Below are 215,261 nucleotides of genomic sequence, written 5' to 3'. Positions count from 1 at the left end.
AATCTAGTATGCCGTCTCGCTTCGTCCAACTCCCCTCTTCCGCTTCTGCCATAATGAGTGGCTGTTGCCAGAAACGGCACGCTGCGCTCATACAGGCAGGCGCAAACGAGGGACCGACATGCCTGCCCAAAGCAATCTCAAGCCGGTGCTGACCGCTGCCGACGTCAACGCGCTGATGGCGACCGTTTTCCCGCAACTCAACGACCAGTTCACCTTCTATGAGGCGGTGGAGGTGTTTCCAGGCGGCTGCATCGTGCGGCTCAATGCCGACGAGCGCCATTTGCGCCCCGGCGGCACCGTGTCGGGCTCCTCGCTGTTCACGCTGGCCGACATAGGCGGCTATGTCTGCGTGCTCTCGCATGCCGGGCCGGATGCTCTTTCGGTCACCACCAGTCTCAACATCAATTTCGTCCGCAAGGCCGAGGCCGGGCCGATCGATGGCCATTGCCGCATCCTCAAGCTCGGCAGAAGCCTGATGGTATTCGATATCGACATCGTCGCCGGGCCGGAGGGACACACGGTAGCGCACGCGACGGGAACCTATTCGATCCCGCCGAAGCGGATTGGAGATGTGGTAAAATAATACCTTCTGCTCAAATCATTGTTTTTGCTTGATTTTACCCCAGAGCTAGCTTTTCATGCGCCTTGACGTAGTCGCCGCCCTCTCCTATAAGCCCTCACGGAACAGCGGCCCGCAAAGGCCGCCGTTTTGTTATTGGCGACGGGCAAGTGCCTTTCGCCAATCCAAGCAACAAGAAACGCCTTCTTTTGAAGGTCCGAACCGAAAGCAACAATCCATGGCAACCTTTTCGCAGAAGCCTGCGGATGTGGTGAAGAAGTGGGTGCTGATCGACGCCGAGGGTCTCGTCGTCGGCCGTCTCGCCACTGTCATCGCCAATCATCTTCGCGGCAAGCACAAGCCCACCTTCACTCCGCATGTCGACGACGGCGACAATGTCATCGTCATCAATGCCGACAAGGTGGTGTTCACCGGCAAGAAGTTCACCGACAAGGTCTATTACTGGCACACCGGCCACCCCGGCGGCGTCAAGGAACGCACCGCGCGCCAGCTGCTTGAGGGCCGTTTTCCCGAGCGTGTCGTCGAAAAGGCCGTCGAACGCATGATCCCGCGTGGCCCGCTCGGCCGTCGCCAGATGAAGAATCTCCGCGTCTATGCAGGCACGGAACATCCGCATGTCGCCCAGCAGCCCGTCACCCTCGACGTGGCCAAGCTGAACGCCAAGAACAAGAAGGTTTCGTAAGATGGCTGAGCTTTCCTCGCTCGCAGAACTCGGAACTGCCACCGGCAACACCAACACCCAGCCGGCAGCACCCGTCCATGTCCAGAAGCTCGACAAATCGGGCCGCGCCTACGCCACCGGCAAGCGCAAGAACGCCATCGCCCGCGTCTGGGTGAAGCCCGGCTCCGGCAAGATCGTCGTCAACGACAAGGTGTTCGCCGAATATTTCGCGCGTCCGGTGCTGCAGATGATCCTCAACCAGCCGATCATCGCCGCCAACCGCGCCGGCCAGTACGACATCGTTGCCACCGTCATTGGCGGCGGCCTTTCCGGCCAGGCCGGTGCCGTGCGCCACGGCATCTCCAAGGCGCTGACCTATTACGAGCCGGCGCTGCGCGCCGTGCTCAAGAAGGGCGGCTTCCTGACCCGCGACAGCCGCGTCGTCGAGCGCAAGAAGTACGGCAAGGCGAAAGCCCGCCGCTCCTTCCAGTTCTCCAAGCGTTAAGCGCAGCGCAGCTTTCAGAAGACGAAAAGGCCGCCTCCGGCGGCCTTTTCTATGAATGGCGGCACCAATCACCGGCGGCAGGCGCGGCTCGCTCGCATCGTGGCAGACTTCAGGCCTTGATGAAGTCAATGAACGCCCGCAACGGCGCCGGCACGAGGCGCCGGCCGGGATAGTAAAGGAACGGCCCGGAGAAGCTCTGCCACCAGGGCTCAAGCAGCGGTTCGAGCGCCCCGCTCTCGAAGTGAGGGCGTAGCCAATCCTCGAACAGACTGATGATGCCGGTGCCGGCGACGGCTGCATCGACTTTGAGGTCAGTCGCCCCGCCCAGGGTCACGAGAAGCGGCCCCGTCGGGTCGACCCGCACCACCTCGCCGTCGCGCTCGAATTCCCACGGCGGCATCGCACCGCTGGCAAAGCGGCCGCGCAGGCAGGCGTGGCCGAGCAGGTCGCTCGGGTGTTGCGGCCGGCCATGACGATCCAGGTAGGCAGGGCTGGCGGCGGTGGCGAAGCGCTGCACGCGCGGTCCGATCGGCACGGCGATCATGTCCTGCTCCAGCCGCTCGTCATAGCGGATGCCGGCGTCGCAGCCGGCCGCCAGCACATCGACAAAGCTCTCCTCGGCGACCACCTCCAGCCGGATGCCGGGATAGGCGGCAAGGAACCGCGGGACGATGCTGGGCAGGACCAGCCGCACCGCGCTGACCGGCACATTGAGGCGCAACGTACCTGCCGGCCTGTCGCGAAAGCCGTTCACCACGTCGAGGGCCGATTCCACCTCGGTCAAGGCAGGACCGAGCCGCGCCAGCAGGCCTTCGCCGGCTTCGGTCAGGACGACGCTGCGGGTCGTCCGGTTGAGCAGCCTGACACCGAGCTGCGTCTCGAGGCGGCGCACCGCCTCGCTCAAGCCGGACGCACTGCCGCCGCTGGCGCGTGCCGCATCGCGAAAGCCTTTGGCGCGCGCTACGGCCACGAAGGCGTTCAGATCCCCGAGATCAATCTGCATTGTTCGTCATTCCGCACAGCCCGTGCGAATTGTAGCCAATTATCATGAGATCGGACAGCGTCTATCTGTGCACCATCCCTGAAGGAGAAAGACCATGTCCAGCGTCGACCAGTCCGGCACATTCATCCTCGGCGACCGCAAAGTGAGACGGCTCGGCTACGGCGCCATGCAGCTCGCAGGGCCAGGCGTCTTCGGCCCACCAAAGGATCACGACGCGGCATTGGCCGTGCTGCGCGAAGCCGTTGCACAAGGCGTCAATCACATCGACACCAGCGATTTCTATGGCCCGCACGTCACCAACCTGTTGATCCGCGAAGCGCTCGCACCCTATCCCGGCGACCTCATGATCGTCACCAAGATCGGTGCCCGACGCGGCACGGATGGCTCATGGCTACCGGCCTTCTCGGCAGAAGAGCTGACACAGGCGGTGCACGACAATCTGCGCAATCTCGCGCTCGACGTGCTGGAAGTGGTCAACCTTCGGATCATGTTCGACGCACATGGCCCCGCCGAAGGATCGATCGAAGCGCCGCTGACGGCACTCGCCGAGCTTCAGCGACAAGGTTTGGTGCGTCACATCGGATTGAGCAACGTCACCGCTGCGCAAGTCGCGGAAGGTCGCAGGATTTGCAAGATCGTCTGCGTGCAGAACCAGTACAATCTGGCGCACCAAGGCGACGATGCCTTGATAGACAATCTGGCCCGCGATGGCATCGCCTATGTGCCGTTCTTCCCGCTCGGCGGGTTCAACCCGCTGCAGTCGTCGACCTTGTCCGAGGTCGCTGCGCGCCTCGACGCCACGCCCATGCAGGTCGCGCTCGCCTGGCTGCTTCGCCGCGCGCCCAACATTCTTCTGATTCCCGGCACGTCTTCCGTCGCACATCTGCGAGAAAACCTCGCCGCTGCCGACCTCGAACTGTCGGACGATGTCGTCAAGGAGCTGGATAGTGTGGCAATGGCGGCCTGCGGGTAGATTACCGAAGGCGGTGACGAGCCAATCTCCCCCAAGTGGGTTCCCTTGCGGAGGAGATGGCCGGCAGGACAGAAAGGGCGCCAAGGCGCGCGACCTTGCAGGCGGACAACCGAGGCGCTGAAGGATAGTCGCATTTTTCTGCCACAACGCCACATTTTGTTCTTGCTTTGTGCCGGCAGCTATGCTACTAATCTGGGTATGGTGCTGATTGGCGCCGACGACCCGCCCACCGTGGCGGGTTTCTGTTTCTGGGTTTCGAAAGTTGGCGCTGCCGGCCTGGGGTCGGCGGGACAGCGTCCTCCTCTGCCGCCGGGCATCTTCCCCACAAGAGGGAGACCGCAATTCTCGCCGCGCCGGTCTAATTGATGCTGGCCGTGTTGGCCGGCTCGGCCGGGCGCTTCTCACCGGCATAGGGCACGCGAAAACCGTTCGCCGCCAGCCAACCGATGGCGGCATTCGGTTCGTCGGTCTGGATGATAGTGGCGCCTCGCTCGACCCAGAAGCCATAAGTCTCGCGCGGCAGGCTGGCCGCGACCGCCAGCTCGTCGCCGCGGCCGCCAGCGAGGAAGCCGCCCGGCTTGTTGACGATGGCATAGGTGTCGGCCCAGATGTGCCAGTCGCCCCTCACGGCGATCGCGCGCATGCGCGGGCTGAACAGCGGGCCGCCGGTCTCGGTCAGTGTCTCGGCGCCGGCCCGCCAATTGATCAGTTCGATCGCCCGCACCGGGAACGCCCGGCTGACTTTTTCGGCAAACATCGCGTCGTGAACCGCATCGTCGGCAATGATCGGCATGAACTGGAAGCCGCCCTCGATCGCGTCCATGGCGGCCGCAACCGTGGCGATCCTCTCCGCATCCCACAGGTTCTCCTTGACGATCACCTGTTCGGCCATGCCGAGGTCGCGCGCGACCGCGACCATGCCGGTCAGGCTTTCGGTATCGAGCTTGTTGTCGAGATTGATGAGGATCTTGTCCCTGGTCGCCATCAACAGCTCGCGCAACGTCGAGACCGTCTCGCCCGTAACGGCGCCGGTGCCTTCGATCACCAACCGGCACGTCTTGAGTTCGGCCAATGTGTGCTTGTCGACCTCACCTTTGCAAGTCGTGGTGCGGTCGAGCCAACTGTCATGCATGACGACGAACTGTCCGTCCTTCGAGCGCCTGATATCGACCTCGACGATTTCGGCGCCCATTGCGATCGACGCCTCGATGGCGGCGATCGAATTTTCGGGATAGAGCGTCTTGCCGGCCTGCATGCCGCCGGCGCGGTGCGCGGCCACCATCACATGATCGCGCCATCGGTTGGCATGCTCGAAGCGGTCGAGTATCTGCCTGGCGCGCGTTTCGCCTGCCGACGCATAACCAAGTGGGACCGTCAGCGCGACGGAAAGCAGAAGGCTCAGCCAAGTCGTTCGCATGAGAATCGCTCCGTACCGGATCGACACCCGGTTAAGCGACGCTCGTGACACCCCGGTGAACGAAGCCGGCTTCGCAAACGCTGGAAAATTCAGATCAGCGCCGGCCGAAGCAGCCGTTGGCGGCTACTTTCGGTTGCTTGCCAGGCAATCTCCCGGCCAGCCATACGGAGCTCGCCTGGCAAGCAAGAATTTGTGACCGGGCTCGAATGGTCGTGGTTCTCCGAAGGAGTCGCAATTCTGAGAATTATGTCCAATAAGGTTGCGCGTCGACGCACAGGAGATCGCTTCATGCCGCCAAGAACCATCGATCACGCCTTCACCACCCGCTCCAGGACGGGTGCGTCGTTCGAGCCGACCTATGCCGGCGCGCTGTCGTTCATGCGGCGCAAATATTCGAAGGACGTGAAGGGCGCCGATGCGGTGGTGTGGGGCATTCCCTTCGACGCCGCGGTCACCAATCGGCCGGGCGCGCGTTTCGGACCGCAGGCGATCCGCCGCGCCTCGGCGATCCTCGACAACGACCCGCAATATCCGTTTTCGCGCGATCTGTTCGAACATCTCGCCGTGGTCGATTATGGCGATTGCCTGCTCGACAGCGGCAACCACCAGAAGACGCCCGGCACGATCGAGCGCGAGGCGGCAAAGATCCTGAAATCCGGCGCCTTCCTGCTATCGCTCGGCGGCGACCATTTCGTCACCTGGCCGCTGCTCAAGGCGCATGCCGCCATCCATGGGCCGCTGGCCCTGGTGCAGTTCGACGCACACCAGGACACCTGGCCCGACGACGGCAAGCGCATCGATCACGGCTCCTTCGTCGGCCGTGCGGTAAAGGAGGGCATCATCGACCCCGACCGCTCGATCCAGATCGGCATCCGCACCCATGCGCCCGACACTTTCGGCATCAAGATCCTGTATGGCCATGAAGTGGAGGAAATGCGGGCATCCGACATCGCCTACGCCATCGTCGACCGTACCGGCGGCAAGAAGACCTACGTCACCTTCGACATCGATTGCCTGGATCCGGCTTTTGCGCCCGGCACCGGAACGCCGGTCGCGGGAGGCCCGTCTTCGGCAAAGATCCTGTCGGTGCTGCGCCAGATCAACCAGGTCGATATCGTCGGCGCCGACGTCGTCGAGGTTGCGCCAGCCTATGATCACGCCGATATAACGGCAATTGCCGGCTCGATGGTGGCCATGCACTATCTCGGGCTGCTGGCCGAACGAAAGGCCCGGCTCGAGGAAATGAACCAGGGCAATTACAGCGTTGCCGGATTGAATCAGGCAAGCGGCATATAACTTTGAGATAACAGGAATTCAGGCAGGCAATGAAACCGAAAATCTTCATCGACGGCGAGCACGGCACCACCGGTCTGCAGATCAGGGCGCTGCTTGCCGAGCGCGGCGACCTGGAAATCATCTCCATCCCGACCGAGCGCCGCAAGGAAACGGCAGCGCGCGCCGAGTTCCTCAATGCCGCCGATGTCGCGATTCTCTGCCTACCGGACGCGGCCGCCAAGGAAAGCGTTTCGCTGATCGCCAATGACACCACCAAGGTGATCGACGCCTCGACGGCGCATCGCGTCGCCGAGGGCTGGGAATATGGTTTCGCCGAAATGGACAAGGATCAGGCGAAGAAGATCGCTTCGGCGAAGCGCGTCGCCAATCCGGGCTGCTGGCCGCAAGGACCCATCGCGACGCTGCGGCCGCTGGTTGCGGCGGGGCTGTTGCCGGCCGATTTTCCGGTCACCGTCAACGGCATTTCCGGCTATTCCGGCGGCGGCCGGCCGATGATCGAGGATTATGTCGCCAAGGGCGAGGATGCGCCGGAATTCCTGCCCTACGGGCTGACGCTGCAGCACAAGCACGTGCCGGAGCTCAGGACCTATGCCAAGCTTTCGCACGATCCGATCATGCAGCCGGCAGTCGGCAATTTCGCGCAAGGCATGATCACGGTGGTGCCGCTGCAACTCGGCGGCCTCGACCATGTGCCGACCGGCGCCGAGCTTCATGCAGCGATCGCCGATCATTTCGCTTCCATCGATGCCGGCGTGGTCGAGGTGGCGCCGTATCTGCATCAGGAACGCATGCCTGAGATCGATCCGGAGACCTATAACGGCACCAACCGGATGAAGCTCTACGTCTTTGCCAATGACGACAGGGCGCAGGCGCTGCTGCTTGCGGTCTACGACAATCTCGGCAAGGGCGCCTCGGGCGCTGCCGTGCAGAACATGGATTTGATGCTCGGCCTCTGAATGGATGCGCCGGCATTTCCAAAGCGCTGGAGGGTCGGCGCGCCCGAACTCATCGCCGAAACGTTCAGCGGCTGCATCTGGAAGGTTGTTCGCGAGGACAGCTCGCCGGCAATCGTCAAGGATCTAAAACCTTTCGACGATGTTGAGGACGAGTTGCGTGGCGAGCATTTCCTCGCCTGGCGACGCGGCAAAGGGGCAGTGCGGCTGCTCGGCCGCGATGGCCATCGCATGCTGCTGGAATATGCCGGCGAAACCTCGCTGTCACAGGTGATTGCGGATCAAGGCGACAATGCCGCCACCGCGATCGCGGCGGAGGTGATGGCAAGACTGTTCTCACCGTCGAAGCACCCTGCCCCGCCGGATCTCCAGCCGTTGCGTGCGCGGTTCTCCAGCCTGTTCAGAAAGGCGAAGGCCGACCGTGATGCCGGCAAAAGGAGCTTCTATCTCGAAGCCGCTGGGATCGCGGAACGGCTGCTGGCCAACCCGCGTGAGGTGCGGCCGCTGCATGGCGATCTGCATCACGACAACATCATGCGCGGTCCGCGCGGCTGGTTGGCGATCGACCCGAAGGGCGTTCTCGGCGACCCCGACTTCGACGCGGCCAACATGTTCTACAACCCACTCGACCGCGACGATCTCTGCCTTGATCCGCAGCGGATCGCTCACATGGCGCAAGTCTTTGCGGCGACGCTGCGCCAGTCACCGGCCACCATATTGGACCACGCCATCGCCTATGGCTGCCTGTCGGCTGCATGGCACCATGAAGATCGCAATGTGGTCGACGAAAACCGCGAACTGGCGATCGCCGCGGCGATTCGGACGGTGCGGTTCAGCCTCTGAGAGCAATCTCATGGGGCAGCGGATAAGCGCCCTTGGTGCCGCGCCAGTGCGCCGCGGCAAAGCCGAGCAGGACCAGCGCAATACCTTGGTGCGTCAGCGCCATGTGCAGCGGTACGTGCATCAATAGCGTGCCGATGCCGATCGACGCTTGGACCACCACAATCAGGAACAGCAGCGTCGCGCGGCGGGCATGTGTCGTTCCCGGCAAGCGCCGGCGTGTCGCGATCATGTGCCAGAGCGCGACCACAAAGATCGTGTAGGCGCCAAGCCGGTGAACGAACTGCACCGTCTTCGGGTTTTCGAAGAAATTGCGCCATGCCGGCTCTAGCAGAAGCAGGTCGCCGGGGACCAGTTTGCCGTCCATCAGCGGCCAGGTGTTGTAGCTCGAGCCGGCGTCGAGCCCTGCGACCAGCCCGCCGAGATAGATCTGAACCAGCGCCAGCAGCACCAGAAAGCCGGCCAGGCGTTGCGTCGAGCGGTCGGCGGCTGGTTCGGAGTGTGGGGCCAATCCACGCGCGACCACCATTGTCGCCGTGAAGATCAGCGCCGCCAGCGTCAGATGTGTCGCCAGCCGGTACTGGCTGACCGAAACCCGGTCGGCCAGCCCGGACGCCACCATCCACCAGCCTATCGCGCCCTGCAGGCCGCCGAGAAGGAGAATGCCCAGCAATTTCGTGCCGAGGCCGCGCTCGATGCGCCGCGTCACCCAGAAGAACAGCAGCGGCAAGGCGAAAACCACCCCGACACTGCGCGCCAGGATGCGGTGCACCCATTCCCACCAGAAGATCGACTTGAACGCCTCGATGCTCATGCCCTTGTTGAGTTCGGCATACTGCGGGATCTGCTGGTAGCGCTGAAACTCCTCCTGCCACTCGGCATCATTGAGCGGCGGGATGACGCCATGGATCGGCTGCCATTCGGTGATCGACAGGCCGGAATCGGTGAGCCTTGTGGCGCCGCCGACCAGCACCAGCGCAAACAGCACCAGGAGCACGACATAGAGCCAACCGCGCACCAGCGCACGGTTGCGAAGGTCGCGATCGCGGGCCGCGAAAGGCGCGGCGTCGGATATGGCAGCAGCCATGGGTTTGCCCCGGCAGTTGAAGTCGCGGATTGGTGAACCATCGCAACCCGGCTTGCAAGGCCGGGCGGCGCGGCACGCCGTCGCGCCGTTTCTGGCGGGTTGCGCGTATCGGCTGTTCGGCCTAAGCGATAGCGATCAACGAGATCGCGCCATGCCCATTCGCCTGAAAAAGCTGATCGGAAGCTTCCTGCTGGTTGTGCTGGTCGTCGTCTATGCGCTGGTCGCCTCAATCGTGGCGGTTGCGCAGCTGTCGCAGTCCGGGCCCCTGACGCACTTTATCTTCTTCCTGCTCAGCGGGCTTTTGTGGGTGCTGCCGGCAATGGGTATCATCAAATGGCTGATCCTGGAGCCGCGGCCGAAGGGCCGAGGCCACAGCTAGATTGTCACCACCATCTTGCCGGCATTGGCCAGCGGCGTCGTCACGCCCGACAACATGGTTCGGATGTGGGCGACGCTCTGATAGCGGCCATTGACCGAAATGCGCGGTAGGGCATGCAGGAAGCCGGCATGCTCGGCGCGGAGTATGCCGTGGCGGGTCGTCACCGCCGAGGCATAGCCGGCACCGCGGACAAGGCCTACTTCGCGGCGGCCGACGGCGCTGGCATAACCGTAGGGATAGGCGAAATGGTGCGGCGCCTCGCCGAGTTTGGCCTGCAATATGCGCTTGACGTCGCCGATCTCATGCCGCGCGTCGCTCTCGGAAAGCCGCTTCAGATTGCAATGATTGACGCTATGCGCGCCGATCGTCACCAGCGGGTGCGCGGCCATGGTGCGGATCTCGTCCCAATTCATCAGCGTGCTCGGGCGCAGCCCATCCAACTCGATGCCGTTCGAACGCGCCAGATCGCGCAACACCGCACGCTGATCCTGCTCGCGCACCTTCAGCGTCAGATAGGCGTGCAGGCGCGCATTGGCCTGGACCTTTTTTCCCGGACTCGAGCAGTCGACCGTCACCGGGCCGTCCGGCGTCGTCAGCGTCAGGCGATCGCGCGCATTGACGATGTCCTCGACCACGTCCCACCACAAATCGGCAGCACCGTCGATCAGTCCCGGCGCGACGTAGATGGTGATCGCCGCGCCGTGCTTCTCCAGCACCGGCAGCGCCTCGGTCATGTTGTCTCGATAGGCGTCGTCGGCGGTGATCGTCGCGAACTGGCCGTCCTTGTCGCCGGCCTTGATGCGCTCGATCGCCTCGTCTAGCGTGACGAACTTGTAGCCGTTCGCCTTCATGTCGGCGATCACGGCATCGAGAAACCCGGGCGCGATGTTCAAGTGGCGGTTGACGCCGTTCGGCTTTTCCGGCGTCGCGGTGACCCGATGCAGCATCAGGATGGCGCCGATGCCGCCGATAAACGGCTTGGCCAGAGGCGCGAGACCGGAATAGCGGGCGAGATTGAGCGCCAGTTTGCGGATTGCCTCGCCCCCGTCGATCATTCATTCACCTTTTGCGCCTAGGCTCATCAAGCATGGAATGCCCCTGCGCGGACCTCCAATCGCGACGAATACGCCCTAAGGATTGAGGTATGGTTGACGCCACCGCGTCATTTGACGGCAATCGGCTGGCAGTCAGCGAGGCGTCGCCGTGTGCCTTGCCGGCCGACAAAGCCGGCCTGTCGACCTCGGTTGCCGATAGTGCGGCGCTGGCGGCGTATGCCGAATTCTGCTGTTCGGCGCTATTTGCCCCGGCGCAGAGCGCAGGCTGGATCCTGAACTGGGCCGCACATACCGGCGCCGACGTTGTCGTTGCGACGCTGCGCGCCGACGACAGGCCGGTTTTCTCGCTGGCGCTGGAGGTCACCCGCAGCGGAGCATTCCGCGTTGCCCGCTTCATGGGCAGCCGCCATGCCAACGGCAATTTTGCCGCCGCCGACCCGCAATGGCTGGCGAATGCCGATATCGCGGCGATCCGTTCGATGCTGGCTGCGATTGCCAAGGCGCGGCGCGACATCGATCTTGTCGCGCTGGAGCGGCTGCTGCCCGATCTCGACGGCGTTGCCAACCCGCTCTCCGCTTTGCCGCATTTTTCGAGCCCCAATCTGTCGCTGGCTGCCGGTCTTGTGGGAGGGTTTGATGCACTGCTCACCCGCGTGAGCGGCAAGCGCAGGCGCAAGAAGCATCGCTCGCAGGCGCGCAAGTTCGAGGCCGTCGGCAGCCATCGCCGCATCGAGGCGAGGACTGCGGACGAGGTGAACAGGCTGCTCGACGCCTTTTTCGAGATGAAGGAATTCCGCTTCCGCAAGATGGGCATCGCCAATGTTTTCGGTGAAGCGGAGGTGCGCGCTTTTTTCCGCTCCCTGTTTACCGAGGCGCTTCAAGAGGAAAACCCGTCCTTCGTGCTGCATGGACTGGAAGTCGCCGGCAAGCTTCGTGCGGTCACCGGCTCGAGCCGTTCGGGCAAGCGGCTGATCTGCGAATTCGGGGCGATCGCCGAGGACGACCTCGCCCACACCAGCCCGGGCGACTTCCTGTTCTTCGACAACATCCAGGAAGCCTGCGAGGCGGGTTTCGAAATCTATGATTTCTCGGTCGGTGACGAACCCTACAAGCGATTGTGGTGCGATGTCGAAACGCAGCATTTCGAGGTCCTGGTTCCGCTGACGCTGAAAGGTCGCGCGCTGGCGCTTGCGCTCAGGCACGGCGCGCGCCTGAAGGCGTTCATCAAGCACAGCCCGACAGTCTGGAAGCTGACCAAGCTGCTGCGCCGCAAGGCAGTTGGGCAGACAGCGCCGGTCGCAGGCGAAAACGACAGCTGATTTCGATTGAGAAAACCGTCTCAGGCCGCCGAGCGCCGTCCCGGCATCGGTCCCGGCGCCACATGGCCGATCGGCGTCACCAGCGTCAGGTCGGGATAGCCGCTCTCGATGAGCGCGACCGCAGCCTGCGCCACCTCGTCGTCCGGCTCCAGCATGGAGAGCAAGACCTCGGTGCCCTCGCCCACCAGGCGGCTGATGCCTTGCGCGTCGGCCGGTCCGCATTCGACCACGACCAGATCATAGGCGGTGGTCAGCGACTGCATGATGATCGGCAGCCGGTCGGCGGCGCGCATGGCACGGACCGGATCGGCTGTGCCGACGGGAATAACGTGGCAGTCCGAATAGAGATCGGGGTGGATCACATCGCTGAACTGCGCTTGCGAGGCTAGCAGATCGGTGATGCCCGGAAACAGCCCGCTGTCCAGCATCGGCCGCGAGGCAGCACCCGAAGCGGTGAGATCAAGCAGCAGCACGCGCAACCCAGCGTCGGAGACTGCGCGCGCCACCAGCACCGCCGAGGCGGCCGCCTCGTCACCTTCCGGCGACACGAATATGGCGCGTGCGGCACCAGTGGCGATCAGTTTTTCCGTGGCCTTGTCGACGTCGACCTCGCCGAGGGTAGAACGTTCCGCTTCAACGTCTCCAGCAGCCATTTCAGAGTACTCCGGTTCGATTTTCTCGGCAGCCGCTTCCGCCACCGCGACGGGTTCCGGCTCCACTTTGGTTTCAATGATACCGTCGTCGTCGGTCTCATCGATCTCGGCGACTGCCGGTTCGGGCCGGGCAACCGGCGGGTCGGGCTGGGCAATTACGCGTTCGGCCTGGGCAGCCGGCATCGCAACCTGCTCGATGTGCTCGAAATGGGCGCCGGCGGCCGGACGCATGGCGCGGCCGGAAAACAGTTCCTGCAGCAGCGTGACAATCGCCATGAGCAGCAACGAACCGACAAAGGCCGCACCGACAATCGGACCAATCTTGGGGAAATAGCGTTCGGTCGGCACCTGGGCCTTCGAAAATACGCGAGCGTCGACAGGCAGGTAGTTGCGATCCTTGCGTGCGGCGGCCTGGAGATAGCTGGACGAATAGAGATCGAGCTGCTGGCGCTTGGTCGCGGCGTCACGCTGCAGCGCATCGAGTTCCACCTGCTCTTCGCCGGCGCGGGCGGACTCCGCCTTCAGCGTGTTGACGTCGGCCACAAGTTGAGCCTCTCGCGCCTTCGCCGTATCGGCCTGCGCCATCAGACCCTTCATGATCTTTTCCGCTTCGTTGCGAATCTGGCGGTCGAGATCGGCGAGCTGCGACTTCAGCGCGCGGATGCGCGGATGATTGTCGAGCAAGGTGGTGGAGAGGTCGGCGATGTTGTTCTTGAGTTCGACTTGCCGCTCGCGCAGGCGCTGGATCAGGTCGGAAGACAATACCTCCGGCACGGCGTCCAGCGAGCCGCCATTGCGCAGCGCCCTGCGCACGCTGTCAGCGGTCGCTTCCGCCGAAGCGCGGTTGGCGCGCACCCGTGACAGTTCGCTCGACAATTCAGACAGCTGCTGAGTGGCAAGCACCGAATTGTTGCCGCCCATCAAAAGATCGGACTGCCCACGGAATGCGGCAACCTTGGCTTCCGCCTCCTTCACCCGATTCTGCAAGTCGGCGATTTCCGGCGCCAGAAAGTCGGTGGCGGCGGAATTCGATTCGAGCTTGGCATTGCCCTTGGAGGCGATATAGGCGTTTGCAATGGCGTTCGGGATCGCGGCGGCAAGCTTTGGATCCTCTGACGAGAACTCGATTGCGATCGCGCGGGTTTTTTCAACGCCATAGACGTTGAGCTTCTCATGCATTGCGTCCAGCACGCGCTCTTCCAGCGGAATCTCGAAGGGATCGCTTTTCAAACCAACGAGGACAAGGGCGCGGCTCAGGGCCGACATCTTCAGCGTCTCGTCGAATTCGGGCAATTTCGCGAGGTTGAGCTTCGCCGCCACCTGTTTGAGGATGTCAGGGGACGAAATGATCTGGACCTCGGTGGCCACAGCCTCTTCGTCGGGAATCGACCTCTCGTTGTCGTTGGCACCGGCTGGCCGCGTGAACTCCGATTCGCGAGGTCCGATCTCCAGCTTGGCTGCCGCCTTGTATTCGGGCGTTGCAAGCCAGGCGAGCGCAAAGGCCAGGCCGGTTACAACCAGCGCGACGACAAGGATGCGCAGCCAGTTTCGCGCCAGGCTGGCGAAAAGCTGCCTGAGATCGACGTCGACATCTGCGGCCGCGGATTGAACGGACATGCATCCCTGCTCCGGTACTGAGTCAGGGTGCAGCGTAAACAACTATGGTAACTCAGTTGTTAATATGGCGGTAAGCACCTGTTAGGTTTTACTGACAAGCCGCAAACAAGAGGCTGAAAACCATCTGCATTTATCGATCCGCCCCGCATCGGCCCTGCGCCTTTACCGGCCATTAACCCTAACAGGATGATAACCGAGCTCGATCGTTAAGGTTTGCCGCAGAGTCGCCGGCTATTCAAAGGTACGTGTCCGCTCATGAAAAGCACTGCTCCCCTTTTCCGCGCGCTGCTTGCCGTATCGATGCTTTCGGGCTGCTCCAGCTACCGGCCGACGCCGGCTGCCTTCCATGAAGTGCTCGACCAGCCCTATCGCCTCGGTGCCGGCGACCGCGTCCGCGTCACCGTATTCGAGCAGGACGGATTGACCAACACCTACAGCGTCGACCAGTCCGGCTATCTCTCGCTGCCGCTCGTAGGCAACGTGCCGGCGCGCGGCCACACCGCCCAGCAACTCGAGGGCGAGATCGCCGAGAAACTGCGCCAGGGCTATTTGCGCGATCCTGACGTTTCGGTCGAAATCGATCGCTACCGGCCGATCTTCGTCATGGGTGAAGTGGGTGCGGCGGGCCAGTATTCCTATGTTCCGGGCCTGACCGTGCAGAAAGCCATCGCCATCGCCGGCGGATTCACGCCGCGCGCCAACCAAGAAAGCGTCGACATTACCCGCGACATCAACGGCAAGGTGATAACCGGACGCGTGGTGACCTCCGACCCGCTACTGCCCGGCGATACAGTCTACGTTCGCGAACGCCTGTTTTGATGTGCTGACCAAGTGGCGGACACACTCAGGATCGTCCACTGCTTTCGCTCACCGGTCGGAGGCATCTTCCGGCATGTGCGCGACCTGACCGAGGCTCAGGTCGCCGCCGGCCATGCCGTCGGCATTGTCTGCGATTCGACGACGGGCGGTGATTTCGAGGAACGGCTGTTCGAACAGATGAAAGGCAGCCTGGCACTCGGCATTCACCGCACGCCGATGCAGCGGCATGTCGGGCCAGGCGATCTCGCGTCGGCCCGGCGCACCTATAGGATCATAAAAGAATTGCGGCCGGACGTGCTGCACGGGCATGGCGCCAAAGGTGGCGCCTATGCCCGTCTGTTCGGCTCATTGTTGCGGGTATCCAGGTCTCGCGTAGCCCGCCTCTATTCGCCGCATGGCGGTTCGCTCCACTATGACGAGACCACCGCCATGGGGAAGCTGTTCTTCGCCCTCGAGCGCTTCATGGCTCGCTTCACCGATTGCCTGCTGTTTGTTTCCGATTATGAGCGGCGAACTTATCGCAGGAAGGTCGGCGAGCCGCCCATTCCGAACGCGCTCGTCCACAACGGCCTGCGCGCCGCCGAGTTCGAGCCGGTGCGGACCGAACACAATGCGGTTGACCTCCTCTATATCGGCATGATGCGCGACCTCAAAGGCCCGGACATCTTCATCGATGCGCTGGGGCTAGCCGCAACACGACTCGGCCGCCCATTGAAAGCGCTGATGGTCGGCGACGGCGACGACCTGCCGCGCTATCGCGCCCAGGTAAATCAGCTCGGCCTCGACGTCAGCTTCCTGCCGCCGATGCCAGCCAGGCTCGCCTTCGCGCTGGCCGAACTGGTCGTCGTTCCCTCGCGCGCGGAAGCCATGCCCTATATCGTTCTGGAAACGCTCGCCGCCGGCAAGCCGCTGATCGCGACATCGGTCGGCGGCATACCGGAAATCTTCGGCACCGGCTCCCCTGCCCTGATCCGGCCCGACCCGCGCGAACTTGGCAACAAGATAAGCGCTGCGCTGGCCGATCTTGACGCCTACAAAGGCCTGATGCCCGGCGCCGCCGACCTCAAGGCACGCTTCGGCGCCAATGTAATGGCCACCGAAATCGAAAAGGCCTATTTCGCCGCGCTCAGACAGTAGAGCAACTGATTTCCACTCGGCCGCAAAATGCTCCCGGTGAAAGCGTCTCCAAAGCCATCTGTTGTTTCAAGGGTTTCTTAGCTCTCTTTTGCTATTCACCTGAGGGAAACCTACGGACGCCCCATGAACGAAATCGACCCCGCGCGCCGTTTTTCGCTAGACGCGGTGCGCAAATTCGACGCCCCTGCCGAGAACAACACGGCCGGCGGCATGAACGACGTCGCCCGTCAGGTCGCCTCGCAATACCGGCGCGATACGATGTCGCCGATCATGGTGAGCGGCGTCCTGCGCATGGTGGAATTCGCGCTGCTGTTGGTGTCAGGTCTTGCCGTCTATTTCTATTATGTCGGCTTTTTCAACTATCTTGCCTGGCAATACTCGCTGACGATCGCCGCCACCTCGTTCCTCGCGGTCGTTCTGCTCGACGTCACCGACTGCTACCAGATCGTCGCGCTGATGCGGCCGATCGCCAATTTCGGCCGTCTTCTGCTGGTTTGGGCCGGAACCTTCGCCTTGATGGCGCTCACCGCCTTCACCATGAAAATGTCGGAAGACTATTCGCGCCTGCTCTTCGGCACGTGGTTCGTTATTGGCTTCGTGCTGATCCTGGGTCTCAGGCTGGTGATGTCGAAGCTGATCCGGCGCTGGGCGCGCGACGGGCGCATGGAGCGCCGCGCCGTCATCGTCGGCGGCGGAAAGGCGGCGGAGGTGCTGATCCGCTCAGTCGAAAAGCAGCCCTACAACGACATCCGCATCTGCGGCATCTTCGACGACCGTGGTGACAAGCGTTCGCCGCCGGTTGTCGCCGGCTATCCCAAACTCGGCACGATTTCCGAGCTCATCGAATTTGCCCGCATCGCGCGCATCGATATGCTGATCGTTTCGCTGCCGCTGACCGCCGAATCGCGCGTGCTGCAATTATTGAAGAAGCTGTGGGTGCTGCCGGTCGACATCCGGCTGTCGGCGCATTCGAATGCGCTGCAGTTCAGGCCGCGCGCCTATTCCTACATCGGCTCGGTGCCGATGCTCGATATTTTCGACAAGCCGATCAACGACTGGGATTCGGTCGCGAAACGCGCCTTCGACATCGTCTTTTCGATCATCGGCATCATCGTGTTCTCGCCGGTGATGCTGGCGACCGCGATCGCGATCAAACTCGACAGCAAGGGGCCGGTGCTGTTCCACCAGAAGCGGCACGGCTTCAACAACGAGATCATCGAGGTCTACAAGTTCCGGTCGATGTACACCGACAAGGCGGACCCGACGGCGAAGCAGACCGTGACCAAGAACGATCCGCGCGTCACCCGCGTCGGCCGCTTCATCCGCAAGACCTCTATCGACGAATTGCCGCAGTTCTTCAATTCGCTGTTCGGTTCTCTGTCGCTGGTCGGGCCGCGCCCGCACGCCATTGCCGCGCAGTCGCACAACCTTCTCTACAATGAGGTGGTCGACGGCTATTTCGCCCGCCACAAGGTCAAGCCCGGCGTGACCGGCTGGGCTCAGATCAATGGCTGGCGCGGCGAGATGGACACCAACGAGAAGATCCGCATGCGCACGGAATACGACCTCTATTATATCGAGAACTGGTCGCTGCTGTTCGATCTGAGAATCCTGTTCCTGACGCCGATCCGCCTGCTCAACACGGAAAACGCGTATTGAGCGCGATGGCCTACGAATTGCCGGCGGCAGCGGTCAACGCCAAGCTGATCGCCCTGATTGCGTCGGGGGCGGTTTTCCTCGGCGTCTTCCTATCTGGTTTCGTCATTGCCGAGCCGGCGCCATACGACCTCTATATGATCGGGCTGATCGTGGTGTGGCCCTTGTTCGGCCTGCGCATCCAGCGCGCGGCGGTGCCGCTGCTCGTGCTGCTGGTGATCATGAACGTCGGCGGTATGATCTCGATGACGCAGATGTCGGACCTCGCCGGCACGCCGCTCTATCTCGCCGTCTCGCTGTTCCTGGCCCTCACCGCGGTTTTCTTCGCTTCGGTCACTGCCGTCCAGCCCAGTCTCTACCGGGTGATCTTCGTCGCCTATGTGGTGTCGGCAGTGCTGACTTCGCTGGTCGGCATTGCCGGCTATTTCCATGCCTTTCCAGGAGCGGAGATCTTCACCAAATACGACCGTGCCGCCGGCGCCTTCCAGGACCCGAACGTGTTCGGGCCGTTCCTGGTGCTGCCGGGCATCTACCTGCTCTATCTGCTACTTACGGGTTCGATCGCGCGCATGCCGCTATTGGCGTTGCCGCTGCTGATCATCACCGCCGGCATTTTCTTTTCCTTTTCGCGCGGCGCCTGGGGCATGTTCGCCGTTTCGGCGATTCTGCTGACCGGGGCCTTGTTCCTGCAGAGCGCCAGCGGCAAGTTCCGGCTGCGCGTCGTCGTCATGACCATCGCCGCCGTCGCGCTGCTGGTCGTTGCAATGATCGTCATCCTGCAGCTGCCGGGCGTGGCGGAGATGTTCTCGAACCGCGCCCAACTCGAACAAAGCTACGACACCGCCCGCCTCGGCCGCTTCGCCCGCTACACGATCGGCTTTCAGATGGCACTGGAGCATCCGTTCGGCATCGGCCCGCTCGTCTTCGGCAAGATCTTCGGCGAGGACACGCACGACATCTGGCTGAAGATGCTGATGGATTACGGCTGGCTCGGCTTCGTGTCGTTCCTGACGCTGACGTGCTGGACGATCGCCGCCGGCTTCCGCATTCTGCTGCGCGACCGGCCCTGGCAACCTTATCTCCTATGCGCCTATGTCGCCTTCATCGGCAATATCGGGCTCGGCACCTTCATCGACATCGATCACTGGCGGCATGTCTACCTGCTGCTCGGGCTGATCTGGGGCGCCATCGCGCTCGAATACCGCCATCAGTGGCAGTTGCGGGCGGCGCGGCGACCGGCAGCTGCAACTACTGTTGCTTCGGGCAGGACAGCAGCCGAATTCGGTTGACCGGACCCGGTCTATCACGATACATCGCGACCGGTCCGGAGTGTAGCGCAGCCCGGTAGCGCACTTGACTGGGGGTCAAGGGGTCGTCGGTTCGAATCCGGCCACTCCGACCATTTCAACAAGGACTTGCCCCCAAAGTCCCTTCCTCTCAATCCCGGTTTCCATCCAGCTGCAGTCGTCAGGGTTGGGACCTCGATGATTGACTATTGGCAAACATCCACCCACTCGGCTTCGACGAGTTCGGCCATGCGTTGCGGGCTGAGACGCACCGCCGCATTCGCTGCGCCTGCCGCGGGCACGACTTCGTCAAAAGCGCGCAGCGACATGTCGCAATAGACCGGCAGCGGCGCGGGCAGGCCGAACGGACATACCCCGCCGACGGGATGTCCGGTCGCGGCGAACACCTGCTCGGCGTCCAGCATTCGCGCCTTGCCGCCGAACCGGTCCTTGAATTTGCGATTGTCCAGCCTGGAGATGCCGCTGGCGACGATGAGCATCGTCTGGTCGCCGGCGCGCAAGCAGATCGTCTTGGCAATCTGCGCCGGCGCTACGCCATGCGCTTCGGCGGCCAGAGGCACCGTCGCCGAGCTGGCTTCCGTGACGATGACATCGATGTCGGGCGCACGGGCAGCGAAGAAGGCGCGAACGGATTCGAGGCTCATCTCCGACAATTCCCGTCTCGCGTTGCCATGGCGGCCGGCAAGTCCGCTAAGCGGCCGGCAAAACGAAGCCCGCCAGGGCAACCCATGGCGAGCTCGTCGAATAAACGCATGGCACTAGGCTACGAGACCGATCGCCTTTCCGCAGGCAAGACGGCTTCGTCGAACAGAGCGCTTTCCGGAAGTTGAAGCGCGGAGGCTATACGCCGACGTTTCGAAGGATCGGCATCCTTGCCGCTTTCGATGTCGGCAATCTCATAGGCTGCCAGCCCGCACGCCAGGGACAGCTCTTCGATGCTGTATCCACGGGCTTCCCGGGCGGTTCGGACGGCACTGCGTTCAGGCGTAACCGCGCTCGCCGCCAGTTCGGAGTAAGGTTCGCGTTTTGCTATTTGGGGCATTGGCAACTCCGTGGGATGAAAGAGTTAGATCAAATCATGTTGTTGCCTGAGACGGTCGGGAGAATGCCTGCTCGCTGGTGATTTGCCAAGCATCAAAGATAGCGTCACGGCATCGTGAACCGACGCAGGAATGGTCATACGGCACGTCTTTCCTATCAAGTTCTTTTGAATGGCCGGACGCCGAATCGTTCGACGATTTCGAGCCGCCAACTCGTTAAGCGGCTGTTGCTGGCGCGCCAGCCGTTTTGAAAAGGATCAATCCCATGAATTTGAAGACCTTCGCGATCGTGCTTGGCACGATTTCCGGCCTTATCGGGATCACATTAGACGTGACGCAGGCGGCGGACACCATGCGCGTGCGCGGCACGGTCGTCAGCCTCGCCGGGTCGACGCTGACCGTGAAGACGCGCCAAGGCGACGCCGACACGATAGCTCTTGCGCCCGGCTGGAAAATCTCCGGCGTTGCCAAAGCGTCGGCAGACGATATCAAGCAGGGCGACTTCGTCGGTATCGCCTCCGTCGCCAAGGCGGACGGCGGCAGCGGGGGGCTGGAAGTGGTGATCTTTCCTGCGGCCCTCAAGGGGACCGGCGAAGGCGACCGCCCCTGGGACCTGCAGCCCAACAGCCGGATGACCAACGGCACCATCGCCGATGTGACGAATGTCGACGGCCGCACCGTGACGTTGATCTATGACAATGGCCAGCAGAAGAATATCTCGATCCCGCAAGCCACGCCGATCGTGACCTTCGCTGCCGCGACACCGGCCGACCTCAAGCCCGGCGCGACGGTCTTCGTCAACGCCGAGCGCGGCAAGGGCGGCACACTGACATCCGGCCGGGTCGTCGTCGGAAACAATGGCGTGGTGCCACCGATGTGAGGTGAATGGCGTGCCGAGGCGTGATCGACCGGTAGCCCGGTGGGGCAAAGGTCTTCAGACACGGCTCAGAAACAAAATTCTACAGTCCGGAGACACTGGCGAAAAATTCCAGGGCGATAGTCCTAACCGCAGCGCTCGAGTCACCGACCTAAATCAGTGACGCTCAAATTCCGCCTGCGCAAAAAAGGAAACGACGTCATAAAGAAGTCTCTTCTCTCCGCCCTTGGACTTGCAATCGCACTTGCCTTCTCGATGCCGATCATCGGCGCGAGCAACGCGAATGCGGCGACGATGCACACCACCGTCAAGAAGCATCATCGCCATCACTACCACCACCGCGTCCACCACTACCGCCATCATCACAAGAAGGTTGTGGCGAAGAAGTACTGAAAACACCTTAGGACAGACAGCCGGCAAGCAGGCATTCTTGGTCTTTGATCAAGGGCGGCCAGCTTGCCGGGTTTGCCGCGTCAGCGAAAAATGCGGCCGTCCGCTGACGACCGCAATTTCCCATGTCTCAATGTGCCGACCTTGATCGCGCTCGCGGCGTTTTTTGCTGCCCGCCGCCAAGGAACAGACTGGCGACGAGCCCGACCAGAACCAGCCCAACAGCGGCCGCCGTCGCCGGGTGATCACGGGCGGTCTTCTCGATCGCCCGGCCTTGCCTTCTGATCGCCGGCAAGGCGTCGCCGAGGCGCTCGGTGATGTCCGAATAATAGTCCGACGCGGTATCGCGCCCGTCTTCGTAATAGGCGCCGCCTCGCTTCAACACGGCTTTCTTCAAGGTGGCCAGTTCTCTGGTCAGGGCCGCGACCTGCTTGTCCAGATCGGTGTCGGAGATGCTCGAAAGCGATGCCATGACGTGGTTCCTTCATCTGCAGAAGGAAGCCTAACGCATGACCCCGAAGACCGTTCCGGTTTGCCCCGGCGGGCTCTAGCGAACCTGATCGAGCAGGCGCTTGCATTCCAAGAGGTCGAACAGCGCCTCCTGCAGCAATGCGCGATTGTCACGGGAAAGTTTTGACGCGTCCGGCGGAACCGGGCCTTCCTCGTCGGTCTTGCCGATGCCGAAAAAACGACGGCTGGGTTTCACCCTCGGTTGACCGACCAGCATTTCGTCGTCCGGGCCGCGCGGCTGCGCCGCTTGCGTCAGCGGCACCGCGTCAGCCTGTCGGCGCTGCGAGATCGCCTCGACCGCCGCCATATCGCCACTGCCGACGGCGATCAGGAACTGGTTGCCGTTCTCGCGCAATAGCTTCTGCACGCCCTTGATCGTATAGCCCTGATCGTAGAGCATATGACGAATGCCCTTGATCAGCTCGACGTCCTGCGGCCGGTAGTAGCGGCGGCCGCCGCCGCGCTTCATCGGCTTGATCTGGTTGAAACGCGTCTCCCAGAAGCGCAGCACGTGCTGCGGCAAATCCAGATCCTCCGCGACCTCGCTGATGGTGCGGAAAGCATCGGGGCTCTTGTCCATGGGCAAATCCTCACGCTAGAGCATGATCGCGAAAGGCGGGAACCGGTTTTCGGGCAACATCATGCTTAAACAAAGAGATCAGCTTTCCGCCCCACCGGAACGGATCACACCCAAATACCGATCCGGCCTGCCGAATCGCATCTTATTTCAGCGGTTTATGAAACAATATTCAAGCCCGGCGTAAAAGCAGGGTTCGTTTTTCAACCGAAGCCTGGAGCATGATTCTCGGCAAGGGAGATTGGGCGTCTACTTGCTGCCCTTGGCCTTGCTGGTTTGATGGGAGCGCAGGATGCGGTTCTTCAGCACGTTCGACGACTTGAAGGTCATCACCCGGCGCGGCAGGATCGGCACTTCCTCACCGGTCTTGGGGTTGCGCCCGATGCGCTCGTTCTTGGAGCGGACATGGAAGGTCGCGAAGGACGACAGCTTCACCGTCTCGCCGCGAACGATCGCCTCGCAGATCTCATTCAGCACCGCCTCGACAAGCTCGGCCGATTCAGTACGCGACAGCCCAACCTTGCGGTAAACGGCTTCGGCGAGGTCGGCGCGCGTAAGTGTCTTTCCCCCCATACGAACCGTCCCATCAGCTCAAAAAAATAAATCGATACAAGCAACGGCAGAGCCTAAGTAATTGATCCGTCAAGGTCAAGGACCCGAACCCGTTAGTTCGGCACTTACCAACGGAGCAGCACCGCCCCCCAGGTGAAGCCCCCGCCCATCGCCTCAAGCAGCACCAGGTCACCCTTTTTGATGCGGCCGTCGGCGACGGCCGCGGACAGTGCCAGCGGCACGGAAGCAGCCGAGGTGTTACCGTGCAAATCGACGGTCACCACCACCTTCCGCTCCTCTATCCCGAGCTTTTTGGCCGAAGCATCAATAATTCGTTTATTGGCTTGATGCGGCACGAACCAGTCGAGATCGGCGGCGCTGATGCCGGCCTGTGCGAACGTCGCCTCGATGACGTCGGTGATCATGCCGACCGCATGCTTGAACACTTCGCGGCCCTCCATCCGGAGATGCCCTACCGTTCCGGTGGTCGACGGCCCACCGTCGACGAAAAGCTTGTCCTTGTGGATGCCGTCGGAGCGCAGGCTGGCCGCCAGAACGCCTCGGTCGGCGATGCCGCCTGCCCCAGCGCCTGCTTCCAGCACCATTGCGCCGGCGCCGTCGCCGAACAAAACGCAGGTCGAGCGGTCGTTCCAGTCGAGAATCCGCGAAAACGTTTCCGAGCCGATCACCAGCACCCGTCTGGCCAAGCCGCCGCGGATATAGAGGTCGGCGGTCGTCACCGCATAGACGAAGCCCGAGCAGACCGCCTGCAGGTCGAAGGCAAAACCGTGGTGCATGCCGAGCCGGTTCTGGATCTCGACCGCGGTCGCGGGAAAGGTGTTGTTGGGCGTGGAGGTCGCCAGCACGATCAAATCGATGTCGGCTGCAGTCAGGCCGGCGCTGTCGAGGGCTGCGCGCGCGGCCGCCTCGCCCAGCGAGGCCGTCGTCTCGTCGTCGGCCGCGATGTGGCGCTGGCGAATGCCGGTGCGCTGGACGATCCACTCGTCTGAGGTCTCGACCATGCCTTCGAAGTCGGCATTCTTCATGATGCGGCGGGGCAGCGCGGCGCCCGTGCCGCGCACGACTGATCTGATCAATGCTCTTTCCTATTCCTTTGCGTCGATGACGACGTCGGATTTCCGGATTGTCTGGGCATTCGGATTGCGTGCGTGGAACAGGTCGAGATCAGCCTCGATGCGGTCAAGCAGATTGTTGCGCACCATGTCGTAGCCAAGCTCGATCGCCGCCGCGAAGCCATCCGAATCAGCCCCGCCATGGCTTTTCACCACGATGCCGTTCAATCCCAGGAAGACGCCGCCATTGGAGCGGCCGACATCCATCTTCTCGCGCAGGCGATCGAAGGCGGTCTTGGCGAAGACATAGCCGATCCTGGCCATCAGCGTCCGGTTCATCGCCGCGCGCAGATAGCCGGCGATCTGCCTGACCGTGCCTTCCGCCGTCTTGAGCGCGATATTGCCGGCAAATCCTTCGGTAACGACGACGTCGACAGTGCCCTTGCCGATGTCGTCACCCTCGACAAAGCCATGGTAGTTCATCGAGGCCATGTTGGCCTCGCGCAGCATACGACCCGCCTCCTTGACCTCCTCCTGACCCTTGATCTCCTCGACGCCGACATTGAGCAGGCCGACGCTCGGCCGTTCGATGCCGAAAACCGAGCGCGCCATGCCGGTGCCCAGAATGGCAAAATCAACCAGTTGATGCGCATCCGCACCGATGGTGGCGCCGACGTCAAGCACGACGCTTTCACCGCGCAATGTCGGCCAGAGCGCCGCGATCGCCGGGCGGTCGATGGTCGCCATGGTGCGAAGGCAGAATCTGGACATCGCCATCAGCGCGCCGGTATTGCCGGCCGAGATGCAGGCGTCGGCAGTGCCTGCCTTGACCGCCTCGACGGCTTTCCACATCGATGATTTCCAGCGGCCATGGCGCAGCGCCTGGCTCGGCTTGTCGTCCATCCTGACCGCGATCTCGCAGTGGATGAACTCGCTCACTTCCGCCAGCTTGGGGAATTTGGCGAGTTCGGGCCTTACCACTTCTTCACGCCCATAGATGACGAAGCGTATATCCGGACGGCGGGTGGCGACGGTCATGAGCGCCGGGATGACCACGCTTGGCCCGTGATCGCCGCCCATGGCATCGATGGAAATCCTGATCACGCGGTGTTCATCTCACGGTTGCTTGGCCAGCGGGCTTGCCAGGGTACGGGGCTCGCGAAGGTTCGGCGAAAATAACGGTTTTGGGCTGCCGCACAACCAACTTTTCTCAAATTGGGTCAGCTATCAGGATTTTCCCAGCAGTGATCTGAGCTTTTGCTGGAATTCATTCTCCACAGGCTCGGCATCGCCGGCAGCCTCCAGCGACACACCCGACTTGCGCGGATAGGGATCGATCGCCAAGCCAAAGAACTGCTCGGCAAGCGCCCCGACGTCGATCGCGTCGCCGGAAAACGTTTCCGGGCTGTCCGGCCCTTCGGCGTCGAGCAGGATCTCACCGCCACTGTCGAAACCTTGCCGCCCGAGCTTGGAGTGTTCCGGCAGGAACAGCGCCTCGACCGGCTCGTCGATATGCGCCTGGACCGGGTCGAGGGTGATGATGCAGGCCTGCGTTATATCGGCCTCGACATGGCCGCTGACTTTCACCCCATTGCGCTTCCACGGCTCGACCAGGAGTTCGGCGCGATAGTTCTCGACCGAAAGCAGCTCGTGCTCGACGGCCAGCACGGCGCGCTGCCCGGCGTCGGCGTCGATCACCACCGGCAGCCCCTTTTGCGGCAGCCGGGCGACATTTGCCAGGAAGGACACTGGGCTGTGGGTATCAGGATGTTTCATCTTCGCCTCCACTGCGCCGCCTTCACTCAGTCCGCCTTCGCTCAGAGTTGGCCACGGGAAATGCCACCGTGCCGGAAACGATCGATTCAGTCGGCTGTTCCGTGAGTTGCCTTGATGCATCGGCGGCATAGAGTGCCAGCTGCGATGCCTGCGGCCAGACGCCGGCATCGGGCCTGACATTGCGGGCAAGGGCGGTGGCAAGTGCATCATGGTCATTTCGTTTCAGCGCATCGTCATAGGCGGCGGTGCGGCCGTAGAACATCTTCGCCAGTTTCCGCATGCGCTTCGGCACGCCGACGTCGCCGATGCCCAGTTCCCGCAGAGAATGTTCGACATCCATGAAGAACTCGTCGATCAGCACCTGCGCAACCTCTGCCGCAGCACCGCCCTCGCCGCGCAGCCGGTGCTGGAACAGGAACATATGCAACGACAGCATCTCGAAGCGGCCAAGCGGCGTGTCCGGCACGTTCCAGTCGGAATAAAACACCGTCTGCCGCGCCGCCGCCACGATTTGTGCGTAAAGCGCCTCGGTGATGGCGCGGTTGGCATGACGTTCGCGGCCAAAGAGGCGCTGGAACATTGAGGGTGGTCTCCCGGGACCGTTTGTTGAAGTGGCCTTGTTGCATCGGCAAGCAAGCTGGTTTACCGGTTTTGCGGCCCAGCGCAAGTTGCGGCCAGCTTATGGAGTTGTAGTTGCACGCGCTGAAATTCAAGTCGACTTTCCTGCCCAGGCCCGCCGGTGCGGTTTCGCTGCTGGTGATCGCTGCGGCGCTTTCCGCCTGCAATTCGTCCAAGATGATCGGCGATCTCAATCCCAGCGAGACGCTGACGCAGGGCTACGTCATCGACCAGCAGGCGATCGACCTGGTGCCTGTCGGCTCGAGCCGCGAACAGGTGCTGCTGGCGCTCGGCACTCCCTCGACGAAGGCGACCTTCGACAACGAGGCCTTTTATTACATTTCGCAGACGCGCAAGCGCTATGTCGCCTTCGACAAGCCGCGGCTGGTCGACCAGCATGTGCTGGCGGTCTATTTCGGCGATGATGGGCGCGTCACCCAGATCGCCAATTACGGCTTGAAGGACGGCAAAGTGTTCGACTTCATCTCGCGCACCACGCCGACCGGCGGCAAGGACCAGAACTTCCTCAGCCAGATCATCAGTGGCGCCAGCAAGCTGGCGCCCGGTGTTCCCGGCGGCAGCGGTGGCAGCACGCTCGGCGGCACCTGATCCACCCCGACGGTATCGGCTTCTTTCTTTTCTCTTCCCTCCCCGGAAGCAGCACATCTCAGGCAATGAAAAACCCGCGGGAGCGATCCCGCGGGTTTTTGTTTCGAGCCGTAGCGACCGAGCTTAGCCGTGCGCGAGCACGGCCAGCAACAGCAGCGCGACGATGTTGGTGATCTTGATCGCCGGGTTGACCGCCGGGCCAGCAGTATCCTTGTAGGGATCGCCAACCGTGTCGCCGGTCACCGAGGCCTTGTGCGCTTCGGAGCCCTTGAGGTGCTTGACGCCGTCCTTGTCGACGAAGCCATCTTCGAACGACTTCTTGGCGTTGTCCCAGGCACCGCCGCCGGAGGTCATCGAGATGGCAACGAAAAGGCCGTTGACGATGACGCCGAGCAGCGAGGCGCCGAGGGCGGCAAAGGCGGATGCCTTCGAACCGGAGATCAGGAGGACGCCGAAATAGACCACCAGCGGCGCCAGCACCGGCAACAATGATGGAACGATCATCTCCCGGATCGCTGCCTTGGTCAGAAGGTCGACGGCGCGCGCATAGTTCGGCTTCGAGGTGCCGGCCATGATGCCCGGATCCTCGCGGAACTGCTTGCGCACCTCCTGGACGATAGCACCCGCGGCGCGGCCGACGGCGGTCATGGCGATGCCGCCGAACAGATACGGGATCAGGCCGCCGAAGATCAGGCCGGCGACGACATAAGGATTGGAGAGGTCGAAGGAGACCTCGCCCATGCCCTGGAAGTAGGGGTATTTGTCGCCATTGGCGGCAAAGAACTTGAGGTCGTTAGAGTAGGCCGCGAACAGCACCAGCGCGCCAAGTCCGGCCGAACCGATGGCGTAGCCCTTGGTTACCGCTTTGGTGGTGTTGCCGACCGCGTCGAGCGCGTCGGTGGACTGGCGCACTTCCTTGGGCAGGCCGGCCATTTCGGCAATGCCGCCGGCATTGTCGGTAACCGGGCCGAAGGCGTCGAGCGCGACGATCATGCCGGCGAGGCCAAGCATCGTCGTCACCGCGATCGCCGTGCCGTAGAGGCCGGCAAGCTGGTATGTCGAGATAATGCCGCCGACGATGACAATCGCCGGCAACGCCGTCGATTCCAGCGAGACCGCGAGGCCCTGGATGACGTTGGTGCCGTGACCGGTGACCGAGGCCTGGGCGATCGAGTTCACCGGGCGCTTGTTGGTGCCGGTATAATATTCGGTGATCACCACGATCAGGCCGGTTACCAAAAGGCCGACCAGGCCGCAGATGAACAGGTTCGTGCCGGTGATGGCCATGCCGGCGACAGTGCCGATCTCGCCCCAGCCGATGCATGCCGAAGTGGCGACGGCAAGGCCGACGATCGACAGCAGGCCGGTGACGATCAGGCCCTTGTAGAGCGCGCCCATGATCGAGCCGCTGGAACCGAGCTTGACGAAGAAGGTGCCGACGATCGAGGTCAGGATGCAGGCGCCGCAGATGGCCAGCGGATAGAGCATAGCTGCACCGAGAACGGCGGTGCCGCCGAAGAAGATGGCGGCGAGCACCATGGTGGCGACGACGGTTACCGCATAGGTCTCGAACAGGTCGGCGGCCATGCCGGCGCAATCGCCGACATTATCGCCGACATTGTCGGCGATGGTGGCCGGGTTGCGCGGATCGTCTTCGGGAATGCCGGCTTCGACCTTGCCGACGAGATCGCCGCCGACGTCGGCGCCCTTGGTGAAGATGCCGCCGCCGAGACGGGCAAAGATCGAGATCAGCGAGGCGCCGAAGCCGAGCGAAACCAGCGAGTCGATGACGACACGGTCATCGGGCTGAAGGCCCATGAATTGGGTGAGGATCAAATAGTAGATCGAAACGCCAAGCAGGGCCAGGCCAGCAACCAGCATGCCGGTGATGGCGCCCGACTTGAAGGCGATCTCAAGGCCGGCAGCAAGGCTGTTGGAGGCGGCCTGCGCGGTGCGCACATTGGCGCGCACCGAGACGTGCATGCCGATGAAGCCAGCGGCGCCCGATAGAACGGCGCCGATCAGGAAGCCGATGGCGGCGGTGATCGAAAGCAGCCACCAGGCGAGCAGCAGGACCACGACGCCGACGATGGCGATGGTGGTGTACTGGCGCGCCAGATAGGCCTGCGCGCCTTCGCGGATGGCCGCGGAAATTTCCTGCATGCGTGCATTGCCCTGATCGGCCGCGAGGACCGAACGTGTCGCCCAGATGGCGTAAAGGACTGAAAGCAGACCGCAGGCGATGACAGCTGAAATTATGGTCATTGCCGAATTTTCCTCGATTGGTGGCCCAAAAGAACCCCTCCCCGGGCCGTTGAGACAGGGGACGAATTTTCCGCAACCGGAATCCGTCCCTTCGCAGCGGCTTATGCGAAACAGGGCTCGGAACGTCAAGATATTGTTCGGTTTTTGCCCGGCTTTCCCCCAAAAGACCCCGGGTTTCGCCCAAAAGGCTGGACGGCAGCGCGCCTCTCGACACTGCCGTCCGATTAGATCGATTGAAATCGGCGAACGACCGGTCAGGCTTTGCGCAGGTCGCGGTCCGGCTGGATGACGAAGATCAGCACCGCCAGCATTGTCATGTAGAATTTGAACGCAGCTTCCTGACCGTTCCATGTCGAAGACTGCCACATGGCGAACCACTCGCCGCCAACGACCATGAAGCCGAAATACCAAACGAGGAAACCCATGGTGGCGGCTATGATGGCGAACGTCTTGGCATCATTGAAAGCCTGTCCGCTGGCGTTGCGCGCCTGCCAGAGTTGCCAGGCGGCGATCAGATAGAGCAGGCAGGTCAGCGCCTCGCCAAGGATGATCAGCCAGTAGCCTGCCGTCCACAAGGCTGGGCTGGTGATAGAGCGGTACATCAGCGCATTGCCGGGAAAGGTCGTATCCATGCTCAGCACATGCTGGACAAAGGCGAAGTTTGAGCCGTAATCGGTGATGTTGCCAAAGGCGACGAGGAAGGCGAAAGCCCCCAGACACAAACACATGACGATCTTGGAGAAACGCGCGGTCATGGCAAGAACTCCTGCTGAAAGATCGGAGCATCGCACTCATCAATCGCCGAGTCCCGAAGATCGCGCAACGGGGAGTCCAGTGATCATAGTGCTCACGGCTGTCGCGAGACATTATGCCGGCAAGCAAGACATTGCCGAGACTGTCGAAGCCCTTGATCTCGACAGACATTGTGCCGTGGGCGACCTTGTCTCCGTGGTGGGAGCCGGTACACAGCACGATTTCGCCATCATCCGCCGTCGCTGGATCACCAGCGAGACGGGCACAAGGCTCGAACTGACGCTCGATCATCCGGCGCGTTCGAGCGGCCACTGAAAAGAACGAACTTTGCCCGAGAGGCTACTCCACCTCGCGTCCCATGCGCCGCGCGGTGTAGCGCTCGATCGCCGACAGCCCGTCATAGATCAGCACGGCAAGGGCGGCGACGATCAGGCCGCCCTGCAGGATGAAGGCGAGGTTGTTCGACAGCAGGCCGGCGATGATCACCTCGCCCAGTGTCCTCGCCGCCACCGTCGAGCCGATGGTCGCCGTGGCGAGGCTGATCACCACCGACAGCCGGATGCCGCCGAGGATGATCGGCGCACTGAGCGGCAGTTCGACCTTGACCAGCCTTTGCCAGCCGGTCATGCCGGCGCCGCGCGCCGCCTCGACTACATTCTCCGGCAGCGTGGTCAGACCGGTCAGCGCATTCTCGAAGATCGGCAGCAGGCCGTAGAGAAACAGTGCGATCAGCGTCGGCTTCTCGCCGAAGCCGACAGCCGGCACCGCCAATGCCAGCACCGCCACCGGCGGAAACGTCTGGCCGATATTGACCAGGCTGCGCGACAGCGGCAGGAATTCGACGCCGGCCGGCCTGGTGACCAGGATGGCGAGCGCGACCGCGACGAAGGTCGCGGCCAGTGTCGCGATCAGCACGGTCCGCAGATGCAGCAGCGTCAGCGTCAACAGGCTGCCCTGATTGTAGATTACCGGCGCGTTGTTCTCGGTCAGCGGCTTCAGCAGCGGTTCGAACCATCCGGGATTGGTGACGAAGGCAATAAGTAGCACCACCAGGGCAAGCCTGAGCAGCGACGGAAGCCAGGCTTTCATGCCGGCCTCGCCGCGCGCTTAACCAGCCCGTCCACCGTGACGCGGCCAAGCGGCTTGCCGTCGGTATCTTTCACCGGCAGCGCCGGGCGGCCCGACCACAGGAGTTCGGCCAGTGCGTCGCGCTGGCTGGCGTCACCGGGGATTGCCTCACCTGCGGCCGTGCCTTTTTCCACCGCGTCGCGAACCCGGCCAAGCGACAACAGCCGGAACGGTTTTTCGCTGGCGCCTACCAGGGTCTCGACAAACGCGCTGGCCGGTTTCGCCAGTATCTCGGCCGGCCCGGCATATTGCACCACTTTGCCGCCATCCATTACCGCGATCTTGTCGCCCATATGCACGGCCTCTTCCATGTCATGGGTGACAAGGATGATAGTGGTGCCGAAGCGCTTCTGGATCGCCAGCAGATCCTCCTGCGCCTTGTTGCGGATGATCGGATCGAGCGCGCCGAACGGCTCATCCATCAACAGCACGTTGGGTTCCGCGGCAAGCGCGCGGGCGACGCCGACGCGCTGCTGCTGGCCGCCGGAAAGCTCATGCGGATAGCGTGGCCCGTAGGCTTCCGGGTCGAGCTGGTAAAGCGTCATCAGCTCGTCGACACGGAGCTTGATGCGTTTGGCATCCCAGCCGAGCAACACCGGTACCGTGGCGATATTCTGCGCCACCGTGCGATGCGGAAACAGGCCGTGGCCCTGGATGGCGTAGCCGATGCTGCGACGCAGCTCATAATCCGGCACCGAGCGGTTGTCGGCGCCGTCGAGCTTGATCACGCCCGATGTCGGCTCGACCAGCCGGTTGATCATGCGAAGCAGCGTCGTCTTGCCGGAGCCGGAGGTGCCGACGATGACGGCGATGCTGCGCGGCTCGACTACTATCGACACGTCGTCGACGACTGTCGTCTCGCCGTAGCGCTTGGTGATGCCTTCGATCTCGATCATGCCGTTTCAACCCTGCGCTTGCTGGCGGTCATTTCGATCACTGCATCGAGGATGATGGCGGCGGCGAAGGCCAGCGCCACCGTGGGCACGGCCCCCAGCAGCACCAGGTCCATCGCCGTCTGACCGACGCCCTGGAACACGAACACGCCAAAGCCGCCGCCGCCGATCAACGCGGCAATCGTGGCGAGGCCGATATTCTGCACCAGCACGATGCGGATGCCGGTGAGGATCACCGGGAAGGCCAGCGGAAACTCGACGTCGAACAGCCGCTGGCGGTCGGTCATGCCCATGCCGCGCGCTGCGTCGTTGGCGGCACGCGGCACACCGGCAAGGCCGACCACGGTGTTGGCCACCACCGGCAGCAGCGAATAGAGGAACAGGGCGACGAAAGCCGGCGCTGTGCCGATGCCGCGAATGCCGAGCGCGGCAGCACCCGGCACATGCGAAGCGACCCAGCCGAGCGGTGCGATCAAGAGGCCGAACAGCGCGATCGAAGGAATGGTCTGGATGATGTTCAGCACGTTGAGCACGCCGGCCCGCAATTTCTCGACGCGATGGCAGAGGATGCCGAGCGGCAGGCCGATAATCACCGCAGCCGCCAGCGAACCCAGCGCCAACGTCACGTGCTTGGAGCCTTCCGCCCAAAAACTATCGGAGCGATTGAAATATTCCTTGAGGATCGACAGGCTGTTCCAGCTTCCCGAGACGAGCAGCAGGCCGATCGCCGCTGCGGCGACAACAAGCACGCCGACCCGTGCCTGCGGCGACAGGTACAGCCTTGTAAGCACGTCGGCGAGCAGAAGGGTGAAGGCGAAGATAAGCAGCCAGAAGCCCGAAGCCGGCGAGATACGGGCGAAGGTGTTGCCGGCGGGCGTCAGGAAGCTGCCGGCAACGCCGATCAGCAGCGCCAGCGCCGCAAGTGCAACCACACTGGCGGCGAGGCGCAGAGCAAGCGGCGTTTTCAGCAGCGCAATGAGCGCCGCTGCGACAACAATCGCCATCAACAGCGGACCGACCGTCGCGGGCAAAGATTCGAGGATCGAGCGCGCCTCACCGGGTACGATGCGATTGGCGCGGAAGGTGGCGAATGGCGCCGCAAAAGCCGCATAGGCCGATATCGCCGCGATGACCACGCCGAGCTTGTCGAACCGGATGCGCACGCCCTCCCCCATCGGCCGATCCGGCGCACCTCGAAAGCGGAGCGCCGGAATCGCCTTACTTCAGGAAGCCGTTCTTTTTCAAAAAGTCCTCAGCGACGCCCTTGACCGGCTCGCCGCCAACCTGCACGCGGCCATTCAACTCCTGCAGCGTGACGAGATCGAGCTTGGCGAAGACCGGCTTCAGCAACGTCTCGATTTCGGGATGCTCCTTCAGCACCGCCTCGCGGATGATCGGCGCCGGCTGGTAGACCGGCTGCACACCCTTGTCGTCTTCAAGCACGACGAGGCCGGAGGGCGCGATGCCGCCGTCGGTGCCGTAGACCATGGCGGCGTTGGCGCCGTTGGTCTGGTTGGCCGCAGCGGCAATGGTCGCCGCCGTATCGCCGCCCGACAGCGTGATCAACTGGTCCGGCTTCAGCGTGAAGCCATAGGTCTTCTGGAAAGCGGGCAGCGCGGCCGCCGAATTGACGAACTCGGCAGAGGCCGCCAGCACCACCTTGCCGCCGCCCGAGACGTATTTGCCGAAGTCGGAGAGGGTGACGAGCTTGTTGGTATCGGCGACTTCCTTGCGCAGGGCGATCGCCCAGGTGTTGTTGGCCGGTGACGGTGACAGCCAGACGATCTTGTTAGCGTCGTAGTCGAGCTTCTTGGCAGTCTCGTAGGCCTTGGCGGCATCTTTCCACACCGGATCGTCGGCCTTCTCGAAGAAGAAGGCGGCGTTGCCGGTGTATTCCGGATAGATGTCTATCTCGCCGGCTGTAATCGCCTTGCGCACCACAGGTGTGCCGCCGAGCTGGATGCGGTCGGTGGTCTGGATATTGTTGGCGTTCAGCACCAGTTGGATGATATTGCCGAGTACGCCGCCCTCGGTGTCGATCTTCGACGACACCACCACCTGGGCACTCGCCGAGGCCAACGCAATTCCGAGCGCTAGTACAGCGCCGGCCAGAACCCTGATTGAAAACATCTCACAAATCCCTTGCTGTGAACCGGAATACGGCTGCCGCATATGAGCATGGCTTCGATGCCCCGTCGGGGTACACGGTTTCATAAGAAGGGGGATGGGCGCAATAATTTTGTTCGGATGCGAGTGACTCCGCTGTTGCCTCGTCCCGACAGCGTGACGTCAGTTGGCCGCGCGCAAACCCGTCATCTTCAACACGCCCAGTGCCACGAAGCACAGCACGACGACCGGGAAAATCATCCAGTTCAACATCTCCCAGCCCCAGGCATTGTAGACCGCCCCCGACATCAGCGAGGCGAAGGCAACGGAGCCGAACAGGACGAAATCGTGGAACCCCTGGACCTTGCCTTTTTCGGATGACTGGTAGCTGTCGGCCACCATGGCGGTGGCACCGATGAAGCTGAAGTTCCAGCCAAGGCCGAGCAGGATCAGCGCCGTCCAGAACTGCCACAGTGCCAACCCTGACAGCGCCACTATGGCGCAGCCAATCAGCAGCACCAGGCCGATGGCCACGATCCGCTCAGCGCCGAAGCGATAGATCAGCGACCCCGTGAAGAAGCTCGGCGCGAACATCGCCATCACATGCCAGGAAATGCCGAGCGTGGCGTCGTCCGTCGACAGGCCGCAGCCGACCATGGCCAGCGGCGCGCCGGTCATGACGAAGCTCATCAGCGCGTAGCTGCCGACGGCGCAAAACAGCGCCGCGACGAAGCGCGGCCTGGTGACGATTTCCGAGAGCGGCCGGGCGTCGCTGTCGGCGATTTCCACCTTGTCGGTTGCCTTGGCCGGGATGCGCAACAAAGAGAGAATGGCGGCGCCAACCGCCGCCAGCACCAGGATGGACGCAAACGAGCCGGCAAACTTCACCGGCGAGAACAGGTCGCCGGTGAAGATGACGATCTGCGGCCCAAGGATGGCGGTGACGATGCCGCCGGCCAGCACGAAGGAGATGGCGCGCGCCTTGAATTCAGGCGGCGCATTGTCGGCGGCGGCAAAGCGGAACTGCTGGACGAAGGCGCCCCCGATGCCGATCACGGCCAAGCCGAAAGCGAATAGCCAGAAGCTGGCATGAAACAGCGCCAGCGTGGCGACCAGCCCGCCAAGCGCCGTGACCGCTGTGCCGGTCATGAAGCCGTCGCGCTGGCCGAGCCGGCGGATGATCGCCGCGGCCGGCAGGGAACCGAGCGCCACGCCGACATTGAAACCGGTGATCGGCGCGGTTGCCAGCGACTTGTCAGCATCGAGCAGGTACTGCCCGGCCAATCCGCCCATGGAAATGGCGATGGGTGCGGCCGAGCCGATGATCGCCTGCGAGGCTGCGAGGATGAAGGCGGTGCGACGCGCTTCCTTGCCCGCCTCAACGGCGACGACAGCAGTCATGAGGCGTCCTTGCCGCGGCCCTCGCCACGCACCCGGCGCGACACGCGATCAAGCACCGCATTGACCAGTTTCGGCTCGTCTTCCTCGTAAAATGCCTTGGCGATGTCGACATATTCGGAGACGATGACCGCCACCGGCACGTCCTCGCGCTTCATCAGCTCGTAGACGCCGGCGCGCAATATGGCGCGCAACGTCGAATCGAGCCTCGACAGCGGCCAGTCCTCGGTCAGCGCCTGGCGGATGATCGGATCGATGGTCTTCTGGTGCTCGACGACGCCGGCAAGAATGGCGCGAAACCATTGCGCATCGGCTTCGCGATAGAGCGCGCCATCGACTTCCTTGCCGAGCCTGAACGCCTCGTATTCGGCGGTAGTCTCAAACACGCCGCTGCCGGCGACATCCATCTGGTAGAGCGCCTGTACGGCGGCCAGTCGGGCAGCACCGCGCTTGTTGGCGTGGCGAACCGCAGGCTGGCCGGGCGAAGCGGGTTCGCTCACGATCGCTCTCCCAACTGCTGCTTGAGCGCAATCATGGTCAGCGCCGCACGCGCTGCAAAGCCGCCCTTGTCGCCTTCCGAACGCCTGGCCCGCGTCCAGGCCTGTTCGTCGTTTTCGGTGGTCAGGATGCCGTTGCCGATGCAGATCGAGTCCTGCACGGACAGGTCCATCAGCGCACGGCTGGATTCATTGGCGACGATATCGAAATGATAGGTGTCGCCGCGGATCACCGTGCCGAGGGCGACGAAACCGTCATAGCTCGTCCCGCCTTCGGAGGCGCCGTCGAGCGCGAAGGAAATCACCGCCGGGATTTCGAGCGAGCCAGGAACGGTGACGACATCGTATGTCGCGCCCGCTTCGTCGAGCGCGCTGGTCGCACCTTCGAGCAGCGCGTCGGCAAGATCGTCGTGAAATCGCGCCTCGATGACAAGAAGGTGCGCTTTCTTCTTCGGACGGATGAACGCTTTGCCGTGTTGGGAGGTGCCAGCCATAGATGTCTCCGGGGATCGCCGGTGACTTAGGCCGAAGCCGGTTTGATCGCAAGCGGAAGATTGCCGAAGGTGGAAAGGTCTGCGGAACTGTCTTGTTCCCAGCGCGGCACCTGAAGCGGATGACTGGTACCGAGGCTCGAAGCCCAAGCCTGTACCAACCGGTGATCAATCACACGGCCGGCGTCCACATCGGCCATTGCCCCGCGCGTCAGTTGCTCCTCCAGGTTGGAAGTCCGTCCGCTCTTGTCCATCAAAGCCCCTCCTTCGCCGCCTCCACCAGTCGCGCCGCGTAGCGGGCCATGGTGTCGATCTCGAGGTTGACGCGGTCGCCGACCTGTCGCTCGCCCCAGGTGGTGACGGTCAGCGAATGGTGGATCAACAGCACGTCGAAGCGGGTGCCTTCGACCTTGTTGACAGTGAGCGAAGTGCCGTCGAGCGCGACGGAACCCTTGGGGGCGATGAATTTGGCGAGGTCGCGCGGTGCTTCCAGGGTGAAGCGAACGGCGTCGCCCTCTTCCTTGCGCGCCACGATCTCGGCCATGCCGTCGACATGGCCGGACACGATATGGCCGCCAAGCTCGTCGCCGATCTTCAGCGCACGTTCCAGGTTGATACGCGTGCCGGATTTCCAGCCCATCGCGGTGGTCAGCCTGAGGGCCTCTTCCCAGGCCTCGACCTCGAACCAGCGTGCGTTGGCGCCATCTTCCGGCAATGCGGTGACCGTCAGGCAGACGCCGCCGCAGGAAATCGAGGCGCCGATAGCAATGGTCTGCGGATCGTAGGCGGTGTCGATGCGCAAACCGACGCCTTCCCTGAGCGGCTTCACGGCAGCGACAGTGCCGACGTCGGTGACGATCCCAGTAAACATCGGCTTGGCCCTAGATGTCCCTTATCCATTCGGCATACGTGTCTTCGCCGAAACGCATGTCGCGCAATTTACGAAACCCTGGCGGGATATGGTTGGCATCGATCGGCGATGCAATGCCGCCCTCGCCGATCGCGTCCGGCCCCTGAAACAGCACGATGCGGTCGACTACTTGTTCGGCGAGGAAGGCCTTGGCGACCTTGGCGCCGCCCTCGATCAGGACGCTGGCCATGCCGAGTGCCGCCAGATCCTCGAGCAGTTCCGGCAGCGCAATATCGCCTTCATACGTCTCAGTGCCGATGAAGCGCACGCCGGCGCGTTCGAGCGCGGCCCGCCGGTGCGGATCGGCCTCGGCGCAGGCCGCGACATAGAGCGGAACACGGTCGACGCCGGCAACCAGTTTCGAGGTCTCCGGCAGCCTGATCTGGCGGTCAAGCACGATGCGCGCCGGCGAACGGTTCTCAAGTCCCGGCAGCCGCACCGTCAGTGCCGGATCGTCCTCCAGCGCCGTGCCGATGCCGATCAATATGCCATCGGCTTCGGCGCGCATCAGATAGACTTCGCGCCGGGCAATATCGCCGGTGATGGAGACCTGCCCCTCACCTTTCACGCCGATCTTATTGTCGCTCGAAAGCGCAAGCTTCAGGATCACTTCCGGACGTTTTTTAATAGATCGAATCAAATAGCCGGCCATCTGCTCTGCGGCCTCGGCGGCCAGCACCTTTTCGACCACCTCGACACCAGCGGCACGCAAGATGGCGTAGCCCTTGCTGGAAACACGCGGGTCCGGATCGCTGACGGCGCCAACCACCCGCGCGACGCCGGCACTGACCAGCGCATTGGCGCAAGGCGGCGTGCGGCCGTGATGCGCGCAAGGCTCCAGCGTCACATAGGCGGTGGCGCCGCGCGCCAATTCGCCGGCCTCGGCCAGCGCCTCGGTTTCGGCATGCGGCCGGCCACCGACGGCAGTGACACCGCTGCCTACGATCATCGGCCCGTCGCCATCGTCGCGTACGATCAGCGTGCCGACGGAAGGATTGGTCGAGGTCCGGCCGGCATTTTTGCGCGACAGCCTGAGGGCTGCCGCCATATAGCGGCGATCGAGAAGCTCTTGCTCGGCGGTGCTGCGCTGGGACCGTGCCATGCTCAGCCGGCGTCCTCTTCGCTCTTCACCTCTTCGCCCTTGAGCTCGTCGCCTTTGAGCTCGCCCAGCACGTCGTGGAAATCCTTGGCCTCGCGGAAATTGCGGTAGACGGAGGCAAAGCGCACATAGGCGACATCGTCGAGCGACTTAAGCGCCTCCATGACCAGCCGGCCGACTTCCCCCGAGGCCACTTCGGTCTCGCCCGAGCTTTCGAGCTGGCGCACGATGCCGGTCACCGCGCGGTCGATGCGCTCCGGGTCGACATTGCGCTTGCGGACGGCAATCTCGACCGAACGCAGCAGCTTGTCGCGGTCGAACGGCACCTTGCGTCCAGACTTCTTCACCACGACGAGGTCGCGCAATTGCACGCGCTCGAAAGTAGTGAAGCGGCCACCGCAATCTGGGCAGACGCGCCGCCTGCGGATCGCCGCGCCGTCTTCGGCGGGGCGCGAATCCTTCACCTGCGTATCTTCGGACTGGCAATAGGGGCAGCGCATGGAGAGCCTTCGGTTCGCGATTCTCGTGGAGCGAAAGGCTTAGAGGTTTTTGTGACGGTGGCAAAGCGTCGGAGACGGCCTCTCGCGCCTCAGAGATAGCGAAGCACGAGGAAAATTGCGAGAGCGGCAGTCAGTTGGCCGGCGATACGCCGATCAGGGCGCGACGTCGCCGGTCGGGAAGCCGCAGGATGTGCCGAGATAGCGATAGGCCTTGGTGAAGCCGTCCATCGATATGGTCGCGACCGGCTTGTCGGCGAAGCTGACATCGAGGGCGCTGGTACGGCGCATGGCACGCAGGACCGCGAGCGTGGTCTCGGTCTTGTTGTTCATCATCCACTGTCCATCGGCGCTGAGATGAAAACTGGTCTTGATCTTGTCGTTGACGTCGCGGAACACCACTGGGATGTTCTCGCCTTTGGGCAAATCACTGTTTTTCACGGCGATGATGAGGCTCGGATAGCCCTCGGGCGGCAGTACGTCGCCATTCGAGATGGCCAGCGTAAGGGTGCCGCTGGTGCCGTTTGCGTCGAAAAAGACCGTCGAGGCGGCGCAGGTCTTGCGCACATCCTCACCGGTGTTGACCTCGTCCACCGTGATGGACCACCTGCCGAAGGTCTCTGTCTTGGGTGCTGCCGGGGTCGGCTCGGTCTGCGCCAAGGCGGCCCCCTGCAAGGTGGCGAGTGTGAGCACGACGCCAAAGCCGGCGAAACGGAGAGTTTGCATCATAAAGCGTCTCCGCAGTTGCCGTGCTGCCGCACCGGGGTTGTCACGGACACAGATGACACCCGGCGTCGGTCAACCAAGATATGGATAGAGTGGAAAACGATCGGTCAATGCCGCTACCTTGGCCTTGACCGCCGCCTCGACTGCAGCATTGCCTTCGTCGGAATTAGCAACTTTCAGCCCATCCAGCACTTCGGCGATCAGCTTGCCGATCTCGCGGAACTCGGCCTGCCCGAAGCCGCGCGTGGTGCCGGCCGGCGTGCCGAGCCGAACGCCCGAGGTGACGAAGGGCTTTTCCGGATCGAAGGGGATGCCGTTCTTGTTGCAGGTGATGTTGGCGCGGCCAAGGGCAGCCTCGGCGCGCTTGCCGGTGGCGTTCTTGGGACGTAGATCGACCAGCATCAGATGGTTGTCGGTGCCGCCGGACACGATGTCGAGACCGGTTTCCTGCAGGCTGGAGGCCAGCGTCTTGGCATTGGCGACGACGCTCTCCGCATAGGCCTTGAAGCTCGGCTTCAGCGCCTCGCCAAGGGCCACCGCCTTGGCGGCGATGACGTGCATCAGCGGACCGCCCTGCAGGCCGGGGAAGACGGCCGAATTCATCTTCTTGGCGATGTCCTCGTCATTGCACAGGATCATGCCGCCGCGCGGGCCGCGCAGCGACTTGTGCGTCGTGGTGGTCACCACATGGGCATGCGGCAGCGGTGACGGATGCATGCCGCCGGCGACCAGACCGGCGATGTGGGCCATGTCGACCATCAGATAGGCACCGATCGAATCGGCGATCTCGCGAAAACGCTTCCAGTCCCAGACGCGAGAATAGGCCGTGCCGCCGGCCAGGATCAGCTTCGGCTTGGTCTCATGGGCGGTCTTCTCGATCGCGTCCATGTCAAGCAGATGATCGTCCCTGCGCACGCCATAGGATACGACCTTGAACCACTTGCCGCTCATATTGACCGGCGAGCCATGCGTCAGGTGCCCGCCGGAATTGAGGTCGAGGCCCATGAAGGTGTCGCCGGGCTGCAGCAGCGCCAGGAACACCGCCTGGTTCATTTGGCTGCCGGAATTCGGCTGGACGTTGGCGAAGTTGCAGCCGAACAGCTTTTTCGCGCGCTCGATGGCCAGGCCCTCAGCGACATCGACAAACTGGCAGCCGCCATAGTAGCGCTTGCCCGGATAGCCCTCGGCATATTTGTTGGTCATGATAGACCCTTGCGCCTCGAGCACGGCACGCGAGACGATGTTCTCGGAGGCAATCAGTTCGATCTCGTGGCGCTGGCGGCCGAGTTCGTTGCGGATCGCGCCGAAAATCTCGGGGTCGGCATCGGCAAGCGTGGTTTCGAAGAAGGATTCGAATTTGTTCGACACTGCCGCTGCTGTTGCCATGGGTTGAAATCCTCAAGTTCGGGGTCTGTCGCGCCATTAACACAGTTGCTTTCGGCCCGCCACGTTTGCAGCGCGAAATTTGCTGGCCGGATTGCGGCAGCGGGGTTGGCAGGTCTCTATTTCCTTGCCTGCCGGCCCTTCAGCAACGCCTCAGTGAGCGTGATTTCGGTGAACAGCGCCTGCATCGTATGGTCGTTGATCTGACCGCTGCGAAACATTGCGCGCACGGCCGCGCGTTCAGCCTCGATGCCGGCCAGCCTCAATTCGAGCTCCAGCCGTCCGGCTTCGCGGGCCTCGGCGCGCGCCTCGTCCGCCTCGTCGGAGGCAGCGATGCGGCGCCGGTAGCCGGCGACGATGCTGTCGGCGGCGGCAAGCCGGGCGCCGGGTATTTCCCGTTCGTCGCCGTCGGTCGCGCCGGCCATGCTCTCGATGCGGGCAATGGCGGCCCTGGCCGCACCGACACGCGCAAGACGCTCCTCGGCAGCGCCAGGATCCTCGCCCGGCTCGACCAGCCCACGTGCCACCTTGGGCAAGGCAAGGCTGGCAATGAGCAACGAGCAGATGATGACGCCGGCGGCGAGGAAGACCACCACGTCGCGCGCCGGAAAGGGCGAACCGTCCGGCATGGCGAGCGGCAGCGACAGGATGCCGGCCAGCGTGATGGCGCCGCGCACGCCGGCGACAGAGCCGGCGATCCGAACGCGCAGCCCGAACGGCTCGGCCTTGCGCTTGCGCAATCGCGCCGAGAGGCGCGTCGCGATATCGCCGATCCAGATCCACAGGAAACGCAGCCCGATCAGGCATAGCGTCAGCGCGACCACGGTGGCGATCGGCTGGATGACCGGATAGCGGCTGCCGAGTTCAGGCGGCACGTTGCCAATGATTTCGGGAAGCTGCAGCCCAAGCAGGATGAACAGGGCACCGTTGAAAACGAAGGAAAGCGTCGTCCACAGCGATATCGTTTGCATGCGCGCCGAGACGCCGAGAAAGCGGAAAATCCCGGAGCCGCCGGTGAGCAACCCGGCGGTGACCGCCGCCAGAATGCCCGAGGCGCCGACATGCTCGGCGCCGAGATAGGCGATGAACGGCAGCAGGACCATGACCAGCACCTGCGCCTCGGCCGGAACGCCGCCGATACGGTTCAGCAATTGCAGCACCTTGGCGGCGACGAACAACGCCGCCACGCCGGCCAGGATGCCGGCTCCGACGGCGTAGAGGAAGGTTACTGACGCGGCTGCGAAGGAGAAGCTGCCGGTCAATGCAGCTGCCACGGCGAAGCGAAACATAACGAGGCCCGACGCGTCGTTGAGCAGCGACTCGCCCTCCAGAATATGCATCAGCCGGGCCGGAATCACGCTCTTGTCGACGATCGAGGAGACGGCCACCGCATCGGTGGGCGACAGCACCGCAGCAAGCGCGAAAGCGACGACGAGCGGGATGCTCGGCACCAGCCAGTGCAAGGCGTAGCCGAAGCCGACAATGGTGAAGAAGACCAGCCCGATGGCTAGGTCGAGGATCGGCCCGCGCAGTGCGATCAGTTCGCGCTTGGGCGCTCCATAGGCATCACCGAACAGCAGCGGCGGGATGAACACCAGCAGGAACAGCTCAGGATCGATCTCGACATGCATGCCGCGCACCGGCCAGGCGAGTGCTGCACCGATAGCGATCTGCAGCACCGGCAGCGGCACCCGCACCATCCGGACCAGCGCGCCGGAAACCGCGACAAAGATGAGCACGACCAGAATGAACATAGCGACATGCATGATGCGATTCCGACTACGGCGCCGCGCGTCCTTTTGCCCGGCGATCGGTCCAGCAAAGATTGCCCCGAGAGACCCAGCAACGAAAAAGGCCGCCCTCGCCGGCGGCCTTTTCAGAAAGAAATCAGATCTTTAGAGCGCCGATGTGATCTGCAGCTCGTTGGCTCCGTCGAGGCCGTAAATGTCATCGCGGAACTGCACCACGCCCGGTCCCGTCGACCAGGCCGAGATGTAGAGAAAATAGACCGGCACCGGATTGGTGACCTGCACCGGGACGTTCTCGCCGCTCTTGATCGCCGCCTCGAAGTGCTGGCGATTCCAGCCCGGCGTGTCGCGCAGAATCCAGGTGACGAGATCGCGCACGTTCTGGACGCGCACGCAGCCCGAGGAATCGAAGCGCATCATCTTGCCGAACAGGCTCTGCTGCGGCGTGTCGTGCATGTAGACGCCGTCCGGGCTGGGGAAATTGATCTTGACCGAGGCCATTGCATTGCCAGCACCCGGATCTTGCCGGAAGCGGTACTTCTCGGCGTCGTCGGTCGACCAGTCAACGGTCAACGGATCAACCTCGCTGCCATCCGGCGCGAACAGACGGATGTGGCTGTCCTTGAGATAGTTGGGGTCCTTCCGCATCAGCGGAATGATGTCCTTGCGCACGATCGAGACCGGCGCGTTCCAGTAGGGATTGACGATGATCTCGTTGATCTTGGAATTAACGATCGGCGTCTGGCGGTCGATCTTGCCGACGATCGCGGTATGGCGCAGCACGACGCGATCGTTCTCGACCGCCTCGATCTGAGCGCCCGGGATGTCGACCAGGACGTAACGGTTGCCCAGCGTGCCGGCGCGCTCGCGCAGCCGCTGCAAATTGGTCTGCAACTGGCCGAGCCGAATTGGCGCCGAAACATTCATCGCGGCATAAGAATATTGGCCCAGCGTCCCGTCGGCAGGCAGGCCATGGCGCGCCTGGAAGCGCTTGACCGCGGAGTCGACATAGGAATCGAAAGCTGTCGAAATGCCGGCGCTCTGCGCCAGATCGCCCGCAATCATCAGACGCTTGCGCAGCGGGACCACGTCGGGATCATCGACGCCGAGCTGCAATTTTTTGGTGTCGGGAACCGGCTCCCAACCGCCCTGGGCGACGATGTTCTGGTATTGCGCGACGGCCTGCTCGGTAAACGAAACGGTCTGCAGGCTGAAGATTGGCAGCGTAGAGGCCACTTTGCCGCCCTGGCTGGGGCGGGCGTCGAACTGGTCGTCCCAATTGCCGCGTGCCGAGGATTTCAGGATGTCGCCGATCACATCCTGCGCACTGGCGCGGCCGGCGACGATAGCGGCTGCGAGCGCGGAGGCCCCTGAAAGGAAGAAACGGCGGCTGGTTCTCATGGACGTTCCAGACATTCTTGCTACAATTCAACTCACCGGGCGGTCTCGCCCGCACTCTAGAGTTGGCTTTCTTAACAATTAGCCAACCATGGCCCGCATCACTTCGGTGTAAAAACACATGGGAAGTGACTTGAGCACAGGACAAATGCGCGGCTTTGGCCCCAGCATCACCCGCATCTTCGGTTCCACTGGAATATGGCGGCAACGTGGCTGTTGCTCGAATTTGAATCGGCCGGCCTGACGAAACGGAAAGACCGGTGCTTTTCGGCACCGGCCTTTGATCTGCTCCGCGGCAGCGCTTCCGTGGCATGGCTTCAGATCTTGATGCAGCGGATGCGATTACATCCGATACGCGATCGTATCGTTCCAGAAGCGGTCGAGCCGCTGCAGGGCGCGGTTCATCTGCTTGAACTCTTCGGTATTGATGCCGCCGACCTGCTCGATCGAGCCGACATGGCGTTCGTAAAGGCCGGCGACGACTTCCGCCACCTCATTGCCCTTCGGCGTCAGCGAGACCCGCACCGAACGGCGGTCGATGCGCGAGCGCTGGTGATTGATGAAGCCGAGATCGACCAGCTTCTTCAGATTGTAGGAGACATTCGAGCCGAGATAATAGCCGCGCGAGCGCAGTTCGCCGGCGGTCAGCTCCGAGTTGCCGATGTTGAACAGGAGCAGCGCCTGGATGGCGTTGATGTCGGAGCGGCCGTTGCGGTCGAATTCGTCCTTGATCACATCAAGCAGACGGCGATGCAGCCGCTCGACCAGCTGCAGCGATTCCATGTACAGCGAACGGATCGCCTCGCGGCGGTCATCGGATACGTTGGCGGTCTTCGCCGCCGGACGCGAATTGATCATTGTCTTTGCCTCTCGTTTGTCGCCCGGTGATTTTTTGTTCTTCACCTTGATCGCGACACTATCGAATACTCATAAAATTCGACTTAAACGCCAAGGCTAACAAGAGCTTACCGGTAAGGGGTTTCGAAAGAGGCTTAACGGACAGTCACCCGAGCAAGGATAATTAACCTAAAGATTTAGCCAATGATTCTGGCCGGAATTGCTATCGCCGGGCTTGCCGCTTCTGGATCCAGATCACCACGCGGAACACTATGTAGAGCAGCGCCACCGCAAGGTGCGAGGCTACGATCAGCAGCCGGTGGCCGAACAGCTCGGGGAAGCCGGCATACATGACGCTCTCGGTCACCGCGCAGATGAACCAGATCACCGGCCCCCAGGACGCCAGCATCCACAGGCCGGCGGCGGCGAATGGAAAAAACACCGCCAGCACCACCGCCGCCACCTGCCAGTGCACCGGCATAAGGTCGAAGCGCCACAGCGAGCCGGGATAAAAGCCGATCAGCCGGATCCAGTACAAGACGCCGAACAGCAGGCAGTAGCCGGCGATGACGCGCTGGAACCAGGCGAAGATGACCTCGACCGTCGAGGGCTGCAGCACCACGCGTCTCGAGGCGACCTCGCTCACAGCTTCAGTTCCCGTTCGCCGAGCGATGCGAAATAGGCGTCGATATCGGCGGCGCTGACCTTATCGATGCCTGCCGGCCGCCATTGCGGCGTCGAGCCTTTGTCGATGATGGCGGCGCGGATGCCTTCATAGAAGTCGTGCCCGGCAAGCATGCGGTTGAGGATACGGAACTCCATCTTCATGCACTCGTCCATCGACAATGTCAGCCCGGCACTGATCTGGCGCCAGGCGACATGCAGGCTGGTCGGCGAGCGGGTGCGGATGGTGGCCAGCGTCTTTGCCGCGAATTCGTCGGCGATGGCTGCCCGCTCCAGGCTGGCGATGATATCGGCCAGCGACGGCTGCGCGAAGTGCCGGGCGATGGCTTCCAGCGTCGGCCTGTCGGTCTCGCGTTTGGCCGGGACGAAGCAGCCGCGCAGCACCGATTCCGGATCGCCTGAGGCAGCCAGCCGGTCGAGAAAGCCGGCCTGATCCTCCGCCTTGATCGTATGCGTGGCGAGGCCCGACCACAAGGCATCGCCACAGCGGATGCGGTTGCCGGTCAGCGCAAGATACATGCCGAAGCTGCCGCCGAGATCCGGCAACAGATGGCTGGCGCCGACATCCGGAAAAAAGCCGATGCCGACTTCGGGCATGGCGAACTGTGCGTTCTCGGTCAGCACCCGCTGCGAGCCATGGAAGGAGATGCCGACGCCGCCGCCCATGACGATGCCGTCGATCAGCGCGACATAGGGTTTTTTGAAACGGGCGATGCGGGCGTTCAACCGGTATTCGTCTGCGAAGAAATCGACCGGAGGCTTTCCTGCCCGGCCGGCCTCGTAGATGTGGAGGATATCGCCGCCTGCCGAAAACGCCCTGCCCTCGGCCTTGACGATGACGACGTCGACACGGTCGTCGCGTTCCCAGCTGCGCAGCGCCTTGTCCAGCGCCTGGACCATGCGATGGGTTACGGCATTGAGCGCCTGCGGCCGCGTCAGCGTGACGACGCCGGCCCTGCCCAATCTTTCGAAGCGAATCTCGTCGCCTCCGCCAAAATCCATCGCCAGAGACTCCCTCCCCGCGCCCCGCGGGAATGAAGTGCTAAAGCGTGCTGCATGGCCGCGTCAATGGCGGCGGCCAATCCCGCTGCTTGGCCGTTGGCAGCAGCCGGTGCTAAAGCTGGTTCTTTGAACCGGAGTTTGAGCCCTTGCCTTGGTTGCCGTGCCTTGCTGTTGTGGTGGTCGGCCTGATCGGTGCGACCGCTTCTCCCGTATCGGCCGCAACCGTCGACGAGCTCTACCAATCGCAGACCATCGTCACCGGCCAGGGCGAAGAGAACCGCCAGATCGGTTTCAAGGCCTGCCTCGATGCGGTGCTGGTCCGTGTCTCCGGCGACCAGCGGCTGCCGAAAAGACCAGATATGGCGGCGCTGCGCGACAAGGCCGGCAGTTTCGTTGCCGGATTCCGCTATCACGACCGCCTGGAAGGCATTCCGGTCCATGACGAACAAGGCACTCATGACCGGCCGCACGATCTCACCTGCCTGTACAAGCCTGACGTTATCGATCCGGTGCTTGCAGCGCTGGGCAGCAAGCCACGGCTTGCCGAGCGGCCACGCCTGGCAATTTTTCTGGTGGCGGAGCAAGGCGCGAGGCACTTCGCGCTGACCGCCGACGATCAGCGTGGGGCGCCGATGCGCGAATCCTTCGCCAACGCCACCGGTCCGCTGATCATGCGGATTGTATTTCCCGAAGCGTCGCTGCTCTCCGCCTCAAAGCTGGACGACCGGAGCCTCAGCCATGCCGATATGGCGACACTGGATCAGCTTGCCAGAAAAGCCGGTGGCGACCAGGCGCTTGCCGGCAGCATCATCTGGAGCGACAAGGAACTGGGCTGGATAGCCGATTGGCGGCTTGCCATGAATGCCAAAGCCTATAGATGGCAAGTGCGCGGCGTCAGCTTCGACGAGGCATTTCGCGTCGCCATCCGCGGCGCGGCGCAGGTGCTGTCCGGCAACGGCCAACCGGAGTAGGATTCGAACAAGCCCTGGCACAATCGTGTCGCATTGGTCAGCGGTGGAGGCTCGTGGTAAAAGCCGCCGATCCGGAGTTTTGGCGATGAACAAATTCACCCCCGCAAGGCCTGCCGGCGCGCGCAGCGTCGACGAGATCACCGGCAGCCGCCGTTTGCGGCGCATGCGCAAGGCCGACTGGTCGCGCCGCCTTGTCCAGGAGAACCGGCTCTCGGTCGACGATCTTATCTGGCCGATCTTCGTCGTCGACGGCAAGAATGTGCGCGAACCGATCGCCGCCATGCCGGGCGTCTTCCGCCTGTCGCTCGATCTCGCCGTCAAGGAGGCCGAGCGGGCGGCAAAGCTCGGCATTCCGGCGATCGCCACCTTTCCCAACGTCGAGCTCAGCCTGCGCGACCAGACCGGTTCGCACATCCTCGATCCGGAAAACATCATCAACCGCGCCACACGCGCCATCAAACATGCCGTCCCGGAGATCGGCATCATCACTGACGCCGCGCTCGACCCGTTCACCTCGCACGGCCATGACGGCATCTTGCGCGACGGCATCATCGTCAATGATGAAACGGTGGAGCAGGTGACGGCGGCGGCCGTCATCCAGGCAGCGGCGGGGGCCGACATCATCGCGCCCTCCGACATGATGGATGGCCGTATCGGTGCCATCCGCGATGCGCTCGACGCCAATGGGTTTCAGGACGTGGCGATCATGTCCTACGCGACGAAGTTCGCGTCCGCCTTTTACGGGCCCTATCGCGAGGCGGTCGGCACTGCCGGCCTGCTCAAGGGTGACAAGAAGACCTATTATATCGATCACGCCAATTCCGACGAGGCGGTGCGCGAGGCCGAGCAGGATCTCGCCGAGGGCGCCGACATGCTGATGGTCAAGCCCGGCCTGCCCTATCTCGACATCATCCGCAGACTGAAGGACGAGTTGCAGATGCCGACCTTCGCCTATCAGGTCTCGGGCGAATATTCGATGATCAAGGCGGCCGCCGCCAATGGCTGGATCGACGGCGACAGGGCGATGCTGGAATCGCTGCTGGCCTTCAAGCGCGCCGGCTGCGACGGCATCCTGACCTACTTCGCGCCGGAAGTGGCTGAGATGCTGAAGGGGTGATGCGCCTCCGTAGCGCCAACGTCGAGTAACGCTCCTTCGTTTTCGTCCTCGCCGCAGGGAGATCATGTCAGGTTTGCCCCTCATTGCCCTGCCGGGCATTTCTCGCCGTATAGTGACGGGAGAAAGACGCCTTCACAAAAGTTTCGCCAATTGCCAGCGTTGCAGAAAGTGCGGCGAGGTCGCGGCCCCTATTGTCTGAAGCGATTGCGCAGCTGCGCCGCCGCTGCTCGCCGCCCGAAAATACCGCTTGCGAAACGCAATCAGTCAAGCTAGAAAATTACCGATTGCAAATCACAACTGGTTAGGAGGAAATCATGCCCAAGCTGACTGTCAAAGCTTTCACCCTGTCGATCGACGGCTTCGGCGCCGGTCCCGATCAGGATCTGAAGAACCCGCTGGGTGTCGGCGGGGAAGCCCTGCACAAATGGATGATCGGCACCCGAACCTTCCGCGACATGTTTGGCAAAGATGGCGGGACCACGGACACGGACGACGCGTTCGCGGCGCGCAGTTTCGAAAATATCGGGGCGTGGATCCTGGGCCGCAACATGTTCGGGCCGATCCGCGGACCCTGGAAGGATGAAAGCTGGAAAGGCTGGTGGGGGGACAATCCGCCCTATCATGTGCCGGTCTTCGTGCTCACGCATCATCCGCGGGACCCTATCGTCATGGAGGGCGGCACGACCTTCTATTTCGTGACCGACGGTATCCACTCAGCGCTGGAAAAGGCGAAAGCAGCGGCTGACGGCAAGGATGTACGGCTGGGCGGTGGCGTCGCCACGATCCGGCAATATCTCCAGGAAAAGCTCATCGACGACATGCATCTGGCGATATCGCCAATGCTGCTCGGCTCAGGCGAGAACCTTTTTGCCGGCATTGACATGCTCAAGCTCGGCTACCGGTGCAGCGACCAGGTTGCGACGTCGAATGCAACGCACGTCATCATCAAGCGCGCCTAGCTTGTTGCAGGGCGCCGCCACTGAGGCAGCGCCTTCCTCGCTCGTTTACTCAGTATTTCTCCGGCACATACAGCTCGCGCGGCAGCACCTGGCGCTCGTATTCGGGATTGAAGACGCGCTCCGGTAGCGTGATCTCCTCGTGCGGCACCTCTTCATAGGGCATTTGCTTGAGGAGATGGTCGATACAGTTCAGCCGTGCCCGCTTCTTGTCGTTGCCCTCGACGATGAACCACGGGGCTTCGGGAATGTTGGTGCGGGCGAATGTCTCTTCCTTGGCCTTGGTGTACTGTTCCCAGCGCACGCGCGACTGCAGGTCCATCGGCGACAGTTTCCACTGCTTCATCGGGTCGTGGATGCGCATTAGGAAGCGCATCTGCTGCTCCTCGTCGGTGATGGAGAACCAGTATTTGACCAGCGTGACACCGGAACGGACCAGCATGCGTTCGAAATCCGGCACGTCGCGGAAGAACTGCTCGGCCTGATCCGGCTGGGCAAAGCCCATCACCCGCTCGACGCCGGAGCGGTTATACCAGGAGCGGTCGAACAGCACGATCTCGCCGCCGGCCGGCAGATGCGGAACGTAGCGCTGGAAATACCATTGCGACTTCTCCCGCTCGGTCGGCGCCGGAAGTGCTACGACGCGGCAGATACGCGGATTGAGCCGCTGGGTGATGCGCTTGATGACGCCACCCTTGCCCGCCGAGTCGCGGCCCTCGAAGACCACGACGAGCTTCTTCTTGTGATAGGCGACCCAGGACTGCAGCTTGATCAATTCGGATTGCAGCGTGATGAGATCGCGAAAATATTGCAGGCGGTCGATCGATGGCGGATGTGCATCCTTGTAGATCTTGGCGATCTCCATCGACAGCGCCGGCTCCGAGATTTCCAGCTCATAGTCTTCGTCGAGCGTGTCGGCGAGTTCCGCTTCGAGCCAGTCCCTGGCCGGGGAATTCTGTTTTGTCTCGGTCATTTGCGCCGCTCCGCTTACAGCCGCCAGACGCTCTGCCGCCCGGCCGGGCGGCCGGAAAACAAAGCGCCGAACCGAAATTACTATAGGCCGGCAATGACGGTTTTATTGCAGCCCACCCTGCGCCGGCTGCGCGTCCAATCCGCAAGATGTGATCGATCTTGCCCCTGCAGCATGGGAGACAAGCGGCACGAATTGTCCTACAAATGCCCGGTTCATTCAGGGCTGACGCTTGAAGCGCGGCCTTTTCCAATAAATCGTGAGGATACGACATGGAATACCGCACTCTCGGCCATTCCGGGCTGAAGGTCTCGACGCTGACCATGGGCACCATGACCTTCGGCGGCGGCGGCGCGTTTTCGGCGGTCGGCAAGACCGATCTCGACGAGGCGCGCCGGATGATCGACCTTTGCATCGACACCGGCATCAATGTCATCGACACCGCCAACGTCTATTCGAACGGGCTGTCGGAAGAGATCATCGGCGAGGCGCTCGGCGGCAAGCGCAAAGGCGACGTGCTGATCGCCTCCAAGGCGCGCATGCGGATCGGCAAAGGCCCTAATGATGAAGGCCTGTCGCGCTACCATCTGATCCGCGAATGCGAGAGGAGCCTGAAGCGGCTCAGAACCGATGTCATCGACATCTATTTCCTGCACGAGTGGGATGGCCTGACACCACTCGAGGAAACCATTGCCGCGCTAGACACTCTGGTCACGCAGGGCAAGGTTCGCTACGTCGGCTGTTCCAATTATTCGGGCTGGCAAGTAATGAAGGGACTCGGCATCGCCGACCGTCAGCACCAGCCGCGCTTCGTTACCCAGCAAATCCATTACACGCTGGAAGCGCGCGAAGCCGAGTATGAATTGTTGCCGATCTCGGTCGACCAGGGGCTCGGTGTGCTGGTCTGGAGCCCGCTCGCCGGCGGATTGCTGTCCGGCAAATACCGCCGCGACCAGCCGACCGCCCGCCAGCTCAGCGGCTGGTCGGAACCGCCGATCCGCGACGAGGACCGGCTGTGGCGGATCGTCGATGTGCTGATCGACGTCGGCAACAACCATGGCGTGTCGGCGGCGCAGGTGGCGCTTGCCTGGCTGCTCGGCCGGCCCGCTGTCAGCTCGCTGGTGATCGGCGGACGAACCGAAGCGCATTTCAAGGACAATATCGCTGCTGCAAGCCTGGTGCTTGCCGATGAGGAGCGCACACGCCTCGACGCGGTCAGCAGGCCACCCGTGCTCTATCCCTACTGGCACCAGCAGTTCACGGCGAAGGACCGGTTCGGTCCGGCCGATCTGGTTCTCGACCGGGACGGCGCCTGAAAAACGGGCTGAAGCCGGACTCCCGGAACTGCGCTGAGATATGGAGCCGATCGTGCCCTGCGGTGTTGTATTTGTGGCTCAATGCTCCTAGGCAAGGGCCAAGCACAATGAAAGGAAACGATATGGCGCGAGCACCGAACTACGGTCAGGAACGCAAGGAACGCGACCGGCAGAAGGCTGCCAAGAAGGCGGAAAAGCAGGCTGCCAAAGTCGCGGCCAAGGAACGGTCGACGCCCGAGGACGAAAGCGAGTCCCAAACCAAAACCGAAACGGCAGAGTGATGAGATCCGGCCCGCCAGGCGGGCCGGATCTCGGTCAAGTCCCGCTATGCCTTAGGCGGGCGCCTTGTCGCTGACGAAGACGTTCACTTCGCGGGCGGCGGCAATGAAGGCCCGTCTTGCGTTCATGGCCGGCTTGTCGCCGGCCAGCGCATCGTGACAGGCCTGCAGCGCTTCGCGATGCTTGGGGCTGCGCTTGCCGGGCCAATTGTTGAGGAGGTAGTCGGAAGCCTCGCGAGCCGTACGCAAGAGCTGGTTGCTTCCCGCCGCGCCCTTGACGGTCACGGGTGTGTCAAATCGATTGTTTTCCATCGCCGCTCTTACGCCATCAGCATTTGCGAAGCGAGACCGAAAGTAGCTTTCTTCGCTCATCTGCCTTTTTCGTGATCAATGGCCGCGGATCCGGACTCAGGCGACGACGGCAAATCCCCTGGCGCGCAGGCCGCGCCGGTCGTTGCGCAGCGACGTTACCAGCCGGTCGCGGCTGCCGACGATATGGGCTGAAAGCAGGCGGGCAGCCCCATCGGCATCGCCTGCCCGCACCGCCGATAGGATGGCATGGTGTTCTGCCCAGGCACGGCCAAGTGCCGCCTCGTCGCGAACCTCGAGCCATCGGGCGCGCGACAGCCGCGTCATCGCGTCGCGAACCGCCCTGAACAGGAACTCGTTGCCAGACAGGCGTGCCAGCTCGATATGAAAATCCATGCCGACGCGATGCCATTCCTCGCGCGGCGTCTTGTCGTCGCAAGAATCGAGCATCGCCTCGATGATTTCGACGGCACTCCTATCCTGCAAGGCACAAGTCAGCCTGAGTGCCGCGACCTCGACCGCCTCGCGGTAGACCGCGATCTGCTCCAGCTCAGCAAGATTGATGGGCGAGACCGTCCAGCCGCGGCCGTCGCGGCAGACCAGGCCTTCGGTCTCTAATCGCAGCAATGCCGCCCTGACCGGCGTGCGCGAGGCGCCGAAGCGGCTTTCGATCCAGCGCTCCGTCAGCCGCTCGCCGGGACCGATCTCGAGCCCGAGGATCATCTCGCGAAGCTGCTTTTCGACGTTCTGCATCTGCGACATTGGCGTTCCGTTTGCTGGAGCCGGTTCGTCGGCCCTCTTGTTCACCGGCCACTGTTGGCGATCACATTGCAGGGACCGCATTGACAGCGGCCAGCCTTGCGTTCATGACGGATACCAGTTTGGTATACCAAAGTCGTATCCGCAGCAAGCTAACGATAGCAGTATCTGATATGCCCCAAGACGCCACCCTCGCCGTGCAAGACACCCACAACATCCACTGGCGCCGCAATCTCGCCGTTTGCTTTGCCGGCTCGTTCAGCACGCTCGTGGCGATGACGCTGCTGTTGCCCTTCCTGCCGCTCTACGTCGAGCAGCTGGGCGCCGAGGGCCATGCGGCGATCGTGCAGTGGTCGGGCATCGCCTACGGCGCCACCTTCTTTGCTGCCGCGCTGGTCGCACCCCTGTGGGGGCGGCTAGGCGACCGCTACGGCCGCAAATTGATGCTGGTGCGTGCCAGTTTCGGCATGGCGCTGTGCATGTCGCTGACCGGCATGGTGCAGACCGTCTGGCAATTGGTGTTCTTGCGCCTACTGATCGGCTTTGCTGGCGGCTATTCTTCAGGCTCGACCATCCTGGTTGCCATGCAGACGCCGAAGGATCGCTCCGGCTGGGCGCTGGGCGTGCTGTCGGCCGGCATCACGGCCGGTGCCCTGGTCGGCCCGTTGCTCGGCGGCGCGCTGCCGCCGCTGATTGGGATCCGCGCCACATTCCTGCTCGCCGGCGGCGTCATTTTCCTGGCGTTTCTGGCAACCACCTTGCTGATCAAGGAGGCCCCTCGCCTGGTTGCCGCCAAGGCCGCGTCAGAAGAAAAAGCGAAAGGCGGCTGGTCGCAGATTCCCGACAAGCGCCCCGTCGTCGCCATGCTGGCGACCGGCATGCTGTTGAGTTTCGCCACCATGTCGATCGAGCCGATCATCACGGTTTACGTCCAGCAGCTCATCGAAGATCAGAGTCGCGTCACGCTGGTCTCCGGCATCGTCATGTCGGCGGCAGCGCTTGGCGCCATCCTGTCGGCTTCGCGGCTCGGCAAGCTCGCCGACCGTATCGGCCACTGGAACGTCATCGTTGCCGCACTCGCAGTCTCGGGGCTACTGTTGATCCCGCAGGCCTTCGTCACGCAGGGCTGGCAGCTCGTCGGCCTGCGTTTCCTGATGGGCCTGGCGCTTGGCGGTCTTTTGCCCTGCATCACCAGCGTCATCCGCCACAATGTGCCGGACGGCGTCGGCGGCAATGTGCTGGGCTTATCGATCTCGGCGCAATATGTCGGGCAGGTCGCCGGGCCGCTGCTCGGCGGCTTCGTCGGCGGCCATTTCGGCATGCGCGCGGTGTTTCTCGGCACGTCCGTGCTGATGGCGGGCGGAGCGGCCTATAATTGGCTGGTGCAGTCACGCCGCGAACGCGACATGCTGGCGGAAGCCGGCAAATCCTGACACGGTTCGCAAGCACTATCTCAGGCGGTCGCCAGGAATCACGGAGGCGTGGAAATGAGCATGGCCGAACACACGGCAGGCAGCAGCATTCTTGTTTTTGCCGGCGGACTGTGCGGCGCAACCGGCGTGGCGCTTTCGGCGGCGGCGGCGCATCTCGGCGGCGCTTTCGTCGGTACGGCCGCGTCCTTCCTGCTCATGCATGCACCAGTCTTCCTTGCCGTCGGGCTGCTCGGTGGAAATAGCATCCTGCGAACCGGAAGCCTCATCCTTCTCATCGGGCTTCTGCTGTTCTCGGGAGATCTCCTCGCCCGGGACTTCCTTGGCTCGCGGCTGTTCCCGATGTCGGCGCCGATCGGCGGCACCGTGCTCATCGGCGGCTGGCTGGTGATGGCAGCCTCGGCGCTCGTACGCCCGCGCCCTTGACGCGGCAGCCACTGGCGGCTGCTGCTCTTCGCCAGCGGCCCTCGATCCACTGGCTCAGTCTTGCGGGCTCTGTCTTGCCAACTCAGTCTTGCCGACGTTCGGGCCGGAGTTGACCATCGCGCTTGGTCGCCTTGACTACACGCCGCCGTTCCGGCCGCTCAGTGGCCGGCGAAATGCCCCAATAATTGCGATAGATGTCTTCGAACAGATGGTTGATCGGGTGCATGACTTCATCTCCTCTTGCTTATTTGAATCGATCCAATCAGCAGGCACAAAAATACTTTGCAGATCAGCTCCGCTTGCGTCCCACCAGGAAACGCAGGTCGCGAATCCACGGACCGGTCCTGTCTCGCCGCTTCCGGGCCTCCGCGCTCGAACGGATGCTCCAGTCGTTCCGGTAAATGTCCTCGAACAGATAATTGACGGGGTGCATGGCACTCTCCTCTTGTATCGATCCAATCTGGGGACGAAAAACGCTCTTGGATCGATTCAAAGAATACGCGTCGCACCATAAATGTCAAGCAAAAATTTGAATCGATCCAACGAAAGTGGTAGGTAATCGGCGATACTGTTGGACCGGAGTCCCGGAGACAAACAAATGGCATCACTCACCGAAGGCAGCAGGAGGCCCATCCGGCTGGCGGACATCGCCAAAGCCGCGGGCGTATCACACGGCACCGCCTCCAATGTCTTCAGCCGTCCCGAAATCGTGCGTGAGGAAGTCCGCGCGCGCGTCAAGGCGGCGGCCGAGGCGCTGGGCTATGCCGGCCCCGATCCCAAGGGCCGCCTGCTGCGTGCCGGCAAGGTCAACGCGATCGGCGTCGCCACCACCGAGCCGCTGTCCTATTTCTTCGACGACCCTTTTGCCCGCGTGATGATGGCCGGCATTTCGGAGGCATGCGACGCCACCGGCGCTGGAATAGCCCTCGTGTCGGCCGGCAACGAGGAAAAACTTGCCTGGAACATCCAGAGCGCCCTGGTTGACGGCTTCATCCTGTTTTGCATCGAGGGCGGTCCGCGCCTCGTCGAGCTGACGCGCGAACGCAAGCTCCCCTTCGTCGCGCTCGAGCTCGGCTCGCAGGACGACACGGTCTCCGCGATCGGCGTCGACAATGTTGCCGGCGGCCGGCTCGCGGCGCGCCATCTGGCGGAACTTGGACATCGCCGCTTCGCCGTGCTGTCGCTGGCCTTCGCCGACGACAGCACCGGTCTTGTCTCGCCCGAGCGGGTCCGGACGGCGGTCTATACGGGAACCCGTGACCGCCTCCTCGGCTATCTCGAAGAGCTTTCCCGGTTCGGTGTCGATACCGCCAAAGTGCCGGTCTACGAGACTGAAAACGACGAGGCCAGCACAAAGGCCGGCCTCGAAACCATCTTCGCCTCGGCAGAACCGCCGACCGCCATCCTGGCGATGTCGGACCGGGTCGCGATGGAAGCGTTGGAATGGCTCAACGCGCGGGGCATTGCGGTCCCTCGCGATGTTTCCGTCGTCGGCTTCGACGGCGTGCCTGAAGCCGCAATTTGCGATCCTCCACTTACCACCGTCGCCCAGCCGATCGCCGAGATCGGTCGCCGGGCGGCGCGAAGGATCCTCGACTTCGACGGCACGGTGCGGCGAGAAACGCTCGGCGTCGAACTTGTCGTCAGGGCGTCGTCCGGGCCGCCGCCAGGCACAGGTTGACTGGGCAGATCGGCTCCAAATCTTATCGATTGGCCGCCATGGGACCGATGCCAAAGGATGGACGGACAGGCGACGCCTCGTTGCGGACCGGCTTGCCCTTGCCGGACCAGCCGATAGCGGACAGCCATTCCAGATAGAAGGCGAGCGCGAACTGCATGGCGATGCCGGCGGCGAGCAGCAGACTGTCATAGGCAAAGCCGCCCGGGTTGATCAGCTTCATCACCTGTGCCGCCATGGCAATCACCGTGCCGGCAATGAAAACGGGCAGCGAGCGTTTGCCCAATATGGCGAGCGGATTGTCGCGGCCGGTGCGAAACAGGTTCGAGACGAAAGGCAAGGCGACGACCAGGTAGCTCATCGCCAGGATGTGCAGCAGCCGCGGCAAGGACAGGAACGTCTTGTCGAAACCGGTCAGCACCACCGGCAGGTCGAGCCACGACACATGCCCCCACAACGGGCTGTGCACCCAGACGAGCGCCGTCAGCACATAGGCGGCGGCCGCGCCGACCAGCCAGCGATTGACCGGGATGGTGCCGCCGCGCCGCACATGCAACACGCTGGCCATGCCGATATTGAACAGCAATTGCCATGACAGCGGATTGAGGAACCAGAAACCGGGCTCCGGGTAGTTCGGCGGCGCGATCTGGTAGATTCCGGCGATCAGCCAAAGGGCTGCGGATACGGCAAGCGCCGCCAGTGGCCTGTAGCTGATGAACAGCAGGAAGGCCGGCGCCATCAACAGCAGCGCCGCATAGACCGGCAGTATGTTGTTGTAACCGAGCTGATGGCCGAGCGTGACGATGCCGACCAGGACTTGTGGCGGGTTCCTGACGAGCGGCTCGATGTTGATCAGCGTCAGAAGGTCCGGCCGTTTCGCAAACACAGCCGCCGCGCAGAAAATGGCCATCACCACCATCGTCGTGACGATGTGGGTGACATAGAGCACGCCGGCGCGGCGCCACATTTTCAGCGTTGCAATCAGCCGGTTTCCCGGCTGGAATTTGGTGCCGTAGGCGAGAGCGACGGACATGCCGGAGATCAGCACGAAGGCCTCGGCCGCATCTGAAAACCCGAAATTCTTGTAGGTCAGGGTTTCGAACACGGTGCCCGGCACGTGGTCGACGAATATGGTCAGGAGGGCGAGAGCCCGGAACACATCAATACGCGTATCGCGTTCCGGCGAAACTGGCATGGTCATCGATAAAAGGCCTTAAAGCTGGTTGTTCATGCCCGGCAATGCGACCACCCCGGCGCACACTGCTTCGATCCCTCCCGCGGGGATTATATCGGCGAAGAAACGGACTGAAATGCGCCCGGTTCAATCAACTTTCGCGGAGCTTGAAAATATTCCGTTTTGAAGCCGGCAAATTAACGAAAGTAACGCGAAATCAAAAGGATGTGACTATGGCCGAGGAAAGCCTCGAAGACGGTATTTTGCAGGAGAATTCAGGCTTTTTCTACCGGCTCCGTCGACCCGCCAATTTACCCGGTGACTGGCTGTTCCTGTTGCATGGATCGGGTGTCGACGAGACGACCTTGCTGCCGTTTGGTCGGCAAATCGCGCCGCACGCGGCGCTGGTTACGGTCCGTGGCCGCATCCCTCAGGAGGACGGTTTCCGCTGGTTCACGCGAATCACCCCGACGCGATTCGAGCAGGCAAGTATCCGCGCGGAGGCAGATGCGTTTGCAGGCTTCGTCGCCGGCGTCGCGAAGCGCCACAGCCTCGATCTCCGCCGCGCGACCTTTCTCGGCTATTCGAACGGCGCCAATCTGGTTTCAAGCGTCATGCTGCTGCATCCTGGCCTCATCGAGCGCGCTGCATTGCTGCGTCCGATGCCGGTGCTCGACGAGGTGCCGCCGGCCGACCTGTCGAAGGCGCGGGCTCTGATCATCGCCGGCGCCGCCGACCTGATCTACGCGCCCTTCGCACCGGCGCTGGTCGCGCTGCTCAGTTCGCGTGGCGCCAAGGTGGAGGCCCACACCATTGCCTCAGGCCACGAAATCGGCGATCCGGATGCTGAAATCGTCAGGCAGTGGCTGGCGGGTCAGGCAACTGCTGAACGAGCGGATTGAGCGCACGCACAACGCGGGCCCGACCATCGAATGTCAGTGTGCGGCGGGCTGGAACAGCTCGATCACATTGCCGGACGGGTCTTCGAGCAGGGTCTGCGAGCCGCCGACGCCGTTGATGATATCGTTGCAGAAGGCGAGCCCGGCGCCCTTCAGGCGCGCAACCTCTTGCTTCAGATCCGGCACCACCAGCAGGATGCGGTTCCACCCTCCCGGCACCGGCCGGCGGCCATCCGGCATCGCCCGTGCGCCCGAGCTCTCCGGCCCGCTCAGCAGAAGCCGCAGATCGCCGTGCGTGACCGAGCAGAAAGCCGGCCGCGCATCCCGTTCAATGGCAAAGCCCAGATGCTTCACGTAGAAATCGATGGAAGCAGCGACATCGTCGACAATATAGCGAACACTGACGGGCGTCATGATCAGGGACCTTCCGTTTGAGTAGAACGTTTTATCAAAGGCTGCTCATCATCGGCAACGCCCCGGCGGCACTACGACGCCGCCGACACACTATGACCGTTGGTTCGCCAGGGAAGCAGGGCAAGCAGACCAGCACTGCCGACCACGGCGAAGACAGCGCCGTAGATGAACACCGCCTCATGGCTTACACGATCCCAGAGCTGTCCGGCGACAACGCTTGCCGCGAGTTCCAGCAGGCCGACCGTGGTGCTGTACCAGCCGATGCCGCTGGCACGCAGCTCTTGCGGCACGAAGTCCGAGGCGAATGCCTTGCCGACTGAGCGGAAGATGCCTTGATAGAACCCGTAGAAGGCAAAAAGCAGCCCGATCAGATAGATGTTCCGGGTCAAGGCGAAGCCGAGATAGGCGATCAGGAAGATGACGAAGGACGACAGTAACACGCCCTTGCGGCCGAAGCGGTCCGATAGAAAGCCGGCCGGGTAGGAAGTCAGCGCCGCAACGAGATTGAAGCCTGCGTAGATAAGAATGGTTGCCTCCAAAGAGGCACCGATATCCTGTGTTTGCAGAATCAGAAATGCATTGCTCGAATTGCCGATGCCGAAGAGAGCTGTCACCAAGAGATAGGTCCAGTAGGCTTTGGGAAACTGCCGCAGATTGACGTCGATCTTGGCCTTTGCGGCTACGGCCAGTGGCTGCTCGTGCACCAACACCACCATGAGGAAGGCGAGGAGACCGGGAATGAGCGCGAGATAGAAGATCCAGCGGATATCGACTTTGAGCGCGATGAGAAGCAGCACCGCGAGCAGTGGCCCCAGAAACGCTCCCAGATTATCGCCAATGCCTTCGAGGCCGAATGCTTTGCCTCGGTGCTCCTCGGCCACGGACGAAGCAAGGAGCGCGTCGCGCGGAGCGGATCGGAAGCCTGCACCGAGCCGATCCACAAACCGCGCGCCCAGGACCATCGGCCACACCGTGGCCATGCCGATCAGCGGTTTGGCGATAGAGGCCAGAAAATAGCCAATGAGGGCTATCGGTTTCCGCTTCTGAAACCTGTCCGAGAGCCAGCCCGAAAAACCTTGCACGATGTTCTGCGTCGCCTGGGCGATTCCGTCGACCAGACCGACGACGCTCCCGCTTGCGTGCAGAGTCTGTGTTAGGAAGATCGGCAGGATCGGATAAAGCATCTCTGTCGAAATGTCGGCAAACAGGCTCGCCAGCGCCAGAAGCACCGTGTTTCGGGAAATCCAGGCGAAGGTTTTCCTTGGCGCTGCCCCAGTCATTGCTTTGCCCTGTTCGGCAATCCGTTTGGCTGAAACGCAACGGCTACCATGTCGGTTGCAATGCGCCACTGCTGAGTGTCCTGCCCCCATCCGAAGGTCCGCGCAGCAAAACCGATGCCCACTTTTCGCTGACGCGGTCCTTCGATTCGGGATCATCGTCTACGCCCGCCCCATCCTGTTCCAGGCATCCAGCCCGGCGATCTTGTAGGCTTCGGCCAGCGTCGGATAGTTGAAGGTGTTGTTGACGAAAAAGTCGACAGTGCCGCCGAGATTGATGACCGCCTGGCCAATGTGGATGAGTTCGGTCGCGCCCTCGCCGACAATATGGGCGCCGAGCAGACGGCGTGTTTCTATCGAGAACAAAAGCTTCAGGAAGCCAGTGTTGACGCCCATGATGTGGCCGCGCGATGTCTCGCGAAACCGCGCCACGCCGACCTCATAGGCGGCACCACTCTCGCGCACCTGCTCCTCGGACTGGCCGACGGTGGAGATTTCCGGCACGGCGTAGATGCCGTAAGGAAAGGTCTCGGGCGGCGGCGGCAAGGGCACGCCGAACGCGTGGCAGGCAGCCACCCTGCCCTGCTCCATCGAGGTCGAGGCCAAGCTCGGAAAGCCGATGACGTCACCGGCGGCATAGATGTTCGGCGCGCTGGTCTGGAAGGTCTGCGGATCGACCTTGATGCGGCCTCGGGAATCGGCTTCGATGCCGACCGCTTCCAACCCCAGGCTGCCGACATTGCCGGTACGCCCTGCAGCATAAAGCACGATCTCGGAACGTATGGTGCGGCCGTCGGCCAGCGTCACCTCGGCGTAATCGGGTTTCGAGGCGATCTCCTTGACGGCACTGCCCAATCGAATCGTCATGCCGCGGTCGCGCATCTGATGGATGAAGTCATCGACGATCTCGCGGTCGACGAAATCCAACATGGTGTTGCGGGGCTCTACCAGCGTGACCGGCACGTCGAGCGCCGAAAAAATCGTCGCATATTCGACGCCGATAACGCCGGCGCCGATCACCGTCAGCGTGCGCGGCAGGCGGTCGAGTTCCAGCATCTCATCGCTGTCAAAGACACGTGTCTTGTCGAAGGGCACGTCGCGCGGCCGGTGCGGCCGGGTGCCGACCGCGATCAGCGCATGGGCAAAGCCAACCTCGCTGTAGTCGCCGGTGTCGGTGGTCAGGCTGACCTTGTTGGGGCCGAGGAATTTTACCGCGGCGCGCGCGCTCTTGACCGTGTTGCGCATGAACTGGTGCTGCAGCACCTCGACCTCATGGTCGAGCGTCTTGTGCAGGCGCTCGACCAAATCGCCGACCGAAATGTCCTGCTTCACACGGTAGCCGCGTCCATAAAAGCCGCGCTCACGCCAGCCTGAGAGGTTGAGCACCGTCTCGCGCAACGTCTTCGACGGGATGGTGCCGGTATGCACCGACACGCCGCCGAGGCGCCGGCCCCTATCGACCACCAGCACCGACTTGCCGAGCTTGGCCGACTGCACCGCAGCGCGGCGCCCGGAAGGGCCGCTGCCGATGACCAGCATGTCGTAGTCCATGTCGCCCCGTCCCCTCGGCTCGGCACCTTTTGTTGCGCCGCAACAAGCTAACGCTATCCGCGCCATGAATTCAACAAGTCAGACGGCACCAGGCACTCCGTCACTATCTACGCGGCGGCAAAAGGCTCGATCTTGATTCCGCCGCGAACCTTCACCATTTCACCGAGAGGCGGCCCCGTGCATTAACCCGGGTTCGATTACGAGGAAATGACATGAACGCTCGCGTTCTCGACGGCGAAATCATCACCAGCAGGCTCGAAGATGTCCGCGCCTATGACGGCGTGCGCACGCGGCGCATTCTCGCCTTCGTCATCGATTATTTCATCGTGGCGCTGCTCACCATTCCTTTCGCGATCCTGGTGTTCCTGTTCGGGCTGTTGACGCTTGGCCTCGGCTGGATGCTGTTTTCCATTCTCGTGCCGACCGTCGCCATCCTCTACATCTGGAACACGCTCGGCAGTAGAGACCAGGCCACAACCGGCATGAAGATGATGGGCATCCGGCTCGACCGGCTCGACGGCAGCCGCATCGACGGGCTGACCGCCGTCGTGCATTCGGTGCTGTTCTGGGCGGGCAATGTCATCCTTTCGCCGCTGGTCCTGCTGGTGAGCCTGTTTTCCGACCGCAAGCGCACGCTGCACGACCTGTTGCTCGGCACGGTCGTCAGCCGCAGCGGCCGCTGAGCGGCTTTGAAGCGCGGCCGCAGCCTTTGCGCACAAAAGTGAAGACGTCCAATCACCCAGGCCTTCACAATCCTGTTGAATTTTTCGGCATCCGCGCCAAAGGTAGAGCGATTCGCAGGAGTGTTTCCAAGGCTCGATGACGCAGCACCCGACCCAGTCGCCACAGTTCTTTCTGACCGCGCCCTCGCCATGTCCCTATCTCGAGGGCCAGTTCGAGCGCAAGGTGTTCACACACCTGGTCGGCGACAAGGCCCCCGAGATGAACGATCTGTTGACGCAAGGCGGTTTCAGGCGGTCGCAGAACATCGCCTACAGGCCGGCTTGTGAGACCTGCCGCGCCTGCGTGTCGGTGCGTATCCTGGCGCAGGAATTCACCGCCAGCCGCAACATGAAACGGGTCATACAGCATAATTCGGATCTGGTCGGCGCCATGCACGACGCCGAACCCTCCACCGAGCAGTATTCGCTGTTCCGCAGCTATCTCGACGCCCGCCACCGCCGTGGCGGCATGTCCGACATGACCGTGCTCGACTACGCCATGATGATCGAGGATACCCATGTCGACACCAAGGTCATCGAATACCGCCGCCGCGGGCCCGACAGTTTCATCACCGGCAAGGGCCAGGGTGAACTGATCGCCGTGGCGCTCACCGATAAGATGGCCGATGGCCTGTCGATGGTCTATTCCTACTTCAACCCGGACTTCGTGGACCGTTCGCTCGGCACCTTCATGATCCTCGACCACATCGCCCGCGCCAGGGCGATGGGCCTGCCCCATGTCTACCTGGGCTACTGGGTCAACGGCTCGCGCAAGATGAATTATAAGATGCGCTTCCAGCCGCAGGAGCATCTCGGCCCGAAAGGCTGGGAACGCTACAATCACGAAGCGGTTTCGCGCTGATTTCCGCTTTCGGTATTCACTCTTAGATTGTTTCGAGGAGGATGCCGCTGGGCTTCCGGCCGATCGGCTGGAAGACCGGGCGGGTCAAATTTTGCGCCTCCAAGCTCATCGCGAGAATTGCGGCATGTCTTCCCACAACGACCACCAGAAAGGCCTTCTGATCACCGCCATCGGGGGGTTGACGCTGACTGTCGACATTCCGCTGATCCGGCTCGCCGACGGCGAGGCATGGACGATCCTGCTGTTGCGCACCGGCACAACCTTCGTCGCAACCCTCATTATCTGGGCGGTCTGGCGGTCGCTGAGCACAAACGCACCGCAGCTTATCCCGGGCTGGTCGGGGCTTGTCGTTGCCGCCCTCTACGGGCTCGGCTCGATCGCCTTTATTACCGGCGTCTACAACACCTCGACCGCAAACCTCGTTTTCATCCTGGCCTTCACCACCATGTTCGCGGCCCTTTTGTCGTGGCTGTTCCTGAAGGAGAGGCCACGGCCACTGACGCTTGCAGCGCTGGCATTGATGATCGCCGGCGTCGTGATCATCGTCGGCGATTCCGTCGGAACCGGGCATCTCTTCGGCGACCTGATGGCGCTATGCTCGGCCTTTATGATCGCCGCGGCCATCACCATCTCTCGCGCGAGCGGCAAGGATATGGGTTTCACCGCGCTGATCGGAGTCGTCCTGCCGCTTGCCGTCGCCGCCCTCATGGTCTCCAAGGTTGGTTTCCAGGTCAGCGCACCGTGGTGGATCGTCTTCAACGGCGCCGTCATCATGCCGATCTCGTTCTTCTGCCTCGCCAACGGGCCTAAATACATTTCCGGGCCGGAAGTGGCGATGTTTTATCTGCTCGAAACCGTGCTGGCGCCGGTCTGGGTGTGGATGATCTTCGCCGAAACGCCGTCGCGCAACAGCCTTATCGGTGGCGCGATCCTCATCGTCACTTTGATCGGCCATTCGCTCTGGCAGCTGCACGAGGGGCGCAAGCGCCGCGCCACGCTCGCCGTCAGTCACCCGGCCTGATTCTTTTTCGCGGCGGCGCGGTCGGCGACAATTTCGATCTGCGGCGGTGCGTCATCCTGCTCCGTCGGTTCGGCGGCAGCGAGTTCATCGGTCAGTTCCACCTCGCGCAGCCATTCGCGCCAGATCGCGACCAGCAGGGCCATCAGCACCGGGCCGATGAACAGGCCGAGAAAACCCATCGTTTTGACGCCGCCGATCAGGCCGAAAAAAGTCGGCAGGAAGGGCAGCTTTATCGGGCCACCGACCAGCTTCGGGCGCAATGTCTTGTCGACGATGAAGAGTTCGACCGCGCCCCAGATGAACAGCGCCAGGCCGGCCATCGGCGAGCCGCTGGCGGCGAGATAGATCGAGACCAGCGTAAAGGACAGCGGCGCGCCGCCGGGAATCAGCGCCATGATGCCGGTCAGCGCGCCGAGCGTCACCGGCGACGGCACGCCGGCCAGCCAGTAAGCGATGCCCAGCACCAGTCCTTCGCCGATGGCGATAACGGTCATGCCGGTCACCGTCGACGAGATCGTCGCCGGCACCACGCGTGAGATCCGTTCCCATCTGGCCGGCAGGATGCGTTCGCCGAGGCGGTCGACCTGCCCGGCGAAATGCTCGCCGTCGCGATAGGCAAAGAACAGCGCGATCATCATGAACAGCAGCGTCAGCAAAAGGCCGAAAGCGCTGCCGCCGGCGGCAAGCACGCCGCGATAGATGCTGCCGATATTGGCACCGCTGATCAGCTGGATCAGTTCGCCGATACCGCCGGGATGGCCGAGATTGACCGTCCACTGCTCGTTCAGCCATTCGCCCACTACAGGCAGCGTGGCGATCCAGTGCGGCGTCGGCGCGCCGTAGCGGTTGGTCTCGATCGCCCAGCCGACCCATTCGCGCACCTCGTTGATGGCGTAGGTGCCGGCAAGCGCGATCGGCACTACCAGGAAGGTCAGGATGAAAAGGATCGCAAGCGTCGCGGCGATCGTGCGGTTGCCGCCGACGCCGGCGAGCAGCCGCCGATAGAGCGGCCAGCTGGCGAAAGCGATCACCAGGGCGGCAAGGACCGGGAACAGGAAGCCGTGGAAGAAATAGACGCCGGCGGCGACGATCAGCACCAGGAGCCAGCGCGCCGCCGACAGCGGCGGAATGACGGCGGCCCTGAGCGGCGTCGACAGGCCGAACAGGCGCTGCTGCCGCTCCGGTTTCTGGATTCTGGCTTCTTTCAAGCGCCCAACTCTCCCTGGCCCATCCCATCGCTTATGCACTGATATAGTGCAGCAATCGTGACGACATTCCAAATGGTGACAGGGAAGCTGCTGATCTCCCCCCTCGTGGGGGGATGGCCGGCAGGCCAGAGGGGGTTGCCGCGCGTGAAGCGCCAGCTGCCTCCGTTGGCGATGGGGGTCGCGTCAGGACGTGCCGACCCCCTCTGTCGCCTTCGGCAACATCTCCCCCTCAAGGGGGGAGATTGCAGCCTCACCCGAACTTGCCAGTCCTCGGGAACCCCTTCGGCACCATGCGGCCGGCCGAGGCGCGGGCGCCGATCCATTCGGCAAGCTCGTCACGCGATTTGGTGAAGATGCGGTCTGCCGAATCCTGCCAGGATAGGCCGCTTGCGAACGTGAAGGTCTTGAGGTCGAGGACGCCGCCATCTTTGTATTTCTGCAGGCGCACGCCCTTGCCGCGCCCCATCTCCGGTATCTCGGCCAGCGGGAACACCAGCATCTTCCGGTTCTCGCCGATGATGGCGAGATGGTCGCCGGTGACGATCACGCAGCGCTGGGCCTCGTCGGGCGCCTTGACGTTCATCACCTGCTTGCCCTTGCGGGTGTTGGCCACGACCTCCTCTTCCGGCACGATGAAACCGTTGCCGTCATGCGAAACCAGCAGCAGCTTGCGCTTGGGGTCATGGACGAAGGCGGTGACGATGTCCTGGTCATTGTCCATGTCGACGATGATGCGGATCGGCTCGCCATGGCCGCGCCCACCCGGCAGCCGGTCGGCGCCGATCGTGTAGAACTTGCCGCCGGTGGTGAAGACCAGCACCTTGTCGGTCGTCTGGGCGTGGAAGGCGAGCTTGAGGCTGTCGCCTTCCTTGAAGGTCAGAGTCGAATGGTCGGTCAGATGACCTTTCATGGCCCTCAGCCAGCCCTTTTCCGAAACGACGACGGTGACCGGCTCGCGCTCGATCATGGCATGGGCGATATCGGTCAGGTCATGTTCGGGTGCATCTGCGAACTCGGTCCGGCGCTTGCCGATCTCGGTCTCGGGCCCGTATTTCTGGCGAACGTTGGCGACTTCCCACTTGATCGTCGCCCACTGTTTGGCATCGGATGCGAGCAGCGCCTCGATTTGCTTCTTCTCGCCGCTCAGGCCGTTGAATTCCTCGCGGATCTCGAATTCCTCGAGCTTGCGCAGCGCCCTCAGCCGCATATTGAGGATGGCCTCGGCCTGGGTGTCGGTGAGCGACCAGCGGGCCATCATCACTTGCTTGGGCTCGTCCTCCTCGCGGATGATCCTGATCACCTCGTCGATGTTGAGGTAGGCGATCAGGTAGCCGGCGAGGATCTCCAGCCGCCTCTCGATTTCGCCGAGGCGGTGCTTGGAGCGGCGGATCAAGACGTCGCGGCGGTGCTCCAGCCACTCCTTGAGCACGCCCTTCAGCGACAGCACGTTCGGCACCTTGCCGCGCGACAGCACGTTCATGTTGAGCGGAAAGCGGCTTTCGAGCTCGGTCAGCTTGAACAGCGATTCCATCATGATGCCGGGATCGACCGAGCGGCTCTTCGGCACCAGTACGACGCGGATGTCCTCGGCGCTCTCGTCGCGGACATCCTCGAGCAGCGGCAGCTTGCGCGCCATCAAAAGCTCGGCGATCTTCTCGATCAGCCTGGCCTTCTGGACGCCGTAGGGGATTTCGGTGACGACAATGTTCCAGGTGCCTCTGCCCTGGTCCTCCTGGCTCCATTTCGCTCTGACGCGAAAGCCGCCGCGGCCGGTCTCATAGGCATCGAGGATCGAGGCACGGCTGTCGACGATGATGCCGCCGGTCGGAAAATCCGGCCCCTGCACGAAGTCCATCAGCTTGGTGACGGGCGCATCCGGATGATCGATCAGGTGAAGCGCGGCGTCGCAAAGCTCGGCGGCATTGTGCGGCGGGATCGAGGTCGCCATGCCGACGGCGATACCGGACGAGCCGTTGGCAAGCAGGTTCGGGAAGGCGCCGGGCAGCACGGCCGGCTCCTCGTCTTCCTCGTTGTAGGTCGGGCGGAAATCGACGGCGTCCTCGGTGATGCCTTCCAGCAGCAGCGTCGACACTTCCGTCATGCGCGCTTCGGTGTAGCGCATGGCGGCGGCATTATCGCCGTCGATATTGCCGAAATTGCCTTGCCCGTCGACCAGCGGATAGCGCATCGAAAAATCCTGCGCCAACCGCACCAGTGCGTCATAAATCGATTGGTCGCCGTGCGGATGGAATTTGCCCATCACCTCGCCGACGATGCGGGCGCATTTGGCAAAGCCCTGGTCGGGGTTGAGCCGCAACAGGCGCATGGAATGCATGATGCGGCGATGCACCGGCTTCAGTCCGTCGCGCACGTCGGGCAGCGCCCGGTGCATGATGGTCGACAGCGCGTAGGCGAGATAGCGCTCTTCCAGCGCCTTCTTCAGATCGACCGGCTCGATATTGTCGCCGCCGCCAGTTTCAGGCGGCAAAAGCCTTTTTCCCATCGGCTGGCACTAGCCGAGCGGGTGATTCGCGGCAAGAGGCGCCAGCATACGTCCTCCTATGCAACAGGAATTGGAAGCGTCGCGACGCCGGCCAACATCAATCCGTCTGCTTCTATCGCAAGCCTGATGGATCGGGTTTGCCTTTGGCCGCTATTTTCGACCATTGTGCCGAGGCCCGCCTTTTTCCGGTCCAGTTCGTCGCTGAATGGTGACGACGCGAAGAAAAGAATTTCAGGACACTCTCAGGGGAGCTCTCGATGACGATCAGAAACTCGACACTTAAAAGACTGGCTTTTTCGACCTTTTTGCTGACGCTGCCGCTGAATGCGGCCTTCGCGCAGGATACCGCGGTCGCCGACCGACTGAAGGCTGCCCTCGCCGCCCAGGGCGTCGACCTCTCCTGGACCGGAGTAACCGGCGACACCTCGAGCATGGTTCTGCAAGGCGTAGCGGTCAAACCGGCGGCCGAAAAGGAGGCGCTCAAGATCGGTGACGTCAAGCTCGAAGGCGTGACCGAAGCCAATGGCGGCTATCAAATCGCGACCGTATCGACTTCGCCGTTCGAACACAGCGAGGATGGCGTCACGCTCAATCTCAGCCCCTTCGTCATCCACGACATGACGGTGCCGGCCGAAGGTGCAAGCGGTCCGCTGGGCTCGCTGATGATGTACAAATCGGCCGAGCTCGACAACATGACGGTCAAGGTTGCCGACAAGACCGCGTTCTCGATGGACGGGCTTGCCATCGCAATCACGCCGCCGGCCGACGGCAAGGCCATGGAGTTTTCCGGCACCACGGAAAAATTCACTGCCGACCTGACGCTGGTCGAAGATCCGAAGTCCAAGGAAGTCATCAACGCGCTCGGCTACCAGAACATCTCAGGCAATCTTGAGATGGAAGGTACCTGGCAGCCTACCGACGGCAGGATGGACTTGTCGAAATATGAAATTTCGGTCGACAATGCCGGCACGTTCGGCATGACTTTCAATCTCGGCGGCTACACGCTGGACGTCATCAAGTCACTGCAGGAGATGCAAAAGAAGATGGCAGCGCAACCCGAAGGCGCCGACAATTCGGCGCAAGGCATGGCCATGCTCGGGCTGCTGCAGCAGCTTTCGTTCAACAGCGCCTCGATCCGCTTCGATGACGATTCGCTGACCAAAAAGGTGCTGGATTATGCCGGCAAGCAGCAGGGCATGTCCGGCAAGGACATCGCCAACCAGGCCAAGGCGATCGTGCCATTCGGCATGGCGCAGCTCAACAATCCGGAACTGACGGCGCAGGTTTCGGCCGCGGTCAACAAATTCCTCGACGACCCGCAAAGCATCGAGGTCTCGGCCGAGCCGCCGGCAGCGGTGCCGTTCGCGCTGATCATGGCGGGCGCCATGTCCAACCCACTCGACCTGCCGAAAACGCTGGGCGTGACGGTTACGGCGAACGAAGACTGATCGATACAGCCTTCAAGCAAAAAGCCCGGCAGTGATGCCGGGCTTTTTTATGAATCCACAGAACCGGTTCAGAGCGTTTCCTAAACCTCTTTCTTCGCCGCCACGACGCGCAGTGACAATTCGCGAAGTTGCTGCGGGCTGGCTTCCGACGGCGCGTTCATCAACAGGTCGTAGGCCTGCTGGTTCATCGGGAACATCGTCACTTCGCGGAGGTTCCTGGCGCCGACCAGAAGCATGACGACGCGGTCGATGCCGGCCGCCATGCCGCCATGCGGCGGCGCGCCATACTGGAAGGCACGGTAGAGGCCACCGAAGCGCTCCTCGACGGTTGCGCGGTCCAAGCCAACAGTCTCGAATGCCTTGACCATCGTTTCGGGCAGATGGTTGCGAATGCCGCCCGAAGCGATCTCGAAACCGTTGCAGACCATATCGTACTGGAACGCCTTGATGCCGAGCAGATCCTCGCCGTTAAGCGCATCGATGCCACCCTGCGGCATCGAGAACGGATTGTGCGCGAAGTCGATCTTCTTCTCCTCCTCGTTCCATTCGAAGAACGGGAAATCGACGATCCAGCACAGTTCGAAGCGGTCGCGGTCGACAAGGTTGAGCTCCTCGCCGGCGCGGGTGCGCGCCGCTCCCGCGAAGGAGACGAACTTCTTCGGGTCGCCGGCGACGAAGAAGGCGGCATCGCCATCGGCAAGGCCGAGTTGCAGGCGGATAGCCTCGGTGCGCTCCTCGCCGATGTTCTTGGCCAGCGGCCCGGCGCCTTCGAGCTTGTCGCCCTCTTTGCGCCAGAAGATATAGCCGAGGCCGGGCTGGCCCTCGCCTTGCGCCCATGAGTTCATGCGGTCGCAAAAGGCGCGCGAACCGCCGGTTTTCGCCGGAATGGCCCAGACCTCGGCCTTCGCATCGTTGGCAAGGATGTCGGCGAACACTTTGAAGCCGGAATCGCGGAAATGGTCGGACACGGCCTGCATTTCGATGGGGTTGCGCAGGTCCGGCTTGTCGGTGCCGTATTTGCGCATGGCGACGTCGTAGGCGATGCGCGGAAACTTCTGCGTCACCGGCTTGCCGGCGGCAAAGGTCTCGAAAACGCCTCGCATGACCGGCTCCATGGTGTTGAACACGTCCTCCTGCTCGACGAAGCTCATCTCCACGTCGAGCTGGTAGAATTCACCCGGCAGGCGGTCGGCGCGCGGATCCTCGTCGCGGAAGCACGGCGCGATCTGGAAGTAGCGGTCGAAGCCAGACACCATGATCAGCTGCTTGTACTGCTGCGGCGCCTGCGGCAGCGCGTAGAAATTGCCGGGATGGATACGCGACGGCACCAGGAAGTCGCGCGCCCCTTCGGGCGACGAGGCGGTCAGGATCGGCGTCGAGAATTCGGTGAAGCCGACCTCGCCCATCAGCTTGCGCATCTCGGCGATGATTTTCGTCCGCGCCACGATATTCTTGTGCAGCGTGTCGCGGCGCAGGTCGAGGAAGCGGTATTTGAGGCGGATATCCTCCGGATAATCTGGCTCGCCGAACACCGGCAGCGGCAATTCCTTGGCCGCCGACAGCACGTCGATCTCGCGCGCGAAAATCTCGATCTCGCCGGTCGGCAAATTGGGGTTCACCGTGTCGGCGAGGCGCGCCTTGACCTCGCCGTCGACGCGGACGACCCATTCGCCACGCAGCGTCTCGGCGATCTTGAAGGCAGGCGAATCCGGATCGGCGACGATCTGGGTCAGGCCGTAATGGTCGCGCAAATCGATGAACAGCAGGCCGCCATGGTCGCGCACGCGATGCACCCAACCCGACAGGCGAACGGTCGAGCCGACATCGACCTTCCTCAATTGGGCACAGGTATGGCTGCGGTAACGATGCATTGTCATTCTTAAAGTCCGGGTGCTGGGTTGTGGCCGAGGCATGATGGCCCGGCCCGAAAATTTGCGCGAAAAGCACATGAGAGGGTGCATTTGTCAAGGCAAGCGGCGCCGGCACGAGTTCGCGTTTCTTCCCGCCCCTGTCCCGCCGGCATCAATTCATGCGAGAGGCGTTAATCTGAGTCTGCTGCTCTGTGCCGGCAGTTCAACTAATGCACCTCATCCCTTGACCCCGCCTGCGGTGAGGCCGGAGATGATCTTGCGCTGGAAGATCAGGACAAGGATGACGAGCGGCACGGTGACGATCACCGATGCGGCCATGATGTTGCCCCACGGGATCTCGAACTGCGAGCTGCCGGAGAGCAGCGCGATCGCGACCGGCACAGTTCGCTGCTCGTTGTTGGAGGTAAACGTCAGAGCGAACAGGAACTCGTTCCACGCACCGATGAAGGCGAGAAGCCCGGTGGTCGCCAGCGCCGGCCACATCAGCGGCAGGAAGACGCGGCTCATGATGATCCAGGGCGTAGCACCGTCGAGGATCGCCGCTTCCTCCATCTCGATCGGCAGGTCGCGAACGAAGGCGGTGAGCACCCAGACGGTGAACGGCAAGGTGAAGATCATGTAGGAGAAGATCAGCGCGAACGGCGAATTGTAGAGGCCGAAGGCCCGGATCAGCTCGAAAAGCCCGGCAAGCACCGCCAATTGCGGGAACATCGAGACGGACAGGATAATGAGGAGCAGAGCCGAGCGACCGCGGAAGCGGATGCGTGCTAGCGCATAGGCGGCGGTGACGCCGAGGAACAGCGAAATGGCGACAACGACGCTCGAGATGAACAGCGAGTTCACGAGGTTGCGCAGGAAGGTCCCCTCGGTGAAAACGGTCCTGTAATTGCTGAAGCTAATCGTCTTCGGCCAGTAGTCGATCTGGAAGAGTGCCGTCCCCGATTTCAGGCTGGTGATGATAGCGTAGTAGAACGGGAACACCGCGACGATGACTATGACGGCGACGAGGAGGTAGAAAGCGGTGCGCTTGACGATCCACATGATCAGTAGTCCAACATGATCAGTAGTCCCCATATCATCAGTAATCCTTGTCCAGCCTTATCCGGCCGAGCCAGAGAACGAGCATGGTCAGCAGAGCGAGGATGAGGAAGAGCAGCGTCGATGCAGCGGAACCGTAGGCGAACTTGTCGAACTCAAACAGGCTCTCGCGGGCAAACACCGACATCGACTTGGTGTGTATGTTGTTTGGCGTGAGCACGTAGATCAGGTCGAAGATGCGCAGCGCATCGAGACCGCGGAAGATCATGGCTACCATCAACGCCGGTCGGATGAGCGGCAAAGTGATCTTCCAGAACACTTTCCACGGGCTGACGCCGTCGAGTTTGGCGACCTCGTAGATTTCTTGCGGAAGCATCTGAAGGCCGGCGAGAATGAGAAGCGCCATGAACGGGGTCGCCTTCCAGACGTCGACAACGAGGATGGCGACCATCGCCGTGTCGGCGCTGGCCGTCCAGGCGATCTTGGTGCTGATCAGGCCGAGCTTGAGAAGGACGTCGTTGATGATGCCGAACTGATCGTTGAGCATCCACTGCCACATTTTCGCTGAGACGATCGTCGGGATCGCCCAAGGGATTAGAATCGCGGCGCGCACGACGCCGCGGCCGCGAAATTGGGTGTTGAGCACCAGCGCGACGATCATGCCGAGCACTGTCTCGCAGGTGACCGAAATCACCGCGAAGCGCACCGTGTTCCAGACAGCGCGCCACCAGACCGGGTCGACGAACAGCCCGTCATAAATGACCCGGCCGCTCGGCATTTGCAGGACCGAGAAATAGTTGGCGAAGCCAATCCAGCGACGGGCTTCGAGGTCGGCGAGCGAGGCATCGGTGAAGCCGAAATAGATCGTGCGCATCAAGGGCCAGCCGGCAACGGCGGCGAGTACGATGAGCATCGGGGCAAGCAACAGCCATGCCGATCGCGTGCGCTGACGCGCCAGCAGTGAGCCTCGGCGCGGTGAGATCACCAGGCGGCGCCCTTGAGCCTGGTCAAGGAGAACTCGAGATCGGCAAGGTTGTCGGCGGCCGCGCCCTCGCCGGACATGGTGTTGTGGACGGCGGTCCAGAACTCGCTCGATACCTCGTTGTACCTGCTCTTGGCCTGGGCCGAGGGACGCGGCACCGCGTTGAGGACGACTTCCTTCCAGCGCGGAATGACCGGCTGCGCGCTGGCGATGTCGGCATCGTCGTAGAGCGCCTGGATGGTCGGCAGATATGCCCCCTTCAAGGCGCGGTACTTCTGCATCTGAGGCGAGGCGATCCATTTGACCAGCTCGATTGCTGCGTCCGGGTTCTTCGAATATTTGGAAACCGCGAGATTCCAGCCGCCGAGCGTTGCTGCCGGGCGGGCGCCCTCACCCGACCCCGGCGGCAGCGTCGTCACCTCGAACTTGCCTTTGATGGGGGAGCTTTCGCTGTTGCCAAGCGCGTAGGCGTAGGGCCAGTTGCGCATGAAGACGGCGTTACCGGTCTGCCAGACACCGCGCGACTCTTCTTCCTGATAGGCCAGAACGCCGGGAGGCGAGATCGTTCCCACCCAGCCCCTCGCCATTTCGAGGGCAGCGGCTGCTTGCGGGTTGTTGATGGAGATCGTGCCGTCCGGCTCGATGATCTGGCCGCCGCCGTTCGACTTCACCCATTCGAGTGCATCGCAGGTCAGCCCCTCATAAGCGTTGCCCTGGAAGACGAAGCCCCACATGTCCTTGTTGCCGGCCTCGCGCTCCTTGTCCATGACCAGCTTGGCGGTGTCGGCAAGTTCGGTCCAGTTGGTTGGGACCTTGGCGCCGTATTTGTCGAGGAGGTCCTTGCGGTAATAGAGCGCCGGCGCATCGGTGAATATAGGCAAGGCGACGAGTTTGCCATCGACGGTCTGCGATCGGATGATCGATGGGAAATGGGCGCCAACGACATCCTTGGTCGCCTCGGTCAGGTCAACGAGCTGTTTTGCGAGCTGCGGGGCCCAGATGACGTCCGTCTGATAGACGTCGACGTCGCTGCTCCCGGCGGCGAGCCAGAGCCTGTATTGGCCGAACTGGTCCGTCCCTGAGGGCGGCACCGGAACGACGGTAACCTTGTTGCCGGTCTTCTTCTCGTATTGATCGAGTATCTCGCGAAGGATTCTCTGGCCGTTACCGGTATCGCCCGAAACAATAGCGAGGTCGACGGCCCGCGCCGGGCCGGCCGCCAGAACTGCAGCCACGGCAAATGCAGCAAATGCGGGATGATACTTCATGATGGCGGACCTCCCTCTGGAGCTTCAGGCCGGGCAGCAGAAACGACATCGATGCCCGACACCGTCCTCCACACACCGGCAGCTCACAAGACGCGCATTCGCCCACCAGCACTGAACTACAAAGGTACGCCTTGGGTTCCCAACGCGGAGCATCCAGCGCCACGCGGTAGCGCAAGTTCCCAGCTCGGTAAAAATAGAAGCTGAGGCACCCGTGGCCCTGGCTGGCCCCAACGCCACCGGGAATTGCCGCTGGTATTGGCAAAGGCGATGGTTCAAGAAGGATCAACGACAGGCTTTCCCTTCATGTCCTCCATCCGCCCGCTGATCCCGCTCCTGATCGCCGCCGGCATCCTGCTCGGCGGCAACGGCCTGCAGAGCACCTTGATCGCGCTGCGCGGTGCGCAGGAAGGTTTTCCCGCCTCCTCGATCGGTCTGATGGGCACGTTCTATTTCGCCGGCTTTTTGCTCGGCTGCCTTGCCGTCACCCGCATCATGAAGTCCGTCGGCCATGTGCGCGCCTTTTCCGCATTGGCGGCGATCGCCTCGGCGGGAACGCTGCTGCTGGTGCTGGTCATCGATCCCGTGATGTGGTGCGCCGTGCGCTTTGCCGGCGGGTTCTGCTTTGCCGGCCTGTTCACCATCATGGAAGCCTGGCTGAATTCCGGCGTCACCAACACCGACCGGGCGCGGGTGCTTGCCATCTACCGCATGGTCGATATCGGCTCGGTGACGGGCGCCCAATTCCTGATCCCGATCTTCGGCGCCGGCGGCTTTGCCATCTTCGCCATCATGTCGATGATGATCACCGTTTCGCTGGTGCCGGTTTCGCTCGGCGACCGCTCCAACCCGACGCCGCCGGAAGACGTCAAGCTCGATTTGGCGCGCGTCTGGCGGATCTCGCCGCTTGGCTGCTTCGGCTGCATCGCCGTCGGCGTCACCAACAGCGCCTTCCGCACCCTGTCGCCGGTCTATGCAGAGCAGATCGGCATGTCGGTCGCCGACGTCGTCACCTTCGTCAGCGTCGGGATTTTCGGCGGCGCCATCATCCAATACCCGCTTGGCTATCTCTCCGACCGCTGGGACCGGCGCTCGGTTCTGCTGATGACGACGTGTTGTGCGATGGTGGCGGCGCTGGCGCTGGCGTTCGTGGCAGGCGGCAGCCCGTTCCTCAACTTCGTGCTCGTCTTCATCTTCGGCTGCTTCGCCATGCCGCTCTATTCGCTGTCGGCGGCGCATTCCAACGACCGCGCCGACAAGGGCGAGTTCGTGCTGATCAACGCAGCCTTGATGCTGTTTTATTCCTTCGGCGCCATTGGCGGCCCGTTCGCCGCCTCGACGGCGATGCAATATTTCGGGCCGAGCGCGCTGTTCGTGTTCAGCGCCATCGTCTATGCGGTCTTCGTGGCCGTCATCCTTTACCGGATGCGGGCGCGGTCTGCCGTGCCGGCGAGCCATCGCAGCCGTTTTACCGCCCTGTTGCGCACGTCGACGGTTTTTGCTCGGTTGGCGAAGAGGAACGCTGATCCCGATGAGCCCGCAAAGCCCCGATAAAGGTGCTTACGCTTGACGAAAGCGCGCGCGGCTGAAATTGAAAGAGACCCTGCCCTTTGCCAAAAGCGATTTGATGCACGTCATCACCACCCAGAAAGAACTCGAGACCGTTATTGCCGCTTTCGAAAAGGCGGAATTCGTCACCGTCGATACCGAATTCATTCGCGAAACGACCTTCTGGCCGATCCTGTGCCTGATCCAGATGGCAGCGCCCGGGGTGACGGCACTGATCGATCCGCTGTCGCCCGAAATCGATCTGAAGCCGTTCTTCAGGCTGATGGCCAACGAGGCGATCGTCAAAGTCTTCCATGCGGCGCGCCAGGACATCGAAATCATCGTGCATCTCGGGGATCTGGTGCCGCATCCGGTGTTCGACACCCAGGTGGCGGCGATGGTCTGCGGCTTCGGCGACAGCGTTTCCTACGACCAGCTGGTGCAGCGCATCACCGGAGCGCGGCTCGACAAGTCCTCGCGTTTCACCGACTGGCGCCACCGGCCGCTGTCCGAAAAGCAGCTCGATTACGCACTTGCCGACGTCACCCACCTGATCGAGGTCTACAACCACCTCAGCGCCGAACTGGTGCGGGAAAACCGCGCCCACTGGCTGAACGAGGAGATGGACGTGCTGACCTCGCGCGAGACCTACGATCCGCATCCCGAGGATGCCTGGAAGCGGCTCAAGATGCGGCTGCGCAAGCCGCAGGAACTGGCGATCGTGCAGGCGGTGGCCGCCTGGCGCGAACGCGAAGCGCGCGAGCGCGACGTGCCGCGCGGCCGGGTGCTCAAGGACGATGCGATCTACGAAGTGGCGCAGCAGGCGCCGCGCGACGCGGCGGCGCTGAGCAAGCTGCGCACCACGCCGAAGGGCTGGGAACGCTCTTCGACCGCGACGGCATTGCTTGGCGCAGTCAACGCTGCCCTTGCCCTGCCCAGGGAAGAGATGCCGAAGCTGCCGAAAAGCTTCCAGCCGCCGGAGGGGTCGAGCGCCGCTGCGGAGTTGTTGAAGGTGCTGCTGCGGATCGTTGCCGAAAAGGAAGGCGTCGCATCGAAGGTACTCGCCTCCAGTGACGACATCGACCGCATCGCTGCCGAGGGCGAGGAAGCCGACGTGCCGGCATTGCAAGGCTGGCGGCGCGCCGTTTTCGGCGAGGCCGCGCTCAAGCTGGTGCGCGGCGAACTCGCCATCAAGTTCGACAAGCGCAAGATCGCGCTGTTCGACGTGCAGCCTTGATCTGCTCAGACCAAGCCGAGCAGATGCAGCGCCAGCCATATCCAGCCAAGTGCGAGAACTACCGCGCCTAGGTAGAATGCCCTGCTGCGCAGGATTAGCCGATTGCTGGTCAAGTGGACCGATGCGTGAAGATAGCGGGAGACGACAAAGATCCACATCAGTGCCAAGGTCAAATAATTGACGCCATTGGTCACGTGCAGCGTCAAGCATAACACGTAGAAAAGCACCGGCAGTTCGAACTGGTTGCTCAGATTGTTGGCGACGGTGACGCTGGAACCAGGCTCCGTCGAGCGCGTCTTGAACTGGCCGGTCTTGGCTTCGCCCGATCTGACCGCACCATAGCGGCGCCGGCCCATTACGACATAGACGACATAGACCAGCAGCACCTGCGCCAGCATCGGCCAGAAGATCGCGGTCTGGTTCAAGACGCCCCCTGTCTTTGTCACCCAGCCTTCAAGGCCGTTTCTGAGCCATCAGGGTAAAAGCCGCAATGATGGTCACCGGCACCGCCAGAAGCGCGAATTTGGTGACGATCAGCGCTGAGGCAAAGGACAGCGAATCCGGATTGGCCGACAGGAAATCGGACAAAAGACGAGCCACGGCGATGTTCTGGGCATAGTCGGCAAGTGTGTAGGGCAGCACCAGCACAGCTGCGAATATCGACTGGGTTTGCGCAGGCAGCGCACGGAAATTCTTCAGCCGCCGGCCCGAGGCCAGGATCAGGCTGACCATCGTCAGCGACAGCAGCGCCGGAAACAGCAGGTCGAAGGTCAGGTAATGCCAGACGAGAATGATCTCGCTGCCACGCCGGCCGAGCGCCGTCAGCCAGGCCATGCCCTCATCCGGGGTGAAACCGGCATAGCGCATGTCGAGCGACGGCAGACCGCCGCTCAATTGGCGAAAATAGAGGAATTCCATCGCCGTCATGATGATGAAAACCGCCACGGTGGCGAAACAGAGTGCGGCGGCGTGGCGCGACAGCCGCAGGATCATTGCCGCCAGATTGCGCCAAGGCGCATGGCGATCAGGCCCCGCCAGGATAATTCGGGCTTTCGCGGGTAATCGTGACGTCATGGGCGTGGCTTTCACGAAGTCCGGCATTGGATATCCGCACAAAAGTGGCGCGCTCGCGGAAATCGGCAAGGTCGCGGCCACCGACATAACCCATAGCGGCTTTCAGGCCGCCTGCAAGCTGGTGCAGCACACCAGACACAGGTCCTTTGTACGGCACCTGCCCTTCAATGCCTTCCGGGACCAGTTTCAGCGTGTCGCGCACCTCGGCCTGGAAGTAACGATCGGCGGAGCCGCGTGCCATGGCACCGACCGAGCCCATGCCGCGATAGGCTTTGAAGGAGCGGCCCTGGTGCAGATAGACCTCGCCCGGGCTCTCGTCGGTGCCGGCCAGCAGCGAACCGATCATCGCAGCACTTGCGCCGGCGGCAAGCGCCTTGGCGAGATCGCCCGAATATTTGATGCCGCCGTCGGCAATGACCGAGACGCCCGATTTCTGCGCCGTCTCGACCGCCGACATGATCGCCGAGAGCTGCGGCACGCCGACGCCGGCGACGATGCGGGTGGTGCAGATGGAGCCCGGCCCGATGCCGACCTTGACCGCGTCGGCGCCGGCATCGATCAGCGCCAGCGTGCCTTCTGATGTGGCGACGTTGCCGGCCAGGATGCGAACCGAGTTGGAAAGCTTCTTGGCCCGCGTCACCGCATCCAGGACGCGCTGCGAATGACCGTGCGCGGTGTCGATCACCAGAAGGTCGACGCCGGCGTCGATGAGGCGCTCGGCCCGCTCGAAACCGTCATCGCCGACGCTGGTGGCGGCGGCGGCGCGCAAGCGCCCCTGCGCGTCCTTGGTGGCGTGCGGGTTGAGCTGCGACTTCTCGATGTCCTTGACGGTGATCAGCCCGACGCAATTGCCGTCCCGGTCGACCACGACCAGCTTCTCGATGCGGTGCTGGTGGAGCAGCCGCTTGGCTTCGTCCTGATCGACGTTCTCCTTGACCGTGATCAGGTTCTCGCGGGTCATCAACTCGTAGACCTTTTGCGCAGGATCGGAAGCGAAGCGGACGTCGCGGTTGGTCAGGATGCCGACCAGCCGGCCGACCGTGTGGCCGCCGGCGCCGCCGTTCTCGACCACCGGGATGCCCGAGATGCTGTAGGTGCGCATCAGACCCAGCGCATCGGCAAGCGTCGCCTCGGGACCGATGGTGACAGGGTTGACCACCATGCCGGATTCGAATTTCTTCACCTGCCGCACCTGCTCGGCCTGTTCGGCCGGCGAGAAATTGCGGTGGATGACGCCTATGCCGCCGGCCTGGGCCATGGCGATGGCGAGTCGCGCCTCGGTGACCGTGTCCATGGCGGCCGACAGGATCGGCACGTTGAGGTCGATGTCGCCGGCGATGCGGGTGCGGATGTCGGTCTCGCCGGGCATGACCTCGGAATGACCCGGCTGCAGCAGCACGTCGTCAAAGGTCAGCGCCAATGCGCCGGTGGACGTCTCGATGATTTTTGCCATGGCCAGCCCTCGGAATGCAGGAAAGGCGCTCGCCCTAATGGACAGCGCCGACTCGTCTTCTTCCCTTTCAGGATTGGCGCTGGCTCGTAACACGTCCCGTCGCCGTTGAAAAGCCGATGGTTGTGTAGTGGCAAAGCTGCATTTGCCGCAGGTGCTGCACGACTTGCGGTCGCACAAACGTGACAGCAAATTAATGCGACATCCGGGCCAAGCCATGATACCGCCCTACCTGTCGGTTTGGCCCCCAAGGCCGGCAAGCAATCGCGACGCACATCTCAAGGTCGGATTCATCGTGAACCGCACCATTCCGCTTATCCTGGCGGTCGCTCTATTCATGGAAAACATGGATTCGACCGTCATTGCGACATCGTTGCCGGCGATCGCCATCGACATCCACACCAGCCCGATCGCGCTCAAGCTGGCGCTGACCGCCTATCTGGTATCGCTGGCGATCTTCATTCCGATCAGCGGCTGGATGGCCGACCGCTTCGGCGCCAAGAATGTCTTCCGTGCCGCGATCGCCGTGTTCATCGTCGGTTCGGTCGCGTGCGCCATTTCCAATTCGCTGCCGGCTTTCGTGGTCTCACGCTTCCTGCAAGGCATTGGCGGCGCCATGATGACGCCGGTTGGGCGTCTGGTGCTGGTACGCGCGACGCCGAAAAGCGAACTCGTTTCTGCCATGTCGTGGCTGACCGTCCCGGCTCTGGTCGGCCCGCTGGTCGGCCCGCCGGTAGGCGGCTTCATCACGACCTATTTTTCCTGGCACTGGATTTTTCTGATCAACGTGCCGATCGGGCTGATCGGCATCTGGCTAGCCACGCGTTTCCTGCCGAAAACCGATCCTGCCGAGACGCCGCCGCTCGATTTCACCGGTTTCGTGCTGAGCGGGTTGGCGGCATCGGGCATCGTGTTCGGCCTGTCGGTGGTTAGCTTGCCGGCTCTGCCGCCCGCTGCCGGCTTTGTCACCGTAGCCGTCGGTCTGGCGTCGGCGGTGCTCTATCTGCTGCACGCGCGCCGCGCCAAGAATCCGCTGCTGGCGCTCGAGCTGTTTCGCAATCGGGTGTTCCGCTCGTCGGTGCTCGGCGGCGGACTGTTCCGCATCGGCATTGGTGCCGTACCTTTCCTGTTGCCGCTGATGTTCCAGATCGGTTTCGGGCTGACGCCGTTCCAGTCCGGCATGATCACCTTCGTCTCGGCAATCGGCGCCATAGGCATGAAATTCGTCACCGCGCTGATCTTCAGGGTCGCCGGCTTCCGCCGTGTGCTGATTTTAGGCTCGCTCGTCGCTGCCGCGTCCATCGCCATCAACGGCCTGTTCACACCCGACACGCCCTATGGGCTGATCCTCGCCATGCTGCTCGCCGGGGGCTTCATCCGCTCGATGTTCTTCACCGGCATCAACGCGCTTGCCTATGCCGAGATTTCGGCCGCCGACACCAGCAAGGCAACGCCGATCACCGCGGTGTTCCAGCAGCTGGCGATCGCGCTAGGCGTGGCGCTGGCCGGCGGCATCCTGGAAGTGTCGACCAATATCCATGGCGGCCCACTGACGCTGAGTGACTTCCACACCGCCTTCTTCATCGTGGCGGCGGTGTCGGCGGCGGCCTCGCTGTCGTTCATGCGGCTGGCCCCGGACGCCGGCAATGCCGTGTCGGGACATGGCCGGCTGACACCGCCGAAGACATTGGAGCCGGTGAGCCCGTCCGGGAGTTGATGCTCCTTCCCTTCTCCCCTTGTGGGAGAAGGTGGCTCGGCGCGCAGCGCCGAGCCGGATGAGGGGTGTTGGAAGAAATGAGGCGATAACAACTGCAAGCGTGTTGCCAAGCTGGAACACCCCTCATCCGACCTCGCTTCGCGAGGCCACCTTCTCCCACAAGGGGAGAAGGAAACGACGCTAACCCTTGAAATCCTTCGCCAACAAATAAAGCTCCACCGATTCATCGCGCGAGGCTGGCGGCTTGACGTGATGGACCGAGCGGAAATTCCGCTTCAGCCTGGCCAGCAATTCGTTTTCGGCGCCGCCCTGAAAAGTTTTGGCGAGGAAATGTCCGCCCGGCTTCAGTACCGACAGCGCGAAATCGGCCGCCACCTCGCACAAATGCATGGTGCGGATGTGATCGGTCCGCTTGTGGCCGGTGGTGGGTGCGGCCATGTCGGAAAGCACGATGTCCGGCGGACCGCCCAGCGCCTCGGCCAGCTTCTCGGGTGCCTGCGGATCGAGGAAATCCATCAGCAGCACCGGCGCGCCCGGCACCGCGTCCATCTCCAAATAATCGATGCCGACGACGTTCGGTTGCTGGGCTGTCGATTTGGTACGTGCGGCGGCGACCTGGCACCAGCCGCCGGGCGCCGCACCAAGGTCGATCACCTTCATGCCGGGCTTGAGCAGATGGTGCTTGTCGTCGATCTCGATCAGCTTGTAGGCTGCGCGCGAGCGATAGCCGTCGGCCTTCGAGCGCTGGACATAGGGATCGTTGATGTGGCGCTGCAGCCAGCGGCGCGACGATTCCTTCAAGCCGCTTTTCTTCTTGATCTTTGTCTTCAGCACGCGAATGCCGGCCGAACTCGGTCTTTCCGGTTTCTTGGTCATTGCTTGATTGCTTGTTTGAGCATGCCACTTTTCGGGATCATGCCCTGCCTCGCCCGTTGTTGCGCCAGACGCCGTCATCGGCCATCAACTCGCTCAATATGCCCTCGCGCAGGCCACGGTCGGCGACACGCAGTCGTTCGGACGGCCAGACGGCGCGGATCGCCTCCAATATGGCGCAGCCGGCCAGAACCAGGTCGGCGCGGTCTGCGCCGATGCAGGGATTGGCGACGCGCTGCTGGAAATCCCAGCCGACCAGCTTTTCGACCATGCGGTCGACACTGTCGCGGTCCATCCACAGCCCATCGACGCGGCGGCGGTCGTAGCGTTCAAGATCGAGATGGACGCCGGCAAGCGTCGTCACCGTGCCCGAGGTGCCGAGCAAATGGAATTTCGGGCTGGACAGGAGATGGCTCAGCCGGTCGCGCCCGTCGAAGGCGCGCAACCGTATTGCGACATCCTCGACCATGGCGCCAAAGATCTCGCGTGTCACGGTGCGGCCGCCAAAACGCTCAGCCAGCGAGACGACGCCGACCGGCAGCGAGGTCCACGAGACGATGTGGTTGGCAAGTCTCGGCGAGCGGTGACCGGTTAGGTCGATCAGCGCGATCTCCGAAGAGCCGCCGCCGATGTCGAACAGCACGACGCCTTGCGTGTCGCGCTCGACCAGCGAGCCGCAGCCCGACACCGCCAGCCGCGCCTCGGTCTGGCGGTCGATGATCTCGAGCTTCAGGCCGGCCTCGCGCTCGACGCGCTCGAGGAACTCGACGCCGTTGGCGGCGGTGCGGCAGGCCTCGGTGGCGATCAGCCTGGCCTTCCTGACCTTGCGGTTGCGCAATTTGTCACCGCAGATCTTCAGCGCCTCGACCGCGCGGTCCATTGCAGCCTCGCCGAGCCGACCATTGGCGGTAAGGCCCTCGCCCAGCCTGACGATGCGCGAGAACGCATCGATGACGCGGAACTGGCCATGACGCGTCGGCACCGCGACCAGCAGACGGCAATTGTTGGTGCCGAGATCGAGCGCGGCAAACACCGGCAATTCCTGCAGCGGTGGCGGCGTGCGGGCACCTTGCTCCGGCCTTGGCGAGGCTGGAGGCAATTGCGCGATTGAAGAGGGGGCGGCGAGCGAGGCCGCTGGCTGGGGCCGGCGCGCGGCCGGGGCATCATTGGCGGCGGGCACCGAAGTGCCGGCCGCCAGCGGACGAGCCTCGTCGCGTGCGAAAACCTTGCGCCCGCGCCGGCGCTTGCGCCGCTTCTTGGGTTTGCCGTTCTGATGCGGGCCTTTTTGGTCCTGGCCCTTTTGGTGCTGGCCCTTCTGGTCCTGGGTTGTGTCGCCAGCCTGTCCATTGCCGGACCGGGGCTGCACCTGACGGCCGTAGCGTCCGGTGGATGGGCTTGCCTGGCCGGACGGCGTCGGCGAACCCCTGGACACGCCCACTTCCGGCGCGCCAGCGCCGGCTTCGTGGTCTTCCACTGTCGTTCCTTCCGGCGCCGCGCGAACCGAGACCGGACGCAGCAGGCGCTTTTACATGTTCAAGTTGCGGCCAGACTATCAGCGCCGGGCCGGATCACCAAGAGTGCTCGCGGCGAATTTTGCCGGCGGCATTGTCTCGCCCCCGCGCTCGGCCCGATGATGGCGAGCCTTCCGGCGCCTTCCCGGTTGAATAGCCGGCTTCAATGAGGCATTTCTGAAATGGAGGGGTGAACCCTTCGGGATCGCGGGCGGTTTTCCTGCTGCGAACCGGAAAACGGGTACGGGCTGCAACGCATGATCGTCAGGCAATGAACTGGAGCCGCTATTTCTGGCCCGTCATCGGCATCGCCGCGGTGGTGTTCTCGCTGTGGCTGTTGCTGCACGAATTGCGCGGCATCTCGCTCGACGACGTCTGGGACGGCATCGTCGCCATCCCGGCGCGCGGCTGGGTGCTCGCGGGGCTGAGCTCGGTCATCGCCTATGCCTCGCTCGCCGGCTACGACCACATCGCGCTTCTGCACATCGGCAAGAAAGTCTCGTGGCTATTCGTCACCTTCTGCTCGTTCACCACCTATGCACTGTCGCACAATATCGGCGGCTCGGTGTTTTCCGGCGCGGTGATCCGCTACCGCGCCTACGGCACCAGGGGCCTGACCGGCCAGGATGTCGGCATTCTGGTGGCGATCTGCTGGATCACCTTCGTGCTGTCGACGCTGTTCGTCTCGGGCATCGTGCTGCTGCTCGAGCCCGAGGTGATCGACCGGTTTTCCGGCATACCGCATCATCGGCTATCGCAAGCAGCAGGGTTCGCCATGCTGCTCGTGGTGGCGGCCTATGTCTTCGGCAGCTGGCTGCATCTGAGACCGCTCAGGATCGGCAGCTTCCAGCTGCACTATCCGGCGCTGCCGATCGTCGCGCGGCAATTGCTGGTCGGCCCGATCGAGCTCCTGGCGGCGGCGGCGATCATCTTCTTCGCCCTGCCCGCCGCCGGCAATCCCGGATATTTCGTCGTGCTCGGCGTCTTCCTGGTGTCATTCTCGATCGCGCAGATCTCGCATGCGCCGGGCGGGCTGGGCGTGTTCGAAGTGGTTTTTCTCGCCGGCTTGTCGCATATGGATCAGGTCGGCGTACTGGCAGCGCTCCTGGTGTTCCGGCTGTTCTACCTGATCATCCCGCTGCTGATCGCGCTCGGCGTCGTGCTGTTCTTCGAGCACTCACAATACAGCCGCAGCGAGAATTGATACGCGAAAGGCGTGGCGACTGAACGCCGCGATTAAAACGCGGCGATTGAAAGGCCGGGCAGGCTTGACTATTTTCCGGCGGCGGCTACAAGGCACGCGCGGCGACATTGTCGCCATGCCCGCGCGGTTTGTCATCAAACGCGCCTGCTGGGGAATAGGTTAACGGTAGACCCACGGACTCTGACTCCGTTAGTCCTGGTTCGAATCCAGGTTCCCCAGCCACTTTCCTTTTAGTAAATAAAATCAGTCAATCAACGAATTACGTGCATTTTCGATTTCGGCGGTCCGCACTCCGGTTAAGGGGGCGGAGGTCTATGCGCATCCCCTAGCACCGGACCTACAGGGCTTGCCTCGAGAATGCATCAGCAAGAGTAAATTGCTTTTTTGTTTTAGGGGTCGCTGAAAAATCACGGAACTGATCTCGATAAGTTTGCACGTAATTTTTTGGAGGCATAAGGGCCTTTAAATGTTCCGACGGAGCAAATGTAATAGTTTTCTGTCCTGGGTGTTTATATTTCACGTAATTTATAATTTGCTCACTCAGCAAATCTGAGAAGAATAGAGCGTCGTCGACGTATTGAATAATGTTGTCAGATTCTGACAATATCATCTGGTGAAAATAAAGAACTGCGTGTGCGTTAAGTCCATCTATATTCTTCACAGAGTGTCTGTCTATCAAGGAGTTGCGCGAAGAAATTCTATTATTCAAATCGTCGAGAGTAAATTCCGTCTTATGAATAATTGAAAGAAGCATGGGTATATCGTTCACGACGTCACTAAATTGCTCATAAACCCGGAAATTTCATCACTCCTATTCGTGGGAACCCCACGAAAAACGTTCTGAGCGTCTCTGAAATATCGACAATTTCCTGTGGATGTCGAAATTCATTGATTGCGGGTCTAACTTTGTCGCAATCGGACTGCAGGTTACCTATCATCTGGAATTTCATATTAAGCAAGTTTTCTAGGTTCGAAGCGCACGAATAAACGACCTGCTTCAGATTCGAGATGCTAAGTTGTATATGCGACTCTTGATCCTTTTTTGAGTCATACTGAATCTGTTTTCTACTGAGATAGATAGATACCGCGAAACCTGCCATGACCCCGATGAGGGTGGAGACAGTATCCGATAGGAATTGCACCCAGGCGCTGCCAAATGCAGCTAGGATTGCGCTACATACTGCTGTCAATTCCGCCCCCCTTCACTTTGTAGCGCTCGCCTAGATGACCTGCCGATGGATTGTTATCGCTGACCAACGATACGAGCGCCTAAACCTCGCATTTTTTGTTTGTTGTAGATAGCCGGCCTGCGATGTGATCCCACACTTCGTTAACCGCACTCGGGAATTACGGTGGCAGTGCACTTTTTACATGTTGCTCCCCCCGCATGGTGCACCTTGCCCGGTCTGCCGCATCCCCAGCACCACGGGCGAGCCAAAGTGTTTTCACGTCCGAAAACTATGTGTTCCACAAGAACTGCTCATCGAGTATTGACGCGTCGCCAATGTCGATGCACCCGTGGGCCGAGAGCATCGCCGGACAAATCGGCAAAGCCGCGAAACCCGGAAACGAGCCAGGCGGCGAAAAGAAAATAGTGCACCGGAATTACGGTGACGGTGCACTTTTTACCATGTTCGCCCCGCCGCATCGTGTAACCTTGCCCGCGTTCCCGGTCTGCCGCAGCACCGTACAGGCGAGCCAAAGTGTTTTCACGTCCGAAGACTATGCGTTCCACAAGGACCGCTCATCGAATATTGCCGCGTCGCCGATGTTGCGGTTATCGATGCTGGGGGATGCGGCAGACCGGGAACGCGGGCAAGGTGCACCATGCGGCGGGAGCGACATGGGTAAAAAGTGCACTGTCACCGTAATTCCGCATGACAACCACCGCAAAATGCGGGTCTGGATGATGACCTCTGGCAGCCAAACCCCGTCCGCGTTAGAATGGGACAGGGGGACATTCACCAACCCAGCAAGGGAGGTCCGCCATGAAAGTCAAAGACGCAATGCATAAGGGTGTCGACTGGGTCAGCCCCGAAACCGCTGTCACCGAACTGGCGAAAATGATGCGAGCCCAGGATATCGGGTCGATTCCCATTGGAGAGAACGACCGACTGATCGGAATGGTGACCGACCGCGATATTGTCTGCAACGGACTGGCAGAAGATGGTTTCGACGGCCGCATCGCAACGGCGCGCGATGTTATGACGGCCGGCATTCACTGCTGCCGCGAAGACGACGATCTGGCCAAGGCCGTACGGCACATGGAAGAACTGAAAATCCGCAGGTTGCCGGTGATCAACAAGAATATGCGGATGGTCGGCATCCTTAGCGTCGGCGACGTCAGTCAGTCGGCACCGAGGGAACTGGTGTCCGAATACGTCAAGAGCGTTTCCGCCCACCACCACTGAAGGGCGGCTCGCCCGTGCGCTAAGGCCTCAGTCTGCCGCCGCGCTGGCCACAGCGCGCCGGCAGAAATGTCCGGTCATCGAGGCCGTGGCGCACCGGAAAAGCCCGCCGGCCGAAGCCGGCTGGAGCGTCTGCAGTCGCCAGAGTGTGGGTAACTTTATGCAGCCTTCAGGTTAATCACCCGCATCACTGCGACCGCTGTTCCGTTGTTCGTAGCAGCCTCCTTCGTGCTACCCTTGCCGCAGCTCCATACGTCACCCTCCTTGGCCGTGAACTGCATGTCTCCGGCCGTGACCTGCAGCTCGCCTTCAGTGACCGTGCAGACCATATCGTCGGCCATGACATCCCCGAGCGGGCTAGTTGCCTTTGGCTGGTAGACGACGTCTTCCATGGCAATTTTCTTGTACCCCTTGATATGGGAGTCTCGTGTTCCCAGTTCGACGAGCCGAACGCCGGGAAAAATCTCTTTGCCATCAGTCGGACCGTAGGTCTTGGCCGCTACCGGAATGGGCTTTGCGACCAATAGCGGGGCCGCCAACGAGGTGGCACCAAGGGCGAGAGCATTACGTCGATTCATCTTCATAACATCCTCCCTGAGTTAGTTCGCCCGACCGGGCGAACCTGATATTTTACGCGCCCGTTCAGCCAAATAGTCAAAACACAATTGGGCAAGCCAACGCCTGGCCTGCGCGCGTTCTGGCGTGCCGCTGTCCTACACCGCCGAAGTGCTTCGCGCGTCTTGGCGGCTCGCTGCGGCTGGCTGCGCATGGCCTGCCTACCACACCTCTTGACTGTCCGAGCGGGTTTATACTTTTTGCTGCGTGCCTTGAGAAAAGCGGTGCCGGGCACCTTGGTCAGCCGCGTGATAACCGACGAATGGGTGAGCCCTCACGTCGAAGAGAAAGAAGAAACAGCACCAGCTCTTGCTGGCCGCGCTGCCTAAAGCGAAACCGAAAATGACCTAGATTGTTGATGCGACGCGGGAAATTGGCCGCTAAGGATGAATTACGGTGACAGTGCACTTTTACCATGTCGCCTCCGCCGCATTGTGCACCTTGCCCGCGTTCCCGGTCTGCCGCATCCCCCGGCACCGTACGAGCGAGCCGAAGTGTTTTCACGTCCGGAGACTGTAAGTTCCAGAAGAAATGCTCATCGAGCATGGCCGCTGGCCGATGTCGGGGTTTTCGATGTACCTGTGGGCCGAGAGTATCGCCGAACAAATCGGCAAAGCCGTGAGAACCCGGAAAACGAGGCACGCGGCGAAAAGAATTAATGCACTGTCACCGTAATTCCCAGTAATTCCCAACCCTTCTACTCACCGACAATGGACGTCGGCGGGCGTGCCGAGGTTATCGGATCGGCATGACGAAGGACGATCCTCCACGCGCCTTCCTCGCGCCGGAATATGGTGGTGACTCGAAGCGCAATCGGCACCAGTTTGTTGCCACCACCGACCTTGGATTGGAACCGCTCGACCTCGATGATGTATCCCAAGTCGGCTGTCGCATACTCCGAGATGCGCTCAAAGCCGATGGCCTTGCCGTGCCGGTAATTGGTGGCGGCCCGTTCCATGGTCTCAGCGGCCTTTCTCCATCCCTTCGCCGGCGGGCCAAAGGGATTGGCAATAATGACGTCGTCCTGTCGCGAGTAGAGGTTTTTCAAGGGCTCAGGATCGCCCTTTACGAAGGCATCGAGAGCCAGATGATCCTGCTCGATAAATTTCGTCAGGTCGGAGGCTAACATCTTAACATCGCCACATGACTAAAAAGAGAGCTCTATCAAGCGCTTCATCCGCCCTTCGCCTTGCCGTAGGCGTTCGGGCTGGTGTCCGGACTATAGATCAGAATTACGGTGAGTGCACTTTTTACCATGTTCGCCCCCGCCGCATGGTGCACCTTGCCGGCGTTCCCGGTCTGCCGCATCCCCAGCACCGTACGGGTGAGCCAAAGTGTTTTCACGTCCGAAGACTATGTGTTCCACAAGAACTGCTCATCGAGTATTGCCGCGTCGCCGATGTCGCGGTTATCGATACACCCGTGGGCGGAGCATCGCCAGGCAAATTGGCAAAGCCGTGAAAACCCGGAAAACGAGGCAGGCGGCGAAAAGAAAATAGTGCACTGTCACCGCAATTCGAAGGAAGAGACTGCGCGCGACGCCGCCGGCCGCTGGTCTTCCCGGTAAGGATCGCGCTGAATGAGACGTCGATTCGCGTCGAAGGCAACGACGTACTTCTAACGGCTGGAATGTCGGTAACGGCCGAGGTCAAGACGGGGAATCGCCGCGTAATCGAGTTCCTTCTCGATCCGTTGATGGAGATGACGGATGAGGCGTTTCATGAGCGATGAGATCGAATGCAAAGCACAACATATAAAATTTAAAACGGATGGAAGTATGGCTAAACCTGCATCGAAGAACTTTTGGAAAATACTTTTTATAATAAGTTGCGGCTCTTTGATGGTGATTGTGAAAGGGTACTGCGCTAGTAGCGGCGACAATAATGTTAAAAATTTCGCACTTCATTACCTATCAGGTTTAGATCAAGGAATGGAGATCTTTGTATGGCCATCGTATCTGAGACCGTACGAGATTGTCGATGGCAATTCTGAAATAGCTGAATCTATAAGCAGGTACAATGTCGACCATAGAAGTATCCTCCAGATGTTTGAGGCGCCCGTAGTGGCGCAAATTTCGGTCATTTCAATAAATTATGATACATTTTCGAGGGATGCTGAAAAATTATTGAAAAATTCGAAGTTGCTGCAGGCGTACAAATCGTATGCCTCTAAGGCCAGCCTCAACAGCGACGGCTGCACCGCATATAAGTTTATTGACCGAAATACGTGGGTGTCTGTCGGTTTGATTTTTGTCGACAGAACCAAGTTCGGAATTGGCAACAAGACCTACACAGATTCTTGCTTACACGGCGCTCTTGACTATGTAAACGGATTCCCAGTCAAGGGAAATTATTTCGAATATATTTCGCTTCCACTTGAGCCAGTCAGAAGAATTATATTGGAGAAACTTTATTACTGTTCGTCTATCGATGACAACAAATCGCGCCTGGAAGAGACAACAAAAGACGGCATCACTCCGTTGCCGTCGATCGAATGCATCACGGCAAAGCTCAAACAGTAGCTATAGACTGTGTGAAATCGCAACGGTGGGGAGGGTGTTTTGACGGACTACAGCGTTGCTGCAGGAGCAGACTACACCCCCGCGTGCGAGCTGTTGTTCTTTGCCGGAGGTGCAGGCGGAGGAACAACCGCCTTAGTGCTTTCGCCAGGCGCGTCGACTGGAACCAGGGTTATAAGTGCGGGATTCGGAGAATGGTCGAGCGTCGCACCCGTCACCGCATCCACGCCTACTCCTATCACTCCGCCGAGCAGTATATTGCCGGCGAGACCTGCAGCACCCTTCCCGCTCATGGTCGTGCCGATATAAATACTGCCCGGCTTATAACCTTCCTTCTCGGCAAAAGCGGTGAACTCCTCCTTCCGACTTACTTCGACCGTGCAAGGTGAAGCCGGGCATGAATGACCGAGTGAAGTTCTTATCGCAGCGTCCGGCGGGACGGAATTGATAGCGATTTTATCGGTTGTGCCACGCACCACCGACGCGCAGCCCGACATAGCGACTGTTGCCGCCAAGGCAGCACAAAGATAGATTTTCATTTGAAAGTCCCCCCAGTTGCACTAGTGGCGCAACGGCGAGGCGCGCGCAAGCGAGTTCACGGAAGGGCGACAGTAGACCTGGAAGGCGCGGCGTCATTTACAAAAAAGGCATTTCTCTCTTGTCCACAGCAAAGAAACGATTACTGCGCTCCAGATTCTGCGCAATATCGATGCCGTGATCTCGCGGTGCGGAGGACAACGACGCAGGCAAAATGTCCGGAACCCCAATCGGCCTCACCCAAATCACCAACACAGGACCCCCAAGCATGACGCCAGCGTTGCCAAAACGAAACGAGCCGTTCCGGGCCGGCGAAACCGCGCTGCTGCTGGTCGACATGCAACGGGTCTGGCTGGAGCCCGGCGCCGATCCGGCGCATCCGGAGCGCGGCCCCGACCACTATTTCTACCGGCAGACGGCATCGCAAACGATCCCCAGCCAACAGCGCCTGCTGGCGGCGGCGCGGGCCAACGGCGTCGAGGTGATCCACACGATCATCCAGAGCCTGACCGAGGACGGCCGCGACCGCTCGCTCGACCACAAGCTGACGCCGATCCATATCGCGCCGAGCCGGCCGGAAGGCCTGCCGGTGCCATCGCTGGCGCCGGTCGGCGACGAGATCATGCTGCCGAAGACGTCGTCGGGCGTCTTCAACTCGACCAACATCGACTATGTCTTGAAGAACCTCGGCGTGCGCTACCTGATCGTCGCTGGCATCATGACCGACCAGTGCGTCGACATGGCGGTGCGCGATGCCGCTGATCGCGGCTATCTCGTCACCTGCGTATCGGATGCCTGCGCCGCCGCCTCGCAGGAGCGCCATGATGGCGCGCTCGAGGCCTTCGGCGGCTATTGCTGGGTCGCAGATACCGCCATCGTTACTGCCCGTTTCGAAGCCTTGGGAAAAGCTGCATGACATCGACCGTCGAACCGCTCGTTGCCGTCGTCACCACCGATCTTTCGGCGATCACGCGCGGCCGCTCGGTCGTCGAAAGCAGGCTGCAGAAGATCGCGGCGACCGGCGTCGGCTGGCTGCAGGCCAACCTGTCGCTGACGCCGTTCAACTCGATCGTCGACCCCAATCCGTGGGGTTCGTCCGGCGACGTGCGGCTCATTCCCGATCTCAACGCGCGGTTTCGCACGGCGCTGACCGGATCGGCGACGCCGTTCGACATGGTCGCCGGCAACATTGTCGAACTCGACGGCAGCCCGTGGGTCGGCTGCACGCGGACCATGCTCAGGGGTGCGCTGGCGGAACTGAAGGCAGCAGCCGGGCTTTCCGTTATCGCCGCCTTCGAGCATGAATTCCATATCGAGGCCGACTTCGCACCGGCTCATTCGATGTCGTTCGCCGCACTGCGTCGCGCCGACCCGTTTGCCGCCAATCTGATGGCGGCGCTGGAGGAAGCCGGCGTCGCGCCCGAAGTGGTGATCGCCGAATTCGGCACCGACCAATTCGAGGTGACGTGCGAGCCAGCCGATGCACTTGCCGCGGCCGATCGGGCCGTCGCCATCCGCGAGATCACGCGCGAAGTGGCGCGCACTGCCGGCTGGCGGGCGAGTTTCGCGCCCAAAACCGCTCCCGATGCCGTCGGCAACGGCGTCCACATCCATTTCAGTTTCGTCGACGAGGCCGGCAAACCGGCGACCTACGATCCGGCACAGCCGGGCGGTCTTTCCAGCCAGGCCGCTTCGTTCTGTGCCGGCGTGCTACGCCACTTGCCCGCGATTACTGCCATGACGGCGGCGAGTGTGTCGTCCTACTATCGGCTGAAGCCGCATAGCTGGAGCTCGTCCTATACCTGGCTTGCCGATCGCGACCGCGAGGCCAGCCTGCGCATCTGCCCGACTGTGACGATCGGCGGGCGCGATCCGGCGCGACAATACAACATCGAATACCGGGCCGCCGACGCCACCGGCAATCCCTACCTGTCGCTGGCGGCCATCGTGCGCGCCGGGATGGAGGGCCTGAAGGCCAAGCTGCCGGCGCCGCCGCTGGTCACCGGCGACCCGACGCAGATGAGCGCCGCCGAACGCAACAAGCTTGGCCTCGTGCGGCTGCCGGAAACGCTGCCGGCGGCACTCGACGCACTCCTCGCCGACAAGACCGTCACCGGATGGTTCGCACCGGTCTTCGTCGAGACCTTTGTCGGCCTCAAGCGGCACGAGATCGAGCGCCTCGCCGGCCTGGATCCAGTGGCTGTCTGCGACCTCTACCGGACGCTCTATTGATGGCTGCACAGGTTGCCAGCGCCATTCAGCCTAAAGGTTGGCCTCCGGTGGTCGAAGCGATCAACGAAACGGGTCGTTCCGATATCGTTCTGATATGCGAGCACGCGTCCAATCACATACCGGCCAAGTATGGGCGACTCGGCCTCGACAGCAGCCATTCGCATCGCCATATCGCCTGGGACATCGGCGCCGCCGAAGTGACCCGCACTCTGTCGAAGCTGCTCGATGCTCCGGCTTTCCTCAGCTCCTATTCGCGGCTTTTGATCGATCTCAACCGGCCGCTTGGTTCCAGCGGCAGCATTCCGGTGCTGTCGGAGGACACTGACATCCCCGGCAATATCGACCTTGATGCGGCGGAGCGGAGCCGGCGCGCCGAGATCATGTTCGCACCGTTTCATGACCGCGTGGCCGCTCATCTCGACGACCGGGCGAAGAAGGGCAGACCGACGCGGATCGCGACGATCCATTCCTTCACGCCGGTCTTCCTCGGTGTTAGCAGGTCCTGGCACGCCGGCGTGCTTTACGATCGGGCAATCGATTTCGGCCAGGCCGTGCTTGCCGGCCTGAGCACCGACCGTGCGCTCAATGTCGCGGCGAACGAGCCTTATGTGATCAGCCGCGATGGCGACTACGCCATACCGATCCATGGCGACGATCGCGGCATTCCCGCCATCCTCATCGAGATCAGGCAGGACCTGTTGGCGAGCCGCACCGGCATCGAGGAATGGGCGAAGCGTCTGGCCGCAGCGTTGCCGGCGCAGCAGACAAAGGCTTCGTGAACAAGCTCGGCTACGTGAGCGCAACGCGAGAGCCCAGCCGTCGGTGAAAAGCCTCCACCCGACCTCAGGAAAAGATTTGCGACAGTTCTTCGACGCTGGTGCCTTCCTTGACCTGCCGCAGCTCGACATAGCTAACAGCCGTGGCCACCGACAGCACCATCGACAGTACGGTCGACACCAAGGCTGCCGCCACATCTGCAATGATCCCGCCAAACATGATGATGACCGCCAGCATTACCCACTGGATGACCATCGCGATGACTATCAGGATCAAGAACAGGCCAAATAGCGGCCAGCGGTTGCCCTTGGTCAGGACACGGCTGCGCGACATCGAACCGAACACGCCAAGCCGCTCCTGGATCAGAACCGGCACCGCCACGCACCATCCGAGCCATAAGATGATGCCGGGAACCAGCAAAGCTATCGACGCCAAGCCCGCACCCAGGGCGACGAGGAGGCCAATACCAAGGGTCGTCAGCAAATTGCGGATGGCTATCTGAATGCAGTCGCCAAAGGTCGGCCGCTTGCCGTTCAAGTCCTCGATCGTCGCCCGGACCAGCGCCGACTGGAGCAGCAGCGCGAAAACGAACGATAGCAATCCCGCAATAATCGTAATCCATGAATTCCGAAACATCATCGAGGGATCGGCCGCGGCGCCGGGGTCGCCCTGCAGAACCGCATCTATTTGCGGTTGGCTCCACAGCCGAAGAACAATCGCCGGCAAGCCTGAAAACAGCAGCGCGAGCCCAAGGCACAAGCCGATGTTGCGGCCGATCACGGCGAAGCTGTTGTTGAACACCCTGCCGATCTCGAATTTCTCAGGCCGTTCCAGTGTCGTTGAAGCCATGATTTCCCCCCCGTGTTTCGCCGTAGCAGTATCACGGCGCCCTAATAGTAGTTCTGCCAAGATTAACGGTGGGCGTCCAGCCCACTTGCAATTCTTGTGCTGCATTGTCAGTGTCGGCTGGGAACCACAGGTTGCAGGGGAGCGGGTGGCGGTGGCACAGCCAGGCACAGCGGAAGCCGAATGGCTGACCAATCTGCACAAGCAGCTGATCGCGGATAGTTCGATCCAGTTCGATCTGCCGGCCTATGTGCCGCCCCGGCCGCCGGACTGGCTGAAGCCGCTGCTCGACCTTTTGTCGTGGCTCGGTCCTTACATGATCTATCTGTTCTGGGGCGCCGTGATATCAGGCGTCGCCATCATCCTGCTCCTGGTCTTCCTCGAGGTGAAAGGCATCGCCTGGCGCCTGCCGTGGCAGCGCGCGCGGCCCGAGGTCGAGGCCGAAGAGACCTGGCGTCCCGACGCCGGCGCCGCGCAGATCCTGCTGTCGGAAGCCGATGCGCTGGCGGCGCGCGGCGACTATGACGAAGCAGTTCACCTGCTGCTTCGGCGCAGCGTCGCCGATATTGCCGGCCGGCTGCCCGATTTCCTGCGCCCGTCGCTTACCGCGCGCGACATCGCCAGTGCCCCTTCCCTGCCGGCACGGGCGCGCAGCGCTTTTACCGAGATCGCCCGCATCGTCGAAGCCGCGCTGTTCGCGCGCCGGCCGGTCGGCGCGGAAGGCTGGCGGCAAGCACGCGGCGCCTATGAACGTTTTGCCTTCCGGGATGCCTGGACGTGAGCGCACCGGCGGTCGAGGCGCAGGAGCCGTTCAATCGAAAAACGCTGTTTTGGGGGATTTTCGCCAGCCTGCTTGCGGCAGCCGGTTTCTTCCTGCTGTCCACCTATGCCCCCGATTTCCGGCAACCCGGTAATGGCGGCGCCACGCCGCTGTCGAAAAGCGGCGTTGGCTACGCCGGTCTGGCGGAGTGGCTGCGGCTCACCGGCGAAGCGCCGGCCATGGCGCGGACCGAGGACGATCTCGGCACCGACATGCTGCTGATCGTCACCATCTCGCCCGACAGCGATCCGGAGGCGCTCGACCACATCGTAAAACTTCGCCAGGACCAGCACACCCTCTTCGTGCTGCCCAAATGGCAGATCCTGCCGCTGCAGGAGCACGAAGGATGGAACATGAAATTCGGGCGATTGCCCGGTTCGGTGGTGAACGAATGGCTTGGTCGGATCGCCGATGCAAAGATCGGTGCCGGCCAGAGTACGGCAAAGCAGCTCGACATCGAGGGCCGGCTCGTCAACGCCCCGGACGAATTGCAGTGGGTACCGGACGAACACCCGGTCATTGCAGCCGGGAAAGGCCAGGCCGTCCTGACCCAAGTGGGGAACAAGCAGTTCTATATCCTGACGGACCCCGATCTGATCAACAATGCCGCGCTCGGGGATCCCGACAAGGCGGCGGCCGCGCTCGATCTGATCTCGTGGCTGCAGCCCGACGACGGGCCGGTGATGTTCGATCTGACGCTGCACGGCGCGGGGCGGAAGTACGATCTGGCCAAGCTTCTGGTCGAGCCGCCGTTCCTGGCGCTGACATTGACGATCCTGATCGCTGCGGCGCTGGCGTTCCTGCATGGCCTTGGCCGGTTCGGCCCGCCGCGTGCCGATCAGCGCGCGATTGCTTTCGGCAAACGTGCGCTGGTCGATACGACGGCGATGCTCATGCGGCGCGCCGGCCGGCTGGACGAGCTGGGCGACCGCTATGCGGCCTTGATGCGGGTGCGCGCCGGCGCACTGCTCGGGGCACCGCAAGGATTGCAAGGCAAAGCGCTCGACCACTGGCTCGACTCTCGCGATAAGGAGCAAGTCGATGGATTTACGACGCGCTCGCAAGCCGCAGGCGAGGCGAAGAATTTGAACCAGATGCAACAGGCGGCAGAGCGGCTGCACGACTGGACGGCAAGGAGGCTCGGTGAACGTCGATGATGTGAAGGCCCTGGCGACACGGATCAGGGGAGAAGTGGCCAAGGCGATTACCGGGCAGCACGATACGGTCGACCTGATGCTGATCGCCTTGTTTGCGGGCGGGCATATCCTGCTGGAAGGTCCTCCGGGCACGGCCAAGACAATGACCGCGCGCTGCTTCGCCCAGGCCCTCGGGGTGGCCTACGGGCGGATCCAGTTCACCCCGGACCTGATGCCCGGCGATATCGTCGGCTCGAACATCTACAACTTCCAGACCGGACAGTTCACGCTGACGCGCGGCCCGATCTTCTGCGATCTCCTGCTTGCCGACGAAATCAACCGCACGCCGCCCAAGACGCAAGCCGCATTGCTCGAGGCGATGCAGGAACATGCGGTTACGTTCGACGGTACCACGCATTCGCTCGGCCGCAATTTCATGGTCGTCGCGACCCAGAATCCGATCGAGCACCAGGGTGTCTATCCGCTGCCCGAGGCGCAGCTCGACCGCTTCCTGTTCAAGCACCGCGTCAGCTATCCCGGCCCCGAGGAAGAACGCGCCATCATCGTCCATCACGGCGGCGGCTCCGCCTCACATGACATCGCGCAATACGGCATCAAGGCACAGACGGACCGGGAGATGCTGCAGGAGGCACTTGCAACCGTCGGCTCCGTCACCCTTGTCGACGACGTCGTCGGCTACATTGCGGCCCTGGTACGCGCCACGCGTGAAAATGCCGATCTGGAAGTCGGGGCCAGTCCACGCGCCGGTGCCATGCTGGCACGGGCGGCGCGTGCCCGGGCGGCGCTGGACGGGCGCGCCTATGTGATCCCCGACGACGTCAAGGCACTGGCGGTGCCGGCGCTGCGCCATCGCGTCATCCTTTCGCCTGCCGCACAGATCGATGGCCGTCTGGTCGAGCAGATCGTCTCCGATCTGGTCGACCAGACGGAAGCACCACGTTGATCTATCCCAGCGGCCGAGCCGTATGGGCAGCCGCTGCCGGCGCAGTGCCGGCCTTCCTGGTCGCGCTGGCACTGCCGTCGTTCTGGTATCTTGGATTGCTGTGGGGTTGCCTGCTGCTTGCCTTCCTGGCGGTGGATGCCGCGGCGGGACGCGGGCGGGCATCGCTGAATGCCAGCATCGACGCGCCACAGCAGGTCGGGGTCGGCGGGCAGTTCAGCGCGCACGTCGCCGCCCGTTACTCAGGCCGGCCGCGCGCAATGGAGGCTCGCGTCGGGCACGATGCGCGCCTGGCGTCGGTGGGCGACAGCGGCGGGGCATTGCTGGCAACCGCCGGAGGCGGGTCGCTCGACCTCCGCTTCCAGGCGCTGCGGCGCGGCGTCGCCAGCTTCGACCGTCTTTGGCTGCGCTGGCGCGGGCCGTTCGGGCTGGTCTGGAACCAGGTCGTGCTGCCGGTGGAAAGCAAGGTAGCGGTGCTGCCCGACGTCAGCAGCGCCCGCGGCGAGGCGATCGCGCTGCTGCAGTATGCGGCCCTCGCCGAAGGCCATGCGCAGCGCCGCGCCGGTCAAGGCCGGGAGTTCGACGCGCTCAAGGATTACCAGCCCGGCATGGGCCGGCGAATGATCGACTGGAAGCGCAGCGCCCGCCACGGCAAGCTCCTGGCGCGCGAGTTCCGCATCGAGGAGAACAACAACATCGTGCTGGCCATCGATAGCGGACGCCTGATGTGCGAGCCGGTCGACGGGGTGCCGAAGGTGGACCGGGCGGTGACGGCCGCCTTGCTGTCGGCATTCATCGCGCTGAAGGGCGGCGACATGGTCAGCCTGTTCGGCTTCGATGCCCGGCCGCGCGTTTCGAGCGGCGCGGTGCGCGGCTCCGCCAGCTTTGCGATGATCCAGAAACGGGCCGCCGAGATCGACTATTCCAGCGAGGAGACCAATTTCACCCTGGCGCTGACGACGCTCGCGGCACGGCTCGACCGCCGTTCGCTGGTCATCATCTTCACCGATTTCGTCGATCCGATCAGCGCGGAATTGATGCTGCGGACCGTGGGCCGGCTCACCGAACGGCATCTGGTGCTGTTCATGATGATGAAGGACACCGAAGTGGAGGGCCTGGCCGACATGCCGCCACGCTCCGGCGAGGATGTTGCCCGCGCGGTCGTCGCCGGAGGGCTTTTGCGCGAAAGGCAGGTCGTCATCGGCCGGCTGCGGCTGCTTGGGGCGCATGTGATCGAAGCCGACCACAACCGGCTGGGCCCTGCGCTGGTCGAGCGTTACCTGCAATTCAAGCAGGAGGATTTGCTGTGACGGCGCCAGGACCCGGCAATGCTGTACGCGGCGACGCGGTACGCCAGTCGCTGGCCAGCTTCCGCCGGGAGCGCGAGGCCGACTGGAAAGCATTCGAGGCGCTGCTCGCGCGTGTCGAGAAGCGCGCGCCGCGGACGCTTTCCGAAGAGGAGCTGCTGTCGCTGCCGCTGCTCTATCGATCGGCATTATCTTCCCTTTCGGTGGCACGGGCGACGTCGCTCGACAACGCGCTGATCGGCTATCTCGAAGCGCTGTCGCTGCGAGGTTATTTCTATCTCTACGGCGCGCGTCGCGGGTTGCGGCAGCGGATTGCCGATTTCTTCCTGCACGACTGGCCCGGGGCCATTCGCGATCTGTGGCGCGAGACATTGGCGTCGGTCGTGCTGATGGTGATCGGCGTTGGTGCAGGCGCCTGGCTGGTGGCATCCGACAAGAGCTGGTTCGACGCGATCATCCCGTCCAGCCTGGCGGGGGGCCGCGGCCCCGATGCCTCGGCCGAACTGCTGCGCAGCATGCTTTATGATGGCGACAACGGCTTTCTCTCAGGCTTTGCCGCCTATCTGTTCACGCACAACGTCCAGGTCGCAATCCTGGCCTTCGCCCTTGGCTTTGCCTTCGCCGTGCCGACGGTACTGCTGATGCTGTTCAACGGCTGCATGATCGGCGCGTTGTTCGAAGTGTACTGGTCCAAGGGACTTGGCATGGAGCTCGGCGGGTGGCTGGCCATCCACGGCACCACCGAATTGTTCGCGATCGCTTTGGCCGGCGCGGCCGGGATGCGCATCGGCACCAGCATCGCCTTTCCCGGCGAATTGACACGCATGGCGGCAGCGGCTCGTGCCGGACGCATCGCCGCGAACGCCATGGTCGGCGTCTCGGTCATGCTGCTGTTTGCCGGGCTGCTCGAGGGCATCGGCAGGCAGACCATCACCAGCGACGTTACGCGCTATGCCATTGGCGGTGGCATGCTGGCGCTGTGGATCGGTTATTTCTATTTGTTCCGGGCGGTGCGGCATGGCGATCGTTAGACGCGCCGCCTTTGCGGCTATACGGCCGCTGATCACGCCCGAAGGCGTCGACCTTCGGATTAGGCTCGCCGACGCCGGCACGCGGGCTGCCGCCTTCCTCCTCGACGTCGTGTTCATCGCCGTGGCTGCAATCGTGATCACGATCGTCGCGCTGTTTGGGGTTGGAGGCCTTGGCAGCGAGGGATTTCAGCCACTCTTCGTCGTCTGGATTATCCTGATCTTCTTTCTGCGCAATGCCTACTTCATCATCTTCGAAGCGGGCCGGCGCGCGTCTACGCCCGGCAAGCGGATCGTCGGCATCCGGGTCGCGTCACGTAGCGGAGACGGCCTGTCGATCGACCAGGTCATCGCCCGCAACCTGATGCGCGAGATCGAGGTGTTCCTGCCGCTGTCGATCATCGTTGGACGCAGCGGGACCGACCTTGCCGACACGCTGACGACGGTGTTCGGCCTAGTGTGGACGCTGCTGTTTGCCTTGTTTCCGCTCTTCAATCGCGACCGCATGCGGATCGGCGACCTGTTGGCGGGGACCTGGGTGGTCGAGGCGCCGAAGCGCGCCTTGCTGGAAGATCTGTCGGCCCGGCAGGATGCGGGCTCTGGCGCGTTCCGGTTCAGCCACGCCCAGCTCGATGCCTATGGAATTGCCGAACTCCACAAGCTGGAGGAGGTGCTGCGCCGCGACGACTATTTCGCTCTGCGGACCGTTGCCGAAACGATCGGACGCAAGATCGGCGCAGCGCCACAAGCCCATGACGCGCGCACATTCCTGACGGCGTATTATGGGGAGCTACGAGCCCATCTCGAGCGCAAGCTGCTGCTGGGCAACCGCAGGGCCGACAAGCATGCGCGGTAGACCGGAGGAGGGACGAGATGCAGGTCAAAATTAGCGCGACTGAGGAATCCAGGATAGATCGCGCAATTCAGGCGGCGGTCTCTGGGTCTTGGGAAGAATTCAGCAGCCTCACCGACACTCCCTTTCCAAACGACGAATCGATGCGAGAGCAATTCGACGATTCCTTCCCCCGACTTCAGCAAGCGGGAGGAAATTGGAAACGAGAAATGGGCGTTGAGATCCTGGATGACGGAGCGCGCTTAATAATAGCGAGAATAGAAGCGCCGCCCACGGTGGATATCGTTTTTTCACTGCACAGCACGAGCGAATTCAGTGACAGCACAATCGACATTCGGACATTTTTTCAGCAGCTGAATTGGGACTCCTAGCTATCAGCTCCGGCATTTCCAACCAGCGCTACCTCCTGCCCTACCCCACCCACTTCTCGTAGTCGGATACCAGCAGGTGCAGCGGCGCTGTGTCCTCGTCGATGTCCGCGAAGCGGCCGATCGGTTCGCGGAAGACATTGTCGGTGAGATCGTCGTTGACGGTCGAGACCTCGCCGATCAGCACGTCCTTGCCCTCGGCCCAGAAGGCATGCCAGACGCCAGGCAGCAAAGTGACGCTCTGGCCCGGGTCGAGCTTCAGGAGCCCACCCGCAGGCAGCCTGTGGATCGTTCCGTCGACAGGCACCGATACTTCGGCCTTCGGATCGATGCCGCCATCGCGATCGTGCATGAACAGCTCCAGCACCAGCTTGCCGCCGCCACGGTTGATGATGTCTTCGGCCTTGATGTTGTGGCGGTGCATCGGCGACAGCTGATCCTTGCGCGAGATCATGATCTTCTCGGCATAGAGCATGCCCATGCCCTTCTTCATGTCCTCGTAGCGGCCGTTGCGGACGGTGAACAGGAAGAGGCCGAGATCGTTGAACTTGCCCTGGCCGTAATCGGTGATGTCCCAGCCAAGCCGCGAGGAAAAGATCGCCGACGAATCCTGCCGGCGCGCCTTCATATCTTCCGGGGTCCAGTAGGCGAAGGGCGGCATGATGTAGCCGAACGAACGAATGAAGGCGTCGGCGTCGCGGATGATATCGTTGATGGCGGAGCGTTTCATGGTCGTGGTTCCTTCCCGTCGCGTTCCAAACGCTAACCGCATAGCCGAACGCCCATCCGGTGTCGATGCAAACTGCGGTCGCTGGCCCCATGACATGCGGTCCGATCAGGGCCATAAGGTCAACCAATTTTCCGATGGTGGGACCATGCGCAGCATAGACGACCTCGATACGCCGGCGATCCTGATCGATACCGGCCGCGCCGAAGCCAATATCGCGCGGGCGCAGGCCCATGCCGACCGGCACGGGCTGAAGCTCAGGCCGCACATCAAGACCCACAAGCTGCCCTACTGGGCAAAAAAGCAGGTCGCGGCCGGCGCCGTCGGCATCACCTGCCAGAAGATCGGCGAAGCCGAGGTCATGGCCGACGCCGGGCTGACCGACATTTTTCTGCCCTACAACATTCTGGGCAGAGCCAAGCTCGAGCGCTTGCTGGCGCTGCACCGGCGGGTGGCCCTGTCGGTGACGGCTGACAGCATGGAAACGCTTAACGGGCTCGCCGCAACCTTCAGCGATCCCGGCCACCGCCTGCCGGTGCTGGTGGAATGCGACACCGGCAGGGGCCGCTGCGGTGTGCAATCGGCCGGCGAAGCTGTCGCGCTGGCCAGGGAGATCGACAAGGCCACGGGGCTCGTCTTCGGCGGCCTGATGACCTACCCGGCGGCGGGCCGCGCCGCCGAGACCGAAGCCTGGCTTTCCTTGGCGCGCGATGTCCTTGCGGAGACAGGCCTAGCCTGCGAGTGCATCTCCAGCGGTGGCACGCCGGATATTTGGCGCTCGGGTCAGGACAGCGTCGTTACCGAGTACCGGCCCGGCACCTACATCTATCTCGACCGCTATCAGGTCGCCAAAGGCGTCGGCAGCCTCGACGACTGCGCGCTGACGGTGCTGTCGACGGTGGTCAGCCACCCGACGCCGACACGCGCCATTCTCGACGCCGGCAGCAAGGCCCTGTCCAGCGACACGCTGGGGCTCGCCGACTTCGGCGAGCTGCTGGGCATTCCCGGCGCGAAGGTGACCGGCCTCAGCGAAGAGCATGGCAATGTCACGCTGTCAGGCGACGCCAAGCTTCGCATCGGCGAGCGCGTGCGCGTCGTGCCCGACCATTGCTGCGTCGTCACCAATCTGTTCGACGAGGTGCATCTGATCGAAGGCGACAGGGTGCTGGAAACGTTGGCGGTGGCAGCACGCGGGCGTATGGCCTGATCCCGTCGGTTGGCTACCGTTCGGCTTGCCTCGCCGCGACGCGGCGCATCGAAATGACCCGGCGGCGCCGGATCTCGGTGCGCATCGCCATCAGATGCAGCGCGAAGAACAATACGGTGAAGCCGACCGCCATCACCAGCAACGGCCACAACAGGCTTGGATCGATGGTCGGCCCGCCGAGCCGGAACACTGAAGCCGGCTGATGCAGCGTGTTCCACCAGTCGACCGAGAATTTGATGATCGGGATGTTGATGAAGCCGACCAGGGTGATGATTGCCGCAGCCCAGGCGGCGCGCCCGGCATCGTCGAGCGCGCGGGTCAGCGCGATAATGCCGAGATACATCAGGAACAGGATGAAGACCGAGGTCAGCCGCGCATCCCACACCCACCAGGTGCCCCACATCGGCTTACCCCAGATCGAACCGGTGATCAGCGCAAGGGCGGTGAAGACGGCGCCGATGGGTGCCGCCGATTTCAACGCCACGTCGGCCAGCGGATGGCGCCAGACCAGCGTGCCCAGCGCCGAGACCGCCATCAGCGTGTAGCACATCATGGCAAGCCAGGCGAAAGGCACGTGGATATACATGATGCGCACGGTGATGCCCTGCTGGAAATCCTCAGGCGCCGTGAAGCTCATATAGAGACCGACAGCGAGGATGATGGCGGCCACGCTCGCCAGCCACGGCACGACCTTGTCGGCCAGCCCGACGAACCGCGTCGGGTTGGCAAGGTCCATCCAGCCGGAGAGGCGTGAAGTCGTGTCGCTCATGCGGCCTTACATAGACCGCCGGCGGAGTTGCGGCAACCACAGCGCCGAGACGCGTCTCTCCTTCTCCCCTTGTGGGAGAAGGTGGATCGGCGCGTTAGCGCCGAGCCGGATGAGGGGTGCTGGACGGAGTGAGGCGCCATGACCCTATCTGCCGTGCGCCTGAATCTCGATTTTGGATGGAGGTTGACGTCAAGCTGGAGCACCCCTCATCCAACCGAGCTTCGCTCGGCCACCTTCTCCCACAAGGGGAGAAGGAGAACCGCGCCACGCTCAGGCGGCTTCGTTCACCGCACGGCTGAGGCGGCGAACCTCCTCGTCGTTGAGCAGGCCGCCGGCGCGCAGCAGGCTGGCGAAGCGGCCATTGCGCAGCGACAGTTCGGTGAACCCGCCCATCTCGACCACCCGGCCCTTGTCCATGAACACGACCAGATCGGCGTCGCGAACGGTGGTCAGGCGGTGGGCGATGATGAAGGTGGTGCGGCCGCGCCGCAACTCGTCGATGGCTTCCTTGACGCGGTCTTCCGTCTCGACATCGAGCGCGCTGGTCGCCTCGTCGAGAACCAGGATGGGCGCGTCCTTCAGCACGGCGCGGGCAATTGCGATGCGCTGACGCTCGCCGCCGGACAGCTGTCCGCCGCGCTCGCCGACGACCGTGTCGTAGCCCTCGCTCTTCGACAGGATGAAATCCTGCGCGGCGGCGGCGTTGGCCGCGGCATGGACCTCGTCATAGGTCGCCTCGGCACGGCCGACGCGGATGTTGTCCTCGATCGAGCGGTTGAGCAGGCCGGCATCCTGGAACACGGTGGCGATCGAATGGCGCAGCGACTTGCGGGTCACCGTGCGGGTATCGATGCCGTCGATCAGGATGCGTCCGCCGGACGGGGCAAAGACGCGCTGCAAAAGGTTGATGAGCGTCGTCTTGCCGGCGCCCGTCGGGCCGACGATAGCGACGGTCTGACCGGCCTGGACCTCGAACGACGCGTCGTCGACGCCCTGCCCGGAATTGCCGAACTCGAAGCAGACATTCTCGAAACGCACATGGCCGGTGACGTTGACGAGGTCGCGCAGCCCGTCGGGCTCGGCGGCATCGGAAGCGGAGTCTTCGAGATGATAGAATTCCTCGAGCTTGGCGCGTGCCTCGGAAATCTGGTTGGCGAAAGCCGACATCTGGTCGAGCCGGGCAATCAGCAGCGTGGCAAAGCCGGTAAAGGCTATGACGTCGCCGATGCGCAACTGGCCGTGCGTCACCAGGTAGGCGCCAATCAGAAGCACCACCATCATCGAAATCGTCGACGACAGGCGATGCAGCGCGTTGGCCATTGCCCACCAGTCGAGCACCGGATTCTGCACATCGAGCAGATTCTTGACGTAGCGCTTCAGCGCCTCGGTCTCGTGGCCGATGCGGTTATAGCTCTGCAGGACGGCGACGTTGCTGACCGAGTCGGTCACATGCGCAAACACCTTGTGGTAGTGACGCTCCACGGCCGCCTGGCCTTCCTTGGTGCGCCGCATCACCAGCCGTCCGATGCCGACATAGAGCGCGCCAAGCGCCAGCAGCACCATCGACATGCGGATATCCATGCTGAGCGCCGTGGGCACCAGCAGAACCAACGCGACCGCTGTCGACAGGTGCTGCCTCATGAATTCGAGCCAGAGGCTGAACAGGGTCTCGACCGCCCGCAGAAGCGTATGCAGGGAATTGGAGGTGCCGCGCTGATGATGCCAGGCAAGCGGCATGGTGATCACGCGCTCGAACGACTGGCAAAGAACCTCGCTGCGCCGCTGGTGGGCAAAGCGATCGGCGCCGCGCGCCACCAGAACGAAGGCGACGATATTGAAAGCGCCGATGCCGGCCCACATTGCGAGCGTCGAGAACACCGAGCCGCGGTCCGAAATGGCATCGATCACCCGGCCGAACATGATCGGCTCGAGGATGGCGATAATGGCAAGCGTGACATTCGCCCCGCAGATAAACGCAACGCGTTTCCTGTCGGCGGCGAGATAACCGAGCGCTCGCCAGTAGATTTGCAGAAGTGACACTTCAGCTACTCCGCCAATTATTTATGGTGCAGTGCGTCATTTTTTGACTCGTACCGGTTGACGCATCGCAAAACAATGCTCGTCTACCTCTTCCGTTCCCAATCCGCGAACAAAAGATGACGACGCTTCGAAATTTGCCGTGATCGTCTAACAGTTTGAGATAAAAGGTGAAATGTCAGCGTTGCGGCAAAATCATGGCAGCTGGAAAGCACTGCCACAATTTTAATCAGTAAAAACCTTGAGCACGACATCCAAAGTCGAATGCAGGCATTCAGCAAGGTCAAATGCAAATATAATCGATAGAGAGACTTGGAGCGCCGTGCGTTCCCTGAGGAACCGCAAGGGACGCTCCAACCCCTTGAATCTAGGCCGGTATTCTGACGATCACCTCGGCATTGTCTCCGGCTTTTGGCTCGAAGGACGAAGATTTGGTCTTCGTGCCATTCACTTCAAGTGAGATGGCCCGGGCCTTTTTGTCGCGGACGACGCGTACCTTGATCTCGGCGCCCAGCATCTTCAGGGTCGCCGTATAGCCGTCCCAATGGCTGGGAAGTCTCGGCGTGAATTGAATGCGCTGTCCGCGGCGCTCTATGCCGAGAACGCTCTCGACCGCCGCGCGATAAAGCCAGCCCGCCGAACCGGTATACCAGGTCCAGCCGCCGCGGCCGCCCTTGTCTTGCCCGGAATAGACGTCGGCCGCGACGATGTAGGGTTCGACCCGATAGCGCTCTGCCGCGGCTTCATCGAGCGCATGGTTGACCGGGTTGAGCATCGAAAGGCAGCGGTAGGCATCGTCGGTGCGACCCATCTCGGCGAGCGCAATGACGAACCACGTCGCCGCGTGCGTGTATTGGCCGCCGTTTTCACGGACACCCGGCGGATAGCTCTTGATGTAGCCCGGGTCCTTTTCCGTCCTGGAGAAGGGCGGGGTGAACAGTTTGACGATCTTGAGCTCGTCGTCGACGAGCACTTTCATCGCCTGCCCCATTGCCGTCGTCGACCGCGCAGCGTCGCCCTCGCCCGAAAGCACGCTCCAGGACTGGGCGATCGAGTCGATCTTGCACTCGTCCGAATTGCGCGAGCCGAGCGGCGTGCCGTCGTCGAAGCTGCCGCGCCGATACCACTCGCCATCCCACGCCGTGCTTTCCAGCGCCCGCTTCAGCACCTCGGCGTGCTTCGTCCAGGCTTGCGCGCGCTTGGCGTCGCCCTGCGCCTTGGCGACAGCGGCAAAGTCGCCCAGCGTCTTCAGCAGGAACCAGCCCAGCCATACGCTCTCGCCCTTGCCGTGCTCGCCGACGCGGTTCATGCCGTCGTTCCAGTCGCCGCCCAGGATCAGCGGCAGCCCGGCCGGACTGCTGCGCTTGACGGCAAGATCGAGCGCTCGCGCGCAATGGTCATAGAGCGAGGCTGTCTTCTTCGAGATTTCCGGGATGAAGAAAGCATCGTGCTCGCCTTCGCCCAGCGCCTGCCCCTCGATGAAGGGCAGTTGCTCCTTCAGGATCGCGGTGTCGCCGGTCACCAGCATGTAGCGCGCCGTGGCGTGGGCCAGCCAGACCACGTCGTCCGAGATCATGGTGCGGACGCCTGCCTCGGTGCGCGGCAGCCACCAATGCTGCACGTCGCCTTCGGGAAATTGCCGCCGCGCCGCGTTGAGGATCTGATCACGCGCCAGCTGGGGGTCATGGGCCAGCAAGGCCAAGGTGTCCTGCAACTGATCGCGGAAGCCGAAGGCACCGCTCGCCTGATAGAACGCAGAGCGAGCACGGATGCGGCAGGCCAGGCTCTGATAGGGCAGCCAGTGATTGACCATGGCGTCGAGTGCCTTGTCCGGCGTCTCGACCTGGATGGTGTCGAGAAAGCCGCGCCATGTGCGCTCGTTGTCGGCCAGCCGCTGATCGAAATCCCTGGAGCGATGGGTCTGCACCAGTGCGCTGGCCTCCTCGGGCGAGGCTGCGTCGCCGAGCAGCCAGAGCAGCGTGACGTCGCCACCGGCAGCGATGTCGATGTCGCGTGCGATGGCCGCGCAGGGATCGTCGCCGGCCTCGACACGGCCCGACAGGCCGGCGCCGCTCAGCACGGCATGCGGAAACTCGCTGGTACCCAGCCTGCCAATGAATTCACCGCGGTCGGCGGTGACCGAATGCACGGCGCCGTCGGTGGCCAGGAAGGCGATCCGCTCGCCGAAATCGAGCCCATAGGGATTTTGCGCCAGCAATGCGCCGGTTGCGGCATCCCTGGACGGAACGATGCTTGCGGCGGTGCGCGAACGATGGCCGCCAAGAACCCACTCCGCATAGGCATAGACGCGCAGCCGCATCGGCACCGATCCCGAATTCTGGATGCGCAGCCGCGATATCTTCACCGGATCGACGGGATCGACGACATGGGTCAGGTCCATCGACAGCGGCCCGCGCTTTGAACGGAACGTCGAAAAACCCTGCCCGTGCCAGGTTTCGTAGGTCATTGTCGGGTCACGCACCATGGCGGCCAGCGGCGAGAACGCTTTGCCACTGGCGTGATCGTAGATGTAGATGCCCTCGCCCGGCCGGTTGGTGACCGGATCGTTCGACCATGGCGTCAATTGATAGTCGCGACTGTTGCGGCTCCAGGTGAAGGCAGCGCCTTCAGCCGAAATGTGGAACCCGAACGATGGGTTGGAGATGACGTTGATCCATGGCTGCGGCGTCGTACGCCGGCCGGCAAGACGCACGACGTAGTGGCGTCCGCCGCCATCGAAGCCGCCGAAACCGTTCCATTGGTCGAGCCCGCTGCCGTCGACGCGGCCCTCGATCAGTGCCTGGGCGGCAAACGCTTGCGCCGTCGGCACCGGCAAGGACGGCTCGCGAAGTGCTGCAAAGTCGGCCGGCTGAAGGGCGTCTCGCGCCTGCAGTGCCGCGGCCTCGGCGCGCTCGATCTGGTCGAAGATGGTGCCGTTGCGCGTATGCAGCACCACCCGGGCGACGGCGAGCAAGGTCTTGTAGGTCGTTTCCTCCATCAGGTCGCGGCGCACCGCGAAGATATGCTGGCGGGGTCCGAGTTCCTTGCCGCGCAACCGGCTGTTTTCGCAGAGCGTCTCGACCGCGCGCTGCAGGTCCTGGACGTAGGACGACGCTTGCTCGTTGACGACGACAAAATCGATCATCATGCCGCGGGCGCGCATGTATTCCTGGAAGCGAAGCGCCTGGGCGACGATCTCCAGATCGGCGACATCGGCGATCCTGACCAGGAAAATCGGAAAATCGCCGGATATGCTGGTCGGCCACAGACTGGACTGCCTGCCGAGGCCGGAGGCGATGGATTCGCCGGGAAGGCGCAGGAACGGATCGGGATAGATCAGATAGCGCGCCAGCTTCTGCACATTGGCGGCATCGGACAGGCTGAGGCCGAGGTGACGGGTCTGCACCTGCGAGCGCGTCCAGGCGAGCATCGCCTGGCGGGCGAAGCTTTCAGGATGGTCGAGCCGCGCGATGGCGGCGTCCAGCTCGGCGCGATCGGTGCCGACGACGGTCCAGAAGGTCAGCGAAATCTTCTTGTTGGCTGGCACACGCACCTGCCGGCGAAGCGAGGCGATCGGATCCAAGGTGAAACCGGAATGGCCGCCAAGCTTGGCGCCGGGATCAAAGGCAGCCGCGTCCGTGATGGTGCGGCCACGGCCGATGAAGGCGCGCCTGTCGGTTTCCGCTTCGGCGTCGCGCGCCGATCCAGACGGATCGGTGACGAAATGCACCATGGTGACGTCGGGTTCGTCCTTTTCGCGCTTGCGCCTCGTGGCGAAGATTGCGCCGTTGTTCGGCGCGATCTCGGTTTCCACGAACATCTTCGAAAAGGCCGGATGGGCATTGTCCGACGGCTCGGAGCCCAACACCAGTTCGGCAAATGAAGTCACTTCGATGTGGCGGTCGGCAGCGCCGTCATTGTAGAGCGTCACCCGCCGGCCCTCGCCATTGCCTTCCGAGATGACGATGCACTCGACCTCCGAACGCAGCGACCCTACCGATTTGACGAAGCTCGCCTTGTCGTCGGAAAACAGCGTCTGCACGCGCTCGTCGGCGGCACGCTTCGGCTCGGCTGTGGCCGACCACCAGTCGCCATTGCTGGCGTCGCGCAGGAAGATATAGGAGCCAAGGCGGTCCTCGGTCGGATCCGGCTGCCAGCGCGTGACGGCAAGTTCGCCCCAGCGGCTGTAGCCCGAACCGGTGGCAGTGGCCATGACCGAGTAGCGGCCGTTGGACATGACACTGGTCGAGCGCAGCGCCCTGAGCGGATCGAGCACAATGCGCGTATCCGGGCTCTCGAGCTCGGTCTCGTCCTTCGAGCGCTCGTCGGCCTCGGTCCTGACGGTCGCGGTCGGGATGTCGCGCGGCGCCCTTTCCTGCAGCAGCAATTCGGCCGACTCGATCACCGGATCGCTGTGGAAGCGATCGCGCAGGCGCCCCTCGAAGATCGCATCGGCAACGGCGGCGATCGACATGCCGGAGTGGTGGGCCATGTAGTTCAGCACGACGGCGTGGTCGGTGCCTTCGGGGACGCGCTGCGGCGTGAAATCCACCGCGTCGTAAAAGCCATGCCGGCCAAGTGCGCCCAGCCGCCTCAGCCTGGCTAGGTTCTGCACGGATTCGCGTGGCGTGAACTGCGCTGCCAGCACGGTCGCGTAAGGCGCGATCACCGTGTTTTGGCCAAGACCGCGCTTCAGGCCGAGCCCGGGCACGCCGAAATTGGTGTACTGATAGGTCAGTTCGCGGTCGCGGGCGTTGTAGGCCGCTTCCGAAATCCCCCAAGGAACGTTCTTCGAACGGCCATACTGGATCTGGCGCTTGATGATGAGCTTGCTGGTCTGGTTGAGAATGCTGCCTTGCGGCTCCTTCATCACCAGCGGCGGCATCAGATATTCGAACATCGAGCCGGACCAGGACATCAGTGCGCCCTGGAAGCCGATCTCGACGATCGGCCGGCCGAGCCGGAACCAGTGCTCGGTCGGCAAATCGCCCTTGGCGATGGCGAACAGGCTGGTCAGCCGCGCCTCGGAGGCCAAAAGGTCGTAGCAGCTTTCGTCGAGCTGATGCTCCTCGACCCGGTAACCGATCGACAAGAGCTTGCGTTCGGGCCGCATCAGGAACGAGAAATCCATCTCGAAGGCGAAACGGCGAGTGCGCTCGCGCAAGGTCAGAAGCTTGGCCCGCAATGCCGCGACGGCGTTTTCGTCGCTGTGCGCGTCGTGCACATGCGCCTCGCAGGTGGCTTCGAGCCTGGCCGCCCAATCGGCGATCGTGTCGCTCTGGGTCGATGCGGCCTCGGTGTGGATGGCTGTCGCGAGCTTGCGTATCTCGCCGGCCAGGACGGCCAGGTTGATAGTGCGGATCGACGCCATCTCTGGCTGCGCCTTGATCAAATCCACCGCCCGCCGCATGCCGTCGAGACGGTCGGCGAGCCGCTGGCGCAAGGGCCGCAATTGACGCCGGTCGTCGGGCAGTTCCTCAAGGCTTTCGTCGAGGATGGTGACGGTGTCGAGGATGCCTTCGAAGTCGCCCTGCACATGGACCGACGGTGCTTCCGCCCATTCGGCGCAGGCAGCGGCTACGGCCACCAAGTGCCCGGCGAGATTGCCGCTGTCGACGGCCGAAATGTAGAGTGGATAGAGCGGCTTCAACGTCGTGGTGTCGTACCAGTTGAAGAGATGGCCGCGGTCGCGCGGCATGCTCTCGATGGTCGACATGGTCGCGTCGATGCGGTTGACGGCGTCGGAGAGGCTGATCCAGCCGAAATCGCGTGCCGAAATCACGGACAGGAGGTAGACGCCGATATTGGTCGGCGAGGTGCGGGGCGCCACCACGGGGGCCGGGCTCTCCTGGAAATTATCCGGCGGCAGATGGTGATGCTCGGCCGTCACGAAGGTCTCGAAATAATGCCATGTACGCCGCGCCACGGTGCGCAGCGCGTGAATGTCGGCCGCCGATATGCGCAGGCGGTCCTCGGTTTCGGCCGAACGGCTGATCCAGCAGGCGATGGCGGGCGAGCCGATCCAGAACAAGGCGAAGAAGAAGGCGACGAAGGCCCCGGTGGAATCGGCCAGCACCGGGACCGCGAGGCCGACGACGCCGATGATCACCGCCCCGTACATGATGCTGTAATAGGAGCCGAGATCGTTGTCGCCGCCCTTGTGTGCCTGCGAGGCGGTGCGCCATTCGAGCAGGTTCTGGCGGCTGACGAACAGGCGGTAGAGCGTGCGGATGACCGCGTCGCCCATCATCCAGGCAAGGTGCGCCATCAGCACGATCTTCAGTGCCACCAGGGCGGTACCGAAGGCAACGTCGCGCGCCAATGCCGAGAAATGGCCGCGCGGCGTCTGGTCGCCGCTCTTCGGCAGGATGGCGTTGACGATGTCGAAAGTGGGCGCCATGAACAGCGTAAGGATCAGCAGCGCCTGCCATTGCGCGGCCTGCGTGAAGGGCAGCAGCGTCCAGCCGGCGATCGCGGCCATCACCCAGAAGATCGGCGTCAGCGAGCGGCGCAGATTGTCGACCATCTTCCAGCGCGACAGCGCCGGCACGCTTGAGCGCGGGCCGAGGATGAAGCCCAGAAGCTGCCAGTCGCCGCGTGCCCAGCGATGGTGGCGCGATGCGTCGACCGAATAGCGGGTCGGATAGTCCTCGACCAGTTCGACGTCGGTGACCAAAGCCGATCGCGCCAGCGCGCCTTCGAGCAGATCGTGGCTGAGGATGGTGTTTTCCTCGATACGGCCCTTCAGCGCCGCCTCGAAGGCATCGACATGGTAGAGACCTTTGCCGGTGAAGGAGCCGTCGCCGAAGATGTCCTGGTAGAGGTCCGAGACGGCGAAGACGTACGGATCGAGCCCGCGATTGGCGGAAAACACGCGCTGGAAGAACGATGCCTCGTCGCCACTGGTCAGCGACGCGGTGATGCGCGGCTGCAGGATGGAATAGCCTGCTGTGACCTCGCGCCGTGCCGCGTCGAAATGCGGACGGTTGAGCGGGTGGCAAAGCTTGCCGACCAGCGCAGCGACGGCGTCGCGGGTGGTGCGGGTGTCGGCGTCCAGCGTCATCACATGGACGACGTTCTCCGGCAATGGCATTTCCAGTGGCAGGAAGGTGGTGTCGCTGTCGCCGCGCAGCAGAAGGTTCAACTCGTGCAGCTTGCCGCGCTTGCGCTCCCAACCCATCCAGACGCCTTGCGACGCGTTGTAGAGCCGGCGCCGATGCAGCAGATAAAAGCGCGGCGCGCCTTCTGAGGGATAGCGGGCGTTCAGCCTGGCGATTTCGGCGCGGGCGAATTCGAGGATTTCGACATCCGCCGTATCGATCTCGGTCTTGCTGTCCGGCCAGTCGGAAAGCAGCGCGAAATAGATCTCACCCGCCGTGTTGGCAAGGTGATGCACTTCGATGTTGCGGATGTTCTCCTCGACATCGTCGCGCGAGCCGATCAGCGACGGCACCACCACCAGCGTGCGCGCCTCGGACGGCACCCCGTGCCTGAAATCATAGCCGATGAGACGCGTAGGCTTCAAAAACAGCGAGACGACGGTGTTGAAGAATGCGAGCGCGCCTTCGCTGGCCGGCACCGCGAACAGGGCCAGCATCAAGACGATAGGTGGCACCGACAGGCCGAGATTGGCGAGCGCATTGCCGGAAACGACCAGAAGCAGGACCGTCAGCGCAAACACCGGCACGACGATGCCCAGCCATCCGGTCTTGCGGAACGTCCGGTTGATCGTCTTGCCGATGGTCGGCCGGTAGCCGATCGACCGCTCGAGCTCCGTCCGGCGCGGGCCGACCAGAAAGAAGCCGACGTCGGTGTGAGCGATCGGACCAGTTTCGGAGCCCGGTGCATCGGCAGCATGGCCGGCGAGTTCGATCGCCCTTTCGGCAACGCGAAATTCGGAAAGATCGGAACGGCGTGCCAGCTCCTCGATCGCAGTCCGATATTGGTCACGCGAAAAGAAATCGAGCGCCGCAAAATCGGTGCGCTCGCGCAGCAAGGTGTCGATGCGGCTGACGCCCTCGAACCACACCGTCCAGTCGATGTCGTTGATGAGGCGCAGGCCACGGATGATGTTGCCGGTGGTCACATTGCCGCTGGACAGCGTGCGGTGCTCGCTGAGGATGATTTCCTCGGCGTCGGAGCCGGTCCTTTCAAGTTCGCCCTCCAGCCATTCCAGCGCCCTGCCGGCATTTTGCGAGCCGTCGCGCAGCCGGTAGAGCAACTGGGTGGCGAAGGTGGTGTCCTGCGCATGGGCGCTGTAGCTGGAAAGTATCGCCTGCCGGTCGGCGCTGTCGTCCGTCGCCAGCACACGGTCGGCGACCTCGTTGGCGATCTGGCGCAACTCCCGCGTGCGATTGACGCGGACCGCGATCCGGCGAAGATTCTCGATCAGGACGAAGCGCAGCAGCGACGGCAGCGCCCATAGTTCGCCGATCTTCAGCGGCTCGACGGACTGGAAGCCTTCGACGATCGCCTTGAACATGGCCGACGAGACGGAACTGTCGGAATGGGCGACATAGGTCCATGCGACCGCCAGTGCGCGCGGCACGCTGGATCCGTCGGACAGTTTCAGCGTCGGTAACTGGCGGTAGAAGCGGCGCGGCAGGTCGCGCTTGACCTGGAAAATGGTCTCCTCGACCAGGTAGTTGTTGTCGAGCAGCCACTGTGCCGCAGGCGTGATCGTTTCGCCCCTCGCCTGTGCGGCGTTGGTGGAACGGTAGACATCGAGAATCTTCTTGGCGCTGTCGCGGATGCGCGCCTGAAAATCGAAAGGCGTCAGACCGAACAAATCCTTGGCATCGCCATTGGCAAGGGCTGAGCCCAACGCTCGCAGCCGATCTTCCGGCAGGAAATTGGAGCGTATCGGCTCGTCGGTGACAGCTGGGAAGCTGGCGCTCGTCTTTTCGATCTGTGCGAGATTGGTCTGGATATTCATCTAAGGTTCCGTGTTGGGGACGCAGTGCGGCGTCACCGCCACGGCAATGTCCCTAAAACCGGTCCAAATGCAATTGGTTGCATCGCAACACTTGGCCGAAAGTTTGTTTCCGCACTACGACAAGGTGTCGTCTTTCGACAACTTCCAGGCGAGCACTCCGAGCATCGTTTCGGCTTCTGATCGGCGGAAGATTCAGGCTTTTTCGTGATGCCGGGACCAGCTTACGCGATATTTGGCCGGCATCGCGATCATGTTTGGAAACAGGCGTTAATCGTTGCCGGCAATGCGGTCGATGCGGATCACGAACAGCATCGCCGGCCGGACGGGGTCCAGACGCAGTTCCGGTGCTTCCGGTCCGAGCAACAATGTATCGAGCGGCCCCAGTTGCGCGGGTGCCGCGCCGGCCACCCTGAACCCGCCGTCGACGCACAGGATGAGCGTCGCATCGGCGTCAGCCCGGATTTCCGTCGGAGCCGAAATCAGAAGGCGCTCGACCGTGTGGATCGCCCGGGCGCGGCGGGTCATGACGTTAAGATCGGTGATCGGACCGGCGATCAGCGTGGCTTGCGTCGGCACGTCGGCCGGAAAGGCAAGCGGTGCGGAAGCCTTGGTGACTTCGACCGGCAGCCGGCCGGCGATATCGAGGACCATGCCCTCGCCTTCCAGCACGGCCAAGGTCCGGTCGATGCCGGCAAAGCCGGAGAACGGCCCGCTGTCCTCGACGCGCGCCATCGAGACGCGCCAGTCGAAATCATCGAGTCCGGCGCCTGACGGCGAAACGGCAATCTCCGTCGTCACCCCGCCGCCATTCTTCCACGGCATTGACCGGTATTCGGCTGCCCGAAGGATGTGCAAGGCGCGGCTCAGCCCAATATGCCGGGCAGGTTGAGCTGGTTCTCCCTGGCGCACTCGATCGCGATGTCGTAGCCGGCATCGGCGTGGCGCATGACGCCGGTTGCCGGGTCGTTCCACAAGACCCGTTCCAGGCGCTTGGCCGCTTCGCGCGTGCCGTCGGCGACGATGACCATGCCGGCATGCTGCGAGAAGCCCATGCCGACGCCGCCGCCATGGTGCAACGATACCCAGGTGGCGCCGGAAGCGGTGTTGAGCAGGGCGTTGAGCAGCGGCCAGTCGGAGACGGCATCCGAGCCGTCCTTCATCGATTCCGTCTCGCGGTTCGGCGAGGCGACCGAGCCGGAATCGAGGTGGTCGCGACCGATGACCACCGGCGCCTTCAGTTCGCCCGTGGCGACCATCTCGTTGAAGGCGAGGCCGAGCCGGTGGCGGTCGCCAAGGCCGACCCAGCAGATGCGCGCCGGCAGCCCCTGGAAGGCGATACGCTCACGCGCCATGTCGAGCCAATTGTGCAGATGGGTATTGCCGGGCGTCAGCTCGCGCACCTTGGCGTCGGTCTTGTAGATATCCTCGGGATCGCCGGAAAGTGCTGCCCAGCGGAACGGGCCGATGCCGCGGCAAAACAGCGGACGGATATAGGCCGGCACGAAGCCCGGGAAGGCAAAGGCGTTCTCGAACCCCTCCTCCTTCGCCACCTGGCGGATGTTGTTGCCGTAGTCGAGCGTCGGCACGCCGGCGTTCCAGAACGCCACCATCGCCTCGACATGCTCGCGCATCGACGCGCGGGCAGCTCTTTCAACGGCCTTCGGGTCGGACGTCCGTTTCTCGCGCCATTCGGCCAGCGACCAGCCCTTGGGCAAATAGCCATTGAGCGGATCATGCGCCGAGGTCTGGTCGGTGACGATGTCGGGGCGCACGCCGCGCCGCACCAGTTCCGGCACGATGTCGGCGGTGTTGCCGACCAGGCCGACCGATTTTGCCTCGCCGGCTTTGGTCCAGCGCCCGATCTTTTCCAGAGCCTCGTCGAGCGTGTCGGCACGCTCATCGACATAACGGGTGCGCAGCCGGAAATCGATGCGGTCGGGATCGCATTCTACTGCCAAGCAGCAGGCGCCGGCCATGACCGCGGCCAGCGGCTGGGCGCCGCCCATGCCGCCGAGGCCGCCGGTCAGGATCCATTTGCCCTTGAGATTGCCGCCGTAATGCTGGCGGCCGGCCTCGACGAAGGTCTCGTAGGTGCCCTGCACGATGCCTTGCGTGCCGATGTATATCCACGAGCCGGCCGTCATCTGACCGTACATCATCAGGCCCTTCTTATCGAGCTCGTTGAATTTCTCCCATGTCGCCCAGTGTGGCACGAGGTTCGAATTGGCGATCAGCACGCGCGGCGCATCAGGATGAGTGCGGAACACGCCGACCGGCTTGCCGGATTGCACCAAAAGCGTCTCGTCGTCTCCAAGCGTCTTCAGGGAGGCAACGATGCGATCGAAATCGTTCCAGGTGCGCGCCGCCCGGCCGATGCCGCCATAAACGACTAGTTCATTGGGGTTTTCGGCGACGTCGGGGTCAAGATTGTTCATCAGCATGCGCAACGGCGCTTCCGTCAGCCAGGTGCGGGCATTGAGCTCGCTGCCGCGCGGGCTGCGCACTTCACGAATGTTGTGGCGAGGATCGGTCATGGCGTCATTGTCCCTTTCGAATGAGGTGCGCGGCAGCGCGCATCAGCGCTCGGTCCAGTCGATCGCGGTTTCCAGGATCTTCTTCAGCGTGACGCGGATCGGGGTCGCGAATTCGGCGTCGTAAGGCACCGGCCAATTGTCGGGTACGCCCTTGCCTTCGGGCTCGCGCAGATAGCCACGGTTGGAGAGTTCCATCTGCAGCGCGTGGACGCCGTTTTGCGGCCGGCCGAAATGGCGCGTGATCCAGCCGCCCTTGAAGCGGCCGTTGACCACGAAGCTCTCGTCGGTTGACGCCAGAATCTGCGTAACTTTCTCCTGCAGCGTCGGATCGGCGCTCTTGCCGTCATTGGTGCCGAGATTGAAGACCGGCAATGTGCCTTCGAACAGGCGCGGCAGCACCGAGCGGATCGAATGGCAGTCGTAGACGACGATCTTTCCATGCAGGGCGCGCAGCCTGTCGATCTCGGCCTGCAGGGCGGCATGATAGGGTACGAAGAATTTTGCGCGGCGTTCGTCGATCTCCGACGGTCCCGGCTCTTCACCCTCGCGGTAGAGCGGATCGCCGTCGAAAGTCTCGGTCGGGCATAGGCCGGTCGTTGTCTGGCCGGGATAGAGCGAGGCGCCGGACGGATCGCGGTTGACGTCGATGACGGTGCGCGAGATCGCCGTATGCACGACGGTCGCGCCGAGGCTCTCGGCGAAATCATAGAGCTTGTCGATCCACCAGTCGGCATCGCGGCGGCCGATCCAGGTCGAGACCAGCCGGTTGTCGAGGCCGGCCAGATCGATGCCGGTATGCGGGATCGAGACCAGCAGCGGCGCCGTGCCACGCGTTACCGTGAGCCAGGAAGGCACGGTCATAGAAGATTCTCCTGCGTTGGAGCTCTACGGCGCTCCCCTCTGCCCTGCCGGGCATCTCCCCCACGAGGGGGGAGATTGCCAGCTGCGGCGCCTCGCTCGGTCCTGCAACGATGGAGATTGGCGAAAGCCGAGACGACGGCCAATCTCCCCCCTCGTGGGGGAGATGTCCGGCAGGACAGAGGGGGGCGCGAAGGAACGCGACCTTGCGCACCGACCCCGGGAATACGGATAAGGCGAGCCGATAAAGGGAATTCGCATCTTTTTGCCGGTTGCGACGAATTTTGTTCTTGCTTTGTGCCGGCAGCTATGCTACTAATTTCAGTATGGTGCTGATTCACACCGACGACCCGCCCCCGAGGCGGGTTTTTTGTTTCCGGCTTTGAAAGTTCCGGTGTTGCCGAGCTGAGATCGGCGGGACAGCGCCCCATCGTGGCGTAACGCAGCGATAACAGTCTCATGACGTAATCCCCGGCAGCTTCACCGCGCTTGCCGCTTCCACTGCCGCGCCGCTGCGCACCATGGCGATGGCCTTCTCCATGTCTGGGTGGAAATGGCGGTCATTGTCGAGATGCGGCACCTCTGTCCTGACCAGCCGGCGCACCGCCTCCAATGCCGCACTTGATGCCAGCGGTGCTTGGAAATCGCAGCCTTGCGCCGCGGCCAGCAATTCGATGCCGATGACGGCCGTCGCATTCTCGACCATGCCGATGAGCCGGCGCGCGCCATGCGCCGCCATCGAGACATGGTCTTCCTGGTTGGCCGAGGTCGGGATCGAATCGACGCTGGCCGGATAGGCCTTCTGCTTGTTTTCCGAGACGAGCGCTGCCGCCGTGACTTGCGGGATCATGAAGCCTGAATTCAGCCCCGGCTTCGGTGTCAGAAAGGCCGGCATGCCCGACAGCGCCGGGTCGACCAGCATGGCAATGCGCCGCTCCGACAGCGAGCCGATCTCGCAGACGGCGAGCGCGATCATGTCGGCAGCGAAGGCCACCGGCTCGGCGTGGAAATTGCCGCCCGAAAGCGCAGTGTCGTCCTCGGCAAAGATCAGCGGATTGTCGGTGACGCCGTTGGCCTCGGTGCCGAGCGTGTCGGCGGCCTGACGCAGCACGCTGAGCGCGGCGCCCATCACCTGCGGCTGGCAGCGCAGGCAGTATGGATCCTGCACGCGCTCGTCGCCGACGCGGTGCGATTCACGGATGGCGCTGCCGGCCATCAAATTGCGCAACGCCTCGGCCGTCTCGATCTGGCCGGGATGTTTCCTGAGCAGATGGATGCGTGGATCGAAAGGCGCGTCGGAGCCCTTGGCGGCATCGGTCGACAGCGCCCCGGCGACCAGCGCCGACTGATAGAGCACTTCCGCTTCGAACAATGCAGCCAGCGCATAGGCGGTCGAAAACTGCGTGCCGTTGAGCAGCGCCAGGCCTTCCTTGGCGCCCAATGTCACCGGCTCCAGGCCGTGCGAGACAAAGGCGACCTTGGCCGGGAAGCGGCCATGCGGGGTAAAGCATTCGCCGACGCCGATCATCACCGCGGTCATGTGCGACAGGGGCGCGAGGTCGCCGGATGCACCGACCGAGCCTTGCGCCGGCACCACGGGAATGACGTCGTTGGCCAGCATTGCCTCGAGCAGTTCGATGGTCCGCGGCCGCACGCCGGAGGCGCCCTGCGCCAGGCTGGCCAGCTTCAGCGCCATCATCAGCCGGCAAATTGCCACCGGCATCGGCTGGCCCACGCCGGCGGCATGAGACAGCACGATATTTCGCTGCAACGTCTCCAGGTCGGCGGCCGGAATGCGGACACTGGCCAGCTTGCCGAAACCGGTATTGATGCCATAGACCGGCTCACCCTTGGCAACGATCCTGGCGACGGCCTCGGCACTGGCCTTGATCTTTGGGCGGCAGGCATCGTCGAGCTTCGGCACGGCGCCGCGATAGATGGCGCGCCAGTCGGCCAGCGTCGCATCGCCTGGCGTTAGCTTAAGTTCGGTCATTGTCCCCTCCAGATGCGGGCATGCAGCGGATTGAAGCCCATGCGGTAGACGAGCTCGGCCGGGCGCTCGATGTCCCAGATCGCCAGATCGGCGGATTTTCCGGCCTCCAGCGTGCCGGCCTGCCCAAGCAAGCCGAGCGCGCGGGCGGCTTCGCGAGTGACGCCGGCAAGGCATTCATCGACCGTCAGGCCGAACAAAGTTGCCGCCATATTCATGGTCAGCAGCAGCGAGGTCAGCGGCGAAGTGCCCGGATTGTTGTCGGTGGCGACCGCCATCCTGACGCCATGCTGGCGAAACAGGGCGATCGGCGGCTTCTTGGTCTCGCGGATGAAATAATAGGCGCCGGGCAGGATCGTCGCCACGGTTCCAGCCCTTGCCATCGCTGCAGCACCGGCTTCATCGGTATATTCGAGATGGTCGGCCGACAGGGCGCCATAGCGCGCCGCAAGTTCCGCGCCTTGGAGATTGGACAGCTGGTCTGCATGAAGCTTTACCGGCAGGCCCGCCGCCTTTGCCGCATCGAACACGCGTGCGATCTGCTCCGGCCAAAAAGCGATGCCTTCGCAAAAGCCGTCGACGGCATCGGCCAGACCCTCGGCAGCGACGGCCGGCAAAATCTCCTTTGCAACAAGGTCGATAAAGGCGTCCTTGTCACCCTTTGCTTCGGGCGGCAGCGCATGAGCGCCGAGGAAACTCGTCGTGACCGTCACCGGCCGCTCACTGCCCAGCCGTCGCGCGGCGCGCAGCGATTTCCTCTCGTTTTCGAGATCGAGGCCGTAGCCCGACTTTATTTCTATGGTGGTGACGCCTTCGGCGATCAGCGCATCGAGGCGCGGCAGCGACTGCGCGACCAGTTCGGCCTCGCTCGCCGCACGCAGCGCCGTGACCGAGGAAACGATGCCGCCGCCGGCCTTGGCGACCTCCTCATAGGTGGCGCCGGCCAGCCGCATCTCGAATTCGTTGGCGCGGTTGCCGGCGTGGATGAGATGGGTGTGGCAGTCGATCAGGCCAGGCGTGATCCAGCGGCCTTCGCAGTCGATCAGCTCGGCGTTCTCGCGGAGCGCTGCCGGCATGTCGGCTTCCGACCCGGCATAGACGATCCGGCCATCGCGCGCGGCGATTGCACCGTGCTCGACAATGCCAAGTCCGGCGCTGTTTTCGACCATGGTCGCGAGGCGCGCATTGCGCCAGAGGCGAACCTCCCCTGCCCGGCCTTTGCTCTCTCCAGCCATCATCTTTTCCGTTTCAATCGGCGGTGATTATGTATATACATATCAAAAGGCACTGCAAGCGCTATCATCGCATGGCAGACCGGGATTTGGAGAAAAACGTGACGGCGATCTTTGCGGAACAGTCGCTTTTGCCTGACGGCTGGCACAGCCATGTGCGCATCGTTGTCACCAACGGTCGTATCGCAACGGTCGAGGCCAACACCTTGCCTCTGCCTGGCGACGAACGCCATGCCATCCTGCTGCCCGGCATGCCGAACCTGCACAGCCATGCCTTCCAGCGCGGCATGGCAGGCCTTGCCGAATTGCGCGGCCCTTCCGCCGACAGTTTCTGGAGCTGGCGCGAGGTGATGTACCGCTTTGCACTGTCGATGACCCCGGACCAGGTCGAGGCGGTTGCAGCCCAACTCTATGTCGAGATGCTGGAGGCAGGGTTCTCGCGGGTCGGCGAGTTTCACTATCTGCACCATGACCGTGACGGCCAGCCCTATGCCGACATCGCCGAGATGGCGGAGCGCATCGTTGCTGCAGCTTCCGATACCGGCATCGGGCTGACGCTGCTGCCGGTGTTCTATGCGCATTCCTCTTTCGGCGGCGCTGTCCCGAATGAAGGGCAGCGGCGGTTCATCAACGATGTGAACCAGTTCTCGCGGCTTGTTGAGAAAAGCCGCGAATCCGTTCGCAGCTTGACGCAGGCCGTCGTCGGCGTCGCCCCGCACAGCTTGCGGGCCGTGACACCGGAGGAACTCGCCGCGGTCACAATGACTGCGCCGGATGGGCCGATCCACATCCATGTCGCCGAGCAGATGAAGGAGGTCGAGGACTGCCTTGCCTGGTCCGGCGCGCGGCCGGTCGAATGGCTGCTTGCCAATGCCGAGGTCGACCGGCGCTGGTGCCTGATCCACGCCACCCACATGACCGAAGCCGAGACGGTCCAAATGGCGAAAAGCGGCGCCGTTGCCGGCCTCTGCCCGATCACCGAAGCCAATCTCGGCGACGGCACCTTTGCCGCGCCGCTGTTTACGCAGCATGGCGGCCGCTTCGGCATCGGCTCGGATTCCAACGTGCTGATCGGCCTGCCCGACGAGTTGCGCCAGCTCGAATATTCGCAGCGCCTCGCCCACCGCGCCCGCAATGTCATGGCGGTTGCCGGCGGCTCGACCGGCCGCGCTTTGTTCGATGCGGCGCTCGACGGTGGCAGTGCTGCGCTGGGCGCCGGCGCTTCGCGGATCGCCGCTGGTGGCTCAGCCGATTTCGTCTCGCTCGACCACAACCATCCATCGCTGGCTGGTAAGGCAGGTGATGCAATCCTTGACGCCTGGATTTTTGCCAACGGCACCAAAGTCGATTGCGTCTGGGTGCATGGCAGGAAACTGGTCAGCGACGGCATCCATGCAAAGCGCGATGCCATTGCCGGGCGCTTCCGCAAGGTCATGACTGAACTTTCGGCCGGATGAGCCGGACCTCATTCAACGGGCAAGTGGCGCATGGGCATGATCGAGACAGTGGATAGCGGCGAGGCGCTCTCGCTACACCAGCGCATTCTGTCGGACATCAGCGAGCGGATCCTGTCCGGCGCCTGGGCGCCCGGCCACCGCATCCCGTTCGAGCATCAACTGACGGCCGAGTACAGCTGTTCGCGCATGACGGTGAACAAGGCGCTGTCGCAGCTGGCCAAGGCCGGGCTGATCGAGCGCCGCCGCCGCTCCGGCAGTTTTGTCCGCCGGCCGCAATCGCAGGCGGCCGTTCTCGAGATCCACGACATCCGGATCGAGGTCGAGGCGCTTGGCCTGCCATACCGTTATGAGCGCATGGCGCGAAACAGAAGGCGCAGCAGCGCCGACGATCGCGCGCTGCTGGAACTCGACGTCGCCGGGCCGGTGCTGGCGCTGGAATGCCGGCATTTCGCCGGCAAGCGGCCGTTCGCCCACGAGCAGCGGCTGATCAACCTGGCTGCCGTGAGCGAAGCTTCCAATGAAGAATTTGTCGACACCGCGCCCGGTCCGTGGCTGATCGGCCGCGTGCCGTGGAGTGCCGCCGAGCATCGCATCCGCGCGGTTGCCGCCGAAAAGCACATTGCCGCGGCACTCGACATCGGGACGGGCGCGCCGTGCCTGGTGATCGAGCGGCGGACATGGAGCGCCGAGCACCCCGTCACCCATGTCCGTTTCACCTACGCGGCCGAAAGCCACACACTGGTGGCACGGTTCACGCCGTCAAGGGGGTAACCCTCCCCCTCGAGGGGAGGGTCGCGGAGCAAATTGCCGCATGGCGGCATTTTTGGTGGGGGGGGGGGGTGCGGTGCAACCTCGCCGACCCCACCCCGTCTCGCAGTCTCCGCTTCGCTCCGACTACTCGCCGACCCTCCCCTCGAGGGGGAGGGTTAGGAGCCGCCTCTCAAATTGCCGCGGTGACGATGATCTCGACCAGATATTCCGGTCCGGCAAGCTTGGCCTCGCCGGTGGCGCGAGCCGGCGTGTGGCCCTGCGGCACCCATTTGTCCCATTCCGCATTCATCTCGGCAAAGGTGCTCATGTCGGCCAGCCAGATGATCGCCTGCAGGATCTTGGTCTTGTCGGTGCCGGCCTTGGCCAGCAATTCGTCGATCGCCGCCAGGATGTCCCTGGTCTGGGCGCCGACGTTTCCGCCCGGCTCGCCGACCTGACCGGCCAGATAGACGGTGTTGCCGTGGATGACGATCTGGCTCATGCGCGGGCCTACATCGATGCGACGAATGCTCATTGGATATTCCTTCTCTTGTCCGGCCTTCTCTTGTCGGCTGCGCCTGTTTAGGGTCCGGGTTCGCCGGGGGCAAGGCCGCTCGAGCGGAACTTCTTGAGCCAAGCCAAAGCACACAAGACGACGGCCCGGTCGCAATTCCGCCCGATTGGCTTGTTGACTAATGTAATAACATCACATATCGAATCGGCCGCTGCCCCGCCGCACCGATCATCGTTCCAACGGGTCGTCACATGAGCCAAACCTGCCTGACCTTCCGCGACCTGACGCTCGGCTATAACAGCCACCCGGCCATCCATCACCTCGACGGCACGATCCGCAAGGGATCGCTGACGGCGATAGTCGGCGCCAACGGCTCCGGCAAGTCGACCCTGATGAAGGGCATCGTTGGCGTTCTGAAGCCGATGGCCGGCGCGGTGATCCGGGCGCCCGGCGTGCGCGCCGCCTATCTGCCGCAGCAATCCGAGCTCGACCGTTCCTTTCCGGCCCGGGTCGTCGATCTGGTTTCGCTTGGGCTGTGGCCACGGCGCGGGCTGCTCGGCCGCTACACCAGGGAAGATCGCGATTCGGTCAGCAAGGCGCTGATGGCCGTCGGCCTCGGCGGCTTCGAGAAGCGCCCGATCGACACCTTGTCGGGCGGCCAGCTGCAGCGCACGCTGTTTGCCCGCGTGCTGTTGCAGGATGCCGAGCTCATCCTGCTCGATGAGCCGTTCAACGCCGTCGACTCGAAGACGGTCGGCGACCTGATCGCGCTGATCAAGCGCTGGCATGGCGAGGAACGCACCATCATGGTCGTCGTCCACGATCTCGACCTGGTGCGGCAGAATTTCCCCGAAACACTGCTTCTGGCACGCCAGCCGATCGCCTGGGGCGAGACCAAGGAGACGTTGCGGCCAGAGAATTTGTTGCGCGCGCGCCGCTTCCACGAAGCCTGGGAAGACAACGCGCCGTGGTGTGAGCCTGGCGAACACGATCTTGGGCACAGTGGGCACGAGCACAGTGGCCACGAACATCCCCATGACCACGACCATCATCACGGCTCCGGGCCGAGGGCGGCATGATGGACGTGCTTTACGGTCTGTTCGTCGCCCCTTTCGCCGACTACGCCTTCATGCAGCGGGCGCTCGCCGGCTCACTGATGCTGTCGCTCGGCGCCTGCCCGGTCGGCGTGTTCCTGATGCTGCGGCGCATGAGCCTTTCCGGCGACGCCATGGCCCATGCCATCCTGCCGGGCGCCGCCGCCGGCTTCCTGTTCTATGGCCTGGAGATCCTGCCGATGACCGTCGGCGGACTGATCGCCGGCATCATCGTGGCGCTCGGCGCCGGCGCCGTCTCGCGCTTCACGATCCAGCGCGAGGACGCCTCGATGGCGGCCTTCTATCTGATTTCGCTGGCCATCGGCGTGCTGATGGTGTCGATCCGCGGCTCCAGCGTCGATCTCATGCACGTGCTGTTCGGCACCGTGCTGGCGCTCAACAACGAGGCGCTGACGCTGATCGGCGGCATCGTCGTGGTGACGCTGGTCAGCCTCGCCATCTTCTGGCGGGCGCTGGTCGCCGAATGCCTCGACCCGCTGTTCCTGCGCTCGGTCAGCCGGCTGGGCAGCCCGGTGCATTTCATTTTTCTCGGCCTCGTCGTGCTCAACCTCGTCGGCGGCTTCCAGGCGCTCGGCACATTGCTGTCGGTCGGGCTGATGATGCTGCCTGCGGCGGCGGCCCGTTTCTGGACCATGCGCGTCGAACCGATGTGCGTGCTGGCGGTGCTGATCGGCTTTGCCTCATGCGTAGCCGGGCTGTTGTTGTCCTACCATGCATCGCTGCCCTCCGGCCCGGCCATTATCCTGTCCGCCGGCGTCGTCTATTTCGCCTCGATCCTGTTCGGCACGCGCGGCATCCTGCGCGCCCGCATCGTCCATCACCGCCACAGAACCGCCTGATCCCAACAAAGGAGACCTGTCCATGCTGAAATCGATCCGCGCCGCTTTGGCCGTGAGCGTTATAACATTAACCGCCTTTAGCGCATCGTCGGCCTTCGCAGAGCCGTTGAAAGTGGTCGCCAGCTTCACGATCATCGCCGATTTCGCCAAAAACGTCGGCGGCGACCGGATCGATTTGACCACCATCGTCGGGCCGGACGGCGACGCCCATGTCTACGAGCCGAGCCCAGCCGATGCGGTGGCGATGGCCAAGGCCGACATCGTGCTGGTCAACGGCCTGCATTTCGAAGGTTTTCTGCAGCGCCTGGTCGACGCCAGCGCCACCAAGGCGACTGTCGCCGTGCTGACCAAGGGGGTCACGCCGATCAATTTCAAACCCGAATTCGCCGAGGCCGACGCCGCCGAAGGCGCGGATGCCGGTGGCGGCAAGACGGTCACCGATCCGCACGCCTTCCAGTCGATCGCCAATGCGAAAATCTATGTGAAGAACATCGCCGATGCCTTTTGCACGGCCGACGCTGCGGGTTGCGACAGCTACAAGGCCAATGCAGCCGCCTATACGCAAAAGCTCGATGCGCTCGAGGGCGAAGTGCAGGCCGCAATCCAGTCGATTCCGCAAGAGAAGCGCGTCGTCATCACCTCGCATGATGCCTTCGGCTATTTCGAGCAGGCCTACGGCTTGACCTTCCTGGCCCCGGAAGGAGTGTCGACTGAGTCGGAGCCCTCGGCCGCCGACGTCGCCAAGCTGGTCAGACAAGTAAAGCAGGACAAGGCGGCTGCGATCTTCGTCGAGAACATCACCAATCCACGGCTGATCGAGCAGATCGCCAGCGAGACCGGCATCAAGGTAGGCGGCACGCTCTATTCCGATGCGCTGTCGCGGCCCGACGGCCCGGCCTCGACCTATATCGACCTGATGCACAACAACATCGCCCAGATCAAAGGCGCGATCCTCGGAAGCTGAGCGGTCCAGTCACTCCATCCGGTCGGGCTGAAATAGCCCGGCCGGATTTCTATCTAATGGCGGTTGCCGACCGGGTCCGGGAGTGGCAAGACTGCCGCTAGCCAGATTGCGAGGACACAGCTATGGAATATCGTCAGATCAGCGAGGACTATTCGGTCTCCGGCCAGATCCAGCCCGAGGATGTCGCCACCATCAAGGCGGCAGGCTTCAAGAGCGTGATCTGCAACCGGCCGGACGACGAGCAGCCGGGCCAGCCATCGGCCGACACCGTCAAGGCGGCGGTCGAGGGCGCTGGGCTTGCTTTCCGCTACATCCCGGTCATCAGCGGCCAGATCACCGCAGAGAATGTCGAGGACCAGGCCGAAGCGCTCGACGAACTCGAAGGCCCGGTCTTCGCCTATTGCCGTTCCGGCGCCCGCTGCACAAATCTGTATGGACTGATCCAGCAGCAAAAGGGGTGACGTAAGTCCGGTCTTGGAATCCGTCAGCCGGCTGGCTAGCGACGTCGCCTTGCTATGAGTTCATGCAGGCCGAAGAAGGCTCCAAACAAAGCGGTGTATAGGGCGAGATCACCGAGCGGGATCGTGCTGACCAACAGCAGGATGAAGCCCGCGAGACACGTTGGAAAGCCGATGCCACACCACCAGCGCGACTTCGGATGAGTGAGTTCGACCCAGCCATAGGGCCACGAAGGCCAAGGATTAACCCGAAAGCTCAGGTCCAAGGCCTCCGGATTATGCGCGATGTGGATTAAGCTACCAATGGCGTAAGGAACCATCCCGCCTATAAAAATGATGAAACCAGCGATCTGAAAGGTGGTCATGGCTTGAACTCAAATCGGCAGCGCGCCGGTTTCCTTCAGCGTCTCCAGCACGATCGCGGTCTTTACGTGCTGCACCGATTCGTGCGGCAGGAGCACGCCGTTGACGAACTCCGACAATGATTTGAGATCGGGCGTCACCACTTTCAATATGTAGTCCATCTCGCCGGTCAGCGCGTGCGCTTCCTGCACCTGCGGCAGTCGCGCTACCAACTCGCCGAAACGCCGCGCATTGTCGCGGTTGTGGGTGGCGAGCGTCACCGAGATGACGTTGACGAGGGAAAAACCGAGCTTGTCGCGGTCGAGCACCGCCCGGTAACCCTTGATATAGCCGTCCTCCTCCAGCCGCTGGCGACGACGCGAGCACTGCGACGCGGACAGGTTCACCCGTTCCGACAGATCGTTGTTGGTCAGCCGCGCATCACCTTGCAGCAGAGCCATTATCTTGCGGTCAAACTGATCAATGCGCGCGTCATCCATAAATTTCCGCTCCACTATGCACAACTTGCGCATGATCAGATCATTTCAAGTGTTTGAATGCAAGCAATGTGCGCTCGCTCCGCGCTATAATTGGGCTCAGATATGGCCGACGCGGCCAATGCCAGATTTCGGAGCAATGCCATGGGTCCCTTCCCGCACGACGCACCGCCCGCCAAGATCAGCAAAGCCAATCCCGCCGGTACCGACGGCTTCGAGTTCGTCGAGTTCGCGCATGCCGAGCCGGAAAAGCTCGCCGAGCTTTTCACCCGCATGGGCTATGTGCGGGTGGCCAAGCACCGCAGCAAGAACATCACCGTCTGGCGGCAGGGCGACATCAACTATGTCGTCAATGCCGAACCCGGTTCGCATGCAATGAAATTCGTCGACAAGCACGGCCCTTGCGCGGCCTCGATGGCATGGCGGGTGGTCGATGCCAGGCACGCGTTCGACCATGCCGTTGCCAAGGGCGCGACCCCTTATGAAGGCGCCGACAAGACACTCGATGTGCCGGCGATCGTCGGTATCGGCGGTTCGCTGCTCTATTTCATCGAAACTTACGGCGAGAAGGGCTCGGCTTATGACGCCGAGTTTGACTGGCTCAGCAAGCGCGACCCCAGGCCGGAAGGCGTCGGGTTCTATTATCTCGACCACCTGACCCACAATGTCTATCGCGGCCAGATGGACAAATGGTGGGATTTCTACCGCGACCTGTTCGGCTTCAAGCAGATCCATTTCTTCGACATCGACGGCAAGATTACCGGGCTGGTCAGCCGCGCCATCACCTCGCCTTGCGGCAAGATCCGCATCCCGCTCAACGAGTCCAAGGACGAGACCAGCCAGATCGCCGAATATCTGAAGAAGTACAATGGCGAGGGCATCCAGCACATCGCCGTCGGCACCGACGACATCTACGGCGCCACCGACAGGCTGGCCGCCAACGGGCTGAAGTTCATGCCGGGCCCGCCCGAGACCTATTACGACATGTCCTTCGCCCGCGTGAATGGGCACGAAGAGCCGATCGAGCGCATGAAAAAGCACGGCATCCTGATCGACGGCGAGGGCGTGGTCGACGGCGGCACGACCAAGATCCTGCTGCAGATTTTTTCGAAAACCGTGATCGGGCCGATCTTCTTCGAATTCATCCAGAGGAAGGGCGACGAAGGTTTTGGCGAGGGCAATTTCCGCGCCTTGTTCGAATCGATCGAGCAGGACCAGATCAAGCGCGGCGTGCTGAAGGTGCAGGCGGCGGAGTAGGCCGCACCGGACTTCTTGCGATTCGGTCAGTAATAGCTGAGACTCTGGCCATGAGCATTCCGATCGCAGAGGCCAAGGCAAGACTGTCGGAACTCGTCAGCCGCGCGGAAGCCGGCGAAGAGATCGTGATTACCCGTCACGGCAAAGTCGCGGCTCGCCTCGTAGCGCCCGCGAAGCCCGACCGCTTGCCTCGCATCGGTGCTTTGAAGGGCAAAATCCGGATCGCAGACGATTTTGACGAACTGAGTCGCGAATGGGACGGATGTGCCAAGTGACGGTTTTGGGTAGCTGTCCGTTGCTACGATGTCGCGTTAGCCTGACTGCCCAAACATAGCCTTTCCACCTCCGCTTTCCTGAGTTTCAGATCATAATCGAGGAAGAATTCGTCGAGTTGCGGCGGCTTCACCGACGTGCCGGACAGCATGGCGTGCACCTGCCCGCGATGATGGATGTCGTGGATGAAGAGATGGGCGAGCAGGTCGCCAATGCGCTCCGGTATTTTTCCATCCTCGCGCCGGTCGGTGGCGACGCGGCGATCGAGATCGTCTGCCGACAGCCCGGCGCAAAAGGCGATCAGACGCCGGTCGGTCGCCACCCGCTTGCCAAAGAGCGCGTCCGCTTCGTCGAAGAGCATGAACTCATCATAGGCGGCGGCGCCGACGCCACCCTCTTCGAGAAAATCGAGATAGAGATGATCGACCGCCAGGATGTGATTGAGCGTTGCCTTGATCGACGGAAAGAAGCCGGTTCTTTCAGCCTCGAATTCACCGGGCTCAAGCTGCAGCACGGCGCGGTAGAGCCGGTCGTTCGACCAGAGATTGTTGGCTGCCATGCGGCGGAAATGGTTCAGCAGGTCCATGACTTCACGCCGCTGACCGGATCAAATACAAGCCCGCCCGCCCACATGAGCACGAATCCGGCGATGACGATCAGCAGAAGCCGGATCATGCGCCGCCGCATGCCTTGCGTTTCCTGGTCCCGTGCGACATTCGTGTTGGTGACGGCATGGAACATCATTGCCTTGCGTGGCAGGCCGCTGCGGTTGGTCACGTCGGGCGAGCGGGCCTCGATGCGGTAGCTCAGCCTGATTGCCTGAATGAAGACCGCCAGCATGGCAAGAGCCCAGACACCGCACAGCAGATAGAATGTCTGGCCTGTCATTTCCTCATCGCCTCCATTTAGCCCGCGTATTTCTCGACCTTCTGCTCGATGGCGCCGAAGATCGAATGCCCGCCCCTGTCCTTCATCTCGATACGCACGGTATCACCAAAGCGCAGGAACGGAGTTTTCGGTTCGCCGGCTTCGATGGTTTCGATCATACGCAACTCGGCGATGCAGGAATAGCCGGCGCCGCCCGCCGAGACAGGCTTGCCCGGCCCGCCGTCGAGCTTGTTGGAGATGGTGCCCGAACCGACGATGGTGCCGGCGGCCAGCGGCCGCGTCTTGGCGGCGTGGGCAATCAGCGCCGGAAAATCGAAGGTCATGTCGATGCCGGCGTTCGCGCGGCCAAACGGCTTGCCGTTGAGGTCGACCAGGAGCGGCAGGCTGACCTTGCCACCGTCCCACGCGTCGCCTAGTTCGTCCGGCGTCACTGCTACCGGCGAAAAGGCCGATGACGGTTTCGACTGGAAGAAGCCGAACCCCTTGGCAAGCTCAGGTCCGGTCAAGCCGCGCAGCGTCACGTCGTTGACCAGCATGACCAGCCGGATCGCCGCACGCGCCTCATCGAGGCTTGCGCCCATCGGCACATCGTCGACTATGACCGCGACCTCTCCTTCCATGTCAATGCCAGATGCCTCATCGGCCATCGGGATCGGGTCGCGCGGCGCGAGGAAGGCGTCCGAGCCGCCTTGGTAGATCAGCGGATCGGTCCAGAACCTTGCCGGCATCTCGGCGCCGCGCGCTTTCCGCACCAGCTCGACATGGTTCACATAGGCCGAGCCATCGGCCCATTGGTAGGCGCGCGGCAGCGGTGAATGGGCGTCATGCTCGTGAAAACGGGCCGACGGCACCGCATTGTTCTCCAGCGATTCGGCCATGGCAGCGAGATGCAGCGCGATTCGACGCCAGTCGTCGAGCGCGGCCTGCAGCGTCCGCACTAGGAACGAAGCATCGGTAAACCGCGTCAGGTCGCGCGAGACAACGACGAGCTTTCCGTCGCGCGTCCCGTCCTTCAATGTGGCAAGCTTCATGCGGTTTCCTCTCCTGGTGCAGCTTTGGCGCTGCTTAATCCCACAACAAGGCCGTCGCGGGCGATCGTCAAGTCGCCGACCCATGTTTTCCTGACGGCGGCAATCCAGTCGGCCTCGCCGATCTCGGGATCGTCGGCCGGAATGAGGTGGTTGAGGACCAGTCTTTTGACGCCTGCATCACTGGCGATGCGCCCCGCCTCCCCAGCAAAACTATGGCTGGCAAGCAGGTGTTCTCTCAGCCTTGCACCATTGCCGGTCTTCGCAACCAGCCGCTCGATGCCCTCTTCCAACATGGCCTCGTGGACCAGTATGTCGGCGCCTTCGGCGAAATCCGCCAATGGCGGAAAGAACGCCGTATCAGACGAGAAGACGATGCTTTGCCCCGCATGATCGAAGCGCAGCGCAAAGCAATCTGTCACCGGCGGGTGGTCGACGCGCAAGGCCGAAACCTTGAGGCCGCGCTCTTCGGTCACTCGGCCTCCGCCAAACTCGACGATCGAGACCAGGTCGCGGATATCCGGCCGGCCTTCGTCGGCGATGCGGATCTCGATGTCGAATTCCATCGCCTGACAAAAGCGCTGCCAATAGTAGCCGATGCCGGGCGGGCCGAACACGGTGACCTTTGTCCCCAGACCGGTCGTCCATGCGGTGTGGATCAACGGTCCGAGTTCCAGCACATGATCGGAATGCAAATGCGTGATGAAGATCAGGTCGAGCGCTTTCAGGCTGATGCCGGCGTCCGTCAGCCCGCGCGTCACGCCAAGTCCGCAATCGACGACGATGTTGCGGCCGCCGAATTCCAGCAGCGACGAATTCGGCCACGGCCCTCCCGGCCGCAGCGCCGGACCTCCCTTCGAGCCGAGAAGCACCAGACGATCCGTCATGCGACGGCGCTCAAGACCAGTCGCCCTCGGGCGTGCCGTTGAAGCGTTTCTTCAGATCGGCCCAGCAGTCGATGTAATCGTCCTGCCGGGTTTCGAGCTCGGCGCCATAGCGTGTCACCATCTGCGGAAAGCGTGTCTCGAACATGAAGGCCATGGTGTTGTCGAGCTTGACCGGTTTCAGCTCCGCGCGCGAGGCCTTTTCGAAGCCAGGCGCATCGGGCCCGTGGGCCAGCATCATGTTGTGCAGGCTGATGCCGCCGGGCACAAAGCCCTCCTCCTTGGCGTCGTACTGGCCATGGATCAGGCCCATGAACTCGCTCATGATGTTGCGGTGATACCAGGGCGGGCGGAACGTATCTTCGGCAACCAGCCAGCGCGGCGGGAAGATGACGAAGTCGATATTGGCCGTGCCTTCCTCGCCGCTTGGCGCGGTCAGCACGGTGAAGATCGATGGGTCGGGATGATCGAACAGGATCGCTCCGACCGGCGAAAAGGTCGCAAGATCATATTTGTAGGGCGAATAATTGCCGTGCCACGCCACCACATCCAGCGGTGAATGATCAATCTCGGTGACATGGAACTGGCCACACCATTTCGCGATCAGCCGGCAGGGCGTCTCCTTGTCCTCGAACCACGCACAGGGCGTCTTGAAATCGCGCGGATTGGCCAGGCAATTGGCGCCGATCGGGCCGCGATCCGGCAGCGTCAGCTTGGCGCCGTAATTCTCGCAGACATAGCCGCGCACTTCGGCGTCCACCAGTTCGACCTTGAACACCAAGCCGCGCGGCAGCACGGCGATCTCGCCCGGCCGCAATTCGATGACGCCCATCTCGGTGACGAAGCGCAAGGCTCCAACCTGCGGCACGACCAGCAACTCGCCGTCGGCGTTGAAGAAATGATCGTCGACCATCGAGCGGTTGGCGACATAGACATGTGCCGCCATGCCGGTCTGGCCAAGCACGTCGCCGGCGGTGGTGATGGAGCGCATGCCGGCGATGAAGTCGGTTGGCTCCTTCGGCATCGGCACCGGGCTCCAGCGATACTGGCCGAGCGCCAGTTCGTGATCGCCGAGATTAGGCGCGCTCTTCCACAGCGGACAATTCACCGGCTTGAAGCGGCCGGTGTGCCTGACGCTCGGCCTGATGCGATAGAGCCAGGAGCGTTCATTGGTGCCTCGCGGCGCTGTGAAAGGAGAGCCCGAAAGCTGCTCGGCATAGAGGCCGTAGGCTGGCCGCTGCGGCGAGTTTCGCCCTTGCGGCAGCGAGCCCGGCAAAGTCTCGGTCTCGAAGTCATTGCCGAAACCCGGCATGTAGGAAAAAGCCATCGCATCCTCCCGAATTAAGTTCCGGAGCATCCCTTTGCACTTCGAAAGGTGCCTCGGATTGACCAAACTGGTTTCATTTGTAACCATCGAAAATGTAACCATCAAACGGTGATTTCGGCATGACCCGCCAGCCTGCTCCGTCTGGGCCAACCAGGGAACCGGAAATCCTGGAGCTGGAATCGTTCCTGCCCTACCGGCTCTACCGTCTCTCCGATGCCGTCAGCCGCGAATTCTCGAGGGTCTACAAGGACCGTCACGGCCTGACCCGGCCCGAATGGCGCACGTTGGCCGGGCTCGGCCAGCACGGCACGATGACGGCCACGGCACTTGGCGAGCAATCGGCCATGCACAAGACCAAGGTCTCGCGCGCCGTCTCCGAACTCGAGCGCCGGCGCTGGCTGACCCGCACGCCCGATGAAAAGGATCGGCGGGTCGAGCATCTGGTGTTGACCAAGGCAGGCCTTGCCGCCTATTGCGAAATGGTGCCGTTGGCTAAGGCGTTTGAAAGGGAATTGCTGGCGAGACTTGGTGCGGAAGAGCGGGCGGCGATTGTCGGTGGGGTAGCGGCGCTGGAGGCAAAACTCACCTTGGGTTGAAAATCCTCCCTCAGCTTCGACCGTCGCAGAAATCAGGAGGCTACGGCGGCAGGCGACGCTCCTAAACCGTAATAGGCGCGCTCGGCTTCAATGATGCCTCTGACATAGCTTCGAAATGCTACCGGATCATCAATGTAAGTCAGGATCACCTGCGCCTGCGAAGCCGCGTGTCTTCGAGCGCTTTCAAACAGCCGCCTCGCTGTTTCAAAATCACCTGCCAAGCCGGCCGCCACCCCGGCATTGAGAGCGGGCCATTCGCCGTACGCACCCGGCTGCAATTCATTCACGAGGATCGTCGCCGCCGCATGGACGGAAGGGAACATCGATCGGTGAGCCTGATCGATTTCGACTGCCTCCCTGGCCATTTGACCTACCAAGGGGAAAAACTGCTCTGGGCTCTCGAACTCAACAAAGGACCCAACGCGCTCAACCCGATCGAATGTCAATGTGTATGGCGGCAAACTCCAAAGCCAGTGAACCGCCACGTTCAGGTAAGTGCCTTTGGACCAAGAGCTGGGCTGAAATTCGACCACACTCAGCCAGAAGCCACGATCAGCGATCCAGACACGTGACCGTCCCCTTCGCCGAAATCCGGCCGGCTGCAATGCAGTTTTTGCCTCCGAAGCAATGATACGTCCGTGCTCGTTTTCCGCCATTTTGGGACTCGCGTGACTCACATAAAGGCAGCAAGCTTGGCGCTCACCAATCCATCACCACCTTGCCCGAATTGCCGCTCTTCATTGCCTCGAAGCCGGAAATATAGTCGTCGATGCCGATGCGGTGGGTGATCAGGCCACTGACATCGAGAGGACCCTGCACCAGCGCAATCATCTTGTACCAGGTCTCGAACATTTCGCGGCCGTAGATACCCTTCAGATGCAGCATCTTGAAGATGACCTTGTTCCAGTCGATCTCGAAGCCGGTCGGCGCGATGCCGAGAATGGCGATCTTGCCGCCATTGTTCATGCTGTCGATCATGTCGCGAAAGGCGGGCGCTGCGCCCGACATTTCAAGGCCGACGTCAAAGCCCTCGGTCATGCCGAGCGCCGGCATCACGTCGCGCAGCTTTTCCTTCGATGCGTCGACGACATGCTGAACGCCGAGCTTTTTCGCCAGTGCCAGGCGCACCGGGTTGATGTCGGTGATGACCACTTTTCGCGCACCGACGCATTGCGCCACCAGTGCGCCCATGATGCCGATCGGCCCGGCGCCAGTGACCAGCACGTCTTCGCCGACGAGGTCGAAGGACAGTGCGGTGTGAACGGCATTGCCTAAGGGATCGAAGATCGCCGCGATCTCGTCCGGCACGTCGTCGGGGATCGGCACGACATTGTGCTGCGGGATCGCCAGATATTCACCGAAGGCGCCCGGCCGGTTGACACCGACGCCAAGCGTGTTGCGGCAAAGGTGCCCCCTGCCCGCCCGGCAGTTGCGGCAATGGCCGCAAACGATATGGCCCTCGCCGGATACGCGCTGGCCGACCTTGTACTCGGTCACCGCCGCGCCGAAATCGGCGACGGTGCCGACGAATTCGTGGCCGGTCACCATCGGCACCGGCACGGTCTTTTGCGCCCACTGGTCCCAATTATAGATGTGAACATCTGTGCCGCAGATCGCGGTCTTCCTGATCTTGATCAGCACGTCGTTGGGGCCGATCTCCGGCACCGGCACCTCTTCCATCCAGATGCCCGGCTCGGCGCGGGCTTTGACGAGGGCCTTCATCATGTTCGACATTCTGTAGTCCCTTGAAAGTCTTGATCGGGGATGGCTTTTCGATTCCGGCCGTTCAGGAAATCACGCCGAGTTCGCGACCGACTGCGGCGAACGCCTCAACCGCACGATCGATGTCGGCGCTGGAATGGGCGGCCGACATCTGCGCGCGGATGCGCGCCTGGCCCTTCGGCACCACCGGGAAGGAGAAGCCGATGACATAGATGCCGCGCTTCAGCATGCGCGCCGCCATCTCCTGCGCAAGCGTCGCGTCGCCCAGCATCACCGGGATGATCGGATGGTCGGCGCCGGCCAGCGTAAAGCCGAGCCTGCCCATCTCGGAGCGAAACCGCGCTGCATTGGCATATAGGCGCTGACGCAACGCATCGCCATTGCGGATCAGCTCGAAAACCCGGATCGAGGCGCCGGCGATCGCCGGCATCAGCGTGTTGGAAAACAGATAGGGGCGCGAGCGCTGGCGTAGCCAGTCGACCACCGGCTTCCTGCCCGACGTGTAGCCGCCCGACGCGCCGCCCAATGCCTTGCCGAGCGTGCCGGTGATGATGTCCACCCTGCCCTCGACGCCGCAATGTTCGGCCGAGCCGCGGCCGTTCTTGCCGACGAAGCCGACCGCATGGCTGTCGTCGACCATCACCATTGCGTCGTACTTCTCGGCGAGATCGCAGACGCCCTTCAGATTGGCAATGATGCCGTCCATGGAAAATACACCATCGGTAGCGATCAGCCGAAAACGGCAATCCATTGCCTCCTTCAGCCGCGCTTCCAGATCGGCCATGTCGTTGTTGGCGTAGCGGAAGCGCTTTGCCTTCGACAGCCGCACGCCGTCGATGATCGAAGCGTGGTTCAGCGCATCGGAGATGACCGCATCCTCCTCGCCGAGCAGCGTCTCGAACAGGCCGCCATTGGCGTCGAAGCAGGAGCCGTAGAGGATCGTGTCCTCCATGCCGAGGAAGCCAGAAATCGTCGCCTCGAGCTGCTTGTGTTCTTCCTGTGTGCCGCAGATAAAACGCACCGACGCCATGCCGTAGCCGTAGCGGTCGAGCGCCTGCTTGGCCGCGTCGCGCAATTCGGCACTGTCGGCGAGGCCGAGATAGTTGTTGGCGCAGAAATTCAGCACCTTCTCGCCGCTCACCTCGATCTCGGCCGACTGCGTCGAGGTGATCACCCGCTCGGATTTGTAGAGACCGGCCGATTTCAGCCCTTCAAGCTCGCTGTCGATGTGGGAGAGGAATGCTGTGGTCATGACCAGGCCCTGTTGAGATCGATGAGGACTGTCGCGCCGCGCGGACGAAAAATCCATCGCAAAAGCGACCGCTTCGGTGGCGCGGCAATGGCACGGCAGCGGCAACGATGTTCAAATGCAGAGGTGCCGCGAAAGATCGCAATAACCATTTTGCGAGCTTTCAACCGTCGCCGCTGCTGCCGGCCTGTTGCTTTCCCGAACCTGTTAACACTTTGAAGCCAAGGTTCTCGCACAAGAATTCGTTAGCGAGAGGGGCCGCCTCAAAAATGTCGCAGCAGCCGGTGCACGCCGTTTCGGGCAGGCTCATGCTCCTGATCAAGTCCGGCTACTGGCTGGCTCTGCTGATCATCGCCGCCATGGTAGTGGCCTCCTTCATCCTGCTGCAACAGATGATGGCGGCCCAGCAGCACAACCAGGCACTGCTCGATGTGGTCAGCACACAAAAAGCCCTGTCGCAACGCATCGTCTTCCTTGCCGGCGCGACCGGCACCGCCTCACGCGACCAGCAGCCGGCCCTGGTTAGCGCGCTTAAGCAAGCGACGGTGGAGTTCGAGAAGAACTACGATCTTCTGCTCGAACGGACCGCCGCCGATCCGGCGTCGCCGGCAAAGTTCGATCCGAAATCGATCGAGAGCGTGCTTTTCGCCAAGCCGTACCATCTCGACTATTTCTCGGTCGGGCTTATCGCCAACGGCGAACGTCTGATCTCGTCATTCGAATCGCGGCTCAACATGGCCGACAATGGTGGCTACAGGGGCGGAGAGGAGCGCGTCAACCTGAACGCTTCCGTTGCCAACGCAACATTGTCGGGCTATGCCGCACTTGGCCAGCGCATCAGCGCCTTTGCAGACCAGCGATCCGAAACACTTCTCGATCTTAACCGCACATTGTTCTACTCGACCATCGGCGTCATCCTGCTGGTGGCGCTTTTCATTTTCAGGCCGATGTCGAATGCCATCCTGCGCAGGACGCGCGAGCTGGTCGATGCGCGCAATTCCATGGCCTTTATTGCCGTGCATGACGGGCTGACCGGCCTCCACAACCGCACCTTCCTGACCGAGCATTTCGATACGCTGATCAATGCCGCGCAGCGACGGCGTGAACGGGTTGCCGTGGTGCAGTTCGATCTCGACCGGTTCAAGCAGATCAACGACACGTTCGGCCACGCCGCTGGCGATTATGTGCTGGTGGCGGCTGCGCAACGCATGCGTGATTCGTGCCGTACGTCGGATCTCAACGTGCGTCTCGGCGGCGATGAATTCGTCATGATTCTCAACGGCACCGGCAGCACCGAGGACATCGATACCGTCGCCAGGCGCATCCTGACCAAGCTCAACAAGCCGATCGTCTTTCGAGGCACGACGATCCATCCGGGCGTAAGTGCCCGGATTGCGGTCTATCCTGTCGACGCCGATAATGCGCAGGATCTGCTCGTCCATGCCGATCTGGCGCTGTATTCCGCCAAGAAGCACGGCGGCGGCAGCTTGTCGTTCTTCTCCGAGGAGCTGAGACGCGAACTCGATTATCGCAAGCAGCTCGAGCTCGACATCAGGACCGCCATCTCGGAGAAGGCGTTCGAAGTCTATTTCCAGCCGCAGGTGTCGCTGTCGAACGGCGCCATCAGCGGCATCGAGGCTCTGGTTCGCTGGAGACATGCCGAGCGCGGCATGATCGCGCCGGGCGAGTTCATTCCGGTCGCGGAAAAATGCGGTCTGATGCCCGAGATCGGCCGGATCGTCATTGCCAAGGCGATCAACGAAGCAGCCGAATGGAACCGCGCAGGCATCGGCTTCGGACGGATCGCCGTCAACGTGTCCGGTTCGGAGCTGCGCGAGACAGATTTCGAAGTCTTCCTGTTCGGTACGCTGGAAAGGGCCGGCCTGCCCGCGCACAAACTATCGCTGGAGATCGTCGAATCCGTCATTCTCGACGACGAGAAGACCGGTATTGCGGCAAAGCTGCGGCACATCCGCGCCGCCGGCATCCATCTTGAGCTCGATGATTTCGGCACCGGCTACGCATCGCTCAGCCATGTCAATCCAAATGAGATCGACCGGCTGAAGATCGACCGCCGCTTCGTCCAGAACATCAACGAGAACAGCGGCAACACCAAGATCGTGCGTGCCCTCACCGAGCTCGCTCGCGGTCTCGGCATCTCGATCGTTGCCGAGGGCGCCGAAACCGAAGCCGAGCTCGACTCACTGATGGCGATCGGCTGCGACCAGGTGCAAGGCTATTCCATCGCTTTCCCGATGCCGCCGGACAGCGTGCGCGAATGGCTGGTGGCACGAGCACCGAAGAAGGCCAAGCTGACGGTTCTGCAGGGCCGCCTGGCGTAGATCCGTCACAGGCTGGCTTTGCGAACCGACCCGACGAGCCGAGGCGGAAGGTAGTCCCTGTCAGCGGGAAAAGCCGCCAGCACTGGGCGCACGTGCCAGGCTTTCATAGTCCTGGAACGACAAAATGTCCGCCTGCTTGCGGCCATGCCGCGTTATGTGGCCGGCTCTCCCGCGGACGACCTGATCGAGCATCGCCGAGAGTGTAGCCCTGGCATCCTTCAGCGAAATTTCGCGCACGGCGTTTTCCTAGCCTAAATTTCTAGCCTTCGACATTGGCCCGCAGCGCAGCCAGCACCTCTGCAAATTCCGCCAGCCTTTCGTCGGACAATCCCTTCCGCAGCCGTTTGTCGAAGGCGAACGCGGCGGTGCGCAATTTCAGGAACAACGCCTCTCCGGCTGGGGTCAGCTCCACCTGGTGAACCCGGCGGTTCTCGGGATCGCGGCGCCGGATCAGCAGGCCTTGCGTCTCCATGGCGTTGAGGTGGTGGGTCAGCGTTGCGCCCCGGATGCCGATCATGCCGGCGAGCTCGCGTTGGTTGGCCAGCTCCCGCGACTTGACCGACAGCAGCGTGACCCAGACCGGCAGCGTGCCGCCGACCTCGACGAGGGCAGCGTCGAAGGCCTGCGCGACCAGCTTGGCGGTGCGGGCGAGATTCATCCCGATCGGCGGACGGTCAAAGGGCGTCATGATCCGACACTAGAACAAGGGCAAAGCCTATGGAACCGGCTCGAGCTTATACATTGACATCTAATCATTTGATATCTATCCATATGGTTAGCGGTGGGCAAGAGAGGAAATGCGGTCATGCAATATGTCTACATCATCGTCCTCGGCCTTCACGTCATGGCGGGTGTGTTCTGGGCCGGCACCACCATCGCGGTTGCCCGCGAACCGGAGATCCGGGCGGAACGTTTCTTCCGGCCGCAAATGGGCGCGGCCGGCGTGGTTTTCCTCACTGGTTTGCTGCTCTGGTATTTCTTCCACAACGGCTCTTTCGGCTCGATGGAGAAGGTCCTGGCGCTGGGCATCTTGACTGCCTTGATTGCCGCCGGAGTTCAGGGCGCACTGGTAGGTTCCGCCATCAGGCGGCTGGCTAGCGCTGATGTGGCGACGCAAACCCAGTTGCGCGCGAAGATGACAAAAGGCGAACGCATCGCCGGCGGGCTGCTGGTCATCACCGTGTTCTGCATGGCCACCGCCAGAATGTTTTGAGCGGGGCTGCCAACAACAATCGCCAGATCGTACGGTGCCCGGCGGTAGCCGGCGGCGTGCGCGGCGCGCAGAACGAGCCAAAGTACCGTGGTGGCTCTCCGTACGGAGGTTCGGCTGCGCGCCACCAACCAATCCAAAATATTCTTCAGATCCGCAAGCCGAACCTGATGCCGTCATAAATCGCAGCGTGGATATTGCGTGAGGCTACCGCGTCGCCGATGCGAAAGACCACGAAACCGCCTTGCGGATTGCGCGCAGGAAAGATGTCACCGCCATTGACCAGCCGCTCGTAATCGATCGCGCCGCCGTTCTTCGACAGCGGCTTCAGCGCCAGGTAGAGATCGTCGAGCGGCAGCGTGCCGTGCTCGACCACCACCTGGTCGACCCGCCGCTCTCCGCGCCAGCCATCGGCGAAGTCGGAGCCGAGCTCCGCAACCAGCTGATTGCCCTCGCGCCGCACCGAATGCAGCCGCGTGTTGATGGTTATGGTGACGCCTTTTTCCTGGAAGGCGCGCATATAGGGCACATGGTTCATGCCGCCCATTTCCGGGGCGAAGAAGCGCTCTGGTGAAACCAGCTCCAGCCTGGCGCCGCTATTGGCGATCAGTTCGGCAGCACCCATGCCCTGATGGCCGCCATTGTCGTCATAGAGCAGTACATTCTCGGCCGGCTTGATGCTGCCGGCCATGATGTCCCAGCTCGAGGTGACGAGATGGTCGCCCGCCGTTAGAGGCGGGTTCTGCGGCAGCCCGCCGGTGGCGATCACCACCACGTCCGGCGACAACGCCAGCACGTCGTCCTTCTCCGCCCAGCTGTCGTAGCGGATCTCGACGCCGAGCCGGTCGAGTTCGGCCAGCCGCCAGTCGATGATGCCGATCAATTCCTTGCGGCGCGGGTTCTGCGTTGCCAGCCGCACTTGCCCTCCGGCTTGGCTCGATGCTTCCAGCATTGTCACCTGGTGCCCGCGCTCGGCCGCGACACGCGCCGCCTCCAGCCCGCCGGCGCCTGCGCCGACCACGATCACCTTCCGCTTTGGTCCCTGGGTCCTCGGGATGATGTGCGGGATATCAGCCTCGCGGCCCGTTGCCGCATTGTGGATGCACAGCGCCTCGCCGCCCTCATAGATGCGGTCGAGGCAATAGGTGGCGCCGACGCAAGGGCGGATCTCGTGCTCGCGGCCCTCCATCACTTTTTTGACGATGTGTGGGTCGGCGATGTGGGCACGCGTCATGCCGACCATGTCCAGCTTGCCGGTGGCGATGGCGTGACGCGCGGTGGCGACGTCGGAAATCCGCGCCGCATGGAAGGTCGGGAATTTCGTCGCCGCCCTGATCTCGCCGGCAAAGTCGAGATGCGGCGACGAGCGCATGCCGGTCACCGGAATGACTTTGGTCAGCGCCGCGTCGGTCTCGATCGAGCCGCGGATGATGTTAAGGAAATCGACCTTGCCGGAACCAGCCAGCCGCCTGGCGATTTCGACACCCTCCTCTTTCGACAGGCCTTTCTCGAAATCCTCGTCGGCGACCATGCGGATGCCGACGACGAATTTTTGGCCGACCGCCGCCCGCACCGCGTCGAGCACCATGCCGGTGAAGCGCAAGCGGTTGTCGAGCGAGCCGCCGAAATCATCGTCGCGCTGGTTGGTGGCCGGCGACCAGAAGCCATCCATCAGATGGCCGTAGGCCTCGAACTCGATGCCGTCGAGGCCAGCGGCCTGGCAGCGCTGGGCGGCCGCGGCGTAGTCGACGACGATGCGCTCGATGTCCCAGTCCTCGATGGTCTTGGGGAAGGCGCGATGCGCCGGCTCGCGCACCGGCGAGGCCGACAGCACCGGCAGCCAGTCGGCCTTGTTCCAGCCGGTGCGGCGGCCGAGATGGGTGATCTGGATCATCACCTTGCAGTCATGCTCGTGGCAGGCGTCGGTCAGCTCGGCGAGCCACGGCACGATGCGGTCGTCATAGACATGCAGGTTGCCGAAGGCAGCCGGACTGTCGCGCGAGACGATCGCCGAGCCGGCGGTCATGGTCAGCGCCATGCCGCCCTTGGCCTTTTCGGCATGATAGAGCCGGTAGCGCTCTTTCGGCATGCCGTCCTCGGAATAGGCCGGCTCATGGCTGGTCGACATGACCCGGTTCTTCAGCGTCAGATGCTTGAGCTGATAGGGCTGGAGAAGCGGATCGTTGCTGGTCATCGTCTTCCTGCTGTTTCAAATTGTGCTAATGAGCGGCAAATTTTGTTTTTACGCATGTCGCTGTCCCAAATCCGCTGCACAGTTTTGGGCGACATGCAGCAAGGAACCTGCTCATGACCGATACGAAAAACCTCACCCAGCTCGGCGCCAACGTCGAGGCGCCACAGAGCCCTGAAGCGGCCGTCCTGGAAACCGTCCCGTTTTCGCGCGGCGACGGCCCGCCCGCCATCGTTCGCTTCACCTGCCCGGAATTCACCTCGCTGTGCCCGGTCACCGGCCAGCCGGACTTCGCCCATATCGTCATCGACTACGCACCCGATGCGCTGCTGGTGGAATCGAAGTCGCTCAAGCTGTTCATGACCTCGTTTCGCAACCATGGCGCCTTCCACGAAGAATGCACCGTCATGATCGGCCGCCGCATCATCGCCGCAACCAAGCCATTGTGGTTGCGCATCGGCGGCTACTGGTATCCGCGCGGCGGCATTCCGATCGACGTGTTCTGGCAAACCGGCGCGCCGCCGGAAGGTGTGTGGCTGCCCGACACCGGCGTCGCCCCCTATCGCGGGCGCGGGTGAGCCTGAGTTTCTAAGGAAAATACGTTGCATCAGTTGAGCGGCAGCCGCCGGTAGCGGCTAGGGTTGTTCGGGTCGCTGAAATGGTGCATCGGCCCGTGTTCGGCGAAGTGCGCTGACCAGCGTTTCATTGCCGCCGGGGCGAGCTCGACACCCAGCCCGTCACCTTCCGGCACGCGCACCGTGTTGGCGATCTGTTTGAACGGGCCGTCCTTGATCACGTCGCCGATCTGCCAGCGAAACAGCGATTGCGACGCCTCGCTGATCCATGGCGTTGCCGCCACGACGTGCAGATAAGCCGATGTCATGATGCCGAGATCGTTCGAATAGCACCAGAACCCCTTGCCCATCGCCTCACAGGCGGCGATGAATTTCAGAGTTTTCGACAATCCGCCGAGTGCTGCGAAATTGCAGACGAAGTAATCCGGCGCACCGAGCGCGACTGCCCGTCTGAGATCCGGGATGTGCGTCGAGAACGGAATGCGCGAATGCTGGCGCAGCGCAGCCATCTCCTCGAAGGTCGCGACCGGATCCTCGTAGTTGCGGATGTTGAACGGCTCAATCTCGCGCAGCACCCAGCGCGCTGTGGTCAGCGACCACTGCATGTTTGAATCGAGTTTGATCTGCGCTTTATCGCCAAGCGCCTCGCGCAGCATGCGCACTGTCCTGATCTCGAGCTCGGGATCGCCCATGATCAGCTTGCCCTCGAAGATCGTCGAGCCGTGCTGTTCTCGCATGCCGAGACAGTAGTCGACGATCGCTTCGGCGGTCATCTCGCCACCGGCTCCGCCTTGAGCGGGGCGAAAGGCGAAATATTCCGAAAACGGAATGTCCTTGCGCACCGCGCCGCCGAGCAGCTTGTAGAGCGGCATGCCGAAGACCTTGCCTCTTATATCCCACAGCGCCAGTTCGACGGCGCCGAACGCCACCGTGGCTGCATTCTCGCCGGTGTTGGCGGTAATCTGCCAGGGCGGCACGCAGCGCGCCTCGCAGTCGGCGATGTCGAGCGGATCGGCGCCAATCAGCGCCGGCGCGATCTCGGCCTTGATCACCTCGCCGAAATGCCACCATGGCGCCTCGCCCAGTCCGACCACGCCTTCGTCCGTCTCGACCTCGATGATCGATTTCGAGGCGCCGCCGTAGAGACCAGCCGTCCACCAGAACGGAGCATCGAGCGGGACGTTGACGTGGGTGACGCGGATGTTGGTGATCTTCATCGGTTCCGTTCTCACTCGCACTGGTATTGGCTTAGCGCCCATTCGCCTGTCACCGAGAGCAGGTCCGATATCTTCCAGTCGCCATCGACTTTCCTGAATTTCCACTCCAGCCGGTGCGGGTTGCCGGCGACGATGAAGGCGACGACGACCTTGGCCGCATCGCCCTTGACCGCTTCGATGGTCTTCAGGCTCTTGTCGATCTCGGCCTTGTCGTATTCGGCATTGTCGAGCGCCATGTTGGGATCGAGGCATTCGCCCTGCCCCGACTTCCGCAGCGCATCGCTCTTGTCGAGCACCGACTTCGCCGGATCGGTGAAATGGCCCCGCTGAGCCGGATCGACCTCGAGCCCGGCATGCTCGTAGAACGGCTTCACCACCGCCGTCGGCGAGCCAGGCTGCACGGGTGCGGCCGGTGCGTTTTCTGGCGGCGGCGACGCTGCCGGCGGAGGTGCCGCATTGTCGGCCGGCGCGTTTGCGGGCGGCGCGCCGAACAGGCCCTGAGCGGCGGCGCTGCTCAATCCGGCCAGCAGGCACGCAGTCGCCAGAACCCAGGGACGGCAGCAGAGCACGGCATCACTCCGGGGGCTGCCCGGCCAGGCATTCGAGCGCACTCAGTGTCCAGCCGCTGGTCTTCGAGGTGATGTCGGCGATCTTCCACTGGCCGTCGATCTTCTTGAGCGACCAGACCATTTCGCGTTTGGAACCATCGCCTTCCGGGAAAAGATTGAACGTCGCTGTCACTTGGGCGCTGTCGCCATCCAGCGTTTCGGCCAGCGTCAGCGTCTTGGCTACGGTCTTCTCGTCATAGTCCTGCGCATCGAGACCAGGAGCGAAGTCGATGCAAGGAACTTCATCTGGATGGTTCTTTGCCGCATTGTCGTTCAGTTCGAACAGTTTCGTCACCGGCGCGGTGAAGCGGTCGCGATATTGCGCATCGGCCTCGAATTTGACCGACGGGACATAAAAGAACTTCACGGCGTTGGCAGCAGGGCCGGCAAGCGCGGCCGCCGGCAAGGCAATCGAAAGCGCGGCAACAAAAAGTGGCTGTTTCATGCGTGTCCCCGATTGTTCACTGACAGAAGCTATCAGTACCACGCATCTTGCCTGTCGGCTTTCTTGCGGTCCATGAAATCCTGCAACGCTTCGTCGGCTGGCATAGGTGACTGCCTTGGGGAGTTAACTCAGGCGTCTAGCCAGACGTTCTGGAGATCCATCTCGAAGGTCTGGTGGACACCGTAGTTTTTCACCTTCTTGTTCGTGTGGCTGAACAGCTTCTGCCAGAACGGCTGAACGATAACGCCCGAATCCTGCAGGATCTGCTCGACGTCCTTCATGACCTCGCGGCGCTTCTCCACGTCGATGAGCGAGAGAGCCTGCTTGAGCTTGGCGTCGAAATCAGGATTCGAGTAGCCGGTTTCGTTCCAGGCCTCGCCGGTGCGATAGCCCAGCGCCAACACCTGGACGCCAAGCGGGCGCATGTACCAGATGGTCATCGAATAGGGGTATTTCGTCCAGTCGTTCCAGAAGGTCGAACCCGGCAGCACGGTGCGCTTCACCTTGATTCCGGCGTCGCGCAACTGGCCGGCAATCGCGTCGCCGGTGTTCTTCTGCCAATCGTCCTCGACGGTGATCAGTTCATGCTCGAAGTCGGCCTGCCCAGCCTCGGCCATCAGCTTCTTGGCGCCCGCGGCGTCGCGTGTCTTCTTGGGCAGCGCGTAGTATTCCGGATGAATGGGGCTGACGTGGTGGTTTTCACCAACGGTGCCTCGCCCGGCATAGCCGAGTTCGAGCACCGCTTTGTTGTCGACGGCCATCTGGAGGGCGTTGCGGACGCGCTTGTCGTCGTAGGGTTTGTGCGTGACGTTGGTCCGGGCAACGAGCGTGGTCGCTGTCGCGACCTCCGATTTTACCAGCCCCATCTTGTCCAAGATGTCTATGAAGTCGGCGGGCGTCTCGAAGTTGAGATCGATTTCGCCGGAGTCGAATGCATTTATCGACGCGTTGAAATCGGTTCCGTAGTCGATGAATTCTACGCCGTCGAGAAGCGCTTCGCCGCCCCACCATTTGCCATTCTCACGACGCTTGACGACCGCTTTCTGACCGACCGAATAAGACACCAGTTCGAACGGCCCGGTGCCAATCGGCTTCTCGATCGGATTGGCGCCATCAGCGTCGAAGTTGCGATGGACCACGAGCGCCGGATAGTCGGTGAAATTCGGGATCAGCGAGATGTCCGGCTCGTTCAGCTTCAACTTCACCGTGTTGTCGTCGACCTTGGCGATCGCGCCATCCCTCGCCTTGCCGGTTTTTGCGTCGATCAGCGCACCGACGCGCGCGGCCATGGAATTGCCGGCGGCAGCCTTCTCACACCAGCGCGTCAGATTGTAGACCACATCATCGGCGCTGAAAGCATCGCCGTTGTTCCAGGTGATGCCCTTACGCACGTGCAGCACATATTCGGTGGCGTCGTCGTTGACCTCCCAGCTTTCGAGCAGGACCGGCTCGAATGTGAACTGGCGGGTGTAGCGGACAAGCGGCTCCAGCCAGCAGCGTGAAATGTTCGCAAGTTCCACCCAGTCGTAGGTGCGCGGATCCTTTTGTGCCTTCACCGACATCGAAACGTGCAGCGTTCCGCCTTTCTTCGGCTCGTCAGCCAAAGCCCGTTCTGGGACGGCAAGACCGATCATGCCGTAGGCAAGGGCCGTCGATGCGCCGAAGGCGCTTGCCAGCGCCAGAAACTCGCGCCGGTCCACACGACCTGCACGAACGTCGCTGGCCATCGCTTCGATGGCGCTCGGTATCCGATCACCGTTGCTTCTGAAGAGTGTCATTTTTTCCTCCGTCTTTCCGCATTATGCGACGTGCGGCGTTGATCGCCATCTGATGTTCAGTACCAGGCATCCGTCATTTCGTTCTTTTTGCGGTCCATGAAATCCTGCAGCGCCTCGTCTATTGCCTGGTCGAGCGGCGGCGGCTGATATTCGGCCAGCGCCTTCTTCCAGCGCCGGTTGGCGCGGATCGCGGCATCTTCCGATCCGGCTGCCTCCCATTTCTCGAAGGGTTCGTTGTCGGCGATTTCGGAATCCCAGAACGCAGTCTCGTAATTGGCCAAAGTATGGGCCGAACCGAAGAAGTGGCTGCCCGGCCCGACCTCCCTGAAGGCGTCGAGTGCCAGCTGGTTGTCATCGATCTTGACGCCGTCGAGATAGGTGTGCAGCGCGCCGCAGAAATCGGCGTCCATGACGAACTTTTCGTAGGACATCGACAGAAGGCCGTCGAGAAAGCCGGCCGAATGCAAGATGAAATTGGCGCCGCAATGCACCGCCGCGAGCATCGACATGGTGGCTTCGTTCATCGCATGCGCGTCAGGCAGCTTCGAGGTGGTGAAATTGCCGGAGCACCGCAGCGGCAGGTTGAGCCGCCGCGCCAACTGGCCGATGACCATCGAGCCGATCGCCGGCTCCGGGGTACCGAAGGTCGGCGATCCCGAACGCAGCGACATCGACGACAGGAAATTGCCGAAGATCACCGGCGCACCGGGCCGCTCCAACTGGGTCAGCGCGCAGCCGGCCATGGTTTCGGCGAGTGACTGAGCAATGGCGCCGGCATTGGTCACCGGACCCATGGCGCCGCCGAGGATGAACGGCACGATCACCGCCGCCTGGTTGGCGCGGGCATAGGCGCGCAGCGCCGTCGTCATCGTCGCGTCCCAGACCAGCGGGGAGTTGACATTGACGTTGCCGAGGATGACGCAATTCTGGTCGACAAAATCGCGGCCAAAGACGATGCGTGCCATGTCGATTGAATCTTCCGCCCGGCTTTCGGCCGTCACCGAGCCCATGAAGCCGCGGTCGGAATATTTGATGTGGCTGTAGACCATGTCGAGATGGCGCTTGTTGACCGGCACATCGACCGGCTCGCAGATGGTGCCGCCGGAATGGTGCAGCCAGGGCGAGGACTGCGCCAGCTTCACGAAGTTACGGAAATCCTCGATCGTGCCGTAGCGGCGGCCCTTGTCGATATCCATGACGAAGGGCGAGCCATAGGCTGGCGAGAAGACGACGCTTTTGCCGCCGATCTCGACCAAATTGGCCGGGTTGCGTGCATGCTGGGTGAAGCTTGCCGGCGCGGTCTTCAGGATCTCACGCAGCATGCCGGGCTCGAACCTGACCAGCGCGCCATCGATGGCGGCCCCTGCCCGCTTCCAATGCGCCAATACCACGGGATCGTCGCGAAATTCGATGCCGATCTCGGCCAGGATACGATCGGCCGTCGCCTCGATGCGCAGCAGGTTTTCCTCCGACAGGATGTCGTAGGTCGGAATGTTGCGGACGATATAGGGCCGGCTGAGCCCTTCCGAGCCATGCGAACGCAGCTCGCGCCGGGCGATGCGGCCACCACCGCGCTCGCGGCGTTTGGCCGGTTCGGTCGTCGTTTCAACCGCCGGTGCGTTCATGCAGGCTCCATCTTGCTGTTGGCGACCAATCTAGCCGGACAAAATGCAGCTGTGACGCTGGAAAATCCTGATCTCTTGTATAAGCTCAGCTTATGCGGAGCTTGCGCCATCTGCTGCCCTCGGCCGGCAGCCTGATCGTTTTCGAGGCCGCCGGGCGGCTGTCGAGCTTTACCGCCGCCGGGCGGGAGCTCGGCATTACGCAGGCTGCCGTGTCCTATGCGATCCGCGGGCTTGAAGAACAGCTCGGCGCGAAACTCTTCCAGCGCCGCCATCGACAGGTCAGTCTTACCGAAGCCGGCGATCGCTTTCATGCCGACGTCTCGCTCGGCCTGTCGCACATCCGCAAGTCGGCGGAGGATCTGCGCCAGATCGTCGTCGGCGCTCATGTGACGCTCTCCGCCTCAACCGCCTTCGCCTCGTTCTGGATGATGCCGCGCCTGCAGCAGTTTCGCGACGAATTGCCGGGGATCGACCTGCGCATCCAGACCGCCGACCGCGATCTCGACATCATCGCCGAAGACATCCCGCTCGGCGTTCGTGGTGGCGAGCCCAAGGACTGGCCGGATTATCATTCGCTGCCGCTGGCCGATGAGGAAATATTCCCGGTTGCGGGCGCGAGCTATGTGGCACGGTTCGGGCTGCCCGAGAGCGTCGCAGATCTTCCATCGCACCGTCTCATTCATCTCGAAGAGCCGTTTCGCGAGGCCGCCAGCTGGGACGAGTGGTTCCACTCGGCCGGTGTCGACATCGCCGATGCCGGGCGTGGCTTGCGCATCAACGACTATGCCTTGGTGATCCAGGCAGTCATGGAAGGGCAAGGCATCGCGCTCGGCTGGGGTCACCTCGCCGAGCGGCTGTTGGCATCGGGGCTGCTGGTGCGCGTAACCAACCACACGATGACGACCGGCAAGGGCTTTCATGTCATCTGGTCGAGAAACCGCGAGCTCAGCGACAATGCTCGCAAGGTGCGAGACTGGCTGGCCGCGCAGGCGTGAGGCTATCCCATCAATGCCCGGTCAAACCGTCACGACAATCTTGCCGAATTGTTCGTTCGACTCCAGAAAGCGATGCGCCTCGACGATCTGGTCGAACGAAAAGGTCCTGGAGATTACCGGCTTTAGCGATCCCGACATCAGGCCATCGAAAATGAACGCCTTGGCAGCCTCCAGCTTCGCCGGATCGCTAGTGATTTCGTGGACGAGATAGCCGCGCAGCGTCAGCGTCTTGGCCAGCACGGCGAACAGCGGGAACGGTGTCGGCTCGGGACTCAAACCGCCATATTCGATGAGAATGCCACCCCGTGCCATCGCAGCCGTCAGAGGCTCGAAAATCGGGCCGCCGACTGCGTCGAACACCACTCGGATGTCCTCCGGGCCGGCGATTTCCTTCAGCCGGGCTTCCAGATCTTCTTCCGCTGAAGCAATGACATGGGCGGCGCCGACCTCGAGCAGAGCCCGCTTCTTGGCAGACGTCCGCGTGACCGCGATCGGGGTCGCGCCAACCATGTTGGCGATCTGGATCGCGGCAAGTCCGATACTGCTCGATGCCGCGGTGATGACGACAAAGTCCTCCCTGCCAAGTTTGGCAATGTCGATCAGCGCACCATAGGACGTGAGATATTGCATCCACGCGGCGGCTGCCTCTTCCAAGCTCAGCGATGGCGGGTGCTTGACGACGAGCTCGGCGGGGTATGTGGCAATCTCACCATAGGCAGGCCAGCGGACCATCGACAATGGCGGCACGACGCTGACGGCATCGCCCGGCGCAAACCCGTCCACGCCTTCGCCGACCGTTTCAACGATACCCGCCGCTTCAAGCCCAAGGCCGGAAGGCGACGGCGCGGTCTGGATGTAAGTGCCCGAACGCAGCAGTGCCTCGGCCCGGTTTATGCCAAACGCCTTGACACGGATTTGGACCTCGCCCGGCCCAGGCGCAGGCATGTCGACATTCTCGATGCGCAGAACCTCGGGACCACCAAGCTCATAAAAGCGAACAACACGCGCCATCGGTCACAACTCAAAAATATTTGAACTGAATATGCTATGCCAGCGGCAGTGAGGCGGATAAATAGCCGCTTGAGTAGAGCAGTAGAAACTGGAAGTTTTGAATCATGGATCGCCTTACCAGCATGGCCGTGTTCGTCAAAGCCGTCGACCTGGGCTCGTTCGCGGCCGCGGCGACCGCTCTCGATCTGTCCGGACCGATGGTCGGCAAGCATGTCCGGTTTCTCGAGGAGCGTCTGGGCGTGCGCCTTATCAACAGGACCACGCGCCGCCAAAGCCTGACAGACTTCGGGCGCGCCTATTATGAACGCTGCAGGCTGGTGCTTACTGAAGCGGAGGCCGCGGATGCACTCGCGGCCGACCAGCTTGCCGAGCCGCGCGGAAAGCTGCGTGTCCTCATGCCGGTGCATTTCGGCCGGCGCTGCGTTGCCCCGATCCTGCTCGGGCTTGCGCAGCAATATCCGGCGCTGGAACTTGACCTGTCGTTCAGCGATGCCATCGCCGATCTCGCAGAGGATGGCTGCGATCTCGCTGTCCGCACGGGCGATCTGGAGGACCAGACCGGGGTGATAGCGCGTCGCATCGCGCGCCAGCACATGGTCGTCTGCGCGTCGCCGTCCTATCTCGATAGGCACGGCCAGCCGCAGGCGATAGATGACCTCGGCCGCCATCATGCGATCATCTACCGCCGTTCCGGGCGTGCCGTTCAGCCGTGGCTGTTTCCGCGCAACGGCCAGCCCGCGGCGGAGGTCAGGCCCGTCAGCAGATTACGGCTCGACGATCTCGATGCCATCGCCGATGCCGCGGCCGCCGGCATGGGACTCGCCTGGCTGCCATACTGGATGGTTCGCGAGCGCATTCAAGCCGGCGTACTCGTCCCGCTGTTGCCGGAACAGCCGAGGTTTCTCTATGACGCTCATGCGCTGTGGTTGCAGACGCCCCACTTGCCGATGAAAGTCCGCCTTGCCGTCGATGCACTGGCGGCAGCGCTGCCCAAACTCATGACTTGAATGCACGAGCGGCCCGTCGCGGCCCGCGGCGTGGATTTCCTCAATTCTGCCCTCCCGCATCGACCACGAATCCGCCTATAGTGCTGCCATGCCCATCCGCCAGCTTTCCGAAACGATGATCAACCAGATCGCCGCCGGCGAAGTCATCGAGCGTCCGGCAAGCGTGGTCAAGGAACTGGTCGAGAACGCGCTCGACGCCGGCGCGACGCGCGTCGAGATCGTCACCGCCGGCGGCGGGCTAAACCTGATCCGCGTCAGCGACGACGGCTCCGGCATTCCGGAAAAGGAACTGGCGCTGGCGATCGCGCGCCACTGCACCTCCAAGCTCGCCGACAACATCCACGACATCCGCTCGCTTGGCTTTCGCGGCGAGGCCTTGCCGTCGATCGGCTCGGTGGCGCGGCTGTCGATCCGCTCGCGCACCGCGTCGGGGGACAGCGCCGCCGAGATCGGCATCGACGGCGGTCGCGTCTCTGCCGTGAAGCCGGCCGCCGCCAATCGCGGCACCACGGTCGAGGTGCGCGACCTGTTCTTCGCCACGCCGGCGCGGCTCAAATTCATGAAGGGCGAGCGCGCCGAAAGCTCGGCCATCGGCGACGTGGTCAAGCGCATCGCCATCGCCTTCCCCGCCGTGCGCTTCACGCTGGCCGGGCCGGACCGCTCGACGCTGGAACTGCCGGCGACCGAGGGCGGCCCCGAAGGCCGGCTGCGCCGGGTGGCGCAGGTGATGGGGGCCGACTTTCCGAACAATGCGATTGCCATCGACGCCGTGCGGGACGGTGTGCATCTCGCCGGCCATGTCTCGGTCCCCTCCTTCACGCGCGCCAACGCGCTGCAGCAATACGCCTATGTCAACGGCCGGCCGGTGCGCGACAGACTGATCGCCGGCGCTATCCGCGGCGCCTTTGCCGACGTGCTGCCACGCGACCGCCATGCGGTCACCGTGCTGTTCCTGACGCTGGATCCGGCAATCGTCGACGTCAACGTCCACCCGGCCAAGGCAGACGTCCGCTTCCGCGATCCGGGGCTGGTGCGCGGGCTGATCGTCGGCGCCATCCGTGAAGCGCTGGCCAATGCCGGCATCCGCGCCGCCACCACCGGCGCTGCCGGCATGATGGCGGCGTTCCGGCCAGGGGCTGCCTCCTATGCGCATGGCGGGCCGGCCAACGGCCACCGCAGCTACGAGGCGGCCTATCGGGCTTCCGGCTTTGCCGGGTTCGATCCCGCCCGTTCGCCGCAGCGTCCGCTGGACACGCGTCTTGGCGATGCTGCAAATGGCGGATTCGGCGAAGACGATCAAGCGGCGTTCGACGCCGGCCCGCTGCACAGTGCCGACGCGCGTGCCGGGCAGGACCAGGCGGCAGAGACGCTGCTCGGCACGGCATTGGGCGCCGCGCGCGCGCAAGTGCATGAGAACTACATCGTTGCCCAGACCAGGGACTCGCTTGTCATCGTCGACCAGCATGCGGCGCATGAGCGGCTGGTCTATGAGGCCTTGAAAAATGCGCTGCATTCGCGCGCCGTGCCGTCGCAGATGCTGCTTTTGCCCGAGATCGTCGACCTGCCGGAGGAAGATGCCGAACGGCTCGCCATGCACTCCGAGACGCTGGCCCGCTTCGGCCTTGGCATCGAGCGCTTCGGCCCGGGTGCCGTCGCGGTGCGCGAGACGCCGTCGATGCTCGGCGAGACCAATGTCCAGCAGCTGGTGCGCGACCTTGCCGACGAGATCGCCGACAACGACACGGTCGACACGCTGAAAGGGCGGCTGGACAAAATAGCCGCGACCATGGCCTGCCACGGCTCGGTGCGTTCCGGCCGCCTGCTCAAGCCCGAAGAGATGAACGCGCTGCTGCGCCAGATGGAGGCGACGCCGGGCTCCGGCACCTGCAACCACGGCCGCCCGACCTATATCGAGCTCAAGCTGGCGGATATCGAGCGGCTGTTTGGGCGGCGATGAGGGGATCGCATTGAGCGGCCTCCAAATGGACGGCTCTAGGCATCATCTGGGGGGTCGAACTTCTCATAGACAAACTTCCCCTCACTTCGAAAAAAGGCACTTCCGCAAGGCGCCTCTAGACAAGGGGTAATGAGCGGGTCGTAGTTCGCAATTGTGTTAACATCGAATAGGCTTAAGTTATTCGGATTGTTGACATATTCGTCAGATTCATCACCAGAAAAAAAGCGCCAGCCGCTATCAATCGGACCGTCTGGTGTTTCACGATACAGATAGCCGACTTGTGTGCCATCTACGGTAATGCGATCTGACGCGATACAACTACCGTAACCGACCGCTATTGGGCGAAACGTTGACGCGTCCCGAAAAAACGTCTTGGGCATTCTAAGCTCACTGATGGCGCCCTTATTCCTAATCAGGATCAGCTGCCATGTGTAGTCAGCGGTCAAGCATTTGAGGTAATTACCTCTTCAAATTCACCACGATGACGCCACCCAGCGCCAGCGCGCCGCCGATGATGCCGAGCAAGGTCGGCACTTCGCCCAGCCAGAAGAAGCCGATCAGGGTGGCCACCGGCGAAACCAGATAGAGGAAGTTCGAAGCACGCGCGGCGGACAGGCGGGAAAGTGCCGTTGCCCAGGCGGCGTAGGCGATCAGGCTGGGCACGATGCCGAGAAAGATGACAGCGCCGAGACCGGCGGTATCGGCGACCGCCGCCTGCGCAAGGCCGCTCGGCAGGAAGGGCGCCAGGCAGAGCGCGCCAAGCACCATGTTCGAGGCCGAGATCGTCAGCGGGTGATGGCGCGCAAACAGCGGCTTCTGGACGATGGTGTTGACGGCCGAGCACAGCGCCGAGCCGAGGACAAGCAACGCGCCATTGTTGAAATGCAATCCTTGCCCCTCGCCCATGGCGATGATGCCGATACCGGCGAAGGACAGGAATGTGCCGGCCCAGGCAAGGCCTGAGAAGCGTTCGCCGAGCAGCGCCATGGCCATGATGGCGGTGAAGATCGGGCTGACATTGATGATGAAGCCGGCGGCACCGGCCGAAACGGTCAGCTCGCCAAAATTGAGCATCACCGTGTACAAGGCGACGAAAATGGAGCCGCCGAAAGCAAAGCGCCAGAGTTCGTCGAGCCTGGGCAGAGCCGGCCGCTTGATGGCAAGGAAGATCGCCGCCGGAACCGCAGCGATGGCAAAGCGCAGCGCGCCAAGCTCCAGCGGCCCGAAGGCGGCGAGGCCGGCGCGGATCGCCGGAAAAGCAGAGGCCCAGCCAACCACCGTCAGCGCCACCGCGATGACCGCTGTGTTATCCATCCGCTGTGTCGGATTCAACGTGCCGGTGTAAACGCTCATCTCGGTGTCCCCACGATTCAATGCCATGAAACAGAGAAAACGCCATAGTGAGCCGGTTGACAAACGAACAAATCGAGGATCACCTGTGACTATGGATCACAGCTTAGACCCGATGCTGCCGCTTGAAACCTTGCGCGCCTTCGATGCCGCGGCGCGCACCGGCAGCTTTTCGGCGGCGGCCGAGAAGCTCAACATCACCCATGGCGCCGTCAGCCGGCAGATCGCCAAGCTCGAGGGCTGGCTCGGGCTGAAAGTGTTCGATCGCGGCGCGCGCGGCGTCTCGCTGACCGTCGAGGGCAATCGCCTGCATCTGCGCACCACCGAAGCCTTCGCCCTGATCGCCAGCAATTCGGATCGCTGGATCGAGCCGCGCGGCACGGCGGTGGTGCGGCTGACCTCGATCCCCTCGGTCAGCGGGCTGTGGCTGATGCCGCGCATGGCGGTGCTGGAGAACCACCCGTCCAAGCTGCGCATCGTGCTCGACGTCGACATCCGCCAGGGCGATCTTGCCGACGAGGGTATCGACCTTTCGATTCGCTGCGGGCGCGGCCGCATTCCGGGCCGGATCTCGGTGCAACTTTTCGAGGAATATGTGTTCCCGGTCGCCTCCCCGGAATTGGCCAAGGAGATCGGCCGCGGAGATCCTGCCCGGCTGCTCAAATTTCCGGTGATCAACGATTCCGACGCTTCGGCCTGGCGCGCCTGGTTTGCGGCGCAGGAAATGGACTATCGGCCGCGGCCGCACGATCGCCGTTTCGAGGATTACAATCTCGTACTCGACGCCGCCGCGCACGGGCTCGGCATTGCGCTGGCGCGTCCGCCATTGACGGTGGATCAGTTGAACTCGGGCCGCATCGTCGCCGTAGACGAACGCAGTGCGCTCAGCCCGATATCCTACTGGCTCGACCGGCCGCTGGGGCGGCCGCGCGCTGCCGCCGCCGAGCTCGCCCGGCGCATCGCAGTCCAAGCCGGGCTGGCAGCGGAGAAGATCGGGCAGTTTATCACGGCTGAGGAATGAGATGCCGGGCATCCGCTTTGCCGGCTTGTTCGAGCAAGTGTCACGGGAAACAGAACCAAGCAAGGCCAACCAAGCTTGACCTCGCCGCAATTTGTGGCGATGACATCGTCATGAATTTCGGCACCACCCCATGATGAACCGGTTCGAAGGCCCCGGCGGCAAGGAAGCCCGCATCCGCTACCTCGACGGCGACTTCCAGGTGACCAGCCCCGGCGCCTTCGTGCGCTGCGCGGTGACCGGCGAGAGCATTCCGCTCGACGAGCTCAAATACTGGAGTGTCGCCAGGCAGGAACCCTATTTGAATGCCGCCGCCTCGCTGCGCCGTGAGATCGAAGCGCATCCGGAACTGCGCCGCCGACGGTAGTCTGACGCAAATGGAAGTCGCCCCGCTGCGATCCTTTGCGCCCCTCTCTGCCCCGAAGTCAGGCCGACAACACCGGCCTCAGAGGTTATCTCACAACAAAAAACCCGCCTCGGGGCTCGAGCGCGGGTCGTCGGCGAATCATCACCATGTCCAAATTAGTAGCATAGCTGCATTAGTAGCATAGCTGCCGGCACAAAGCAAGAACAAAATATGCCGCGACCAGCGGAAAGATGCAAAATCCCCGTCCCCGCATCGCCTCGGTGCTCAGCTGCTGGTCAGCCTCTCAGCCGGCGCTGCCGCCATGCATCCAGTGTCTCGTCGATGATGCGTTGCGGCACGTGGTCGAGCTCGAAGACGGTGTCGATCTCCAGCACGTCGAGCCGGTCGAGGAATTCCGGCGGCGCTGCGCCATGACGCAGGCGGGCAGCGTCCTTGGCGGTGGTAATGAGGCCAAGCCCGGCTTTACGCGCCGTCGCCGCCAATTCGGCAAGTTCGTCCTCGCCATAGAAATGATGGTCAGGAAACGATTTGGTCAGCGCAAGCTCGCCGCCGGCCTCGCGGACAGTGTCGAAAAACTTGTCGGGATGACCGATGCCGGCGAACGCCAGGAACCGCCTGCCGGCCAGCGTCACCTTGCTGCTCGGGGCGGTGTGCGCCTCGAAGATCGGCCTCCCGGCGCGCGCTGCCTGGCGCACGACCGTGTCGGCCGCGGTGCCCTCGCCCATCTTCAGCAACGCGCTGGTGAAGACCAGCTGGTCGACGATGTTTGCCCGCAGCGGCCCGCCGGGGATGACGCTGCCGTTGCCGATGCCATAGCGCGCGTCGACGACGACCAGCGCATAGTCGATGTGGATGCGCGCGCTCTGAAAACCGTCATCCATGATCAGGAAATCGCAGCCGAGCTTTTCCAGCAGAAGTCTGGCGCCGGCGGCCCGGTTCGGCGTCACCGCGACCGGCGCGTGTTCGGCCAGAAGCAGCGGCTCGTCGCCGACATGCTTGGCGGCGTCGTGGTGCGGATCGACGATATGCGGCTGCGCAAAGGAGCCACCATGGCCGCGCGACAGGAAACCGGGATTGAGCTGCATGCGCCGGGCCTGTTCGGCCAATGCGATCGCCACCGGCGTCTTGCCGGTGCCGCCGACGGTGAAGTTGCCGACGCAGAGCACCGGCGCCTCGACCTTTTCGCGCGGCGCGTGCCGCATGCGGCGACCGGCGACAAGCGCATAGACGGCGGAGAGCGGCGACAGCGCCGTGACCCGCCAGTCCGGCTCTTCCCACCAGAAGGGTGGCGCTTCCGAGGTCACGTCAGCGCCCGTTTGCGCCCTTCAGGCGCGACTTGACGACCAGCGGCTGGATATAAGGCTCGAGCGACCTAAGCGTGTGTGCCAGCGCACCGCGCATCTCGTCGACGGTCGCCGCACCCGCCGCCATCATCTCATGGCGGGCCGCCTCGTTGGTCAAAAGGAAATTGACTGCGCCGGCCAGCATATCACGGTCGCGCACCAGCTTGGCGCCGCCACTGTCGAGCAGGCGCTGATAGGCCTCGCGAAAATTCTGGACGTTGCGGCCGGCAAGCACCGCCGTCTCCAGCATGGCCGGTTCCAGCGGGTTCTGGCCGCCCTCGGAAGTGAGCGAACGGCCGACAAAGGCGATTTCCGTCAGCCTCAGATAAAGCCCCATCTCGCCGATCGTGTCGCCGAGCAGGATATCGGTATCGGCGGTGATCCTGTCGCCCTTGCTGCGCTGCGCCAGCTTCAGGCCCATGCCGGAAATCTGCGCGGCCAGCTGCTCGGCGCGATCGGGATGGCGCGGCACGATGATGGTTAAAAGCCCGTGATGCCGCTTGTGCAGCATGGCGTGAACTTCCGCGGCGACCACCTCTTCGCCGTCATGGGTCGAGATCGCCGCCCAGGTCGGGCGGGCGCCGATCTGGCGTTTCAGCGCCGACAGCGCCCGTTCGTCGACCGGCGGCGGCGCGGTGTCGACCTTGAGATTGCCGGATACGGTGACCGGCCGGGCGCCGAGCGAAAGGAAGCGCTCGCCATCGAGATCCGACTGGGCGACGACATGGGCGAGATTTTCGAACAATGCTTCGGCGATGTTGGCGCGCTTCTTCCAGGATTTGAAGGAGCGGTCGGACAGCCTGCCATTGACCAGAACCTGCGGCACGCGGCGGGCGCCGAGTTCCAGGATGGTCATCGGCCAGATCTCCGATTCGGCGATGATCGCCAGGTCCGGCTGCCAATGGTCGAGGAAGCGGCTGACCGCCGGCTTGAGGTCGAGCGGCACATATTGGTGGATGATGCGGTCACCCAGACGTTCTTCGGCGACCTGTGCCGAGGTGACCGTGCCCGTCGTCAGGACGATGTTGACGCCGTAATCGAGAATGCTCTCGACCAGCGGCACGACGGCGATGGTCTCGCCGACGCTGGCTGCATGGATCCAGATCACCGGGCCTTCGGGGCGCTCGCGTCCGGCGACGCCGTAGCGTTCGCGCCGGCGAATGCGATCCTCCTTGCCTCTGGACGTGCGCCAGGCGACATAAGGCCCGGCCAACGGGTAGGCGGCGGCCCCCGCGAAACGGTATGCGGTCAGGAAGGCGCGCGCCCAGCGCACACTCATTTCGAACCGTCCACAAGGCGATAGGCCTCGGCGGTTGCGGCATTGAGCGAGGCCGTAACCTCCTGGCGCTTGCGTTCCATTTCCGTCGCGTCGGCGTTGGCCGGCACGAAGACAGGCGTGCCGACGACGATCGAGGAGCGGCCGAAGGGCAGGTTGATCGTCGTCTTGTCCCAGCTGCCCTCGATCACCTTGCGGCGGCTGGTGGCTATCGCGGCAGGCAGGATCGGCCGGCCGGACAGCCGCGCCAGAAGAACGACACCGAGCCCCGCATCGCGCGGCGTGCCGTGGGGAATATCAGCAATCATGGCGACGTTCTTGCCGGTGGCGAGCGACTTTTTGAGGGCGATGAGCGCCTTGGCGCCGCCCTTGTCGAGATGCCTTGCGCTTTCGCGCCCGCCGGAGCCGCGCACCGCCTCGATGCCGAATTTCTCGACCATCAACGCGTTGAGCTCGGCATCGGCGCTGCGCGACACCATGGCAACCAAGGGCCGTCCTTTGGGATAATAGGCCGGGGTCAGCAGATGCTGGCCGTGCCAGAGCGCGATGATGCCGGGCTCGAGCTGCGCATAGGCGCCGCCGGAAAATTTCGCCGATCCGTCGACCATGCGGTTGGTCAGGCGGACAAGGCGGACGAAATACGCAAACAGGGCGGCAATGGCATTCTTGACGAATCGCGACTGCGCCAGCGGTTCGCGGATCTTGCGCCAGAACGTCTTCGGCTTGCGACGTCTGACCGCCGACCGCGGGGCTGATCGCTTCACCGATTCATGGTTCATCGATATCAACCGGCAGCCTTGTTTTCGGGGTCGAGCAGCCGGTGCAGGTGAACGACGAAATAACGCATATGGGCATTGTCGACGCTGGCTTGCGCCTTGGCCTTCCAGACGGCGTGCGCCGATTGATAGTCCGGATAGATGCCGACGATGTCGAGCGCGTCGAGATCGCGAAATTCGGTGCCGCCCAGCTTCTTGAGTTCGCCGCCGAACACCAGGTGCAACAGCTGTTTCTTTCCGTCTTCAGCGGCCATGTCGATCCTTCACATATCGTGAGTTGGGACAGGTCTAGACCAAAGCTGCCGACTTTGGAACCGTTGATAATGTTCAATTGTCCAGCCCGGCGATGACGCCGGCGAGCACGGTGAGGAGTTCGCCACTGCCGGCGGCGAGCGACCCGTGGCGGATCACCTCGCCGGCATAGAGCGGTGCGCGGCCGTGCCGATCGAGCAAGGCGCCGCCTGCCTCGCGCAGGATGAGGTCGGCCGCGGCGATGTCCCAGTCATGCGCGTTGGCCTTGACGAAGGTGGCATCGAGCTGGCCGCCGGCGATCATCGCCAGCCGGTAGGCGAGCGAAGGAATATAGGGCACGCGCTTCAGCCGTTTGTGCCATCTCGCCGGCATCAGGTCGATCATCGGCTTCGGTCCGGCGATTTCGGCCGTTTCCGTCGGCGGACGCACGCCGATGCGCTTGCCGTTCAGGAATGCGCCCTCGCCGGGCAGCGCCCAATAGATTTCGCCCTTCGCCGGGCAGTCGAGCACGCCGGCAAGCGTGCGGCCGTTCTCGACCACCGCGACGCTGACGCACCACGTGGGCAGGCCCTCGAGGAAGCCGCGCGTGCCGTCGATCGGATCGACGACGAAGGTGCGGCGCGCGACAAGCCTTACCGGGTCGTCGACGGTTTCCTCCGACAGCCAGCCATAGTCCGGCCGGGCCGCCAGCAAGGTCTCGCGCAGATATTTGTCGGCGGCGTGGTCGGCTTCGCTGACCGGCGAGGTGCCGCCCTTCATCCACACTTGCGGGTTGTTGTTGAAGTAGCGCATAGCGATGAGGCCCGCCTCGCGGGCAGCGTCGCGCAGCAGCGGCAGGTCTTCAGCAGCGCCGGCCGAGACGACCGGATCAAGCTCCGGCAAGGGTCATTCCTTCGATCAAAAGCGTGGGTGCAGCGGTGCCGAAATTGCGGTCGAGATCACTCGCCGGAACCATGTTGAGGAACATGGTCTTCAAATTGGAGGCGATGGTCACCTCAGCAACGGGATAGGCCAGCTCGCCATTTTCGATCCAGAAGCCGGAAGCGCCGCGGCTATACTCGCCTGTCACCATGTCGACGCCCTGGCCGAACACTTCGGTGACGTAAAAACCGGTCTTGAGCGACTTGATCAGCTCTTCCGGCGTGTTTTCGCCGGGCTCAATGGCGAGATTGGTCGATGACGGCGAGACCGAGGAGCCGTTGCGCGAGCCGCGCCCATTGGTGACGAGGCCTAGTTCCCGCGCCGCCGAGGTCGACAGGAACCAGTGGTTGAGCACGCCCTTGTCGACCATGAACAGTTTTTCGCCCTCGACGCCTTCGCCGTCGAATGGGCGCGAGGCCTGTCCGCGGCGCCGGAGCGGCTCGTCGCTGACGGTGATTGCGGCCGAAGCTACTTTCTTGCCCATCATGTCGCGCAGAAAGCTGGTCTTGCGCGCCACCGCGGCGCCATTGATGGCACCTGCGAGATGGCCGGCAATGCCGCGCGCCACGCGCGGATCGAACACCACGTCGACCGGCCCGGTCGCAGCCTTGCGCGCGCCAATGCGGCGTACGGCACGCTCACCGGCCTTGCGGCCGATGTCTTCCGGCGCGTCGAGATCGGAAAAATGCTGGCGCGAGGAGAATTCGTAATCGCGCTCCATGCCGGTGCCCTCGCCGGCGATCACGCTGGTCGAGCGCGAAAAGCGCGAGGCGACATAATGGCCGACAAAACCGTGCGAAGTGGCGAGCACCAGCCCGCCAAGCCCGGCACTGGCACCGCTGCCGGCCGAATTGGTGACGCCCTTGACGGCAAGCGCCGCCGCCTCCGCGGCAAGGGCTGCTTCCTTCAATCGGTCGGCCGAAACCTCGGTGGCATCGAACAGATCGAGGTCGCGTGGCTTCTTGACCAGCAGGACCGGATCGGCGAGACCCTGATAGGGATCCTCAGGCGACACTTTGGCCATGGCGACGGCGCGCTCGGCCAGCATGTTAGGGTCGGACGCGGCCGTTGCCGAGACGCTCGCCACCCGCCTGCCGACGAAGACACGCAACGAGACGTCCTCGCTCTCGGACGCCTCTGTGCCTTCGACCTTGCCGAGCCGGACCGACACGCCGGTCGAACGGCCGCGCACCGCGACCGCATCGGCGGCATCGGCGCCGGCCCGTTTGGCAGCCTCGACCAGGGCCGCGACGCGATCGGTCAATTTCGCTGCGTCGAGCGTATCGGTCATGCACATAATCCTGTTTATTTGCGGCCGGCTGCAGGGGCAACCGCTGATGCACCATCTATTGTCCCGGTGCGCTTTCTGCAATGGGAGAAGGCAATCAGATGCATCGGCTGAGGTCGGCGCGACCGATCTATAGCGCCGTCCGTTCTTCTTGACGCACATAAAGACCATGTAGATCTTTGATCTTGCGCATTAGGCTGGTCTGATCAACCGGAAGGCGTGACCTTCGATCGGTCAGGCGCGGAAGCGATCAGCCGAAAACGTCGCGACACGCCCTGGATCGCCGCGACCACTGATCCGCTCGGCAACCAGGCGTGCAGTGATCGGAGCGAGTGTCAGGCCGAGGTGGCCGTGACCGAAAGCGTGGATCACCCTGGAGCTGGCGCGCGACGGACCGATAACCGGCAGGGAATCGGGCAGCGACGGCCGGAACCCGAGCCATTCGGATGAGGGCTGGCCGAGTTGGGGAAAGAATTGCCGGACACCGCGATCGAGCAGTGCCAGCCGGCGCGGATTTGCCGGCGCTGCAAGCCCGCCGAGTTCGACTGTTCCGGCAACACGCAGCCGGCCGGTCATCGGCGTCATGTAGAAGCCGAGATCGACAGGACAGACCGGACGATTGAGCACAGGCGCTTCGGTCGGGAATTCGAGATGATATCCGCGTTCGGTCTCGAGCGGGATCCTGTCGCCGGCCTGCATCGCCAACGCCTGTGATTTCGCGCCCGCGGCGATCACCACCGTGTTCGCCTTGACGCGAAAGCCGGAACCGCTGAGCCTGACACCGTCCGCCTCGACCCGCAGTCCGGTTATCTCAGCCTGCGCCACCGAAACGCCGCTGTCGGTCGCGGCATTGAGCAACCGCCGCATCATTTTCTTCGGATCGGTGACATTCATCGAGTCCGGGAAGTACAGTCCGCTGGCCCCGGTTGGGGGGAGGCCGGGCTCCAGCGCGGCCACCGCTGCTGGCGTCAGAACGTCTTGATGGACGCCAAACCCGGCGCGTAGCGCCCTGCCGCCGGCAGCCTTGGCGAAATCGCTCTCGCGACGATACAAGTACAGACAGCCATTGCGTCGCAGCAGGTCTGCCATGCCGGCCTCCTCCACCATCTCCTCCCGGGCGGGCAGGGCTTCGGCAAGAAGCCCCGCGAGTGCCAGCGCATTGGCGCGCGTGGCGGCTGGAAGCGACTGCCGCACGAAGCGGAGCAGCCAGGGTGCGACCTGGAAAAATGCTGCCCAGCGCAGCGCGAAGGGGCTGTCCGGATCGAGAAGCAGTTTTGGCAACGAGCGCAGCACGGCCGGATTGCCTACCGGCATGCAGGCATATTCGGCAAGCGTTCCAGCATTGCCGAAAGAGGCGCCGGAGCCCGGCTCATTGGCGTCTATGAGCAGGACTTCGCGACCGTCAACTGCGAGCCGGAGTGCCGTCGCCAGTCCAACAACGCCGGCACCGATGATGGCGATGTCAGTGGTCTCAGATGTTGCCACCACCGTATCCTTGACCATGATGTTCCGAAACCCTGCTCCCACCTTTTGGGATCATGATCTAGACGAAGCCAGGCAATTGCAGATGGCCGGCCGATAACAGTTCGGCCATCGTGTTCAGGGCCGTGCGCAGATCGTCGAGCGAGCGCGCGGCGCCGACATTGATACGCACGCCGTGCTGTACCGGCTCGCGCCCAACCGCGAAGGCATCACCCGGGAGCACGGCAACGCCACGTTCCAGGCAGGTACGAGCGAAACCCGCGCCCCGCCACGGCTCCGGAAGGCGCAGCCAGGCATGCGTCGAGGTTGGGTGGTTCTGGACATCGTAGCGGCCGAGGATTTCGGTGAGGATGGCCTGGCGCTGGCGAAGCTCCTGCTTCTGCGTTTCTATGATGCGCGCCGCCAAGCCCTCTTCTATCAGCCGCGCGCCGATCAGTGCAGTCAAAGGACTGATGCTCCAGCAGTTGATGCGCAAAGCCGCTGCAACCTGGCCGGCTATGGCGCGTGGCGCGATAACAAAACCGAGCCGCAGCCCTGGGGCAAGGCATTTCGACAAGGCGCCGACGTGAACCGTCAATTCGGGCTCGAGGCTGGCAAGCGATGGCGGCGGATTGTCTGCCAGCGGGCGGTAGACATCATCCTCGATGATGAGGACGTTGTGGCGGCGGGCCACAGCCACCAGCTCGTGCCGGCGTTCCTCGACCAGCGTGATGGTGGTCGGATTGTGAAGCGTGGGGACCAGGAAGACCGCGCGTGGGCGAAGCTGCGCGCAGGCCGCGTCGAACGCGTCGGCCCGCATGCCGCCACGGTCCATGGCGACGCCTCTCAGATCGAGCCCATGCACCCGGCACAGTGCATTGATGCCCTGATAGGTCACTTCGTCGGCGAGCACGACCTCGCCCTGCCTGGTCACCGCCCCAAGTACGCAATCCAGCCCATGCTGGGCGCCCGCCGCCAGCACCACGCGGCCGGGATCGCCTTCCCCCGCCACCGGTCGCATCCACTCGGCGATTGCCGCCCGCGCCCAAAGCGGCCCCTCGGGCGGGTGATAGTCCTGAAGCGTGGCGTAGTGCCGGTCCTTGGACAGGCGCGGCAATAACAGCCCCAACGCGTCGAGATAGGCCGACGTCGCAGGTCTGTTGACGGAAAGATCGATGACGCCGGTGTCGTCGCTCGGCGCTGACACGAAACCTGGCCTTTCGCCGCCGTTGCGGGCAGCGACCGTTGTGCCGCGTCCGGGCCGCGCGTCGAGCAGGCCGCGCTGCTGGAGCGTCGACAATGCGCGCGTCACCGTGGTGACATTGATGCCCAGTGCGCGGGCGATCTCGCGCTGTGGCGGCAGGCGGTCGCCAACCGCAAGCGTGCCGGACGTGATTCGTTCGGCAATAGCGTCGGCAAGGCGGCGATAGACCGGGCCTTCATCCGAGGCGAGTTGCAGGTCCTGAAGCATGCGGATTGGCGGATTCGGTGTGTTGACACTTTGGCTACCGGCGCATCTAGCATAAGACAACGCTCCGGACAATAGCGCTTGTCTGACGCCTACTCTCAAAATCCGATCGAAAAATCTCACACAACTTAGAAAAAATCGGCTTGACGGCCAAACTTGTCTGCATCTATGGTTCTTTAGAGATCGATTGTGTGAGCATACAAGTTTGGTTTGCCGCCATTGTGCGGCAGCGTCATGCGAGACCGACACATGCACGGCAAGCACCACCTCGTTTCAACAAGCAGCCTCTGCCGCAGCTCGACGGATTTCCGTTCGTGACCGTCCAACCGGCAGCGCTGGCAGGCGCCGATTCGGCAGCGGGCGCCGATGCCGGCAGCCATGGATTTGTCGAGTTTGTCGGCGTCGAGAAATCCTATGACGGCCGGACCTTCGCGGTAACGCGGCTGAACCTCGGCGTGGCGCGCGGCGAGTTCCTCACCCTTCTCGGCCCCTCCGGTTCGGGCAAGACGACGACGCTCAACATGCTTGCCGGGTTCGAACGGCCGACCAGCGGCGTCATCACGCTTGAAGGCCGGTCGGTCGACAGGCTGCCGCCGTATCAACGCAACATCGGCATGGTGTTCCAGAACTACGCCCTATTTCCTCACATGAGCGTCGAGGAAAACGTCGCCTTCCCGCTTTCCGTCCGCAAGATCACCAAGGCGGACATTTCCTCCCGCGTCGGCCGCGCGCTCGACATGGTGCGGCTGCGGCAGTTCGGCGACCGGCGGCCGGCACAGCTTTCCGGCGGTCAGCAGCAGCGCGTCGCGCTTGCCCGCGCGTTGGTGTTCGAGCCGAGCCTGGTGCTGATGGACGAGCCGCTCGGCGCGCTCGACAAGAAGCTGCGCGAGCACATGCAGCTCGAAATCAAGCAGCTGCACACAATGCTCGGCGTCACCATCGTCTATGTGACACACGACCAGAGCGAGGCGCTGACGATGTCGGACCGCGTCGCCGTCTTCAACAATGGCGGGATTGCCCAGCTCGGTTCGCCGGATGATCTCTACAACGCGCCGCAAACTTCGTTTGTCGCAAGCTTCATCGGCGAGAACAATACGCTGCTCGGCAAGGTCGAACGCGTCTCTGGCAAGGAGTGCCGCGTCGCGCTGGACGGTGGTGGTTCGATCACAGCGCTCGCCATCGGAGTTGCGGAGGGCGCAGCCTGCCATGTCGCCATCCGCCCGGAGCGGCTGAAGCTTGCACCCGCTTCGAAAGGAGCAAATGGGCTGGCCGGCACGGTCGATGGCCGCATCTATCTCGGCGACCACCAGCGTCTTTTGGCCAGGCTGGAAAACGGACAGGTGCTGACCGTCAAGGTCGGCCCCGAAACGACCATGGGCAACGGGGAACCGGTCACGGTTTCCTGCGCGCCCAACGACTGCCGTGCCTTTCCGGCCGATGCCGGAACAGGCGGTTCCATCTCGAAAACAGGGGAATAAGAACAATGAAAATCACAAAAGCCCGGCTGTTCGCCTTCGCGGCAGCCACAGCATTCATCACGTCAGGACATGTCGCCTTCGCCGACGAGCTTTCGATCATGGCCAGCGGCGGCGCCTGGCAGGATGCCCAGCGCAAGGCATGGTTCGAGCCGTTCAGCAAAGAGACCGGTGCCAAGATCGTCGAGCAGGAATATCTTGGCGATCTCGGCAAGGTCAAAGCCATGGTCGATACCGGCAACGTGCCGATCGACCTGGTGACGGTCGAGACCGCGACCGTGCTGCAGGGTTGCGACGCCGGCATTCTCGAGCGCCTCGACTATTCCAAGATCGCGCCGCGCGAAAAGTTCCTCGAAGGCTCCGCGCTCGACTGCGGCGTCGGCCTCGACGCCTATGGCGACGTGCTCGCCTATGACCCCAACGTGCTGAAAGAGGCCCCGACCTCGGTGCTCGACATCTTCGACACGACCAAGTTTCCGGGCAAGCGCGCGATGCGCAAGTTCCCGGCGCAGAATTTGGAATGGGCGCTGATGGCCGATGGCGTCGCGCCGGCCGATGTCTACAAGGTGCTGGCCACGCCGGAGGGCGTCGACCGCGCCTTCAAGAAACTCGACACCATCAAGAAAGACATCGTCTGGCGGGATGCCGGCGCACAGCCGCCGCAGCTCCTCGCATCCAAGGAAGTGGTGATGACCACCGCCTGGAACGGCCGTATCCAGAATGCGATCGACAAGGACGGGGCGCCATTCAAGATCGTCTGGAACAACCAGATCCTCGAATACGACATGATCGCCATTCCGAAGGGCGCCAAGAACCCAGAGCTGGCCTACAAATACCTTGCCTATATCAGCCAGCCGGAAAACAACGCCAAGCTCGCCAGCTACATCACCTATGGGCCGGTGCGCACCGATGCAGCTTCCTTTGTCGCGCCGGACGCCCTGCCCAAATTGCCGAACGCGCCTGACCACATGACCGCTTATCTGGTCGCCGATACCGAATTCTGGGGCGACTATGGCGAGGATCTGGTCAAGCGTTTCAACGCCTGGCTCGCGCAGTAGGAAAAATGACGGCGCTTGAGCCCACGAAGCTGGACCGGCCGCACATCGCGCGCGACCGGCCGGCCGCCGATGCCAACGCGGCGAAATCCGTCACGGCAAAACTTCGGCGCGCCGAGTTCGGCGACCGATTGCGGTCGCTGGTGCTGGCGGCGCCTTTGCTGGTGCTACTGGCGCTGAGCTTCGGCATCCCGATCGTCCTGCTTCTGTCGCGCGCCGTCTATGATCCGACGATTTTCGACGCCTTGCCGCAGACCAGCCAAGCGCTGCGCGGCTGGAACGGCGCGGGACTGCCCGGCGACGCCGCCTTCCTGGCCCTTGCCGCCGACCTCCGCGACAATCAGGCCAAGGGCACCGCCTACGAACTTGCCAAGAGCCTCAACGCCCGCCTGCCCGGTGCGCGCAGTCAGGTGCTCAAGACGGTACGCCAACTTGAGGCTGCCGACAGGGCCCCGCTTGAGGTGATGAAAGCGGTGCCGTTCTGGTCGGCGCCGGGCACGTGGCCGGTCATCGAGAGCGGCACCCATAGCGTGACGTCGTTCTACTTGCTGAGCGCGCTTGATCTGCGCTGGAACGCCGATGGAGGCATTGAAAGAGTGCCGCCGGAACAGGCGATCTTCCTGCAGGTATTCATGCGCACATTCTTCGTCGCCGCGGCGGTGACGCTCGCCACGCTGATTCTGGGCTTTCCCCTCGCCTACCTCATCGCCTCGGTGCCCAAGGGCCTCGCCGCCATCCTCATCGTCGCGGTGCTGCTGCCATTCTGGACGTCGATCCTGGTGCGAACCGCGGCCTGGACCGTGCTCCTGCAGAAATTCGGCCTGGTCAACGACCTGCTGCTGTGGCTCGGCATTGCCGACGACCGGCTCGACCTGATGTACAGCCGCGTCGGCCTGATCATCGCCATGACCCACATCCAGCTGCCGTTCACGCTGCTGCCGATCTACAGCGTCATGCGCACGATCCAGCCGTCGCAGATGAGGGCCGCCTATTCGCTTGGCGCAAAACCCTTAACCGCATTCCGCCGCGTCTACCTTCCGCAGGTCTTTCCGGGCGTGATGGCGGGCTGTTTGCTCACCTTCATCCTCTGCCTTGGCTACTACATCACCCCGGCGCTGATCGGCGGCGCCAGCGACCAGTTGATCAGCAACTTCATCGCCAACTACGTCAATGTCGAACTGAACTGGGAGATGGCGGCAGCGCTGAGCTTCATCCTGCTCGTCTTTACCGTGGCGCTGTTCGGCATCTTCGCCCGTATCCTCGGCCTCGACCGCCTCAAGCTGGTATAGCCATGTTGTTGTCTCCCTATCCAACCCTTGGTGAGCGCGTCCGCATCGGGCTGCTGTGGCTGTGGTGCGGCATGGTGATCCTGTTCCTCCTCGTGCCGATCCTCATTCCCGTCCCCTTGTCGTTCAACAGCGGCGCCTTCTTCATCTTTCCGCTGGAGGGATTTTCGACGCGCTGGTACGCGGTCGTGCTCGGAACCCAACGCTGGCAATCGGCGATCGGCAACAGCCTGATCGTTGCGTTCGGGACGACGCTGATCGCAACGATACTCGGTACGTTGACGGCGATTGCGCTTTCGGACGAAAAGTTTCCCGGCCGCCGCATCGTCATGCCGCTGCTGCTGTCGCCGCTGATCGTGCCGGTGGTGATCACCGCCGTCGGCTCATATCTGTTCTATGCCCGCGTCGGCCTGGCCAGCACCTATGCCGGCATCATCCTGGCGCACACCGCGCTCGCCAGCCCGTTCGTCGTCATCACGGTGGGAGCGAGCCTCACCGGCTTCGACCGCAATCTGATGCGCGCTGCAGCCATCTCCGGAGCAAAGCCCATCACATCGTTCTTCAGGGTGATGCTGCCGCTGATCCTGCCCGGCGTGCTGTCAGGGGCCGCTTTCGCCTTTGTCACCTCGTTCGACGAGGTCGTCGTGGTGCAGTTCCTGGCCAGCGCCAATCAGCGCACCATGCCGCTCGAAATGTTCATCGGGCTGCGCGAGAAGCTCTCCCCGGCAATCACCGCCGCCGCCACGCTGATGATGGGGCTGTCGATCATCCTGCTCGTCGTCGCTAATCTTCTGGCCCGCCGTGGCAGGCAGCGACCGCGCATCGAGTGAAGGCATACGAGCCCTATCAGGCGGGCGCCGCGACGGCGGCACCGCTGGCGGCGTCGGCGCTAGTCGAAGATGCGGCGTGTGCGACAGTCAGCCTGTAGAGTTGGGATCGGCTGGATCCACCCACGGGCGGCCCAATCGTGTCACCATCGCCGCGTACCCAACGGCACCTGCCGCCCAAAGGAAGATGCCAAGCTCTTTGACAGCGTCTTCGGCGATGTCGACCGCCGAACCCGGGCTAGGAAACAGCTCTCCCAGCTGGTCGATCGCTGCTGACATCGCGAGTAAGAAGCCTGCGGCCACAAATACCATCGTGCCGTCGAATGTCTTCCGTCGCAGCCGAAAGAACCAGAACAACCCGGCGACGGCGTAGGCAATCATCGTAACAATCTCTGGTATCGCAACAACCGGCAGCACGTCCTCATGGATCAACAACAGGTCATCGAGGCCCATGACCAGGGTAAGGCCGCCGAGAAACGTGCAATCCCATCGGTGCGTGAGCAGGCCAGCAAACAGGGTCGCCGCGCCGGTGCCGATCCATAGTGAAGCACCGAGGGACGAAATCCACCCCGTATAGAAGCCGACATCGGCGGCTGCAGATGGATCTCGATAGAAGATTGTAGCGTCCAGACCAAGAATTTGCGCGACGAACAGCGCGGCCAAGAGCATCACAACGTTAATCGCTGCGGCCGCAAGTATGACCAAGCGCCAGGACATTGTCCATTCGCCGCCATGCTTTGTGTTCAGCGCGTTCTTGTCTGGCATTGTGCCGAAGGCCATTCTGAGTACGATGGCGGCTAGCTCCGCTGCGCCGAGAACTCCGCCAGCACTATGCCGGCCCACCAAGAGCGCGGCAACACACGGAAGGGTTGCAGCGCTTCGCCCATGACGAGGTCGTCATGGTGCAGTTCCTCGCCAGTGCCAACGGCCTGCGCGAAAAGCTCTCCCGGCAGTCACCGCCGCCGCCACGCTGATGATGGGTCTGTCGATTATTCTGCTCGTCGTCGCTAATCTTCTGGCCGACGCAGCCAGCGGCGGCCTGGCCTGACCATCTAATTGGTTGCAAATCTGATGCGTCGGTCAGCCCAACCTGTCGTCAGGAGCCGGCCACCGGCGTCCAGATCACGTCGTCGATCCTGAGCGCGCCGGTGGCGAGCATCACCAGCCGATCGAAACCGAGCGCCGCGCCGCTTGCTTGCGGGATTATGGCGAGCGCGGCGAGGAAATCCTCGTCGATCGGGTAGCGTTCGCCATAGACGCGCTGCTTTTCGTCCATTTCGGCGGCAAAGCGCCGGCGTTGCTCGGCTGGGTCGGTCAACTCGCCAAAGGCGTTGGCGAGTTCGACGCCGCAGCAATAGAGCTCGAAGCGCTCGGCGGTGCGCGGATCGTCGGCGCTCGGCCGGGCCAATGCCGCCTCCGAGATCGGATATCCGAAAAGGATGGTGGCGCGTCCCTGCCCCAGCGCCGGTTCGATTTTCTCGACCATCACCCGGCTGAACAGGTCGGCCCAATTGTCGTCCGGCGCGGTCCGCAACCCGGCCTGGACCAGGGCGGCGTGCAACCCCGCGCGGTCGGTGCTGCCATCGGCTGCCACCGTCGCCAGCAGATCGATGCCGGCATGGCGCATGAAGGCTTCGGCGACGCTCAACCGTTCCGGCTCGGCGAACGGGTCGGCCTCGCGGCCGCGGAAGCCGAAGCGCTTTGCGCCCGCCCGTTCGGCCGCCAGCGCGACGAGCTCGGCGCAATCGTGCATCAGGCTCTCATAGATCTCGCCGACGCGGTACCATTCGAGCATGGTGAACTCCGGATGGTGCAAGGGGCCGCGCTCGCGGTTGCGCCACACAGCACCGAGGCTGAAGATGCGCTCCTCGCCGGCGGCAAGCAGTTTCTTGCAGGCGAATTCCGGCGAAGTGTGGAGGTAGAGCGGCTGGCGCGCGCCGTCCGGCCCGATCGCCTCGGTGGCAAAGGCCGACAGATGCGCTTCATTGCCGGGCGAGATCTGGAGGGCCGATGTTTCCACCTCGACGAAGTCGCGGCGGGCGAACCAGTCGCGCATGCTGGCGGCAATGGCATTGCGCAGGATCAGCCGCGGCCGGCGGTCGGCGTGGACATGCGGTGTCCACCAGGGCGAGGCGGCGGTCATCGACTTCAGGGGAATTGCACAGAGGGCTGGCGATTGCTGCCAAGATGCGCTAGGCCGCACGCAACGGCCTCTCCAGCCGATTTGCGCCAACAAATTTTAGCAGGATGGAAACCCGTGAAGGTCATCGCCAGCTCCTTACGTAAAGGCAACGTCGTCGAAAAGGACGGCAAGCTCTATGTGATCCTCTTTGCCGAAAACATTCATCCTGGCAAGGGTACGCCGGTCACCCAGCTCGACATGCGGCGTATCTCTGACGGGGTAAAGGTTTCCGAGCGTTACCGCACCACCGAGCAGGTCGAGCGCGCCTATGTCGAGGAGCGCGAGCACACGTTCCTCTATCGCGACGGCGAAGGCTTTCACTTCATGAACCCGGAGAGCTACGACCAGGTCGCGGTGCCGGAAAGCGTGGTCGGCGACATGGCCCCCTATCTGGTCGAAGGCATGCCGGTGCAGATCTCGCAGTACAACAACATCGCCATCTCGCTGGTACTGCCGCAGCGCGCCACTTTCGAGGTGGTCGAGACCGAGCCGGTGACCAAGGGCCAGACGGCGTCCTCATCGTATAAGCCGGCAACGCTGTCCAACGGCGTGCGCACCCTGGTACCGCCACACATCAGCGCCGGCACCCGCGTGGTGGTGATGACTGCGGATGGCGCCTATGTCGAGCGCGCGAAGGACTAGAGCGCGGCGGTCTTCAGACCGGTCAATGGCTTGTGCTAGCGCACGCCAAAGCGAAGCTCGCCGGCGGTCTCCTGACAGTTCGCGCTTCGATGCGGAAGCCCATCACCTCGTTGAGAACCGGTATTCTATCCAGAACTGGCTAAATTAGCAGTTTCTTGCATACCTTTGGAACTTTGTAGCTTTCGTTCCATTTTCAACCGCATGCGAGAGTCTGTGGTCCATGGCCCTGGAATGACGGTGAACAGGTCACCGCCTCGCTACTCGCTGGTCCTGCCCATCTACAATGAAGAACAGGTGCTGCCTCGGCTGATCGAGCGGATCAGTTCGCTTATCGGTCGGCTGGACGGCGAAACGGAGGCCATCTTCGTCGATGACGGAAGCCTCGATGGAAGCGTCGAATACCTCCAAAAGGTGGTTGCCGCCGAGCCGCGCTTTCGGCTGATCGAATTTTCCCGCAATTTCGGTCACCAGGTGGCGATTACCGCCGGTATGGACGCCGCTGCGGGCGATGCCGTCATCGTCATGGATGCCGACCTGCAGGACCCGCCGGAAGTCGTTCTCGATCTGATAGCTAAGTGGAAGGAAGGCTTCGAGATCGTCTATGCCCGCCGAGTCAAGCGCGAGGGCGAATCCTGGTTCAAGCGCTTTACGGCAAGTCTTTTCTATCGCCTGCTGGAGAAAATGACTTCGGTCGATATTCCGCGCGACGTCGGCGACTTCCGCCTGGTCGGCCGCAAGGCACTGGAAACCTTCAAGCGTATGCCCGAACATGACCGCTTCGTCAGGGGCATGTTCGGCTGGATGGGCTTCAAGCAGACGGCAGTGCCATTTGAGCGCCACGCGCGAACCCTGGGCCAGACCAAATACCCATTCTGGAAGATGATGCACCTTGCGGTTCACGGCATCGTCAGTTTCTCCGAGAAGCCGTTGCGCCTGGCGCTCTGGGGCGGACTGGCCATTTCCGCGCTTGCGGTGGTCTTTGGTGCCTACGCCATGTTTGCCTGGTTTTTTGAAGCCGGCATCATTGCCGGGTGGACATCCACGGTGGTGATCGTGTCGCTCCTGTGCGGCATTAATCTTTTCATGACCGGCGTGGTCGGGCTCTATGTTGGCAGCATCCACGCCGAGGTGAAACGCCGCCCGCTGTACGTGATCGATCGGCTCACCGGCTTCGACGAGGCGATGCGTGCCGTCTCTGGTGAGCGCCGCCGATCGTTTCACAAGCCCAGGAGTGGAGTCCCCGCCAATGGGCGAACTCTTCGACAGCTATAATTCCAACTATGGCGAGGCGGTCGAAGGGTCCATCCGGTTTTCCGGACTCAGGCACGACTTCTTCCTTGTCGCCAAGGCGGACCTGCTGCGGCGTCTGGTGGTCGAGCGAAAGCTTCGGCAGGGTGGGTCGGCTGTAACGGCGCTGGATGTCGGCTGCGGCGTCGGTTCGCTCCACCCCTACCTCGACGGCGCTTTCGACAGCCTCGATGGTTGCGACGTCTCGCAAGACTCGATTTTGCGCGCCAGCCAACACAATCCGCGTGTGGCCTACAGGACCTGCAGCACGCAGGGGCTGCCTTATGAGGACGGCACGTTCGATCTGGCTTTCGCCAGTTGTGTCGTCCATCATGTCTCGCGCGCTGTCTGGCTCGATTTCTTCCTGGAAATGCGGCGCGTCGTGCGGCCAGGCGGCGTCGCCTGCATCATCGAGCACAATCCCTATAATCCACTGACGCGTCTTGCGGTGTTTCGGTGTCCGTTCGACCACGACGCGGTCCTCCTCAACGCCGCCACCGCAGCGTCCCTCTTTCGGGCGACCGGCTTCACGGACATCCGATCCGAGCATTTCCTGCTGCTGCCGTCGGCAAGGCCCTTGGCCAGAAGAGTCGAGCGCGTATTCGCGCCTTTGCCGCTTGGAGCGCAGTATGCGTGCAGTGCGCATGTCTGAGCGCCGTTCGACCGGCGACGCCGGGCTGAGACTGCTGGCGCGCTTCGGGTCCGTCGGCATCGCCGCAACGATCCTTTATGCAGTGCTGGCCACCGCTTTGGCAAAATGGCAACGGTTCGGCCTCTCGCCGGTCGGTGCCTCGCTCGCGGCTTACACCGCAGCCGCCCTGTTTTCTTATCTTGCGCATAAGTTGGTAACCTTCGCATCGAGCGGATCGCATCGATCGGAAGCTCCGCGTTTTTTCTTGCTGACGGCGACAGGCTTCGCTGTGGCCTACGCCGCGCCGGCGCTTTTGACGGCCAAACTCGGCCTGCCGCCGATCATTGCCATTCTGGTTACATGCTTGCTTGTTCCAGCGGTCAATCTTCTCATGCTCGACCGGTGGGTTTTTGCGCAGCGAAGACCTGGCCAGCAACGTGATCGCCCGCCCTGACCCGGCTCAATGGGATCGAGCCGGAACGATAACAATTTGATGGAGCGCTTATAGATGTTGCTGGCGGCCGGACTTGGCGGAATGCCGTCGAGGTAGTCGAAGGCGATGTCGAATGTCTTGGCCTCGGCGAGGACCGCCGGTGGAATGACGAACGTGACCGTGCGTGGCTCTTTGCCAGACAGCGTCACCGCATGCACCCGAACGCCGTTCACCGAGATCACAACCCTTTGCGTGATCTGTGGTGGACGAATGACGGCGGCCATTTGCAGCGTGGCCGTCAGGCTGTCGCGGAGCGGCGGTATCTCCAGGCGAAGCCGCGAGGTCTCGCCCAGCGAATGGGTGCCGTCGGCTACCGGCCCCGACCAGCCACAGACCATCATGCCGGTTGCCTTTTTGGCTCCGTCGGACCGGAACGACACCGTCTCGCCATGTGTGTAGCTGCCGACCGCATCGCGATTGAGGCAGGTCGTCGTCCGATCAATGTAATAGGCGCGATAATCGGCATTGACGTTTGGATTGAGAGCAAGCGCAAGGATGATGATTTCCGCCCCGGCCAGAACCGCCGCCAGCGTGTAGCCGCCAAGCGAGGCCGCGCGCCGATGCGGGCCCGGAGTGCTAGACCAGGGCAAGATAGCCCCCGATCCACGCCACGGTCATGAAATAACAGGCGCTGAGGAAGAGGCCCAGAGCCGCAAGATAAGTCAGCTTCGACGCCGACAGCAGCATGGCCAACACCATTGTCAGAGGCGCAAGCCCAACGACGTATCTGACCATCGAGGCCAGGTTCGTGATCAGCGGCAGGATGATGCAGCAGGCGCAGAACAGCGCGGCGCCATATTGCCTGCGAACCGCCAGAACCGCCGATAGCGCCAGTCCTATGAGTGCGGCGAGCGCGCTCCATTGCGGCGCCGTGGGCAGCCATCCGTCCGTCGGAACGGCCGAGAGCCCATCCCATATAAAGCCGAGCGGATTGCCGGCCACCCGTCCAAACGCGCGCTGGACGTGCAGGAAGGCAAAGCCGTCCCCGACCGTCAGGTAGAGGAACAGGACGTAGGCGAATAGACCGGCAGGCGAGATGAAGATCGCGACGAGCAGATCCGGTCGGCCAAGCAGCCAATGGGGGAACGACAGCGTCGATCCGCCCTTTGCCCGGTAATCCCTGAACATCTGAATGACGGTCGCAAATACAACGAGCACTCCGACGAGCCTGGTTGCCGACAGGAGAGCCGATGACAGTGCCGCAGCCAGATAGCTGGAGCGTTTGAGCGCCAGAAAAACGCACGACGTCAGGAGCACGAAAAGAGGTTCGGTCAGGAAAGTCGTAAAATGAAAGGAGAACGGGCCGCTGAGCAGAAAGGCGCAATACAGCACATAAGCGCGCATGTTCTTCTCGAGCAGCGGCCAGGCCACCAGACAGGCGGCGTAGCTGCACGCAATCGACGTGATCGATGCGACCAGTATCGTCGGGAAAGGGAAAACAGACCGGATCGCCGCCACCAGCATCGGATAGAGCGGGAAGAAGCCCCAGCGTCCGACATTGCTCTGGTTTGGGACGGGAAAGCGCTCATAACCGTGTTCGGAAATACCGACATACCACGCGCAATCCCACCGGCAGAGCGCCTGGGCATAGGACGCGAAGCCTGGTTCCGCCGAGACCGAAGTGAATGCGGCATAGCGGATGGCCAGTCCACTGACGACGAACAGCAGCGGCACCGCCGCGACGGCTACCGCAATAAAGCGGCCGCCGGCGTTCGGACGCGCGACAGCTTCGAGCGCCAAAATCTGCCTCCACCCGTTCAAGTGGCTGGCGCCACTCAACGCTAGATGACGCGCGCCCCGGCGAATTCAAGGCATGCAACGCGGCTCAAATGGCGATACCGCTATCCGGCGCTTCTGAGCCAGACCAGCATCTCGCCGGCGTCGCGGTTGTCCCAGGCGAAATACGGCACGGCGGTGACTTTCGCTTCCTCCACCGCCGGCGGTTCGGTGCGGTAGAGTCCCTCTTCCCAGTTTTCGAATGCCTCCTTTTTGGCAATAGCCGAAAGTGTTACGACGCCGCCCAAAAGGTTCGGCTGCTCATGCGCCTCGATGTCAGCTGTTCGCGGCAAAGCGATGCGGTGCAGTTGGCTGGAATTGTCGGTCTCCTCGACGCAATAGATCAGCGGACCGCGCGCCAGCGCCACGCGGCCTATATCCTGCCGCACCTGCGGGTTGGCGTAGAGGCGGTCGATGGCCATTTCGAGATCGAGCTCGACACGGTCGCCCTTGCGCCATTCGCGGCGGATCGCGGCATAGCCGTCGCTGGTGATATCAGCCAGATCGACATCTGCGCCATTCACCCTGAGCGTTGCCTTGCGGCACCAGGCCGGCAGGCGCAGATGCAAGGTGAACTCGGTCGGCGCTTCCGGTTCGACGCTGATCGAGGCCGCGCCGTCCCATGGATAGTTGCTGGTCTGGGTCAGCTCTATTTGCGTCCCTGCGATTTCGAAACGAGCCGTGCTGTTTCCATAGAGATGGACGGCCAGTGCATCGTCCGACAGGCCGTAGAAATAGCTGCCGATCGAGGCGACCATGCGCCCGACATTGGGCGGGCAGCACGGGCAGCGATGCCATTTCCAGCGATGGTGGGCGCCGCGGCTCTCGAGCGGATTTTCGTAGAAGAACAGCGAGCCGTCGAGCGACAGGCCCGAGATCGAGCCGTTATAGAGCGCCCGCTCCATCATGTCGGCGTAGCGCGCGTTGGGGCCCATGCCGAGCATACGGCTTGCCCAGAACACCAGGCCGACCGAAGCGCAGGTTTCGGCATAGGCGGTGTCGTTGGGCAGGTCGAAGTCGGCGGTAAAACCCTCATTGTGCGAGGACGGCCCGAGGCCGCCGGTGACGTAGAGGTTCTTGGTCATGAGATCGTCCCACAGGCGGTCGAGCGCCACCCGCAGCGTGTCGTCGCCATATTCGGTGGCGATGTCGGCCATCCCGGAATAGAGGTACATCGCCCTCACCGCATGGCCGACGACCTTGTCCTGCTCGCGCACCGGTCTGTGCGACTGGTTGTATTCGTAGGTTTTGAAATGATAGGCCTTGGGGTCGGCGCCGCGGGCGCGCGCCTCCTCGTCGAAATAATGCGGCTCAAGGCCGCGCTGGTCGATGAAGTATTTGGCAAGCTCCATATATTTGCGCTCGCCGGTCACCCGCGCCAGCTTGACCAGCGCCAGCTCGATCTCCTCGTGCCCGCAATAGCCTTTCTTCTTGCCCGGCTCGGGACCGAACGTCTCGGCGATTTGGTCGACATAGCGGCACATGATGTCGAGCAGCTTGCGTTTTCCCGTGGCCTGGTAGTAGGCGACCGCGCCTTCGATCAGATGGCCGGCGCAATAGAGCTCGTGGCAATCGCGCAGATTGGTCCAGCGCAAGCCCGGCTGGATGCGCTGGTACCAGCTCGACAGATAGCCGTCGGGCTGCTGCAGCTTGCCGTACATGTCGATGACGGCGTCGATCTTCTTCTCCAGCTCGTCGTTGCGGCGGCGGTAGAGCGAGTAGGCGGCGGTCTCGATGGTCTTGCCCCAATCGCTGTCCCAGAACATCTGCGTCGTTACCGTCGAGCCGGTGAACTCGTTGCCGGCGGTGGCTGCCTCGTCCGGCGAGGGTGAGTGGAACGGAATGACGACGCCGGGCGATGGCCGGTCCGGATCGATCTGCTCCAGCATGCGCGCCTCGACGCAGCGGTCATAGAGGATGCCGGCGGTCCTTGAGGCGACGGCATCGACACGGTCGCCCCAGAAGCCGCGCACGTCGACCTGCGGCACCGGCAGCGGCCGGAAGGCGAGTTTTGGCTTGCGCAGCTCGGCAGCCGGCTTGGCGGATTGCGATGCGGTCATCAATTTACTCCGGTTCGGTTCGATTGGTCACTTCACGGCCCCTGCCATGAGGCCGCGGATGTAGAAGCGCTGCAGCAACAGGAAGAGCACCAGGCACGGCACCATCATCACGGTGACGCCGGCCTGCACCGCGCCCCAGTCGATGGCGCCGAAGCGGCCGGACTGCAGCGCCGTCATCATGATCGGCAGCGTGAATTTGGACTGGTCGGTCATCAGCACCAGGGCTGCCAAAAACTCGTTCCAGGCGCCGAGGAAGGCGAACAGCGCGATGGTGACGATGCCCGGCCAGACCAGCGGCAGCATGACCCTCAGCAGCATGGTGACATTGTTGGCGCCGTCCATGCGGGCGGCTTCCTCGATCTCACGCGGCACCGCGTCGAAGGCGTTGCGCATCATGAAGATCGAGAACGGCAGCTGCAGCGTGACGTAGACGCAGACCAGTCCGGTCAGCGTGTTGTGCAAGCCGATCTTGGTCAACACCAGGAAGATCGGCGTCAGGATCGACTGGAACGGGATCATGATCGTCGACAGGATGACGACGAAGAGGAGGTTCTTCAGCGGAAAGCGGAAGCGCGAGAAACCATAGCCGGCCAGCACGCTGACGATCACCGACAGCACCACCGTCATGACAGAGACATAGATGCTGTTCTGCGCCGGTAGCCAGAGGCCGTCGCCAAAGGTGTTGAGCGTGGCGTAGTTCTCGAGCGAGAACCCGGTCGTCGGCCAGGGCGGCAGCGGCGGCTGACGCGCCTCCTGCGCCGGCTTGAAGGCCGAAAGAACGGTCCAGACGATCGGCGCGATGAACAGTATGGATGCGATGATGCCGGTCGAGTGCTCGGCAATCTGCATGCCGATGCGGCGTTTGCGGGTGCGAGCCTGCGCCATCAGTCGACACCCTCCGGATTGCGCAGTAGCCGCAGCTGGATGAGGCTGAGCGCCACCAGGATGACCAGCAGGATCATCGAAAGTGCTGCGCCATAGCCGAGCTTGAACGACACGAAGGACTGGTTGAAGATCCAGTAGACGGCGGTCAGCGTCTGGTTGCGCGGCCCGCCGCGCAGGATGATGTAGAACTGGTCGAAGGCGAGGATCGAGCCGGCGACCGAGAGGATCAGCGCCAGTGCTAGCGTGCGGCGCATCAGCGGCAGGGTGATGGCGCGGAACCGCGCCAGCGGCCCTGCCCCGTCGATCATCGCCGCCTCCTGCAGATCCGGCGGGATCGATTGCAGGCCGGTCATCAGGATGATCATGGTGAAGCCCGCCACCTTCCACACCACCATGGCGATGATCGACCAGAAGGCCGGCTGGAAGGTCGCCAGCAGATTGAATTTCTTTTCGGTCAGGCCAAGCTCGAAGGCGGCCGGGCTGAACAGGCCGGAATCGACATTGAGCAGCCACGACCAGAGCAGGCTGGCCGAGGCGAAGCCGATGACCGCCGGCATGAAGAAGGAGGTGCGGTATAAGCCGGTCAGCGGCCGCGGCCTTTCGATGAACAGCGCCAGCGGAAAGGCGACGGCGAAGATCGCGATCGTCACCACCACCGTGTAATAACCGGTGAAACGCAGCGCGTTCCAGAAACGGGTGTCGCGCAGGATCGCCCAGTAATTATCGAGGCCGACAAAGCTGTGCGCGCCCATCAGCGGCCAGTTGTGCAGCGACATCCAGGCGGTCATGCAAAGCGGCACGATGAAGAAGACCACGACCAGGGCAACGGCCGGCGCGACATAGAGCAGGCCGATCAACTGCCGGCGGCCGGCGCCGACCAGTTTGTAGGCGCGAGGCGGGGCGGAGATTGCTGTGATGGTGGTCATGGCTGTTCGCTCGATGGGTGAAGGGCAATCACATCGGGAGAATACCCCCTCACCCGGATTGCCAACCGAATTGCGAAGGGCAATTCGGGGCAATCCGACCTCTCCCCGAGGGGAGAGGAGGTCGCCAGCGTTGATGCCAGGCTCTTCTCCCCAGCGGGGAGAAGGTGGCCGCGAAGCGGCCGGATGAGGGGGTCTTTTCTCAACGTGACAGTCCTGCTGTTGACGCCGCGTCCCCCTCCCCCTTGAGGGGAGGGTCCGGCCGAAGGCCGGGGGTGGGGTCCTCTCGGAAGTGCGCCGACAGAAAGATCCGACAGAAAGAACCGTCGAGCACTTCCGAGATGACCCCACCCGGACCTGCGGTCCGACCTCCCCTCGAGGGGGAGGTGGGGCCGGCGCTTACTTCTGCGGCGCCGAATCGATGATCGACTGCATGGTTTCCTGCGCATTGGCGATAGCGCCGTCGACGTCTTCGCCAAAGAAGACCTCGTTCATCATCTGGTTCCACGGACCGTTGGCCGAGTTTATCAGATCGTTGAACACCACCGAATAGGGCGTGCGGCCCTTGGCCATGGCTTCGGCGGCGATCTGGTAGCGCGGATCAAGGTCCTTGAGCGCGTCCTTGGCGATGTCGCCGCGCACCGGCAGGCTGCCATACTTCGCCAGAATGGTCTGGCCCTCGAGCGAATAGGCGAAATCGAGGAACTCCTTCACCACCGCGACTTTGGTGGTGCCCTTGGTGACGACGAAATTATCGCCGCCGGCAAACGACGACCAGCCGCCGTCCTTGCCGGGCAGGAAGGTGATGCCGTAGTCGATATCGGGATATTGCGTGTTGAGCGCGCCGATGGCGAAGGCGCCGGACGGCGAGATGCCGATATTGCCGGTGGCGAAGGCGGCAAAGAAGTTGGAGCCGGTGTCGGTCTGCGCGCCTGATGGCACCAGGTCCTTCTTGACCATGGAACGGTAGAGGTCGATGGCGCCGCGCATCTGCGGGGTGTCCAGCGTCGCCTTGGAGCCGTCCTCAGTCAGGATGTCGCCGCCCGATGCCCAGATCAGCGGCGTGAAGGTGAAGATGTTGCAGCCGCCGCAATTGCCGGAGAAATAGAAGCCCTTGATGTCGCCGCCGAGCGCATTGACCTTTTCGGCGTCGGCTTCGATCTCGGCCCAGTTGGTCGGACCCTTTTCCGGATCGAGGCCGGCCTGCTTGAACAGCTTCTTGTTCCAGATCAGCACTGAAGAGTCTGCCGAGAACGGCAGCCCGTAGATGCGGCCCTTATAGGTGCCGGTCTTGACATGGGCCGGCGACAGGCTGGCGAAATAGGGCAGCGATTTCGCCCAGTCGGTGATGTCTTCGAGCTGGCCGGCGGCAGCGAAGGAGGGCGTGTAGATCAGGTCGAGCGAGAGCGCATCGGGTGCCGTGCCACCAGCGGCGGCAGCACCATATTTCGGGATGATCTCGGCATTGGGGATGATGTCGAGCTTGATCTGGTTCTGATGCCCCTTGTTGAAGGCATCGACGATGCGCGGCATGAAGTTCGAGCCGTCGGCGCGCACCCAGATGTTGGCGGTGTCGGCGGCGGCCGTCCCGGCTGTCGCCAGCGTGCCCAGGATGCTCGCGGCGATGGCGAGCCCGGTAATGGTGGTTCTCATGGTTCTCCTCCACATGGTTCTAATTTAGCCGCGCCCCCGAGCGGGTGACTATCAGCACGGCCCGTTCGTTCAGCCGTCCGGCGGACGGCCGCATGACTGACGCACCACCAGCCGGCACGGCAGTTTTCTGATGCCCGGTTCGGCGGGTTTGCCGCCGACGAGCGAAAGCAAGGCAAGGCCGGCCTCGCGCCCGAGCGCGGCCAGGTTCATGTCGACGGAGGTCAGCGGCGGGCGGGTCGCCTCGGCGACGATCTGCCAATTGTCGAAGCCGATGACGCCGACCTCGTCCGGCACGCCGATACCGCGCTCGCGCAAGGCGTCGATGACGCCGCGCGCAATCTGGTCATTGCCGCAAAACACCGCGTCGGGCTTTTCGCCATCGCGTCCCTTGCCGTCGAACAGCGTCTTGACCGCCTCATGCCCCCAGGCTTCCGACCACTGGCCGAGCAGCGGCTCCATGACCGGCAAGCCGTTCTCGGCCAGCACCGCGCGATAGGCCTCGGCCCGCGCATGCACCACGGCAAAGCTCGCCGGACCGCTGACATGGGCGATGCGCCGCCACCCGAGCCGGCAGAAGTGCTCGACCGCCAGCCGCGCGCCGCCAGCATCGTCGGAGACGAACGCGATGGCGTTTGGATCGGGCTCGGTAAAGGCATAGATCGCCGGAATGCCGAGATTGGCGAGGTCGACCGGCAGGTGGCGGTCGATGCGCTTGCCGGTGGCGATGATGCCGTCGACGCGCTTGTCGAGCATGGCATCGACATGCAGCTGGGCAAGGCGCGGGTCGTCCTCGACATTGCACAAAAACACCGAGACGCCGGCATCGACCAGCGCATCGGAAACGCCGGCCATCAGCGGCAGCGAAAAGCGGCCATAGGTATCGTTGGTCAACAGCCCGACGGTAAAGGAGCGCCGCCGCAACAGGCTCTGCGCCAGGCTGTTCGGGCGAAAACCAAGCCGCTGCGCCGTCTCGCGAATCCGGGTCCGCGTCTCGGCCGTCATCCGCCCCTGCCCGTTGAGGGCTTTCGAGGCGGTGGCGACGCTGACGCCGGCAAGTGCCGCCACCTCACGCAGGGTGACGGGCTGCTTGGCAGGCGTTGGCTGCGCATCGGATGCCAGGATATCGATCCTCCCATTTGAGAAAAGCTTTTCTCTTACCGGCCTGCGAGGTGCTGAATGGTGAAGTCAGCGGATGCCGGCAGAGTTGGGAAAAGGTTTTCTCAAAAGGAAGATTAGGGGAAGGATGCAAGGATGGCAAGAGGGAATGGCCTGGTTACAGGCATGTTCGGCAGTCAACTACGACTCGCTGCCCTGGGTCCAGGATCTGCCATGGCGGCCCGAAGGAAAGAGGGCGAGCAGCTTTGGCGTGCATTGCCGTTCAGCGGGCACCGCGATGGAATGGCCGCGGTGCCCGTAGTCTACCCGCATAGCTAGCAGTTCTCAGTCTGCGGATCGCACGCCTTGTTTTTTTGCTTCTGTGGCTTGGGCTTGGCCGCCTGCTCGGGCTCGGCCTGCTGCTGCTCGGCGGCGGGTTGCTTCTTGGCCTTCGGTTTCTCGGGCTTGGCCGCCTGTTCCGGCTCGGCCTGCTGCTGCTCGGCGGCGGGCTGCTTCTTGGCCTTCGGTTTCTGGGGCTTGGCCGCCTGTTCCGGTTCGGCCTGCTGCTGCTCGGCGGCGGGCTGCTTCTTGGCCTTCGGCTTCTCAGGCTTGGCCGCCTGTTCCGGCTCGGCCTGCTGCTGCTTGGCGGCGGGCTGCTCCTTGGCCTTCGGCTTCTCAGGCTTGGCCGCCTTGCCGGGCTCGGCCTGCTGCTGCTCGGTGGCCGGCTGCTCCTTGGCCTTCGGTTTCTCAGGCTTGGCCGCCTTTTCGGGCTCGGCCTGCTGCGGCTCGGCGGCGGGCTGCTCGCCGACCTTCGGCTTCTCAGGCTTGGCGGTTTCTTCGGGCTTGGCCTGCTCGGTCGTTGCAGCGCCTTCGGTCGGCTTCGATTTCCGGCCAGCCTGAACCTGCTTCACCTCCTCGATGTCTTTGAGCTTAGCTGGTTTGGCCTTAGGGTCGGCTTTCACCTCGCCCTCAAAGACAGCGACCGTATCGTTTTCCAGTTTGCCGGACTGCTCGGGCGCGTCGGTCTTGCTGACCTTGACGGCAGTCACCTTCTGGTTCGTCTCCTTTTCGATCACATCGACATCAATGACTTTGTTGATCACCAAATTGTTCTGGATCGTCACGTCGCCGGCCGGTTCGGCCGCCTCGACAATGCGCACAAACTCCGGCTCATCCCGAATAACGACCACAGAAATGTCCGCGGCAAGGAATTCGCGGGTGGGGACCACAACCCAGTAATAATCCGGCGTCGTGTCGAAGGTCACCTCGATTGAAATCAAATCCGGATCGCGGCGGGGCGGCAGCGGCGCCCAAATGATGTGCTCTCTGTCACGACGCCAACTCACCCATGCTGGCGCCCAGCGAGTGCCCGGAACCCAGTACCAGCCGATATCGTCGGCATAGCCCCACCGGCCGTAATGGTACGTCGCCCAGCCGAATGGCTCGTCGGACACCCAGAGCCAGCCATACTGCTCGGTATAGACCCAGTGTCCAAGCGTATACGGACGCCAATCGTCAGGCACATCAACCGGCACGAAAACGGTCGCTCCGTGATACGAGACCCAATCACCATAGGAAGACAGGTCTTCGTAGAACGTGCTGATCGAAACGGTGGTGGCAGCCCTTGCCTCGGAAACAAGCGACAATGGCGTAATCGGGTTGGGAATCTCGACGACCGTGAGCAGGCAGGCGGTTACACCGCCGAGCATCAGTCGCACCGCATGTTGGGCAAGGACGCGTTTCATCGTAATCTTCCTCCGAAACAGATCGCCCTTCATCCTACAAACCCGCCGGCTGCCGGATTGTTCCACTTTGCTAACGTTGCCGATCCCCTCAAACAACGGCTTGGCATCGCACAATGATATTTGGGATCAGAGTTGCTTCACGAGGGCGGTGAACCGTCACAAATACGCGCCGAAGGCGCGGCGATAGGTCGTTGGTCAGCGGGCCCGACAGTAAAGCTGCGCCGCTGCAACAGGCTCTGCGCCAGGCTGTTCGGGCGAAAGCCAAGCCGCTGCGCCGTCTCGCGAATCCGGGTCCGCGTCTCGGCCGTCATCCGCCCCTGCCCGTTCAGCGCTTTTGAGGCCGTTGCCACGCTGACGCCAGCGAGCGCGGCCACCTCGCGGAGGGTGACCGGCTGCTTGGCTGAGACGGGCGTTGGCTGCGCATCGGACGCCATGATTTGGATATCGATCCTCCCATTTGAGAAAAGCTTTTCTCTTATGGCCCTGCGAGGCGCTGAATGGTGAGGTCAGCGGATGCCGGCAGAGTTGGTAAAAGGTTTTCTCAGATGGAGATTAGGAAACGGTTGAGGAGTTGGCAAAGGGGGTATGGTGGGCAGCAAGCGAGGCAATCGGCCCACCGCGCTTGGGCGTTTCCCATGGCAGTCGGGATGACCGTTGCTGCAAACTGCAAAAATCCAGCTATGCAGCTTCCTCTTCGTCGTCCCTGCCCGTTCCCCAAATTATGTCAAACAGTGATTTAGCTTTCCGCTTGCCGTGTAGGAGCTCGCCAATCTGCCTACTCCAATCCCGGTCGGAACCTGAATTAGAGAAAACGCCCCATGCACCTTTAACCTTTTCTCTGGTGCTTTCCTCCGAGTGCCTTATGAAGTCGGCTACCTTCGTCCGTCCAAGGCCGGCAACTCCTCTTAATATCTTGCGATTGTCTGCCTCCAACGCTGCGCACAAGATATATCGAATCAGATTGTCCTTCTCCTGGCGCGAAATCCTTTCTCCCACGTTCAGCAGCTGATCCATAATTCGTGGGAAAGCGGCTGTCGCGACAGTGAGTGTTGTCGTAGTCACGTCTTTCAAATCCTCCCGCAGCTTCCGAAAAATGTCGGAATGGAAGTCTTTGTCGATAGCATCGAGCAACAGGTCGTAGTTCAACGCTGCGTCTACAATGACAACACGTCCCGCAAGTACACCGAGTACAAATTCCGAGAAAGCTACGCGAAAAGCAGGGTCGAGAGACACATAACCTGATGTCGAGATCTTTTCCAGCAACGTGCGCGCGCTTTGACTCGCAAATTCGCGACGAAGAAATTTCCAAAGTCAAACTTGATGAATGTCCTGTTGAAGTGGTGCGTGCTTCGTTTCAGAGCGACGGAGTTCGGTGGCGGCTCTTTCATCAAAGGATAGCAGACTTGCTTACGGGGGTGCCGGCGAACGAGTGGAGCACGCATCTGGCAGCAGGAGACCATGTGGCGGTTCAATACGGACTGGATCTCGTTGCCAACAGAGAGGGACACAACGGCCATAATATTTCAGAAGGTTCGCGAGATTTATGGACGGAAGATTGCCGGAAACAAACGCCCGGATGATCAGTTACTTCGCGGCATAATTAGAGTTGCGGTAGCCTCCCTCAATTAGGCGCCGGTCGTATGGCACTATGGCGGTCACTGGATTTTTCGCTCCCGAGTTTCTCGATAGCGGGCCGCGGGAGAAAACGGCGCGGACGAGCGCCCAGTATTCGTTGATTTCCTTCTTTGGGAGTCGGTCGATGTTGTCGAGAACGATGATTACGCGTGACTTGTCAGATTGAATTACGGAGAGGATTTCACGAAGAGTACTCTGAAACTCGAAATCATTCGGATCTGTCTCGCGGATATGCTGAGTTATCTTTTGATCCTCGTATTGTTTTGCACTAATCTGAAGCGTTTGTGATAATGCGTCACGAAAACTAATTCTGTCATGCGAATGACCGAATCTCCACCATGCTCTGCAAAACGCAACGGCAAGAAACGCAAGCATAAAAATGAAGGGCCACGAGCGTAAAAAAGCGCCAGCGTCAAAAGCTGATTTTGCCCAAAAATAATATACGGGAAGAAGCGGTATCAAGAGGACTACACATATTCCATACCAGTCGAGCATGGATCGGTTCGTTGATTGGGTCTCGCGAACCTTGCCTTTTACCTTCCGCTCTATTTCCTCAAGCAAGCTATCCTCTTTGGGAAAGGTCGCCCTTGCCCAATCGAGAAAATGCTCGAGAAATGAACGACGAAAAGATGAACCTTGGGATTGCCATATATCAAAGGTAAAGAAGCTGTGGTGAACGCCGCCACGAGTACCTTTCTCGGTCAGCTTTCGCCGTGCGATCTCCACCACGGTGGACTTTCCGCTTCCCCAGGGACCATCCAGCCCGATCGCGCGATCGTCACCTCGGAAATTCGTTATCGCAGATGCGAGAGCTTCAGCCGTCCGTTCATGACCCTTGCCATGGAACTGATCTTCCCTGGAGGGTTCATCGATGAGGATTTCACGTTTTATTTGATTAATAGCCATTCCAAAAACCAACTAACGAGTGATCAAACATTAACCTATGGCATAATCACAAAAGATTTCATTAGTTTTCTACCCCTGGCCTCAGGTTCAGGCTCGCATCTGATATTCTCAAAAACAACAAAGCGCCGCGCTATTTTCACGGAGCGGTTCGCCAGCACGATCCGTCCTCCGACAAAAGGAACCCGCCATGAGAAAACTCATCGTCACCGAATTCATCGGCGTCGATGGCATTGCCGAGGTCGAGAAGCTGCCAAGCGTGACCTGGAACGATGAGATGCAAAAATTCAAGGACGACGAGCTGGCCGATCGCGGCGCCATGCTTTTGGGGGCGCACGACCTATGAGATCTCTGCCGGCTCGTGGCCAAGGAGACCGGAGACTTCGCCGAGCGGTTCAACGCGCTGCTGAAATATATCGCCTCGACGAGCTTGACGCCGCGCGGATCCCTCCCGCCATTGATGCGATCGAGTTCGCAGCCACCAGGCGGAAGGTTCTGACCCGCCCTTTCTTGCTGCTGCGGGTAGGAAGATGTCTTGATCCAGCCACAAGCCCAAATTGCTGGATTTGGCAGCTCTGGAAGGATAAGCTTGGTTTGTGGTTCAGCGATGGAACAGAGACTAGCCGCAATTCTGGCTGCCGATATGGCGGGCTACAGTCGGCTAATGGAGGCCGACGAATCCGGCACGCTCGCACGCCTTCGGACCCATCGCATAGAACTGGTCGATCCCGCCATCGCGAAGAACAAGGGCCGGATCATCAAAACCACCGGAGACGGCATGCTCGTTGAGTTCCAGAGCGTGACCGATGCCGTGAAATGCGCCGTGGAAATCCAACAGCGCATGAAACGGCGCAATTCGGATGTGCCGCAAGAACGGCGTATGGAATTCAGGATCGGCATAAATCTCGGCGACATCATTTTCGACGATGAGGACATTTTCGGCGACGGCGTCAATATTGCCTCGCGCATCGAGCAACTCGCCGACGTCGGCGGTATCTGCGTGACCGCAGCGGTGGCGACCCAAATTGCCGACCGTCTCGAAATTGCCATGGAGGACCTGGGCGAGAAGACGTTAAAGAACATCAGCCGCCCGGTTCGCCTCTATCGCATTGGGTTTGATAGTTCTGTCCTGCCAGAAGTCGAGGCAAAGCGATCCATCTCGAAACCTTCGATAGTGGTGCTGCCATTCACCAACATGAGCGGCGACCCCGAGCAGGAATTTTTCGCGGACGGACTGACCGAGGACATCATCACCGAACTGTCCCGCCACCATGAGCTGTTCGTCATCTCGCGCAATTCCAGCTTCGTCTACAAGAACCGCGCCGTGAATGTGCGCGAGGTGGCCGAGAAACTCGACGTCCAATACCTGGTGGAGGGAAGCGTCCGCAAGATCGGCGACAGGGTGCGCGTGACGGCTCAGCTCATCGACACGGCGAATGACGCTCATATTTGGGCGGACAAATATGACCGGAAGCTGGACGACATATTCGCGATTCAGGATGAGGTGACCGCGGCGATCGCAGCCACGCTGCCCGGTCGTGTCGAGGCGGCTCAGCGGGACCAGCTCGCGCGGGCGAAACCTGCAAACATGGCCGCGTATGAATGTGTGCTTGCTGCCAAGGTGCTGCATCACCGAAGCACGATTGCGGATAATGAACGCGCGCGAACCTTGATAGACAGGGCCGTCGCGCTCGACCCCGATTATGCCCATGCCCATGCCTGGCAGGCCTGCATTCTTGGCCAGGCCTGGGTCCATAACTGGTGCGAAGACAGGGATGCAGTCTGGAACGACATCATGGCAGCGCTGGACAGGGCGCTGGCGCTGGACAACAACGATGCCGATGTCCACCGCATTCTCGCGGCAGTGAACGTGAACAACAATGAGCTGACCACAGCGCGCTACCATCAAGAGCGCGCCCTCGCCCTCAATCCCAATTACGACCTCGTGGTGGTGCAGCAAGGCGAGTTATTGACGTGGCTCGGGAGGCCGGAAGAGGGAATTGAATGGATCCGCAAGGCAATGCAGTTGAACCCGCACCACCCGGAGAGGTTCTGGAGCCATCTGGGAAAGGCGCATTTCGCCGCGCGCCAGTATGGCGAGGCGATCGAAGCTTTCATGCATCTGTCAACCATGGACTCGGTTCAGCACGCTTTCGCCGCTGCCTGCTACGGCTGGCTCGGCGATGAAATCGCGGCCGCGGCGCATCTAGGCAAGATCAGAACGCTCGATCCCCAATTCGACCTCGATTCATTCATCGCCACCCTGCACTATGCCCAGGAGTCTGATGTGCAGCACGTCCGCGAAGGACTGCTGAAAGCCGGTATTGCCAACCTGTAGGCAGCCCGTGACTCGCACGATCGGCGATAAGCTGTTGGACCTTAGTCACAGCGAAATAGCTACGGCTCTCTTCTACCTTGCTGGGCTCATAGTAGATGATCCAGTCGCCGACGCATGCTTCGACGTGGCGCAGATACTGACCAGGAAACTGGTATTGCTCAGCGGGCGGTCATTGTAGATCGAATCTGAACAGGGAAAGCCCTCCCCCTGAAAAAGCGCCGCGCTAGTTGACGGTGCAGTTCGCACAAGACCCGCACGGCCGTCCCGACAGAAGGAACCCGCCATGAGAAAACTCATCATCACCGAATTCATCAGCGTCGATGGCATTGCCGAGGTCGAGAAGCTGCCGAGCGTGGCCTGGAACGATGAGATGCAGAAATTCAAGGACGACGAGCTTGCCGACAGCGGCGCCATGCTGTTGGGGCGTACGACCTATGAGATTTTTGCCGGCTCGTGGCCCAAGGAGACCGGAGATTTCGCCGACCGGTTCAACGCCCTGCCAAAATATGTCGCCTCGACCAGCTTGACGGCGCTCGACTGGCAACCGGCCGAGCTGCTGCAGCGCGCATTGCCGGACGCCGTCAGAGGGCTGAAGCAAGGCAGCGGCGGCAACATCTATGTGCATGGCAGCCTGAGCGTCGCGCAGGAATTGCTGCGCCACGGCCTGGTCGACCGCATCAGGCTGCTCAGCTACCCCGGTGCCGTGGGCCAGGGCAAGCTGCTGTTCCCGCCCGGTGTGCAAGTGCCGCTCGAGCTGATCTTTGCCAGGCAGTTCGGCAATGGCGTGGTGGCGCTGGAGTATGCGGCTGGGAAGGCGTGATGAGCCAATCTCCCCCCTCGAGGGGGAGATGCCCGGCAGGGCAGAGGGGGTCGGTTCGACCGGGCGCGGCTCCTCTCTTGCGACAGTGGGGTTGGCGCACTACGCGAGACGACCCCCTCTGTCGCCTCCGGCGACATCTCCCCCTCAAGAGGGGAGATCGGCAGCTTCGGCCTCGGCGCTTATCCTGCAACGCTGGCGATTAGCGAAAGCGGTGATGACGGCCAATTTCCCCCTGAGGGGGAGATGCCCGGCAGGGTAGAGGGGGGCAGTTCGACGGGGCGGCTCCTCTCTTGCGACAATGGGGGTTGGCGCATTACGCGAGACGACCCCCTCTGTCGCCTCCGGCGACATCTCCCCCTCAAGGGGGGAGATCCCCCTCACCGCTTCAACCCGGCCACAAACCGCTTCACGCGCTCCGGGTCCACCCGGTTCCACCAGACGCCGTCGTGCTTCAGCGCGCTGGCGATGATCACGCCGTCGACGATGGCGAGGATGTCGTTGGCGTTGTCCGGCGTCACGCCGCTGCCGACCAGCGTCGGCAGGCCGGCGGCTTGCTTGATCATGCTGATGTAGCTCAGATCCGCGGCGTGGCCGGTGCGCTGGCCGGTGGCGATGATGGCGTCGGCGTCGAAGAAGACCAGGTCCTTGACCAGTTCCTCCACCGGGCGGTCGGCGACGATGGCGTGCGCGCCGTGCTTGACATGGGCATCGGCGAAAATGCGAATGCCATTGGCGCGCAGCCTGGTGCGGTAGCGTGCGGCGCGGCCCGCCTCGCCTTCGACAAAGCCCTCATTGGCGACATAGGCATTCGCCCATTGATTGACGCGGATGAAGCCGGCACCGGCGGCACTGGCGATCGCCAAGGCCGGAATTGCGGCATTGGCCAGCACATTGATGCCGATCGGCTTGCCGAGCTCGCGGCGGATGCGGTCGGAGACGACAGCCATATAGGCCGCCGTCTCCGGCCCGATATCGTCAGGCTTGGCGAAAGGGATATCGCCATGGTTCTCGACGATGACGCCGTCGCAGCCGCCGTCGAGATAGGCTTTGGCATCGTCGAGCCCGCGCTGGTAGATCGCTTCCACGGCCTCGCCGTCATAGCGCGGCGCGCCGGGCAGCGGTGCCAGGTGAACGACGCCGATCACCACCTTGGTGCGGCCGAAGAGTTCTAGGAGCGCGTCGCCGCCTGATTGGCCGATCTGGGTCATGAGAGCTCCGTTTGATCGATAATCGCCGCCATCTCGGAGGCGGAAGGACAGGATGCGAGCGTGCCCGGCCGTGTCACGGCGATGGCCGCGGCCGCGAGCGCCAGCTCCAGCGCCGAGGTAATAAGCATTCCCCGGGCAAGCCCGCCGGCCAGACAGCCGCAGAACACGTCGCCGGCGCCGCTGGTGTCGAGCGCCTCGACCTGTGGCGCCGGCAAACGAAGCGGTGATACATGGTCTGGGCCAAGCACGAGACAGCCCTCGGCTCCGAGCGTGATCACGACCGTGCCTGCGCCTTTGGCCGCCAGCGCATCGGCGGCCGCCGCCATGTCATCCCGGCCGGTCAGGGTTTTCGCCTCGGATTGGTTGACCACCAAAACCTCCGCCAGGCCAAGATCGGGCACAGATGCCGCGTCGATCGGGCTGGCGTTGAGAACGGTGCGTGCACCGTTTTCCCTTGCTGCCCTCAGGCAGGCATTGGTCGCGGCGGCGCGCAAATTTCCCTGGCAGACGAGGATGTCGCCGGGCGCGATCCAGCGGACAAGCGCTGTCTGCGCAACCGGATCGAAGGCTTCGCTGCAGGCGACGCCGCTGACGATGAAGTTCTCGCCGCCTCTATCGATGGCGATGGTCGAGCGGTCGCTCGGCAGCTCGAATTCGCTCACCTCGAGGTCTGACAGCTCGCTTTCAAGGCGGCTTCTGATCCATGCGCCTGCAGGGTCTTTGCCGAGCGCGGTCCAGAACGTCACCTCTGCACCCGTGCGCGCGGCCGCGACCGCCTGGTTGGCGCCCTTGCCGCCGAGGTCGTCGGCATAGCTCACGGCATTCAAAGTCTCGCCCGCGGCAGGGAAGCGGCCGACGTGAAACATCGTGTCGACGCAGGCATTACCGACGACGTGGACATGCATGGCTCAGCTCTCACCGGTCGCCCAGCTCAGCATCTGTTCGAACAGGGTCTTGTAACCTTGCCAGGCGATGAATTGCGGCGGCAGCCAATGCGGCCCGACATCGGATGTCCAGGCCACGGTGCGGCCCTTGCCGTAATGGCCGGTGACAAGCAGCGGCAGCGATCCATAATCGGACGATACGGTGGCCAGAACCTCCGCCCCGTCCTTCAGCGTCACCTCGTTGAAACCGAGCAGGATCGGCCAGTCCGAGCCGAGACCCCTGAGGATGGGATGGCTCGACTCTGGTTTCGGCACCGGGGCAAAGCCTTCGGGAACCTCGACGCGGTCGTCATACGCCAGGCAGGTCACCGGCAGCACGTCCTCGACCGGCGTCTTGCGGTAGCGCGCGCCGCCATTGATGCCCTGGAAGCTGTAGTAGCCGCCGAACATCAAGAGCCCGCCGCCGGCGCTGACATAGTCGCGCAGCAGGCGCAGCCGGTTCGGCGTCGGCTTCGAGTGGACCCAGGTGTCGGGATGCAGCAGCAGGGTGTTGGCGCCGATATCGGAGAGCACCACCGCGTCATAGGCCGACAGCGCCTCCATCGTCTGCGGAAAGCCGCGCTGCGCCTCATGCGCCGGCATGAAGGTGACGGCGAACTCGGTCGTCTTGAGCGCGCTCAGCAATTCGTCCGCGCCGGTGTGGTAGGTGACGGTCGGGAACTGGTCGAAACCCTTGATGTGGGTCGCGGTCGACACCCAGGATTCGCCGGCAAGCAGGATCTTTTTCTTGGACATTTGAACTCCGTCGTAACTCTGGCGGTAAGTCTTATCGCCGTAAATCTGGGGCGCCGCTCAGGTCTGCCGCGCGAAGACAGCCTTCGGATTGGCGATCAGCATGCGGTCGATGGCCGCCTGCTCGACGCCATGGCGCTTTAGGCGCGGTATGAAATGCTTGAGGATATAGCCATAGCCGAAACCGCCGAAGCGGGTCAGCATGATCTTGAGGAACACATCCTGCGACAAAAGCAGGCGGTCGCCGAAACCGGCCTCGACAAGGTTCGCGATGGCCCGCGCATTCTCTTCGTCGGAGGGCGATTGCGCGTCCTGGTCGGCATAATAATAGTCCATGCCGATCATGTCGTATTCGAGGAAGGCGCCGCGCCGGGCGAGGCTTGTCTGGTAGTCGGGATCGTCGTGGCTCGGGTTCATGTGGCAGAGCACGGTGTGGCGAAGATCGGCGCCCTCGGCCTCGACGACATCGAGCACCTCGTGCGCCAGCCGCTCCCAGCCGGGCAGATGGATCGACAGCGGCACGCCGGTGATGCGCGAGGCGCGCGCCGAAGCCCGCAGCGACTTGCGCTCCTCGGCGGTAAAATCCTTGCTGACGCCGACCTCGCCGATCAGCCCGGCGATGATCGGCGGCTGCGTCTCGCCGCCGCCGGCATCGTTGACGATGAACTCGGTGACGGCGTCGACATCCATCGCCTTCAGCCATTCGGGATGGGTGTGCTCGAGATAGAAGCCGGTGCCCATGACGATCTTCAGGCCGGACATGCGGCTGATGCGGGCGAGCTTTTCGGGGTCGCGGCCGATGCCGATATTGGTGGTGTCGACGACGGTGTGGCCGCCCAGCGCGCGATAGCGCTGCAGCTCCGACAGCGCCAGGTCGGCGTCGTCGAGCGAGACATTGTCGCGGTTGACGTAAGGGTTCATGCGCAATTCGCCGATGATCCCGATGTTCACCGGCTGCTCGGCGATCGCCATGTCGTCGGGATGGCAGGGACATTTCCAGCTGCGCGCGCCGTCGAGCAATATGTGCTCGTGCATCAGCGTGATGCCCATCTCCTCGACCGGAACCGGGCCGAGCACGGTCATCACATGGCCGGTATCGACCCCGATCGCCAGCCGCTTAATGGGCGCTGCGTCATCGAAAAGATTGCTCATCGGCTCAACGGCTCCGCACGGCGCCGCGGAACAGGCGGAAGTTGAGCCAGATGGCGATCAGGATGATCGTTCCTGTGACGATCGGCGTCAGGAAGGGCGACAGATGCGCCAGGATCAGGCCGTTGCCGATGACGGCGACGGTCAGCGCGCCGAGCACCGTTCCGATGATCGTGCCGCGGCCGCCGAACAGGCTGGTGCCGCCGAGCACGACGGCGGCGATCACTTCGAGTTCGAAGCCCTGGCCGGCATTCGACGATCCGGATCCGAGCCGGGCCGCGATGATGATCCCGGCAAGGGCTGCCGCGGCGGCGGAAATCACATAGACGAAAAGCGTCGTCAGCCGCGTGTTGACGCCGGCGCGCCGCACCGCCTCGGCATTGGCGCCGATGCCGGTGACATAGCGGCCGAACGGCGTCTCGTTGAAGGCCAGATAGGCGATGGCGAGGATCGCCAGCGCGATCAGCGCCGGCACCGGCACGCCAAGGAACCAGGCGCGGCCCAGCACGGTGAACGCGCTTCCGGGCTCGATCGGGATGGAATAGCCGCCGGTGATCAGCAGCGCCACGCCACGGATCACCGACAGCCCGGCGAGCGTGACGATGAAGGACGGAATGCCCTCATAGGCGACGAAATAGCCCTGCACCGCGCCAAGCAGGGCGCCGAGCGCCAGCATGGCGAGGATGACCACCGGCCATGGCAGGCCGAACTGCAAAAGCGTCGCCGACAGCGTCGCCACCAGCGCCAGCACGGAGCCGACCGAAAGATCGATGCCGCCGGTGGTGATGACGAAGGTCATCGCCGCGGCGACGATCAGCAGCGGCGCCGACTGCCGCAGGATGTTCAACAGGTTGGGCGAGGTCAGAAAGGCGTCGGTCGCCACCGAGAAGATGATGCAGACGACAACAAAGAACAGCGCAATCGACACGACGCTGCCATTGGCGAGCAGGGCATCGCGCCAGGTGCCTTTGCGCACCCTTGGCGGCTGGGCGGAGTGGATCGAGCTCATGTCGCTCATGCCGGCGCTCCACCGCGATAGCCGTGGGTGGCGGAACGCGCATTGAACTTGCGGCCGACGATCAGATTGACCACGTCCTCGATATTGGTTTCGCCAATCAGCCGCTCGGCGACGCTGCGTCCTTCATACATGACCTGGATGCGGTCGCAGACGAGGAACAGATCCTGCAGGCGGTGGGTGATCAGAATGACGCTGACGCCGCGGGCGCTGACGGCACGGATCAGCTCGAGCACGGCCTCAACCTCGGCGACGGCAAGCGCTGCCGTCGGCTCGTCCATGATCAGCACGGCCGGCTCGAACGAGGCGGCGCGGCCGATCGCGATCGACTGGCGCTGCCCGCCGGAGAGGTTTTCGACCTTGAGCCGCGTATCGGCGATGACGATGCCGAGACGATCGAGCATATGGCGCGTCTCATCGTGCATGCGCTTGTTGTCGAGAAAGGAAATGCCGGCGATGCGGCGGCGCGGCTCACGGCCGAGAAAGAGGTTGCCGGCGACATCGACCGTGTCGCACAGCGACAGGTCCTGGTAGACCATCTCGACGCGCGCCGCACGCGCGTCCGCCGGCGAGCTGAAGGTCACCGGCTTGCCGTCGATCTCGATGGTACCGGCGTCGGGAACCACAGCCCCCGACAGCACCTTGCTCAATGTCGATTTGCCGGCGCCATTGTCGCCGACCAGCCCCAGCACCTCGCCCGGCTTCAGCGTCAGCGACACGTCGTCGAGCGTCTGGATGGCGTTGTAGCGCTTTGAGATGCCGCTCATCCGCACCCGGTAAGTCTGGCCACTGCTCATCTGGGTTCCACGCGATTTGCAAAGCATCCGCGGCGTCGCCTCAGGCGGCGCCGCGGATTGGTCGCCGATGCAGTCTACTTGAACATCGCGCGGTATTGGTCGACATTCTTCTTGGTCACGATCGTCACCGGAATGTTGATGATCGGATCGATTTTTTCGCCCTTCTTGAGCTTGCCCAGCGCTTCGACCGCAGCCTTGCCTTCGCCGGCCGGATCCTGCTGGACGACCGCCACCACCCAGCCATCATCGATGCCCTGAACCGCCTGCTTGGTCAGGTCCCAGCCGAACACTTTGACGTCACCGGTGCGGCCCTGGCTGGTCACCGCCGAAACGGCGCCGAGCAAGGCCGGCTCGCCGGTCGCATAGAGCGTCGTCATGTCCGGATTGGCAGTCATCAGGTTTTCCGAAGCGCTCAACGCGGTCTCCTGGACGTTCTGGCCGTCGACCGTGTCGAGGAAGGTGACGGCCTCACCGCTGTCGGTGACCGCCTTCTTGAAGCCGTCGAGCCGCTGGTTCTGGATGAACGAATTGAGCGCGCCGACGATGCCGATCTTGGCTTTGCCGCCCATCTCGGTCTTCACATAGTCGGCGTAGAACTTGCCAATATCCTCGCCGGCCTTGGTGTTGTCGACACCGATGAACGAAATGTTGTCGCCGTCGGGGATCTGCGCATCAATGGCGATGACGGGAATGCCGGCCGCCTTGGCAGCGGTGATCGCCGGCTTGACACCGTTGACGTCGATGGCGACCAGAATGATGCCGTCGACTTTCTGCGTGATGTAGTTCTCGATCGCGTCATTTTGCGCGCTCGGCACATTGTTGGCGTTGAAGATGACCAGCTTGGCGCCGGCGGCGTCGGCGGCCTTCTGCGCGCCGTCGTTGATCTGGTTGAAGAACAGGGCCTGCTGGTTGATGTTGACGAGAGCGAACGTATCGGCCAGCGCCGATCCCATGGCTACCGAGCCCACGGCAATGACGGCGGCGCAGCCGGCGAGAAGTTTGAACAGACGCATTTTTGGTTCCCCTTGCTTGCGGACCAAACCTCGGCCGGTCCCGTTGGTGCTAAAGGCACGAGGCAAACATTCAAGAGACTTGAATATTTGTCAATCCAAATGAACGTGGAGCGTCGCTCAGAAAGTCGCCGGCGTGTTGACCCAGAAAATGCTGGCGCGTTCCTCGCCGATGTTGCGGTAATGATGCGGCAGTTCCGACCTGAACACGAAGGCATCGCCGGCGGCGAGAGCATGGATCTTGCCGTCGACAATCAGCTCGATCCGACCGGCGAGCACGTAGCCGACTTCCTCGCCGGCATGCTGGATCGGACCTTCGCTCTCGCCGTCTGCCTCGATGTGATGGATGTTGCATTGCAGCAGGTGGCCGGACGAATACGGAATGATGCGTTCGAGCGAGATGCCCTCGCCGCGCCGCAACGCATCGAGCGCGATCAACGGCCGTGCGCCTGCGCGGAACACGATCGCCTCGTCGTCGTCGACCTGCTCGAACATCCAGCCGATATTGGTGTCGAGAACCTCAACCAGACGGTGAAGCATGGGCAGGGACGGCGAAGCCTTGCCGTTCTCGATCTTGGACAGCAGGCTTTCAGAGCAATTCGCGGCGGCAGCCAGCGTCTTCAGCGTCATGCCACGCGTCTGGCGGGCGAGGCGCAGCCGCGTGCCGAGCCGCGCGGCATTTAGGGTGGCGTCTGTTTCTGACTCTGGCCGTTGCCGATCGATTTTGTTCATCCGTTCGCCTCAACAACAGTCAGAGGACAACTCTCGCGCGAGCAAAAGACAGCAGCGGCCGATTTGCAAGCGCTTATCTGTCGATTTCGATGCTGCGGCCATGACCAGACAGTTTGAAGACACGGCAAACGCAATCTCAGCGTTCAACCCTTACACCCGCTTGGTGCGCTTGCTGGTTTCGGACTTGGCCCGGGCCTCGACCGCCTTCTCGATCTCGCGCTTCAGCTCGTCCTTGATGTCGGCCGTTTCGGCCAGCAAGGCATCGATCTTCATGAAATCGAGCACCCGGTATTTCGACACGGCAGGCCGGATCAATATGTCGGGCCGGCTCTGCTTCAGCTTGCTGGCGATGATCGACTGCATCATCAGCTGCGTGGCGCCGAACATCAAGTCGACGGAGGTCGGGAATTTGCGCCCGGCCTCGGTCGGCGCGCCGACCACGTCGACGGCGATGATGATGTCGGCGTCGAGCTCGATCAGGTCGAACGGCACGGGATTGTAGATGCCGCCGTCGATCAGCAGCCTGCCGTCGCGCATCACCGGGCGGAACACCGCGGGGATCGCCGCTGAGGCAGCCAGCGCCGAATGCAGCTCGCCTTCGCCCATCACGGCGAGCCTGTGTCCGTAGAAATCGGTTGCCGTCACCTTCAGCGGTATTTTGAGTTCGGCGAAGGTCTCGGGGATGGCGTCGGGCAGGAACGCTTTGAGGATGCGCTCGACATTGAACTGGCTGACGCCCAAGCCGCCCTGCATCGCCTCGGCAAAAGTGCCGGGCCGCGCCCGCCACATGCGCGTCGCCACTTCGGCGCGGCGGCCGAGGATCGAGCGCGTATAGTCGTGGATGTCCTTGCCGGTCATGCCCGAGGCCATGCCGGCGCCCATGATGGCGCCGATCGACGAGCCGGCGATGGCGGCCGGCCTTATGCCCAGTTCGTCCAGCGCCTCGATGACATGGATATGCGCCAGCCCGCGCGCGCCGCCGCCACCAAAGGCGATGCCGAAGCTCAGGCTCATTCCTTGTCGGCCTCGCCGAGCTTCGGCCCGACCACCATGACGGCCGGCTCGGCGGAGAGCAGCTTTTTTGCCGCCGCTTTCACCTGGTCCAGCGTCACCGCATTTATGAACGCGGCGCGGCGCTGCATGTAGTCGATGCCGAGCTTGTCGAGCTGCAGCTCGACCAGCGTTGCGGCGATCGCGCCGGAGGAATTCAGATTGTTGATGGCATAGGCGCCGATCATGTATTTCTTGGTCGCCGCCAGTTCGGCTTCGGTCGGCCCCTCCTCGGCCATGCGCTTGACCACGTCGCGCACGACAGCCAGCGTCTCGGCGGCTCTGTCCGAGCGGGTCGAGGTGGTGATGGACAGCGCCTCGGAGTGCTGGTGGTCGACGAGGTCGGAGCTCACGCTATAGGCCAGGCCGCGCTTGTCGCGCACCTCGTCGAACAGCCGCGAGGTGAAGGTGCCGCCGCCGAGAATCTCGTTCATCAGCACCGCGGCGAAGAAGTCCGGCGCGTTCCGCTTCACGCCGGGATAGGCGAGTTGCAGCGAGGCCTGCGGCTGGTCGTAAACGACCTCAAGCTGCTGGCCGAGCTTCAGGTCGATGTCGGCGACCGGCGTGAGCGCCTGTTTTTCCGGCAGGCTGCCGAACACCAGATCGAGCTTCTGCTTCAGCGTCTCGGCATCGATGGCGCCGACCACCGCGACATGCAGGCCGTCGCGGGCGAAATTCGCCTTGTGGAAGGCGCTTAGGTCGCCCGGCGTGATCGTCGCTATGCTTTGCCTGGTGCCCTGGTCGGGCCGCGCATAAGGATGGATGCCGTAGATCGCTTCCAGCCATTTGCGCTGGGCGAGCGTATCGGGATCGCGCTCGCTGGCGATGATGCCCGACAGGATTTGCGAGCGGATGCGGTCGATCGGCGCCTGGTCGAAGCGCGGCTGGTTGACCGCCACGCGCAACAGGTCGAAGGCACCGTCGCGCTGCTCGGCCAGCATGCGCATCGAGCCATAGATGCCGTCGCGCTGCGCGTCGAAGCTCATTTCGGCGCCGACATCGTCAAGCTTGATCTGGAAGGCCTCGCTGTCGAGGTCGCCGGCGCCTTCGTCGAACAGGCCGCTCATCAGATTGGCAAGCCCTTCCTTGCCGGGCGGATCCTGCGTCGCGCCGCCATCGAAGACGAAGCGGATGGCGACGATCGGCACCGAATAGTCTTCCACCAACCAGGCGGTGATGCCCTTCGACGAGGTCACCTCCTGGATGTTCATGGCGGCACGAGCGGAAAGCGCCGGCAGGATGAGGAAGACGAGGGAGAGGAGCAGGGTTGCTAAAAGCGGGCCGGCGCGCCAATTGCCAAGGTCGGCGCCGCCCCTCATCGCCCTGCCGGGCACTTCTCCCCGTATAGTGACGGGGAGAAGTGGGCTGGCCGCAACGGCGGCGCCCTTCCAGCAACGCTGGCGGTTGGCGAAATCGTCGATCAGAGCGCCCCTCTCCCCGTCATTATACGGGGAGAGGATGCCGGCAGGCGGGTGAGGGGCAGCGCCAACGCTCAAGCTCATCATCAAATCAATTCCCAGCCTGGGTTTGCGGCAGAAGATAGCCGGTCGTTGCGTGGTTGAGATTAAGATAGCGGGCAGCGACCGCCTTGACCTGATCGGCTGTGACCTTACGGATGCGGTCCGGCCATTGCTGGACGTCCTGGATATTGCCGCCGGTGGCGAGCGTCGAGCCGTAGATGTTGGCCATGTCCTCCTGCTTGTCGCGAGCAAAGATCATCGAGCGGACGAAACGGTCCTTGGATTTTTCCAGCTCGTCGCTGGTGACGCCGTCTTTCGCAATGCGGGCAATCTCGGCGTCGACCGCGGCCTCGATGTCGGCCAGCTTGGCGTCGCCGCGCGGCGCGCCGTAGACGGTGAAATTGGTGTCGTCGAGCATGGTGCCTTGGAAGAAGGCGCCGGCCGCCGCGGCTATGCCTTGCCTGACGACAAGCTCCTGGTAGAGCCGGCTGCGGTTGCCGCCGCCGAGGATTTCGGACAGCACGTCGAGCGCCTCCGCTTCGCCCGGCTTTGCCGTGTGATAGGACGGAACCACCCACTGCGTGGTAAAGCTCGGCACGCTGACGCGTCCATCGGTCAGCGTCACCGTGCGCCTGGTGTTCTGCTCCGGCTCGACGGGGCGGATGCGCGGCGGCAAATCCGGACCGCGCGCGACCTTGCCATAGGTCTTTTCGGCCAACGCCTTGACCGTTTCCGGCTCGACATCGCCGGCCACCACCAGCACGGCGTTATTGGGCGTGTAATATTTATTGTAGAAGGCCATCGCGTCGGTGCGGTTCAGCTTCTCCATCTCCTGCATCCAGCCGATGACCGGGATGCGATAGGGCTGGTTCTGCCACAGCGTGGCATCGATTTCCTCGTCGAGCACCGCCTGCGGATTGGAGTCGATGCGCGAGCGGCGCTCCTCGAGGATGACGTCGCGCTCGGTCTTGATGACATCGTCGTTGAGGATGAGATTGCGCATCCGGTCGGCCTCGAAGCCCATCATTTGCTCGAGCGCCTGCGGCACCACCGTCTCGTGAAAGGCGGTGTAGTCGTAGGAGGTGAAGGCGTTGTCCGAGCCGCCGATGGCGGCGACGGCGCGGTCGAGTTCGCCGGCCGCATGGTTGCTGGTCGCCTTGAACATCAAATGCTCGAAGAAATGGGCAATGCCGGATTTGCCCGGCGGCTCGTCGGCGCTGCCGATCTTGTACCAGACCATATGGGTGACGATCGGGGCACGGTGATCCGGGATGACGACGACTTCCATGCCGTTGTCGAGCAGGAAATCCGTCGCTGCGCCGTTGTCAGGATTGCTATCCGCCAGAGCCGGAGCGGCCATCACCAAAGCCAGCCCCAAGAGCGTTCCGCGCAGCCATTCAGCCTGAAATGTCATAGATGGCTCCGGTTTGGTGGTGGGACGATAGGCGGGGTTGCTGGTCGAGGCAAAGCGAATTGTTCGTCATTTTGAAGGCGCCATCGCGAAGGCCGAACTCAGGCGGCCTCGATGAAGCGGATGACCGTCTCGCCATAGTTGCGCTCGTCGACAATCGAAAAGCCCGGCCCTGCCTCGAACGGCGCCGCCGCTGCTTCCTCGACGACGCAGAGCGCACCGGGGGAGAGCCAGCCGCCGGTCTTGGCCGAGCGCAAGGCGCGTTCGCCAAGGCCTTTGCCATAGGGCGGATCGGCAAAGACCAGGCCGAATGCGGCGATGGTGCCTGCCTCGCCCAAGGCCGTCGCGTCGCGGCGGAAAATCTTGGTGCGGCCGGTGAGGCCGAAGGCCTCGACATTGGTGCGGATCAGGCCGCGCCCTTCGGCGGATTCCTCGATGAAGACAGCGTAGGAGGCGCCGCGCGACAGCGCTTCGAGGCCGAGCGCGCCGGTGCCGGCGAACAGGTCGAGCACGCGCGCGCCGTCCAGTCTTTCGGGAAAGCGATGCGCCAGCACGTTGAAGACCGCCTCACGCGTGCGGTCGGTGGTCGGGCGGATGGCAAAGGTGCGGGGCGTCGCCAGCGGACGCCCGCCAAGCTCACCGCCGACGATCCGCATTACTTCCTTTCGGGCCGCCGCGCGGCCGGTCGCCACCGCCATCCGGGCGCTCGCCGCGCGGTTTGCCGAACGGCTTTGCAACGCCGCCTTGCGGCTTGCCGCCGGGCTTGCCGTAAGACGGCTTGAACGAGGCCTTGCGCGCCTTGTTTTCTGCCGCCTTGGCGGCGTCTGCCTCCGCCCTGCCCTTGCCAATCGGCCGTGCGCCCGGCGCCATCCAGACATTGGCCTTGCGCTGGCCCGGCGGCTCGATCGGCCGCTGCTCGCGTTCGGACTTCTTCCCACCGAAGCCGCCACGAGGCTTGTCGCCACGGGGTTTGTCCCCGAAGTCGCTGCGTTCAGGTCTGGGGCCACGCTCGCCAAAGCTCTTTTTCGGCCCAAAGCTCCTGTCGGGGCTTGTCGACAGCTTGCCGAGCGCTTCGTCGCGGCTGCCTTCGCGACGCTTGCGGTTCTTGATCAGGCCGCCCTCGCCGATCGGCCGGCGTTCGCCGTCGCGGGTGAATTTCGGCCGCTCGGGCTCCTCCTCCCGCTCACGCCTGACCGGCTTGTTGGAAAATGGCTTGGCGATATCGGCGTCGAAATTGGCGCCGGACTCTTCGACCAGGCGCTCGCCGAGCTGGTCGCGCAGCACGCGGCCCTTGATCTCCAGCACATGGCCTTCCGGCAAATCGTCGAGCTGGAACGGCCCGTAGGAAATACGGATCAGCCGCGTCACGTCGAGACCGAGCGCGCCCAGGATGTTCCTGACCTCGCGGTTCTTGCCTTCGCGCAGGCCGAGTGTCAGCCAGGCGTTCGAACCCTGCTCGCGGTCGAGCGTCGCCTCGATGGCGCCATAAAAGACACCGTCGACGGCAATGCCTTCGCGCAGCCCTGCAAGCGCGCTTTCCTCGACCTTGCCGTGAACGCGCACGCGGTAGCGTCGCAACCAGCCGGTCGCCGGCAGTTCGAGCACGCGCGACAGGCCGCCATCATTGGTGAGCAGCAGCAGGCCTTCGGTGTTGATGTCGAGCCGGCCGATGGTCATCAGCCGCGGCAGCCCGGGCGGCAGCACGTCGAAGACGGTCTTGCGGCCTTCCGGATCGCGGTTGGTGGTGACCACGCCGGCCGGCTTGTGGAACAGGAACAGCCGCGTGCGCTCGATCGGCGGGATCTCCATGCCGTCGAGATGGATGATGTCGCCGGGCATCACGTTGAAGGCCGGCGAGGACAACGCCCTGCCGTTGACCTTGACGCGGCCGGCCGCGATCAGTTCCTCGGCGTCGCGGCGCGAGGCCAGGCCGGCACGCGCCAGCCGCTTGGCAATGCGTTCGCCGGCTTCTTCCGTTGCCTCGACGCGACGCGGGCGCGGCTTGAAGCCATCCTCCGATGCCGCCTGTGCCCTTTGTGTCCCTTGGGGCCGATCGCCGCCAAAATGACGCTTAGGACGATCACTGAAGTCACGCTTGGGACGGTCGAAGCGCTTTTCGCCGTGCTCGCCTTCCGTAGCTGCCGGCCGGTCACCGCGCGGCGCGTAGGGCTTGCGCGGACCTTCGCGCTTCTCATAAGGCTTGCCTTCCGGACGCGGCCCTTTGCTGAACGGCCTGTCGCCGCCTTTGAAGTCGCGCTTCGGCCCCTCGCCTTCGGCCGCTGCTGGCCGGTCGCCGCGCGATGCATAAGGCTTGCGTGGACCCTCGCGCTTTTCATAAGGCTTGCCTTCGGGTCTTGGTCCCTTGCTGAATGGCCGGTCGCCTTCCTTGAAGTCGCGCTTTGGCTTGAAGTCGCGCTGCGGCCGTTCGCCTTCGGCCGCCGCCGGCCGGTCGCTACGCGGAGTGTAGGGTTTTTTGGCGCCGAAGGACGGCTTGCCGCCCTTGCCGGGAGCGCTATCGCGACCGCGCGGCCCGGCCGGCTTCGGGCCGTTCCTGCGCGGGAATTTCTTGTTTTTGTCGTCCATGTGGCCTTTGCTCGTTTGCGCGGGTAGTAACAGGATCGCGCTCTAGTGGCGAGGAGATAATCGGAATGGAAACCGCGTGAAGCGGCAGGATTTCATGGCGCTGGCGCTGAAAGAAGCCGAAGCCGCCGCCCAGCGTGGCGAGGTGCCGGTTGGCGCGGTCGTCGTCGGCGGCGATACGGTCGTTGCGAGTGCCGGCAACCGCACCCGCGAGCTCGCCGATCCCACCGCCCATGCCGAGATGCTGGCGATCCGCGAAGCCTGCAGCAAGCTTTCCAGCGAGCGGCTCAGCGACCACGATCTTTATGTGACGCTGGAGCCGTGCGCCATGTGCGCCGGCGCCATCTCCTTCGCCAGGCTGCGGCGGCTCTATTTCGGCGCCGCCGACGAAAAGGGCGGCGCGGTGGTCAACGGCGTTCGCTTCTTCACGTCACCGACCTGCCACCATGTACCCGACATCTATCCGGGCATGGCAGAGAACGATGCAGCAGCACTGCTGAAAGACTTTTTTCGCGAGCGACGCGGACCCTGATTTTTCTGGTCGGGCCGACGATCCAAATCCAGCCAGCCAAATCCAGGCCAGCAAGTCTCTGGCGCCGTCAGTCTACCAGGGCAGCCAGTCGAACATGCCACCGCTCTTGCTCTTGGCGGCAGCCTCCTTCTTGAGGCGGCGTTCCTTTTTGTACTCGTCCTCGCCAAGGTCGCCCTGCGGCGCAGTGTCGGCGGCAGCGCGGTATTGCACCGGCGGCTCGCTCAGATATCTGCGGGTGGTCGGGTCGCCCTGTTTGCCTTCAGCCCTGCGGCGCATGATTTCCGCAGCGCGGCCCTTGTCCGAATCGGCCGGAGTCCAGGCTGGCGGGTGGCTCGAGCCCGACTGCTTCAGCGCGGCCTTGACCGACGCCGGATCCGTCTGCACGTCATCGACGACCTGCGCCTGGTAGGCCGGGTCGTCCTGATGCAGGGTAGCATCGGCGCGCAGGCGGGCACGGCGCTGCTCCGGCGATTCGGGCCATTCGGCGCTTGCCGTCTCGATGCTTTCCTGAGGCGGCGGCAACACTTCCTTCTGCCCAGGTCCCGGCTTTACCAGCGCGGGCCTCGGCTTGTAGTCGATGTTGTTCTTGCCCTTGGGTGCGAAGGAAAAAGCCCCGGTGAGGTCGCCGGCAAGCTGCGCGCCCGCGGTCTTGTCGGTCCCGTAAGTGGGCGAGCCCATGCAGCCGGACAAGGCAAGGCCCGATACGACAAGCGGCGCCAGCAGCGCAACGCGCGCGTAAGTTCTCTCGGTCATGCCAAAAAGTCCCACTGTAGACAGCCTCTCGATTGCCGCCGGCCAAAGAAAGGTCCGGTCCCCGTCGCCTATGCTCTTCCGACGGAATTCCGGCGACAATTTGTCGTCCGGAGTTTCGCGTGTTTACCTCAACCACTCGTTAAGGGCAACGCACGGGGGCTGATCGGCCGCCCGCCGTGGCATTTGTGCACCGCCTCAAAGGCGGCTCAAAGCCTTCAGCTCATGCAGGACAGCGGCGTCACGGGCCGAAACATCCGGGAATTCCGGATCCAAGCCGACATCGGCGGTGTAGCGCCAGGAGCGTGCGCATTTCACCAGGCCGCGGTCCTCCGCCTTCTCGACGACCACGGCGACGCCTTTGACGTCGTCGAGGGTAAAGCCGCCCGCCGATGCCTTGCCGTGCGCGATAACCAGATCGCTGGTGATCGCCATCTCGGCCATGTCGACATCGGCGATCGCCGCTTCGAGCGCGGCATCGTCGAGAGTGACGACCGGCACCGCTTCCAGCGAAGAGCCGATGACCTTCTGCGCGCGGGCGATCTCCAGCGCGCCGGTGACGACACGGCGGACCTGCCGCACCTTGCGCCACTTCTCCGCCAGCGCCTCGTTCTTCCAGTCCGCCGGGATCTCCGGGAACTGGTCGAGATGCACAGAGACGGCATCCGAATGGCGGTCGAGCCAAGCCTCTTCCATGGTGAAAGGCAGCATCGGTGCCAGCCATTTCACCAGGCAGTCGAAGAGATGGCGCACCACCTGCACGGAAGCCTTGCGCTTCACGCTGGAAGGCGCTTCGCAGTAGAGCGCATCCTTGCGGATATCGAAATAGAAGGCCGACAGCTCGACCACCATGAAGTCGAGCAGCGCGCGGGTGATGCGCTTGAATTCGAAGGCGTCGTAGCCCGAGCGTACCAGTTCATCGAGCTCCGCGAGCCGGTGCAGCATCAGCCGCTCCAGCTCCGGCATCTTGTCCAGCGGCACCTCCTCGCCATCATCATGGGCGAGCGTGCCCAGCATCCAGCGGATAGTGTTGCGCAGCTTGCGGTAGGCGTCGATATTGGTCTGCAGCACGTTCTTGCCGAGCCGCTGGTCTTCCCAATAATCGGTCGTCACCACCCAGAGCCGCAAGATGTCGGCGCCGGACTGTTTGATGACGTCCTGCGGCACGACGGTGTTGCCGAGCGACTTCGACATTTTCCGCCCCTCCTCATCCATGGTGAAGCCATGGGTGACGACGGTGTCGTAGGGCGCCCTGCCCCTGGTGCCGCAGCTTTCGAGCAGCGAGGAGTGGAACCAGCCGCGATGCTGGTCGGAGCCTTCGAGATAGACGTCGGCCGGCCATTTCAGGTCCGGCCGATCCTCAAGCGTGAAGGCATGCGTCGAGCCCGAATCGAACCAGACGTCGAGGATGTCCATCACCTGCTGCCATTTCGAGGCATCGTGATTGCCGAGGAAACGCTCCTTGGCGCCGGCGGCGAACCAGGCGTCGGCACCTTCCTTCTCGAAGGCGTCCATGATGCGCTGGTTGACCGCCTCGTCGCGCAGGACATTGCCGTCAGCATCGGCGAAGACGGCGATCGGTACGCCCCAGGCGCGCTGGCGCGACAGCACCCAGTCGGGGCGCTCTTCGATCATGGCGCGGATGCGGTTCTGGCCGGCCGCCGGCACGAAGCGGGTATCGTCGATGGCTTTCAGGGCGCGGCTGCGCAGCGTCGTGCCGTCGCCAAGCTCCTTGTCCATGTAGACGAACCATTGCGGCGTGTTGCGGAAGATGATCGGCTTCTTCGACCGCCATGAATGCGGATAGGAGTGCTTCAGCCGGCCGCGCGCGAACAGCGCATTGTGATTGATCAGCTCGTCAATCACCGCCTGGTTGGCATTGCCCTTCTTGCCATTGTCGTCGATGACGCGCCCCGCCCCACCCTCGCGGTCCGGGCCAAAGGCCGGCGCGTCCTTGGTGAAGAAGCCGGCATTGTCGACGGTGAACGGGATCGCGGTGTCGATGCCGCGCTGGCGAAGATCAGAGGCCGCATCCATCCAAGCGTCAAAGTCTTCGCGGCCGTGTCCTGGCGCAGTGTGGACGAAGCCGGTGCCAGCGTCGTCGGTGACGTGGTCGCCGGCGAGCATCGGCACGGGGAATTCGTAGCCGCCATTCAAACCTTTGAAGGGATGAGAAAGCGTAAGGCTTCCAAGCTCTTCGGCGCCGACGCTGCGAAGACAATTCAAGGTGACTTTGGCCTTCCCGGCGGCCTCGTCTGCAAGTTTCTCGGCAAAGATCAGCTTTTCGCCGGGCTGGGGACCAAAGGCGTTCTCGGCCGCCGTAACCTCGTAGAGACCATAGTTGATGCGCGGCGAGTAATTGACGGCGCGGTTGCCGGGGATTGTCCACGGCGTCGTCGTCCAGATGACGACGTTGGCATCCAGCAGGTCCAGTGACGTCTCCGTAAGCTTCGGATCCAAGGCTGGCTGCCCATCCTCGACGTTGATGACCTGACGAGCAAGGCTGACGACCGGAAACTTCGCCCAGATCGTATCCGACTCATAGTCCTGGTACTCGACCTCCGCCTCGGCAAGCGCGGTGCGCTCGACCACGCTCCACATCACCGGCTTGGAGCCGCGATAGAGTTGGCCGGACATGGCAAATTTCAACAGCTCCCCGGCGATGCGCGCCTCGGCATGGAAAGCCATCGTCGTATAGGGATTGTCGAAGTCGCCGACGACGCCCAGCCGCTGGAACTCGGCACCCTGCACCTTGATCCAGTGCGCCGCGAACTCGCGGCATTCCTGGCGGAACTCGTTGACCGGCACCTCGTCCTTGTTCTTGCCCTTGGCGCGGTACTGCTCCTCGATCTTCCATTCGATCGGCAGGCCGTGGCAATCCCAGCCGGGCACGTAGTTCGAGTCATAGCCGCGCATCTGGAATGAGCGGGTGATGACGTCCTTGAGGATCTTGTTCAGCGCATGGCCGATATGGATGTTGCCATTGGCATAGGGCGGGCCATCATGCAGCACGTATTTTTCGCGGCCGGCGGCGTCTTCGCGCAATTTGCGGTAAAGGTCCATGTCCTGCCAGCGCTTGACCAGCAGCGGTTCCTTTTCCGGCAAACCGGCGCGCATCGGGAAATCCGTCTGCGGCAGGTAGAGCGTTTTGGAGTAGTCGATCGTCTCGGCGGTATCGGTATCAGTCATTGGTCTGCCATATGCGTTGCCCGGCGGCAAAAGAGCCCGGGCGTTGAACTATCATGATCTGGAAAAAGCGCGAGAGGCCGCGCGCAAGATTCCCGGCGGCTCCGGCGGCGGTCAGGCCGCCCGGAACACCGGGCCTGTAATTCGTATCGCAATCGCGAATGCGCTGATAAAGTGCGTCATGACCGGGCTTTTAAACGAGGCCGGCCCTATTGAAAAGCCCGAACTCTGATGCTTCCTCCTAGGAGCATGTACCAACTGCGGTTTACATTTCACAGTTAGCGCGCCGGAAGGAACGAAATGTGACTCTGACGATTACCGAGTCCGAACGCGCCCTGCGACTTCGTATTTCAACGATGGCGGATCGTGTTTTCGGCAACCATGAAAGGGCGCAGCGCTGGCTGCGCAAGCGAAGTCGGGTGCTCAACGAGGCGCCCATCAATCTCCTACAATCCGAAACAGGTGCGATGCTTGTGGAAGAGGAACTCAACCGCATCGCCTACGGCATAGTCGCCTGAGCCATGCGGCTGCGCACAGTATATAACCTGCGACATCACATCGAGAAATCGAAGCGGTAGGTTGTCGACACGCCGATCGTGAACTGGTTGCGATCGCCGCGCTCCTTGACCAGGCTGGAATCGGCGGCCGGACCCATCAGGCGGGAATATTCGCCAAACAGGCTGGCCGTCATCGGCTCGGTCACTTCCCAGGTCACCGCGCCGCCGAGGCCCGCCGACTTCACGCCGCCGCCGGGATGATATTCGCTGAGCCCCGAGGCCGCGGCCTCCTCGGCATCAACGCCATAATAAGCATCGAAGTACCCTGACGAAGCGAACGAAACGCGCGGGCCGCCCGAAATCCTGACGTCCGGCCTCACATCGTAGAATGCGTCGGCGGCGATGTCGGCGACAAAGCCGTTATGGGCGCGAATGCCGTGCCGCAATTCGGCGCGGGCGCGCAGCCAATCCAAAGGATAGAATTCAAAGAAGCCGCCGGCCTCGCCGCCCCAGCGCACCGGGTCGAGGCCTTTCAGTTCATCGGCGTCACCACCGTCGCGGGAAAACAGGAACTTGCCGGTCAGGCCGGCGCGGACGCCGCCGTCGTCGATCAGCGCCAATGAGATGTTGTCGTTGCGCGAGGCGAAGCGCGCCGCGGGGCCAGCCTTGCCGAGCGAGATGATCGGCGAGGCGCTGAGCAGGTACTTCTTGCCGCCCTCGAAATTCGGAGCGACCATGCCGGTGGCGCCGACTGTCAGGTACCAGTCTCCGGACAGCTAGCCGAAGGTGCCCTCGCCGGCCTCGGCGACGCCGCACGCGCGGAGCATGAAAGCGGCCAAGACCATCGGGATTGTCGGGACAGACCGCATCGTTACTCCATACGTCGAACACGTTGGCCGACACAACCAGCCTTCGCCGAAGCCATGGCGCCAGTTCGGTAAAATTTGACTTAATATCCGCAACATTGGCGGCGTTGGCCGAACTGTCCCGCATTGCAGCCAATTGTATGGTGCGCCAAGATCCCAGATCAAGACATCTGGAATGCGCCAGCAGCCGCCTCACCCAAGGGTTATAAATATTCGCGGACAAACATGCCGGCGCTGTGAAGAGCGCGCCAACCGGCACTCAACCCCGCATTCCAAACCGGCCAAGCGTGAATCATATGCGGCCAAATTTCGAGACGTACTTTGACGTCAGCCGCGCCAGCGGCTTCCGCGAGCCGAGTTGCGTCCGACAGCAGCGTCTCGGCCGAACCGACTTGTATCAGCATTGGGGGAAATCCGCTCAGATCGGCGAACAACGGCGAGATCAGGGGATCGCTCCGACCAACGCCATGGGGAACATAGGCGGTTGCCAGTTCCTCCAAATACGCCCGGTGGATGATAGGGTCGATCGCGTCCTTAGTTGATAGTGTCGCGCCGGACATCGAAAGGTCCGTCCATGGCGAAACCAGCCAAAGACATCGCGGCAACCGCGCCCCTGCCGCGCACAATATACTGACCAAGCACAGGGTGAGGTTGCCGCCCGCACTGTCTCCGCCAACCACGATGCGATCCGGCGCGATCCCTTGCCGGCTCAGAAAGCGCCATGCGGTGAGTGCATCTTCATGTTGCGCAGGGAAAGGATGTTCCGGTGCGCGTCGATAGTCGATCGCGAGGGTGCGCATTCCCGTTGCTCGACCTGCCTCAGTCACCATTCGACGATGACTTTTGAGAGAGCCGGAGCAGTAGCCACCACCGTGGAAAAAGAGCAGAACCTTATCCCTGTCACTCTCAGGCGCTAGGGACCACTCTCCCTCGAGCCCATCGAAAACCGCATCCTCGCATCGGATGTCGTCCGCAATCGGCCACACCGAACCAACCTCGTCGAGCCGTGCCCGGCGTTCGTCCCAGCCCACCGATCGTGGCTTTGACGTCAACAACCGGCGGACGGCGTTAATCTCCGTCAGATCGAGGTGTTCATCCACATCGCCCATTTTGCTTCCCTAGCCTCATCAAGCGTAGAAAACGGCGGACAGCAGCAGCCACACGTCATCCATAAAGCGCCAATGCCAGCGCTGGGAATTTTTCGTTATAATTGCGCCATGGCGACTACACGGGACGACATGGTCGCGCGTAAACCCGCTCGTCATCTTTTAGCACTGACCCACCCCCCGCACCTGGTCGAATATTCCATCTGATATTTGGCCGCTGCGGGTCAAAAGCAGATGAGGTGGATGGCTCCCGCTCCCGGCATCTGAGTGCCACAGTGGGTTTGCTGTCAGGCAACCCGAGCAAAGGAGCCATCCGCCATGCAGATTACCACCGTGGGCCTTGATCTGGCCAAGCGCATTTTTCAGGTTCATGCCGTCGACGCGTCTGGGGGCGTTGTCGTGCGCAAGGCCCTGCGCCGATCGCAAGTTCTGCCGTTCTTCACCAAGTTGCCACCCTGCCTGATCGGCATGGAGGCCTGCGGGACGGCACATCACTGGGCTCGAGAACTGACGGAGCTCGGCCATGAAGTCCGCCTGATGCCACCGTCCTACGTGAAGCCCTATGTGAAGCGCGGCAAGAATGATGCGGTGGACGCGGAAGCGATTTGCGAAGCGGTAACACGCCCGACCATGCGCTTCGTGGCGATGAAGTCGGCCGAGCAACAGGCGGCCCTGTCGCTTCACCGCACACGCAATCTTCTGGTCAAGCAGCGCACGCAACTCGTGAACATGATCCGCGGCCTGTTGGCTGAGTTCGGCATCGACATTCCCCAAGGTTTGGAGCGGGCGCTTAAGCTGGCGCGCCAGATAGCCGCGAAGAAATCCACATTGGACGTACCGGCAATGGCACTGCAGATTCTGTGTATCCTGTGCGAGCAGGTGCTCAACACCCATGCCCGGCTCCAGACCATTGACCGGTCGATCCTTGCCCAACAAAGAACGAATGAAGTGGCACGGCGTCTATCGACCATACCTGGCATTGGCCCGATCGGTGCCACAGCGTTGGCGGCCTCGGTTGCTGATCCGGGTCAGTTCC

At 62.8% G+C, this 215,261-nt stretch carries 206 protein-coding genes, 2 tRNA genes and 4 pseudogenes; 83 read left to right on the top strand and 129 right to left on the bottom strand.

Features of this window, described 5'->3' with window-relative positions; genetic code table 11:
* Positions 1-118 precede the first annotated feature (118 nt).
* The 3 genes from NKI85_RS12880 (at position 119) to rpsI (ending at position 1,746) form a co-directional block, all read left to right on the top strand.
* Complete coding sequence (locus tag NKI85_RS12880) at positions 119-583, top strand: PaaI family thioesterase (RefSeq protein ID WP_352532528.1); 465 nt, start codon at positions 119-121, stop codon at positions 581-583.
* 214 nt (positions 584-797) lie between these two features.
* Entirely contained in the window at positions 798-1,262 is a 465-nt protein-coding gene (gene rplM / locus NKI85_RS12875; RefSeq protein ID WP_292654203.1) for a 50S ribosomal protein L13, read from the top strand.
* Position 1,263: 1 nt separating this feature from the next.
* Positions 1,264-1,746 (top strand): 30S ribosomal protein S9, encoded by a 483-nt coding sequence (rpsI, locus tag NKI85_RS12870; protein WP_023717316.1) that lies wholly within the window; start codon positions 1,264-1,266, stop codon positions 1,744-1,746.
* 109 nt (positions 1,747-1,855) lie between these two features.
* Here rpsI and NKI85_RS12865 read toward each other — a convergent pair whose 3' ends face one another.
* Positions 1,856-2,749 (bottom strand): LysR family transcriptional regulator, encoded by an 894-nt coding sequence (locus NKI85_RS12865; RefSeq protein ID WP_352532530.1) that lies wholly within the window; start codon positions 2,747-2,749, stop codon positions 1,856-1,858.
* A 94-nt stretch (positions 2,750-2,843) separates the two neighbouring features.
* Between NKI85_RS12865 and NKI85_RS12860 the strand changes: the two genes are divergently transcribed.
* A complete protein-coding gene (locus NKI85_RS12860) occupies positions 2,844-3,722 on the top strand; it encodes an aldo/keto reductase family oxidoreductase (protein WP_352532532.1) in 879 nt (292 codons plus the stop codon).
* 358 nt (positions 3,723-4,080) lie between these two features.
* Here NKI85_RS12860 and NKI85_RS12855 read toward each other — a convergent pair whose 3' ends face one another.
* A complete protein-coding gene (locus NKI85_RS12855; protein WP_352532534.1) occupies positions 4,081-5,139 on the bottom strand; it encodes a glycerophosphodiester phosphodiesterase family protein in 1,059 nt (352 codons plus the stop codon).
* A 288-nt stretch (positions 5,140-5,427) separates the two neighbouring features.
* Here NKI85_RS12855 and speB point away from each other — a divergent pair, with 288 nt between their 5' ends.
* The 3 genes from speB to NKI85_RS12840 are packed head-to-tail and all read left to right on the top strand — an operon-like array spanning position 5,428 to position 8,231.
* A complete protein-coding gene (gene speB / locus NKI85_RS12850; protein WP_352532536.1) occupies positions 5,428-6,435 on the top strand; it encodes an agmatinase in 1,008 nt (335 codons plus the stop codon).
* 29 nt (positions 6,436-6,464) lie between these two features.
* The gene (argC, locus tag NKI85_RS12845) at positions 6,465-7,391 is read left to right on the top strand and encodes an N-acetyl-gamma-glutamyl-phosphate reductase (RefSeq protein ID WP_352532538.1); all 927 of its coding nucleotides are present in this window, start codon (positions 6,465-6,467) and stop codon (positions 7,389-7,391) included.
* Positions 7,392-8,231, top strand: coding sequence for an aminoglycoside phosphotransferase family protein (locus NKI85_RS12840; RefSeq protein WP_352532540.1), 840 nt, complete (start codon positions 7,392-7,394; stop codon positions 8,229-8,231).
* Here the strand turns inward: NKI85_RS12840 and NKI85_RS12835 are convergent.
* Positions 8,221-9,315, bottom strand: a complete 1,095-nt coding sequence (locus tag NKI85_RS12835; protein ID WP_352776791.1) for a COX15/CtaA family protein — start codon at positions 9,313-9,315, stop codon at positions 8,221-8,223. The genes NKI85_RS12840 and NKI85_RS12835 overlap by 11 nt on opposite strands.
* 151 nt (positions 9,316-9,466) lie before the next feature.
* Here NKI85_RS12835 and NKI85_RS12830 point away from each other — a divergent pair, with 151 nt between their 5' ends.
* Positions 9,467-9,694: a DUF2842 domain-containing protein gene (locus tag NKI85_RS12830; RefSeq protein ID WP_352525230.1), complete on the top strand. Its 228-nt coding sequence runs from the start codon at positions 9,467-9,469 to the stop codon at positions 9,692-9,694.
* On the opposite strand, the gene NKI85_RS12825 is transcribed toward NKI85_RS12830, so the two are convergent.
* The gene (locus NKI85_RS12825; protein WP_352525232.1) at positions 9,691-10,749 is read right to left on the bottom strand and encodes a polysaccharide deacetylase family protein; all 1,059 of its coding nucleotides are present in this window, start codon (positions 10,747-10,749) and stop codon (positions 9,691-9,693) included. The genes NKI85_RS12830 and NKI85_RS12825 overlap by 4 nt on opposite strands.
* An 89-nt stretch (positions 10,750-10,838) precedes the next feature.
* Here NKI85_RS12825 and NKI85_RS12820 point away from each other — a divergent pair, with 89 nt between their 5' ends.
* Complete coding sequence (locus NKI85_RS12820) at positions 10,839-12,068, top strand: GNAT family N-acetyltransferase (protein WP_352525234.1); 1,230 nt, start codon at positions 10,839-10,841, stop codon at positions 12,066-12,068.
* A gap of 20 nt (positions 12,069-12,088) precedes the next feature.
* On the opposite strand, the gene NKI85_RS12815 is transcribed toward NKI85_RS12820, so the two are convergent.
* On the bottom strand, positions 12,089-14,338 hold the full coding sequence (locus tag NKI85_RS12815; RefSeq protein ID WP_352776790.1) for a GumC family protein: 2,250 nt from the start codon (positions 14,336-14,338) through the stop codon (positions 12,089-12,091).
* Positions 14,339-14,593: 255 nt separating this feature from the next.
* Here NKI85_RS12815 and NKI85_RS12810 point away from each other — a divergent pair, with 255 nt between their 5' ends.
* The 5 genes from NKI85_RS12810 to NKI85_RS12790 all read left to right on the top strand — a co-directional run bounded on the left by NKI85_RS12810 (position 14,594) and on the right by NKI85_RS12790 (position 19,352).
* Positions 14,594-15,157 (top strand): polysaccharide biosynthesis/export family protein, encoded by a 564-nt coding sequence (locus NKI85_RS12810; protein WP_352525237.1) that lies wholly within the window; start codon positions 14,594-14,596, stop codon positions 15,155-15,157.
* A gap of 12 nt (positions 15,158-15,169) precedes the next feature.
* Complete coding sequence (locus NKI85_RS12805) at positions 15,170-16,294, top strand: glycosyltransferase family 4 protein (RefSeq protein ID WP_352525239.1); 1,125 nt, start codon at positions 15,170-15,172, stop codon at positions 16,292-16,294.
* 123 nt (positions 16,295-16,417) lie between these two features.
* Positions 16,418-17,953, top strand: a complete 1,536-nt coding sequence (locus NKI85_RS12800; RefSeq protein ID WP_352525240.1) for an undecaprenyl-phosphate glucose phosphotransferase — start codon at positions 16,418-16,420, stop codon at positions 17,951-17,953.
* The gene (locus tag NKI85_RS12795) at positions 17,950-19,239 is read left to right on the top strand and encodes an O-antigen ligase family protein (RefSeq protein ID WP_352525242.1); all 1,290 of its coding nucleotides are present in this window, start codon (positions 17,950-17,952) and stop codon (positions 19,237-19,239) included. Before NKI85_RS12800 ends, NKI85_RS12795 begins: the two co-directional genes overlap by 4 nt.
* Before the next feature lie 36 nt (positions 19,240-19,275).
* A tRNA-Pro gene (locus NKI85_RS12790) sits at positions 19,276-19,352 on the top strand.
* A 90-nt stretch (positions 19,353-19,442) separates the two neighbouring features.
* Here the strand turns inward: NKI85_RS12790 and NKI85_RS12785 are convergent.
* Entirely contained in the window at positions 19,443-19,901 is a 459-nt protein-coding gene (locus NKI85_RS12785; RefSeq protein ID WP_352525261.1) for a YbaK/EbsC family protein, read from the bottom strand.
* 119 nt (positions 19,902-20,020) lie between these two features.
* Entirely contained in the window at positions 20,021-20,299 is a 279-nt protein-coding gene (locus NKI85_RS12780) for a helix-turn-helix domain-containing protein (protein ID WP_352525262.1), read from the bottom strand.
* Between the two features lie 263 nt (positions 20,300-20,562).
* Here NKI85_RS12780 and NKI85_RS12775 point away from each other — a divergent pair, with 263 nt between their 5' ends.
* Positions 20,563-21,177 carry a hypothetical protein gene (locus NKI85_RS12775; protein WP_352525263.1) on the top strand — a complete coding sequence of 205 codons (615 nt, stop codon included), beginning with the start codon at positions 20,563-20,565 and terminating at the stop codon, positions 21,175-21,177.
* 156 nt (positions 21,178-21,333) lie between these two features.
* A complete protein-coding gene (locus NKI85_RS12770; protein ID WP_352525265.1) occupies positions 21,334-21,567 on the top strand; it encodes a hypothetical protein in 234 nt (77 codons plus the stop codon).
* Positions 21,568-21,694: 127 nt separating this feature from the next.
* Here the strand turns inward: NKI85_RS12770 and NKI85_RS12765 are convergent, their stop codons facing one another.
* From NKI85_RS12765 to NKI85_RS12735, 7 genes are all read right to left on the bottom strand, one after another.
* A complete protein-coding gene (locus tag NKI85_RS12765) occupies positions 21,695-22,036 on the bottom strand; it encodes a hypothetical protein (protein ID WP_352525266.1) in 342 nt (113 codons plus the stop codon).
* A 75-nt stretch (positions 22,037-22,111) separates the two neighbouring features.
* Entirely contained in the window at positions 22,112-22,654 is a 543-nt protein-coding gene (locus NKI85_RS12760; protein WP_352525268.1) for a MerR family transcriptional regulator, read from the bottom strand.
* 246 nt (positions 22,655-22,900) lie between these two features.
* Entirely contained in the window at positions 22,901-23,224 is a 324-nt protein-coding gene (locus NKI85_RS12755) for an integration host factor subunit alpha (RefSeq protein ID WP_352525270.1), read from the bottom strand.
* A 104-nt stretch (positions 23,225-23,328) separates the two neighbouring features.
* Positions 23,329-24,300, bottom strand: a complete 972-nt coding sequence (locus NKI85_RS12750) for a beta-ketoacyl-ACP synthase III (RefSeq protein ID WP_352525271.1) — start codon at positions 24,298-24,300, stop codon at positions 23,329-23,331.
* 9 nt (positions 24,301-24,309) lie between these two features.
* Positions 24,310-25,380 (bottom strand): phosphate acyltransferase PlsX, encoded by a 1,071-nt coding sequence (plsX, locus tag NKI85_RS12745; RefSeq protein ID WP_352525273.1) that lies wholly within the window; start codon positions 25,378-25,380, stop codon positions 24,310-24,312.
* Between the two features lie 123 nt (positions 25,381-25,503).
* On the bottom strand, positions 25,504-26,052 hold the full coding sequence (locus tag NKI85_RS12740) for a YceD family protein (RefSeq protein WP_352525275.1): 549 nt from the start codon (positions 26,050-26,052) through the stop codon (positions 25,504-25,506).
* A gap of 22 nt (positions 26,053-26,074) precedes the next feature.
* Complete coding sequence (locus tag NKI85_RS12735) at positions 26,075-26,632, bottom strand: ubiquinol-cytochrome C chaperone family protein (RefSeq protein ID WP_352525277.1); 558 nt, start codon at positions 26,630-26,632, stop codon at positions 26,075-26,077.
* Positions 26,633-26,745: 113 nt separating this feature from the next.
* Here NKI85_RS12735 and NKI85_RS12730 point away from each other — a divergent pair, with 113 nt between their 5' ends.
* Positions 26,746-27,279: an outer membrane protein assembly factor BamE gene (locus NKI85_RS12730; RefSeq protein ID WP_352525278.1), complete on the top strand. Its 534-nt coding sequence runs from the start codon at positions 26,746-26,748 to the stop codon at positions 27,277-27,279.
* 123 nt (positions 27,280-27,402) lie between these two features.
* On the opposite strand, the gene NKI85_RS12725 is transcribed toward NKI85_RS12730, so the two are convergent.
* Both NKI85_RS12725 and NKI85_RS12720 read right to left on the bottom strand, forming a co-directional pair.
* A complete protein-coding gene (locus tag NKI85_RS12725) occupies positions 27,403-29,544 on the bottom strand; it encodes a sodium-translocating pyrophosphatase (protein ID WP_352525279.1) in 2,142 nt (713 codons plus the stop codon).
* Positions 29,545-29,798: 254 nt separating this feature from the next.
* Positions 29,799-30,299 (bottom strand): DUF2165 family protein, encoded by a 501-nt coding sequence (locus tag NKI85_RS12720; protein WP_352525280.1) that lies wholly within the window; start codon positions 30,297-30,299, stop codon positions 29,799-29,801.
* 79 nt (positions 30,300-30,378) lie between these two features.
* Here NKI85_RS12720 and NKI85_RS12715 point away from each other — a divergent pair, with 79 nt between their 5' ends.
* Positions 30,379-30,612: a hypothetical protein gene (locus NKI85_RS12715; RefSeq protein WP_352525282.1), complete on the top strand. Its 234-nt coding sequence runs from the start codon at positions 30,379-30,381 to the stop codon at positions 30,610-30,612.
* 24 nt (positions 30,613-30,636) lie between these two features.
* On the opposite strand, the gene NKI85_RS12710 is transcribed toward NKI85_RS12715, so the two are convergent.
* From NKI85_RS12710 to NKI85_RS12625, 18 genes are all read right to left on the bottom strand, one after another.
* A complete protein-coding gene (locus NKI85_RS12710) occupies positions 30,637-31,386 on the bottom strand; it encodes an ABC transporter permease (RefSeq protein ID WP_352525284.1) in 750 nt (249 codons plus the stop codon).
* On the bottom strand, positions 31,383-32,321 hold the full coding sequence (locus NKI85_RS12705) for an ABC transporter ATP-binding protein (RefSeq protein ID WP_352525286.1): 939 nt from the start codon (positions 32,319-32,321) through the stop codon (positions 31,383-31,385). Before NKI85_RS12705 ends, NKI85_RS12710 begins: the two co-directional genes overlap by 4 nt.
* Entirely contained in the window at positions 32,318-33,493 is a 1,176-nt protein-coding gene (locus NKI85_RS12700; RefSeq protein ID WP_352525288.1) for an ABC transporter permease, read from the bottom strand. Before NKI85_RS12700 ends, NKI85_RS12705 begins: the two co-directional genes overlap by 4 nt.
* Positions 33,494-33,536: 43 nt before the next feature.
* The gene (osmF, locus tag NKI85_RS12695) at positions 33,537-34,448 is read right to left on the bottom strand and encodes a glycine betaine ABC transporter substrate-binding protein OsmF (protein ID WP_352525290.1); all 912 of its coding nucleotides are present in this window, start codon (positions 34,446-34,448) and stop codon (positions 33,537-33,539) included.
* 159 nt (positions 34,449-34,607) lie between these two features.
* Positions 34,608-35,825, bottom strand: a complete 1,218-nt coding sequence (locus NKI85_RS12690; RefSeq protein WP_352525292.1) for an MFS transporter — start codon at positions 35,823-35,825, stop codon at positions 34,608-34,610.
* Positions 35,822-36,322 carry a transcription antitermination factor NusB gene (gene nusB / locus NKI85_RS12685; RefSeq protein WP_352525293.1) on the bottom strand — a complete coding sequence of 167 codons (501 nt, stop codon included), beginning with the start codon at positions 36,320-36,322 and terminating at the stop codon, positions 35,822-35,824. The genes NKI85_RS12690 and nusB overlap by 4 nt, the downstream gene beginning before the upstream one ends.
* Positions 36,319-36,813 carry a 6,7-dimethyl-8-ribityllumazine synthase gene (gene ribH, locus NKI85_RS12680; protein ID WP_352525294.1) on the bottom strand — a complete coding sequence of 165 codons (495 nt, stop codon included), beginning with the start codon at positions 36,811-36,813 and terminating at the stop codon, positions 36,319-36,321. Before ribH ends, nusB begins: the two co-directional genes overlap by 4 nt.
* 26 nt (positions 36,814-36,839) lie before the next feature.
* The gene (locus NKI85_RS12675; RefSeq protein ID WP_352525296.1) at positions 36,840-37,064 is read right to left on the bottom strand and encodes a hypothetical protein; all 225 of its coding nucleotides are present in this window, start codon (positions 37,062-37,064) and stop codon (positions 36,840-36,842) included.
* Entirely contained in the window at positions 37,064-37,681 is a 618-nt protein-coding gene (locus NKI85_RS12670) for a riboflavin synthase (protein ID WP_352525298.1), read from the bottom strand. Before NKI85_RS12670 ends, NKI85_RS12675 begins: the two co-directional genes overlap by 1 nt.
* A 10-nt stretch (positions 37,682-37,691) precedes the next feature.
* Complete coding sequence (gene ribD, locus NKI85_RS12665) at positions 37,692-38,822, bottom strand: bifunctional diaminohydroxyphosphoribosylaminopyrimidine deaminase/5-amino-6-(5-phosphoribosylamino)uracil reductase RibD (protein WP_352525300.1); 1,131 nt, start codon at positions 38,820-38,822, stop codon at positions 37,692-37,694.
* 2 nt (positions 38,823-38,824) lie between these two features.
* Positions 38,825-39,319 carry a transcriptional regulator NrdR gene (gene nrdR / locus NKI85_RS12660; protein ID WP_352525302.1) on the bottom strand — a complete coding sequence of 165 codons (495 nt, stop codon included), beginning with the start codon at positions 39,317-39,319 and terminating at the stop codon, positions 38,825-38,827.
* Between the two features lie 153 nt (positions 39,320-39,472).
* Positions 39,473-40,045: an invasion associated locus B family protein gene (locus NKI85_RS12655; protein WP_352525304.1), complete on the bottom strand. Its 573-nt coding sequence runs from the start codon at positions 40,043-40,045 to the stop codon at positions 39,473-39,475.
* A gap of 69 nt (positions 40,046-40,114) precedes the next feature.
* Positions 40,115-41,428 carry a serine hydroxymethyltransferase gene (gene glyA, locus NKI85_RS12650; RefSeq protein ID WP_352525305.1) on the bottom strand — a complete coding sequence of 438 codons (1,314 nt, stop codon included), beginning with the start codon at positions 41,426-41,428 and terminating at the stop codon, positions 40,115-40,117.
* 116 nt (positions 41,429-41,544) lie between these two features.
* Entirely contained in the window at positions 41,545-43,191 is a 1,647-nt protein-coding gene (locus tag NKI85_RS12645; RefSeq protein ID WP_352525306.1) for a Na+/H+ antiporter, read from the bottom strand.
* Positions 43,192-43,320: 129 nt separating this feature from the next.
* Positions 43,321-44,574 carry a L,D-transpeptidase family protein gene (locus tag NKI85_RS12640; RefSeq protein ID WP_352525307.1) on the bottom strand — a complete coding sequence of 418 codons (1,254 nt, stop codon included), beginning with the start codon at positions 44,572-44,574 and terminating at the stop codon, positions 43,321-43,323.
* 339 nt (positions 44,575-44,913) lie between these two features.
* The gene (ldtR, locus tag NKI85_RS12635) at positions 44,914-45,429 is read right to left on the bottom strand and encodes a transcriptional regulator LdtR (protein WP_023674486.1); all 516 of its coding nucleotides are present in this window, start codon (positions 45,427-45,429) and stop codon (positions 44,914-44,916) included.
* A 202-nt stretch (positions 45,430-45,631) separates the two neighbouring features.
* The gene (locus NKI85_RS12630) at positions 45,632-46,054 is read right to left on the bottom strand and encodes a DUF6163 family protein (RefSeq protein WP_352525309.1); all 423 of its coding nucleotides are present in this window, start codon (positions 46,052-46,054) and stop codon (positions 45,632-45,634) included.
* A complete protein-coding gene (locus NKI85_RS12625; RefSeq protein WP_352525310.1) occupies positions 46,051-47,094 on the bottom strand; it encodes an enoyl-CoA hydratase/isomerase family protein in 1,044 nt (347 codons plus the stop codon). Before NKI85_RS12625 ends, NKI85_RS12630 begins: the two co-directional genes overlap by 4 nt.
* A gap of 146 nt (positions 47,095-47,240) precedes the next feature.
* Here NKI85_RS12625 and NKI85_RS12620 point away from each other — a divergent pair, with 146 nt between their 5' ends.
* From NKI85_RS12620 to NKI85_RS12610, 3 genes are all read left to right on the top strand, one after another.
* The gene (locus tag NKI85_RS12620) at positions 47,241-48,065 is read left to right on the top strand and encodes a DUF8605 domain-containing protein (RefSeq protein ID WP_352525312.1); all 825 of its coding nucleotides are present in this window, start codon (positions 47,241-47,243) and stop codon (positions 48,063-48,065) included.
* Positions 48,066-48,150: 85 nt separating this feature from the next.
* Positions 48,151-49,182 (top strand): porphobilinogen synthase, encoded by a 1,032-nt coding sequence (hemB, locus tag NKI85_RS12615; RefSeq protein WP_352525313.1) that lies wholly within the window; start codon positions 48,151-48,153, stop codon positions 49,180-49,182.
* Between the two features lie 314 nt (positions 49,183-49,496).
* On the top strand, positions 49,497-50,141 hold the full coding sequence (locus NKI85_RS12610; protein WP_352525315.1) for a dihydrofolate reductase family protein: 645 nt from the start codon (positions 49,497-49,499) through the stop codon (positions 50,139-50,141).
* A 49-nt stretch (positions 50,142-50,190) separates the two neighbouring features.
* Here the strand turns inward: NKI85_RS12610 and ppk2 are convergent, their stop codons facing one another.
* Positions 50,191-51,111 (bottom strand): polyphosphate kinase 2, encoded by a 921-nt coding sequence (gene ppk2 / locus NKI85_RS12605; protein ID WP_352776789.1) that lies wholly within the window; start codon positions 51,109-51,111, stop codon positions 50,191-50,193.
* A gap of 269 nt (positions 51,112-51,380) precedes the next feature.
* Between ppk2 and NKI85_RS12600 the strand changes: the two genes are divergently transcribed.
* Positions 51,381-52,424 carry an aldo/keto reductase gene (locus NKI85_RS12600; RefSeq protein WP_352525317.1) on the top strand — a complete coding sequence of 348 codons (1,044 nt, stop codon included), beginning with the start codon at positions 51,381-51,383 and terminating at the stop codon, positions 52,422-52,424.
* A gap of 122 nt (positions 52,425-52,546) precedes the next feature.
* Positions 52,547-52,705, top strand: a complete 159-nt coding sequence (locus NKI85_RS12595; protein WP_352525318.1) for a hypothetical protein — start codon at positions 52,547-52,549, stop codon at positions 52,703-52,705.
* 51 nt (positions 52,706-52,756) lie between these two features.
* On the opposite strand, the gene NKI85_RS12590 is transcribed toward NKI85_RS12595, so the two are convergent.
* Both NKI85_RS12590 and NKI85_RS12585 read right to left on the bottom strand, forming a co-directional pair.
* Positions 52,757-53,014 carry a DUF982 domain-containing protein gene (locus tag NKI85_RS12590; protein WP_023674477.1) on the bottom strand — a complete coding sequence of 86 codons (258 nt, stop codon included), beginning with the start codon at positions 53,012-53,014 and terminating at the stop codon, positions 52,757-52,759.
* 96 nt (positions 53,015-53,110) lie between these two features.
* Positions 53,111-53,773, bottom strand: coding sequence for a GntR family transcriptional regulator (locus NKI85_RS12585; protein ID WP_352525319.1), 663 nt, complete (start codon positions 53,771-53,773; stop codon positions 53,111-53,113).
* 170 nt (positions 53,774-53,943) lie between these two features.
* Here NKI85_RS12585 and NKI85_RS12580 point away from each other — a divergent pair, with 170 nt between their 5' ends.
* Positions 53,944-55,203, top strand: a complete 1,260-nt coding sequence (locus NKI85_RS12580; RefSeq protein WP_352525321.1) for a multidrug efflux MFS transporter — start codon at positions 53,944-53,946, stop codon at positions 55,201-55,203.
* A gap of 54 nt (positions 55,204-55,257) precedes the next feature.
* Positions 55,258-55,626: a DUF423 domain-containing protein gene (locus NKI85_RS12575; protein WP_352525322.1), complete on the top strand. Its 369-nt coding sequence runs from the start codon at positions 55,258-55,260 to the stop codon at positions 55,624-55,626.
* 82 nt (positions 55,627-55,708) lie between these two features.
* On the opposite strand, the gene NKI85_RS12570 is transcribed toward NKI85_RS12575, so the two are convergent.
* Together NKI85_RS12570 and NKI85_RS12565 are read right to left on the bottom strand one after the other, a co-directional pair.
* The gene (locus tag NKI85_RS12570; RefSeq protein ID WP_352525323.1) at positions 55,709-55,852 is read right to left on the bottom strand and encodes a hypothetical protein; all 144 of its coding nucleotides are present in this window, start codon (positions 55,850-55,852) and stop codon (positions 55,709-55,711) included.
* Between the two features lie 63 nt (positions 55,853-55,915).
* Positions 55,916-56,059 (bottom strand): hypothetical protein, encoded by a 144-nt coding sequence (locus NKI85_RS12565; protein ID WP_352776788.1) that lies wholly within the window; start codon positions 56,057-56,059, stop codon positions 55,916-55,918.
* Positions 56,060-56,224: 165 nt separating this feature from the next.
* On the opposite strand from NKI85_RS12565, the gene NKI85_RS12560 reads away from it, so the two are divergent.
* Positions 56,225-57,307: a LacI family DNA-binding transcriptional regulator gene (locus tag NKI85_RS12560; protein WP_352525324.1), complete on the top strand. Its 1,083-nt coding sequence runs from the start codon at positions 56,225-56,227 to the stop codon at positions 57,305-57,307.
* A gap of 22 nt (positions 57,308-57,329) precedes the next feature.
* Here NKI85_RS12560 and NKI85_RS12555 read toward each other — a convergent pair whose 3' ends face one another.
* On the bottom strand, positions 57,330-58,505 hold the full coding sequence (locus tag NKI85_RS12555; protein ID WP_352525325.1) for an OpgC family protein: 1,176 nt from the start codon (positions 58,503-58,505) through the stop codon (positions 57,330-57,332).
* Positions 58,506-58,711: 206 nt separating this feature from the next.
* Here NKI85_RS12555 and NKI85_RS12550 point away from each other — a divergent pair, with 206 nt between their 5' ends.
* A complete protein-coding gene (locus tag NKI85_RS12550) occupies positions 58,712-59,380 on the top strand; it encodes an alpha/beta hydrolase (protein ID WP_352525327.1) in 669 nt (222 codons plus the stop codon).
* Between the two features lie 33 nt (positions 59,381-59,413).
* Here the strand turns inward: NKI85_RS12550 and NKI85_RS12545 are convergent, their stop codons facing one another.
* The 3 genes from NKI85_RS12545 to sthA all read right to left on the bottom strand — a co-directional run bounded on the left by NKI85_RS12545 (position 59,414) and on the right by sthA (position 62,619).
* Complete coding sequence (locus NKI85_RS12545) at positions 59,414-59,797, bottom strand: VOC family protein (RefSeq protein WP_352776792.1); 384 nt, start codon at positions 59,795-59,797, stop codon at positions 59,414-59,416.
* 65 nt (positions 59,798-59,862) lie between these two features.
* Positions 59,863-61,071, bottom strand: a complete 1,209-nt coding sequence (locus NKI85_RS12540; RefSeq protein ID WP_352525329.1) for an MFS transporter — start codon at positions 61,069-61,071, stop codon at positions 59,863-59,865.
* A 159-nt stretch (positions 61,072-61,230) separates the two neighbouring features.
* Entirely contained in the window at positions 61,231-62,619 is a 1,389-nt protein-coding gene (gene sthA / locus NKI85_RS12535; protein WP_352525331.1) for a Si-specific NAD(P)(+) transhydrogenase, read from the bottom strand.
* A 212-nt stretch (positions 62,620-62,831) separates the two neighbouring features.
* Between sthA and NKI85_RS12530 the strand changes: the two genes are divergently transcribed.
* The 3 genes from NKI85_RS12530 (at position 62,832) to NKI85_RS12520 (ending at position 65,224) form a co-directional block, all read left to right on the top strand.
* Positions 62,832-63,302 carry an RDD family protein gene (locus tag NKI85_RS12530; protein WP_352525332.1) on the top strand — a complete coding sequence of 157 codons (471 nt, stop codon included), beginning with the start codon at positions 62,832-62,834 and terminating at the stop codon, positions 63,300-63,302.
* Between the two features lie 136 nt (positions 63,303-63,438).
* Positions 63,439-64,203, top strand: coding sequence for an arginyltransferase (locus NKI85_RS12525; RefSeq protein WP_352525334.1), 765 nt, complete (start codon positions 63,439-63,441; stop codon positions 64,201-64,203).
* 124 nt (positions 64,204-64,327) lie between these two features.
* A complete protein-coding gene (locus NKI85_RS12520; protein ID WP_352525335.1) occupies positions 64,328-65,224 on the top strand; it encodes a DMT family transporter in 897 nt (298 codons plus the stop codon).
* Here the strand turns inward: NKI85_RS12520 and NKI85_RS12515 are convergent.
* The gene (locus tag NKI85_RS12515; RefSeq protein WP_352525336.1) at positions 65,212-66,432 is read right to left on the bottom strand and encodes an AI-2E family transporter; all 1,221 of its coding nucleotides are present in this window, start codon (positions 66,430-66,432) and stop codon (positions 65,212-65,214) included. The two genes, NKI85_RS12520 and NKI85_RS12515, sit on opposite strands and share 13 nt — an antisense overlap.
* A 250-nt stretch (positions 66,433-66,682) precedes the next feature.
* Positions 66,683-68,935 (bottom strand): DNA topoisomerase IV subunit A, encoded by a 2,253-nt coding sequence (gene parC, locus NKI85_RS12510; RefSeq protein ID WP_352525337.1) that lies wholly within the window; start codon positions 68,933-68,935, stop codon positions 66,683-66,685.
* Between the two features lie 257 nt (positions 68,936-69,192).
* On the opposite strand from parC, the gene NKI85_RS12505 reads away from it, so the two are divergent.
* A complete protein-coding gene (locus NKI85_RS12505) occupies positions 69,193-70,383 on the top strand; it encodes an aq_1923 C-terminal domain (protein ID WP_352525338.1) in 1,191 nt (396 codons plus the stop codon).
* Positions 70,384-70,463: 80 nt separating this feature from the next.
* On the opposite strand, the gene aspS is transcribed toward NKI85_RS12505, so the two are convergent.
* The 4 genes from aspS to NKI85_RS12485 all read right to left on the bottom strand — a co-directional run bounded on the left by aspS (position 70,464) and on the right by NKI85_RS12485 (position 75,542).
* Positions 70,464-72,254 (bottom strand): aspartate--tRNA ligase, encoded by a 1,791-nt coding sequence (aspS, locus tag NKI85_RS12500; RefSeq protein ID WP_352525468.1) that lies wholly within the window; start codon positions 72,252-72,254, stop codon positions 70,464-70,466.
* A 216-nt stretch (positions 72,255-72,470) separates the two neighbouring features.
* Complete coding sequence (locus tag NKI85_RS12495) at positions 72,471-73,298, bottom strand: carbohydrate ABC transporter permease (RefSeq protein WP_352525469.1); 828 nt, start codon at positions 73,296-73,298, stop codon at positions 72,471-72,473.
* Positions 73,299-73,332: 34 nt separating this feature from the next.
* Entirely contained in the window at positions 73,333-74,205 is an 873-nt protein-coding gene (locus NKI85_RS12490) for a carbohydrate ABC transporter permease (protein ID WP_352525470.1), read from the bottom strand.
* A gap of 68 nt (positions 74,206-74,273) precedes the next feature.
* Positions 74,274-75,542: an ABC transporter substrate-binding protein gene (locus NKI85_RS12485; RefSeq protein WP_352525339.1), complete on the bottom strand. Its 1,269-nt coding sequence runs from the start codon at positions 75,540-75,542 to the stop codon at positions 74,274-74,276.
* Positions 75,543-75,845: 303 nt separating this feature from the next.
* Between NKI85_RS12485 and NKI85_RS12480 the strand changes: the two genes are divergently transcribed.
* Together NKI85_RS12480 and rnd are read left to right on the top strand one after the other, a co-directional pair.
* Positions 75,846-77,093, top strand: coding sequence for an MFS transporter (locus NKI85_RS12480; RefSeq protein ID WP_352525340.1), 1,248 nt, complete (start codon positions 75,846-75,848; stop codon positions 77,091-77,093).
* Positions 77,094-77,166: 73 nt separating this feature from the next.
* The gene (rnd, locus tag NKI85_RS12475; protein WP_352525471.1) at positions 77,167-78,324 is read left to right on the top strand and encodes a ribonuclease D; all 1,158 of its coding nucleotides are present in this window, start codon (positions 77,167-77,169) and stop codon (positions 78,322-78,324) included.
* A 5-nt stretch (positions 78,325-78,329) separates the two neighbouring features.
* Here the strand turns inward: rnd and NKI85_RS12470 are convergent, their stop codons facing one another.
* Genes NKI85_RS12470 through guaB form a run of 3 tightly spaced genes read right to left on the bottom strand, consistent with a single transcriptional unit; the run spans position 78,330 to position 80,851 of the window.
* Positions 78,330-78,749 carry an MAPEG family protein gene (locus NKI85_RS12470; protein WP_352525473.1) on the bottom strand — a complete coding sequence of 140 codons (420 nt, stop codon included), beginning with the start codon at positions 78,747-78,749 and terminating at the stop codon, positions 78,330-78,332.
* Between the two features lie 28 nt (positions 78,750-78,777).
* Positions 78,778-79,317, bottom strand: coding sequence for a hypothetical protein (locus NKI85_RS12465; protein ID WP_352776787.1), 540 nt, complete (start codon positions 79,315-79,317; stop codon positions 78,778-78,780).
* A 31-nt stretch (positions 79,318-79,348) separates the two neighbouring features.
* The gene (gene guaB, locus NKI85_RS12460) at positions 79,349-80,851 is read right to left on the bottom strand and encodes an IMP dehydrogenase (RefSeq protein ID WP_352525343.1); all 1,503 of its coding nucleotides are present in this window, start codon (positions 80,849-80,851) and stop codon (positions 79,349-79,351) included.
* A 292-nt stretch (positions 80,852-81,143) separates the two neighbouring features.
* On the opposite strand from guaB, the gene NKI85_RS12455 reads away from it, so the two are divergent.
* The gene (locus NKI85_RS12455; RefSeq protein WP_352776786.1) at positions 81,144-82,565 is read left to right on the top strand and encodes an MFS transporter; all 1,422 of its coding nucleotides are present in this window, start codon (positions 81,144-81,146) and stop codon (positions 82,563-82,565) included.
* Positions 82,566-82,745: 180 nt separating this feature from the next.
* Here the strand turns inward: NKI85_RS12455 and NKI85_RS12450 are convergent, their stop codons facing one another.
* The gene (locus NKI85_RS12450; protein ID WP_352525346.1) at positions 82,746-83,441 is read right to left on the bottom strand and encodes an RlmE family RNA methyltransferase; all 696 of its coding nucleotides are present in this window, start codon (positions 83,439-83,441) and stop codon (positions 82,746-82,748) included.
* 37 nt (positions 83,442-83,478) lie between these two features.
* Positions 83,479-84,912: a Ppx/GppA phosphatase family protein gene (locus NKI85_RS12445; protein WP_352525347.1), complete on the bottom strand. Its 1,434-nt coding sequence runs from the start codon at positions 84,910-84,912 to the stop codon at positions 83,479-83,481.
* A gap of 308 nt (positions 84,913-85,220) precedes the next feature.
* On the opposite strand from NKI85_RS12445, the gene NKI85_RS12440 reads away from it, so the two are divergent.
* The 4 genes from NKI85_RS12440 to NKI85_RS12425 all read left to right on the top strand — a co-directional run bounded on the left by NKI85_RS12440 (position 85,221) and on the right by NKI85_RS12425 (position 88,564).
* Positions 85,221-86,153 carry a putative bifunctional lysylphosphatidylglycerol flippase/synthetase gene (locus tag NKI85_RS12440; RefSeq protein WP_352525349.1) on the top strand — a complete coding sequence of 311 codons (933 nt, stop codon included), beginning with the start codon at positions 85,221-85,223 and terminating at the stop codon, positions 86,151-86,153.
* A gap of 148 nt (positions 86,154-86,301) precedes the next feature.
* Positions 86,302-86,375 (top strand) — tRNA-Gln (locus tag NKI85_RS12435).
* A gap of 1,282 nt (positions 86,376-87,657) precedes the next feature.
* Entirely contained in the window at positions 87,658-88,167 is a 510-nt protein-coding gene (locus NKI85_RS12430) for a hypothetical protein (protein ID WP_352525350.1), read from the top strand.
* Positions 88,142-88,564, top strand: coding sequence for a CBS domain-containing protein (locus NKI85_RS12425; protein WP_023674444.1), 423 nt, complete (start codon positions 88,142-88,144; stop codon positions 88,562-88,564). The genes NKI85_RS12430 and NKI85_RS12425 overlap by 26 nt, the downstream gene beginning before the upstream one ends.
* Before the next feature lie 155 nt (positions 88,565-88,719).
* On the opposite strand, the gene NKI85_RS12420 is transcribed toward NKI85_RS12425, so the two are convergent.
* The 3 genes from NKI85_RS12420 to NKI85_RS12410 all read right to left on the bottom strand — a co-directional run bounded on the left by NKI85_RS12420 (position 88,720) and on the right by NKI85_RS12410 (position 90,305).
* Positions 88,720-89,145, bottom strand: coding sequence for a hypothetical protein (locus tag NKI85_RS12420; protein ID WP_023674443.1), 426 nt, complete (start codon positions 89,143-89,145; stop codon positions 88,720-88,722).
* Between the two features lie 271 nt (positions 89,146-89,416).
* Positions 89,417-89,722 (bottom strand): hypothetical protein, encoded by a 306-nt coding sequence (locus NKI85_RS12415; RefSeq protein ID WP_352776785.1) that lies wholly within the window; start codon positions 89,720-89,722, stop codon positions 89,417-89,419.
* A gap of 151 nt (positions 89,723-89,873) precedes the next feature.
* Positions 89,874-90,305 (bottom strand): YybH family protein, encoded by a 432-nt coding sequence (locus tag NKI85_RS12410; RefSeq protein ID WP_023674442.1) that lies wholly within the window; start codon positions 90,303-90,305, stop codon positions 89,874-89,876.
* A 108-nt stretch (positions 90,306-90,413) separates the two neighbouring features.
* On the opposite strand from NKI85_RS12410, the gene NKI85_RS12405 reads away from it, so the two are divergent.
* Positions 90,414-90,743 carry a hypothetical protein gene (locus tag NKI85_RS12405; RefSeq protein ID WP_352776784.1) on the top strand — a complete coding sequence of 110 codons (330 nt, stop codon included), beginning with the start codon at positions 90,414-90,416 and terminating at the stop codon, positions 90,741-90,743.
* Positions 90,744-90,896: 153 nt separating this feature from the next.
* Entirely contained in the window at positions 90,897-91,697 is an 801-nt protein-coding gene (locus NKI85_RS12400) for a hypothetical protein (protein ID WP_352525354.1), read from the top strand.
* 71 nt (positions 91,698-91,768) lie between these two features.
* Here NKI85_RS12400 and NKI85_RS12395 read toward each other — a convergent pair whose 3' ends face one another.
* Entirely contained in the window at positions 91,769-92,233 is a 465-nt protein-coding gene (locus NKI85_RS12395; protein ID WP_352525356.1) for a translation initiation factor 2, read from the bottom strand.
* A gap of 266 nt (positions 92,234-92,499) precedes the next feature.
* Between NKI85_RS12395 and NKI85_RS12390 the strand changes: the two genes are divergently transcribed.
* Genes NKI85_RS12390 through NKI85_RS12380 form a run of 3 tightly spaced genes read left to right on the top strand, consistent with a single transcriptional unit; the run spans position 92,500 to position 95,242 of the window.
* A complete protein-coding gene (locus tag NKI85_RS12390; protein ID WP_352525357.1) occupies positions 92,500-93,147 on the top strand; it encodes a cysteine hydrolase family protein in 648 nt (215 codons plus the stop codon).
* A complete protein-coding gene (locus NKI85_RS12385) occupies positions 93,144-94,463 on the top strand; it encodes a type I glutamate--ammonia ligase (RefSeq protein ID WP_352525359.1) in 1,320 nt (439 codons plus the stop codon). Before NKI85_RS12390 ends, NKI85_RS12385 begins: the two co-directional genes overlap by 4 nt.
* The gene (locus tag NKI85_RS12380) at positions 94,463-95,242 is read left to right on the top strand and encodes an N-formylglutamate amidohydrolase (protein WP_352525361.1); all 780 of its coding nucleotides are present in this window, start codon (positions 94,463-94,465) and stop codon (positions 95,240-95,242) included. Before NKI85_RS12385 ends, NKI85_RS12380 begins: the two co-directional genes overlap by 1 nt.
* Positions 95,243-95,306: 64 nt before the next feature.
* Here the strand turns inward: NKI85_RS12380 and NKI85_RS12375 are convergent, their stop codons facing one another.
* Positions 95,307-96,194: a hypothetical protein gene (locus NKI85_RS12375; RefSeq protein WP_352525363.1), complete on the bottom strand. Its 888-nt coding sequence runs from the start codon at positions 96,192-96,194 to the stop codon at positions 95,307-95,309.
* Positions 96,195-96,240: 46 nt separating this feature from the next.
* On the opposite strand from NKI85_RS12375, the gene NKI85_RS12370 reads away from it, so the two are divergent.
* Genes NKI85_RS12370 through NKI85_RS12340 form a run of 7 tightly spaced genes read left to right on the top strand, consistent with a single transcriptional unit; the run spans position 96,241 to position 102,562 of the window.
* Positions 96,241-96,867, top strand: coding sequence for a DUF4129 domain-containing protein (locus tag NKI85_RS12370; RefSeq protein ID WP_352525365.1), 627 nt, complete (start codon positions 96,241-96,243; stop codon positions 96,865-96,867).
* On the top strand, positions 96,864-98,063 hold the full coding sequence (locus tag NKI85_RS12365; protein ID WP_352525366.1) for a DUF4350 domain-containing protein: 1,200 nt from the start codon (positions 96,864-96,866) through the stop codon (positions 98,061-98,063). Before NKI85_RS12370 ends, NKI85_RS12365 begins: the two co-directional genes overlap by 4 nt.
* A complete protein-coding gene (locus NKI85_RS12360) occupies positions 98,050-99,006 on the top strand; it encodes an AAA family ATPase (RefSeq protein ID WP_352776783.1) in 957 nt (318 codons plus the stop codon). Before NKI85_RS12365 ends, NKI85_RS12360 begins: the two co-directional genes overlap by 14 nt.
* 44 nt (positions 99,007-99,050) lie before the next feature.
* Positions 99,051-100,313, top strand: a complete 1,263-nt coding sequence (locus NKI85_RS12355; RefSeq protein WP_352525368.1) for a DUF58 domain-containing protein — start codon at positions 99,051-99,053, stop codon at positions 100,311-100,313.
* A complete protein-coding gene (locus tag NKI85_RS12350) occupies positions 100,310-101,341 on the top strand; it encodes a stage II sporulation protein M (protein ID WP_352525370.1) in 1,032 nt (343 codons plus the stop codon). Before NKI85_RS12355 ends, NKI85_RS12350 begins: the two co-directional genes overlap by 4 nt.
* Complete coding sequence (locus NKI85_RS12345) at positions 101,328-102,194, top strand: RDD family protein (protein ID WP_352525372.1); 867 nt, start codon at positions 101,328-101,330, stop codon at positions 102,192-102,194. The genes NKI85_RS12350 and NKI85_RS12345 overlap by 14 nt, the downstream gene beginning before the upstream one ends.
* A gap of 17 nt (positions 102,195-102,211) precedes the next feature.
* Positions 102,212-102,562, top strand: a complete 351-nt coding sequence (locus NKI85_RS12340; RefSeq protein ID WP_352525374.1) for a hypothetical protein — start codon at positions 102,212-102,214, stop codon at positions 102,560-102,562.
* Between the two features lie 40 nt (positions 102,563-102,602).
* Here NKI85_RS12340 and NKI85_RS12335 read toward each other — a convergent pair whose 3' ends face one another.
* Positions 102,603-103,289: a D-lyxose/D-mannose family sugar isomerase gene (locus NKI85_RS12335; RefSeq protein WP_352525376.1), complete on the bottom strand. Its 687-nt coding sequence runs from the start codon at positions 103,287-103,289 to the stop codon at positions 102,603-102,605.
* Positions 103,290-103,434: 145 nt separating this feature from the next.
* Between NKI85_RS12335 and NKI85_RS12330 the strand changes: the two genes are divergently transcribed.
* Positions 103,435-104,493, top strand: a complete 1,059-nt coding sequence (locus NKI85_RS12330) for a D-TA family PLP-dependent enzyme (protein ID WP_352525378.1) — start codon at positions 103,435-103,437, stop codon at positions 104,491-104,493.
* Between the two features lie 13 nt (positions 104,494-104,506).
* Here NKI85_RS12330 and NKI85_RS12325 read toward each other — a convergent pair whose 3' ends face one another.
* From NKI85_RS12325 to hutI, 8 genes are all read right to left on the bottom strand, one after another.
* Entirely contained in the window at positions 104,507-105,262 is a 756-nt protein-coding gene (locus NKI85_RS12325) for a heme ABC transporter permease (protein ID WP_352525380.1), read from the bottom strand.
* 270 nt (positions 105,263-105,532) lie between these two features.
* Positions 105,533-107,302 carry a glucan ABC transporter ATP-binding protein/ permease gene (locus tag NKI85_RS12320; protein WP_352776782.1) on the bottom strand — a complete coding sequence of 590 codons (1,770 nt, stop codon included), beginning with the start codon at positions 107,300-107,302 and terminating at the stop codon, positions 105,533-105,535.
* 364 nt (positions 107,303-107,666) lie between these two features.
* Entirely contained in the window at positions 107,667-116,234 is an 8,568-nt protein-coding gene (locus NKI85_RS12315; RefSeq protein ID WP_352776781.1) for a glycoside hydrolase family 94 protein, read from the bottom strand.
* Positions 116,235-116,501: 267 nt separating this feature from the next.
* On the bottom strand, positions 116,502-117,089 hold the full coding sequence (locus NKI85_RS12310) for a HutD/Ves family protein (protein ID WP_352776780.1): 588 nt from the start codon (positions 117,087-117,089) through the stop codon (positions 116,502-116,504).
* An 8-nt stretch (positions 117,090-117,097) separates the two neighbouring features.
* A complete protein-coding gene (gene hutU / locus NKI85_RS12305) occupies positions 117,098-118,768 on the bottom strand; it encodes a urocanate hydratase (RefSeq protein ID WP_352525386.1) in 1,671 nt (556 codons plus the stop codon).
* 42 nt (positions 118,769-118,810) lie between these two features.
* Positions 118,811-119,629: an N-formylglutamate deformylase gene (hutG, locus tag NKI85_RS12300; RefSeq protein ID WP_352525388.1), complete on the bottom strand. Its 819-nt coding sequence runs from the start codon at positions 119,627-119,629 to the stop codon at positions 118,811-118,813.
* A gap of 454 nt (positions 119,630-120,083) precedes the next feature.
* A complete protein-coding gene (gene hutH / locus NKI85_RS12295; protein ID WP_352525390.1) occupies positions 120,084-121,619 on the bottom strand; it encodes a histidine ammonia-lyase in 1,536 nt (511 codons plus the stop codon).
* Positions 121,616-122,851, bottom strand: coding sequence for an imidazolonepropionase (gene hutI, locus NKI85_RS12290; RefSeq protein WP_352525474.1), 1,236 nt, complete (start codon positions 122,849-122,851; stop codon positions 121,616-121,618). Before hutI ends, hutH begins: the two co-directional genes overlap by 4 nt.
* A gap of 98 nt (positions 122,852-122,949) precedes the next feature.
* Between hutI and NKI85_RS12285 the strand changes: the two genes are divergently transcribed.
* Positions 122,950-124,305 carry a formimidoylglutamate deiminase gene (locus NKI85_RS12285; RefSeq protein WP_352525391.1) on the top strand — a complete coding sequence of 452 codons (1,356 nt, stop codon included), beginning with the start codon at positions 122,950-122,952 and terminating at the stop codon, positions 124,303-124,305.
* Between the two features lie 30 nt (positions 124,306-124,335).
* Positions 124,336-125,076 carry a histidine utilization transcriptional repressor HutC gene (gene hutC, locus NKI85_RS12280; RefSeq protein ID WP_352525393.1) on the top strand — a complete coding sequence of 247 codons (741 nt, stop codon included), beginning with the start codon at positions 124,336-124,338 and terminating at the stop codon, positions 125,074-125,076.
* Positions 125,077-125,245: 169 nt separating this feature from the next.
* Here the strand turns inward: hutC and NKI85_RS12275 are convergent, their stop codons facing one another.
* Positions 125,246-125,590: a RidA family protein gene (locus NKI85_RS12275; protein ID WP_095496140.1), complete on the bottom strand. Its 345-nt coding sequence runs from the start codon at positions 125,588-125,590 to the stop codon at positions 125,246-125,248.
* Positions 125,591-125,820: 230 nt separating this feature from the next.
* On the opposite strand from NKI85_RS12275, the gene aztA reads away from it, so the two are divergent.
* The 4 genes from aztA to NKI85_RS12255 all read left to right on the top strand — a co-directional run bounded on the left by aztA (position 125,821) and on the right by NKI85_RS12255 (position 128,948).
* Positions 125,821-126,648 carry a zinc ABC transporter ATP-binding protein AztA gene (gene aztA / locus NKI85_RS12270; protein WP_352525395.1) on the top strand — a complete coding sequence of 276 codons (828 nt, stop codon included), beginning with the start codon at positions 125,821-125,823 and terminating at the stop codon, positions 126,646-126,648.
* Positions 126,648-127,523 carry a zinc ABC transporter permease AztB gene (gene aztB / locus NKI85_RS12265; RefSeq protein ID WP_352525475.1) on the top strand — a complete coding sequence of 292 codons (876 nt, stop codon included), beginning with the start codon at positions 126,648-126,650 and terminating at the stop codon, positions 127,521-127,523. The genes aztA and aztB overlap by 1 nt, the downstream gene beginning before the upstream one ends.
* A 22-nt stretch (positions 127,524-127,545) precedes the next feature.
* The gene (gene aztC, locus NKI85_RS12260; protein ID WP_352525396.1) at positions 127,546-128,487 is read left to right on the top strand and encodes a zinc ABC transporter substrate-binding protein AztC; all 942 of its coding nucleotides are present in this window, start codon (positions 127,546-127,548) and stop codon (positions 128,485-128,487) included.
* A gap of 122 nt (positions 128,488-128,609) precedes the next feature.
* Positions 128,610-128,948: a protein tyrosine phosphatase family protein gene (locus NKI85_RS12255; RefSeq protein WP_352525398.1), complete on the top strand. Its 339-nt coding sequence runs from the start codon at positions 128,610-128,612 to the stop codon at positions 128,946-128,948.
* A gap of 35 nt (positions 128,949-128,983) precedes the next feature.
* Here NKI85_RS12255 and NKI85_RS12250 read toward each other — a convergent pair whose 3' ends face one another.
* A complete protein-coding gene (locus NKI85_RS12250; RefSeq protein WP_352525399.1) occupies positions 128,984-129,310 on the bottom strand; it encodes a hypothetical protein in 327 nt (108 codons plus the stop codon).
* 9 nt (positions 129,311-129,319) lie between these two features.
* Entirely contained in the window at positions 129,320-129,787 is a 468-nt protein-coding gene (locus NKI85_RS12245; RefSeq protein ID WP_352525401.1) for an Lrp/AsnC family transcriptional regulator, read from the bottom strand.
* A gap of 141 nt (positions 129,788-129,928) precedes the next feature.
* Between NKI85_RS12245 and hppD the strand changes: the two genes are divergently transcribed.
* Both hppD and NKI85_RS12235 read left to right on the top strand, forming a co-directional pair.
* The gene (gene hppD, locus NKI85_RS12240) at positions 129,929-131,041 is read left to right on the top strand and encodes a 4-hydroxyphenylpyruvate dioxygenase (protein ID WP_352525402.1); all 1,113 of its coding nucleotides are present in this window, start codon (positions 129,929-129,931) and stop codon (positions 131,039-131,041) included.
* A 50-nt stretch (positions 131,042-131,091) separates the two neighbouring features.
* Positions 131,092-131,316, top strand: coding sequence for a type II toxin-antitoxin system Phd/YefM family antitoxin (locus NKI85_RS12235; RefSeq protein ID WP_352525403.1), 225 nt, complete (start codon positions 131,092-131,094; stop codon positions 131,314-131,316).
* A 23-nt stretch (positions 131,317-131,339) separates the two neighbouring features.
* Here the strand turns inward: NKI85_RS12235 and NKI85_RS12230 are convergent, their stop codons facing one another.
* The 5 genes from NKI85_RS12230 to hmgA are packed head-to-tail and all read right to left on the bottom strand — an operon-like array spanning position 131,340 to position 135,441.
* Positions 131,340-131,900 carry a DinB family protein gene (locus NKI85_RS12230; RefSeq protein ID WP_352525404.1) on the bottom strand — a complete coding sequence of 187 codons (561 nt, stop codon included), beginning with the start codon at positions 131,898-131,900 and terminating at the stop codon, positions 131,340-131,342.
* A complete protein-coding gene (locus NKI85_RS12225) occupies positions 131,888-132,202 on the bottom strand; it encodes a hypothetical protein (protein WP_352525405.1) in 315 nt (104 codons plus the stop codon). Before NKI85_RS12225 ends, NKI85_RS12230 begins: the two co-directional genes overlap by 13 nt.
* 17 nt (positions 132,203-132,219) lie before the next feature.
* Positions 132,220-133,233, bottom strand: a complete 1,014-nt coding sequence (locus NKI85_RS12220) for a fumarylacetoacetate hydrolase family protein (RefSeq protein WP_352525407.1) — start codon at positions 133,231-133,233, stop codon at positions 132,220-132,222.
* On the bottom strand, positions 133,230-134,117 hold the full coding sequence (locus NKI85_RS12215; protein WP_352525409.1) for an MBL fold metallo-hydrolase: 888 nt from the start codon (positions 134,115-134,117) through the stop codon (positions 133,230-133,232). Before NKI85_RS12215 ends, NKI85_RS12220 begins: the two co-directional genes overlap by 4 nt.
* Positions 134,118-134,127: 10 nt before the next feature.
* Positions 134,128-135,441: a homogentisate 1,2-dioxygenase gene (gene hmgA, locus NKI85_RS12210; protein ID WP_352525410.1), complete on the bottom strand. Its 1,314-nt coding sequence runs from the start codon at positions 135,439-135,441 to the stop codon at positions 134,128-134,130.
* Positions 135,442-135,560: 119 nt separating this feature from the next.
* On the opposite strand from hmgA, the gene NKI85_RS12205 reads away from it, so the two are divergent.
* Positions 135,561-136,037 carry a MarR family winged helix-turn-helix transcriptional regulator gene (locus tag NKI85_RS12205; protein ID WP_352525411.1) on the top strand — a complete coding sequence of 159 codons (477 nt, stop codon included), beginning with the start codon at positions 135,561-135,563 and terminating at the stop codon, positions 136,035-136,037.
* Between the two features lie 32 nt (positions 136,038-136,069).
* On the opposite strand, the gene NKI85_RS12200 is transcribed toward NKI85_RS12205, so the two are convergent.
* Genes NKI85_RS12200 through NKI85_RS12190 form a run of 3 tightly spaced genes read right to left on the bottom strand, consistent with a single transcriptional unit; the run spans position 136,070 to position 139,011 of the window.
* A complete protein-coding gene (locus NKI85_RS12200; RefSeq protein WP_352525413.1) occupies positions 136,070-136,693 on the bottom strand; it encodes a DUF4304 domain-containing protein in 624 nt (207 codons plus the stop codon).
* Positions 136,694-136,736: 43 nt separating this feature from the next.
* A complete protein-coding gene (tdh, locus tag NKI85_RS12195; protein WP_352525415.1) occupies positions 136,737-137,771 on the bottom strand; it encodes an L-threonine 3-dehydrogenase in 1,035 nt (344 codons plus the stop codon).
* Between the two features lie 52 nt (positions 137,772-137,823).
* The gene (locus NKI85_RS12190) at positions 137,824-139,011 is read right to left on the bottom strand and encodes a glycine C-acetyltransferase (RefSeq protein WP_352525416.1); all 1,188 of its coding nucleotides are present in this window, start codon (positions 139,009-139,011) and stop codon (positions 137,824-137,826) included.
* Between the two features lie 266 nt (positions 139,012-139,277).
* On the opposite strand from NKI85_RS12190, the gene NKI85_RS12185 reads away from it, so the two are divergent.
* Positions 139,278-141,350, top strand: coding sequence for a putative bifunctional diguanylate cyclase/phosphodiesterase (locus NKI85_RS12185; protein ID WP_352776779.1), 2,073 nt, complete (start codon positions 139,278-139,280; stop codon positions 141,348-141,350).
* 60 nt (positions 141,351-141,410) lie between these two features.
* Here NKI85_RS12185 and NKI85_RS12180 read toward each other — a convergent pair whose 3' ends face one another.
* Positions 141,411-141,587 carry a type II toxin-antitoxin system Phd/YefM family antitoxin gene (locus tag NKI85_RS12180; protein ID WP_352525419.1) on the bottom strand — a complete coding sequence of 59 codons (177 nt, stop codon included), beginning with the start codon at positions 141,585-141,587 and terminating at the stop codon, positions 141,411-141,413.
* A gap of 22 nt (positions 141,588-141,609) precedes the next feature.
* Positions 141,610-142,038: a MarR family winged helix-turn-helix transcriptional regulator gene (locus NKI85_RS12175; protein ID WP_352525420.1), complete on the bottom strand. Its 429-nt coding sequence runs from the start codon at positions 142,036-142,038 to the stop codon at positions 141,610-141,612.
* Positions 142,039-142,194: 156 nt separating this feature from the next.
* Between NKI85_RS12175 and NKI85_RS12170 the strand changes: the two genes are divergently transcribed.
* Entirely contained in the window at positions 142,195-142,563 is a 369-nt protein-coding gene (locus NKI85_RS12170) for a hypothetical protein (protein WP_352776778.1), read from the top strand.
* Positions 142,564-142,708: 145 nt separating this feature from the next.
* Here NKI85_RS12170 and NKI85_RS12165 read toward each other — a convergent pair whose 3' ends face one another.
* A complete protein-coding gene (locus NKI85_RS12165) occupies positions 142,709-144,754 on the bottom strand; it encodes an oxidoreductase (RefSeq protein WP_352776777.1) in 2,046 nt (681 codons plus the stop codon).
* A gap of 113 nt (positions 144,755-144,867) precedes the next feature.
* On the opposite strand from NKI85_RS12165, the gene queF reads away from it, so the two are divergent.
* Positions 144,868-145,329: a preQ(1) synthase gene (queF, locus tag NKI85_RS12160; protein WP_352525424.1), complete on the top strand. Its 462-nt coding sequence runs from the start codon at positions 144,868-144,870 to the stop codon at positions 145,327-145,329.
* Between the two features lie 29 nt (positions 145,330-145,358).
* Here the strand turns inward: queF and NKI85_RS12155 are convergent, their stop codons facing one another.
* The 5 genes from NKI85_RS12155 to NKI85_RS12135 all read right to left on the bottom strand — a co-directional run bounded on the left by NKI85_RS12155 (position 145,359) and on the right by NKI85_RS12135 (position 150,999).
* On the bottom strand, positions 145,359-146,543 hold the full coding sequence (locus NKI85_RS12155) for a mandelate racemase/muconate lactonizing enzyme family protein (RefSeq protein ID WP_352525426.1): 1,185 nt from the start codon (positions 146,541-146,543) through the stop codon (positions 145,359-145,361).
* 11 nt (positions 146,544-146,554) lie between these two features.
* Positions 146,555-147,112 (bottom strand): hypothetical protein, encoded by a 558-nt coding sequence (locus tag NKI85_RS12150; protein ID WP_352525428.1) that lies wholly within the window; start codon positions 147,110-147,112, stop codon positions 146,555-146,557.
* A 4-nt stretch (positions 147,113-147,116) separates the two neighbouring features.
* Positions 147,117-147,596, bottom strand: coding sequence for a DUF3828 domain-containing protein (locus NKI85_RS12145; protein WP_352525429.1), 480 nt, complete (start codon positions 147,594-147,596; stop codon positions 147,117-147,119).
* 128 nt (positions 147,597-147,724) lie between these two features.
* Positions 147,725-149,374, bottom strand: a complete 1,650-nt coding sequence (locus NKI85_RS12140; RefSeq protein ID WP_352525430.1) for an ABC transporter substrate-binding protein — start codon at positions 149,372-149,374, stop codon at positions 147,725-147,727.
* 56 nt (positions 149,375-149,430) lie between these two features.
* Positions 149,431-150,999: a trimethylamine methyltransferase family protein gene (locus tag NKI85_RS12135; protein ID WP_352776776.1), complete on the bottom strand. Its 1,569-nt coding sequence runs from the start codon at positions 150,997-150,999 to the stop codon at positions 149,431-149,433.
* Positions 151,000-151,091: 92 nt separating this feature from the next.
* On the opposite strand from NKI85_RS12135, the gene NKI85_RS12130 reads away from it, so the two are divergent.
* Complete coding sequence (locus NKI85_RS12130; protein WP_352525432.1) at positions 151,092-151,994, top strand: LysR substrate-binding domain-containing protein; 903 nt, start codon at positions 151,092-151,094, stop codon at positions 151,992-151,994.
* Positions 151,995-152,015: 21 nt separating this feature from the next.
* Here the strand turns inward: NKI85_RS12130 and NKI85_RS12125 are convergent, their stop codons facing one another.
* A complete protein-coding gene (locus NKI85_RS12125; protein ID WP_352776775.1) occupies positions 152,016-153,005 on the bottom strand; it encodes a zinc-dependent alcohol dehydrogenase family protein in 990 nt (329 codons plus the stop codon).
* Between the two features lie 104 nt (positions 153,006-153,109).
* Between NKI85_RS12125 and NKI85_RS12120 the strand changes: the two genes are divergently transcribed.
* Positions 153,110-154,012, top strand: coding sequence for a LysR family transcriptional regulator (locus NKI85_RS12120; protein WP_352525434.1), 903 nt, complete (start codon positions 153,110-153,112; stop codon positions 154,010-154,012).
* Positions 154,013-154,100: 88 nt separating this feature from the next.
* The gene (mutL, locus tag NKI85_RS12115) at positions 154,101-155,969 is read left to right on the top strand and encodes a DNA mismatch repair endonuclease MutL (protein ID WP_352525435.1); all 1,869 of its coding nucleotides are present in this window, start codon (positions 154,101-154,103) and stop codon (positions 155,967-155,969) included.
* Between the two features lie 35 nt (positions 155,970-156,004).
* On the opposite strand, the gene NKI85_RS12110 is transcribed toward mutL, so the two are convergent.
* Together NKI85_RS12110 and NKI85_RS12105 are read right to left on the bottom strand one after the other, a co-directional pair.
* Positions 156,005-156,349, bottom strand: coding sequence for a DUF2185 domain-containing protein (locus NKI85_RS12110; protein WP_352776774.1), 345 nt, complete (start codon positions 156,347-156,349; stop codon positions 156,005-156,007).
* Positions 156,350-156,428: 79 nt separating this feature from the next.
* Positions 156,429-157,322 (bottom strand): DMT family transporter, encoded by an 894-nt coding sequence (locus NKI85_RS12105; protein ID WP_352776773.1) that lies wholly within the window; start codon positions 157,320-157,322, stop codon positions 156,429-156,431.
* Between the two features lie 91 nt (positions 157,323-157,413).
* Between NKI85_RS12105 and NKI85_RS12100 the strand changes: the two genes are divergently transcribed.
* Positions 157,414-158,340, top strand: coding sequence for a LysR family transcriptional regulator (locus tag NKI85_RS12100; protein ID WP_352525440.1), 927 nt, complete (start codon positions 157,414-157,416; stop codon positions 158,338-158,340).
* Positions 158,341-158,470: 130 nt separating this feature from the next.
* The gene (locus NKI85_RS12095) at positions 158,471-158,704 is read left to right on the top strand and encodes a DUF2093 domain-containing protein (protein ID WP_031193470.1); all 234 of its coding nucleotides are present in this window, start codon (positions 158,471-158,473) and stop codon (positions 158,702-158,704) included.
* Positions 158,705-158,979: 275 nt separating this feature from the next.
* Here the strand turns inward: NKI85_RS12095 and lpxK are convergent, their stop codons facing one another.
* From lpxK to NKI85_RS12055, 8 genes are all read right to left on the bottom strand, one after another.
* Positions 158,980-160,008: a tetraacyldisaccharide 4'-kinase gene (gene lpxK, locus NKI85_RS12090; RefSeq protein ID WP_352776772.1), complete on the bottom strand. Its 1,029-nt coding sequence runs from the start codon at positions 160,006-160,008 to the stop codon at positions 158,980-158,982.
* Position 160,009: 1 nt separating this feature from the next.
* Complete coding sequence (gene waaA / locus NKI85_RS12085) at positions 160,010-161,326, bottom strand: lipid IV(A) 3-deoxy-D-manno-octulosonic acid transferase (RefSeq protein ID WP_352525442.1); 1,317 nt, start codon at positions 161,324-161,326, stop codon at positions 160,010-160,012.
* Complete coding sequence (locus tag NKI85_RS12080) at positions 161,323-162,102, bottom strand: lysophospholipid acyltransferase family protein (protein ID WP_352525443.1); 780 nt, start codon at positions 162,100-162,102, stop codon at positions 161,323-161,325. The genes waaA and NKI85_RS12080 overlap by 4 nt, the downstream gene beginning before the upstream one ends.
* A 5-nt stretch (positions 162,103-162,107) precedes the next feature.
* On the bottom strand, positions 162,108-162,353 hold the full coding sequence (locus NKI85_RS12075) for a DUF4170 domain-containing protein (RefSeq protein ID WP_352525444.1): 246 nt from the start codon (positions 162,351-162,353) through the stop codon (positions 162,108-162,110).
* A 73-nt stretch (positions 162,354-162,426) separates the two neighbouring features.
* Positions 162,427-163,233, bottom strand: a complete 807-nt coding sequence (locus NKI85_RS12070; RefSeq protein WP_352525445.1) for a 3'(2'),5'-bisphosphate nucleotidase CysQ — start codon at positions 163,231-163,233, stop codon at positions 162,427-162,429.
* Positions 163,220-164,563, bottom strand: a complete 1,344-nt coding sequence (locus tag NKI85_RS12065; protein WP_352525446.1) for a TldD/PmbA family protein — start codon at positions 164,561-164,563, stop codon at positions 163,220-163,222. The genes NKI85_RS12070 and NKI85_RS12065 overlap by 14 nt, the downstream gene beginning before the upstream one ends.
* Before the next feature lie 231 nt (positions 164,564-164,794).
* On the bottom strand, positions 164,795-166,045 hold the full coding sequence (locus NKI85_RS12060) for an NAD(P)/FAD-dependent oxidoreductase (RefSeq protein WP_352525447.1): 1,251 nt from the start codon (positions 166,043-166,045) through the stop codon (positions 164,795-164,797).
* Between the two features lie 58 nt (positions 166,046-166,103).
* A complete protein-coding gene (locus NKI85_RS12055) occupies positions 166,104-167,492 on the bottom strand; it encodes an aminotransferase-like domain-containing protein (protein ID WP_352525448.1) in 1,389 nt (462 codons plus the stop codon).
* Between the two features lie 332 nt (positions 167,493-167,824).
* Between NKI85_RS12055 and NKI85_RS12050 the strand changes: the two genes are divergently transcribed.
* The 4 genes from NKI85_RS12050 to NKI85_RS12035 are packed head-to-tail and all read left to right on the top strand — an operon-like array spanning position 167,825 to position 172,135.
* Entirely contained in the window at positions 167,825-168,967 is a 1,143-nt protein-coding gene (locus NKI85_RS12050) for an ABC transporter ATP-binding protein (protein ID WP_502896107.1), read from the top strand.
* 5 nt (positions 168,968-168,972) lie between these two features.
* Positions 168,973-170,022: an ABC transporter substrate-binding protein gene (locus NKI85_RS12045; protein ID WP_352776771.1), complete on the top strand. Its 1,050-nt coding sequence runs from the start codon at positions 168,973-168,975 to the stop codon at positions 170,020-170,022.
* A 5-nt stretch (positions 170,023-170,027) separates the two neighbouring features.
* On the top strand, positions 170,028-171,308 hold the full coding sequence (locus tag NKI85_RS12040) for an ABC transporter permease (protein WP_352776770.1): 1,281 nt from the start codon (positions 170,028-170,030) through the stop codon (positions 171,306-171,308).
* 2 nt (positions 171,309-171,310) lie between these two features.
* Positions 171,311-172,135 (top strand): ABC transporter permease, encoded by an 825-nt coding sequence (locus NKI85_RS12035; protein WP_352525453.1) that lies wholly within the window; start codon positions 171,311-171,313, stop codon positions 172,133-172,135.
* A gap of 87 nt (positions 172,136-172,222) precedes the next feature.
* On the opposite strand, the gene NKI85_RS12030 is transcribed toward NKI85_RS12035, so the two are convergent.
* Both NKI85_RS12030 and epmA read right to left on the bottom strand, forming a co-directional pair.
* Complete coding sequence (locus NKI85_RS12030) at positions 172,223-172,912, bottom strand: DUF8692 domain-containing protein (protein WP_352776769.1); 690 nt, start codon at positions 172,910-172,912, stop codon at positions 172,223-172,225.
* 316 nt (positions 172,913-173,228) lie between these two features.
* Positions 173,229-174,275, bottom strand: coding sequence for an EF-P lysine aminoacylase EpmA (epmA, locus tag NKI85_RS12025; protein WP_352525457.1), 1,047 nt, complete (start codon positions 174,273-174,275; stop codon positions 173,229-173,231).
* A 114-nt stretch (positions 174,276-174,389) separates the two neighbouring features.
* On the opposite strand from epmA, the gene efp reads away from it, so the two are divergent.
* From efp to NKI85_RS12005, 4 genes and pseudogenes are all read left to right on the top strand, one after another.
* A complete protein-coding gene (gene efp / locus NKI85_RS12020) occupies positions 174,390-174,956 on the top strand; it encodes an elongation factor P (RefSeq protein ID WP_352452293.1) in 567 nt (188 codons plus the stop codon).
* 231 nt (positions 174,957-175,187) lie between these two features.
* Positions 175,188-176,228, top strand: coding sequence for a glycosyltransferase family 2 protein (locus NKI85_RS12015; RefSeq protein ID WP_352525458.1), 1,041 nt, complete (start codon positions 175,188-175,190; stop codon positions 176,226-176,228).
* The gene (locus tag NKI85_RS12010) at positions 176,203-176,895 is read left to right on the top strand and encodes a class I SAM-dependent methyltransferase (protein WP_352525460.1); all 693 of its coding nucleotides are present in this window, start codon (positions 176,203-176,205) and stop codon (positions 176,893-176,895) included. The genes NKI85_RS12015 and NKI85_RS12010 overlap by 26 nt, the downstream gene beginning before the upstream one ends.
* A pseudogene (locus NKI85_RS12005) lies at positions 176,873-177,226 on the top strand (GtrA family protein); the annotation flags it as partial. The gene NKI85_RS12010 and the pseudogene NKI85_RS12005, both read left to right, overlap by 23 nt.
* On the opposite strand, the gene NKI85_RS12000 reads toward NKI85_RS12005, so the two are convergent.
* From NKI85_RS12000 to NKI85_RS11950, 11 genes and pseudogenes are all read right to left on the bottom strand, one after another.
* The gene (locus NKI85_RS12000; RefSeq protein WP_352525461.1) at positions 177,169-177,957 is read right to left on the bottom strand and encodes a hypothetical protein; all 789 of its coding nucleotides are present in this window, start codon (positions 177,955-177,957) and stop codon (positions 177,169-177,171) included. The pseudogene NKI85_RS12005 and the gene NKI85_RS12000 sit on opposite strands and share 58 nt — an antisense overlap.
* Positions 177,944-179,107, bottom strand: coding sequence for a hypothetical protein (locus tag NKI85_RS11995; protein WP_352525463.1), 1,164 nt, complete (start codon positions 179,105-179,107; stop codon positions 177,944-177,946). The genes NKI85_RS12000 and NKI85_RS11995 overlap by 14 nt, the downstream gene beginning before the upstream one ends.
* Before the next feature lie 101 nt (positions 179,108-179,208).
* Positions 179,209-181,203: a glycoside hydrolase family 127 protein gene (locus NKI85_RS11990; RefSeq protein ID WP_352525464.1), complete on the bottom strand. Its 1,995-nt coding sequence runs from the start codon at positions 181,201-181,203 to the stop codon at positions 179,209-179,211.
* A 27-nt stretch (positions 181,204-181,230) separates the two neighbouring features.
* A complete protein-coding gene (locus NKI85_RS11985) occupies positions 181,231-182,088 on the bottom strand; it encodes a carbohydrate ABC transporter permease (RefSeq protein ID WP_352525465.1) in 858 nt (285 codons plus the stop codon).
* Entirely contained in the window at positions 182,088-183,014 is a 927-nt protein-coding gene (locus tag NKI85_RS11980) for a carbohydrate ABC transporter permease (protein ID WP_352525466.1), read from the bottom strand. The genes NKI85_RS11985 and NKI85_RS11980 overlap by 1 nt, the downstream gene beginning before the upstream one ends.
* Before the next feature lie 396 nt (positions 183,015-183,410).
* Positions 183,411-184,664: an ABC transporter substrate-binding protein gene (locus tag NKI85_RS11975; RefSeq protein ID WP_352531110.1), complete on the bottom strand. Its 1,254-nt coding sequence runs from the start codon at positions 184,662-184,664 to the stop codon at positions 183,411-183,413.
* A gap of 69 nt (positions 184,665-184,733) precedes the next feature.
* On the bottom strand, positions 184,734-185,783 hold the full coding sequence (locus NKI85_RS11970) for a LacI family DNA-binding transcriptional regulator (protein WP_352531116.1): 1,050 nt from the start codon (positions 185,781-185,783) through the stop codon (positions 184,734-184,736).
* Between the two features lie 311 nt (positions 185,784-186,094).
* On the bottom strand, positions 186,095-187,504 hold the full coding sequence (locus NKI85_RS11965; RefSeq protein ID WP_352776768.1) for a DUF6600 domain-containing protein: 1,410 nt from the start codon (positions 187,502-187,504) through the stop codon (positions 186,095-186,097).
* 203 nt (positions 187,505-187,707) lie between these two features.
* Positions 187,708-187,938 (bottom strand): annotated as a pseudogene (locus NKI85_RS11960) (LacI family DNA-binding transcriptional regulator); the annotation flags it as partial.
* A 244-nt stretch (positions 187,939-188,182) separates the two neighbouring features.
* Positions 188,183-188,767, bottom strand: a complete 585-nt coding sequence (locus tag NKI85_RS11955; protein ID WP_352531106.1) for a hypothetical protein — start codon at positions 188,765-188,767, stop codon at positions 188,183-188,185.
* A gap of 321 nt (positions 188,768-189,088) precedes the next feature.
* Complete coding sequence (locus tag NKI85_RS11950; RefSeq protein ID WP_352531104.1) at positions 189,089-190,045, bottom strand: P-loop NTPase fold protein; 957 nt, start codon at positions 190,043-190,045, stop codon at positions 189,089-189,091.
* A gap of 187 nt (positions 190,046-190,232) precedes the next feature.
* Between NKI85_RS11950 and NKI85_RS11945 the strand changes: the two genes are divergently transcribed.
* Together NKI85_RS11945 and NKI85_RS11940 are read left to right on the top strand one after the other, a co-directional pair.
* A complete protein-coding gene (locus tag NKI85_RS11945) occupies positions 190,233-190,388 on the top strand; it encodes a hypothetical protein (RefSeq protein ID WP_352531102.1) in 156 nt (51 codons plus the stop codon).
* A 261-nt stretch (positions 190,389-190,649) separates the two neighbouring features.
* A complete protein-coding gene (locus NKI85_RS11940; RefSeq protein WP_352531114.1) occupies positions 190,650-192,380 on the top strand; it encodes an adenylate/guanylate cyclase domain-containing protein in 1,731 nt (576 codons plus the stop codon).
* A gap of 1 nt (position 192,381) precedes the next feature.
* On the opposite strand, the pseudogene NKI85_RS11935 reads toward NKI85_RS11940, so the two are convergent.
* A pseudogene (locus NKI85_RS11935) lies at positions 192,382-192,626 on the bottom strand (hypothetical protein); the annotation flags it as partial.
* A gap of 37 nt (positions 192,627-192,663) precedes the next feature.
* On the opposite strand from NKI85_RS11935, the gene NKI85_RS11930 reads away from it, so the two are divergent.
* Entirely contained in the window at positions 192,664-193,200 is a 537-nt protein-coding gene (locus NKI85_RS11930; RefSeq protein WP_352531100.1) for a dihydrofolate reductase family protein, read from the top strand.
* A 377-nt stretch (positions 193,201-193,577) separates the two neighbouring features.
* Here the strand turns inward: NKI85_RS11930 and NKI85_RS11925 are convergent, their stop codons facing one another.
* The 13 genes from NKI85_RS11925 to NKI85_RS11865 form a co-directional block, all read right to left on the bottom strand.
* Positions 193,578-194,408 (bottom strand): BtpA/SgcQ family protein, encoded by an 831-nt coding sequence (locus NKI85_RS11925; protein WP_352531098.1) that lies wholly within the window; start codon positions 194,406-194,408, stop codon positions 193,578-193,580.
* The gene (locus NKI85_RS11920) at positions 194,405-195,313 is read right to left on the bottom strand and encodes a ribokinase (RefSeq protein WP_352531096.1); all 909 of its coding nucleotides are present in this window, start codon (positions 195,311-195,313) and stop codon (positions 194,405-194,407) included. Before NKI85_RS11920 ends, NKI85_RS11925 begins: the two co-directional genes overlap by 4 nt.
* A gap of 3 nt (positions 195,314-195,316) precedes the next feature.
* A complete protein-coding gene (locus tag NKI85_RS11915; RefSeq protein WP_352531094.1) occupies positions 195,317-196,087 on the bottom strand; it encodes a glutamine amidotransferase in 771 nt (256 codons plus the stop codon).
* Between the two features lie 57 nt (positions 196,088-196,144).
* A complete protein-coding gene (locus tag NKI85_RS11910; RefSeq protein WP_352531092.1) occupies positions 196,145-197,236 on the bottom strand; it encodes a phosphotriesterase family protein in 1,092 nt (363 codons plus the stop codon).
* Positions 197,237-197,240: 4 nt separating this feature from the next.
* Positions 197,241-198,242, bottom strand: a complete 1,002-nt coding sequence (locus NKI85_RS11905) for an ABC transporter permease (protein ID WP_502896189.1) — start codon at positions 198,240-198,242, stop codon at positions 197,241-197,243.
* Positions 198,243-198,247: 5 nt separating this feature from the next.
* On the bottom strand, positions 198,248-199,045 hold the full coding sequence (locus NKI85_RS11900) for an ATP-binding cassette domain-containing protein (protein WP_352531088.1): 798 nt from the start codon (positions 199,043-199,045) through the stop codon (positions 198,248-198,250).
* 74 nt (positions 199,046-199,119) lie between these two features.
* Positions 199,120-200,058 carry an ABC transporter substrate-binding protein gene (locus tag NKI85_RS11895; RefSeq protein ID WP_352776767.1) on the bottom strand — a complete coding sequence of 313 codons (939 nt, stop codon included), beginning with the start codon at positions 200,056-200,058 and terminating at the stop codon, positions 199,120-199,122.
* Positions 200,059-200,175: 117 nt separating this feature from the next.
* Positions 200,176-200,787, bottom strand: coding sequence for a cupin domain-containing protein (locus NKI85_RS11890; RefSeq protein WP_352531084.1), 612 nt, complete (start codon positions 200,785-200,787; stop codon positions 200,176-200,178).
* 150 nt (positions 200,788-200,937) lie between these two features.
* Positions 200,938-201,801: a patatin-like phospholipase family protein gene (locus NKI85_RS11885; RefSeq protein ID WP_352531082.1), complete on the bottom strand. Its 864-nt coding sequence runs from the start codon at positions 201,799-201,801 to the stop codon at positions 200,938-200,940.
* Positions 201,798-203,156, bottom strand: a complete 1,359-nt coding sequence (locus NKI85_RS11880) for a M16 family metallopeptidase (RefSeq protein ID WP_352531112.1) — start codon at positions 203,154-203,156, stop codon at positions 201,798-201,800. Before NKI85_RS11880 ends, NKI85_RS11885 begins: the two co-directional genes overlap by 4 nt.
* Before the next feature lie 190 nt (positions 203,157-203,346).
* A complete protein-coding gene (locus NKI85_RS11875) occupies positions 203,347-204,711 on the bottom strand; it encodes a M16 family metallopeptidase (protein WP_352776766.1) in 1,365 nt (454 codons plus the stop codon).
* Positions 204,712-204,809: 98 nt separating this feature from the next.
* Positions 204,810-205,364 carry a 16S rRNA (guanine(966)-N(2))-methyltransferase RsmD gene (gene rsmD / locus NKI85_RS11870; protein WP_352531078.1) on the bottom strand — a complete coding sequence of 185 codons (555 nt, stop codon included), beginning with the start codon at positions 205,362-205,364 and terminating at the stop codon, positions 204,810-204,812.
* A complete protein-coding gene (locus NKI85_RS11865) occupies positions 205,345-207,291 on the bottom strand; it encodes a pseudouridine synthase (RefSeq protein WP_352531076.1) in 1,947 nt (648 codons plus the stop codon). The genes rsmD and NKI85_RS11865 overlap by 20 nt, the downstream gene beginning before the upstream one ends.
* A 76-nt stretch (positions 207,292-207,367) precedes the next feature.
* Here NKI85_RS11865 and NKI85_RS11860 point away from each other — a divergent pair, with 76 nt between their 5' ends.
* Positions 207,368-207,820: a nucleoside deaminase gene (locus NKI85_RS11860; RefSeq protein ID WP_352776765.1), complete on the top strand. Its 453-nt coding sequence runs from the start codon at positions 207,368-207,370 to the stop codon at positions 207,818-207,820.
* Positions 207,821-207,892: 72 nt separating this feature from the next.
* On the opposite strand, the gene NKI85_RS11855 is transcribed toward NKI85_RS11860, so the two are convergent.
* Positions 207,893-208,573: a hypothetical protein gene (locus NKI85_RS11855; protein ID WP_352531072.1), complete on the bottom strand. Its 681-nt coding sequence runs from the start codon at positions 208,571-208,573 to the stop codon at positions 207,893-207,895.
* Positions 208,574-208,768: 195 nt separating this feature from the next.
* Positions 208,769-211,759 carry an isoleucine--tRNA ligase gene (ileS, locus tag NKI85_RS11850; RefSeq protein WP_352531070.1) on the bottom strand — a complete coding sequence of 997 codons (2,991 nt, stop codon included), beginning with the start codon at positions 211,757-211,759 and terminating at the stop codon, positions 208,769-208,771.
* 43 nt (positions 211,760-211,802) lie between these two features.
* Here ileS and NKI85_RS11845 point away from each other — a divergent pair, with 43 nt between their 5' ends.
* Both NKI85_RS11845 and NKI85_RS11840 read left to right on the top strand, forming a co-directional pair.
* Complete coding sequence (locus NKI85_RS11845) at positions 211,803-211,988, top strand: hypothetical protein (RefSeq protein ID WP_352531068.1); 186 nt, start codon at positions 211,803-211,805, stop codon at positions 211,986-211,988.
* A gap of 70 nt (positions 211,989-212,058) precedes the next feature.
* Complete coding sequence (locus tag NKI85_RS11840) at positions 212,059-212,274, top strand: antitoxin Xre/MbcA/ParS toxin-binding domain-containing protein (protein WP_352531066.1); 216 nt, start codon at positions 212,059-212,061, stop codon at positions 212,272-212,274.
* Between the two features lie 35 nt (positions 212,275-212,309).
* Here NKI85_RS11840 and NKI85_RS11835 read toward each other — a convergent pair.
* Together NKI85_RS11835 and NKI85_RS11830 are read right to left on the bottom strand one after the other, a co-directional pair.
* A pseudogene (locus NKI85_RS11835) lies at positions 212,310-213,122 on the bottom strand (MipA/OmpV family protein).
* A 200-nt stretch (positions 213,123-213,322) separates the two neighbouring features.
* Entirely contained in the window at positions 213,323-214,228 is a 906-nt protein-coding gene (locus tag NKI85_RS11830; protein WP_352776764.1) for an alpha/beta hydrolase, read from the bottom strand.
* A gap of 315 nt (positions 214,229-214,543) precedes the next feature.
* Between NKI85_RS11830 and NKI85_RS11825 the strand changes: the two genes are divergently transcribed.
* On the top strand, positions 214,544-215,261 hold a 718-nt coding region (locus NKI85_RS11825), incomplete at its 3' end, for an IS110 family RNA-guided transposase (protein WP_352776763.1).

This window comes from Mesorhizobium sp. M0571 (genome assembly GCF_040320985.1).
Classification (GTDB): Bacteria; Pseudomonadota; Alphaproteobacteria; order Rhizobiales; family Rhizobiaceae; genus Mesorhizobium.
Note: the sequence above shows the minus strand (reverse complement) of the source record. Positions and strands in the feature narration are given on the sequence as shown.

Bases quoted from the DNA above. Each gene is read 5' to 3' on its own strand.
- NKI85_RS12520 (WP_352525335.1), top strand. From the start codon at position 64,328: ATGTCTTCCCACAACGACCACCAGAAAGGCCTTCTGATCACCGCCATC.
- NKI85_RS12820 (WP_352525234.1), top strand. From the start codon at position 10,839: ATGGTTGACGCCACCGCGTCATTTGACGGCAATCGGCTGGCAGTCAGC.
- NKI85_RS12880 (WP_352532528.1), top strand. From the start codon at position 119: ATGCCTGCCCAAAGCAATCTCAAGCCGGTGCTGACCGCTGCCGACGTC.
- NKI85_RS12105 (WP_352776773.1), bottom strand. From the start codon at position 157,322: ATGAGCGTTTACACCGGCACGTTGAATCCGACACAGCGGATGGATAAC.
- NKI85_RS12165 (WP_352776777.1), bottom strand. From the start codon at position 144,754: ATGACCAGCAACGATCCGCTTCTCCAGCCCTATCAGCTCAAGCATCTG.
- NKI85_RS12385 (WP_352525359.1), top strand. From the start codon at position 93,144: ATGACATCGACCGTCGAACCGCTCGTTGCCGTCGTCACCACCGATCTT.
- NKI85_RS12375 (WP_352525363.1), bottom strand. From the start codon at position 96,194: ATGCAGCACAAGAATTGCAAGTGGGCTGGACGCCCACCGTTAATCTTG.
- NKI85_RS12400 (WP_352525354.1), top strand. From the start codon at position 90,897: ATGAGCGATGAGATCGAATGCAAAGCACAACATATAAAATTTAAAACG.
- NKI85_RS12110 (WP_352776774.1), bottom strand. From the start codon at position 156,349: ATGCCCAAGACGTTTTTTCGGGACGCGTCAACGTTTCGCCCAATAGCG.
- NKI85_RS11900 (WP_352531088.1), bottom strand. From the start codon at position 199,045: ATGAGCAGTGGCCAGACTTACCGGGTGCGGATGAGCGGCATCTCAAAG.
- NKI85_RS12555 (WP_352525325.1), bottom strand. From the start codon at position 58,505: ATGACCATGCCAGTTTCGCCGGAACGCGATACGCGTATTGATGTGTTC.
- NKI85_RS11915 (WP_352531094.1), bottom strand. From the start codon at position 196,087: ATGTCCAAGAAAAAGATCCTGCTTGCCGGCGAATCCTGGGTGTCGACC.
- NKI85_RS12610 (WP_352525315.1), top strand. From the start codon at position 49,497: ATGCCCAAGCTGACTGTCAAAGCTTTCACCCTGTCGATCGACGGCTTC.
- NKI85_RS12230 (WP_352525404.1), bottom strand. From the start codon at position 131,900: ATGGACCTGCTGAACCATTTCCGCCGCATGGCAGCCAACAATCTCTGG.
- NKI85_RS12420 (WP_023674443.1), bottom strand. From the start codon at position 89,145: ATGAAGATGAATCGACGTAATGCTCTCGCCCTTGGTGCCACCTCGTTG.
- NKI85_RS12340 (WP_352525374.1), top strand. From the start codon at position 102,212: ATGCAGGTCAAAATTAGCGCGACTGAGGAATCCAGGATAGATCGCGCA.
- NKI85_RS11875 (WP_352776766.1), bottom strand. From the start codon at position 204,711: ATGACATTTCAGGCTGAATGGCTGCGCGGAACGCTCTTGGGGCTGGCT.
- NKI85_RS12600 (WP_352525317.1), top strand. From the start codon at position 51,381: ATGGAATACCGCACTCTCGGCCATTCCGGGCTGAAGGTCTCGACGCTG.
- NKI85_RS11885 (WP_352531082.1), bottom strand. From the start codon at position 201,801: ATGAGCCTGAGCTTCGGCATCGCCTTTGGTGGCGGCGGCGCGCGCGGG.
- NKI85_RS11925 (WP_352531098.1), bottom strand. From the start codon at position 194,408: ATGACCCAGATCGGCCAATCAGGCGGCGACGCGCTCCTAGAACTCTTC.
- NKI85_RS12560 (WP_352525324.1), top strand. From the start codon at position 56,225: ATGGCATCACTCACCGAAGGCAGCAGGAGGCCCATCCGGCTGGCGGAC.
- hutI (WP_352525474.1), bottom strand. From the start codon at position 122,851: ATGGCTGGAGAGAGCAAAGGCCGGGCAGGGGAGGTTCGCCTCTGGCGC.
- NKI85_RS12155 (WP_352525426.1), bottom strand. From the start codon at position 146,543: ATGAAGATCACCAACATCCGCGTCACCCACGTCAACGTCCCGCTCGAT.
- NKI85_RS12010 (WP_352525460.1), top strand. From the start codon at position 176,203: ATGGGCGAACTCTTCGACAGCTATAATTCCAACTATGGCGAGGCGGTC.
- NKI85_RS12395 (WP_352525356.1), bottom strand. From the start codon at position 92,233: ATGAAAATCTATCTTTGTGCTGCCTTGGCGGCAACAGTCGCTATGTCG.
- NKI85_RS12760 (WP_352525268.1), bottom strand. From the start codon at position 22,654: ATGGACAAGAGCCCCGATGCTTTCCGCACCATCAGCGAGGTCGCGGAG.
- hppD (WP_352525402.1), top strand. From the start codon at position 129,929: ATGGGTCCCTTCCCGCACGACGCACCGCCCGCCAAGATCAGCAAAGCC.
- NKI85_RS12065 (WP_352525446.1), bottom strand. From the start codon at position 164,563: ATGACCGATACGCTCGACGCAGCGAAATTGACCGATCGCGTCGCGGCC.
- NKI85_RS12540 (WP_352525329.1), bottom strand. From the start codon at position 61,071: ATGACTGGGGCAGCGCCAAGGAAAACCTTCGCCTGGATTTCCCGAAAC.
- NKI85_RS12380 (WP_352525361.1), top strand. From the start codon at position 94,463: ATGGCTGCACAGGTTGCCAGCGCCATTCAGCCTAAAGGTTGGCCTCCG.
- NKI85_RS12255 (WP_352525398.1), top strand. From the start codon at position 128,610: ATGGAATATCGTCAGATCAGCGAGGACTATTCGGTCTCCGGCCAGATC.
- NKI85_RS12245 (WP_352525401.1), bottom strand. From the start codon at position 129,787: ATGGATGACGCGCGCATTGATCAGTTTGACCGCAAGATAATGGCTCTG.
- rplM (WP_292654203.1), top strand. From the start codon at position 798: ATGGCAACCTTTTCGCAGAAGCCTGCGGATGTGGTGAAGAAGTGGGTG.
- hmgA (WP_352525410.1), bottom strand. From the start codon at position 135,441: ATGGCTTTTTCCTACATGCCGGGTTTCGGCAATGACTTCGAGACCGAG.
- NKI85_RS12655 (WP_352525304.1), bottom strand. From the start codon at position 40,045: ATGATGCAAACTCTCCGTTTCGCCGGCTTTGGCGTCGTGCTCACACTC.
- NKI85_RS12525 (WP_352525334.1), top strand. From the start codon at position 63,439: ATGACGCAGCACCCGACCCAGTCGCCACAGTTCTTTCTGACCGCGCCC.
- hutC (WP_352525393.1), top strand. From the start codon at position 124,336: ATGGGCATGATCGAGACAGTGGATAGCGGCGAGGCGCTCTCGCTACAC.
- NKI85_RS12185 (WP_352776779.1), top strand. From the start codon at position 139,278: ATGTCGCAGCAGCCGGTGCACGCCGTTTCGGGCAGGCTCATGCTCCTG.
- NKI85_RS12570 (WP_352525323.1), bottom strand. From the start codon at position 55,852: ATGCACCCGATCAACCATCTGTTCGAAGACATCTATCGCAATTATTGG.
- aztC (WP_352525396.1), top strand. From the start codon at position 127,546: ATGCTGAAATCGATCCGCGCCGCTTTGGCCGTGAGCGTTATAACATTA.
- glyA (WP_352525305.1), bottom strand. From the start codon at position 41,428: ATGGCAACAGCAGCGGCAGTGTCGAACAAATTCGAATCCTTCTTCGAA.
- NKI85_RS12215 (WP_352525409.1), bottom strand. From the start codon at position 134,117: ATGACGGATCGTCTGGTGCTTCTCGGCTCGAAGGGAGGTCCGGCGCTG.
- NKI85_RS11950 (WP_352531104.1), bottom strand. From the start codon at position 190,045: ATGGCTATTAATCAAATAAAACGTGAAATCCTCATCGATGAACCCTCC.
- NKI85_RS12740 (WP_352525275.1), bottom strand. From the start codon at position 26,052: ATGAAACATCCTGATACCCACAGCCCAGTGTCCTTCCTGGCAAATGTC.
- NKI85_RS12835 (WP_352776791.1), bottom strand. From the start codon at position 9,315: ATGGCTGCTGCCATATCCGACGCCGCGCCTTTCGCGGCCCGCGATCGC.
- NKI85_RS12190 (WP_352525416.1), bottom strand. From the start codon at position 139,011: ATGACCACAGCATTCCTCTCCCACATCGACAGCGAGCTTGAAGGGCTG.
- queF (WP_352525424.1), top strand. From the start codon at position 144,868: ATGACCGATACGAAAAACCTCACCCAGCTCGGCGCCAACGTCGAGGCG.
- NKI85_RS12040 (WP_352776770.1), top strand. From the start codon at position 170,028: ATGACGGCGCTTGAGCCCACGAAGCTGGACCGGCCGCACATCGCGCGC.
- hutH (WP_352525390.1), bottom strand. From the start codon at position 121,619: ATGACCGAACTTAAGCTAACGCCAGGCGATGCGACGCTGGCCGACTGG.
- NKI85_RS12590 (WP_023674477.1), bottom strand. From the start codon at position 53,014: ATGGAAAACAATCGATTTGACACACCCGTGACCGTCAAGGGCGCGGCG.
- NKI85_RS12080 (WP_352525443.1), bottom strand. From the start codon at position 162,102: ATGAACCATGAATCGGTGAAGCGATCAGCCCCGCGGTCGGCGGTCAGA.
- aztB (WP_352525475.1), top strand. From the start codon at position 126,648: ATGGACGTGCTTTACGGTCTGTTCGTCGCCCCTTTCGCCGACTACGCC.
- tdh (WP_352525415.1), bottom strand. From the start codon at position 137,771: ATGTCGAACATGATGAAGGCCCTCGTCAAAGCCCGCGCCGAGCCGGGC.
- NKI85_RS11930 (WP_352531100.1), top strand. From the start codon at position 192,664: ATGAGAAAACTCATCATCACCGAATTCATCAGCGTCGATGGCATTGCC.
- NKI85_RS12170 (WP_352776778.1), top strand. From the start codon at position 142,195: ATGGCGGGTGTGTTCTGGGCCGGCACCACCATCGCGGTTGCCCGCGAA.
- NKI85_RS12225 (WP_352525405.1), bottom strand. From the start codon at position 132,202: ATGACAGGCCAGACATTCTATCTGCTGTGCGGTGTCTGGGCTCTTGCC.
- NKI85_RS12450 (WP_352525346.1), bottom strand. From the start codon at position 83,441: ATGACCAAGAAACCGGAAAGACCGAGTTCGGCCGGCATTCGCGTGCTG.
- epmA (WP_352525457.1), bottom strand. From the start codon at position 174,275: ATGACCGCCGCCTCGCCCTGGTGGACACCGCATGTCCACGCCGACCGC.
- NKI85_RS12490 (WP_352525470.1), bottom strand. From the start codon at position 74,205: ATGCTCATCGTACTCGCCGCCGTTGCCGGCTGGCCCTTGATGCGCACG.
- NKI85_RS12030 (WP_352776769.1), bottom strand. From the start codon at position 172,912: ATGGCCTTCGGCACAATGCCAGACAAGAACGCGCTGAACACAAAGCAT.
- NKI85_RS11965 (WP_352776768.1), bottom strand. From the start codon at position 187,504: ATGAAACGCGTCCTTGCCCAACATGCGGTGCGACTGATGCTCGGCGGT.
- NKI85_RS12205 (WP_352525411.1), top strand. From the start codon at position 135,561: ATGACCCGCCAGCCTGCTCCGTCTGGGCCAACCAGGGAACCGGAAATC.
- NKI85_RS12390 (WP_352525357.1), top strand. From the start codon at position 92,500: ATGACGCCAGCGTTGCCAAAACGAAACGAGCCGTTCCGGGCCGGCGAA.
- NKI85_RS12625 (WP_352525310.1), bottom strand. From the start codon at position 47,094: ATGGATTTTGGCGGAGGCGACGAGATTCGCTTCGAAAGATTGGGCAGG.
- NKI85_RS12035 (WP_352525453.1), top strand. From the start codon at position 171,311: ATGTTGTTGTCTCCCTATCCAACCCTTGGTGAGCGCGTCCGCATCGGG.
- NKI85_RS12200 (WP_352525413.1), bottom strand. From the start codon at position 136,693: ATGGCGGAAAACGAGCACGGACGTATCATTGCTTCGGAGGCAAAAACT.
- NKI85_RS12325 (WP_352525380.1), bottom strand. From the start codon at position 105,262: ATGAGCGACACGACTTCACGCCTCTCCGGCTGGATGGACCTTGCCAAC.
- speB (WP_352532536.1), top strand. From the start codon at position 5,428: ATGCCGCCAAGAACCATCGATCACGCCTTCACCACCCGCTCCAGGACG.
- NKI85_RS12505 (WP_352525338.1), top strand. From the start codon at position 69,193: ATGACGATCAGAAACTCGACACTTAAAAGACTGGCTTTTTCGACCTTT.
- hutG (WP_352525388.1), bottom strand. From the start codon at position 119,629: ATGACCGTGCCTTCCTGGCTCACGGTAACGCGTGGCACGGCGCCGCTG.
- NKI85_RS12865 (WP_352532530.1), bottom strand. From the start codon at position 2,749: ATGCAGATTGATCTCGGGGATCTGAACGCCTTCGTGGCCGTAGCGCGC.
- NKI85_RS12135 (WP_352776776.1), bottom strand. From the start codon at position 150,999: ATGAACGCACCGGCGGTTGAAACGACGACCGAACCGGCCAAACGCCGC.
- rnd (WP_352525471.1), top strand. From the start codon at position 77,167: ATGCACGTCATCACCACCCAGAAAGAACTCGAGACCGTTATTGCCGCT.
- NKI85_RS12825 (WP_352525232.1), bottom strand. From the start codon at position 10,749: ATGATCGACGGGGGCGAGGCAATCCGCAAACTGGCGCTCAATCTCGCC.
- NKI85_RS12640 (WP_352525307.1), bottom strand. From the start codon at position 44,574: ATGAGAACCAGCCGCCGTTTCTTCCTTTCAGGGGCCTCCGCGCTCGCA.
- NKI85_RS12700 (WP_352525288.1), bottom strand. From the start codon at position 33,493: ATGGGGGAGGGCGTGCGCATCCGGTTCGACAAGCTCGGCGTGGTCATC.
- NKI85_RS12430 (WP_352525350.1), top strand. From the start codon at position 87,658: ATGTCGATGCACCCGTGGGCCGAGAGCATCGCCGGACAAATCGGCAAA.
- aspS (WP_352525468.1), bottom strand. From the start codon at position 72,254: ATGCATCGTTACCGCAGCCATACCTGTGCCCAATTGAGGAAGGTCGAT.
- argC (WP_352532538.1), top strand. From the start codon at position 6,465: ATGAAACCGAAAATCTTCATCGACGGCGAGCACGGCACCACCGGTCTG.
- NKI85_RS12585 (WP_352525319.1), bottom strand. From the start codon at position 53,773: ATGTCGCAGATGCAGAACGTCGAAAAGCAGCTTCGCGAGATGATCCTC.
- osmF (WP_352525290.1), bottom strand. From the start codon at position 34,448: ATGTTTTCAATCAGGGTTCTGGCCGGCGCTGTACTAGCGCTCGGAATT.
- ldtR (WP_023674486.1), bottom strand. From the start codon at position 45,429: ATGATCAATTCGCGTCCGGCGGCGAAGACCGCCAACGTATCCGATGAC.
- NKI85_RS12765 (WP_352525266.1), bottom strand. From the start codon at position 22,036: ATGGCATCGCTTTCGAGCATCTCCGACACCGATCTGGACAAGCAGGTC.
- NKI85_RS12830 (WP_352525230.1), top strand. From the start codon at position 9,467: ATGCCCATTCGCCTGAAAAAGCTGATCGGAAGCTTCCTGCTGGTTGTG.
- NKI85_RS12345 (WP_352525372.1), top strand. From the start codon at position 101,328: ATGGCGATCGTTAGACGCGCCGCCTTTGCGGCTATACGGCCGCTGATC.
- ribD (WP_352525300.1), bottom strand. From the start codon at position 38,822: ATGGCACGGTCCCAGCGCAGCACCGCCGAGCAAGAGCTTCTCGATCGC.
- NKI85_RS12710 (WP_352525284.1), bottom strand. From the start codon at position 31,386: ATGAAAGCCTGGCTTCCGTCGCTGCTCAGGCTTGCCCTGGTGGTGCTA.
- NKI85_RS11905 (WP_502896189.1), bottom strand. From the start codon at position 198,242: ATGAGCTCGATCCACTCCGCCCAGCCGCCAAGGGTGCGCAAAGGCACC.
- NKI85_RS12575 (WP_352525322.1), top strand. From the start codon at position 55,258: ATGAGCATGGCCGAACACACGGCAGGCAGCAGCATTCTTGTTTTTGCC.
- NKI85_RS12530 (WP_352525332.1), top strand. From the start codon at position 62,832: ATGAACGCTCGCGTTCTCGACGGCGAAATCATCACCAGCAGGCTCGAA.
- NKI85_RS11980 (WP_352525466.1), bottom strand. From the start codon at position 183,014: ATGACCACCATCACAGCAATCTCCGCCCCGCCTCGCGCCTACAAACTG.
- NKI85_RS11895 (WP_352776767.1), bottom strand. From the start codon at position 200,058: ATGCGTCTGTTCAAACTTCTCGCCGGCTGCGCCGCCGTCATTGCCGTG.
- NKI85_RS12855 (WP_352532534.1), bottom strand. From the start codon at position 5,139: ATGCGAACGACTTGGCTGAGCCTTCTGCTTTCCGTCGCGCTGACGGTC.
- NKI85_RS12670 (WP_352525298.1), bottom strand. From the start codon at position 37,681: ATGTTTACTGGGATCGTCACCGACGTCGGCACTGTCGCTGCCGTGAAG.
- NKI85_RS11865 (WP_352531076.1), bottom strand. From the start codon at position 207,291: ATGGACGACAAAAACAAGAAATTCCCGCGCAGGAACGGCCCGAAGCCG.
- ribH (WP_352525294.1), bottom strand. From the start codon at position 36,813: ATGGCTGGCACCTCCCAACACGGCAAAGCGTTCATCCGTCCGAAGAAG.
- NKI85_RS12780 (WP_352525262.1), bottom strand. From the start codon at position 20,299: ATGCCCCAAATAGCAAAACGCGAACCTTACTCCGAACTGGCGGCGAGC.
- ppk2 (WP_352776789.1), bottom strand. From the start codon at position 51,111: ATGACCGAGACAAAACAGAATTCCCCGGCCAGGGACTGGCTCGAAGCG.
- NKI85_RS11880 (WP_352531112.1), bottom strand. From the start codon at position 203,156: ATGAGGGGCGGCGCCGACCTTGGCAATTGGCGCGCCGGCCCGCTTTTA.
- NKI85_RS12055 (WP_352525448.1), bottom strand. From the start codon at position 167,492: ATGCTTCAGGACCTGCAACTCGCCTCGGATGAAGGCCCGGTCTATCGC.
- NKI85_RS12330 (WP_352525378.1), top strand. From the start codon at position 103,435: ATGCGCAGCATAGACGACCTCGATACGCCGGCGATCCTGATCGATACC.
- hemB (WP_352525313.1), top strand. From the start codon at position 48,151: ATGAACAAATTCACCCCCGCAAGGCCTGCCGGCGCGCGCAGCGTCGAC.
- NKI85_RS11830 (WP_352776764.1), bottom strand. From the start codon at position 214,228: ATGGGCGATGTGGATGAACACCTCGATCTGACGGAGATTAACGCCGTC.
- NKI85_RS12075 (WP_352525444.1), bottom strand. From the start codon at position 162,353: ATGGCCGCTGAAGACGGAAAGAAACAGCTGTTGCACCTGGTGTTCGGC.
- NKI85_RS11855 (WP_352531072.1), bottom strand. From the start codon at position 208,573: ATGACCGAGAGAACTTACGCGCGCGTTGCGCTGCTGGCGCCGCTTGTC.
- NKI85_RS12465 (WP_352776787.1), bottom strand. From the start codon at position 79,317: ATGATCCTGCGGCTGTCGCGCCACGCCGCCGCACTCTGTTTCGCCACC.
- waaA (WP_352525442.1), bottom strand. From the start codon at position 161,326: ATGAGTGTGCGCTGGGCGCGCGCCTTCCTGACCGCATACCGTTTCGCG.
- NKI85_RS12315 (WP_352776781.1), bottom strand. From the start codon at position 116,234: ATGAATATCCAGACCAATCTCGCACAGATCGAAAAGACGAGCGCCAGC.
- mutL (WP_352525435.1), top strand. From the start codon at position 154,101: ATGCCCATCCGCCAGCTTTCCGAAACGATGATCAACCAGATCGCCGCC.
- NKI85_RS12485 (WP_352525339.1), bottom strand. From the start codon at position 75,542: ATGAAGTATCATCCCGCATTTGCTGCATTTGCCGTGGCTGCAGTTCTG.
- rpsI (WP_023717316.1), top strand. From the start codon at position 1,264: ATGGCTGAGCTTTCCTCGCTCGCAGAACTCGGAACTGCCACCGGCAAC.
- NKI85_RS12440 (WP_352525349.1), top strand. From the start codon at position 85,221: ATGAACTGGAGCCGCTATTTCTGGCCCGTCATCGGCATCGCCGCGGTG.
- NKI85_RS12250 (WP_352525399.1), bottom strand. From the start codon at position 129,310: ATGACCACCTTTCAGATCGCTGGTTTCATCATTTTTATAGGCGGGATG.
- NKI85_RS11985 (WP_352525465.1), bottom strand. From the start codon at position 182,088: ATGGCGCAGGCTCGCACCCGCAAACGCCGCATCGGCATGCAGATTGCC.
- NKI85_RS11890 (WP_352531084.1), bottom strand. From the start codon at position 200,787: ATGAACAAAATCGATCGGCAACGGCCAGAGTCAGAAACAGACGCCACC.
- NKI85_RS12335 (WP_352525376.1), bottom strand. From the start codon at position 103,289: ATGAAACGCTCCGCCATCAACGATATCATCCGCGACGCCGACGCCTTC.
- NKI85_RS12045 (WP_352776771.1), top strand. From the start codon at position 168,973: ATGAAAATCACAAAAGCCCGGCTGTTCGCCTTCGCGGCAGCCACAGCA.
- NKI85_RS11910 (WP_352531092.1), bottom strand. From the start codon at position 197,236: ATGAGCAATCTTTTCGATGACGCAGCGCCCATTAAGCGGCTGGCGATC.
- NKI85_RS12690 (WP_352525292.1), bottom strand. From the start codon at position 35,825: ATGACTGCTGTCGTCGCCGTTGAGGCGGGCAAGGAAGCGCGTCGCACC.
- NKI85_RS12425 (WP_023674444.1), top strand. From the start codon at position 88,142: ATGAAAGTCAAAGACGCAATGCATAAGGGTGTCGACTGGGTCAGCCCC.
- NKI85_RS12480 (WP_352525340.1), top strand. From the start codon at position 75,846: ATGTCCTCCATCCGCCCGCTGATCCCGCTCCTGATCGCCGCCGGCATC.
- ileS (WP_352531070.1), bottom strand. From the start codon at position 211,759: ATGACTGATACCGATACCGCCGAGACGATCGACTACTCCAAAACGCTC.
- NKI85_RS12725 (WP_352525279.1), bottom strand. From the start codon at position 29,544: ATGACCATAATTTCAGCTGTCATCGCCTGCGGTCTGCTTTCAGTCCTT.
- NKI85_RS12410 (WP_023674442.1), bottom strand. From the start codon at position 90,305: ATGTTAGCCTCCGACCTGACGAAATTTATCGAGCAGGATCATCTGGCT.
- NKI85_RS12755 (WP_352525270.1), bottom strand. From the start codon at position 23,224: ATGGGGGGAAAGACACTTACGCGCGCCGACCTCGCCGAAGCCGTTTAC.
- NKI85_RS12145 (WP_352525429.1), bottom strand. From the start codon at position 147,596: ATGAAACAGCCACTTTTTGTTGCCGCGCTTTCGATTGCCTTGCCGGCG.
- NKI85_RS11990 (WP_352525464.1), bottom strand. From the start codon at position 181,203: ATGACCGCATCGCAATCCGCCAAGCCGGCTGCCGAGCTGCGCAAGCCA.
- NKI85_RS11975 (WP_352531110.1), bottom strand. From the start codon at position 184,664: ATGAGAACCACCATTACCGGGCTCGCCATCGCCGCGAGCATCCTGGGC.
- NKI85_RS12550 (WP_352525327.1), top strand. From the start codon at position 58,712: ATGGCCGAGGAAAGCCTCGAAGACGGTATTTTGCAGGAGAATTCAGGC.
- NKI85_RS12415 (WP_352776785.1), bottom strand. From the start codon at position 89,722: ATGCTCGATGAGCATTTCTTCTGGAACTTACAGTCTCCGGACGTGAAA.
- aztA (WP_352525395.1), top strand. From the start codon at position 125,821: ATGAGCCAAACCTGCCTGACCTTCCGCGACCTGACGCTCGGCTATAAC.
- sthA (WP_352525331.1), bottom strand. From the start codon at position 62,619: ATGGACTACGACATGCTGGTCATCGGCAGCGGCCCTTCCGGGCGCCGC.
- NKI85_RS12785 (WP_352525261.1), bottom strand. From the start codon at position 19,901: ATGAGCCTCGAATCCGTTCGCGCCTTCTTCGCTGCCCGTGCGCCCGAC.
- NKI85_RS12275 (WP_095496140.1), bottom strand. From the start codon at position 125,590: ATGAGCATTCGTCGCATCGATGTAGGCCCGCGCATGAGCCAGATCGTC.
- NKI85_RS12120 (WP_352525434.1), top strand. From the start codon at position 153,110: ATGGATCGCCTTACCAGCATGGCCGTGTTCGTCAAAGCCGTCGACCTG.
- NKI85_RS12815 (WP_352776790.1), bottom strand. From the start codon at position 14,338: ATGTCCGTTCAATCCGCGGCCGCAGATGTCGACGTCGATCTCAGGCAG.
- rsmD (WP_352531078.1), bottom strand. From the start codon at position 205,364: ATGCGGATCGTCGGCGGTGAGCTTGGCGGGCGTCCGCTGGCGACGCCC.
- NKI85_RS12220 (WP_352525407.1), bottom strand. From the start codon at position 133,233: ATGAAGCTTGCCACATTGAAGGACGGGACGCGCGACGGAAAGCTCGTC.
- NKI85_RS11940 (WP_352531114.1), top strand. From the start codon at position 190,650: ATGGAACAGAGACTAGCCGCAATTCTGGCTGCCGATATGGCGGGCTAC.
- NKI85_RS12705 (WP_352525286.1), bottom strand. From the start codon at position 32,321: ATGATCGAGATCGAAGGCATCACCAAGCGCTACGGCGAGACGACAGTC.
- NKI85_RS12810 (WP_352525237.1), top strand. From the start codon at position 14,594: ATGAAAAGCACTGCTCCCCTTTTCCGCGCGCTGCTTGCCGTATCGATG.
- NKI85_RS12645 (WP_352525306.1), bottom strand. From the start codon at position 43,191: ATGCATGTCGCTATGTTCATTCTGGTCGTGCTCATCTTTGTCGCGGTT.
- NKI85_RS12140 (WP_352525430.1), bottom strand. From the start codon at position 149,374: ATGACACTCTTCAGAAGCAACGGTGATCGGATACCGAGCGCCATCGAA.
- NKI85_RS12580 (WP_352525321.1), top strand. From the start codon at position 53,944: ATGCCCCAAGACGCCACCCTCGCCGTGCAAGACACCCACAACATCCAC.
- NKI85_RS11945 (WP_352531102.1), top strand. From the start codon at position 190,233: ATGAGAAAACTCATCGTCACCGAATTCATCGGCGTCGATGGCATTGCC.
- NKI85_RS12125 (WP_352776775.1), bottom strand. From the start codon at position 153,005: ATGGCGCGTGTTGTTCGCTTTTATGAGCTTGGTGGTCCCGAGGTTCTG.
- NKI85_RS12775 (WP_352525263.1), top strand. From the start codon at position 20,563: ATGAATTTGAAGACCTTCGCGATCGTGCTTGGCACGATTTCCGGCCTT.
- NKI85_RS12565 (WP_352776788.1), bottom strand. From the start codon at position 56,059: ATGCACCCCGTCAATTATCTGTTCGAGGACATTTACCGGAACGACTGG.
- NKI85_RS12235 (WP_352525403.1), top strand. From the start codon at position 131,092: ATGAGCATTCCGATCGCAGAGGCCAAGGCAAGACTGTCGGAACTCGTC.
- NKI85_RS12720 (WP_352525280.1), bottom strand. From the start codon at position 30,299: ATGACCGCGCGTTTCTCCAAGATCGTCATGTGTTTGTGTCTGGGGGCT.
- hutU (WP_352525386.1), bottom strand. From the start codon at position 118,768: ATGACCGATCCTCGCCACAACATTCGTGAAGTGCGCAGCCCGCGCGGC.
- guaB (WP_352525343.1), bottom strand. From the start codon at position 80,851: ATGGCAAAAATCATCGAGACGTCCACCGGCGCATTGGCGCTGACCTTT.
- NKI85_RS12130 (WP_352525432.1), top strand. From the start codon at position 151,092: ATGCGGAGCTTGCGCCATCTGCTGCCCTCGGCCGGCAGCCTGATCGTT.
- NKI85_RS12860 (WP_352532532.1), top strand. From the start codon at position 2,844: ATGTCCAGCGTCGACCAGTCCGGCACATTCATCCTCGGCGACCGCAAA.
- NKI85_RS12595 (WP_352525318.1), top strand. From the start codon at position 52,547: ATGGCGCGAGCACCGAACTACGGTCAGGAACGCAAGGAACGCGACCGG.
- NKI85_RS12840 (WP_352532540.1), top strand. From the start codon at position 7,392: ATGGATGCGCCGGCATTTCCAAAGCGCTGGAGGGTCGGCGCGCCCGAA.
- NKI85_RS12675 (WP_352525296.1), bottom strand. From the start codon at position 37,064: ATGGACAAGAGCGGACGGACTTCCAACCTGGAGGAGCAACTGACGCGC.
- NKI85_RS12175 (WP_352525420.1), bottom strand. From the start codon at position 142,038: ATGACGCCCTTTGACCGTCCGCCGATCGGGATGAATCTCGCCCGCACC.
- NKI85_RS12800 (WP_352525240.1), top strand. From the start codon at position 16,418: ATGAACGAAATCGACCCCGCGCGCCGTTTTTCGCTAGACGCGGTGCGC.
- nrdR (WP_352525302.1), bottom strand. From the start codon at position 39,319: ATGCGCTGCCCCTATTGCCAGTCCGAAGATACGCAGGTGAAGGATTCG.
- NKI85_RS11920 (WP_352531096.1), bottom strand. From the start codon at position 195,313: ATGCATGTCCACGTCGTCGGTAATGCCTGCGTCGACACGATGTTTCAC.
- NKI85_RS12015 (WP_352525458.1), top strand. From the start codon at position 175,188: ATGACGGTGAACAGGTCACCGCCTCGCTACTCGCTGGTCCTGCCCATC.
- parC (WP_352525337.1), bottom strand. From the start codon at position 68,935: ATGGGAAAAAGGCTTTTGCCGCCTGAAACTGGCGGCGGCGACAATATC.
- NKI85_RS12095 (WP_031193470.1), top strand. From the start codon at position 158,471: ATGATGAACCGGTTCGAAGGCCCCGGCGGCAAGGAAGCCCGCATCCGC.
- NKI85_RS12100 (WP_352525440.1), top strand. From the start codon at position 157,414: ATGGATCACAGCTTAGACCCGATGCTGCCGCTTGAAACCTTGCGCGCC.
- NKI85_RS12735 (WP_352525277.1), bottom strand. From the start codon at position 26,632: ATGTTCCAGCGCCTCTTTGGCCGCGAACGTCATGCCAACCGCGCCATC.